This is a genomic window from Thioalkalivibrio sp. K90mix, from assembly GCF_000025545.1.
GTDB lineage: Bacteria > Pseudomonadota > Gammaproteobacteria > Ectothiorhodospirales > Ectothiorhodospiraceae > Thioalkalivibrio.
The window spans coordinates 1-227741 of record NC_013889.1 but is presented as its reverse complement, the minus strand read 5'-3'; the positions used below and the strand labels follow the sequence as shown (position 1 = coordinate 227741).

At 65.4% G+C, this 227741-nt stretch carries 214 protein-coding genes, 1 tRNA gene, 2 pseudogenes and 1 riboswitch (1 of these 218 running past the window's edge); of the genes and pseudogenes, 97 read left to right on the top strand and 120 right to left on the bottom strand.

Annotation, left to right across the window (positions count from 1 at the left end; translation table 11 throughout):
* The 12 genes from TK90_RS01050 to TK90_RS00995 all read left to right on the top strand — a co-directional run.
* Positions 1-251: the end of a GspH/FimT family pseudopilin gene (locus tag TK90_RS01050; protein WP_012981633.1), read on the top strand. Its footprint begins 298 nt before the window's first position; only the last 251 of its 549 coding nucleotides appear in the window; the start codon falls outside the window, past its left edge; it ends in the stop codon at positions 249-251.
* Complete coding sequence (locus TK90_RS01045; protein ID WP_012981632.1) at positions 245-1117, top strand: prepilin-type N-terminal cleavage/methylation domain-containing protein; 873 nt, start codon at positions 245-247, stop codon at positions 1115-1117. The genes TK90_RS01050 and TK90_RS01045 overlap by 7 nt, the downstream gene beginning before the upstream one ends.
* Positions 1117-2319, top strand: a complete 1203-nt coding sequence (locus TK90_RS01040; protein ID WP_012981631.1) for a PilX N-terminal domain-containing pilus assembly protein — start codon at positions 1117-1119, stop codon at positions 2317-2319. Before TK90_RS01045 ends, TK90_RS01040 begins: the two co-directional genes overlap by 1 nt.
* 44 nt (positions 2320-2363) lie before the next feature.
* Positions 2364-4019, top strand: coding sequence for a hypothetical protein (locus TK90_RS01035; protein ID WP_012981630.1), 1656 nt, complete (start codon positions 2364-2366; stop codon positions 4017-4019).
* A gap of 191 nt (positions 4020-4210) precedes the next feature.
* Positions 4211-4735 carry a GspH/FimT family pseudopilin gene (locus TK90_RS01030; protein WP_012981629.1) on the top strand — a complete coding sequence of 175 codons (525 nt, stop codon included), beginning with the start codon at positions 4211-4213 and terminating at the stop codon, positions 4733-4735.
* 92 nt (positions 4736-4827) lie between these two features.
* Complete coding sequence (locus tag TK90_RS01025; RefSeq protein WP_012981628.1) at positions 4828-5346, top strand: GspH/FimT family pseudopilin; 519 nt, start codon at positions 4828-4830, stop codon at positions 5344-5346.
* A gap of 9 nt (positions 5347-5355) precedes the next feature.
* Positions 5356-5826: a type IV pilus modification protein PilV gene (gene pilV, locus TK90_RS01020; protein WP_012981627.1), complete on the top strand. Its 471-nt coding sequence runs from the start codon at positions 5356-5358 to the stop codon at positions 5824-5826.
* Positions 5823-6857 carry a PilW family protein gene (locus TK90_RS01015; protein ID WP_012981626.1) on the top strand — a complete coding sequence of 345 codons (1035 nt, stop codon included), beginning with the start codon at positions 5823-5825 and terminating at the stop codon, positions 6855-6857. The genes pilV and TK90_RS01015 overlap by 4 nt, the downstream gene beginning before the upstream one ends.
* 2 nt (positions 6858-6859) lie before the next feature.
* Positions 6860-7357, top strand: a complete 498-nt coding sequence (locus TK90_RS01010; protein ID WP_012981625.1) for a PilX N-terminal domain-containing pilus assembly protein — start codon at positions 6860-6862, stop codon at positions 7355-7357.
* 31 nt (positions 7358-7388) lie between these two features.
* Complete coding sequence (locus TK90_RS01005) at positions 7389-10913, top strand: pilus assembly protein (protein ID WP_012981624.1); 3525 nt, start codon at positions 7389-7391, stop codon at positions 10911-10913.
* 23 nt (positions 10914-10936) lie between these two features.
* Positions 10937-11254 carry a hypothetical protein gene (locus TK90_RS01000; protein ID WP_012981623.1) on the top strand — a complete coding sequence of 106 codons (318 nt, stop codon included), beginning with the start codon at positions 10937-10939 and terminating at the stop codon, positions 11252-11254.
* Positions 11251-11670, top strand: a complete 420-nt coding sequence (locus TK90_RS00995; protein WP_012981622.1) for a type IV pilin protein — start codon at positions 11251-11253, stop codon at positions 11668-11670. Before TK90_RS01000 ends, TK90_RS00995 begins: the two co-directional genes overlap by 4 nt.
* Before the next feature lie 60 nt (positions 11671-11730).
* On the opposite strand, the pseudogene TK90_RS14535 reads toward TK90_RS00995, so the two are convergent.
* Positions 11731-11952, bottom strand: a pseudogene (locus tag TK90_RS14535) (GTP-binding protein TypA); the annotation flags it as partial.
* 283 nt (positions 11953-12235) lie between these two features.
* Here TK90_RS14535 and TK90_RS00990 point away from each other — a divergent pair.
* Both TK90_RS00990 and TK90_RS00985 read left to right on the top strand, forming a co-directional pair.
* Positions 12236-12466: a type II toxin-antitoxin system Phd/YefM family antitoxin gene (locus TK90_RS00990; RefSeq protein WP_012981621.1), complete on the top strand. Its 231-nt coding sequence runs from the start codon at positions 12236-12238 to the stop codon at positions 12464-12466.
* A 1-nt stretch (position 12467) separates the two neighbouring features.
* Positions 12468-12854: a type II toxin-antitoxin system VapC family toxin gene (locus TK90_RS00985; protein WP_012981620.1), complete on the top strand. Its 387-nt coding sequence runs from the start codon at positions 12468-12470 to the stop codon at positions 12852-12854.
* A gap of 264 nt (positions 12855-13118) precedes the next feature.
* Here TK90_RS00985 and typA read toward each other — a convergent pair whose 3' ends face one another.
* The 3 genes from typA to speA form a co-directional block, all read right to left on the bottom strand.
* The gene (gene typA, locus TK90_RS00980; protein WP_012981619.1) at positions 13119-14936 is read right to left on the bottom strand and encodes a translational GTPase TypA; all 1818 of its coding nucleotides are present in this window, start codon (positions 14934-14936) and stop codon (positions 13119-13121) included.
* Between the two features lie 417 nt (positions 14937-15353).
* Complete coding sequence (locus TK90_RS00975) at positions 15354-15602, bottom strand: YcgL domain-containing protein (RefSeq protein WP_012981618.1); 249 nt, start codon at positions 15600-15602, stop codon at positions 15354-15356.
* A 4-nt stretch (positions 15603-15606) separates the two neighbouring features.
* Positions 15607-17511 (bottom strand): biosynthetic arginine decarboxylase, encoded by a 1905-nt coding sequence (gene speA, locus TK90_RS00970; RefSeq protein WP_012981617.1) that lies wholly within the window; start codon positions 17509-17511, stop codon positions 15607-15609.
* A 315-nt stretch (positions 17512-17826) separates the two neighbouring features.
* Between speA and speE the strand changes: the two genes are divergently transcribed.
* From speE to TK90_RS00955, 3 genes are all read left to right on the top strand, one after another.
* On the top strand, positions 17827-18678 hold the full coding sequence (speE, locus tag TK90_RS00965; RefSeq protein ID WP_012981616.1) for a polyamine aminopropyltransferase: 852 nt from the start codon (positions 17827-17829) through the stop codon (positions 18676-18678).
* A 317-nt stretch (positions 18679-18995) separates the two neighbouring features.
* Positions 18996-19223 (top strand): ParD-like family protein, encoded by a 228-nt coding sequence (locus TK90_RS00960; protein ID WP_012981615.1) that lies wholly within the window; start codon positions 18996-18998, stop codon positions 19221-19223.
* Complete coding sequence (locus tag TK90_RS00955) at positions 19223-19507, top strand: type II toxin-antitoxin system RelE/ParE family toxin (RefSeq protein ID WP_012981614.1); 285 nt, start codon at positions 19223-19225, stop codon at positions 19505-19507. Before TK90_RS00960 ends, TK90_RS00955 begins: the two co-directional genes overlap by 1 nt.
* Before the next feature lie 288 nt (positions 19508-19795).
* Here the strand turns inward: TK90_RS00955 and fetB are convergent, their stop codons facing one another.
* The 6 genes from fetB to folB form a co-directional block, all read right to left on the bottom strand.
* The gene (gene fetB, locus TK90_RS00950; protein ID WP_012981613.1) at positions 19796-20602 is read right to left on the bottom strand and encodes an iron export ABC transporter permease subunit FetB; all 807 of its coding nucleotides are present in this window, start codon (positions 20600-20602) and stop codon (positions 19796-19798) included.
* Positions 20593-21213: an ATP-binding cassette domain-containing protein gene (locus TK90_RS00945; RefSeq protein WP_012981612.1), complete on the bottom strand. Its 621-nt coding sequence runs from the start codon at positions 21211-21213 to the stop codon at positions 20593-20595. Before TK90_RS00945 ends, fetB begins: the two co-directional genes overlap by 10 nt.
* Before the next feature lie 202 nt (positions 21214-21415).
* Positions 21416-22669 carry an ammonium transporter gene (locus TK90_RS00940; protein ID WP_012981611.1) on the bottom strand — a complete coding sequence of 418 codons (1254 nt, stop codon included), beginning with the start codon at positions 22667-22669 and terminating at the stop codon, positions 21416-21418.
* Positions 22670-22706: 37 nt separating this feature from the next.
* Positions 22707-23045 (bottom strand): P-II family nitrogen regulator, encoded by a 339-nt coding sequence (locus TK90_RS00935; RefSeq protein ID WP_012981610.1) that lies wholly within the window; start codon positions 23043-23045, stop codon positions 22707-22709.
* A gap of 65 nt (positions 23046-23110) precedes the next feature.
* Positions 23111-23848 carry a TorF family putative porin gene (locus TK90_RS00930; RefSeq protein WP_012981609.1) on the bottom strand — a complete coding sequence of 246 codons (738 nt, stop codon included), beginning with the start codon at positions 23846-23848 and terminating at the stop codon, positions 23111-23113.
* Positions 23849-24102: 254 nt separating this feature from the next.
* Positions 24103-24468: a dihydroneopterin aldolase gene (gene folB / locus TK90_RS00925; RefSeq protein WP_012981608.1), complete on the bottom strand. Its 366-nt coding sequence runs from the start codon at positions 24466-24468 to the stop codon at positions 24103-24105.
* 111 nt (positions 24469-24579) lie between these two features.
* On the opposite strand from folB, the gene TK90_RS00920 reads away from it, so the two are divergent.
* Together TK90_RS00920 and TK90_RS00915 are read left to right on the top strand one after the other, a co-directional pair.
* Positions 24580-25572 carry an amidoligase family protein gene (locus TK90_RS00920; RefSeq protein ID WP_012981607.1) on the top strand — a complete coding sequence of 331 codons (993 nt, stop codon included), beginning with the start codon at positions 24580-24582 and terminating at the stop codon, positions 25570-25572.
* Positions 25559-26383, top strand: a complete 825-nt coding sequence (locus tag TK90_RS00915; protein WP_012981606.1) for a gamma-glutamyl-gamma-aminobutyrate hydrolase family protein — start codon at positions 25559-25561, stop codon at positions 26381-26383. Before TK90_RS00920 ends, TK90_RS00915 begins: the two co-directional genes overlap by 14 nt.
* Here TK90_RS00915 and hmpA read toward each other — a convergent pair whose 3' ends face one another.
* The 5 genes from hmpA to TK90_RS00890 all read right to left on the bottom strand — a co-directional run bounded on the left by hmpA (position 26384) and on the right by TK90_RS00890 (position 30988).
* The gene (gene hmpA, locus TK90_RS00910) at positions 26384-27565 is read right to left on the bottom strand and encodes an NO-inducible flavohemoprotein (protein WP_012981605.1); all 1182 of its coding nucleotides are present in this window, start codon (positions 27563-27565) and stop codon (positions 26384-26386) included.
* Between the two features lie 228 nt (positions 27566-27793).
* Positions 27794-28411 carry a hypothetical protein gene (locus TK90_RS00905; protein WP_012981604.1) on the bottom strand — a complete coding sequence of 206 codons (618 nt, stop codon included), beginning with the start codon at positions 28409-28411 and terminating at the stop codon, positions 27794-27796.
* Complete coding sequence (locus TK90_RS00900) at positions 28411-29022, bottom strand: SCO family protein (protein ID WP_012981603.1); 612 nt, start codon at positions 29020-29022, stop codon at positions 28411-28413. The genes TK90_RS00905 and TK90_RS00900 overlap by 1 nt, the downstream gene beginning before the upstream one ends.
* Positions 29012-30463 carry a cbb3-type cytochrome c oxidase subunit I gene (locus tag TK90_RS00895; protein ID WP_012981602.1) on the bottom strand — a complete coding sequence of 484 codons (1452 nt, stop codon included), beginning with the start codon at positions 30461-30463 and terminating at the stop codon, positions 29012-29014. The genes TK90_RS00900 and TK90_RS00895 overlap by 11 nt, the downstream gene beginning before the upstream one ends.
* Positions 30464-30469: 6 nt before the next feature.
* Positions 30470-30988 (bottom strand): cytochrome c oxidase subunit II, encoded by a 519-nt coding sequence (locus TK90_RS00890; protein WP_012981601.1) that lies wholly within the window; start codon positions 30986-30988, stop codon positions 30470-30472.
* A gap of 157 nt (positions 30989-31145) precedes the next feature.
* On the opposite strand from TK90_RS00890, the gene argB reads away from it, so the two are divergent.
* Positions 31146-32024: an acetylglutamate kinase gene (argB, locus tag TK90_RS00885; RefSeq protein ID WP_012981600.1), complete on the top strand. Its 879-nt coding sequence runs from the start codon at positions 31146-31148 to the stop codon at positions 32022-32024.
* 8 nt (positions 32025-32032) lie between these two features.
* Here argB and TK90_RS00880 read toward each other — a convergent pair whose 3' ends face one another.
* Positions 32033-32683, bottom strand: a complete 651-nt coding sequence (locus TK90_RS00880; protein WP_232196813.1) for a DUF4124 domain-containing protein — start codon at positions 32681-32683, stop codon at positions 32033-32035.
* Between TK90_RS00880 and TK90_RS00875 the strand changes: the two genes are divergently transcribed.
* Positions 32682-33443, top strand: a complete 762-nt coding sequence (locus TK90_RS00875) for a sulfite exporter TauE/SafE family protein (protein ID WP_012981598.1) — start codon at positions 32682-32684, stop codon at positions 33441-33443. The two genes, TK90_RS00880 and TK90_RS00875, sit on opposite strands and share 2 nt — an antisense overlap.
* Positions 33444-33518: 75 nt before the next feature.
* On the opposite strand, the gene metH is transcribed toward TK90_RS00875, so the two are convergent.
* On the bottom strand, positions 33519-37310 hold the full coding sequence (metH, locus tag TK90_RS00870) for a methionine synthase (RefSeq protein WP_012981597.1): 3792 nt from the start codon (positions 37308-37310) through the stop codon (positions 33519-33521).
* Positions 37311-37467: 157 nt separating this feature from the next.
* On the opposite strand from metH, the gene TK90_RS00865 reads away from it, so the two are divergent.
* Positions 37468-38208: an arginyltransferase gene (locus TK90_RS00865; RefSeq protein ID WP_012981596.1), complete on the top strand. Its 741-nt coding sequence runs from the start codon at positions 37468-37470 to the stop codon at positions 38206-38208.
* A gap of 39 nt (positions 38209-38247) precedes the next feature.
* Here TK90_RS00865 and TK90_RS00860 read toward each other — a convergent pair whose 3' ends face one another.
* The gene (locus TK90_RS00860; RefSeq protein ID WP_012981595.1) at positions 38248-39096 is read right to left on the bottom strand and encodes a methyltransferase domain-containing protein; all 849 of its coding nucleotides are present in this window, start codon (positions 39094-39096) and stop codon (positions 38248-38250) included.
* Positions 39093-39911 carry a class I SAM-dependent methyltransferase gene (locus TK90_RS00855; protein WP_012981594.1) on the bottom strand — a complete coding sequence of 273 codons (819 nt, stop codon included), beginning with the start codon at positions 39909-39911 and terminating at the stop codon, positions 39093-39095. Before TK90_RS00855 ends, TK90_RS00860 begins: the two co-directional genes overlap by 4 nt.
* Before the next feature lie 477 nt (positions 39912-40388).
* On the opposite strand from TK90_RS00855, the gene purH reads away from it, so the two are divergent.
* The 3 genes from purH to TK90_RS00840 all read left to right on the top strand — a co-directional run bounded on the left by purH (position 40389) and on the right by TK90_RS00840 (position 46070).
* The gene (gene purH / locus TK90_RS00850; protein WP_012981593.1) at positions 40389-41954 is read left to right on the top strand and encodes a bifunctional phosphoribosylaminoimidazolecarboxamide formyltransferase/IMP cyclohydrolase; all 1566 of its coding nucleotides are present in this window, start codon (positions 40389-40391) and stop codon (positions 41952-41954) included.
* A gap of 13 nt (positions 41955-41967) precedes the next feature.
* On the top strand, positions 41968-43257 hold the full coding sequence (purD, locus tag TK90_RS00845) for a phosphoribosylamine--glycine ligase (RefSeq protein WP_012981592.1): 1290 nt from the start codon (positions 41968-41970) through the stop codon (positions 43255-43257).
* Between the two features lie 326 nt (positions 43258-43583).
* Positions 43584-46070 (top strand): glycogen/starch/alpha-glucan phosphorylase, encoded by a 2487-nt coding sequence (locus TK90_RS00840; protein ID WP_012981591.1) that lies wholly within the window; start codon positions 43584-43586, stop codon positions 46068-46070.
* Positions 46071-46074: 4 nt separating this feature from the next.
* Here the strand turns inward: TK90_RS00840 and TK90_RS00835 are convergent, their stop codons facing one another.
* The 5 genes from TK90_RS00835 to TK90_RS00815 all read right to left on the bottom strand — a co-directional run bounded on the left by TK90_RS00835 (position 46075) and on the right by TK90_RS00815 (position 52082).
* Entirely contained in the window at positions 46075-46956 is an 882-nt protein-coding gene (locus TK90_RS00835; protein ID WP_012981590.1) for an NAD(P)-dependent oxidoreductase, read from the bottom strand.
* 9 nt (positions 46957-46965) lie between these two features.
* Positions 46966-48591: a BCCT family transporter gene (locus TK90_RS00830; RefSeq protein WP_012981589.1), complete on the bottom strand. Its 1626-nt coding sequence runs from the start codon at positions 48589-48591 to the stop codon at positions 46966-46968.
* A 182-nt stretch (positions 48592-48773) separates the two neighbouring features.
* Positions 48774-49340, bottom strand: a complete 567-nt coding sequence (gene rsmD / locus TK90_RS00825; protein ID WP_168021581.1) for a 16S rRNA (guanine(966)-N(2))-methyltransferase RsmD — start codon at positions 49338-49340, stop codon at positions 48774-48776.
* Between the two features lie 28 nt (positions 49341-49368).
* Positions 49369-50694, bottom strand: a complete 1326-nt coding sequence (locus TK90_RS00820) for a pitrilysin family protein (protein WP_012981587.1) — start codon at positions 50692-50694, stop codon at positions 49369-49371.
* On the bottom strand, positions 50694-52082 hold the full coding sequence (locus TK90_RS00815; RefSeq protein WP_012981586.1) for a pitrilysin family protein: 1389 nt from the start codon (positions 52080-52082) through the stop codon (positions 50694-50696). Before TK90_RS00815 ends, TK90_RS00820 begins: the two co-directional genes overlap by 1 nt.
* Before the next feature lie 89 nt (positions 52083-52171).
* Here TK90_RS00815 and ftsY point away from each other — a divergent pair, with 89 nt between their 5' ends.
* From ftsY to rpoH, 4 genes are all read left to right on the top strand, one after another.
* Positions 52172-53215, top strand: coding sequence for a signal recognition particle-docking protein FtsY (ftsY, locus tag TK90_RS00810; protein WP_012981585.1), 1044 nt, complete (start codon positions 52172-52174; stop codon positions 53213-53215).
* 5 nt (positions 53216-53220) lie between these two features.
* Positions 53221-53892 (top strand): cell division ATP-binding protein FtsE, encoded by a 672-nt coding sequence (gene ftsE, locus TK90_RS00805; protein WP_012981584.1) that lies wholly within the window; start codon positions 53221-53223, stop codon positions 53890-53892.
* A complete protein-coding gene (locus TK90_RS00800) occupies positions 53889-54818 on the top strand; it encodes an ABC transporter permease (RefSeq protein WP_012981583.1) in 930 nt (309 codons plus the stop codon). The genes ftsE and TK90_RS00800 overlap by 4 nt, the downstream gene beginning before the upstream one ends.
* A 103-nt stretch (positions 54819-54921) precedes the next feature.
* Positions 54922-55791: an RNA polymerase sigma factor RpoH gene (rpoH, locus tag TK90_RS00795; protein ID WP_012981582.1), complete on the top strand. Its 870-nt coding sequence runs from the start codon at positions 54922-54924 to the stop codon at positions 55789-55791.
* A gap of 289 nt (positions 55792-56080) precedes the next feature.
* Here rpoH and ccoS read toward each other — a convergent pair whose 3' ends face one another.
* From ccoS to TK90_RS00745, 10 genes are all read right to left on the bottom strand, one after another.
* A complete protein-coding gene (ccoS, locus tag TK90_RS00790) occupies positions 56081-56302 on the bottom strand; it encodes a cbb3-type cytochrome oxidase assembly protein CcoS (protein ID WP_012981580.1) in 222 nt (73 codons plus the stop codon).
* Between the two features lie 31 nt (positions 56303-56333).
* Entirely contained in the window at positions 56334-58895 is a 2562-nt protein-coding gene (locus TK90_RS00785) for a heavy metal translocating P-type ATPase (RefSeq protein WP_038049977.1), read from the bottom strand.
* Positions 58896-58910: 15 nt separating this feature from the next.
* The gene (locus TK90_RS00780; RefSeq protein WP_012981578.1) at positions 58911-59738 is read right to left on the bottom strand and encodes a FixH family protein; all 828 of its coding nucleotides are present in this window, start codon (positions 59736-59738) and stop codon (positions 58911-58913) included.
* A gap of 271 nt (positions 59739-60009) precedes the next feature.
* Positions 60010-61410, bottom strand: a complete 1401-nt coding sequence (gene ccoG, locus TK90_RS00775; RefSeq protein WP_012981577.1) for a cytochrome c oxidase accessory protein CcoG — start codon at positions 61408-61410, stop codon at positions 60010-60012.
* Between the two features lie 160 nt (positions 61411-61570).
* Positions 61571-62494: a cytochrome-c oxidase, cbb3-type subunit III gene (gene ccoP / locus TK90_RS00770; RefSeq protein WP_012981576.1), complete on the bottom strand. Its 924-nt coding sequence runs from the start codon at positions 62492-62494 to the stop codon at positions 61571-61573.
* Entirely contained in the window at positions 62491-62709 is a 219-nt protein-coding gene (locus TK90_RS00765; RefSeq protein ID WP_012981575.1) for a cbb3-type cytochrome c oxidase subunit 3, read from the bottom strand. The genes ccoP and TK90_RS00765 overlap by 4 nt, the downstream gene beginning before the upstream one ends.
* A gap of 29 nt (positions 62710-62738) precedes the next feature.
* Positions 62739-63473, bottom strand: coding sequence for a cytochrome-c oxidase, cbb3-type subunit II (gene ccoO, locus TK90_RS00760; protein WP_012981574.1), 735 nt, complete (start codon positions 63471-63473; stop codon positions 62739-62741).
* 18 nt (positions 63474-63491) lie between these two features.
* Entirely contained in the window at positions 63492-64979 is a 1488-nt protein-coding gene (gene ccoN, locus TK90_RS00755; RefSeq protein ID WP_012981573.1) for a cytochrome-c oxidase, cbb3-type subunit I, read from the bottom strand.
* Positions 64980-65185: 206 nt separating this feature from the next.
* Positions 65186-66058: a malonyl-ACP O-methyltransferase BioC gene (gene bioC / locus TK90_RS00750; protein WP_012981572.1), complete on the bottom strand. Its 873-nt coding sequence runs from the start codon at positions 66056-66058 to the stop codon at positions 65186-65188.
* A gap of 10 nt (positions 66059-66068) precedes the next feature.
* Positions 66069-66815 carry an alpha/beta fold hydrolase gene (locus TK90_RS00745; RefSeq protein ID WP_012981571.1) on the bottom strand — a complete coding sequence of 249 codons (747 nt, stop codon included), beginning with the start codon at positions 66813-66815 and terminating at the stop codon, positions 66069-66071.
* A gap of 105 nt (positions 66816-66920) precedes the next feature.
* Between TK90_RS00745 and plsY the strand changes: the two genes are divergently transcribed.
* On the top strand, positions 66921-67547 hold the full coding sequence (gene plsY, locus TK90_RS00740) for a glycerol-3-phosphate 1-O-acyltransferase PlsY (RefSeq protein WP_012981570.1): 627 nt from the start codon (positions 66921-66923) through the stop codon (positions 67545-67547).
* 9 nt (positions 67548-67556) lie between these two features.
* Here the strand turns inward: plsY and tsaD are convergent, their stop codons facing one another.
* Both tsaD and TK90_RS00730 read right to left on the bottom strand, forming a co-directional pair.
* Positions 67557-68567, bottom strand: a complete 1011-nt coding sequence (gene tsaD, locus TK90_RS00735; protein ID WP_012981569.1) for a tRNA (adenosine(37)-N6)-threonylcarbamoyltransferase complex transferase subunit TsaD — start codon at positions 68565-68567, stop codon at positions 67557-67559.
* Between the two features lie 70 nt (positions 68568-68637).
* Entirely contained in the window at positions 68638-69771 is a 1134-nt protein-coding gene (locus tag TK90_RS00730; protein ID WP_020146047.1) for a class I SAM-dependent methyltransferase, read from the bottom strand.
* Between the two features lie 133 nt (positions 69772-69904).
* Here TK90_RS00730 and TK90_RS00725 point away from each other — a divergent pair, with 133 nt between their 5' ends.
* From TK90_RS00725 to TK90_RS00715, 3 genes are read left to right on the top strand one after another with little or no spacing between them, the layout of a single operon-like run.
* The gene (locus tag TK90_RS00725; RefSeq protein ID WP_018138211.1) at positions 69905-70627 is read left to right on the top strand and encodes a pteridine reductase; all 723 of its coding nucleotides are present in this window, start codon (positions 69905-69907) and stop codon (positions 70625-70627) included.
* Positions 70628-70685: 58 nt separating this feature from the next.
* Positions 70686-70940, top strand: a complete 255-nt coding sequence (locus TK90_RS00720; protein WP_012981566.1) for an accessory factor UbiK family protein — start codon at positions 70686-70688, stop codon at positions 70938-70940.
* 59 nt (positions 70941-70999) lie between these two features.
* A complete protein-coding gene (locus TK90_RS00715; RefSeq protein WP_012981565.1) occupies positions 71000-72505 on the top strand; it encodes a YifB family Mg chelatase-like AAA ATPase in 1506 nt (501 codons plus the stop codon).
* Between the two features lie 64 nt (positions 72506-72569).
* Here the strand turns inward: TK90_RS00715 and TK90_RS00710 are convergent, their stop codons facing one another.
* Positions 72570-73433: a c-type cytochrome gene (locus TK90_RS00710; protein ID WP_012981564.1), complete on the bottom strand. Its 864-nt coding sequence runs from the start codon at positions 73431-73433 to the stop codon at positions 72570-72572.
* A gap of 190 nt (positions 73434-73623) precedes the next feature.
* On the opposite strand from TK90_RS00710, the gene TK90_RS00705 reads away from it, so the two are divergent.
* Positions 73624-73700: transfer RNA gene (locus TK90_RS00705), tRNA-Arg, on the top strand.
* A 780-nt stretch (positions 73701-74480) separates the two neighbouring features.
* Positions 74481-74615, top strand: a complete 135-nt coding sequence (locus tag TK90_RS15445; RefSeq protein ID WP_012981562.1) for a hypothetical protein — start codon at positions 74481-74483, stop codon at positions 74613-74615.
* A gap of 133 nt (positions 74616-74748) precedes the next feature.
* Here TK90_RS15445 and TK90_RS00700 read toward each other — a convergent pair whose 3' ends face one another.
* The 3 genes from TK90_RS00700 to TK90_RS00690 all read right to left on the bottom strand — a co-directional run bounded on the left by TK90_RS00700 (position 74749) and on the right by TK90_RS00690 (position 79493).
* Positions 74749-75798, bottom strand: a complete 1050-nt coding sequence (locus tag TK90_RS00700; RefSeq protein WP_012981561.1) for a DmsC/YnfH family molybdoenzyme membrane anchor subunit — start codon at positions 75796-75798, stop codon at positions 74749-74751.
* Positions 75799-75823: 25 nt separating this feature from the next.
* On the bottom strand, positions 75824-76519 hold the full coding sequence (locus TK90_RS00695) for a 4Fe-4S dicluster domain-containing protein (RefSeq protein ID WP_012981560.1): 696 nt from the start codon (positions 76517-76519) through the stop codon (positions 75824-75826).
* Between the two features lie 67 nt (positions 76520-76586).
* Complete coding sequence (locus TK90_RS00690) at positions 76587-79493, bottom strand: molybdopterin oxidoreductase family protein (RefSeq protein ID WP_012981559.1); 2907 nt, start codon at positions 79491-79493, stop codon at positions 76587-76589.
* Between the two features lie 229 nt (positions 79494-79722).
* On the opposite strand from TK90_RS00690, the gene moaA reads away from it, so the two are divergent.
* The gene (gene moaA / locus TK90_RS00685; RefSeq protein WP_012981558.1) at positions 79723-80727 is read left to right on the top strand and encodes a GTP 3',8-cyclase MoaA; all 1005 of its coding nucleotides are present in this window, start codon (positions 79723-79725) and stop codon (positions 80725-80727) included.
* A 102-nt stretch (positions 80728-80829) separates the two neighbouring features.
* Here moaA and TK90_RS00680 read toward each other — a convergent pair whose 3' ends face one another.
* Positions 80830-82086: an inorganic phosphate transporter gene (locus tag TK90_RS00680; RefSeq protein ID WP_012981557.1), complete on the bottom strand. Its 1257-nt coding sequence runs from the start codon at positions 82084-82086 to the stop codon at positions 80830-80832.
* A gap of 27 nt (positions 82087-82113) precedes the next feature.
* Entirely contained in the window at positions 82114-82794 is a 681-nt protein-coding gene (locus TK90_RS00675) for a TIGR00153 family protein (RefSeq protein WP_012981556.1), read from the bottom strand.
* Positions 82795-82894: 100 nt separating this feature from the next.
* Positions 82895-82993, top strand: a riboswitch (TPP riboswitch).
* A gap of 77 nt (positions 82994-83070) precedes the next feature.
* On the opposite strand from TK90_RS00675, the gene thiC reads away from it, so the two are divergent.
* Both thiC and TK90_RS00665 read left to right on the top strand, forming a co-directional pair.
* Complete coding sequence (gene thiC / locus TK90_RS00670) at positions 83071-84960, top strand: phosphomethylpyrimidine synthase ThiC (RefSeq protein ID WP_012981555.1); 1890 nt, start codon at positions 83071-83073, stop codon at positions 84958-84960.
* A 153-nt stretch (positions 84961-85113) separates the two neighbouring features.
* Positions 85114-85773, top strand: a complete 660-nt coding sequence (locus tag TK90_RS00665; protein WP_028490869.1) for a hypothetical protein — start codon at positions 85114-85116, stop codon at positions 85771-85773.
* A 59-nt stretch (positions 85774-85832) separates the two neighbouring features.
* Here the strand turns inward: TK90_RS00665 and TK90_RS00660 are convergent, their stop codons facing one another.
* Positions 85833-86900 (bottom strand): diguanylate cyclase, encoded by a 1068-nt coding sequence (locus TK90_RS00660; protein WP_012981553.1) that lies wholly within the window; start codon positions 86898-86900, stop codon positions 85833-85835.
* 111 nt (positions 86901-87011) lie between these two features.
* Positions 87012-87392, bottom strand: a complete 381-nt coding sequence (locus TK90_RS00655) for a DUF5362 family protein (RefSeq protein ID WP_012981552.1) — start codon at positions 87390-87392, stop codon at positions 87012-87014.
* Positions 87393-87523: 131 nt separating this feature from the next.
* Here TK90_RS00655 and TK90_RS00650 point away from each other — a divergent pair, with 131 nt between their 5' ends.
* Both TK90_RS00650 and TK90_RS00645 read left to right on the top strand, forming a co-directional pair.
* Positions 87524-88057: an FHA domain-containing protein gene (locus tag TK90_RS00650; RefSeq protein ID WP_012981551.1), complete on the top strand. Its 534-nt coding sequence runs from the start codon at positions 87524-87526 to the stop codon at positions 88055-88057.
* 14 nt (positions 88058-88071) lie between these two features.
* Positions 88072-89760, top strand: a complete 1689-nt coding sequence (locus TK90_RS00645) for a serine/threonine-protein kinase (RefSeq protein ID WP_012981550.1) — start codon at positions 88072-88074, stop codon at positions 89758-89760.
* Between the two features lie 16 nt (positions 89761-89776).
* Here the strand turns inward: TK90_RS00645 and TK90_RS00640 are convergent, their stop codons facing one another.
* The 12 genes from TK90_RS00640 to soxY all read right to left on the bottom strand — a co-directional run bounded on the left by TK90_RS00640 (position 89777) and on the right by soxY (position 98292).
* On the bottom strand, positions 89777-90133 hold the full coding sequence (locus TK90_RS00640) for a cupin domain-containing protein (protein ID WP_012981549.1): 357 nt from the start codon (positions 90131-90133) through the stop codon (positions 89777-89779).
* Positions 90134-90141: 8 nt separating this feature from the next.
* Complete coding sequence (gene gpmI, locus TK90_RS00635; protein WP_012981548.1) at positions 90142-91692, bottom strand: 2,3-bisphosphoglycerate-independent phosphoglycerate mutase; 1551 nt, start codon at positions 91690-91692, stop codon at positions 90142-90144.
* 138 nt (positions 91693-91830) lie between these two features.
* Entirely contained in the window at positions 91831-93027 is a 1197-nt protein-coding gene (gene tatC / locus TK90_RS00630) for a twin-arginine translocase subunit TatC (protein WP_012981547.1), read from the bottom strand.
* On the bottom strand, positions 93024-93728 hold the full coding sequence (gene tatB / locus TK90_RS00625; protein ID WP_012981546.1) for a Sec-independent protein translocase protein TatB: 705 nt from the start codon (positions 93726-93728) through the stop codon (positions 93024-93026). Before tatB ends, tatC begins: the two co-directional genes overlap by 4 nt.
* A 44-nt stretch (positions 93729-93772) precedes the next feature.
* The gene (gene tatA / locus TK90_RS00620; RefSeq protein ID WP_012981545.1) at positions 93773-94075 is read right to left on the bottom strand and encodes a twin-arginine translocase TatA/TatE family subunit; all 303 of its coding nucleotides are present in this window, start codon (positions 94073-94075) and stop codon (positions 93773-93775) included.
* 73 nt (positions 94076-94148) lie between these two features.
* Positions 94149-94526 carry a phosphoribosyl-ATP diphosphatase gene (locus TK90_RS00615; RefSeq protein WP_012981544.1) on the bottom strand — a complete coding sequence of 126 codons (378 nt, stop codon included), beginning with the start codon at positions 94524-94526 and terminating at the stop codon, positions 94149-94151.
* Positions 94526-95317: an imidazole glycerol phosphate synthase subunit HisF gene (gene hisF / locus TK90_RS00610; protein ID WP_012981543.1), complete on the bottom strand. Its 792-nt coding sequence runs from the start codon at positions 95315-95317 to the stop codon at positions 94526-94528. Before hisF ends, TK90_RS00615 begins: the two co-directional genes overlap by 1 nt.
* Before the next feature lies 1 nt (position 95318).
* Positions 95319-96050 carry a 1-(5-phosphoribosyl)-5-[(5-phosphoribosylamino)methylideneamino]imidazole-4-carboxamide isomerase gene (gene hisA, locus TK90_RS00605; RefSeq protein ID WP_012981542.1) on the bottom strand — a complete coding sequence of 244 codons (732 nt, stop codon included), beginning with the start codon at positions 96048-96050 and terminating at the stop codon, positions 95319-95321.
* 10 nt (positions 96051-96060) lie between these two features.
* Positions 96061-96717: an imidazole glycerol phosphate synthase subunit HisH gene (hisH, locus tag TK90_RS00600; protein WP_012981541.1), complete on the bottom strand. Its 657-nt coding sequence runs from the start codon at positions 96715-96717 to the stop codon at positions 96061-96063.
* 26 nt (positions 96718-96743) lie between these two features.
* Positions 96744-97337 carry an imidazoleglycerol-phosphate dehydratase HisB gene (gene hisB / locus TK90_RS00595; RefSeq protein WP_012981540.1) on the bottom strand — a complete coding sequence of 198 codons (594 nt, stop codon included), beginning with the start codon at positions 97335-97337 and terminating at the stop codon, positions 96744-96746.
* A 150-nt stretch (positions 97338-97487) separates the two neighbouring features.
* Positions 97488-97772: a thiosulfate oxidation carrier complex protein SoxZ gene (soxZ, locus tag TK90_RS00590; protein ID WP_012981539.1), complete on the bottom strand. Its 285-nt coding sequence runs from the start codon at positions 97770-97772 to the stop codon at positions 97488-97490.
* Positions 97773-97818: 46 nt separating this feature from the next.
* Complete coding sequence (gene soxY / locus TK90_RS00585; RefSeq protein WP_012981538.1) at positions 97819-98292, bottom strand: thiosulfate oxidation carrier protein SoxY; 474 nt, start codon at positions 98290-98292, stop codon at positions 97819-97821.
* A gap of 312 nt (positions 98293-98604) precedes the next feature.
* Between soxY and TK90_RS14525 the strand changes: the two genes are divergently transcribed.
* The 8 genes from TK90_RS14525 to hslU all read left to right on the top strand — a co-directional run bounded on the left by TK90_RS14525 (position 98605) and on the right by hslU (position 105304).
* Positions 98605-98739, top strand: coding sequence for a lipoprotein (locus TK90_RS14525; protein WP_012981537.1), 135 nt, complete (start codon positions 98605-98607; stop codon positions 98737-98739).
* Complete coding sequence (gene lysA / locus TK90_RS00580) at positions 98740-100044, top strand: diaminopimelate decarboxylase (RefSeq protein ID WP_012981536.1); 1305 nt, start codon at positions 98740-98742, stop codon at positions 100042-100044.
* Positions 100041-100715 (top strand): trans-aconitate 2-methyltransferase, encoded by a 675-nt coding sequence (locus TK90_RS00575; RefSeq protein WP_012981535.1) that lies wholly within the window; start codon positions 100041-100043, stop codon positions 100713-100715. Before lysA ends, TK90_RS00575 begins: the two co-directional genes overlap by 4 nt.
* Positions 100715-101551, top strand: coding sequence for a diaminopimelate epimerase (gene dapF / locus TK90_RS00570; RefSeq protein ID WP_012981534.1), 837 nt, complete (start codon positions 100715-100717; stop codon positions 101549-101551). The genes TK90_RS00575 and dapF overlap by 1 nt, the downstream gene beginning before the upstream one ends.
* Positions 101548-102285, top strand: coding sequence for a DUF484 family protein (locus tag TK90_RS00565; RefSeq protein ID WP_012981533.1), 738 nt, complete (start codon positions 101548-101550; stop codon positions 102283-102285). Before dapF ends, TK90_RS00565 begins: the two co-directional genes overlap by 4 nt.
* Entirely contained in the window at positions 102257-103207 is a 951-nt protein-coding gene (xerC, locus tag TK90_RS00560; RefSeq protein WP_012981532.1) for a tyrosine recombinase XerC, read from the top strand. Before TK90_RS00565 ends, xerC begins: the two co-directional genes overlap by 29 nt.
* 178 nt (positions 103208-103385) lie before the next feature.
* Positions 103386-103928: an ATP-dependent protease subunit HslV gene (gene hslV / locus TK90_RS00555; RefSeq protein WP_012981531.1), complete on the top strand. Its 543-nt coding sequence runs from the start codon at positions 103386-103388 to the stop codon at positions 103926-103928.
* A gap of 41 nt (positions 103929-103969) precedes the next feature.
* Positions 103970-105304, top strand: coding sequence for an ATP-dependent protease ATPase subunit HslU (gene hslU / locus TK90_RS00550; protein ID WP_012981530.1), 1335 nt, complete (start codon positions 103970-103972; stop codon positions 105302-105304).
* A 178-nt stretch (positions 105305-105482) separates the two neighbouring features.
* Here the strand turns inward: hslU and TK90_RS15475 are convergent, their stop codons facing one another.
* The 6 genes from TK90_RS15475 to TK90_RS15440 all read right to left on the bottom strand — a co-directional run bounded on the left by TK90_RS15475 (position 105483) and on the right by TK90_RS15440 (position 109391).
* Positions 105483-105779 carry a hypothetical protein gene (locus TK90_RS15475; protein WP_012981529.1) on the bottom strand — a complete coding sequence of 99 codons (297 nt, stop codon included), beginning with the start codon at positions 105777-105779 and terminating at the stop codon, positions 105483-105485.
* A 36-nt stretch (positions 105780-105815) separates the two neighbouring features.
* On the bottom strand, positions 105816-106451 hold the full coding sequence (locus tag TK90_RS00540; protein ID WP_012981528.1) for a hypothetical protein: 636 nt from the start codon (positions 106449-106451) through the stop codon (positions 105816-105818).
* The gene (locus tag TK90_RS00535) at positions 106448-107392 is read right to left on the bottom strand and encodes a hypothetical protein (RefSeq protein ID WP_012981527.1); all 945 of its coding nucleotides are present in this window, start codon (positions 107390-107392) and stop codon (positions 106448-106450) included. Before TK90_RS00535 ends, TK90_RS00540 begins: the two co-directional genes overlap by 4 nt.
* A complete protein-coding gene (locus TK90_RS00530; RefSeq protein ID WP_012981526.1) occupies positions 107389-108003 on the bottom strand; it encodes a hypothetical protein in 615 nt (204 codons plus the stop codon). The genes TK90_RS00535 and TK90_RS00530 overlap by 4 nt, the downstream gene beginning before the upstream one ends.
* A 97-nt stretch (positions 108004-108100) precedes the next feature.
* Positions 108101-109153 (bottom strand): hypothetical protein, encoded by a 1053-nt coding sequence (locus TK90_RS00525; RefSeq protein ID WP_012981524.1) that lies wholly within the window; start codon positions 109151-109153, stop codon positions 108101-108103.
* Between the two features lie 103 nt (positions 109154-109256).
* Positions 109257-109391, bottom strand: coding sequence for a hypothetical protein (locus TK90_RS15440; RefSeq protein WP_012981523.1), 135 nt, complete (start codon positions 109389-109391; stop codon positions 109257-109259).
* Positions 109392-109479: 88 nt separating this feature from the next.
* Here TK90_RS15440 and TK90_RS00520 point away from each other — a divergent pair, with 88 nt between their 5' ends.
* Positions 109480-110568, top strand: a complete 1089-nt coding sequence (locus TK90_RS00520) for an IS630 family transposase (protein WP_012981522.1) — start codon at positions 109480-109482, stop codon at positions 110566-110568.
* Here the strand turns inward: TK90_RS00520 and TK90_RS00515 are convergent.
* On the bottom strand, positions 110565-111464 hold the full coding sequence (locus tag TK90_RS00515) for a hypothetical protein (RefSeq protein ID WP_012981521.1): 900 nt from the start codon (positions 111462-111464) through the stop codon (positions 110565-110567). The two genes, TK90_RS00520 and TK90_RS00515, sit on opposite strands and share 4 nt — an antisense overlap.
* An 845-nt stretch (positions 111465-112309) precedes the next feature.
* On the opposite strand from TK90_RS00515, the gene TK90_RS00510 reads away from it, so the two are divergent.
* From TK90_RS00510 to TK90_RS00485, 6 genes are all read left to right on the top strand, one after another.
* Positions 112310-112675 (top strand): gamma-butyrobetaine hydroxylase-like domain-containing protein, encoded by a 366-nt coding sequence (locus TK90_RS00510; RefSeq protein WP_012981520.1) that lies wholly within the window; start codon positions 112310-112312, stop codon positions 112673-112675.
* A 13-nt stretch (positions 112676-112688) separates the two neighbouring features.
* The gene (gene ubiE, locus TK90_RS00505; RefSeq protein ID WP_012981519.1) at positions 112689-113438 is read left to right on the top strand and encodes a bifunctional demethylmenaquinone methyltransferase/2-methoxy-6-polyprenyl-1,4-benzoquinol methylase UbiE; all 750 of its coding nucleotides are present in this window, start codon (positions 112689-112691) and stop codon (positions 113436-113438) included.
* A gap of 284 nt (positions 113439-113722) precedes the next feature.
* A complete protein-coding gene (locus tag TK90_RS00500) occupies positions 113723-114358 on the top strand; it encodes an SCP2 domain-containing protein (protein WP_012981518.1) in 636 nt (211 codons plus the stop codon).
* On the top strand, positions 114358-116043 hold the full coding sequence (ubiB, locus tag TK90_RS00495) for a ubiquinone biosynthesis regulatory protein kinase UbiB (RefSeq protein WP_012981517.1): 1686 nt from the start codon (positions 114358-114360) through the stop codon (positions 116041-116043). The genes TK90_RS00500 and ubiB overlap by 1 nt, the downstream gene beginning before the upstream one ends.
* Before the next feature lie 160 nt (positions 116044-116203).
* Positions 116204-117544 (top strand): diguanylate cyclase, encoded by a 1341-nt coding sequence (locus tag TK90_RS00490; protein WP_012981516.1) that lies wholly within the window; start codon positions 116204-116206, stop codon positions 117542-117544.
* Positions 117541-118377, top strand: a complete 837-nt coding sequence (locus TK90_RS00485; RefSeq protein WP_012981515.1) for a PhnD/SsuA/transferrin family substrate-binding protein — start codon at positions 117541-117543, stop codon at positions 118375-118377. Before TK90_RS00490 ends, TK90_RS00485 begins: the two co-directional genes overlap by 4 nt.
* Positions 118378-118520: 143 nt before the next feature.
* Here the strand turns inward: TK90_RS00485 and odhB are convergent, their stop codons facing one another.
* Both odhB and TK90_RS00475 read right to left on the bottom strand, forming a co-directional pair.
* A complete protein-coding gene (gene odhB, locus TK90_RS00480) occupies positions 118521-119834 on the bottom strand; it encodes a 2-oxoglutarate dehydrogenase complex dihydrolipoyllysine-residue succinyltransferase (protein ID WP_012981514.1) in 1314 nt (437 codons plus the stop codon).
* 28 nt (positions 119835-119862) lie between these two features.
* On the bottom strand, positions 119863-122664 hold the full coding sequence (locus TK90_RS00475) for a 2-oxoglutarate dehydrogenase E1 component (protein ID WP_012981513.1): 2802 nt from the start codon (positions 122662-122664) through the stop codon (positions 119863-119865).
* A gap of 177 nt (positions 122665-122841) precedes the next feature.
* On the opposite strand from TK90_RS00475, the gene uvrD reads away from it, so the two are divergent.
* Positions 122842-125049 (top strand): DNA helicase II, encoded by a 2208-nt coding sequence (gene uvrD / locus TK90_RS00470; RefSeq protein WP_012981512.1) that lies wholly within the window; start codon positions 122842-122844, stop codon positions 125047-125049.
* Between the two features lie 326 nt (positions 125050-125375).
* On the opposite strand, the gene TK90_RS00465 is transcribed toward uvrD, so the two are convergent.
* The gene (locus TK90_RS00465) at positions 125376-125906 is read right to left on the bottom strand and encodes a DsrE family protein (RefSeq protein WP_012981511.1); all 531 of its coding nucleotides are present in this window, start codon (positions 125904-125906) and stop codon (positions 125376-125378) included.
* A 156-nt stretch (positions 125907-126062) separates the two neighbouring features.
* On the opposite strand from TK90_RS00465, the gene rpsT reads away from it, so the two are divergent.
* Positions 126063-126332, top strand: a complete 270-nt coding sequence (rpsT, locus tag TK90_RS00460) for a 30S ribosomal protein S20 (protein ID WP_012981510.1) — start codon at positions 126063-126065, stop codon at positions 126330-126332.
* Positions 126333-126473: 141 nt separating this feature from the next.
* Here rpsT and ggt read toward each other — a convergent pair whose 3' ends face one another.
* Genes ggt through coaD form a run of 3 tightly spaced genes read right to left on the bottom strand, consistent with a single transcriptional unit; the run spans position 126474 to position 128953 of the window.
* On the bottom strand, positions 126474-128177 hold the full coding sequence (gene ggt, locus TK90_RS00455) for a gamma-glutamyltransferase (protein WP_012981509.1): 1704 nt from the start codon (positions 128175-128177) through the stop codon (positions 126474-126476).
* 2 nt (positions 128178-128179) lie between these two features.
* Positions 128180-128428 carry a YfhL family 4Fe-4S dicluster ferredoxin gene (locus TK90_RS00450; protein WP_012981508.1) on the bottom strand — a complete coding sequence of 83 codons (249 nt, stop codon included), beginning with the start codon at positions 128426-128428 and terminating at the stop codon, positions 128180-128182.
* A gap of 33 nt (positions 128429-128461) precedes the next feature.
* On the bottom strand, positions 128462-128953 hold the full coding sequence (coaD, locus tag TK90_RS00445) for a pantetheine-phosphate adenylyltransferase (RefSeq protein WP_012981507.1): 492 nt from the start codon (positions 128951-128953) through the stop codon (positions 128462-128464).
* Positions 128954-129095: 142 nt separating this feature from the next.
* Between coaD and TK90_RS00440 the strand changes: the two genes are divergently transcribed.
* Positions 129096-129323, top strand: a complete 228-nt coding sequence (locus TK90_RS00440) for a hypothetical protein (protein ID WP_012981506.1) — start codon at positions 129096-129098, stop codon at positions 129321-129323.
* Between the two features lie 11 nt (positions 129324-129334).
* Here TK90_RS00440 and TK90_RS00435 read toward each other — a convergent pair whose 3' ends face one another.
* The 3 genes from TK90_RS00435 to TK90_RS00425 all read right to left on the bottom strand — a co-directional run bounded on the left by TK90_RS00435 (position 129335) and on the right by TK90_RS00425 (position 131397).
* A complete protein-coding gene (locus TK90_RS00435; protein WP_012981505.1) occupies positions 129335-130363 on the bottom strand; it encodes a PA2778 family cysteine peptidase in 1029 nt (342 codons plus the stop codon).
* A 7-nt stretch (positions 130364-130370) separates the two neighbouring features.
* On the bottom strand, positions 130371-130790 hold the full coding sequence (locus TK90_RS00430; RefSeq protein ID WP_012981504.1) for a PA2779 family protein: 420 nt from the start codon (positions 130788-130790) through the stop codon (positions 130371-130373).
* Between the two features lie 169 nt (positions 130791-130959).
* Positions 130960-131397, bottom strand: a complete 438-nt coding sequence (locus TK90_RS00425) for a hypothetical protein (protein WP_041444108.1) — start codon at positions 131395-131397, stop codon at positions 130960-130962.
* A gap of 156 nt (positions 131398-131553) precedes the next feature.
* On the opposite strand from TK90_RS00425, the gene TK90_RS00420 reads away from it, so the two are divergent.
* A complete protein-coding gene (locus TK90_RS00420; protein WP_012981502.1) occupies positions 131554-131793 on the top strand; it encodes a GDCCVxC domain-containing (seleno)protein in 240 nt (79 codons plus the stop codon).
* 9 nt (positions 131794-131802) lie between these two features.
* Here the strand turns inward: TK90_RS00420 and TK90_RS00415 are convergent, their stop codons facing one another.
* On the bottom strand, positions 131803-133068 hold the full coding sequence (locus TK90_RS00415) for a 6-phosphofructokinase (protein WP_012981501.1): 1266 nt from the start codon (positions 133066-133068) through the stop codon (positions 131803-131805).
* A 220-nt stretch (positions 133069-133288) separates the two neighbouring features.
* Between TK90_RS00415 and TK90_RS00410 the strand changes: the two genes are divergently transcribed.
* Positions 133289-134302, top strand: coding sequence for a class 1 fructose-bisphosphatase (locus tag TK90_RS00410; protein ID WP_012981500.1), 1014 nt, complete (start codon positions 133289-133291; stop codon positions 134300-134302).
* A gap of 58 nt (positions 134303-134360) precedes the next feature.
* On the opposite strand, the gene TK90_RS00405 is transcribed toward TK90_RS00410, so the two are convergent.
* Positions 134361-135581: an ISL3 family transposase gene (locus TK90_RS00405; RefSeq protein ID WP_012981499.1), complete on the bottom strand. Its 1221-nt coding sequence runs from the start codon at positions 135579-135581 to the stop codon at positions 134361-134363.
* 147 nt (positions 135582-135728) lie between these two features.
* On the opposite strand from TK90_RS00405, the gene TK90_RS00400 reads away from it, so the two are divergent.
* The 3 genes from TK90_RS00400 to TK90_RS00390 are packed head-to-tail and all read left to right on the top strand — an operon-like array spanning position 135729 to position 139020.
* On the top strand, positions 135729-136700 hold the full coding sequence (locus TK90_RS00400; RefSeq protein ID WP_012981498.1) for a chromate resistance protein ChrB domain-containing protein: 972 nt from the start codon (positions 135729-135731) through the stop codon (positions 136698-136700).
* Positions 136697-138049 carry a chromate efflux transporter gene (chrA, locus tag TK90_RS00395; protein ID WP_012981497.1) on the top strand — a complete coding sequence of 451 codons (1353 nt, stop codon included), beginning with the start codon at positions 136697-136699 and terminating at the stop codon, positions 138047-138049. Before TK90_RS00400 ends, chrA begins: the two co-directional genes overlap by 4 nt.
* Before the next feature lie 11 nt (positions 138050-138060).
* A complete protein-coding gene (locus TK90_RS00390) occupies positions 138061-139020 on the top strand; it encodes an MBL fold metallo-hydrolase (RefSeq protein WP_012981496.1) in 960 nt (319 codons plus the stop codon).
* A 60-nt stretch (positions 139021-139080) separates the two neighbouring features.
* Here the strand turns inward: TK90_RS00390 and TK90_RS00385 are convergent, their stop codons facing one another.
* The 3 genes from TK90_RS00385 to TK90_RS00375 all read right to left on the bottom strand — a co-directional run bounded on the left by TK90_RS00385 (position 139081) and on the right by TK90_RS00375 (position 141891).
* Positions 139081-140076: a 2-hydroxyacid dehydrogenase gene (locus TK90_RS00385; RefSeq protein ID WP_012981495.1), complete on the bottom strand. Its 996-nt coding sequence runs from the start codon at positions 140074-140076 to the stop codon at positions 139081-139083.
* Between the two features lie 61 nt (positions 140077-140137).
* The gene (locus TK90_RS00380; protein ID WP_012981494.1) at positions 140138-141043 is read right to left on the bottom strand and encodes a DMT family transporter; all 906 of its coding nucleotides are present in this window, start codon (positions 141041-141043) and stop codon (positions 140138-140140) included.
* A 152-nt stretch (positions 141044-141195) separates the two neighbouring features.
* On the bottom strand, positions 141196-141891 hold the full coding sequence (locus TK90_RS00375) for a M15 family metallopeptidase (RefSeq protein ID WP_012981493.1): 696 nt from the start codon (positions 141889-141891) through the stop codon (positions 141196-141198).
* A 111-nt stretch (positions 141892-142002) separates the two neighbouring features.
* Between TK90_RS00375 and TK90_RS00370 the strand changes: the two genes are divergently transcribed.
* Positions 142003-142968, top strand: a complete 966-nt coding sequence (locus TK90_RS00370) for an IS5 family transposase (RefSeq protein ID WP_012981492.1) — start codon at positions 142003-142005, stop codon at positions 142966-142968.
* A gap of 567 nt (positions 142969-143535) precedes the next feature.
* On the opposite strand, the gene TK90_RS00365 is transcribed toward TK90_RS00370, so the two are convergent.
* Positions 143536-143856: a hypothetical protein gene (locus tag TK90_RS00365; protein WP_012981491.1), complete on the bottom strand. Its 321-nt coding sequence runs from the start codon at positions 143854-143856 to the stop codon at positions 143536-143538.
* 288 nt (positions 143857-144144) lie between these two features.
* Here TK90_RS00365 and TK90_RS00360 point away from each other — a divergent pair, with 288 nt between their 5' ends.
* The 3 genes from TK90_RS00360 (at position 144145) to TK90_RS00350 (ending at position 147011) form a co-directional block, all read left to right on the top strand.
* On the top strand, positions 144145-145095 hold the full coding sequence (locus tag TK90_RS00360; RefSeq protein WP_012981490.1) for a PDC sensor domain-containing protein: 951 nt from the start codon (positions 144145-144147) through the stop codon (positions 145093-145095).
* A gap of 75 nt (positions 145096-145170) precedes the next feature.
* The gene (locus tag TK90_RS00355; RefSeq protein ID WP_012981489.1) at positions 145171-146001 is read left to right on the top strand and encodes a PP2C family serine/threonine-protein phosphatase; all 831 of its coding nucleotides are present in this window, start codon (positions 145171-145173) and stop codon (positions 145999-146001) included.
* 62 nt (positions 146002-146063) lie between these two features.
* Positions 146064-147011 carry a LysM domain-containing protein gene (locus tag TK90_RS00350; RefSeq protein ID WP_041444103.1) on the top strand — a complete coding sequence of 316 codons (948 nt, stop codon included), beginning with the start codon at positions 146064-146066 and terminating at the stop codon, positions 147009-147011.
* Between the two features lie 5 nt (positions 147012-147016).
* On the opposite strand, the gene pyrE is transcribed toward TK90_RS00350, so the two are convergent.
* The gene (gene pyrE / locus TK90_RS00345; RefSeq protein WP_012981487.1) at positions 147017-147652 is read right to left on the bottom strand and encodes an orotate phosphoribosyltransferase; all 636 of its coding nucleotides are present in this window, start codon (positions 147650-147652) and stop codon (positions 147017-147019) included.
* Positions 147653-147755: 103 nt separating this feature from the next.
* On the opposite strand from pyrE, the gene TK90_RS00340 reads away from it, so the two are divergent.
* Together TK90_RS00340 and TK90_RS00335 are read left to right on the top strand one after the other, a co-directional pair.
* On the top strand, positions 147756-148529 hold the full coding sequence (locus tag TK90_RS00340; RefSeq protein ID WP_012981486.1) for an exodeoxyribonuclease III: 774 nt from the start codon (positions 147756-147758) through the stop codon (positions 148527-148529).
* 21 nt (positions 148530-148550) lie between these two features.
* The gene (locus tag TK90_RS00335; RefSeq protein WP_012981485.1) at positions 148551-149978 is read left to right on the top strand and encodes an AmpG family muropeptide MFS transporter; all 1428 of its coding nucleotides are present in this window, start codon (positions 148551-148553) and stop codon (positions 149976-149978) included.
* A gap of 150 nt (positions 149979-150128) precedes the next feature.
* On the opposite strand, the gene TK90_RS15210 is transcribed toward TK90_RS00335, so the two are convergent.
* From TK90_RS15210 to TK90_RS00325, 3 genes are all read right to left on the bottom strand, one after another.
* Positions 150129-150293 carry a hypothetical protein gene (locus TK90_RS15210; RefSeq protein ID WP_012981484.1) on the bottom strand — a complete coding sequence of 55 codons (165 nt, stop codon included), beginning with the start codon at positions 150291-150293 and terminating at the stop codon, positions 150129-150131.
* Between the two features lie 92 nt (positions 150294-150385).
* Complete coding sequence (locus tag TK90_RS00330) at positions 150386-150898, bottom strand: peptidylprolyl isomerase (protein WP_012981483.1); 513 nt, start codon at positions 150896-150898, stop codon at positions 150386-150388.
* A 16-nt stretch (positions 150899-150914) separates the two neighbouring features.
* Positions 150915-151265, bottom strand: a complete 351-nt coding sequence (locus TK90_RS00325) for a hypothetical protein (RefSeq protein ID WP_012981482.1) — start codon at positions 151263-151265, stop codon at positions 150915-150917.
* On the opposite strand from TK90_RS00325, the gene TK90_RS15435 reads away from it, so the two are divergent.
* On the top strand, positions 151255-151389 hold the full coding sequence (locus tag TK90_RS15435; protein WP_256364837.1) for a hypothetical protein: 135 nt from the start codon (positions 151255-151257) through the stop codon (positions 151387-151389). The genes TK90_RS00325 and TK90_RS15435 overlap by 11 nt on opposite strands.
* Before the next feature lie 33 nt (positions 151390-151422).
* Here TK90_RS15435 and aprA read toward each other — a convergent pair whose 3' ends face one another.
* The 3 genes from aprA to TK90_RS00310 are packed head-to-tail and all read right to left on the bottom strand — an operon-like array spanning position 151423 to position 154616.
* Positions 151423-153321, bottom strand: a complete 1899-nt coding sequence (gene aprA / locus TK90_RS00320; RefSeq protein ID WP_012981481.1) for an adenylyl-sulfate reductase subunit alpha — start codon at positions 153319-153321, stop codon at positions 151423-151425.
* Complete coding sequence (gene aprB / locus TK90_RS00315) at positions 153321-153800, bottom strand: adenylyl-sulfate reductase subunit beta (RefSeq protein WP_012981480.1); 480 nt, start codon at positions 153798-153800, stop codon at positions 153321-153323. The genes aprA and aprB overlap by 1 nt, the downstream gene beginning before the upstream one ends.
* Before the next feature lie 39 nt (positions 153801-153839).
* Positions 153840-154616 carry a hypothetical protein gene (locus TK90_RS00310; RefSeq protein WP_017925623.1) on the bottom strand — a complete coding sequence of 259 codons (777 nt, stop codon included), beginning with the start codon at positions 154614-154616 and terminating at the stop codon, positions 153840-153842.
* A gap of 568 nt (positions 154617-155184) precedes the next feature.
* On the opposite strand from TK90_RS00310, the gene sat reads away from it, so the two are divergent.
* The gene (gene sat, locus TK90_RS00305) at positions 155185-156375 is read left to right on the top strand and encodes a sulfate adenylyltransferase (RefSeq protein ID WP_012981478.1); all 1191 of its coding nucleotides are present in this window, start codon (positions 155185-155187) and stop codon (positions 156373-156375) included.
* Between the two features lie 69 nt (positions 156376-156444).
* Here sat and TK90_RS00300 read toward each other — a convergent pair whose 3' ends face one another.
* Positions 156445-157050: a CBS domain-containing protein gene (locus TK90_RS00300; protein WP_012981477.1), complete on the bottom strand. Its 606-nt coding sequence runs from the start codon at positions 157048-157050 to the stop codon at positions 156445-156447.
* Between the two features lie 126 nt (positions 157051-157176).
* On the bottom strand, positions 157177-157713 hold the full coding sequence (locus tag TK90_RS00295) for a metallophosphoesterase family protein (RefSeq protein ID WP_012981476.1): 537 nt from the start codon (positions 157711-157713) through the stop codon (positions 157177-157179).
* A 225-nt stretch (positions 157714-157938) separates the two neighbouring features.
* On the opposite strand from TK90_RS00295, the gene TK90_RS00290 reads away from it, so the two are divergent.
* The 3 genes from TK90_RS00290 (at position 157939) to TK90_RS00280 (ending at position 162817) form a co-directional block, all read left to right on the top strand.
* The gene (locus TK90_RS00290) at positions 157939-160800 is read left to right on the top strand and encodes a molybdopterin oxidoreductase family protein (RefSeq protein WP_012981475.1); all 2862 of its coding nucleotides are present in this window, start codon (positions 157939-157941) and stop codon (positions 160798-160800) included.
* Positions 160801-161084: 284 nt separating this feature from the next.
* The gene (locus TK90_RS00285) at positions 161085-161816 is read left to right on the top strand and encodes a 4Fe-4S dicluster domain-containing protein (protein ID WP_012981474.1); all 732 of its coding nucleotides are present in this window, start codon (positions 161085-161087) and stop codon (positions 161814-161816) included.
* Between the two features lie 17 nt (positions 161817-161833).
* The gene (locus TK90_RS00280; protein ID WP_012981473.1) at positions 161834-162817 is read left to right on the top strand and encodes a DmsC/YnfH family molybdoenzyme membrane anchor subunit; all 984 of its coding nucleotides are present in this window, start codon (positions 161834-161836) and stop codon (positions 162815-162817) included.
* A gap of 71 nt (positions 162818-162888) precedes the next feature.
* Here TK90_RS00280 and TK90_RS00275 read toward each other — a convergent pair whose 3' ends face one another.
* Positions 162889-164055: a hypothetical protein gene (locus tag TK90_RS00275; RefSeq protein WP_012981472.1), complete on the bottom strand. Its 1167-nt coding sequence runs from the start codon at positions 164053-164055 to the stop codon at positions 162889-162891.
* A gap of 151 nt (positions 164056-164206) precedes the next feature.
* Here TK90_RS00275 and adk point away from each other — a divergent pair, with 151 nt between their 5' ends.
* Positions 164207-164863, top strand: coding sequence for an adenylate kinase (adk, locus tag TK90_RS00270; RefSeq protein WP_012981471.1), 657 nt, complete (start codon positions 164207-164209; stop codon positions 164861-164863).
* Positions 164864-164966: 103 nt separating this feature from the next.
* On the opposite strand, the gene TK90_RS00265 is transcribed toward adk, so the two are convergent.
* From TK90_RS00265 to TK90_RS00255, 3 genes are all read right to left on the bottom strand, one after another.
* On the bottom strand, positions 164967-166175 hold the full coding sequence (locus tag TK90_RS00265; protein WP_012981470.1) for a 6-phosphofructokinase: 1209 nt from the start codon (positions 166173-166175) through the stop codon (positions 164967-164969).
* Between the two features lie 237 nt (positions 166176-166412).
* A complete protein-coding gene (locus TK90_RS00260; RefSeq protein WP_012981469.1) occupies positions 166413-167285 on the bottom strand; it encodes a dienelactone hydrolase family protein in 873 nt (290 codons plus the stop codon).
* A gap of 118 nt (positions 167286-167403) precedes the next feature.
* Entirely contained in the window at positions 167404-167868 is a 465-nt protein-coding gene (locus TK90_RS00255) for a tRNA (cytidine(34)-2'-O)-methyltransferase (protein WP_012981468.1), read from the bottom strand.
* On the opposite strand from TK90_RS00255, the gene TK90_RS00250 reads away from it, so the two are divergent.
* A complete protein-coding gene (locus tag TK90_RS00250) occupies positions 167867-168859 on the top strand; it encodes a dihydroorotate dehydrogenase (RefSeq protein WP_012981467.1) in 993 nt (330 codons plus the stop codon). The two genes, TK90_RS00255 and TK90_RS00250, sit on opposite strands and share 2 nt — an antisense overlap.
* Positions 168860-168865: 6 nt before the next feature.
* Here TK90_RS00250 and ntrC read toward each other — a convergent pair whose 3' ends face one another.
* The 6 genes from ntrC to TK90_RS00220 all read right to left on the bottom strand — a co-directional run bounded on the left by ntrC (position 168866) and on the right by TK90_RS00220 (position 174226).
* Positions 168866-170302, bottom strand: a complete 1437-nt coding sequence (gene ntrC / locus TK90_RS00245; RefSeq protein ID WP_012981466.1) for a nitrogen regulation protein NR(I) — start codon at positions 170300-170302, stop codon at positions 168866-168868.
* Complete coding sequence (gene glnL, locus TK90_RS00240) at positions 170302-171399, bottom strand: nitrogen regulation protein NR(II) (protein ID WP_012981465.1); 1098 nt, start codon at positions 171397-171399, stop codon at positions 170302-170304. The genes ntrC and glnL overlap by 1 nt, the downstream gene beginning before the upstream one ends.
* 176 nt (positions 171400-171575) lie before the next feature.
* Complete coding sequence (locus TK90_RS00235) at positions 171576-172229, bottom strand: DUF4124 domain-containing protein (RefSeq protein ID WP_012981464.1); 654 nt, start codon at positions 172227-172229, stop codon at positions 171576-171578.
* 34 nt (positions 172230-172263) lie between these two features.
* Positions 172264-173100: a hypothetical protein gene (locus tag TK90_RS00230; RefSeq protein ID WP_012981463.1), complete on the bottom strand. Its 837-nt coding sequence runs from the start codon at positions 173098-173100 to the stop codon at positions 172264-172266.
* The gene (locus tag TK90_RS00225; protein WP_012981462.1) at positions 173100-173498 is read right to left on the bottom strand and encodes a DUF2782 domain-containing protein; all 399 of its coding nucleotides are present in this window, start codon (positions 173496-173498) and stop codon (positions 173100-173102) included. Before TK90_RS00225 ends, TK90_RS00230 begins: the two co-directional genes overlap by 1 nt.
* A gap of 2 nt (positions 173499-173500) precedes the next feature.
* Positions 173501-174226: a TIGR00730 family Rossman fold protein gene (locus TK90_RS00220; protein WP_012981461.1), complete on the bottom strand. Its 726-nt coding sequence runs from the start codon at positions 174224-174226 to the stop codon at positions 173501-173503.
* A 118-nt stretch (positions 174227-174344) separates the two neighbouring features.
* On the opposite strand from TK90_RS00220, the gene polA reads away from it, so the two are divergent.
* From polA to TK90_RS00205, 3 genes are read left to right on the top strand one after another with little or no spacing between them, the layout of a single operon-like run.
* Positions 174345-177047: a DNA polymerase I gene (gene polA / locus TK90_RS00215; RefSeq protein ID WP_028490871.1), complete on the top strand. Its 2703-nt coding sequence runs from the start codon at positions 174345-174347 to the stop codon at positions 177045-177047.
* A 5-nt stretch (positions 177048-177052) separates the two neighbouring features.
* Positions 177053-177547 (top strand): hypothetical protein, encoded by a 495-nt coding sequence (locus TK90_RS00210; protein ID WP_012981459.1) that lies wholly within the window; start codon positions 177053-177055, stop codon positions 177545-177547.
* Positions 177548-177557: 10 nt separating this feature from the next.
* Positions 177558-178205, top strand: coding sequence for an SCO family protein (locus TK90_RS00205; RefSeq protein ID WP_012981458.1), 648 nt, complete (start codon positions 177558-177560; stop codon positions 178203-178205).
* Positions 178206-178448: 243 nt separating this feature from the next.
* Here TK90_RS00205 and yihA read toward each other — a convergent pair whose 3' ends face one another.
* Positions 178449-179060 (bottom strand): ribosome biogenesis GTP-binding protein YihA/YsxC, encoded by a 612-nt coding sequence (gene yihA, locus TK90_RS00200; RefSeq protein ID WP_012981457.1) that lies wholly within the window; start codon positions 179058-179060, stop codon positions 178449-178451.
* A gap of 447 nt (positions 179061-179507) precedes the next feature.
* Here yihA and TK90_RS00195 point away from each other — a divergent pair, with 447 nt between their 5' ends.
* From TK90_RS00195 to TK90_RS00160, 8 genes and pseudogenes are all read left to right on the top strand, one after another.
* On the top strand, positions 179508-180131 hold the full coding sequence (locus tag TK90_RS00195) for a cytochrome c (RefSeq protein WP_012981456.1): 624 nt from the start codon (positions 179508-179510) through the stop codon (positions 180129-180131).
* A 265-nt stretch (positions 180132-180396) separates the two neighbouring features.
* Positions 180397-182455 (top strand): annotated as a pseudogene (locus TK90_RS00190) (cytochrome c biogenesis protein ResB).
* A gap of 25 nt (positions 182456-182480) precedes the next feature.
* Positions 182481-183653: a c-type cytochrome biogenesis protein CcsB gene (gene ccsB / locus TK90_RS00185; protein WP_012981454.1), complete on the top strand. Its 1173-nt coding sequence runs from the start codon at positions 182481-182483 to the stop codon at positions 183651-183653.
* A complete protein-coding gene (locus tag TK90_RS00180; RefSeq protein ID WP_012981453.1) occupies positions 183654-184286 on the top strand; it encodes a thiol:disulfide interchange protein DsbA/DsbL in 633 nt (210 codons plus the stop codon).
* Positions 184287-184327: 41 nt separating this feature from the next.
* Positions 184328-185971: an acetolactate synthase large subunit gene (locus tag TK90_RS00175; RefSeq protein WP_012981452.1), complete on the top strand. Its 1644-nt coding sequence runs from the start codon at positions 184328-184330 to the stop codon at positions 185969-185971.
* A gap of 47 nt (positions 185972-186018) precedes the next feature.
* Positions 186019-186891 (top strand): endonuclease/exonuclease/phosphatase family protein, encoded by an 873-nt coding sequence (locus TK90_RS00170; protein WP_012981451.1) that lies wholly within the window; start codon positions 186019-186021, stop codon positions 186889-186891.
* Between the two features lie 81 nt (positions 186892-186972).
* Complete coding sequence (locus TK90_RS00165; RefSeq protein WP_012981450.1) at positions 186973-188274, top strand: GGDEF domain-containing protein; 1302 nt, start codon at positions 186973-186975, stop codon at positions 188272-188274.
* Positions 188275-188308: 34 nt separating this feature from the next.
* Positions 188309-189193, top strand: a complete 885-nt coding sequence (locus TK90_RS00160; RefSeq protein WP_012981449.1) for a carbohydrate kinase — start codon at positions 188309-188311, stop codon at positions 189191-189193.
* A gap of 58 nt (positions 189194-189251) precedes the next feature.
* Here TK90_RS00160 and asnB read toward each other — a convergent pair whose 3' ends face one another.
* From asnB to TK90_RS00125, 8 genes are all read right to left on the bottom strand, one after another.
* Entirely contained in the window at positions 189252-191270 is a 2019-nt protein-coding gene (asnB, locus tag TK90_RS00155; RefSeq protein ID WP_012981448.1) for an asparagine synthase (glutamine-hydrolyzing), read from the bottom strand.
* A gap of 89 nt (positions 191271-191359) precedes the next feature.
* Positions 191360-192442 carry an aspartate carbamoyltransferase gene (locus TK90_RS00150; RefSeq protein ID WP_012981447.1) on the bottom strand — a complete coding sequence of 361 codons (1083 nt, stop codon included), beginning with the start codon at positions 192440-192442 and terminating at the stop codon, positions 191360-191362.
* Positions 192430-192552 carry a hypothetical protein gene (locus tag TK90_RS15430; protein ID WP_012981446.1) on the bottom strand — a complete coding sequence of 41 codons (123 nt, stop codon included), beginning with the start codon at positions 192550-192552 and terminating at the stop codon, positions 192430-192432. The genes TK90_RS00150 and TK90_RS15430 overlap by 13 nt, the downstream gene beginning before the upstream one ends.
* Complete coding sequence (locus tag TK90_RS00145; RefSeq protein ID WP_012981445.1) at positions 192549-194015, bottom strand: sodium:solute symporter family protein; 1467 nt, start codon at positions 194013-194015, stop codon at positions 192549-192551. Before TK90_RS00145 ends, TK90_RS15430 begins: the two co-directional genes overlap by 4 nt.
* Positions 194012-194755, bottom strand: coding sequence for a cysteine hydrolase family protein (locus TK90_RS00140; protein WP_012981444.1), 744 nt, complete (start codon positions 194753-194755; stop codon positions 194012-194014). The genes TK90_RS00145 and TK90_RS00140 overlap by 4 nt, the downstream gene beginning before the upstream one ends.
* Positions 194756-194791: 36 nt before the next feature.
* Complete coding sequence (locus tag TK90_RS00135; RefSeq protein WP_012981443.1) at positions 194792-196033, bottom strand: Zn-dependent hydrolase; 1242 nt, start codon at positions 196031-196033, stop codon at positions 194792-194794.
* 69 nt (positions 196034-196102) lie between these two features.
* Positions 196103-196504: a hypothetical protein gene (locus TK90_RS00130; protein ID WP_012981442.1), complete on the bottom strand. Its 402-nt coding sequence runs from the start codon at positions 196502-196504 to the stop codon at positions 196103-196105.
* Positions 196505-196530: 26 nt separating this feature from the next.
* Positions 196531-197049, bottom strand: coding sequence for a MarR family winged helix-turn-helix transcriptional regulator (locus TK90_RS00125; RefSeq protein ID WP_012981441.1), 519 nt, complete (start codon positions 197047-197049; stop codon positions 196531-196533).
* 287 nt (positions 197050-197336) lie between these two features.
* Between TK90_RS00125 and TK90_RS00120 the strand changes: the two genes are divergently transcribed.
* A complete protein-coding gene (locus tag TK90_RS00120; RefSeq protein ID WP_012981440.1) occupies positions 197337-198389 on the top strand; it encodes a porin in 1053 nt (350 codons plus the stop codon).
* A gap of 240 nt (positions 198390-198629) precedes the next feature.
* The gene (locus tag TK90_RS00115; protein ID WP_012981439.1) at positions 198630-200249 is read left to right on the top strand and encodes a BCCT family transporter; all 1620 of its coding nucleotides are present in this window, start codon (positions 198630-198632) and stop codon (positions 200247-200249) included.
* 176 nt (positions 200250-200425) lie between these two features.
* Here the strand turns inward: TK90_RS00115 and TK90_RS00110 are convergent, their stop codons facing one another.
* Positions 200426-201454, bottom strand: a complete 1029-nt coding sequence (locus TK90_RS00110) for a porin (RefSeq protein ID WP_012981438.1) — start codon at positions 201452-201454, stop codon at positions 200426-200428.
* Positions 201455-201736: 282 nt separating this feature from the next.
* Between TK90_RS00110 and TK90_RS00105 the strand changes: the two genes are divergently transcribed.
* Positions 201737-203812 (top strand): TonB-dependent receptor, encoded by a 2076-nt coding sequence (locus tag TK90_RS00105; RefSeq protein ID WP_244406397.1) that lies wholly within the window; start codon positions 201737-201739, stop codon positions 203810-203812.
* A 111-nt stretch (positions 203813-203923) separates the two neighbouring features.
* Here the strand turns inward: TK90_RS00105 and TK90_RS00100 are convergent, their stop codons facing one another.
* Entirely contained in the window at positions 203924-204652 is a 729-nt protein-coding gene (locus TK90_RS00100; protein ID WP_012981436.1) for a rhomboid family intramembrane serine protease, read from the bottom strand.
* A 265-nt stretch (positions 204653-204917) separates the two neighbouring features.
* A complete protein-coding gene (locus TK90_RS00095) occupies positions 204918-206423 on the bottom strand; it encodes a SulP family inorganic anion transporter (RefSeq protein WP_041444292.1) in 1506 nt (501 codons plus the stop codon).
* Between the two features lie 272 nt (positions 206424-206695).
* Here TK90_RS00095 and TK90_RS00090 point away from each other — a divergent pair, with 272 nt between their 5' ends.
* Positions 206696-207184, top strand: coding sequence for a universal stress protein (locus TK90_RS00090; RefSeq protein ID WP_012981434.1), 489 nt, complete (start codon positions 206696-206698; stop codon positions 207182-207184).
* 15 nt (positions 207185-207199) lie between these two features.
* Here TK90_RS00090 and TK90_RS00085 read toward each other — a convergent pair whose 3' ends face one another.
* A complete protein-coding gene (locus TK90_RS00085; protein WP_012981433.1) occupies positions 207200-208702 on the bottom strand; it encodes a YdiU family protein in 1503 nt (500 codons plus the stop codon).
* 139 nt (positions 208703-208841) lie between these two features.
* On the opposite strand from TK90_RS00085, the gene TK90_RS00080 reads away from it, so the two are divergent.
* Positions 208842-209345 carry a hypothetical protein gene (locus tag TK90_RS00080; RefSeq protein WP_012981432.1) on the top strand — a complete coding sequence of 168 codons (504 nt, stop codon included), beginning with the start codon at positions 208842-208844 and terminating at the stop codon, positions 209343-209345.
* A 49-nt stretch (positions 209346-209394) separates the two neighbouring features.
* On the opposite strand, the gene argH is transcribed toward TK90_RS00080, so the two are convergent.
* Positions 209395-210831, bottom strand: a complete 1437-nt coding sequence (argH, locus tag TK90_RS00075) for an argininosuccinate lyase (protein WP_012981431.1) — start codon at positions 210829-210831, stop codon at positions 209395-209397.
* A gap of 107 nt (positions 210832-210938) precedes the next feature.
* On the opposite strand from argH, the gene TK90_RS00070 reads away from it, so the two are divergent.
* From TK90_RS00070 to TK90_RS00055, 4 genes are all read left to right on the top strand, one after another.
* A complete protein-coding gene (locus TK90_RS00070; RefSeq protein WP_012981430.1) occupies positions 210939-211979 on the top strand; it encodes a sensor histidine kinase in 1041 nt (346 codons plus the stop codon).
* A complete protein-coding gene (locus TK90_RS00065) occupies positions 211969-212694 on the top strand; it encodes a LytTR family DNA-binding domain-containing protein (protein WP_012981429.1) in 726 nt (241 codons plus the stop codon). The genes TK90_RS00070 and TK90_RS00065 overlap by 11 nt, the downstream gene beginning before the upstream one ends.
* Positions 212695-212788: 94 nt before the next feature.
* Entirely contained in the window at positions 212789-213736 is a 948-nt protein-coding gene (hemC, locus tag TK90_RS00060; protein WP_012981428.1) for a hydroxymethylbilane synthase, read from the top strand.
* A gap of 2 nt (positions 213737-213738) precedes the next feature.
* The gene (locus tag TK90_RS00055) at positions 213739-214554 is read left to right on the top strand and encodes a uroporphyrinogen-III synthase (RefSeq protein ID WP_012981427.1); all 816 of its coding nucleotides are present in this window, start codon (positions 213739-213741) and stop codon (positions 214552-214554) included.
* Positions 214555-214573: 19 nt separating this feature from the next.
* Here the strand turns inward: TK90_RS00055 and TK90_RS00050 are convergent, their stop codons facing one another.
* Positions 214574-215602, bottom strand: coding sequence for a CDP-6-deoxy-delta-3,4-glucoseen reductase (locus TK90_RS00050; RefSeq protein WP_012981426.1), 1029 nt, complete (start codon positions 215600-215602; stop codon positions 214574-214576).
* Between the two features lie 158 nt (positions 215603-215760).
* On the opposite strand from TK90_RS00050, the gene TK90_RS00045 reads away from it, so the two are divergent.
* The gene (locus tag TK90_RS00045; RefSeq protein ID WP_012981425.1) at positions 215761-216333 is read left to right on the top strand and encodes a hypothetical protein; all 573 of its coding nucleotides are present in this window, start codon (positions 215761-215763) and stop codon (positions 216331-216333) included.
* 29 nt (positions 216334-216362) lie between these two features.
* Here TK90_RS00045 and ubiD read toward each other — a convergent pair whose 3' ends face one another.
* From ubiD to dnaA, 8 genes are all read right to left on the bottom strand, one after another.
* A complete protein-coding gene (gene ubiD / locus TK90_RS00040; protein ID WP_012981424.1) occupies positions 216363-217826 on the bottom strand; it encodes a 4-hydroxy-3-polyprenylbenzoate decarboxylase in 1464 nt (487 codons plus the stop codon).
* 33 nt (positions 217827-217859) lie between these two features.
* Positions 217860-218627: an exodeoxyribonuclease III gene (gene xth / locus TK90_RS00035; protein ID WP_012981423.1), complete on the bottom strand. Its 768-nt coding sequence runs from the start codon at positions 218625-218627 to the stop codon at positions 217860-217862.
* Entirely contained in the window at positions 218624-220672 is a 2049-nt protein-coding gene (locus TK90_RS00030) for a M3 family metallopeptidase (RefSeq protein WP_012981422.1), read from the bottom strand. Before TK90_RS00030 ends, xth begins: the two co-directional genes overlap by 4 nt.
* 95 nt (positions 220673-220767) lie before the next feature.
* A complete protein-coding gene (locus TK90_RS00025; RefSeq protein ID WP_012981421.1) occupies positions 220768-221298 on the bottom strand; it encodes a hypothetical protein in 531 nt (176 codons plus the stop codon).
* Between the two features lie 6 nt (positions 221299-221304).
* Positions 221305-223737 (bottom strand): DNA topoisomerase (ATP-hydrolyzing) subunit B, encoded by a 2433-nt coding sequence (gene gyrB / locus TK90_RS00020; RefSeq protein WP_012981420.1) that lies wholly within the window; start codon positions 223735-223737, stop codon positions 221305-221307.
* A 66-nt stretch (positions 223738-223803) separates the two neighbouring features.
* Complete coding sequence (locus TK90_RS00015) at positions 223804-224877, bottom strand: DNA replication/repair protein RecF (protein WP_012981419.1); 1074 nt, start codon at positions 224875-224877, stop codon at positions 223804-223806.
* A gap of 23 nt (positions 224878-224900) precedes the next feature.
* Positions 224901-226004 (bottom strand): DNA polymerase III subunit beta, encoded by a 1104-nt coding sequence (gene dnaN, locus TK90_RS00010; RefSeq protein WP_012981418.1) that lies wholly within the window; start codon positions 226002-226004, stop codon positions 224901-224903.
* A 252-nt stretch (positions 226005-226256) separates the two neighbouring features.
* Positions 226257-227624: a chromosomal replication initiator protein DnaA gene (gene dnaA, locus TK90_RS00005; RefSeq protein ID WP_012981417.1), complete on the bottom strand. Its 1368-nt coding sequence runs from the start codon at positions 227622-227624 to the stop codon at positions 226257-226259.
* Between the last annotated feature and the right edge of the window lie 117 nt (positions 227625-227741).

The following is a 227741-nucleotide window of genomic DNA, read 5'->3' as shown; positions in this document are numbered from 1 at the left end:
AGATCACGATAGCAGGCGAGGAAGACCCCATCCTGCGAACCACCGTTTCTAGTGACTACCGAAACATCAACATGACCGGTGACCAGGAATTACGATTCGACCATGTCCGCAGCATGGTCTCGGGGTCACGCGAAACCATCGCATTCACCTCGTCACCCAACAGTTTCCAGATGGAAGTTCAGATTAATCCGATTGGGCGGCCAAGTGCCTGCGGAACGAATCGCACAATGGGGGCTTACCCAGCATGCTGACCACCCGACTCCGTCCAGAGTGCTGCCTCCCCCGAATCCGTCCTAGCCGAGGCTTCACATTAGTTGAACTGATGATCGGAATCCTCGTCGGGACGATCGTGGTAGCGGGTGTTATTGCTCTGTACATCACCGTGATACGCGGCAGCGCCTTTGTCGTTACAGAAGCCCGGGTGACACAAGATACACGAATTTCGATGGACCTCATGGCTAGCGACATCCGGCGAGCTGGCTACTCACATCCGAGCCGTATCGAGGTGTCAGAAGAAACCGGAATGCCAGAAAACCCATTCATGGACGAAACCCGCAACATCACCATTCATGACCATGACGGCGGAACTGCAAACTGCATCCTGGTGAGCTACGACCCGACTTTCCAGTACGCCCCTGAAGACGCATCTCTCGAGTTCGACCTTTCGGACCTGATAGGGTCCCGGCAGTTTGTCTTTGGCTACCGTCTTAACTCAGCAGGTGTTATCCAGATCCTGGCGTCATCTGATGTGACCACCACCGAGAGCTGTGCAGACGGCAGTTGGGAAGCACTAACCGATCCCAGAACAATTCGCGTCAACTCGCTGGTCTTCAGCACCGAAGGCTCGACATGCCTCAATACATCACTGGACCTTAGTAGCGACAGCGGAAACACAGAAGACGACGCATTTTGGGAAGCGGAAGAAGAGAGCCGTAGCTTTTGCGAGCAGGCTTACAACGGAGCCCTCGAGCCCGATCGGGACAACGTACTGATCGAAAGCCGTCAGATCCGGGTCACCCTTGAAGCTGCCGACCGATCCAGCGGAAACACGCAGGTAACCTTCGACGAAAGTGTTCGCGTCCGAAATAACCGAATCTTCGCGGTGGAGGCCAACTAATGAACCACGTGCCTTTCACCACACCCCCAGCAAAACAACGCGGACTCGCTACGCTGGTGGTCGCTTTGATCATCATGGTTGCTGTCACTTTGACTGTCTTGTTTACAGCGCAGACCAGCATCCTCGAAGAGCGCATGGCCGCCAATGAAACCCGCATGAAGCAGACCACCAATGCCGCTCAAGCGGGGCTTGAGCTCGCGGTTGCCTTTGCTCAGGACGGCGAGGACAACGTCAGCGAGATATTTGAACACGACCGCACGTTAGAGCGACCGGTGTTTTATCGTTCTGCCTTTATAAGTCCAGATGCCGTGGACGAGATTCCCGGCTGCCCCGATTCTCCCGATGACTTTCCAGGGGTAGCAACGGCCCTTGGCCAGCCAGACAGCCTGCGGAACGCGGGCATCTGGTCTTGTGGCTGGAGTGACGACCAGAGCGCACGACGGGGCGTAACCACGACCATCCGTGGCGCACCCTCTCTCGCCGACCCGCCGACCAATCCGCTTACAACGCGTGGTGGCGTGAACACCAATGGCCGCGCCCGCGTGTTCAACGCCTACAACAATCTGACCATCTGGTCCGGCCAGGACCTGGATGTCACCGGCAACCCCGGCAACACGTTTATCCGCAACCAGGACCACCCGCCGCTTCGCGAGAGTGACCCACTCCCCGACGAACCCGCCCAGTGCGGCGTGGGAACGGTATACGTGTGCACCACGGATGCAAACATGCGCGGTCCTGACGTCATCACTGGGGACCTTCAACTCAGCTCGCTGTCCGATGACGACTTTTTCCGGAATTTCATGGGCCAAGAGCCGAATAGCTACCGGGACAACGTGGTCACGCAACTCGACCCGGACAACATTGACGGGATGACCAACGAGGTCATCTGGATGACCGGCGATGCCGACCTTAACGAAACTGTAGGAGACCGTGACAACCCTGTAGTACTTGTGGTGGAAGGAGACGCCCAGCTCCGTGGGAATTTTGAGTTACATGGCGTTCTATACGTCCGTGGCAATCTAAGAGCAAGCGGTACGCCCACCATCTACGGTGCCTCCGTTATTCAAGGCGACACCACCGATGCAGGTGGCACTCCGTACTTTGTCTTCGACCCTGTGGCTGCGTCAGGAGCGGCGGAACTAGGTGCACGAGGTGCCATATCTGGTGCTTGGCGAGACTGGACGCATTGGGTCAACGAATAATGATTACGCCTAGAATGTTTTACTGTGCCGCAGGAGATCGGGACATGCACAACCACACCAGATTCCGAGTCTGTGGCATATCGCTGATCGAGGCCCTGATCGCTATAGCGGTGGTCTCTGTCGGCCTTTTGGCAATAGCACGACTCCACGGCGACCTGCTTTCGAGTGCAGGGGACTCAAAGGCTCGCGCGGAAGCGATGCAGATTGCGGAAACGGAAATCGAAAAGCTGCGCAACGCCTCGACGCTAACGGATCTCAATCGACGGCTTGAGAATGTCCGAACAGAGGCGCCAGGGCGCAACGCCGACTACACGCTTGAATGGAGCAACCTACCAGACACCTCGGATTTCGGGTTTTTCGAGCCCGAGGTGCGCGTCACTTGGATTGACCGGCGGGGTGACGCGCAGAGCGTCCTCATCAGCACGGCGGTGGCCTGGAGCAACCCCCGATTCAGTGTCGCAGCCGCGCGCGCGGATTCCGAAGGTGGAAACTTCCTTAATGCGCCAACGGGCCGCGCGAGAATGGGAGGCGGAGAGCTGCTTGAGGGAACCGACGTCACCACGGTCACCAACGTCATCGAAGGCACGTCCATCGAAGACGGCACCGAGACCCGCCAGCGCGACGGAGAAGTTCAGCTCGTGCGTGACGGTGAAGTGGTTATGACGATGGACACCACCAACCCCGGGGAGCTATTCAGCACTATTAGCGGCCGGGTGTATTACGGAGGAACGATCAGTCTGAATCCCGTCGTCACGCGCGTTCTTTCGTCCGACGCAGGCTTCTGCACCCGCCGTGGCCAGGAACCCTTGGGTAGTGCTCTGAAGCCCTTCGTGGATAGCGCCTCGGGGTACTCGTACTTTTACTACCAGTGCTACGTTGGCGAGGGATGGTATGGGAACGTGGGGATCGTCCGCCAGGAGAATGCGAACCCGAATGACCGCTCCTGCGTCGGCGACCACTTAGCGGAGGAAACGAGCGCCTGGGACAGTCGCGAGCCACGCACAAGCTCGAACCGCTTCTACCGCTCGTTCATCGAGACAACAAGTGGTATTCGAGCCATCGGCATCGGGATCACTCCAGCCGAAGGGGACAGCCAGAACCCAACCTACGTTGCCCAGAACCTGACAAGCCACGATTTCATGCTTACGCGCTTCCGGAGCGGAAATAATCGCCCGAGGGACTGCTTCGAGGCCCTTGAAGATGGCGAAGGTGCATTCGAGGACAACGCGGGCCGGCATGTCTGTCTTTACGAGGGCGGCATGGGCTGCGGCACAGACGACGGAGACTCTTTGCCACAACCCGGTGACCAGGAAACCACCCTAGTCGCCGGCAACGTCGAGCAGATTAATTCGCCCACCGGGAACAGCCGCCCAGTATTGGAAGACCTGACCTTCGACAGCGTCTACGCCACCTGCGGACCGAACCGAGAGTCTCTGGGACAAGGAAGGAATGAGGTCGAGTCGATCACTTCTTATGAGTGCGTCATCGACTGGGAAGGCTGGACAGGCGAGACATGGTCCAGCGACATGATCCTGACGCTTGGACCAAACACCAAACTCTGCGACGTAGGCACGGCTGAACTTGGCGGCGGAACCGTAACGAAATCGGGCGACAATGTGCTCATCTTTGACCGCATCAGCCAAACCGAAGCGCTACAGTTTGACTTTGCAGTCGCGCACGAAGATGCAGACTGCCCATAGGTCCTATTTCTAAGGAAGGAAGAGCCTCTAACGAGATGCACCAATGCCTGGCTCCATTGAGAGACCAGGTTTTCCTTGTCTCCTCCGCAGAACGTCATCGAAAGACGGCATCGAAGAGCAGAAAGTGGTTTGATCGCCTCTACGGACACGGCTACAGTTAGCAAACGTTTCGACTCATGGAGGAGTCTGGCATGCGCAAGGACGCGCTCGGGCTGACGCTCGTGGAGTTGATGGTGACGCTGGCGGTGTTTGCGGTGCTGATCGGCATCGCGGCGCCCGCTTTCGGCAAGCTGGTCGAGCAGAATCGCGTGACCAGCGCGACGAACTCTTTTCTGACCACCCTGCACCTGGCGCGTAGCGAGGCGGTTCGCCGTGGCTCGCCGGTTACGCTTTGCACGTCACAGGATGGCGCCACCTGTTCCCCGGGCAGCGACTGGGACGGCGGCTGGATTCTTTACCAGAACCCCGCGCTGGCCACCCATCCCTCAGGCCCCGATGCGATTTTGCGCGTGGGGCGGGAGACCCCGCGCGTGGAGATCGCTGGCAACACCCCGACGCGGGAGTACATCACCTTCGACGCGCTTGGGCAGTCACAGCAACTCTCCGGGGCATGGCTGATGGGGACCATCCGCATCTGCGCGGGCGAAGGCTCGGGCCGGGCGATCGTACTGGCGAATACTGGCCGGCCGCGAGTGGGCGAAGCAACATGCGGCTGAAGTGATCAAGACACCGTCCATTGCTGTATTTGGACCGCCGGTTAGAACAGGTCTACACGCGGCCCACCCGATCATCTAGAAAAGAGCCTGTCATGGAAGACACGCCTATCCGACAAACCCGGCGAAAGGGATTTTCGCTGGTGGAGCTGATGATCACGATTGCCGTGCTGGTAATCCTGATCAGCCTGGCCGCCCCGCACTTCTCCACGCTCGTGGAGAATCACCGTACGTCGTCGACCACCAATGCGCTCGCCAGCGCCCTGAACCTCGCCCGTAGCGAGGCCGTCCGCCGCGGGCTGGACGCCGCCGTGTGCCCGGACGGAAACGACTGGGAGGACGGCTGGGAGACACGCGTGTATGCAATGGACGAGGACCCGAGCGACTGCGGCCAGGGCACCGTGTTGCAGCATTGGGCAGGCCCTGCCAGCACCATACAGGTCGCGGCCAATGGCCCACTCGCTTTCGACGCACTGGGTGCCCAGTCCAGCCCCGAACCGACGGACGCCACCATGCGCATATGGCCGCAAGGCTGCAGCGGCGAACGCGCTCGTTCCCTGCATGTCGAGCCGGGCGGGCGCGTGTCGACACGACCCGACAACTGTCCGGAATAGGCGCCGGCGATGTTATACCGCTCATCCCCCGCTTTCTTCGTCGCCCGCACACGCGGCGTCACTCTGATTGAGGTGCTGGTCGCGCTGGTGGTGCTATCCATTGGCGTGATCGGGCTCGCGGCCTTGCAGGCGCAGGCACTCCAGCTCAACCAGGGCGCGTACATGCGCGCCCAGGCGACCAACCTCGCCTATGACATCGCCGATCGCATGCGCACGAATCGAGAGGTCGCCCTGGATGGCGCCTATGACACGGATTTCCAGCCACCCCCCGTCTGCGAAGCCCCGGAGGCTGGGGGTGATCTGGCGAGTGCCGACCTGGCGCAATGGCGGATGGCACTGGCTTGCGCGCTGCCCGAGGGGCAGGGCCGAATCGAACGCGACGGCGATGTGTTCACCATCACCATTCGCTGGGACAACCGGCGCCTGGCAGAGGACGGAGAAGACCCCATTGAAGTGTTTGTCACGAGGACCGGCATATGAGCACCGCGCGGTCATTCGCTTCAATCAGGCAGCGCATTCGCGGCTTCACACTAGTGGAACTGATGGTCGCCATGGTGCTGGGGCTGCTGATCGTGGGTGGAGTGATCGCGTTGTTCGTCTCCACCCAGCAGACGTCGCGTACTCAGGAGGCGATGTCACGCGCGCAGGAAACCGGACGCTTCGTGATTGAACGGATCGCTCGCGATGCCCGGGAAGCCGGTCACCAGGGGTGCCGTGGCGGCAACATCAACAATCTTCTGGATACGGCAAGCGCTGATTACGATCCGTGGGTGCATGGTGTCGAATCCGCCTTTCTGCCACCGGAACAACCGAACGATCATTTGCGCGGCGATGTGCTCACCCTGCACGGAATGACCGCCATCGGATCGATACCCGTATCGGTCCCGAACACCACCGCGCCGATCAACACCGACGAGACCGTCGATGTTGCTCAAGGGGAGGTCGTGCTGGTCGCCGACCAGGCCGGCACCACCTGCGAGCTGTTCCAGAACGCACCGGCCCAACCGGGTGTACTCAGCCGAGCGACAGGCGCGAACATCTCGCCCGGCAATGTGGCGGGCGACCTGACGGACTTCTCCGGTCCTGCCACCATTTCGGTCTCGCGCCTGGAGACGATCACCTACTACATCGCCGAATCTTCCGCCAGCCCAGGCGTGGCGAGCCTGTTCCGCCGCAGCACGGCGGATACGGACAGCAGTGGCAACCCGGTGCGCCGCGAGATCGCCGAAGGCGTGTATGACTTGCGCCTGGAGTTTGGGCAGGACACCAACGACAACCAGCAAATCGATCGCTTCGTGGCCGCGAGCAACACCGCGAGCTGGAGTGATAGCGACTGGGCCCAGGTCGCGGCTGTGCGTGTCCATCTGCTCGTCTACAACGGGCTGGACAACAACGTGGTGGACCAGCCCCGCACCGGGCTGCTCTTCGCCAACGAGCTGTTCGATGCGCCGGACCGGCGTTTGTATCTGGTGTTCACCACCACCGTCGCCACGCGCAACCGGCTGGAATGACCATGAACACGACACCTCGAAGCGCGCCCCCTCGGCATCGGCAGCAGGGCTCGGCTCTGATCGTCGGCCTGGTACTGCTGCTGGTAATCACGTTGATCGCCGTTACCGGCATGCGCAACACCATTCTCCAGGAGCGCATGACCGGCAACATGCTGGATCGCAACCTGGCATTTCAGGCCGCCGAGGCGGCCCTGCGGCATGGCCAGATGAATCTTGATCCAGGTGCAGCGGCGGAGCCCGTGGACGCGCCAGCCGACCCTCTCGCCTGGGAAGAACGCCTCGCCAACGGCGGCGGAACGGCCTATGCCCCGCCGGACGCGGAGAGCTTCGGGCTGTACGCGATGCCGCGCTACTACATCGAGGCCGTGCCCGTTCCCCCGGTGGATGCACTCGCCGCAGACGAAGCCCTGCCCAATCAGGATCTCTACCGGATCACGGTACGCGCGCAGGGCGGATCACCCGAGGCTGTCGTGATCCTGCAGGCCACCTTCCGCCACTAACCCCCGGCCACCGCATGACGCAAGGATGCCCATGACGCCAGGAACCTCCACACCAAGAGCTGCACCCCGCCGCGCCCTGGTTGCGGCTGCGCTGGGCCTCGCGCTGGCCAGTATGCCAGCGAGCGTGACGGCACAGGTCGCCAACAAGCCGCTGTTCCTCACCGGGCCGGGCCTGCCGCCCAACGTACTGCTGATCCTCGATAACTCCGACAGCATGCAGGAGGGCCTGAGCCAGGGCCGGGTCGCCCTGGACTGGGATCAGTGTGCTCCGGGCGAGGACCTGGACCCGGAGGCCTGCCCGGCCGGCGCCCGCTACGAAGACAGCAAGGGCAGCATCGTCAAGCGTGTTGGGCGCAGTCTGATCAATGAATACCGGGGCCGTATCAACCTGGGACTGATGGCCTATCAGCAGCATCCGCCCAGCAATGCCCGCAACGACGTCTTCATCAGCGCGGTCGACGACCCGGCCGACCTGGGCACCGTACTCTGGCGCCTGGTCCACCGCCCGCATGACGTGCGCTACGCCTCTACACCCGAGCCCGCCTTCTACGATCCAGACCACGAGGGCCCGTGGGATTCGGACATCAAGCGCTTTCGCGAGCCACATCCCACCCGCGACGATGTGTGGGTCTTCTATAACGTGGCCGTCCCCGGCTACCAGTGGATCACGGCGGAGGACGGGGCGACCGGCTTTCCGGTACACGACGAAACCTGGTTCTGTGAATACGCGGGAAACTTCACCGAAGACGATCTGTTTCCGTTCGACTGCTACCGCGATGTCACCGCGGGTCCCGGCGAGCAGCCCGTCTATTCGAACCAGATTCCGCTGAACCTGCTCGGAACCCTGACCGACAGCATGCGCCAGCGCGGCGTCACGCATTGGGGCGAGCACATGATCTTCTCCCAGCTCAACCAGCCGGAATGGCGTGCCAATCACTCGCCGGGGCTTGGCTATCTGCATGTTCCGATCGGAGGTTTCGACGCGGACGGGAACATCGACCCCGAGCACTGGGAAGCGATCGAGCGCAAGCTGGAACCGCAACGCCACGACTGGTCACCGGGTGATGGCAATGTCCTGGTGGATCCGGACTGGCCGCTGATCGCCGCCGGTCTCACGCCACTCGAGGGCACGATGCGCACCGCGCGCGACTACTTCCTCGGGCAAACCGAGCACTTCGGGACTGAACAGGGGAATCTCGACACGCCCGAGATCCCGCGTAGCTGCGATGTCAACGCCGCCGTCTGGGTCACCGACGGCCTGCCATCGGTGCAGGCCGACGGCACCGAGCTGGGCGACGACCCGGCCACCGCGATCCGCCAGGCGTCCGATGCGATCGAGGATTTCCACACCACAACCGACGTGGACACCTACATCGTGGGCTTCGCGCTGCCCCCCGGCATCGGCGAACTGGACGACGCCATGCCGGAGAACCCGCTGGATCTTCTTGCCGACTCCGGTGGTACCGGTTCCGCATATGACGCGACCAGCGAGGACGGCCTGCTGGACGCCATGTCACGCGTCTTCGAGAGCGTAATCGCGGAGGCGACTGGCAGCTCGGCCGCCGTGGCTGCCAACTCCACCAGCCTCCAGGCCGGATCCGCGATTTTCCAGGCTGGCTTTGACTCCAGCGACTGGTCGGGCGAGTTGCGCGCCTTCCGGCTGCTCGCCCCCGCTGCCGACAACGAAAGCCTGATCGATACCAGCCCCGCGTGGGATGCCGAATCCAACCTGGCCGCGCCGACGAATCGCAACCTGATCACCTGGGCACCCGCAGCGGACCCCGAAGAGGGCCTGCCGGCCTGGAGCCAGGGCAACACCGTACCCTTCGAGTTCGACGCCCTGACGCAGACCCAGCGGGATGCCCTGGGCGGCGAAGAGGACGGCCCCCGCCGGCTCGACTGGGTGCGCGGCGACCAGGCCCACGAAGGCTTCGGTGAAGACCAGTTCCGCCCCCGCCAACGCCTGCTCGGTGACATCGTGCATTCGCGCCCCCTGTTCGTGCATGCGCAGGATTTCGGGTATGGACAGTTCGAGGGTGTGGGCGAGGCATACACGGACGCCCTTACGGCCTGGTCTTCAGAACGTCCGCTGGTCATGGTCGGAGCCAACGACGGCAAGTTTCACGCCTTCGATGGCCGCCTGCCGTGCCAGACGGATGTCCCCGAGCCGATTGGCGGCTGCTCGTCCGAGGGTGGAAGCGAGGTTTTCGCGCTGATCCCGAACGCGGTGTACGACGATCTCTCCGAGCTGTCGCACCCGAACTATGATCGTCGCTACGTGCTCGATGGTTCGCCACGCCTTGGTCATGTGCATGATGGCTCCGAATGGCGCCGGATCGTCGTTGCCTCCCAGGGCGCGGGGGGCACCGGTGTATTCGCCCTGGATGTCGACCGACAGGAGGTACTGTGGGAGATCGATGCGGAGCATGACGCCTTCAGCACCTCGCTAGGCCGGGTACTCGGTGACCCGGTCCTCGGACGCGCTGCGAGCGGCGACTGGGTAACGATCATCCCCAACGGCTACGGCAGCAGCCAAGGCCAGGCCTCGCTGCTCATCCTGGATACCCTGAGCGGCGAGATGCTGCTCGAATGGACACCGAACCACCCCGACAACGGCGACGACAACGGCATGTTTACCCCGGTCCCTGTCGACAGCAATGGTGACCGCCGGATCGACCGGGTGTATGCCGGAGACCTGGGCGGCAACCTCTGGCGGCTGGATCTGGGTGGTAACGGCCCGGCGCAGTGGGGGGCACCCGGTTTTCTGACCACTGGCACGCAGACCGCACCCTTGTTCCAGGCACGCGATGCAGGCGGGGTGCCACAGCCCATCACGGCACGCCCGGCCGTGGCTCGGGACGACAGCGGCCACGTCAATCTGTTCTTTGGGACCGGGCAGTATTTCGAGGTCGGCGACAACGACCCGGACAACATCGGCGTACAAAGCCTGTACGGGATCCGCGATACCGACGAAGCATCCGTAACGCGCCCGGAGCTTCTGACTCAGGAGATCCTGCACGAGGTGCATGCGTTTGGATTCGACCTGCGCGTCACCAGCGATCACACCATGGAAGACAACCATGCCGGCTGGGTGATGGACCTGGTCTCACCGCTATTCGGGTTCCAGGGCGAGCGAGTGGTCGAAGATGCCCTGATCCGCCATGGCGACCGTGTCGTCTTCGCGACCCTGATTCCGGAACCCAGTGATGATCCCTGTGATGTCGGCGGTGGAACGGGCTGGATTATGGAATTCGACGCCTTCGGGGGTGGGCGCCTGCAGCGGTCGCCCTGGGACCTCAGCGGCGAGGGCTTTGGCGACGAGAGCTTCGTCGAGGTCGAGACCGAAAACGAGGATGGCTCCGTCGAATCGGTCCGTATCCCTGCGCACGGCATTCGCTCTCCGGTCGGTATCCCCACCCGCCCGACCGTAGTCGAGGACACCGAGCGCCGTGACCGCGAATACAAGCTGCCGACCGGATCCGAGGGGCAGGTCTGGCAGATGCCGGACGAGGAACGGCCAGGCTTTACCTGGCGCAGCTGGCGCCAGCTCCGGTAAGCGGCAATCGCGGGAGAACACGGATGAAAACACCCGAGAAACCAACCACCCTTGCCCGTCGACGCGTCCTTGCTGTACTGCTGGGCAGCCTCTCGCTGGCCCCCATTCACGCCGCTGCCTATCTGCCACAGGAGCGCACAGTCGAGGGGGTGCTGGAACGACACCTGCCCGGGGAAGACATCGTGATCATTGCGGGCGAGCGGTATCGTCTGCATCCGCGCGCACCGCGCCCGGCCCCGCCTGGGCGAGGCCATCAGGATGGCAGCCAGCCAGTCATCGGTAGTCGCGTGGTGGCAAGGATCGTAAAGGGCAGGATCGTCCACATGGAGCGTGCACAATGAACACTCGGGCCCGGTTCATTCCAGCAGGCTTCACGCTGATCGAGCTGATGGTCGTGGTCGCGGTGGTGGCGATACTGGCCGCGATCGCCTACCCGTCCTACCAAAACCACGTCACCAACACCTGGCGCGCCAACGCCGCAGGCTGCCTGACTGAAACAGCACAGTCCATGGAGCGCCGATACACCCGCGAAATGAGCTACGAAGGCGACCTGCCGCAGCGTGGCTGCATGAACGAAAGCGGCATGCCGGAACGCTATGACTTCCGCCTGGCCGAGGTCGAACGAGCCGCCTTCCGGCTCGAGGCCGTACCCCAAGGCGTACAGGCCAGCCGCGACACCCAGTGCGGCACCCTGACCCTGAACGAACGCGGGGAACGCGGCGCAGCAGCCAACGACAACTCAGGCGAATGCTGGTGACTGCACCCGCGACGTCAGCACCGGCCGGCTGGACCTCTCGGTTCTCCGCTCTGGCCCCGTTCAGGCCGAAGCGGCGCGGGCGGCCTTCTTGCGTTCGTGTTCCAGCAGGAACTTCTTGCGGATACGGATGTTTTCCGGGGTGACCTCGACCAGCTCGTCGTCATCGATGAACTCGATGGCCTGCTCCAGCGTCATGCGGATCGGCGGGGTCAGCTGGATGTTCTCGTCGGTCCCGGCAGCACGGATGTTGGTGAGCTGCTTGGCTTTGAGCGCGTTGACGACCCGGAAACGGGGACAGATTTATTTTCCGTCTCTATCCCTGCTGTTTTCCTCGAGCCTTGACCGGGACGTCCCTACCTGCGGCCTACTGCCGGGGCGTGCACCCACCCTCAGGCGCGGACCGGCACAAGCGATCGTAAAGTACCTGCCAAAGAACCGGGGTCTACCTTCGGACTTAACAGGCCGGTGGAGACCCACTCGACGAGATGGTCTGCAGGAACGATTTGATTAAATCGCCACCGGCACATAGGCTTAGTCATGAGACTTAGTCGGATGAGGCGAGCTCATGAGCACAACGGTCAACGTACACGAAGCAAAGACGCACCTTTCCCGGCTGTTAAAGCGCGCGCATGACGGCGAGGAAATCATCCTGGCGAAGTCCGGGCGGCCGTATGCGCGGCTGGTACCGCTGGAGCCCACTCCGCTACGGCGCCAGCCCGGGCGGGTAACAGGCCAGGTTGAAGACGCATTCTTCGCCCCCTTGCCGGAGGATGAACTCGCCGCCTGGGAGAAATAGGGTGCGAATCCTGCTCGATACCCACGCCCTGCTCTGGTGGTTCACGAACGATTCGCGGCTATCGGCACGCGCACGGGAAGTTATTGGAGACCTGGAGAGCACCGTCCTCGTAAGCGCCGCTAGCGCGTGGGAGATTGCTACCAAGCATCGGCTCGGCAAACTGCAGATTGGCGGCGTTGTCATCCAGCGCTTCGATGAGCTGGTCACGGCAGATGGCTTTACGCATCTGGCCGTTAACTACCCGCAAGCGATTCACGCCGGGACGTATTCTGTCGACCATCGCGACCCGTTCGACCGCATACTGGCTGCCCAGGCAGAGCTCGAGCAGATCCCTTTGCTGACCACCGATCCGGCCTTGCGCGACTTTCCGATACGTTGCATCTGGTAGGGGGTGATCCAGCGTTTTCCGGTCCCCTTCTAGAACAGGGCTTTCCGGGCACGCCCAAGTAGCCCATGGAGATCCCGGATAATCGCACTGCGATTTCCGGGATGACACCGGCCTTGATGGCCTTGATCATGGCTCAAAGCTCGCCTTTTACCTGAGGCCCTCCAAGACGCGCACAGGCTATACACACAAAAAGCGCCCGGCGGATGATCCGACCGGGCGCTTTTCGTTGGCTGGGCCCCGGCGAAGGGGCCAAGGTCTTGGCCGTTACGCCGAGGCGCGGGAGGCCTTCTTGCGTTCGTGCTCCAGCAGGAACTTCTTGCGGATACGCAGGTTTTCCGGGGTGACCTCGACCAGTTCGTCGTCGTCGATGAACTCGATGGCCTGTTCCAGCGTCATGCGGATCGGCGGGGTCAGCTGGATGTTCTCGTCGGTACCGGCGGCGCGGATGTTGGTCAGCTGCTTGGCCTTGAGCGCGTTGACGACCAGGTCGTTCTCGCGCGAGTGCAGGCCGATGACCATACCCTCGTAGACCTCGTCGCCGGGGCCGATGAACAGCTTGCCGCGATCCTGCAGGTTGAACAGGGCAAAGCCGAGCGCCTTGCCGGCGGCGTTGGCGATCAGCACGCCGTTCTGGCGCGAGGCGACCGCACCCGGCTGATAGGGGCCGTAGTGGTCAAAGATGTGGTGCAGGATGCCAGTGCCGGAGGTCGCGGTCATGAACTCGGTCTGGAAGCCGATCAGCCCGCGCGACGGGATGATGAAGTCCAGGCGCACGCGGCCCTTGCCGTCGGGCACCATGTTGGTCATGTCGCCGCGGCGTTCGCCGAGCTTTTCCATGATCGTGCCCTGGTGCTGCTCCTCGACGTCAACGGTGACGGCCTCGTAGGGCTCCTGCTTCACGCCGTCCACTTCCTTGATGACCACTTCCGGGCGCGAGACGCCCAGCTCGTAGCCTTCGCGGCGCATGTTCTCGATCAGGATGCCCAGGTGCAGTTCGCCACGCCCGGAGACCTTGAACTTGTCAGCGTCGTCGGTCTCTTCCACGCGCAGGGCGACGTTGTGCTTGAGCTCTTCCAGCAGGCGGTCGCGCAGCACACGCGAGGTCACGTACTTGCCTTCGCGCCCGGCGAACGGCGAGGTGTTGACCTGGAAGGTCATGGTCACCGTCGGCTCATCCACGGTCAGCGGTTCCATCGCCTCGACGTTATTCGGGTCGCACAGGGTGTCGGAGATGTACAGCTCGTCCATGCCGGTGAAGGTAATGATGTCGCCGGCGCGGGCCTCCGCGACCTCGACACGCTCCAGGCCATGGAAGCCCATGATCTGCAGCATGCGGCCATTACGCACCTTGCCCTCGCGGTCTACCACCTTGACCGGGGTGTTCGGCTTGATGCGCCCGCGCTTCACGCGGCCGATGCCGATCAGGCCCTGGTAGGAGTTGTAGTCCAGCGAGGAGACCTGCATCTGGAACGGGCCGTCGGCGTCGACGTTCGGCGGGGACACATGCTCGACGATCGTCTCCAGCAGACAGGTCATGTCGCCTTCGGTGACACTGGAATCCATGCCGGCGAAGCCGTTCAGGGCGGAGGCGAACACGATGGGGAAGTCCAACTGTTCGTCGGTCGCGCCGAGGCGATCGAACAGGTCGAACACCTGGTCCACGGCCCAGTCCGGGCGCGCGCCGGGGCGGTCGACCTTGTTGACCACCACGATCGGCTTGAAGCCCATCGCGAAGGCCTTCTGGGTCACGAAGCGGGTCTGCGGCATCGGGCCGTCAACCGCGTCCACCAGCAGCAGCACGGAGTCGACCATGGACAGGACGCGCTCGACCTCGCCACCGAAGTCGGCGTGTCCGGGTGTGTCGACAATGTTGATGCGGTAGTCCTGCCATTCGATGGCCGTGTTCTTGGCCAGGATGGTGATCCCGCGTTCTTTCTCGATCGCGTTCGAATCCATGATCCGCTCGCCGTGGTCGCCGCGCGCATCGAGCGTGCCGGACTGGCGCAGGAGCTGGTCGACCAGCGTGGTCTTGCCATGATCAACGTGGGCGATGATGGCGATGTTGCGAAGCTTCTCGGTCATGGAATACGAACTCTGGATACTGGCAAAAGGGCCGACACTATACAGACTTATTCGTGACCGCGCTGCGACTTCCCTGTTTTGTGCGCAGGCTCCTTCGCCTTCACTCGCCGCCAGGGAAGCACAGCGGCCACCCGCCCTGCATCGGTAACCGGCGCCCTCGGCCGCAACCGATTCACCTCGTTACCCCGCCCACAGTCACCCTGCCCTGGTCATCCCGGCCGCAGCGCAGCGAAGAGCCGGGATCTCCCGCGCCGGATCGGCCTCAAGGGTTGGGAATACCCCGACGCATGAGATCCCGGATAACCGCTTGGCGGTTTCCGGGATGACCGTGTGGAGGCTTCGAGGGTCCGGGATAGCCCGAGCAAGGGTCGGTTCGAGGGGGTTGGCGGCGCCATGTGCGGGCGACCGCGCGGGAGATCAGGTGCTGGGTTCGTCTTCCGGGGGCGGGAGCTGGAGGTGGAAACCCTGCTCCTCGAGGTTGGCCAAGACCTTTTGCGGGTCTTCCTGGGCCAGGGCGCGCTCCGGGGTCAGCTCGAACTCCAGGGCGAATTCGAGACGGCCGAGGGCGCGGGTCAGGCCATCGGGGAGCTCGGAGAAGTCGTCCTTCTGCGGCAGGTAGACGTAGGTATCGGCGCGCCGGGTCGCGCGGTAGACATAGCACTGCATGGGTTCAGTCCTCGAGATAGGTGTAGCCGGTCAGGCCCTGTTCCAGCTCCGCCAGCAGCCGGCCCGCGGCCTCGCCACGCAGGCCGGCGGCGTCGATCTTGGCGCGGAAGGTGCGGCGCAGGTCATCCGGGGCAAAGTGCACATAGGAGAGCAGTTCGTCGACGGTGTCGCCACGCTCCGGGTCGACCAGTCGGTACCCGCCCTCGGGCAGCAGCTCAACGTTCACGGTATCCGTGTCGCCGAACAGGTTGTGCAGATCCCCAAGGATCTCCTGGTAGGCGCCCACCAGGAAGATGCCGAGGTAGTACGGCTCGCGGTCGTTCCACGGGTGCAGGGCGAGCGTGGTATGCGTGCCCTCGCGCTCCACGTAGTGCTCGATGTGGCCATCGGAGTCGCAGGTCAGGTCCTGCAATACCGCGCGCCGGGTGGGCCGCTCGGCCAGCCGGTGCAGCGGCATGATCGGGAAGATCTGGTTGATCGCCCAGGTGTCCGGGATCGACTGGAACACGGAGAAGTTGCAGAAGACCTTGTCCGCCAGCTTGTCGGTCAGTTCCGCGTGGATCTCCGCCGGCAGGGCCTCGGGCCGCGCCAGCAGGCGCTGGCACAGGGCGAAGTAGATCGCCTCGGCGCGGGCACGGTCCGCCAGCGACAGCATCCCGCGGGCAAAGCGTGCCTGCACCTCGGACAGGCCGTAGGCGGCATCGTGGTAGATCTCGGAGGCCGGGCGCTCGCCGTCCTCCAGCAGGGCGCGCATGGCGGCGATCTCGGGCAGCTCGCCATTCTCGGCGGGCGGGACGTCGCCATCACCCGGGGCCGGCTCGCAGTCGATCACGTTGGTGATCAGCACCGCGTGGTGCGCGGTCAGGGCGCGGCCGGACTCACTGAAGACCTCGGGCATGGCCAGGCCCTGCTCCTCGCAGATGCGCTTGAGCGGGCGCAGGATGTTCAGCGCGTACTCCTCCACCGAATAGTTGATGGAGCACTCGTTGCGCGAACGCGAGCCCTCGTAGTCGATTCCGAGACCGCCGCCGACATCCACCACCCGCAGGGCCGCACCGGCCTCGGTCAGCGCGGCGAAGTAGCTGGCCGCCTCGCCCATGCCATTCTGGATGTCGCGGATGTTCGCGATCTGCGAGCCCATGTGGAAGTGCAGCAATTGCAGCCGGTCCAGCCAGCCGAGGCCACGCAGGCGCCCCAGGATGCCCAGCACGTCCGCCGCCGACAGGCCGAACTTGGCCTTCTCGCCGCCGGTGTTCTGCCACTTGCCCTTGCCGATCGAGGCCAGGCGCACGCGCAGGCCCAGCAGCGGCTCGACCTGCATGGCCTCGGCCTGGCGGATCACCTCCTCCAGCTCGGAGGGCTTCTCGATCACGATGTACACGCGGTGCCCGAGCTGGCGCCCGATCAGCGCCAGGCGCACGTATTCGCGGTCCTTGTAGCCGTTGCAGATGATCGCCGCACCCGGGCGCGACTGCGCCAGTACGGCCATCAGCTCCGGCTTGCTGCCGGCCTCCAGCCCCACACGCGGGGTTAGCCCCTCGGCATCCGGCTGATCGCCGGCCGCCAGGATCTGGTCCACCACGCTGCGCTGCTGGTTGACCTTGATCGGGTAGATGGCGGTGAACGCGCCTTCGTACTCCAGCTCGCGCGCGGCGGCGTCGAAGGCCCGCGCCAGGCGGCGTACCCGGCCGTCCAGCACGTCCTGGAACCGCACCAGCACCGGCGGACCCACATGCTCCTCGCGCAGGCGACCCGCCAGCTCGTACAGGTCCACGCCGGGGTGATCCGGCCAGTCCGCGCGGCGCATCGCCACATTGCCCGCGGCGTTCACCTCGAAGAAGCCACCGTTCCAGTGATCGATCCCGTAGGTGGCGCGGGCCTCGTCCAGATTCCAGGGCGTGACGGTCATGGTGTTCCCGGATTTCAAAAGCTAGGAAAGCCCCGTCATTGCGAGGAGCGAAGCGACGTGGCAATCGCCTTCATCATCCCCCCCGAACACCAGGGGCGATCAGGGCAACCAGGCGCATTGCCCTCATTCAGGAGATTACTCGCTACGCTCGCCCTTCGGGCCGGCCGGCGGCCGTTCAACGCAGCTTCGCTGCTTTTGTACGTCGTCGCCTTCGGCTCCTCGCAATGACGAGAAGAGCGGAGTTGCCCGCAGGATACAGGGCACTATCATAGCGGCGCATCATACCGTCCACCGCACCGGCAAGGGGAGCCGCCAATGGCACTCGACAACAACTGGTTCAGCGAACCGCACGAAGACATGGCGCTGTCCCTGCGCATCAAGCAGAAGCTGCACGAGGAACAGACCCCGTACCAGAAGATCGAGATCTACGAGACCGAGGCCTTCGGCAACCTGATGGTGATCGACGACTGCGTGATGCTCACCGGCCGCGACAACTTCATCTACCACGAGATGATGTCGCACCCGGTGCTGTATTCGCACAGCGCACCGAAGAACGTGGTCATCATCGGCGGCGGCGACTGCGGCACCCTGCGCGAGGTGCTCAAGCACGACGAGGTCGAAAAGGCCGTCCAGGTGGACATCGACGAACGCGTCACGCGCCTGTCCGAGCAGTACTTCCCCGAGCTGTGCGATGCCAACGACGACCCGCGCGCCGAGCTGCTGTTCGATGACGGCGTGCAGTACCTGAAGGACGCCGCCCCCGGCTCCATCGACGTGATCATTGTCGACTCCACCGACCCGGTCGGCCCGGCCGAGGGCCTGTTCTCCACCGCGTTCTACAGGGACTGCGTGAAGGCCCTGGGCGCGGATGGCCTGCTGGTGCAGCAGAGCGAATCGCCGCTGCTGCACACCGACAGCATCATCCGCCCGATGCACGACAGCCTGCGCGCGGCGAATTTCATCGACGCCCTGACGATGCACTTCCCGCAGGCCACCTACCCCTCCGGCTGGTGGACCTGCACCATCGCCGCGAAGGACTGTCCGGTGTCATTCCTGCGCGAAGAGGCGGCCGAGGAACTGCCGTTTGTCACGCACTACTACAACGCCGCGATCCACCGCGCCGCCGGTGCTACTCCGGAGTTCTTCCGTCGCAAGCTGTTCGCCTGATCGCGCGCCAGGCCCCTGACGGGGCCCTTCAATAACCCGTCATTGCGAGGCCCCGCAGGGGCCGCGGCACAGAAGCGCGAAGCGCGTTGAACGGCCGCAGGCCGGCCCGAAGGGCGAGCGCAGCGAGTAATCTCCCAACGAAACCCCCGACGTCTGCCCCGGCCGGCGTCAGGGCGCCCACGGAGATCGCCACGGCGCTGCGCGCCTCGCGATGACGGGCACCACAAACGCCGCAGGGTGCACCAATCCGGGCGTTTTCTTGCTGGCAATTCGGGCGCGCGCTACCATTACTACATTTGTAGCAATAGGAGCAGGCCATGAGTTTGCCCGTCCGCATTGATGAAACGCTCTACCAGCAGGCCCGCGCCCACGCGAAGGCCGAGCACCGAACCATCGCCGGCCAGATCGAGTTCTGGGCCGAGGTCGGGCGTACCGCCATGGACAATCCCGACCTGCCCATCGACTTCATCTGTGAACTCCTGATCGCGCGTGCCGAGGGCCGGGAGCTGGCCACGCCGTTCACGCCCGAGGGCCAGCGCGACTGATGACTACAGGCGTGGAGGTGCTGCAAAGCACCCGATTCCGACGCGCTTACAAGCGCCTGCACCCTGCCCAGAAGGCGGACGTGGACGACGCGGTCGCCGACATCATCCGCGACCCCGAGCTGGGTACCAGCAAGAAAGGGGATCTGGCGGGGGTCATGGTTTACAAGTTCAAATCACGCGGGCAACTGATGCTGCTCGCCTATGAGTACGATCCTCGCACGCGCCACCTGCTCCTGCTGGGGACACACGAGAACTTCTACCGGGACCTGAAACGCGATTCTTAATGCCGCCCGGACGTGTATCTGACCGATGCGGTTCGCTGCGCTCAGCGCATCCTACGGGGCTTCAATAACCCGTCATTGCGAGGCCCCGCAGGGGCCGTGGCAAAAAAGCGCGAAGCGCGTTGAACGGCCGCCGGCCGGCCCGAAGGGCGAGCGCAGCGAGTAATCTCCCAACGAACCCCCCGACGCCTTCCCCGGCCGGCGTCAGGGCCGCCCACGGAGATCGCCACGGCGCTGCGCGCCTCGCGATGACGGGCACCACAAACGCCGCAGGGTGCATTGAGCTCGTGACTAGGCGTGGCGGCCGGCCTTGAGGCGGTCGAGGCGCAGGCGCTCGCGGGTATCGAACAGGCGGCGGGAGGCGAACCAGACGGCACCCAGGGTGCCGAAGCCGGTGCCGGCGGTGATCAGGAACATGATCAGGATCTGGTATTTCACGGCCTCCACCGGCGGGGCGCCGGCCAGGATCTGGCCGGTCATCATGCCCGGCAGGCTGACGATGCCGGCGGCGGCCATGGCGTTGATGGTCGGCATCAGGCCGGAGCGCGCGGCCTCGCGGCGCATGGTCGTCACCGCCTCGCTCCAGGAGGCCCCCATCGCGAGCCGGCCCTCGATTGTTCGGCGCTCGCGCCAGACGGTCTGGGTCAGGCGGTCCAGTCCCAGTGCGATGCCGGTCATGGTGTTGCCGAGCAGCATGCCCAGCAGCGGGATCGCGTACTGCGGCTCCCACCAGGGGGTTGGGCCGACCATGGTGGTCAGTGCCAGCACCGTGACCGCGAATGCCGAGATGAACATGGTGACGGTGCCGATCCCGTAGCCCCACAGCCCGGCGAAGCGGCGCTGCTGGCGCGCCATCACCTCGTAGCCGGCCACCGCCAGCATGACCACGGCCATCAGCGCCACCCAGCCAAGCTGGGCGTGGTCGAACAGCGTCTGCAGGATCAGCCCGACCAGCAGCAGCTGGATCACGGTACGCGCCCCGGCGATCAGCAGGCTGCGCCCCAGACCCATACGCGCCCAGACGGTCACCCCGGCCAGCGCGACGACCAGCAGCGCCGCCAGGCTCAGGTCGAATGGGGAAAGCGAGATCAGCTCCATGCGGGGGCCTCCAGCTTGCCGTTGCTGATGGTCAGGATGCGTCCACCGAGACGCTGGCGTTGCAGCGTGTCATGGCTGACCCAAAGGGCCGCCGCCTCTTCCTCCGCCAGGTATGTGCGTACCGCGCGCTCGATGCGCCTGGTGTTCTCCAGGTCGAGGTTGGCCGTGGGCTCGTCCAGCAGGAGGACGCGTGGATGATTCAGCAGCGCCCGCAGAAGACCCAGGCGCTGCTTCTCGCCGCTGGATAGGCGCTCGACCTCCCAGTGCAGGGACTCTTCCGGAAGGGCGACCTGCTCCAGCAGGTGCAGCACCGTCTCGCGGGAGAAATCGGCGGGCAGATGATCATCCACGCGCTCGTCCCACCAGGCGGTCTCGGCCGGTACATAGGCAACCTGCCGGCGCCACTGCACCGGTGGCATCGAGTCGCGGGGCGCACCAGCCAGACGGACCTCGCCGGTGTTCGGGTCCAGGTCCGCCAGCGCGCGCAGCAGCAGGGACTTGCCGGAGCCGGAGGCACCGGTGACTTGCACCAGCTCGCCCGGCTGGAGTTGCAGTTCCAGCGGGCCCAGGTGGGCCGTTTTCAGTTCATGTGCTTCGAACAGGCGATCCATGCTGGCGGTTCCGGTCAGGCGAAAGCGGAATCGTAACCGAACCCGCGGGGCTTCGCGGGGGCAAAAAAAGAGGGCGCCGGGGAGGCGCCCTGAAAGCCAACATCCTTGAGTCCTGGGAGACTGTTGCTGTCGGCGTCGGAGGAGACACTTTGGGGGTTCGACCCGGCCCTCCGGGCCGAACCCCTACTCGCGTTTCGAGCGTTTACTGCTTCCCGGTGAATTCCGGGTAGGCCTCGAGGCCACACTCGGTGATGTCGGCACCGATGTCCTCGTCCTCTTCGCTCAGGCGAATACCCATCACGGCCTTCAGGATGGCCCAGACAATCAGGGAGGCCGTGAAGACGAAGGCGAAGATGGCGAGCAGGCCCGCGATCTGGCCAAAGAACGTCGCGTCCGGGTTGGACAGCAGCACCGCCATCACACCCCAGATACCGGCAGTACCGTGCGCGGAGATCGCGCCAACCGGGTCGTCGATCTTCAGCTTGTCCAGCGCGACGATCGAGAACACCACGATCACGCCACCGATGGCACCGATGATCATCGCCAGGAACGGGCTGGGCATCAGCGGCTCCGCCGTGATGGACACGAGGCCCGCGACCGCGCCGTTCAGTGCCATGGTCAGATCGGCCTTGCCGAACACCAGACGGGTGGTAATCAAGGCGGCGACCACACCCCCGGCCGCGGCCAGGTTGGTGTTGGCGAACACAGCGGCCACGGCGTTGGCGGACTCGATGTCCGAGACCTTCAGTTCGGAGCCACCATTGAAGCCAAACCAGCCCAGCCACAGGATCAGTACACCCAGGGTGGCCAGCGGCATGTTGGAGCCCGGGATCGCGTTGATCTGGCCGTCCTTGCCGTACTTGCCCTTGCGCGCCCCGAGGACCAGCACACCGGCCAGCGCCGCGGCGGCACCCGTGAAGTGGACGATGCCGGAACCGGCGTAGTCGAGGTAGCCGATCTGGTCGAGGAAGCCTTCGCCCCAGCTCCAGAAGCCCTGGATCGGGTAGATGAAGCCGGTCAGCACGACCGCAAAGGCGAGGAAGGCCCACAGCTTCATCCGCTCGGCCACGGCACCCGAGACGATGGACATCGCGGTGGCCACGAATACGACCTGGAAGAAGAAGTCGGCACGATCGGAGTAGTAGATGTCGCCATCGCTACCCAGCACGTCACCCACGGCATTGTCACCCGTGATCAGGAAGCCCAGGCTCGGGATCACGGAGCTCAGGCCATCGCCGTACATGATGTTGTAGCCGATCAGCATGTACATGATGCTGGCGATCGAATACAGGGCGATGTTCTTGGTAGCGATTTCGGCGACACTCTTGGTGCGCACCATCCCGGCCTCGAGCATGGTAAAGCCCGCGGCCATCCACATCACCAGTGCGCCGGCCACCAGAAAGTAAAAGGTGTCCATCGCATAGGCGAGTTCGACAACTTGTTGTTCAATTTCCATGATTGAAATTCCTCATTCGATGGAAGAGCGAAAACCCTTAAAGGGCTTCCGGGCCGGTCTCGCCCGTGCGAATCCGCACGACCTGCTCCACCGGGGTGATAAAGATCTTGCCGTCGCCGATCTTGCCCGTACTGGCAGACTTGGAAATGGCCTCGACTACCTGATCGACCAGGTTTTCGTCGACAGCCACTTCCAGTTTCACCTTGGGCAGAAAATCGACCACGTACTCGGCACCGCGATAGAGCTCGGTGTGGCCGCGCTGACGACCAAAACCTTTTACTTCGGTCATGGTCATTCCTTGCACGCCGATCTCCGAGATCGCCTCGCGAACATCATCAAGCTTGAACGGCTTGATCACGGCGGTAATCATCTTCATGTCGGACTCCTTGAGCGGGGCCGCCGCAGGGCGGACCCGCAGTTACTTGAGTGGAAAAGCCGGGTTTAGAACGTCTTGGTCCAGCCCACCCAGGCACCAACGTCCTCGTCGGACTCGTCGACGTATTCGAGGTTGAAGCTGAACTCGCCCCAGTCGCCGGCATCGCGGGTGAGGCTCGCGGTGTAGTGGGTGTAGTTGTCGTTCTCGTCGGTGTCGTCGAAGGTCTGGCGACCGACCAGGAAGCCGACGCTGTAGACATCCATGAACGGGATGTCGAGGCCGCCGTAGTAATACGTATCCTTGCGCTCCAGGGCGGAGTCGGAGCTATCGGTAACGACGTGCGCAATGCCGGTGTACAGGCCGACGGGGCCGGTATCGAAACTCAGCTCGCCGTAGATCTCGCCGAAGTCGGCGCTCAGCGAGCCGCTGTCATCACGGGCATCGGGGTAGGCGTAATAGACATAGCCGACGTCATAACCGAAACCGTTAGCAAATTCGTCGGCGAAGCCAAGGTACAAATCGAGCTCATAGCTCGTTTGATCTTCGACACCTTCATCGTCAGTCCCGAAATCCACATTGGAGGCCCAAGTGCCAACGTAGAATCCGGATTCGTGTTCATAATCAATGCCGCCCTGGATGGCGGCACCGCCATCCGTTTCCGAACCACCGCGGAAGTAGTAGTTGGAGACCGCCCCAATGTTCACGGAAAGCTCCGCGGTGGCAGTCGAGGTAAAGGCCACACCACCGGTGGAGCCGACAGTGACAATGGCGGCGGCCAGCGCGGAACGAGTGAACTTCTTCATATTGTGTTCTCCCAGTTGTGCAATCGAGTGTCGCGTAGTCGACACCCGGTCCTTGCACAGGCCGTGCCATATCGGGAAAACGGAGCCAGATCGGCTTTTCACAACACCTGTTGCGGTGGAACGACGCAGGCGCGCACAAAAGCGGTGCGCACTAAAAGTGCACACGCACCATATTGGGTCAAAGAATGAGGAATCTGTGACCGGCCGCACGGCCGGCGTCGAGACGACCTACGGCAGGAACCGACGCGGAGGGATCAGGCGGAGGCCGGGAGGGTGCCGCGTTCGACCACGATGCCGACCTCGGCCACACCGGCGACCGCACCGGGCTTGCCCAGTTCGATACGCACCCACGGGGTGCGAAACTCGGCCATCAGGGCCTCCGCGATCTCTTCGGCCAGCGATTCCAGCAGCGCGTGGGGCTCGCGCGTGACGATCGCGCGCACGGCGTTGGCCACCGCCTCGTAATCGACCGTATCGGTGATCTCGCCCGAGTGCGCGGCGATGCGCGTGTCGGTGGCCAGCTGGATATCAAAGCGCAGGGGGCGCTGGATGCGCTGTTCCCAGTCATAGACGCCGACGACGGCATCAATGCGCAGATCCTTGAGGTAGATTCGATCCATCCCGTACCTTCGCGGTCCGGCCGTGGTGGCCGGCGCCTATCGTACTGGCTTGCCCACAGCAGGTACACCGAACCGTTATCATGACGCGGCAGCTTCCCAAGGACATTCCTGATGCCCGAGCGCTTTCACGATCTGCCCTGGCCAGACAATCCGGAAGGGTCACCCCGAAAGGTGGGCGTGGAGATCGAGATGGCCGGCGTCTCGCTCGAGCGCATGGCCGAGGCGATCCGCGCCGAATTCGGCGGGCAGGTCCGCTGTGAAAGCCCGTTCGTCGCCCGGGTCTGCGATACAGACCAGGGTGATTTCCGGGTCGAGCTGGATGCCCGGGTACTCAAGGACCGGGCCTATCGCAGCCACCTGCGGCGGCTGGGGATCGAACTCGACGACTCCGACGAGGCCGCGCTGGACCGCTGGCTGGCCGATGCCGCCGGGCGGCTGGTACCGCACGAGATCGTCGCACCGCCGATACCGGCCTCGGCGCTCCCGCGCCTGGACCGCGTCCGTGCCGCACTGCAGGAAGCCGGCGCGCTCGGGACCGAGCGCTCGCTGCTCTACGCGTTCGGGCTGCAGCTCAATATCGAGGTTCACAGCACCGATGCCGCCTGGATACTGGATGTCCTGCGGGCCTTCCTGCTGCTGTACGAGATGCTGACGAACGCGGGCGAGATCGACCTGGCCAGACGCCTGTCTCCCTACATCCGCGCGTTCCCCGGCACCTTCGTCCGTGAGACCCTGAACCCGGACTTCCAGCCGGACCAGGGGCAACTGATCGACCATTACCTCGCGCACAACACCACGCGCAATCGGCCGCTGGACATGCTGCCGCTGTATGCCGAACTGGACCAGGAACGCATCGACGCGGCCCCGGTGGAACATGAGCTGGTCAAGGCCCGCCCCGCGTTCCACTATCGCCTGCCCAACTGCGAGATCGACGATCCCGAATGGAGCCTGGCCCACCCCTTTAACGGCTGGGTCGAAGTGGAACGGCTCGCCGCAGACCGCGAACGCCTGGAGCGGATGGGCCGCGAGTACCTGGAACGCCCCAGCCAGGCACTGGGCCGCTGGGCTGACGACTGGGCCAGGAAGCTGCGTGGCTGGTTCTGAACAGGATGCCGCGGCCCCGAGCGACCACCCGCGGCCACGGCGTCCGGTGGTTGCGATCACCGGGCCCGACCAGGGCGGGGGCCCGGCCTGGCTGTTCACTGCGCTGGCCGTCTGGCGCGCCGGCGGACGCCCCCTGCGCGTACGCCCCGGCAAGCCCCGTCCCCAGCGGTCGTTCGACGCCCTGGTGGTCGGCGGCGGTGCAGATGTCGATCCCGAACTGTACGGGGAGTCGCTGCCTCAGGGCCCGAACCCCGAGGCCATTCGCGGCGCGGAACGCCGCCTGTCGCAACGACTGATCGGGTACCTGTTCTATCCCGCGCTGTGGCTGCTGCGGCGGATGTTCCAGTCGCACGGCGGCGTACTGGACGTGGAGCGTGACCGGCTGGAAAAGGCGCTGATCCATCGCGCGCTGGACGAGCACCGGCCAGTACTGGGCATCTGCCGCGGGATGCAGCTGATCAATGTGGTGCGCGGCGGGACGCTACAGCAGGATCTGGCGGAGTTCTATGTCGAGACCCCGCAGGCGCGCAGCCTGCTGCCGGTCAAGCCGGTCATGCTCGACGGCCGCAGCCATCTGGCCGAGATACTGGGCGCAGGCGCGATCCATGTGAACGCGCTGCACAATCAGGCGGTGGACCAACTGGGCCAGGGGATGCGCATCGTCGGGCGCGAGGAGACAGGTGTCGTCCAGGCGATCGAGGCCGAACACGGCTGGTGTATCGGCGTGCAGTGGCACCCCGAATACCTGCCGCAGAAGACCCGCCACCAGCGCCTGTTCCGTGCGCTGGTGGCGGCCACGCGGTCCGTCTGATCAGGCTTCCAGGGCCCGGGCCGGGCCAAAGAACTCGAAGAAACAACGCTCGTCCGGCACACCCAGTTCACGCAGCTGCTGACGCACCTGCCGCATGAAGGGCGTCGGCCCCAAGAAATACACATCGACCTCCGTGCGATGCGGGAGCCATTCGGCGAGCTTGTCCCGGGTCAGGAAGCCGGTCGCATCGGCGGCATCCTCGTTGGCAGGCTCGCTGTAGCAGAAGTACGGGCGCAGGTGATCGTGCTCGCGCGCCCGCGCCTCGACCTGCTCGCGAAAGGCATGGACCCCGCTGTGGCGGGCGCAATGGATGAAGTGCACCCGGCGACCGGCCTGCAGTGCCGGGTCCAGCATGGCCATGGTCGGGGTAATCCCCACACCCGCCGAGATCAGGGCCAGCGGACGATCGCTTTCGCGCAGGACGAAATCACCGGCCGGCGGCGTGAGTTGCAGCACATCGCCCTCCCGGATGCGGTCGTGCAGAAAGCGCGATACCCGGCCTTTCGGCTCCCGCTTCACGCTGATGCGTAACCCGTCCGCACCCGGCGGGATGGAGAGCGAGTAGTTTCGGCGCAGCTCTTCGCCATCGATGTCCACCTTCAGCCCGATGTACTGACCGGGCTGGAACGGTGGGACCGGCCCGCCGTCCTGGGGCTCCAGATAGAACGAGGTGATCTCCTCGCTCTCCGGCACCTTGCGGCGCACGACAAAGGAACGCAGCCCGCGCCAGCCGCCCGCCTGCGCCTCGGCCTGCTGATAGGCATCCTCCTCGGCGGCGATCAGAATATCCGCCAGCTGCTGGTAGGCCGCACCCCAGGCCTCCAGCACAGCATCGGTCGCGATCTCCTCGCCCAGCAGCTCGCGCATCGCCCGCAGCAGGCACTCGCCCACAATCGGGTAGTGTTCCGGCTGCACCTGCAGCGACACATGCTTGTTCACGATCTGTCCGACCAGCGGGCCCAGGGCCTCCATCTCGTCGATATGCCGCGCGTACTGCAGCACCGCATTGGCCAGCGCCCGCGCCTGCTGGCCGCTCGCCTGATGGGCCTGGTTGAACAGGGGCCGTACCTCGGGGTAGTCGCGGAACATGATGCTGTAGAAGTGGCGGGTCAGGTCCTCGCCCCCGGATTCCAGGATGGGGACCGTCTTCTGGATGATGGCCTTGTGGTCGTCTGACAGCATGTAGGCTTCCTTATGTTTTAATCGAGATGCAGCTTTATACGGGCGACTTGCGACGCCGTCAAATAATGGATACCCAATGCGTGTTTAAGGGCAGCCCCATGCAATACGGGGACCGCTATCCCGTCGATATCGCTCCGAAACACACCCGGACATCGGCTTGCCCTGGCGCCCGAACACCCGCGGCACACGAGCGGCCATCAGCGCATGGCCGGGCACAGGTGGGACCATTCATAGCGCCCGTGACAATTGACTCTGATCAAGAGTCTCGCCGGCGACCACCTGGCGGTGCCGATTGGGTGGCCCGAAAAACAAAAGCGCAAGGATTGCAGCCAGACTGATCGCCCCTAGCCCCAGCATGATGTTGCCCAGCATCAATTGCTCGCCCAGCAGGTACGCATTGCACAGCCGATCCGGCGCCTCGCGGTAAAGCCAGCCCATCACGAAGAACATGGCCGTGCCCTTGACCCACAGCACGCCCCGCACCAGCAGCGGGAGAAGGGGTGCAGTCAGTCCCAGCGGCATCCCGGCCAGCAGCACGAGCGTCACGATCTTCAGCCAGCCCGCCCCGGCCTCGAGTACGGCCGCATCCAGGTTGCGGGGCAACAGCCAATAGACAACAACGAACAGCGCCAGAAGCAGTCCCAGCACCCCGTACGCATCCAGGCGCGCAGCCCGGATGCGCCAGGCCTCCGGCAGCGACCGGGCCATCAGCGCACCCGCCAGCACCAGCAGCGGGATCTGCACCAGCATGTGGCCGATCAGGCTGGCCTCGAGCCAGGGCCTCAGGGGCGTCAGGACGAGTACTGCCAGCAATGCCGGCCCCGCCCAGACGGTGGACGGCCGCATCACCAACGCGGCTCCAGGTAGGCCAGCACGTCGTCCACCGCATCGATGTCGTGAATCCCGGCCACGCGGGCGTCTGGCTCCACCACGTAAATGGCACCGTTGTGCACGAAGTCCTGGCCGTCCGGGATCACCACCACCTGGAAGTGGCGCAGCAGGCGATCCAGGTCCTCTCGGGTTTTCGGGCGTGCGAGATGCCAGGCCTCGGGGTTAGCCGAGAAGCGCTCGCCATACTCGAGCAGGCGCGCGGCATCGTCGTTCTCGAGATCGAAGGTGATGCTGAGCAAGGCTACGCGTTCGCCCAACACATCCTCCGGCAGCGCCTCCTGGATGCGGTGGAAGCTTGCCCCCAGCGTCGTGCAGGCGTGGTGGCAGCCGGTGTAGATAAAGTCCAGCACCACATAGCGATCGCCCAGCTCGGCCAGGTCCAACTCCCCACCGCGCGCATCCTCCAGCTTCATTGCGGGCACCGGCGCCGGATTCTCGCGGGCGGCGAGGCGGCGCGCCTCCTCCGCAGTAAACGCACGAAAACCGTCGGTGGCCAGGGACAGGGTGGTAAAACCACCCAGCCCGAGGGCGATGATGGTCAGGCCGTAGATCGCATTACGCCACATTGTTCGCCACCCGCTTCAGTCCGAGGAAGAAACGCAACGCCAGCAACAGCGTTCCAAGGATCACCAGAGCCGCGGCAACCGAACCCAGCTGGGCATAGGCCGCCCATTCGGGCAGGTGCTCGGCAAAGCGTCGCGGTACACTGGACGCGCCGCTGTAGAGGAACACGGCCACCAGGGCCAGGCCGCCACCGGTAAAGGTCCAGAACCCCAACCGGTCGAAGAAGCCATCGCCCTCCGCCTGCGAACGGGTCAGCCACGCCATGAAGCCGAACATCATCGCGACCACACCCAGCAGCAGATAGAAGTGGAAGTGGCCCGGGACCCAGAGGGTGTTGTGCATCACCGTGTTGACCACGATGGTCGCGTCGATGATGGCCGGGATCACGCCGGCCGCCCAGCCGAACACACCGAGGAAGACGAAGCCGGAGGCGATATCCCAGCGGATGCCCGAGCGGTAGACGTTGGTCAGCGCGCCCCAGGCCGTGACCAGCAGTACCGGCAGACCACTCGTGTAGGAGATCACCTGCCCCAGCACGTGCAGCGAGGTCGGCTGCGAGAAGTCCATCAGCAGGTGGTGCGGGTAGACCAGCAGCACCATCACGGTAGAAGCCGCCCATGCCGCCAGGAACACCCGCGACACCTTCCAGGGACGCCCGGTGTAACGGGGCAGGATCTCGTAGACCCCGATGACCGCCATGTAGATCGTGGCGTTGATGAACACGTGGCCGAAGAAGTAGGTCAGGTTCTTCGCCCACAGCGAATCAATCTCGAAAGCCGGCTGGTACAGGTTGATCAGGCTCATGCTCAGAATCGCCGCGCCTGCCACGATGCCGAGGGTGTTCACGATCAGCACCATGGTGCTGGCCACCACCGCGGGCGGTGGCGGATCACCCGCCCGACCGAACAGCTGCGGAAGACCGAGCGAGCGGCCCAGCCCGCCATAGTTCGTGATCAGCGCCCGCGCGATATCGATGTACAGCAGCAAGAAGCCTACGCCGATTGCCAGCAACCCGAGGAAGAACGACGCCGCGGCCGCCTGCGTCCACAGGCCCATCGGGGTCTGCGGCAGCGGGTAGAGGAAGGTCCAGGCGCCGGCAAAGCCGCCAATGAAGATGCCGCCCAGGATCAGCACCGCCCCCAGCAGGAACAGCGCCAGATTGAGCAGGAACACGCCGGTGGACAACGCCACATGACGACGCAGGAAGTACCACATCACCGCGCTGGACCCGAGGGCCACTGCCCCGACCATGCCGGCGCCATGCGCGGTCAGCACCTGGTAGAAGCCGGCGGCTCCCATCAGGTCCATGCCCGCCTGTTCCAGACGCATCAGCAGCCCAAAGACCATCATCAGCAACAGCACGACCACCGTGGTCGCCAGATAGGTAATCACCGCGTTGCGTGCGCCGCGCGGCACGGCCGGTTCCATCGTCGTATCACTCATGACCGTTTACTCCGTGACGGTGAGTTCAGCGACCATCGCGTGATGCGCGACGCCGCAGTATTCAAGGCACAGGACCTGGTAGGTACCCGGCTGCTCGAAGGTGTACTCGAGGATGTTCGTGTAGCCCGGCATCGCCTGGGTCTGGGTCAGCAGGGTCATGTCCTCGTCGTAGATGGCGAACCCGTGGTTCACGTCCTGGCTGGTCACGCGGAACTGCACCGGCTCACCGACGCGAAACTCGTCCTGCGACAGGTCCCAGCGCCACATGTGGCCGGTCACGTTGACGGCTTGCACCCCCTCGGCCTCCGGATCGGTGCCGTAGGGCATCAGGGTGAGGGTGTACAGAAACACCGGGGTGACTACCGCCAGCAGGACCCAGAAGCTCCAGTCGCGCAGGCGATAGGATCGGGCCGTCAGATCACCGGCATCGACCGCAGCAGGGCGGGAAAAGGCGACCCATAGAAAGGTGGCCGTTACAGGGACGACCAGCAGGATCGTCAACCACAGCGAGATGGATTGCAGCATCGCGAGCTCCCTTTTGTTATACACGCGATGCAGCTTTATACCGATGCCGCCCCCGACCGTCAAACGATGCATATATTTTGCATGTTCTGGAGAACGCCCACCTGAAGAAGATTGGCAGTGGTAAACTGCGCCCCCAGCCAAGGACCACCGAAACGCCATGGATACCCAGACGGCCCATTCCGTAGCCCATGTCCTGATCGAGGCGCTGCCCTATATCCAGCGCTTCGCGGGCAAGACGATCGTGATCAAGTACGGCGGCAACGCCATGACCGAGGACCACCTGAAGGCCTCGTTCGCACGCGACATCGTGCTACTCAAGCAAGTGGGCGTGAATCCGGTGGTAGTGCATGGCGGGGGGCCGCAGATTGGCCAGCTGCTGGAACGGCTGGGCAAGCAGACAGAGTTCGTGAACGGTCTGCGCGTAACCGACCGCGAGACCATGGACGTGGTGCAGATGGTGCTCGGCGGGATCGTGAATCAGGAGATCGTCTCGCTGATCAACCGCTTCGGCGGGCGCGCGGTGGGCCTGACCGGCAAGGACGGCCAGATGATCCGTGCAAACCCGCTGCGCGACTACGGCGCCTCCGAGGGGCAGCCGACCGTGGACCTGGGCCATGTGGGCGAGGTCGAAGGGGTGGACCCCGCCATCGTGCATACCCTGGACGAGAGCGACTTCATCCCGGTGATCGCGCCGATCGGTTTCGACCGCGACGGCAAGGCCTACAACATCAATGCCGACACCGCGGCCGAGAAACTCGCGGTGGTGCTGGATGCGGAGAAGCTGTTCCTGCTGACCAACACCCCGGGTGTGCTGGACGGCAACGGCGAACTACTGCCCAAGCTGTCGGCCCCGCAGGTAGACGAGATGATCCGCGACGGGACGATCCACGGCGGGATGATCCCGAAGATCCGCTGCGCGCTGGATGCCGTGCGCAGCGGCGTCAACGCCACGCATATCGTCGATGGCCGGGTGGAACACGCGGTGCTGCTGGAGCTTCTGACCGACGAGGGCGTGGGCACCCTGATCAGTCGTTAAAGGCGTTTCTAGCCTTCGCCGTTGCCGACCAGGCGCTGATAGTCCTCACGGTCCAGATCCAGCCGCTGCTGGATGGCGGCGAGGCGATCTTCCTGCCCGCGACGGTAGGCGCGCTCGCGGTCGATACGCACCTCCAAATCCTCCAATTGCACCTCGAACCGTGCGCGCGCCGACGCGGACTCGCTGGACTCATACTGACGACGAATACGCTCGCGCTCGCGCAAGAGGGTGATCTCCTGCGCCTCGGAACGCGCAATATCGCCACCAATGGCCGCCTCGCGGCGCGCGCGCAGTTCTTCGATCTCGTCCAGATTCTCGTAGGCCTGACGCAGCTGACGCTCGCGCGCCACCCGGTCGGCCCGCGCCTGACGCGCGGCCTCCAGCTCTTGCTGCGCACGTTCCTGTTCGGCCCGGGCCTGCTCACGCTCCTCGGCGGTAGGGGGAGCGGGTATGATCTCCCGCATCAGGCCGTGGGAATCAAATACGCGGCGCTCGCGCTGGCTGGCCTCGGGCTGCGGGGTGTTCGAGTAGTGCACCGTGCCGCCATCATCAACCCAGCGGTAGATATCCGCATGAGCCGGCAGCGCCAGCACCAGTGCCAACGTCCCCCAAAAAACACCGTGCCACCACACGGAACCGCGCTTTCTGCCCCCTGACATGACCATACTCGAACACCTCGGCCTGCTTTTCATCGCCATCCTGGCGAATGGATTCTCCGCCCTTGCGGGCGGCGGGGCCGGCCTGTTGCAGTTGCCGGTCCTCATTTTCCTGGGACTCCCCTATCCCGTTGCCCTGGCCACACACAAGATTGCCACCGTTGCGCTGGGCGCCGGGGCCAGTCTGCGGCACCTCAAGCAAAGCACATTCGAACCGGCACGCCTAGCCGTCATTCTTGCGGCCGGTCTTCCCGGGGTGCTGATCGGTGCCTGGCTGGTATTGGGGATCCCCCCGCGGGCCGGCGAGATCGCCCTGGGCCTGCTGACGATTGCACTGGGCTGGTACTCCTGGCGCCGGCCGCAACTAGGGCAGGCCGTTCGCGAGACCGACAAGACGCTGCACCACGCCGTGATCGGTGCATTGGGGCTGTTCATCATCGGCATCCTGAACGGCTCGCTGGCCTCCGGCACCGGACTCATGGTGACACTCTGGCTGGTGCGCTGGTACGGGATGAGCTACACCCAGGCGGTCGGGTACACCATGGTACTGGTGGGGCTGGTCTGGAATGGCGCCGGGGCCCTGTTGCTCGGCACCTTCGGCACCGTCCAGTGGGATTGGCTGCCGGCGCTGCTGGTCGGCAGTTTCATTGGCGGCTATCTGGGGGCGGCCCTGGCCCACCGCTACGGCAACCGGCTGGTCAAGCGGACATTCGAGGTGGTGACCGTGCTGACCGGGATCGCTCTACTGGCCCCGGTGCCCTGATCACGGTAGAAAACGCGAACAAAAAGAAGCCCCGCACGAGGCGGGGCTTCGATTAGCGGCACATCTTGCAGCCGATCAGGCCGACCGGGCCTCGCGCTCGGCCCTGGCTTCCGCCTTGGCCTCGTCGCTGTCGTCGTAGCCGATGTTCGGCGCGAGCCAGCGCTCGGCCTCCTCGAACGACATGCCCTTGCGCTTGGCGTAGTCCTCGACCTGGTCGCGGTTGACCTTGCCCAGACCGAAGTAGCGCGACTCCGGATGGGCGAAGTACCAGCCCGATACGGCCGAGACCGGCAGCATCGCGTAGCTCTCGGTGAGCGTCATGTCCGCGTGCTCGTCGGCCTGCAGCAGTTCCCAGAGCGTGCCCTTCTCGGTGTGCTCGGGGCAGGCCGGGTAGCCCGGGGCCGGACGGATGCCCTGGTACTTCTCGTCGATCAGGTCTTCGTTTTCGAGCGCCTCGTCCGGGACATAGCCCCAGTAGTGCTTGCGCACATACTGGTGCATGCACTCGGCAAAGGCCTCGGCCAGACGGTCCGCCAGGCTCTTCACGAGGATCGCGTGGTAATCGTCGTTGGCCTTCTCGTATTCCTCGGCCTTGGCATCGACGTCGCCACCGGCGCTGACCGCAAACGCACCCAGGTAGTCCGGACCACCAGCCTCCTTCGGCATCAGGAAGTCGGCCAGCGAGTGGCTCGGCTGACCACGGCGCTTCTCGGTCTGCTGACGCAGGTGGTGCAGCTTCTTCAGCACCTTCGAGCGGCTCTCGTCGGTGTAGACCTCGATGTCGTCATCATTGACGGTATTCGCCGGGAAGAAGCCGACTACACCACGCAGGGTGACCCACTTCTCCTCGATCATGCGATCGAGCATCTCCTGGCCATCCTTGAATAGCTTGCGCGCCTCTTCGCCCACCTTCTCGTCATCGAGGATGCGCGGGTAGGCGGCGTGCAGCTGCCAGGAGTGGAAGAACGGCGTCCAGTCGATAAAGTTCCTGACCTCGTTCAGGTCGAAGTCGTCGAAGCGCAGCAGCACGGAGCCGTCGCCATGCGGGTGCAGCACCTTCGGCTCGCCCGGCAGCTTGTCGGTTTCCAGCGCCTTCGGCTTGGTCGGGGTATAGCTCGACCAGTCGATCTGCGGCTTGTTGGCGCGCGCCTTCTCCAGGGTGACCCACTGGGTCTTCTTCTTGCGCCCGGCGTTCTGCACGCGCAGTTTTTCGTATTCCTCGCGGATCTCGGCGGCGTAGTTCTCGCGCAGTTCGGGGCTGATCAGGCTCTGGGCCACGCCCACCGCGCGCGAGGCGTCCTTCACCCAGACCACCGGGCCGGAGTAGTTCGGCTCGATCTTGACCGCGGTGTGGGCGCGCGAGGTGGTGGCACCCCCGATCATCAGCGGCGTCGTCATGCCTTCGCGCTCGAGATCTGCGGCGAAGTTGGCCATCTCCTCCAGCGAGGGGGTGATCAGGCCGGACAGGCCAATGACGTCGACGTCATGCTCCTTGGCCGCCTTCAGGATCTCCGCACCGGGCTGCATCACGCCGATGTCGATGACCTCGAAGTTGTTGCACTGCAGGACCACGCCGACGATGTTCTTGCCGATGTCGTGGACGTCGCCCTTCACCGTGGCCATCAGAATCTTGCCGTTGTTCTCGGTGCCGGTCTTCTCGGCCTCGATGTACGGGATCAGGTGGGCCACGGCCTTCTTCATCACGCGCGCGGACTTGACCACCTGCGGCAGGAACATCTTGCCCTCGCCAAACAGGTCGCCGACCACGTTCATGCCGTCCATCAGCGGGCCCTCGATCACCTGGATCGGGCGGTCGTACTGCTGACGCGCCTCTTCGGTATCCTCGACCACGTAGGTGTCGATGCCCTTGACCAGCGAGTGCTCGAGGCGCTTGGTGACTTCCCATTCGCGCCACTCGAGGTTCTCTTCCTTCTTGCCGCCGCCCTGGCCCTTGTACTCCTCGGACAGGTCAAGCAGTCGCTCGGTCGCGTCATCGCGACGGTTCAGGACCACGTCCTCGACCGCTTCCTTCAGCTTCTCGTCGATGTCGTCATAGACCGCCAGCTGGCCGGCGTTGACGATCCCCATGTCCATGCCCGCCTTGATGGCGTGGTACAGGAACACCGCGTGGATCGCCTCGCGCACCGGCTCGTTACCGCGGAAGGAGAACGACACGTTGGACACGCCGCCGGAGACCAGCGCGTGCGGCAGGTCCTGCTTGATGCGACGGGTGGCCTCGATGAAGTCCACGCCGTAGTTGTTGTGCTCCTCGATACCGGTCGCGACCGCGAAGATGTTCGGGTCGAAGATGATGTCCTCGGCCGGGAAGCCGACCTTCTCGGTCAGCAGCCTGTAGGCACGGGTGCAGATCTCGACGCGGCGGTCTTCGTTATCGGCCTGGCCGTCCTCGTCGAAGGCCATGACCACGATCGCGGCGCCGTAGCGACGGCACAGCTGGGCCTGCTTGATGAAGTTCTCCTCGCCCTCCTTCATGGAGATCGAGTTGACCACCGCCTTGCCCTGCACACACTTCAGGCCGGCCTCGATGATCTCGAACTTGGAGGAGTCGATCATCACCGGCACGCGGGCGATGTCCGGCTCACCAGCCAAGAGATTCAGGAAGCGGACCATCGCGTCCTGCGACTCCAGCATCCCCTCGTCCATGTTGATGTCGATGATCTGGGCGCCGCCCTCGACCTGGTTCAGCGCGACTTCCAGCGCGACGTCGTATTCCTCGTTCTGGATCAGGCGCAGGAACTTGCGCGAGCCGGTCACGTTGGTGCGCTCGCCGACGTTCACGAACAGCGAGTCGTCGGTGATGTTGCACGGCTCGAGGCCGGACAGACGGCAGGCCGGGGCGATCTCCGGCACCTTGCGCGGCGGGAACTTCTCCACCGCCTCGCGCATCGCGCGGATGTGCTCCGGCAGCGTGCCGCAGCAGCCGCCGATGATGTTCAGCAGGCCCTGCTCGGCCCAGGGGCCGACGTCCGCAGCCATCTGCTCCGGGGATTCGTCGTAGTCACCGAACTCGTTCGGCAGACCGGCGTTGGGGTGCGCGGAGACGTGGGTGTCGGCAATGCGCGACAGCTCTTCCACGTACTGGCGCATTTCCTTCGCGCCCAGCGCGCAGTTCAGGCCGATGGAGACCGGGTTCGCGTGACGCACCGAGTTCCAGAAGGCCTCGGTGGTCTGACCGGACAGGGTACGGCCGGAGGCGTCGGTGATGGTGCCGGAGATCATGATCGGAAGTTCCTTCCCGAGCTCGTCTTCCAGCGTCTTCACCGCGAAGATCGCGGCCTTGGCGTTCAGGGTGTCGAAGACCGTCTCGATCAGCAGGATATCCACCCCGCCCTCGACCAGGGCCTCGGCGGCCTCCTTGTAGGACTCGACCAGGGTGTCGAAATCGACGTTGCGCGCGCCCGGGTCGTTCACGTCCGGGGAGATCGACGCGGTACGGTTGGTCGGGCCGAGGATGCCAGCCACGTAACGCGGCTTGTCCGGGGTCTTCTCGGTCCAGGCATCGGCGGCCTTGCGCGCGAGCTTCGCGGATTCGCGGTTCAGCTCGGGGACCAGGTCCTCCATGTGGTAGTCCGCCATCGCGATGCGGGTACCGTTGAAGGTGTTGGCCTCGATGATGTCGGCGCCGGCCTCGAGATAGTCGTTGTGGATCTGCTCGATGATGTCCGGACGGGTCAGCGACAGCAGGTCGTTGTTGCCCTTCAGGTCGGATTCCCAGTCCTTGAAGCGCTCGCCGCGATAGTCGGCCTCCTCCAGCTTGTACAGCTGGATGGTCGTGCCCATCCCGCCGTCCAGAATCAGGATGCGCTCTTTCAGCGCTTTCTCGATGTCGTTTCGCGTTGCCGTCATGTGCGGTACACCATTGTGTTGAATGGATTCATTGTCGTGGCCGGGCAGCGCGGTGCAGCCCGGCGGGAACCCGCCTTGCGGGGCGGTGTTCCGGATATTGATGTACGGGCCCGGCATCCTCTTTTGCGCCCGTCGCGAGTCGTGTCACGATAGCCACATGCAGGAGCACCCGATCCGTTGGTTTGTTACGGCCCCGCAGGCCTGTCCCTATCTGGACGACCGCGAGATGCAGAGCCTGCTGGTCGACCCCGCGGTCAGCCTGGGCGGGGCGCGCTATGGGCAACTGCTTGCCGAGGGCTTTCGCCGCAGTGGCCAGTTCGTCTATCGCCACCACTGCCCGACGTGCTCGGCCTGCGTCCCGGTGCGCATCCCGGTTACGGACTTCGCACCCAGCCGCAGCCAGCGCCGCTGCCTGAAACGCAATCATGATCTCGCGGTCACGATTACGCGCCCCCCGGACCAGCCCGGGCATACGCCCTGCGCGGACCTGGACGAACACATGCCGCTGTTCTCGCGCTATCTCGCCCATCGCCATACCGGCGGCGGCATGGAACGCATGGGGCGCGACGATTACGCGGGCATGCTCAGCCACCGCAACGGTCCGGTGGATATCCTCGAATTCCGCCGGGACCACACCCTGGTGGCCGTTGCGCTCACCGACCGCACCCCTCAGGGGCTGTCAGCCATGTACAGTTTTTTCGATCCGGAGACCCCGGATCGCGGCCTGGGGACCCTCGCCGTGCTTACGCAGATCGCGCATGCCCGGCGGCTGCGCCTGCCGCATGTCTACCTCGGATACTGGATCGACCAGGCCCCGAAGATGGCCTACAAGACCCGCTTCCGGCCCATCGAGGGCCGGGTGAGCGGGGTCTGGAAGCGACTGACGAGCCGCCCATAACGGCCGGCCCGTAGCGGCCGCCAGCACTCCCCGGCCGACTTACTCGGCCGGCTTGCGGAAGCGGAAGATGCCCCAGGTCAGATAACCCGACTGGCCGCCGTCCACCCAGTGCTGCAGACCCTGCTTCATGCGGTCGATGTAGTCCTGGGAGATATAGCCACGCAGTTCCTCTTCACGCGACTCCAGTTCCTGCTTCACACGACCATAATGCGTCGCGATCTGGCTGGAGTGTTCCTCGAACCCGACCTCGTAGAGCCCCGCTTCCTTGGCCGCCTCGCGATAGAGCGAGGGGCTGGCCAGCGAGTCGAGGTGGATGCGGGCCAGGATCGGATCGAGCACGCCATCCGGGCAGTTGTCGGTCTGCATCGGATCAGTGAAGATCAGCCAGCCACCCGGCTTCAGCACGCGCGCGGCCTCCTTGATCACGTCCTTTTTCTTGTCGTTCTGGCTGTGCAGGAACGAGTCCTCGGACCAGACGACATCGTAGGAGGCATCCGGCTCGTCGACTTTCTCGAAGGAGCCGTCGACCACGGTGATTTTGTGGTCGAGATGACGCGCCTTGTTGATCTCGCGATCACGCTCGTTCTCCTTCTCGGAGAGATTGAGCGCGGTCACGTCACAGCCGTAGTTCTCGACCAGGTAGCGGGCCACGCCACCATACCCGGCGCCCATGTCGAGCACGCGCCATTCCGGCTGCGGCTCGCCGAGCAGGTCGGACATGTGCGCGACGGTGCGCCGGCTGGCGTCACCGATCGGCTCGCCCTGGTACTCGTACATGCCGATGTGGAGGTCTTCGCCACCCCACACCAGCTTGTAGAAGGTATCGGCGTCTTCGCTGTTGTAGTAGTCGCGCGCCGTCTCGACGACGTCGGAATACTGGTTGCTCATCGGTTCTCGTCCTCGATGTAACGCTTGTCGGCGACGTGAATGAAGAAGTCCGGATCCGTCTCGCGGTAGGTCTCCTGGAAATCGCCGTAGGTCTCGATCTGCTGGAAGCCGACCTCGCGCATCAGGCGACGCACATAGGCCTTGCGCAGCGGGAACATGTTCAGGAAGTACTCGGAGCCATCCGGGAAGCGGTACTGGAAGCGGGCCAGACCCTCATCCACATGCGCCGGCTGCACCTGGACGTCGTCGCCGCAGTAGTAGTACGTGTGCTTGGACGAGTAGCCGTGATCCATGATGGTGTCGTAGTTGCGCTGATCGAGGATCAGCACGCCATCGTGGTTCAGGGCGGAGTAGAACTCGGCCAGGGCCTTGCGGCGGTCGTGTTCGTTGAACAGGTGGGTAAAGGAGTTACCCAGGCAGACCACCGCGTCGTAGCGGCCGTAGATGTCGCGGTTCAGCATGCGCCAGTCGGCCTGCACGGTGCGCAGGATGTGACCCCGCTTGCGACCGTTCTCGAACGCCTTGGCCAGCATCTCCGGGCTGCCGTCGGCCGTGACCACGTCGAAGCCCGCCTCGCGCAGCTGCACGGAATGGAAGCCGGTACCGGCCGCCACATCCAGCACGCGCTTGGCACCACGCTTCTTCAGCTCCTCGATAAAGAAGGTGCCTTCGCTCTTGGCGCGGTTGTCCCAATCGATCAGGTCATCCCACTTGTCGACGAAACCGGTGGTGTACTCGTTGCGATAGTTCTCGGTATCGCGACGCTCGGTCGGCTTCTCGCCGAAATCCTGATCGTTCTTGATGTTCGCGGACATGCTGATTCCTCTTGGCTTTTTGCTGCTGTCGTAAGCGTGAACGGACGGCCCGGGGCCGATCCGTCGGCACAACACCGCGCAAACGCAGAGAACCGCGACCCCCGCATATCCCGGCGGTCTCGCCATTCGCCCGATCCGCCCAGGCCAGGCCTGGTGTTCGGGAAGCAATGCAACGGGCGCGTTGTAATAGCGCCCGGCACCGGCATGGCCGGTTCATCCTGTACATCCGGAGGGTCATTCGTTACCCGGATGCCGAGCCGTGGTCTGGCGGGCCCATCCCGCCTGGCTCGGGGATCGTTTACGGCGCCGCGCGCTGCGTCTGAACGCGGGCGTTGTGTCCGAAATCGTTTTTATACCCTGAAGGTTTTGCGCAAAAATTACAAGCTGAGGCCGGGCGCGCCGCCCCGGGCCCGGGCCGGGCCACCGGCCCCGAACGTTCGATATAATGATCGTTTTGACGCGATTTCGAGGCCCCGCATGACCCCCAGCCGACCCCTTCAGCGCGCCCTTTTGTCGGTCTCCGAGAAGACCGGTGTCGTGGAGCTTGCCCGCGCCCTGCACGAACACGGCGTGGAACTCCTGTCTACCGGCGGGACCGCCCGCCTGCTGGCCGAAAACAACCTCCCGGTTATCGAGGTTTCCGCGCACACGGGCTTCCCCGAGATCATGGATGGACGGGTCAAGACCCTGCATCCGCGCATCCACGGAGGGCTCCTGGGGCGGCGCGACATCGACGCCGACGTGATGGCCGAGCAGGACATCCCGCCGATCGACCTGCTGGTGGTGAACCTCTACCCGTTCGAGGCCACGGTCGCGCGCCCGGGCTGCAGCCTGGAGGAGGCCATCGAGAACATCGACATCGGCGGACCGGCCATGCTGCGCGCCGCGGCCAAGAACTACCGGGACGTGGCCGTGGCCACCAGCCCGGACCAGTACAGCGAGCTGCTGGCCGCGATCGGCGAGGCCGGCGAGGTGCCGCAGTCCCTGCGCTTTCGCCTGGCGGTCGCGGCGTTCGACCACGTCGCGCGCTACGACGCCGCCATCAGCAATTACCTGTCGGCGCTCACCGAGGATGGCGAGGCCGAGCCGTTCCCCGGCCAGCTGAACGCGACCTTCCAGCGTGTCGAGTCCCTGCGCTACGGCGAGAACCCGCACCAGCGCGCGGCGTTCTATCGCGACCCGCAACCGGCACCGGGGAGTCTGGCCAGCTATCGCCAGCACCAGGGCAAGGCCCTGTCCTACAACAACCTGGCGGATGCCGACGCCGCCTGGGAATGCGTGCGCCAGTTCGAGCAGAACGCCTGCGTGATCGTGAAACACGCCAATCCCTGTGGCGTGGCCGCGGCCCCGACCCAGCTGATGGCCTACGAACGCGCCTTCCAGACCGACCCCACCTCGGCCTTCGGCGGCATCATCGCCTTCAACCGGCCGCTGGACGGCGACACCGCGCACGCGATCGTCAGCCGCCAGTTCGTGGAGGTCGTGATCGCCCCGGAGATCACCCCGGGCGCGCTGCGTGCCCTGGCCGCCAAGAAGAACGTGCGCGTACTGGAGATCCCGCCCGCGGGAAGCGCGCCGGGCCTCGACTACAAGCGCATCGGCGGGGGCCTGCTGGTGCAGGATGCCGACCGCGGCTCGCTGGCCGATGTCGAGCTGAAGACGGTCACCGCACGCGCGCCTTCGGAACAGGAACTCAAGGACCTGCGCTTTGCCTGGCAGGTGGCGAAGTACGTGAAATCAAACGCGATCGTCTATGCGCGTGACGAACAGACCATCGGGGTGGGTGCGGGCCAGATGAGCCGCGTGTACTCCGCGCGCATCGCCGGCATCAAGGCGGCCGACGAGGGCCTGCAGGTGGCCGGCTCGGTCATGGCCTCGGATGCCTTCTTCCCGTTCCGGGACGGCATCGATGCGGCCGCCGAGGCCGGCATCACCGCCGTGATCCAGCCCGGCGGCTCGATGCGCGACGACGAGGTGATCACCGCCGCCGACGAACACGGAATCGCCATGCTGTTCACCGGCATGCGCCACTTCCGCCATTGATCCGGGACCCATCATGAACGTACTCGTTATCGGCAACGGCGGACGCGAACACGCCCTGGCCTGGAAGCTCGCCCAGTCCCCGCGTGTCCAGCGCGTGCTGGTCGCCCCCGGCAATGCCGGCACCGCGCGTACCGCGAAGTGCGAAAACGTCGAGATCGGCGTCACCGACATCGACGGCCTGCTGGCCCTGGCCGAGCGCGAGGACATTGCATTCACGGTAGTCGGCCCGGAGGCGCCGCTGGTTGCCGGCGTGGTGGATGCCTTCCGCGCCGCCGGGCGGCGCTGCTTCGGTCCCTCGGCAAAGGCCGCGCAGCTCGAGGGCTCCAAGAGCTTCGCCAAGGACTTCATGCAGCGCCACGGCATCCCCACCGCCGCCTACGGCAGCTTCGAGGATGAATCCGCCGCGCTGGACTTCATCCGTGCCCACGGGGCCCCGATCGTGGTCAAGGCCGACGGCCTGGCCGCCGGCAAGGGCGTAATCCTGGCTCAGACCGAAGACGAAGCCTGCGCCGCGGTGCGCGACATGCTGGCCGGCAATGCCTTTGGCGAGGCCGGGCATCGCGTGGTGATCGAGGAGTTCCTGCGTGGCGAGGAGGCGAGCTTCATCTGCATGGTGGACGGCGAGCATGTGCTGCCGCTGGCCTCTTCGCAGGACCACAAGGCACGCGACGACGGCGACCAGGGCCCGAACACCGGCGGCATGGGTGCCTATTCGCCGGCCCCGGTGGTCACCGACGCGCTGCACGCGCGCATCCTGCGCGAGGTCATCGAACCAACCGTGCGCGGCATGGCCGCCGACGGCGAACGCTATACCGGTTTCCTCTATGCCGGCGTGATGATCGACGCCGAGGGCAACCCGAAGGTGCTGGAATTCAACTGCCGCTTCGGTGACCCGGAGACCCAGCCGATCCTAAGCCGCCTGGAATCGGACCTGGCCGACCTGGTCGAGGCCGCGCTGGACGAACGACTGGACCAGATCGAGGCCCGCTGGGATGCCCGCGTCGCCCTCGGCGTGGTGCTGGCCGCCGGAGGCTACCCGGGCGCCTACCGCAAAGGCGATGTGATCACCGGACTCGAGTCGGTGGAGAACAACCCCGAGGCTTACGTATTTCATGCCGGGACCGCAACGCGCGAAGACGGCGCAGTCGTGACCGCCGGGGGCCGCGTGCTCTGCGTCGTGGGCCTTGGAAGGGACGTGAAATCCGCCCAGAAAAAGGCCTACGAGGCCGTGCACCGGATCCACTTCGAGGATATATACTGCCGGACAGATATTGGCTATCGCGCCGTCGCTCGCGAGGGATGATCCCGGGCGGCGGTCCACACCCCAGGGAAACACTGATTAATGTACACGCTCGCGTTGGTACCCCAGGTTTTCCGAGGCCAGGCGCGTCGTGCAGCGGGTAGTGGTTCTACCCGCAAGCGGCGCAACGCAGGATCGGGGAACCCGGGGTGCCAACCCCGAAGGGGCTCGGCCGCCCGTTGTAATCAAAAACTGGCGCGCGCACGGCGTTGCGGCTCCCTTGTGCAGAATGACTGCACGGCGGTCACCGCGCCTTGTTCGCGCGCAAAAGCGACTCGAGCGCGAGCGTGTACATGGATCAGTGTTTCCCTAGTTCTGGAGACCGCCGAATGGCCGCCCCCGAAGTGACACACCTGCCCCACCTCCCCAACGACGTGGAGGGCCTGCGGCAATCGATTCGCGATGCCGTCGTCCGCGTGGTGGGCGAAGACCCGCGCAAAGCCACCCACCGCGACTGGCTGGAGGCCCTGGCCTTCGCCATCCGCGAGCGCATGGTCGAGCGCCGCCTGCTGACCCGCCGCCAGTTCGCCGAAGAGGACGTCAAGCGCGTCTACTACCTGTCGATGGAGTACCTGATCGGGCGCATGCTCGAGGCGAATCTGCGCAATATGGGCATCCTCGACGAGGCGCGCCAGGCGATGAGCGATCTCGGCGTGGATCTCGACCAGATCGTGGATCTCGAAGACGACGCGGCCCTGGGCAACGGCGGCCTCGGGCGACTCGCGGCCTGCATCCTGGAGTCACTGGCCACCCAGGGCTATCCCGGCTATGGCTATGGCATCCGCTACGAATACGGCATGTTCCGCCAGGAGTTCGAACCCTACCGCCAGGTGGAGCACCCGGACAACTGGCTGCGTTACGGCAACCCCTGGGAGTTCCCGCGTTCGGATCGCAAGTATTCGATCCACTTCTACGGCTACGTGGTCGAGCACCATCATCCAAACGGCGAGACCCGTTATACCTGGGAAGACGGCGAGGAAGTCCTGGCCATGGCCTACGACTATCCGACCGCGGGCTACGGACGGCGCAACGTAAACAACTTGCGCCTGTGGGCCGCCAAGGCAACCCGCGACTTCGACCTGCGCTACTTCAATGAAGGGGATTACATCCGGGCGGTCGCGGACAAGAACGAGTCCGAGACCATCTCCATGGTGCTGTACCCGAACGACGCTACCGCGATCGGCAAGGAACTGCGCCTGAAGCAGGAATACTTCTTTGTTTCTGCCTCGCTACAGGACGCCCTCGAACGCCACCTGGGGCTGGGCTACCCGCTGGATGCCCTTCCGGACAAGGCCGCGATCCAGCTGAACGACACCCACCCCGCGATCGCCGTGGCCGAACTGATGCGGCTGCTGGTCGACCACCACGAAGTGCCCTGGGATCGCGCCTGGGATCTGACCCGGCGGACCTTCGCCTACACCAACCACACCCTGATGCCCGAGGCGCTGGAGACCTGGTCGGTCCCGCTGATGCAGCACGTGCTGCCGCGCCACATGGGCATCATCTACCAGATCAACCACGAGTTCCTGGAGGAGGTGCGGCACCGCTACCCGGGGGACAATGACCGCCTGGCGCGCCTGTCGATCATCGACGAAGAAGGCGAGCGCCGGGTCCGCATGGCGCACCTGGCGGTGGTCGGCTCGCACCACATCAATGGCGTCGCCGCACTGCATACGCGCCTGCTGCAGGAGACCCTGTTCGAGGAGTTCTTTGAGCTCTGGCCGGAACGCTTCGTCAACGTGACCAACGGCGTGACGCCACGACTGTGGATGATCCAGTCCAACCCGGCCCTGACCGAACTCCTGGGCCGGCGTATCGGCAACGACTGGCAATACGACCTGGAGCGCCTGCGCGCACTGGAACCCTACGCCACCGATCCGGAATTGCAGCGTGAATTCATGGCGGTGAAGCGTGCCAACAAGGCCCGGCTCGCGGACCTGGTGCGCGAACGCACCGGCGTGGAGCTGAATCCGGACGTGCTTTTTGACGTTCAGGTGAAGCGCATCCACGAGTACAAGCGCCAGCTGCTGAAGCTCCTGCACGTGGTGGACCTGTACCGCCGCATCCGCGCCGGCGAGGACATCCCGCCGCGCGTGGTGCTGTTCGGCGGCAAGGCCGCACCGGGCTACGCCCGCGCCAAGGCGATCATCCAGGTGATCAACGAGGTAGCCGACATCGTGAACCACGACCCGGCCGTTGGCGATCGCCTGAAGTGTGTGTTCTTCCCGAACTACGAAGTCAGCTCCGCCAGCATCATCATCCCGGCCGCTGACATCTCCGAGCAGATCTCCACCGCCGGCTTCGAGGCCTCCGGCACCGGCAACATGAAACTGGCCCTGAACGGGGCCCTGACCATCGGCACGCTGGATGGCGCCAACATCGAGATCCGCGATGCGGTTGGCGACGAGAACGTCTTCATCTTCGGGATGACCGCCGAGGAAGTGGTCGAGCACCGCGCCCGTGGCGAACGGCCATCCGCCATCCTGGAGCGCACACCCGACCTGGCAGCCGCGGTGGACATGATCGAATCGGGGTTCTTTACCTGCAACGACCCGGATACCCACCGCGAACTGGGGCGTTACCTGCGCGAGGACGATCCGTTCTTCGTGCTGGCCGACTATTCGGCCTACGCGGAGGCTTGTGAACGGGCGGATGCCCTGTACGCGGACCCGTCCGCCTGGGCCGAGGCGGCGATCCACAATGTCGCCCGCATGGGCTTTTTCTCCATCGACCGCACGGTGCGCGACTACGCCAGCCAGATCTGGGACGTCACCCCGGAACCGGTTGCCCCTTCCAAGACCAACGGGGCCGCTTGACCGTTCAGTGTGCCGACGGTTCGGGAGCGATTGCGCTGTAGATCGCGGAGTAGTCGGCGTCCGCCAGCCCGCGATCCTGGGCCTGCTCCAGTAGCTGCGCCAGCAGCGGGAGCCACGGGCCGATCAGTTGCGCGTCCTCGGCAGCGCGCTCGGCGAGGCGCACGTCCTTCAGCAGGTGCTTGACCGGGAAGTTCGCCGTCCCGAAGTCACCGGAGAGCATTTTGTCCAGCTTCTTGTCGAAAGTCGGCGCATACAGCGCCGACTCGCGCAGGATCTCCATGAAGGTATCGACCTCCGCCCCCTCGCGGCGGACCAGCCCCAGGCTCAAGGAGAAGGCGGCGGTCAGACTGGCGATCAGCTGGTTGAACGCGAGCTTCAGGGCCGCACCCTGCCCCACCGGACCGACATGCCGCGGGTTCTCGCCCAGCGCCGCGAGGACCGGACTCGCACGCTCGAAATCCGCCTCCGTATCAGCGCCGGCCATGACCAGCAACCGCCCCTCACGCGCTTCCGGAATCGACCCCAGCACTGGCGCCTCGACATAACAGGCCCCGGAGCGGCGCAGGTGCTCGGCCAGCTGGCGGCTCTCGGCCGGCAGGATCGTCGCCATCTGGATCACACAGCGCCCGCTCAACGCGCCTTCCGGCAACGTCCTCAGCACTGCCTGGATTGCGGCGGCATCGGAGAGCATCAGCACCAGGGTATCGGCCCCGGCGACGGCCGCCGCCGGCACGGTGTGTACCGTTACCCCCTCGCTGGCCAGGTCGCTGGCCCGCTCCTGGGTGCGGTTGTAGGCCTCGACGGAAAAACCGGCGCGCAAAAGACGCAGGCCCATGGGTTGCCCCATGAGCCCGCAGCCCAGCAGCGCCACGCGGGACGCAGCCATAGTGACCTCCTACTTGATCTTGTCGTCCAGATCCTCCGTATACCCCAGCAGGGTATGCGGCGGTGGCGCCTCTTTCTGATATTTGGTCGGCGTCACGGCCTCGGTGGAATGCAGACTCTTCCACAACCCGAACACCATCACGAGCATCACCACCGAGAACGGCAGGCCGACGCTGATCGCCGCCGCCTGCAGGGCGGCAAGACCGCCCGCCAGCAGCAGGATCGACGCCACAATCCCCTCGAGGATTGCCCAGTAGACTCGCTGGGTCACGGTCGGGTTGCGCACATCACCCGAGGCCAGGGTATCAATCACCAGCGATCCGGAGTCCGAGGAGGTGACAAAGAAGGTCACGATGAGCACCGTGGCCGCGGCCATGGCCAGCACCGCCAGCCAGTCCCACAGCGGCATCGCCTCGATGGTCGCGAACAACGCGGTGGACACGCTCTCTTCGACCGCGCCGGAGATATTGGCCACGCCACCCAGCTCGTAGCCCATCGCGGTACCGCCGAACACGGCCAGCCAGACAAAGGCAGCAGCGGTCGGGGCCAGCAGCACGCCGGCCACGAATTCCCGGATCGTGCGCCCGCGCGAGACGCGGGCGATGAACATGCCGACATACGGCGCCCAGGAGATCCACCAGCCCCAGTAGAAGATGGTCCAGACGGTGGCCCAGCCGGTCTCGTCGATGGTATCGGCCCACAGGCTCATCTCGGGCAAGTGCTGCACGTAGACGCCGGTCGACTCCACCAGCACGCGCAGGATGAACAGTGTCGGCCCCATGATCAGCAACAGGGCGAGCAGGATCACCGCCAGCCCGATGTTGAAGTTCGACAGCCGCTTGATGCCCTTGTCGATCCCCAGTGCCACCGAGCCCACCGCGATCAGGGTGATGATCGCGACCAGGATGATCTGCATGGCCGTGGATTCCTCGATCCCGAACACGTAGTTCAGGCCCGAGTTGATCTGCATGACCCCGAGACCCAGCGAGGTGGCCACCCCGAACATGGTCCCGAACAGGGCCAGGATGTCGATCAGGTGCCCCCAGGGGCCATAGATGCGGTCACCGATGAACGGATACAGCGAGGAACGGATCAGCAGCGGCAGGTTGTGCCGGTAGGCATAGTAGGCCAGCGACAGGCCAACGACGATGTAGATCGCCCAGGCATGCAGCCCCCAGTGGAAGAAGGTGTAGCGCATCGCCTCGGTCGCGGCCTCGCTGGTCTCGCCATCGGCATGCGGCGGATCCAGGTAGTGGTACATCGGCTCGGCAATGCTCCAGAACAGCAGTCCGATCCCCATGCCTGCGGAGAAGAGCATCGCGAACCACGCGGCATAGCTGAAACGCGGCGCCTCGAACTGGTCTCCGAGCCGTATGCCCCCGTAGCGCGAAAACATCAGGTACAGAGAGAAGATCAGGAAGACCGTCACCACCAGCATGTAGTACCAGCCGAGGTATTCGGAGATGCCGGTCTGCAGCTTCTCGAAGATCTCCTCCGCCGTGTCCGGGAAAACCGCCCCGAACAGAACGAATGCGGCGATCACGGCACTGGAAATCCAGAACACCGGGCTGCAGATGATGCCGAAGCCGGCGATCCGGGTCTGGTTCAGCCCCGGGCTTGAAGACGGTTCTTCCATGCTTGGCTCCCCTATTCTTGTGTTGCGCTTGAACGCCGCACCGGCGTATTCGGCACACCTCGGGACATTGCATCCCGAGCCTTCCCGTGCGCCTGACGGTCGGGGACGCGCTCAGTCGACAAAACGGTGCCGACGGACGACGCTCCTACCGTAGCCAATGACCTGGCAAACTGCAAAACGCTTCACGAGTCGTCCTCGGCGGGACTGCGCGCAAGCAGTAGACCCCGCGCCTGCCCGCACACGCGTTCGCGCTCGATCGCCCAGCCGTCCTCCTGCACAAAACTCGGATCGGCCTCCGACTCCAGCTCCGCGTAGACGCGTGCGCCGGGGCTCAGCCAGCCCTGGACGGCCAGTGCGGCGAGCGCCGGGGCGACCCGGCCCTGACCAAAGGGAGGGTCGAGAAACACGACATCGAAGGGGTCGCCCTCCGGAAGCTGGCCCAGCAAACGGGCCACATCGTCACGCCGGATGTGCACCTGGGTGGCCCCCAGGCGTTCACGGTTGGCCTCGAGCTGGGCCGCCGCCCGTGCGTCGCGCTCGACCAGCCAGACCTCGCGCGCACCCCGCGAGGCGGCCTCGAAGCCCAGGGCGCCGGTGCCGGCGTACAGGTCCAGTACTCGCGCACCCGGCAGCTGCGGCTGCAGCCAGTTGAACAGGGTCTCGCGCTGGGCATCCGCAGTCGGGCGCAGCCCCCCGACGGACGGCACCGGCAGCCACTGGCGGCGCCAGGCCCCGCCAATGATGCGGATACGCGCGCTGCGCCCTGGCGGACCGCGCCTAGTCTTCCTGGCCACCGACAATGACCGTGACCAGGGCCTCGGGGTTGAGACGGTCGGCCAGTTGGGTGTTCATGGTCTCCAGCTCCACCGCCTGCATGCGCTCGACATAGCGCTCCAGATAGTCATCGGAGAGTCCGTAGAAACCGATCATGCCAAGCAGGCTGACGATGTCGCTGTTGGAAGCGAGCGACAAGGGGAACGAGTTGATCACGTTCTCGCGCGAGGCCTCCATCTCTTCAGGATCCACACCCTCGGCGTGCCAGCGCAGGACCTGCTCGCGCAGGACCGCGACCGCATCGTCCGTCTGGTCCACCCCCGTCTGCATATTGATCACAAACGGGCCTTCGACCGCCATCGGCTGGAAGCGGCTGTGCACGGAATAGGCAAGCCCGCGGGCGCTGCGCACCTCCTGGAACAGGCGCGAGGTAAAGCCACCCCCGCCCAGGGCATGATTGGCCAGCGTCAGAGCGAAGTGCGCCTCGTCGCCCCGGCGCAGGGCCGGAGCCCCCATGAAGATGTGCGCCTGCTCCGACGGGAACGCAATGCGCTCCTCCACCGGCTCCTCGCGCATCGGCACTGGCGGCAACGGGTCAACCGCATCGCCACGGGGCAGCGCCGCCGAAATCCGGGCGGCCAGTTCCTCGGCTTGCTCACGGCTTACCCCGCCGGTGATCGCCAGCGCGCCGTTCCCCGCCGCGTAGTGGCGTTCAAAGAAGTCCCGGGCGTCATCGCGCGTCATCGCCTCCAGCGTATCGACCTCGCCGCCCGGCCAGCTGCCATACGGGTGGTCTTCGTACATCAGCTCGTAGAAGCGACGGGTCCCCACCGAAGAAGGCTCCTGGCGCTCGCGTTGCAGGGACTGCAGGGCCTGGCGGCGGCTACGCTCGAAATCGCCCTCGGGAAAGGCGGGCGCAGACAGCACGTCGGTGAGGGTGCCGACCGCCGTCTCCATCCAGTCCGGTTCGGTCAGGGTGCGCAGGCTGACGATCGCCATGTCGCGCAGGGAGCTGGTGCCGAATCGGGCGCCGACCGACTCGAAGCGCTCGGCGAGCTCGGAGGCATCCATCTCCTCGGTGCCATGACGCAGGCTGCGGGAGGTCATCATCGCCAGCCCGGGCAGGTCGCCGTCGCGCGCCGCCCCGCCATCGAAGGTCAGGCGCAGGTCCACCATCGGCAGGTCCGGCGCCTCGACATACAGGACGCGCAGCCCCTCGTCGGTCTCCCAGCGTTCGATCTCCACCGCCTGCACCGGGATCGCCAGCAGGGCCAGGACCAGTCCCGCGAACAGGGAATGGCGCGAGAGCTTCTTGATTGCGTGCAGCATTAGTGACCCTCCTCCGGATAGCCACCATCGAGATCCGGGGCACCGTACGGCCCGGGCGCCGGGGCCTCCTCGTCATCCACCGGCTGCGGGTCGAGAACCCCGACCGTGCGACGTTCGGGCACCAGGTACTCGCGTACCACGCGCTGGACGTCCTCGGCGGTCACCTCACGCACCCGCTCCAGGAAACGATCATTTTCCCGCCAGCCGACTCCAACGGTTTCGAGCATGCCCAACTGGAAGGCCTGGGCACGCACGGAATCGCGTTCAAAGACCTCCGAGGCGATTACCCGCGCCTGCACACGTTCCAGTTCGCGGCCATCCACGGGTTCCTCGGCCAGGCGATCGATCTCGTCCAGAAGCGCCTGCTCCAGGGACTCGATATCCGTGTCCAAGGTCGGCACGGCGGCGACCATGAACAGATCGTCCAGCCGAGCGAACGGGCTGTAGCGCGCCGAGGTGGCGCTCGCCAGTTCCTGCCCCCGGACCAGCTCGCGCGCGAAGCGCGAGGCCTCGCCCGAGTCCAGGATCCCGGCGGCCACCAGCAGGGCGTAGGCGTCCTCGTGCGAGTCCAGCGTGTTCAGCACCGGGGTCTTCCAGCCCATCATCAGAAACGGGACCTGGGCCGGGGCCTGCACCGTAATCCGGCGCTCCCCGGCCTGCGGGGTCTCCCGACGCGGCTTGGCCTCCGGCACGTTGCCGCTGGGGATGGCACCGAAGTGCTTCTCGGCGGCCGCGATCACCTCGTCGGCATCGACATCGCCGACGACCACGACCACCGCGTTGCTGGGGTGGTAGTAGCGGTCGTACCAGTCCTGGAGGTCCTCCAGGGTGTAGGACTCGATATCGGTCATCCAGCCGATCACGGGCTGGCCGTACGGGTGGTTGAAAAAAGCCGTCGCCATCAGTTGCTCGCGCAGCAGGGAGTTGGGCTGATCCTCCACACGCAGGCGCCGCTCCTCCTGCACCACCCGCAGCTCCGGACGGAACTCGTCCTCCTGCAGCTTCAGGTGTTGCATGCGCTCGGCCTCCATGGCCATCACGGTCTCCCAGTGGTCGGAGCCGATCACCTGGTGATAGCCGGTATAGTCGCGACCGGTAAAGGCGTTCTCGCGCCCGCCCATGCGCGCGACGATCCGCGAGAACTCGCCCGGCTCGTATTTCTCCGAGCCGCGGAACATCATGTGTTCCAGCATGTGCGATATACCGGTGATGCCGCTGTGTTCATCGGCCGAGCCGACGCGATACCAGACCATGTTGGCCACCACCGGTGCGCGCCTGTCCTCCAGGACCAGCACGGTCAGACCGTTGTCGAGCGTGGCTTCCACCACATCCGATTCGATCTCCAGTTCACCGGCCACGACACTGGCACTGATCAGCCAGACGGCCATCCATCCAACGAGACTTCCGAGCACTGCTCTACGCATTGCAATACGATCCCCGTGCTAGCATGAACACTTTCTACTGGACCACCTGAAACATGTTCGGTTTCCGCAAGAAGAAATCCGAAGACTCCGCCACGCCCAGCCCGGAAACCACGCCGGAGGCCCCGCCGGAAACCGCGGCGGCGCCCGAGCCGGAACCCGACGCGCAACCGGCCCGTGGCGGCTGGTTCCAGCGCCTGCGCCAGGGCCTGGCCAAGACCGGCCAGGCCCTCGGCGGCGACCTCAAGAGCCTGTTCCGGCGCAAGATCGACGACGAGCTGTTCGAGGAACTGGAAGAGCGCCTGCTCCTGGCCGATGTCGGCCTGGATGCGACCCAGCGGATCATGGATCGTATCACCCGCGAGGTAAAACGGCGCGAGCTGGACAACGCCGACGCGCTGATGGACGCGCTCGAGACCGCAATGGTGGAGATCCTGGAACCGGTCTCTCGCCCCCTGGATATCCCGCAGGCCGAGCGGCCGTTTTCAATCCTGGTGGTCGGCATCAACGGTGCTGGCAAGACCACCACGATCGGCAAACTGGCGCATCGCTTCAAGGACGAGGGCCGCTCGGTGCTGCTGGCCGCAGGCGACACCTTCCGCGCGGCCGCGGTGGAACAGCTGCAGACGTGGGGGGAACGCAATGGCGTCCCGGTGATCGCCCAGGGGACCGGGGCCGACTCGGCCTCCGTGGTCTACGACGGCCTCCAGGCCGCTCAGGCGCGCAAGACCGATATCCTGATCGCCGATACCGCCGGACGCCTGCACACCCAGACCAACCTGATGGACGAAGTTCGCAAGGTGAAACGCGTGATGGGCCGGCTGGACGAACACGCGCCGGACGAAGTACTGCTGGTGGTCGACGGCGGCACCGGCCAGAACGCGCTAAGCCAGGCACGGCAGTTCCACGAGGCCCTGGGGCTGACCGGGATCGTGGTCACCAAGCTGGACGGGACCGCCAAGGGCGGCGTCCTGTTCGCGCTGGCCGAGCAACTGGGGGTACCCGTGCGCTTTATCGGCGTGGGCGAGAAGGCCGAAGACCTGCAGCGTTTTGATGCCCGCGCGTTCGTACGCGCGTTGCTGGGCCGCGAGGAAAACTAGCCGGCATGATTCAGTTGCAGCGCGTAACCAAGCGCTTTGGCAGCGCGGCCGATGCGCTGTCCAATGTCAGCCTGAGGGTGGATGCGGGCGCCATGGCCTTCGTCACCGGCCCGTCCGGTGCCGGCAAGAGTACGCTGCTGCGTCTGATCGCCGGTCTGGAACGCCCGACCCGCGGCCGTATCCGCGTGAATGGACACGAACTGGACCGACTGTCGGCGCGGGCCATCCCGCGCTTTCGCCGCAGCATCGGCCTGGTCTTTCAGGATCACCGCCTGCTGTTCGACCGCCCCGTGTTCGACAACGTCGCCCTGCCCCTGGAGATCCTCGCCTACCGCCGCCCGGAGATGCGCAAGCGCGTGCGCGCGGCGCTGGACAAGGTCGGCCTGCTGCACAAGGAGACGGTCAACCCGCGCACCCTGTCCGCCGGGGAGCAGCAGCGCGTCGGCATCGCCCGCGCCATCGTGCATCGCCCTGTGCTGCTGCTCGCGGACGAACCAACCGGCAACCTGGACCCGGCCCTGTCGGAGGAGATCCTCGCGCTGTTCGACGACTTCAACCGCGTCGGCATGACCGCCCTGATCGCCAGTCATGACCAGGAGCTGATCGGCCGCATGGGCAAACCGGTGCTGCACCTGGAAGACGGCCGCATCGAGGCCCGCGGCGGGGCGCGCGCATGAGACCCGGGCGCCGCCTGCTCGATGCCCTGCCCGCCTGGCTGGACAGCCACCGCGATGCCGCCCGGCGCAGCCTTGGCCGGCGACTGCAGGCCCCGATACTGAGCCTGATTACCATCGCGGTACTGGGCTTCATCCTCGCGCTCCCCGCCTACCTCTGGGTACTGCTCGACAACGCGCGCGCCCTGTCGGCACACGTCGACCACGATCCGCGTATCGCACTCTATCTCGACCAGGTCGACGAGGAGACCGCCGACCGGCTGCAGGATGCGCTGGATGACGACGAGCGCGTTGCACGCTGGGAGCGCATCGACGCCGACACCGCACTGAGCGCCTACCGCGACAGCCTGCCGGACCCGGAGCTGCTGGACTGGCTGGAGGACAACCCGCTGCCGGACGTAATCGATGTCGTTCCCGCCAGCACTCAGCCGGCTACGGTGGCGGCGTTGCGTGACGACCTGCGAGCGCTGGCGCCCGAGGCCGGGGTGGTCGCCGACGACGAGTGGGTGCGCCAGCTCAACAGCCTGCACGAGCTGGGCCTGCGCATCCTGTCCGTGGTTGCCGCGCTGCTGGGCCTCGGCGCCGTGCTGATCCTGGCGCTCGCCACCGCCTCGGAACTGCGCGAGCGGCAGGAAGAGATCGCGATCTCGCGCATCAGTGGCGCCACCCACCGCTTTCTGCGCCGCCCGTCGCTGTACGGGGGTGTGCTGACCGGGTTCGGTGGGGGTATTTTCAGCGTTATCCTGCTGCTGGTGGGGGTTGCGTTGAGCCGCGAACCGCTGACCGAGGCGGCCGCCGCGTTTGATCTGGAGTTCACCCTGCGCCTGCCGCATGCCGGGGATCTGCTGGGCCTGATACTGGTGGGCCTGATACTGGGCTGGCTGGGCGCGCGCCTGGGCAGCGGCCACGCCCTGCGCGATGCGCCCTGAGCCCGCGCGGAGCCACAAAAACTCCCGGAACTTTCAGCGGGTTTAGCACTCTACGTACACGAGTGCTAATCTCTGACTTTATTATCAGGAGGCATCCATCACGATGAGCAGCAAGGCCCTGGCAACCGTGCATGCAGACCTGCCCGTTCCCGTCGGGAACCTGGACCATTACATGCAGGCGGTTAGCCGGATCGAGGTACTGGATCCGGAGCACGAGCGCGAACTCGCCCGGTCGCTGCACGAACGCAACGACCTGGACGCGGCGCGCCAACTGATCCTGCACAACCTGCGCTTCGTCGTGCATGTGGCCCGCGGCTACCAGGGCTACGGCCTGCCCCTGGGCGACCTGATCCAGGAGGGCAATGTGGGCCTGATGAAGGCCGTGCGGCGCTTCGACCCGAACCAGGGGGTGCGCCTGGTCTCGTTCGCGGTGCACTGGATCCGCGCCGAGATCCACGAGTTCATCCTGCGCAACTGGCGCATCGTGAAGGTGGCAACGACCAAGGCGCAGCGCAAGCTGTTCTTCAACCTGCGCAGCGCCAAGCAGCGTCTGGGCTGGATGTCGAACGACGAGGTCTCCGCCGTCGCCAGGGACCTCGGGGTCTCCGAGAATGACGTCTGGGAGATGGAGCGGCGACTGTCCAGTCAGGATGCGAGCTTTGACCCCGCGCCCGACAGCGACGACGAGCACACCTACCTGGCCCCGGCCCAGCGCCTGAGCATCGAGGACATGAGCGACGACCCGGCGCAGGTGGCCGAGGACGAGGACTGGGATCGCCATTATCAGGAGCGGCTGGCCAGCACCCTGGGCGAGCTGGACGAACGCTCCCGCGACATCCTGGCGCGGCGCTACATGAGCGAGCCCAAGGCCACGCTGCACGAACTGGCGGCGGAATACGGCGTCTCCGCCGAGCGCATCCGGCAGATCGAGAACAACGCGATCAAGCGCATCCGCACCGCCTTCGCCGACTGACGCGACACCCCGGCTGCACCCAACGAAAAGGCCCCGACCGCTTGCGCGATCGGGGCCTTTTTCATGGTTTCCGACGCCGCTCAGGCGGCGCGCGGGAATCCCCGGCTCAGCCGCCGAACAGGATCACCGAGAAGAAGCTGATCCAGGACCAGATGATCAGGGCGGCGGTGAACGTCAACGGGAAGTTCGCAAAGGTAAACCACTCACGCATAGCCAAAGCCCTCAACACACATCGATTTAAGAATGGGTAAAGGGTAAGCGGGAGGAGGTCCCGGCGCAAGTTTCCGGATCAGCGCGGTCGGTCTTCCGGTCTCTGCGTCTCCCCGGAAGTCTGGTCCTTCTCGTCGTCTTCGGTAGTCGGGATCCGCGGGTCATCGTCATCCATCAGGATACGGTGCGCCGGACCCTCGAGGTCATCGTACTGCCCCGACCGTATCGCCCACAGCAGGACCATCCCCACGACCAGGGCAAACAGCATCGCCAGCGGAATCAGCAGGTACAGAATCGACATGGCGCCCAGTCTACTCGTCCTGCGTCGGGCCTCAACCCGGGGGCGAGACGGACGCCTCGGCAGGCGCACGGCTGGCGTGCTCGCGCGGGGCAGCCACGCGGTCGCGCCCCGGACGCAAACGCAGGGCATTCCCCACCACCAGCAGCGAACTCATCGACATCCCCAACGCTGCCAGCCAGGGCGTAAGCAGACCGGCAGCAGCGATCGGCAGGGCCACCACGTTGTAGCCGATGGCCCAGGCGATGTTCTGGCGCACGATCCGCGTCGTGCGCCGCGCCTGATCCAGCGCCTCCGGCAACCGATCCAGGCGGTCGGAAGTCAGCACCAGATCGGCCTGGGTCTGCGCCAGACGGGTGCCGCCACCCATGGCCAGGGAGACGTCGGCCCCGGCGAGCACAGGCGCGTCGTTGATGCCTTCCCCGGCCATCAGCACCGTACGGCCCGCGGCCTGCAGGTCGCGTACATGGCGCAGCTTGTCCTCCGGCGTCAGGCCGCCATGGAACCGGTCGATGCCCAGGTGTTCGGCAAAGCGCTGTCCCGCCTCCGGACGGTCGCCGGTCAGGAGGATCACCTCGAGCCCGCGCGCACGCAGCGTCGCGACCGTCTCGGCCGCCTCGGGCCGTGGTGTGTCGGCGAGCCAGAAGGTCGCAACCGGCTGGCCATCCACCACCAGCCAGACCGGCGATGCAAGCGGGCTGTCCGCCGGGACCTCGACGGCCGGGGGTTCCGTTTGCGACAACATTGCGCGCCCCCCAATCGCCACCTCGCGCCCGTCAATCTGGCCGACCAGGCCACTGCCCGGCTCGTTATGGACGGCCTGGGCGGCCACGCCGGGGGCGGGCACGGCCGCACGGAAGGCCCGCGATAGAGGGTGTTCCGAATGGGCCTCCAGCGCCGCGGCCCACGTGCGCCAGTCCTGCCCTGGTGGCGGCGCCACATGATCCTGCTGTGCCACGAGGCGCGGGCGGCCCTCGGTCAGGGTGCCCGTCTTGTCCAGGCAGACGGTATCGACACGCGCCAGGGCCTCCAGGGTACGGCCGCGCGTTACCAGGAGCCCCAGGCGTGACAGCGTGCCCGTCGTCGCGGTGAGCGCGACGGGTGTTGCCAGCGCCAATGCGCAGGGACAGGTGGCGACCAGCATCGCCACCATCACCCACAGCGCCCGACTGGGGTCGATCCAGGCATACCAGACAAGGCCTGCGAGGGCGGTCAGGAGCAGGACCGCCCCGACAAACCAGCCAGTCCCGGTTTCGGCGATACGGGCGATCCGGGGTTTCTCACTCTGCGCACGATCGAGCAGGCGCTGGATCGCGGCCAGCGTGGTCTCGGCGCCAACGTGGCGCACCTCGACAATCAGCGGCCCATCGACATTGATGGTGCCGCCCACGACCTCGTCGCCAGCGGCAACCGGCGCGGGGTCCGGTTCGCCGGTCAGCAGGGCACGGTTAATCGTGGAGCGTCCCTGGACGACGAAGCCATCGGCCGGGACGGATTCCCCAGGCCGGACGCGCACACGGTCGCCGGGGCTCAGGTCACCAAGAGCCACGGGCTCTTCCTGCCCACCGGCATCCAGACGATGGGCCAGCGCCGGCACCAGTCGATCCAGGCGATCGATGGCCTGGCTCGCATGCTGTCGCGCGATCAACTCGAGGTAGCGACTGGTCAGCAGGAAGAACACAAACATGACCACCGACTCGAAGTAGACATGCTCGCCGGTCCCGAGCAGGACCGCGTACAGGCTGGCCACATAGGTGACGATGATGGCCAGGCTGACCGGGACGTCCATGCCGAGCCGGCGCTGGCGCAAGTCACGCCAGGCGCTCTGGTAGAACGGGATAGCCGAGTAGAACACCACGGGGGTGGTCAGGGCCGCTGCCACCCAGCGCATGAACTGCATCAGGTCGGCGTGCTGGGCATCGTCTTCGCCCAGCCAGATGGCCAGCGCCAGCATCATCACCTGCATCATACCGAGCGCGGCCACCCCGATTCGGCGCAGGGCTAGACCGCGTTCGCGGGCAATCGCCTTTTCGCGGGTGCCCGGGTCGTAGGGGTGGGCGTGGTAACCGATATCGCGGATCGCCTTGAGGATTGCGGACAGGGCGATGCGCTCCGGGTCCCAGACCAGTCGCGCGCGGTGGGTCGAATAGTTGATGCTGAAGGCGATCACGCCCGGCAGTGACTGCACATGGCGCTCGTTCAGCCAGACGCAGGCGGCACAGGTGATCCCCTCGAGGATCAGTGCCGCCTCGAGCCGGGACCCGCCGGTGGTGGCGGCGTCTGACGCCGGGGTCACGAACGAGCGCTGGACGGCCTCGGTATCGAAGAGTTCGAGCTCCCGCAGTTCGTCGGGGACCAGGGGCTCGCCGGCCTGCCCGGGCGGCGCCGGGCGGTGGTGATAGTAGGCGCCCAGGCCGCGCTCGATGATGGCCCCGGCGACAGCCTGGCAGCCGGGGCAGCAGGTGGGCCGCTCGCGTCCCTCGAACTGGACCGGGTAGTTCGCGCCACCCGGAATCGGCAGGCCACAATGAAAACAGCCACCGTCCGCGTCAGCGGGCGTGCCCGTGGACTCCACCTGGGGACGAGATCCGCTCACCGGCGGTCGGCGAGACTAGCTGGACTGGCCGCGAACGCGGGTACGCGCCTGCTGTTCGACCAGCTGGCCGTCATGCTCGACATGGAAGCGCAGGTCCCAGCGCCCCGGTGACGGCAGCGTCAGCTCGACCTGATAGAGCCCTTCACCGATCGGCTGCATATCGAAGGCCTGGTCGCGGCGCTCGTCGGCGACCCACATGAAGGTGCCGCGAATGTCGGCGTCAGAGATCGGCCGTCCTTCGGCATCGAGGACCTCCACCTGGAACGTGGCGGTTTCCCCTTCGACCGGGGTTTCCACCCAGCCCTGGCGCACCTGCCAGCCGAGTTCGCGCTGCTCCTGGAGCCGCGTCATGCGGTGCACCGCGAGGGCCTCGTCGCGCTCCTGGATGCCGCCCACCGTCCCGGGGAAGGCTGACGTCACGCGTTCGGCAGGATTTTCCGGTTCGGGCAGCAGGGTGCCGATAAACCGTTCGGGCATGCCGTTGTGGGCGAGCGTGATCAGCACCGCCTGGACGGAGGCGATGATCGTGAAGAATCCGACAATCACCAGCGGCGCCCAGTGCAGGCTGAACGAGCCCTTTTGCCCATCCTCGGCTTCGGCCTCCTTCTGCGTAAGGATGATTCCCAGCCCGTAGGGCACGATGATGTACAGCGCGAGATGGATCGCGAATACATCCGCGCCCTGCCAGGTGAGGATGGAGGTCGGGATGAACACGAACAGCATGATCGCCACCACTACGGCCGCCGTGTTGTAGGCGCGCAGACGGGTGAACTTGTAGATCAGCGCGAACAGCAACGCGAGCGCGGCGCTGCCCAGTCCAAGTGAGATGACGAGATTGCTCATGATGTCTTCATCGTGTCGTTCCGGCGCAGCAGGGTATCACTCGGATGGCGGCGCGCCAGTTTCGCCAGCCGGATTGTCGTAACTTACAAAAGCGCCAAATAAAGCCTTCCTGGCTTTCAGAGCCGCACGCGGCGCTTCACCGTCTTGATGCCTTTGCACGAGCAAAGGGGTTTGCAGCTTGCTTCGGAATCAACCACCTGCGGTGGTCGATCTCCGGCGGCACGTCCATGTGCCGCGGGGACACACCGATAATGCAGCGTCTCCCGCGCGATTAGCGGTGGCTGAAGCGGGCATCGGCCTCGACCGGGTCGATCCGCCCTTCGCGATCGCTGATCACGAAATAGAAGCGAATCGGCGAATCCGCTCCGGCCTCCACGTCGTGGCGCACGCGGGCTAGCACAGTCAGCCGCTGGCCGGGTTCAAGCCGGATCTGCTCGACCTGGCCCAGGTCGAGCGTCGCACCCTCGAGTCCGTCGATATCGAGCGTAAAATCGAGCTCCTGGTCGGAGACGTTGTTCAGGCGCAGTTCGTAGCTGTTCTGCACTCGACCGTCGGACATCTGCACGAATAGCGGCTGGCGCACCTGGTTGACGTTCACATCGACCGGCGGGCGTTCGAGAATGCTGAACACCAGCGCGCCGATGACCACCAGCACCGCCGCGCCATACCCGAGCGTCTTGCCCTTCAGCCAGCGGGTCTTGCCGCCTTCGAGCTCGCGTTCGGACGAATAGGCGATCAAGCCGCGGGGCCACCCCTGCTTGTCCATGATGGTGTCGCAGGCATCGATGCACAGCGCACAGTGGATGCACGAGACCTGCAGCCCATCCCGGATATCGATCCCTGTCGGGCATACCTGGACGCAGTACCCGCAATCGATGCAGTCACCGACCCCGGCGGCCTGACGCTCCTCGCGGGTCTTCAGACCCGCTTTCACCTTCGCGCGACCGGCCGTTCCCTCGCCGCGGTTCTGGTCGTACGAAACGATCAGGGTATCGCGATCGAACATCACACTCTGGAATCGGGCGTACGGACAGATAAAGGTACAGACCTGCTCGCGCGCCAGCCCGGCAAAGGTATAGGTGGTGGCGGTCAGAAGTCCCGCAGTCACATAGGAGGCAAACCGGGCATCACCGGTAAAGAAGTCACGCACCAGGGTCGGGGCATCGGCCCAGTACAGGACGAAACCGAGGCCCGTGGCGAATGCGACCAGGAGCCAGGACAGGTGGGTGGCCCCCAGCTTCCAGACCTTCTCGAAGTTCCACGGCTGCTTGGACAACCGGATACGGGCCGGCCGCTCGCCCTGGATCTTGCGCTCCAGGTACATGAACACATCGGTCCACAGTGTCTGGAAGCAGAAATACCCACAGAAAACCCGGCCCAGCACGCCGGTGACGAAGAACAGCAGCAATGCCGCGAGGACCAGAAAGCCCGCCAGCCAGAAGATGTCCTGGGCGTAGACGACCAGATCAAACAGGAAAAACTGCCGGTTGGGGATGTCGAACAGAACCGCCTGGCTGGGACCGTAGTCACGGTCCCAGCGCAGCCAGGGGAGGCCAAAGAATACCCCGTAGGCCAGGAGAAGGATCCCGGTCTTGAGATTTCGGAAACGGCCCTTGACCGATCGCGGGTGGATCGGAATCCGAGCCTCGTAGATTGGCTGGCCTTGCGCCATGAATCCTCCCGGGCATGAACCCGGCGTACGCACACCACCATGTGCGAGGGAGTGTCTCCCCAACGGAAGCAGGGGCCCGTACGGCCGTCAAGAAACCCGTGCGGAACCCCTGTAGTGCGAACCGGGGCTCACCCGCAGGTGAACCCCGGGAGTAATGGCTTTACTGACCGCCACCCAGCGAGTGGACGTACGCCGTCAGCATCTTGATTTCGTCGTCCGACAGGCGGTCGGCAAACGCCGGCATCTCGCGCTGGATACCATCGCGGACGAAGTTGGCCACCAGGCGCAGGCGCTCGGAGTCACTGTCCGCACCCTGCACGTCGATCAGACCCCAGATGTTGTTGGTCAGATTCGGCGCGCCCTGCGAGGCCAGGCCCTGGCCATCTTCGCCGTGGCACTGGAAGCAGCCGCCCTCCATGCCGGTGAAGATCCGTTCGCCGGCATCCGCCAGGTCGGAGTCAACATCGTAATCGTTCAGCGACAGGACATAGGCCGCCACTTCGTTCATCTGATCGCCGGTCAGCGTGTCGCGATAGCCCGGCATGTAGCCCAGACGACCTTCGCGGATGGTGTGCTCGATCTGCTCGACCGTGCCGCCCCACTTCCAGTGGTCGTTACGCAGGTTCGGATACTGCCCGATCACACCCGCGCCGCCGACCTGGTGGCAGGCCGCGCACCAGGTCCCGAAGGAGCCCTGGGCGTAGGCGTTGACGAAGCTCATGGAGTCGGCGTCGGCCAGGATCGTCTCGTAGTCCTGGCTGGCGACCTGCTCCAGCATCTCGCGCTGGCGCACCGCGTACTCGCCGGTCTGCATGTCGCGGGCCAGCAGGGCACGGGTATTCCAGTGCGTGGTGCGCTCTTCGCCGTTCACCTCGTAGGTGATGGTGGCAAAGCCTTTGGTGAAGCTGTCGCCGATGGGCCAGGCCGGATAGATCAGCCAGTAGACCAGCGCAAACACGACCGTGGCGTAGAAGCCCCACAGCCACCAGCGCGGGAGCGGGTTGTTGTATTCCTGAAGGTCCCCGTCCCAGACGTGCCCGGTGGTCTCGACCTGGTTCTTATCGCGGTTGTCCTGTGTGCTCATTGCTTTTCGCTCTCGGTTTTGTCGCGCCGGGCCGTGGGCTCCAGGTGCGAATCATCTTCTTCCAGAGGAATGTAGCGATACGTCTCGAACTTCCTGGCCCGGCTCGGCTTGGCGAACAGGTAAATCACGATCCCGATGAACGTGCTCATGAACAGCACCAGCGCAAACATCTTGCTGTTGCCGAGATCCGTGATCCATTCCCAGGCTGCTGCCATTTCTCCCAACCTTGGCCGGGCCGAATTCCCTAACGGAATTCGGCGAAGTGGCCGTCGTCGTATTCGCTGAAGTCCACCATGGTGCCGAGCACCTGCAGGTAGGCCACCATGGCATCCATCTCGGAGATGAACGAGGAGTCGCCGTCAAAGTTCTCGGCCTGCGCCTGCTCGATCAGCATCTCTTCGGCGTTGTTGATGTCGAACATCCGGGCGTGTTGTTCGCCGAACTTCTCGACATTGGCCTCGTACTCTTCCTCGGTGATCGAGTACGGCACGCCGACTCGCTTCAGGGCACGCATACGCGCCGCGATATCGGAGTAGTCCAGCGGCGTGGTCGCCAGCCACGGATAACCGGGCATGATCGACTCGGGCACCAGCGACTGCGGGTCAATCAGATGCTGGACCTGCCATTCATTGGAGTACTTGCCACCAACGCGCGCCAGGTCAGGCCCGGTACGCTTGGAGCCCCACTGGAACGGATGGTCGTACTTGGACTCCGCTGCCAGCGAGTAGTGGCCGTAACGCAGCATCTCGTCACGGAACGGGCGCACCATCTGCGAATGGCAGGTGTAGCAGCCCTCGCGGACAAAGATGTCCCGCCCGCGCTGCTCCAGCGGGGTGTACGGGCGCACGCCGTCTACTTCTTCGATCGTGTCGTCGATGTAGAACAGCGGGACGATCTCGACCAGGCCGCCCACACTGATCACCGCGAGCGTCAGGATGATCAGCAGGCCGGCATTGGTTTCAACGCTTTCGTGCTTCATGGATCTAGTCTCTCCCTATCAGGCCGTGCGGGCTTCGGCCGCGCGGGCTTCTTCACGCTCGCGAGCTTCGGACTTGATGCCCATGCGGACGGTCATGGCGATGTTCCAGGCCATGATCAGCATGCCGGCGAGGAAGAACCCGCCACCAATGGCACGCACCACATACGGACGATGCAGGAACACCACCGACTCGGTGAAGGTGTAGGCGAGGTTCCCGTACTGGTCGAAGGCACGCAGCATCAGGCCCTGACCGATACCGGCCACCCACATCGCGGTGATGTACAGCACGATCCCGATGGTCGCCAGGAAGAAGTGCACGTATACGAGCTTGAGGCTGTACAGGTTGACGCCCCACAGACGCGGGATCAGGTGGTACAGCGAACCGAAGGTGATCATCGCCACCCAGCCCAGCGCACCGGAGTGCACGTGGCCGACGGTCCAGTCGGTGTAGTGCGACAGCGCGTTCACGCTCTTCAGCGACATCATCGGACCTTCGAAGGTCGACATGCCGTAGAACGACAGCGCCGTGATCAGGAACAGCATGATCGGGTCGGTGCGCAGCTTATCCCAGGCCCCCGACAGGGTCATGATGCCGTTGATCATGCCACCCCAGGAGGGCAGCAGCAGCAGGATGGAGAAGGTCGCCGCCAGGGTGGAGACCCAGTCCGGCAGGGCGGTCCAGTGCAGGTGGTGCGCCCCCACCCACATGTACAGGAACACCAGCGCCCAGAAGTGGATGATCGACAGCTTGTACGAGTAGATCGGTCGACCGGCCTGCTTGGGCACAAAGTAGTACATCATCCCGAGGAAGGCCGCGGTCAGGAAGAAGCCCACCGCGTTATGGCCGTACCACCACTGACGCATCGCGTCCTGCACGCCGGAGAACAGCGGGTAGGAATCGGTGTGGAAGATGCCGACCGGCACCTCGAGGTTGTTGAAGATGTGCAGCAAGGCTGTCGCCAGAATGAACGACATGAAGAACCAGTTCGCCACATAGATATGCGGCTGGTTCCGACGCAGCAGGGTCTGCAGGTAGATCCAGAAGTAGGCCACCCACACGACCAGGATGATGATGTCGATCTGCCAGTTGAACTCGGCGTATTCGCGACCCTGGGTGATCCCCATGGTGTAGGTGATCACGCCGAGGATCAGCGCCAGGTTCCACCCGTAGAAGGTGAAGCTCGCCAGCGAATCACCATACAGCCGTGTCTGACAGGTGCGCTGGACGACATAGTAGGACGTCGCAAACAGGGCGTTACCACCGAAACCAAAGATGACCGCCGTGGTATGTACCGGACGGAATCGGCCAAAGGTGATCTGGGCGATATCGAAGTTCAGGAACGGAAATGCGAGCTGCGAGGCAATCCAGACCCCGGCCGCCATGCCAAACACGCCCCAGAGGACGGCGGCAATCGCGAAACGCTTGACGATCGCGTAGTTGTACTGCTCGGTTGAAGCGACTGACGTTGCGGGTACGGAACCCGCCGTAGTGGCTGCTTGCGACATGACTTTTTCCACCTTGCTGCGGGGAACACGGATGTCCCGATGGTTTCGGGGGGCGTGAACTTTACCCCATTCCAGACGCACAAAAAACCAAGACCGCCTGTAACACTCGGAAATAGCCCCAAGTCAGGCGGAACTTTCAGCGCCAGAGAGAATACATCTTTATGGCCTTGCTCTGCGAGGGGCCAATCGCGCCGGATTGATCTGGATCAAGAGACCGGCCGAACCGGGATCACCCGGCCTTGCGGCTTCGAGGGCGGCGGGGCCTCCGGCACCCAGGCATGGCCATACACAATCTCCCAAGTCGCCGGCAGTCGATCCTCGACCGCAAACGCCCGCGCATAGGCCTCGGCCACGGCCTGCAACCGGCGCGGGCCCAGCAGTCCGCGCCCACGCCCGGCCAGCGCATTGCGCACCCCCACCCCGCGCAGATCCCGCAGCAGGGTCTGGAAATCGCCGTAGGTGAGCGTCAGGGTCTCCTGATCCATCACCGGATCGGCGAACCCCGCGCGCACCAGGGCATCACCGATGTCATGCATATCGACAAAGGCATTCACGTGTTGCGCGCCCCCGCCGTCGACCTCGGCAAAGGCCGCGCGCAGCTCACGCAGGGTATCCGGGCCGAAGGTGGAAAAGGTCCACAGCGCCCCCGGGGCCAGCACACGCCGCACCTCGGCAAAGGTCTGATCGAGGCTGGCACACCACTGCAACGCCGCACTGGAGATCGCCAGATCGTAGTGCGCCTCCGGCAGGGGCAGTGCCTCGATGTCCGCACACACGGCCAGCGGCCGTCGCCACCAGCGGCCGCGGCGCTGCACCGCCGCGACCATCCCCGGGGCAAAGTCGACACCGGTCAGTTCGGCCTTGCGGTAGCGCCGCGCCAGGAGATCCAGCGCCTCCCCGGTGCCGCAGCCCAGATCCAGCACGCGGACCGGTTGGAGCTTGACCAGATCGAGTCGCTCGAGCAGCCGCCCCTGGACCTCGCGCTGCAGCACCGCATGGGCCTCGTAGCCCGCGGCCGCCCGCCCGAAGGCCTCGCGTACGCGCGCCTTGTCGAGTGCGTATTCATCTGCCTCCGTCATGGATCGCCGATCACTCCAGTGCCGCTACAAACTCGTTTATGAAGGCCGCCACGGGCGCCGGGTCCTGCCACCACTGCGCATGCCCCCCGGGCCGCACGGCCAGTCGGGCGTCCGGGCGCAGGCCGCGCAGGCCGTCCGCCACGGTGGACGGCACCAGCGCGTCCCCCTCGGCGAGGCAGGCCGCGACCGGCACCGGACTGGATTGCCAGCAGGCGCGCTGGTCACGGCCCATCAGGCAGGCCAGCCCGGCCGCAAGGCCCTGATCGGTCGCCGGGGTACCCTCCAGCTCGCTCGTCAGGTCGGCGGCCAGCGAGGCCGCTTCCGGCGAGCCCCTGGCGCAGAGCATGGCCAGTCGCCGGTGCAGTCGCCGCCGGGGCCCCTCGAGGGCCAACTGAAAGTCCGCAAGCTCCGCGGCCGGCAGCGCATGGCCCCAGTCCGGGGCCGCTGCAAAACGCGGCGTAGAGTTGAGCAGGATCAGCCCCCGGGTATCCGGCATCTGGCGCGCCAGCTCCAGCGCAACCAGCCCGCCGAGCGACCAGCCCAGCCAGATGGGGCGCGACAGCGGGCGCGGCAGCTGAGCCCGGATGGCCTCGCAGGTAGCCACAGGATCGCCCAGGGCCTCTCCACCAGCGAGTTCCCCGTGCCCCGGCAGGGCCGGCGCGTGGATCTCGAACCCGGGCAGCGCGGCACGCAAAGGCGCCCAGACTGCCGGGGAGAACCCCCAGCCGTGCAGCAGCACAAGGGTCGGGCGCGTCATCGCGGGCCAACCCGCCGCCACCCTGAACTCAGCGCCCCGGCTTGCGTATCATGGGCGCCGGTTCGCGCCGAACCCCACCCAACCGAATCTTCAGGTCGAGTTTGCATGGACATCGTACTGGGCATTGTCATCGCGTATCTGCTGGGATCGCTTTCCACGGCCATCGTCGTGAGCAAATTGCTGCGGCTACCGGACCCGCGTCACACGGGCTCGGGCAACCCCGGTGCGACCAACGTACTGCGCTACGGCGGCAAGAAGGCGGCCATCATCACGTTGATCGGGGATGTCGGCAAGGGCTGGCTGCCGGTGTTCGTCGCCGCCCAGCTCGGCATCTTCCCGACCTGGGCGCTTGGCCTGATCGGCCTGGCCGCCTTCCTCGGACACGTGTTTCCCGTGTACTACCGCTTTGGTGGGGGCAAGGGCGTGGCCACGGCCCTGGGCGTGCTACTGGCGCTCAACCCGCTGGTCGGCGGGCTCACGCTGCTGACCTGGCTCGTGGTCGCCGCGATCTGGCGCTACTCCTCCCTGTCGGCCCTGGTCGCGGCGACCCTGGCACCCGTCTATTTCGTGTTCCTGGAGCCGGACTTCTGGGTCGCGCTGATCGTGGCGGGCATGGCCGTGGTGCTGTTCATCCGCCACGACACCAACATCCGCCGCCTGATGCGCGGCGAGGAAGGCAAGATCGGCTACAAGAAGGACGAAGCCGAAGCGGAAGAGCCGCCCCGAGACTAGCGGTCTGCCTCAGGCGGAGAGCTCCGCCAACGGCCAGCGGGCACGCGCCGTGATCGCCGGGGCCTGGTCGTCGGGGGTCCAGCCCGCCTGCAGGCGGCGCAGCCCGGCGAGCGCGATCATCGCCCCGTTGTCCGTACAGAACTCGATCCGCGGAAAATACACCGGCACCCCCTGCTGCGCGGCCATCGCCTGCAGTCCCGCGCGCAGCCGGGTATTCGCGGCCACCCCACCGGCGACCACCAGCGCCGGGGCCTGACTCTGCTCCAGCGCCCTCCGGGTCTTCTCCACCAGGGTCTCGCTGACCGCCTCCTCGAACGCGCGCGCGACATCCTGCGGGCGGTATTCCTGCTTGTTCAGGGCAGTCAGCACGGCCGTCTTCAGGCCGGAAAAGCTCATGTCCAGCCCCGGCCGGTCGAGCATCGGGCGCGGCAGGCGCAGGGCATCGCTCGCCCCCTGCTCGGCCAGGCGCGACAGGGCGGGACCTCCGGGATAGCCCAGCCCCAGCAGCTTGGCGGTCTTGTCGAAGGCCTCGCCAGCGGCGTCGTCGATGCTCTCGCCCAGCAGTTCGTAGTCGCCCAGAGATCGGGCGTGGATCAGCTGCGTGTGCCCGCCCGAGACCAGCAGCACCAGGAACGGGAAATCGAGCCCGGCGTCTTCCAGGAACGGGGCCAGCAGATGGCCTTCGAGGTGATGTACCGGCATCGCCGGCACGCCCCAGCCCCAGGCGAGCGAACGCGCGACCGAGGCCCCCGTCAGTAGGGCCCCAAGCAGGCCCGGCCCGCCGGTATAGGCGATCGCATCCAGCTCGGGGCCCTTCACGCCCGCCTCGTCCAGCACCGCCCGCAGCAGCGGCAGCAGGCGCCGGATGTGATCGCGCGAAGCGAGCTCCGGTACCACGCCGCCGTAGACCGCGTGCAGGTCAGTCTGGCTGTACAGCCGGTGCGCGAGCAGGCCGCGCTGATCATCGATCAGCGCCACGCCCGTCTCGTCGCAGGAGGTCTCGATACCCAGGACTTTCATAAGAGCAGCATGCCTCGGGGCACGGGTGCGGGGAAGGATTCCGGGCGAACCGGACGGGATTGCGAGTCCCTCACAGGCGGCCGCGCCGATCGGGGATCGCGGTGAAATCGAGCGCGGTACAGGCGCGACCCAGGGTCATCACCTGAAAACGCTCGCCCATCTCTCCGGGCAGGGTCAGCATGCGCACGGCCTGGGCGGCCTGCATGGTCTTGCGGGCATCCTCGCCACTGCCGACGCGCGCCTCGAAGCGCTGCGCCAGGCCCGCACCCAGCAGGAACTCGCCCTGCGCGGCATAACCGAGCACATCGAGCCCCGCCGCATCCGCGGCCTCGGCCACCGCAGTGAAATCGACGCTGGCCGTCAGGTCCATCAGCCCGGGCTGCGCCAGGGGGTCCAGCATCATCTGCTGACGGTAATAGCCAACCAGCGTGCCCTGGTGGCGCTCCGCGGCGTAATACGCGGCCCGCGGAAACCCGTAGTCGACCAGCAACGCTACACCCTGCTCCAGACAAGCGGCCACGCTCGCAACCCAGGCCGCCTGAGCCGGACGCCACTCGGAGGTGTATCCGTCGGGCCAGGGGCCATGCACCGCCTGCAGCTCGCGCACGACGTCCGCCAGTGGCTCGGGGGCCGACTGCTCCGCCAGCACCAGCCTGCCGTCGCCATCCACTGTGACACCCATCTGCCAGGGCTGGCCCTCGCGCCAGCGAAAGAGCTCCACCGGCAGTGCGTCGAGCACCTCGTTCGCCAGTACCACACCCCGGATCGGCTCCTCGGGCAGGGCATCGAGCCATTCCACCCGGGCGTACTCCTCCGGCTCCAGGCGTTCCGCCAGGTGCTCCTGCTGCACGGCCCGCAGGTCCGGGCTGACCTCGATGATCTTGTAGCACTGCCAGCCCACGCCCAGCTCGCGCAGCGTCACAAGCACATCGCCGGCCAGCCGGCCGCTGCCCGCGCCAAACTCCAGCAACTGCCCGCCGCCCGCCAGTTCGTCGCGCAGCAGCGGGGCCAGCCAGCTGGCCAGGGTCTCGCCGAAGAGCGAGGACAGCTCCGGCGCGGTCACGAAATCACCGCCCGCGCCCAACTTGCGCGCCCCGTTCACGTAATAGCCGAGCCCCGGCGCATACAGCGCCTGGTGCATGTAATCGACAAACGGGAGGAACCCGCCGTGCGCGGCGATACTCTGTTGCAGGGAGTCGTGCATCTGCCGCGCGATGGCGGCAGCCGGGTCGTCCGGCGTGGGTGTGCTAGGTTTCGGCGGCAGCATGGCGACAAATGGTACCAAGGCGAGGCATGACGTGACGGAACACACACAGGGAGAGCGATCGGAAACCGGCGTGGTGCTGGTCACTGGATCCGCGCGCCGGGTCGGCGCGACCATCGTGCGCTGGCTGCACGGCGAGGGCCTGCGCGTGCTCATTCACTATCGAGGGTCGCGCGACGACGCTGCCGCCCTGGCCGACTCGCTGAATGCCCGGCGCGAGGACAGCGCGCGCATCCTGCAAGCCGACCTGCTGAACCTGAACGACATCCAGCGCCTGGCACGCGAGGCGGAAGAGGCCTGGGGGCGGCTGGATTACCTGGTCAACAATGCCTCGACCTTCTACGCGACCCCGGTCGGCGCGATCGATACGCAGGCATGGGATGACCTGGTCGGGTCCAACCTGAAGGCCCCCACATTTCTGACCCAGGCCTGTGCGCCGGCGCTCGCGCGCACCCGGGGCGCAGTGGTCAACATCGTGGACATTCATGCCCTGCGCCCGCTGAAGGGTTACCCCGTGTATTCCGCGGCGAAGGCGGGACTCTGGGCCCTGACCCAGGCCTATGCCCGCGAACTGGGCCCGGACGTGCGTGTTAACGGCGTCGCACCCGGCGCAATCCTCTCGCCCGAGGATCCGAACAATGCCGGGACGCACGAAGCGATGGTCGAGCGCACCGCCCTCAAACGCGAGGGCCACCCCGACGACATCGCCCGTACGGTACGCTTTCTGCTGCTGGATGCGCCCTACATCACCGGACAGGTGATCCCGGTGGATGGCGGGCGCTCCGCCTCGCAGTAACGATCCGCGCGACGCGCTACACTGAATACATCCTCGAATCAAAAGAAGAGAACGGCCCATGATCGACCCCAAACGCTTTGACGATCTCGCGCGCCGGATCACCGAGAGCCTGCCAGAGTCGGTGCGCCATATGCAGGAGGATGTCCAGCGTCAGGTCCGCTCGTCGCTGCAGCACGGCTTCGAGCGCATGGACCTGGTCACCCGCGAGGACTTCGACGTCCAGGTTGCGCTGCTGGAACGCACCCGCGAACGCCTGGCCGAGTTGGAAGCCCGCGTGGAGGCCCTCGAGGCCGAACGCAAGACCGCGGAGTAACACACTCCCCATAGAACCACCGGGCACGGAGGCCCGGACCCGCAACAGGGAGGGCAAGGATGCCCATTGCCATCAGCCATGCCCGTGCGGTCGCCGGGATCCAGGCACCGCTGGTCACCATCGAGACTCACCTGGCCAACGGCCTGCCGTCATTCCAGATTGTCGGCCTGCCGGAGGCGGCCGTGCGCGAGAGCCGCGACCGCGTCCGCGCGGCCATCCAGACCAGCGGCTTCGACTTTCCCCGCCGCCGCATCACCGTCAACCTGGCCCCGGCCGACCTGCCGAAGGATGGCGGGCGTTTCGACCTCGGCATCGCATTGGGCATCCTCGCCGCCAGCCAGCAGATCCCGGGCAGCGCCCTCGAAGGGCGCGAGTTTCTGGGCGAACTGGGACTGGACGGGACCCTGCGACCGGTCGGCGGGACGCTGGCCGCCGCACTGGCAGCCGCTAATGAGGCGCGCGAGCTGATCGTGAACCCCGAGGACGGGGCCGAGGCGGCACTGGCCAGCGCCGCGCGGGTGCGCACCGCCGACCACCTGATCGCGGTCTGCGCCGGGCTGCAGGGTCAAGGGGAGCTGGACGAGGGCCGACCCGTCGAAGCGGAACCGGATCGCTACCCCGACCTGGCCGATGTGCGCGGTCAGCACCAGGCACGTCGCGCACTGGAGATCGCGGCCGCGGGTGGCCACCACCTGTTAATGGTCGGCCCGCCCGGCAGCGGCAAGTCCATGCTGGCCGCACGCATACCGGGCATCCTGCCACCGATGTCCGAGGCGGAAGCACTGGAGACCGCCGCGATCCACAGTCTGCGCGACACCGGCCACCTGCAGCGCGACTGGCGCGCCCGACCGTTCCGCTCGCCCCACCACACGGCCTCGGGGGTCGCACTGGTCGGTGGTGGCTCCACACCACGCCCGGGCGAGATCTCGCTGGCGCATCACGGCGTGCTGTTTCTGGACGAGCTGACCGAATTCCAGCGCAGTGTGCTCGATGTCCTGCGCGAGCCGCTTGAGACCGGGACGATTCATATCGCCCGAGCCGCCCGGCAGGCCGAGTTTCCCGCCCGGTTCCAGCTGGTAGCGGCGATGAACCCCTGTCCACAGGGCTTCGACTGCGACCTCGGGGCGCGCTGCCAGTGCTCCCCGGAACAGATGGCGCGCCACCGGCGACGCCTGTCCGCGCCGCTACTGGACCGCATCGACCTGGCGATCGAGGTCCCGCGCATCCCGCCGCCCGAACTGGCCTCGCATGGCGAACCCGGCGAAGACTCCAGGACCGTCGCGCAACGCGTCGCCCTGGCGCAGGAACGCCAACGGCAACGCCAGGGCTCCCTCAATCGCGAACTGGCGGGCCAGATGCTGGACCAGCACGCCACCCTGGAGGCAGGCGATCGCGCCCTGCTGGACCGCGCTGCGGAGCGCTTTCGCCTGTCGGCACGCGCCTACCACCGCATCCTGCGCCTCGCGCGGACGATCGCCGACCTCGAACCCAGCGACCCGATCACGACCGGTCACCTGACCGAGGCGCTCAGCTATCGCGCGCTGGATCACTGGCGCACCCAGTAACCAGGCAAAGAAAAGGCCCGCACGGCAGCTGCCGACGCGGGCCTTGAGATCGGATCGAAACCGATCAGTCTTCGAAGGTCGCGACGTACACCGCCAGGTCGGCAATGTCCTGGTCCGACAGGCGGGCCGCATTCGGCGCCATCAGGGCCGTGCGGTCACCCACGGTCTCGCCGGCACGGTAGCGCACGAGCTTGTCGGCGGTGTACTCGGCGGTCTGGCCGGCAATCTTCGGGAACGCGGGGGAACCCTGACCCTGGGCACCATGGCAAGCGATGCAGGTGCTGTACAGGGACTCGCCACGACTCACGTCACCGGTATCCAGGGCAATCCCTTCCAGTGCTTCGTCGTCCTCGACAGCGGCATCGTCATCTTCGGTCACGGCCTCGCCGTTACCGTTTTCGTCACCATTGCCGTTCTCATCGCCGTTGGCGTCTTCGGGCTCCCAGCCGTGATCAATACCGGCTTCGTCCAGCATGTAGACCACCACCAGCTTCACTTCCTCGTCACTCAGGCTGGAATCACCGCCGCGAGCCGGCATCGCACCTATGCCGTTGATGGAGTTGTCGAACACCTCGTCCAGGCTGCGCTCGTCGAGGCGGGCGGCCCAGGCGTCGGAGTCGCCCTTGATCGGGGCATCGGAGGCCCCGGTGTCGTGACAGGCCGCACAGACATTGCTGTAGATGTCACCCGGACTCAGGTCGGCGGTCTCTTCCTCCATATCGACCGGACCGGAGGCCACGCGACCGATCGGCTGGATGCGTTCGACGATCCGATCGCGCTCGGCCTCACTGGGCTCGCCTAGCTGGAGCCCTCCCATGAAGTTCGCCAACTGGATCAACAGGTAGATCACAGTGGCGAGCAGCGCCACGGATGCGATGAACATCAACACCTTGTTACCGGTGTCCATCTTGATCGGTTGATTCGCCACTTGCTCTCCCTCCGAAAGGTGCGGGCCGCGCGCGGCCGTAATGGTTCCTAGCCCAAGTATTCCCACGCGCCAGGCGCGCAAATCGGGCGCCGAGTATAGGGCATCGTCCCTCTCGAGACCACAAACCCAGTAGGGCAGTCAAAAATGCGCTGGACGGACCCGCTCAGCGCCCCGTATCATTACTCGTCTTGCGCCCGTAGCTCAGCTGGATAGAGCGCTGCCCTCCGGAGGCAGAGGTCAGAGGTTCGAATCCTCTCGGGCGCGCCATCATAAAGAAGAAGGGCCCCTAGCGGGCCCTTCTTCTTTATGGGGGTGTGCCCCGAGGGCCCGATGAGAACCTCCGTTCGAGCCGAGGCCCGCGCAGCGGGCCGACGCGCGGTACCGCCGCAGGCGGTGCCGGCCCGAAGGGCCAAGCGACCGCAGGTCGCGCAGCCATCCTCTCGGGCGCGACGTTTAAACGCCCTCGGAGCCAACCCCGCGAACCTCCGTTCGAATCGAGGCCCGCATCGCGGGCCGACATCGCGGCACCGCCAACCGGCGGTGCCGGTCCGAAGGACCGAGCCGCCAAAGGCGGCGAAGCCATCCTCTCGGGCGCGAAGCACGAACACCCAGGAAGCCAGCCCCATGCCTCCGTTCGAGCCGAGGCCCGCGCAGCGGGCCGACGCGCGGTACCGCCGCAGGCGGTGCCAGCCCGAAGGGCCAAGCGACCGCAGGTCGCGCAGCCATCCTCTCGGGCGCGCCGCCCGAACACCCCCGAGCCCAACGCCGCGCCCCCGTCGAATCAAGGCCTGCGCAGCGGCACGGCATCGCAAGTCACCCCCTCGGCGACAGCCTCGGGGCGTTCGCCGGCGCGAAGCCGTGCTTCGCGAAACCCCGGCTCACCCTCTCGGGCGCAACATCAGTTCCGCTTCCAACATGTCCTGGCCCGACCAGCGCGGCGATCCGGCATCCTGACCGGCAAATGCCGCCACTCCCTTGATCCAGATCAAATCGAAGCCCCGGCAGCAGCGCTAGCTTGAAGGTGACCACTGCAACCGGGAGTGCGTGATGTTGACTGAAATCATGTTTCAATCGCCCATCGGGATCCTGACGATCCTGACCCTGGTGGGCATCGTGGCGTTCTTCGTGTATGTCGGCTACTTCATCCTTCATGGCATGCACGAGGACGACAAGGCGAAATAACCCGCCTTGGGGAAACCAGGCACCATAAAAAAACGGGCCAGCATGCTGGCCCGTTTTAGTTGGGTATTCCCTGACGAGACCCTCGGTGGTCACCCGGCAACTGCGCCCGGCAACCGCCGAAGGCCGGCCGACATCAGGAGCCGGAGCCCCCGGGGGTATCCCCCAGCTCCCAGCGGCGCGCGTCAGTCGGGTCCGTGACCGGCGCGACCGAGGTACGGCCGCGAGCGGGCTCGGCCAGGGAGTTGGTGCAGGTCTGGGCACCGTGGTACAGGCGCACGACGTGCTTGGCCTCGGCGAAGAACAGCCACCGCTCCATGCCGATACCGATCAGGCTCGAGACAGCGGCCAGCCAGGCGATGCCGGCCGGGGCGCCCGACAGGATCGACGCGAACACCAGGACCGGGGCCACAAAGCCGAGCAGGAAGACGCCCATCTTCACGTTGTCGATGGTGTCCTTGCGCGGGTCGTAGCCGAACTCGTCGGTCAGGAAGGTGCCGGCGGTGTGGCCGGTATCCAGCAGGCGCACGGTCGCACGGTTGAAGGTGGTGGCGGTATTGATCGTCGGGCCATTCACGCGCGAGATCCAGAAGTAGTAGATCGCCTTCAGCACGGCGGCAGCAACCAGCGCGACCATCGCGACACCCGCATGCATCGCCGTGGCATTGCCGAACACGGTGGCAATGGCGGCAAACAGCGTGGTGCCGGTCGCGATGCCCAGCATGATGTAGTTGGCCGGGGTCAGCGCGGTGTTCCACTGGCGGATGGTCTTCAGACAACCGTAGATCATCCCCGTGGAGAACAGGGTGATCACGGCCAGCACGGCGGCGATCACGCCGGCCAGCGCCGGCAACGGCCCGATGGCCGCGCCCTGCAGCAGGACGCCCAGGCCATAGATCCCGGCGAAGGGATAGAACAGCACCGCGAACACGGCCTCGCGCGACAGCCAGGAGGTCTTGAAGCGCATGAACGAGCGCCAGGCGTTCTTCTTGTTCGCCAGGTGGCCGGTGGAGAGCATCAGCCCCAGGGTGATCATCCCCAGCGAGACCGCGCCGTGTGCCAGCAGCTCGCCGTGGCTCATGGCCGGACCGATGCCCGCGAGGTGGAAGGCCGCCAGCAGGATGAACAGGCCGTAGCCCGCACCGGAGATGACGGTAAACAGGATGACGGAAAATGCCGGATGCATATGAATTCTCCCGATCGGGCCGCGCCTAGCGCGCGACCATCTTGTTGACCCAGTCCTTCACCGAGCTGACCAGACGGTTGGCCCGCACGTCGTCGATGGGGATGGGACGGGTGATACGCGGGGGCAGATAGGTGTTGACTGGCTTGTAGCCCAGCTCCGGCATCTGCTTCACGCCGCCACGCTCGCGCACCAGGCGGCTGACCTCGGAGTTGTCGTCGTCGAAGTCACCGAAGAACCGGGCATGGGCCGGGCAGGTGATCACGCAGGCCGGCTGGCGTTCTTCCGGCGGCAGGGCCTCGTCGTAGATGCGGTCCACGCACAGCGTGCACTTCTTCATCACGCCGTCTTCGCGGTCCAGCTCGCGCGCACCGTAGGGGCAGGCCCAGGCACAGTAGTTACAGCCCATGCACTTGTCCTGGTCGACCAGCACGATGCCGTCTTCCGGACGCTTGTAGGAAGCGCCGGTCGGGCAGACATTCACGCAGTCGGCATACTGGCAGTGCATGCAGGACATCGGGATGTTGACGGTCTTGTTGTTGGGGTAGTCCCCGACCTCGTAGTGGCGCACGCGGTTGAACCAGACGCCGCTCGGGTCCTCGCCGTACGGGCGATAGTCGGTCAGCGCACCGGTGGTGCCGCTGGTGTTCCACTGCTTGCAGGCCACCGCACAGGCGTGACAGCCCACGCAGGTGTCCATGTCGATTACGAGTCCAAGTCGCATACAACTACTCCTCAAATTTCCTCGGGCCGCCGGCCGGGGCCGGCGGCATGGCCCGGATCCGTGATGCCTAGCGGTCTTCGTCCAGCGAGCCGCGGGTCAGCACGTCACGGATGGAACGATTCAGGTGCACCGGCTTGTGCGCGGCGTAGCGCAGCTGATCCGGGGCCTCGGACATGCCGGGGGCCGGCTTGACCGTGTCGAAGTCGGGCCAGGTGCTGGCCTCTTCCGGATCGGCCGGAGTGATCTTGACCTTCAGGTCGTACCACGCGGCCTGGCCGGTTACTGGGTCGGAGTTGGTGATGTTGTCCACCGGATCGCCCTTCTTCGGCAGCAGCTCGCTGATCAGGTGGTTCATCAGGAAGCCCTTGTTGGACTCGTTCGCGTCCGGCTTCAGGCCCCAGGCGCCCTTCTGCTTGCCGATCGCGTTCCAGGTCCAGACGGTGCTCGGCTCGCAGCCCTCGATCAGCTTGACCTGCACACGGACCTTGCCGTTGTGCGATTCCATCCACACCCAGGACAGGTCCTCGATGCCCATGGACTCGGCCTTGCCGCGGTTCATGTACAGGTAGTTCTGGGCGCAGATCTGACGCAGCCAGGCGTTCTGAGAGTCCCAGGAGTGGTACATGAACATCGGGCGCTGGTTGACCGCGTAGAACGGGTACTCGTCCTCGTCGATACGGGTCTGCTCCAGCGGCTTGTGCCAGATCGGCAGCGGATCGAAGAACTGGGTCAGGCGATCCTTGTGCTCCTGCTTGGTCGGCTGCGGACCGTCATACAGGCCCTGGCCGGCCAGCTTGAAGCGCTGCTGGGTCTCGGAATAGAGCTCGATCGTGATCGGATCGGTCTTGCCCACCCAGCCGGCGTGCTTGGCCAGCTCCAGGTACTCCTTGTTCGCGTAGCGGTAGAACTGCTGGTTCGGCGCCAGGTGATGCACGAAGAACCCCTGGTTCTCGATGTACGCCTCCCACTGCTTCGGGTTCGGCTCGCCACGCAGATGGCTCTTGCCGTCCTTGCCGCGGTAGCCGGACAAAAAGCCGATCCCCGGCTCCTTCTCGAAGTTGACGATGAAGTCCTTGTAATCGTCGAACTTGCGGCTGCCGTCGTCGTTGGTGAACGCCGGGAACTTCAGACGACCGGCCAGCTCGACCATGACCTCCTGCCAGGGACGCACGTCGCGGTCGACCTCGAGGATCGGGTGGCGGATGGAGTCCGCCGCCGCGGCCGGCTCGGAGATCGGGCGGTCCAGCATGGAGATCGTGTCGTAACGCTCCAGATAAGTCGTGTCCGGGAGCACCAGATCGGCAAAGTTGACCGTCTCCGAGTGGAACGCGTCCGCGACCACCAGGAACGGGATCTTGTACTCGCCGCTGTCGTCCTTCGCCCGCAGCATGTCCATCACCTCGGCGGTATTCATCGAGGAGTTCCAGGACATGTTCGCCATGAAGAAGATCAGCGTGTCGATCGGGTAGGGATCGCCGTTGACCGCGTTGGTCACCACCATGTGCATCAGGCCATGGTTGGAGATCGGAGCATCCCAAGAGAAGGCCTTGTCGATGCGCAGCGGGTTGCCGTCGTCATCGATGACCAGGTCCTCCGGCGCGGTCGGGAAACCGAGCGGCGGGCTCTTCAGCGGGGTGTTCGGCGCGCATTCCTTGGCCGGCTTGATGCCCGGCGGGACGTGCTTGGGGTACGGCGGCTTGGCCAGGTGACCACCAGGGCAGTCCACCGAGCCCAGCATGATCTGCAGCAGATGGATCGCGCGGCAGGTCTGGAAGCCGTTGGAGTGCGCGGAGATGCCGCGCATCGCGTGCATGGAGACCGGACGGCCGAACACCTTGTCGTGCTTGCGGCCCCAGGAGTCGGTCCACTCGATGTCGAGCTCGATCGTCTCCTTGAACGCGACGTGCGCCATCTCCAGCGCCAGACGCTCGGTCTGGTCGGCCGGCACGCCAGTGATCTTGGCGGTATTTTCCGGGGAATACTCCTCCGACAGATAGCGCTCGGCCAGCAGCGTCATCACGGTCTTGACCGGGCGGCCATCGGGCGCGGTGTACTCGCCGAACAGCGCCGGCTTGATATCGACCTGGGTGCCGTCGACGAACGCTTCCTGCTCCAGTTCCCAGACCAGCGGGTTGCCGGCCTCGTCACGCAGGATCAGGCCATCGCCCTTCTGCCCCGGGGTCTGCACGACCAGCTGGGTGGCGTTGGTGTAGCGCACCAGGAAATCCCAGTCGAACTGATCGTTCTTCAGCAGCACGTGCAGCATCGACAGCGCGAACAGGCCGTCGGTACCGGGCTTGATGCCCACCCACTCGTCGGCGATCGCCTGGTAGCCGGTGCGCACCGGGTTGATGGCGACAAACTTGCCGCCGCGGCGCTTGAGCTTCTCCAGCCCGATCTTGATCGGGTTGGAGGCATGGTCTTCCGCCACGCCCCAGAGCATGTGGTACTTGGTGCGGTCCCAGTCGGGATCGCCGAACTCCCAGAAGGCGAAACCGGTGGTGTACAGGCCGCCGGTGGCCATGTTGACCGAGCAGAAGCCACCGTGGGCCGCCCAGTTATAGGTGCCGAACTGGGTCGCCCACAGGCCGGTCAGGGCCTGCATCTGGTCACGGCCGGTAAAGAACGCCAGCTTGCGCGGGTCGGTCTCGCGGATCTTCTGCAGACGCGTGGACAGCATGTCCAGGGCCTCGTCCCAGGAGATCGGCTCGAACTCGCCGGCGCCGCGCTCGGTACCCGGCTTGCGGCGCATCGGCTGGTGCAGGCGCGCCGGGGACTGTTGCTTCATGATGCCGGCGTTGCCCTTGGCACACAGCACACCCTTGTTGATCGGGTGGTGCCGGTTGCCCTGGATATAACGGACCTTGTTGTTCTGGACCGTAACCTTGATGCCGCAGCGGCAGGCACACATGTAGCAGGTGGTGTACTTGATCTCCTGCTCGCTGTGGTTCTCGAACTCGGGTAAGGCACTCATTCAGGCGACCCCATAGATTATGGTTTGCTTATTCACGCTGGGCATATTGGCCATAAAGAAGCCTTTTGGCTAACGAAAAGTTCTTATCTAGGAATAAGCAGAAATAATCTACGAGAGAATTTATTTATTGCCGCATCGAATCTGGGGCCTTGTTGTGGCAATCACGGAAAAGTGGTCTACGATGTGTACCATGAAACATATCGCCCCCAGCGGCAGGACGGGACACCGTATGCAACACGCCCTCAAGGACGAGAACGCCCTGGTCGACGCCTTCGGCCGCCGCATCGAATATGTCCGTCTCTCAGTTACCGACCGCTGCGATCTGCGCTGCTTCTACTGCATGCCCAAGGGCTTTCGTGACTTCGAGGAGCCGGAGCACTGGCTGAGCTTCGAGGAGATCGAGCGCGTGATGGGGGCCTTCGGGCGACTCGGCACCCGCCGCGTGCGCCTGACCGGCGGCGAGCCGCTGGTGCGCAAGAACCTCCCGGATCTGGCCGCGCGCCTGAACGCCCTGCCCGGCATCGACGACATCTCGCTGTCCACGAATGCCACGCGCATGGCGCGCCATGCCCAGGAGCTGAAGGACGCCGGCGTGGCCCGCATCAACGTCAGCCTCGACTCGCTCAAACCCGAGGTCTTCAAGGAGATCACCGGCGGCAAGCTGGAGAAGGTGCTGGACGGCCTGATGGCCTCCAAGGCCGCCGGGCTCGACCCAATCAAGATCAACATGGTGGTGATGGGCGGGATCAACGAGCCGGAGGTCGAGGACATGGTCGACTTCTGCATCGAACACGGCTTCACTCTGCGCTTCATCGAGACCATGCCGATGGGCGACACTGGCCGCGAGGCAAAAGAGGGTCACTACGTGAACCTGCAGGACGTGCGCGCCCGTCTGGAGCAGCGCTACAACCTCGTCCCCGGCGTGATGCCCGGCGGCGGCCCGGCGCGCTACATGCAGATCCCGGATACCGACGTGCGCATCGGCTTCATCACCCCGATCTCGCAGCACTTCTGCGACACCTGCAATCGCGTGCGCCTGTCGGTGGACGGCACTATCTACACCTGCCTGGGCAACGAACACAGCCTGAACCTGCGCCCCTACCTGCGCGAAGGCTGCAGCGACTCGGAGCTGGAAGACCTGGTAATCCAGGCGATCAACCTGAAACCCGAGCGTCACGAGTTCTCGGAACGCCCGGAGAAGGTCATGCGCTTCATGTCCATGACCGGCGGATGACACCACCGCAAGGCTTGCTAACAAGAAAGGCCCGTCCAGCGAGACGGGCCTTTCTTGTTAGGGGGGCCGCTTTATTAGGGCCAGGGCTTGCCGCCTCTGCAGCTAACCGAGCAACCCGCGCAGAATGAAGAAGAACACGATGGCCAGGATCGCCCCGGCCGGCAGGGTCACGATCCAGGACATGAAGATCATGCGCACCAGGCGCAGGTCGATCGCGGCGATCCCGCGCGCCATGCCGACACCCAGGATCGCCCCCACCAGCGTATGGGTGGTGGAGATTGGCAGCCCGGTACCGGAGGCCAGTACGACGGTCGCAGCCGCCGCCGCGGTGGCCGCGTAACCGCGGCTGGGCGTCAGCTGGGTGATGCCGGTGCCGACCGTGGCGATCACCTTGTGGCCATAGGTAAACAGCCCGAACACGATCCCGAAGCCGCCCAGCAGCAGGACCCACATCGGCACCACGGTCTCCGGGTCCACCTCGCCAGTCTGGATCACGTCCACCACCGCGGCCAGCGGCCCGACCGCGTTCGCGACATCGTTGGAGCCCAGCGCGAAGGCCATCGCACAACCGGTGACGACCATCATCACGCCGAAGACCTTCTCGACATCGCTGAAGTGCGAGCCGTGGGCTTGCAAGGAGGCCTCCTCGAAACGCAGGCGCCGGATCGCGAAGAGTCCGACCACCACCACCGCCACGCTGATCAGTACGGCGAAGCTGTAGGCCTGGGCGGTAGTGAGGTCCAGCCCGACGTGCGTCAGCCCCTTGAACATCGTGACCAGCGCGGTCACGAAGGCCGTCAGAAAGATATACAGCGGCGCCCAGCGCTTGGCGTTCTTCAGCGGGTCGACGGTGTCGAGGATCAGCAACTGGATGCTGCGGAACAGCGCGAAGGCGATCATCCCGCCGATCATCGGGGACAGCACCCAGGAGATCGCGATGGTCCCGACGCGCTCCCAGCGCACCACTTCAAATCCGAGGCCCACCACCGCAAAGCCGATGATCGCGCCGATGATGGAGTGCGTGGTGGAGACCGGCCAGCCGAAATAGGAAGCGGTCAATAGCCAGGTGCCCGCCGCCGCCAGCGCCGCGAGCATGCCGTAGACCAGCAGCGAAGGACTGTCCGCGAGCAGTGCCGAGTCCACCATCCCGCTGCGGATGGTCTGCGTCACCTCGCCGCCCGCCAGCCACGCCCCGGCAAACACGAACACCGCGGCCACAAAGACCGCCTGGCGAATGTTGAGGGCCCGCGAGCCGACCGAGGTACCCATTGCGTTGGCGACATCGTTGGCGCCAATACCCCAGGCCATGAAGAGCCCGAAGATGACTGCAAGGCCGAGCAACAGGGTGCCGTATTCCATGCGGTCCTCGGTACGTGGTGCGAGTGGTTACTTGGCCAGCATCAGCTGCAGGCGGCTGCCCACGCGCTGGGCCAGATCGGCCAGCTCGCCTATGGAATCAATCACGCGATACATGAAGATCACGTTCACCGGGGGCAGCTCCGCCTCCTGGGCAAACAGGATCTCGCGTACCTCGCGCTGGGCCTCGTCGGATTCGTGCTCGATCTGGTCCAGCTCGGTCAGGATGTCGTTGACCACCTCGACCTCGTGTCCGCGAAAGCCCGCCTCGACCAGCTCGTCCAGCTCGTTGACCGCGCGCCCGGCCTGATTGACCGCATCCACACTGCGATCCAGAAAGCGCTGCAATGGACCCTGCATATTGGCCGGGAACTGCATCTGGCGGCCCAGCATCAGCCCCGCGATGTCCTTGGCCATGTTTGCGATGCGGTCCTGGATCAGCAGGGTGTCGAGCACGTCGCGGCGCGACATCGCCAGCATCATGCCCTTGGGCAGGTGCAGCCGCAGGTCCTTCTTCAGGCGGTCGGCTTCGTGCTCGAGCTTGACGATCTTCTTCTGCTGAACGCGCGCGGTGTCCCAGTCGTCCCGGGCCATGGCCTCGATGAACGGCGGGAGCTCGGCGATGCAGGCGCGCACCTTCTCCATGTGCGCCTGCAGGGGGCGCACCGGCGAACGGCCAAACAGTTCGAAGACGAAGTTCTTGGGGCTCATGGCGGCGCGAAGAATGTCACAAAGGCGCAATGTACCGCAAAACAACCCTCGATACCCTGTCGCCTGCAGGCGAATGTGTGCCGCGTGCGCTACAATCGTGGCCCAGAGCTGGGGGTGCCCGTACCACATGTCGGGCTGAGAGAGTCCCCTTGAACCTGAACCGGTTAACACCGGCGGAGGGAAGCTCGGTCAACGGTCTGCTGTACCTGGGGTTCCTGCCCCCGCGATCGCCCTGCCCGCGCTCCCTTCGCCCCACGCGTCAGCAGAGGTCCGATCATGAGCGCCATCCCCGAGTCGTTTGCCCGCAAGACCGCCGAGGTCTCCGCGGAGGTCACCCGCCCGTTCCCGAACTCCGAGAAGCGTTACGTCGAGGGTTCGCGCGCGGACATCCGCGTGCCGTATCGCGAGGTCGCGCAGACGCCGACGATGACCTCCGGCACCCCCGAAGAGAACCCGCCGATCCCGGTCTACGACACCTCCGGCCCCTACACCGACCCCGACGCAAGCATCGACCTGCACCGGGGGCTGGCGGACCTGCGCGGCCCCTGGATCGACGAACGCGCGGACACCGAGTGGCTGGACGGCCCGAGCTCCGAGTACGGCCGCGCCCGCGCCGCCGATCCGGAACTGGCCAGCCTGCGCTTCGGGCACATCCGCCCGCCGCGCCGCGCGCAGGCCGGCGCGAACGTCTCGCAGATGCACTACGCCCGGAAGGGCATCATCACCCCGGAGATGGAGTACGTCGCGATCCGCGAGAACAACCGCCTGCAGGAGCTGCGCGCCGACCCGCGCTACCAGAAGCTGCTGCGCCAGCACGCCGGCGAGTCGTTCGGCGCCTCCATCCCGGATGAAATCACCCCCGAGTTCGTGCGTGACGAGATTGCCCGCGGTCGCGCGATCATCCCCGCCAACATCAACCACCCCGAGCTCGAGCCGATGATCATCGGCCGCAACTTCCGGGTGAAGGTGAACACCAACATCGGCAACTCCGCGGTCACCTCCTCGATCGAGGAGGAGGTAGAAAAGCTTGTCTGGTCCGCGCGCTGGGGCGGCGACACCCTGATGGACCTGTCCACCGGCAAGAACATCCACGAGACCCGCGAGTGGATCCTGCGCAACTCGCCGGTACCGATCGGCACCGTGCCGATCTACCAGGCGCTGGAGAAGGTCGACGGCAAGCCCGAGGACCTGACCTGGGAGCTGTTCCGCGACACCCTGATCGAGCAGGCCGAGCAGGGCGTGGATTACTTCACCATCCACGCCGGCGTGCGGTTGCAGTACGTGCCGCTGACTGCTGACCGCGTGACCGGCATCGTCTCCCGCGGCGGTTCGATCATGGCCAAGTGGTGCCTGGCGCATCACCAGGAGAACTTCCTCTACACCCACTTTGACGAGATCTGCGAGATCATGAAGGCCTTCGACGTCTCGTTCTCGCTGGGGGACGGCCTGCGCCCCGGCTGCCTGGCCGATGCCAACGACGCCGCCCAGTTCGGCGAGCTGGAGACCCTGGGCGAGCTGACGCAGAAGGCCTGGGCGCACGACGTGCAGGTGATGATCGAGGGCCCCGGCCACGTCCCGCTGCAGAAGGTGAAGGAGAACGTCGACAAGGAGCTGGAGGACTGCTTCGAGGCGCCGTTCTACACCCTTGGCCCGCTGGTGACCGACATCGCCCCGGCCTACGACCACATCACCTCCGGTATCGGCGCGGCCAACATCGGCTGGTACGGCACCGCGATGCTCTGCTACGTGACGCCGAAAGAACATCTGGGCCTGCCCAACAAGCAGGACGTGCGCGACGGCATCATCACCTACAAGATCGCCGCCCACGCCGCCGACCTGGCCAAGGGCTTCCCCGGCGCGCAGCTGCAGGACAACGCCCTGTCCAAGGCACGCTTCGAGTTCCGCTGGGAGGACCAGTTCAACCTGGCACTGGACCCGGAGCGCGCGCGCGAATTCCACGACGAGACCCTGCCGAAGGAGGCGCACAAGGTCGCCCACTTCTGCTCCATGTGCGGCCCGAACTTCTGCTCCATGAAGATCACCCAGGACGTGCGCGACTATGCCGCGGCCCAGGGCATCAGCGCTGACGAGGCCCTGCAGAAGGGCATGCAGGAGAAGGCGGTGGAATTCGTCGAGAAGGGCGCGGAGATCTACCGCAAGACCTGAGGCCCCAACAACGAAACCCGGGTGGCAGCCCGGGACACGCTGATTCAATCGCAATAGGCGATCATGGCGGCGTTATCGGCTGACGGGGAGGCGGGTTCTGTGACGAGCCACTAACCGATCGCTCGCCCCGCGCAGAATGGACGTCTACGCTTGTTGTACTGCGCCCGGCACAAGTACCGCCAGGAGGACCACGGCATCGCGACCGCCAGCCGCTATCGCAGCGCCAGCGCCCTCGCCGCGTTGCTGGCCGCCTGTCAGATTGGGGCGGCCACAGCCCGAGACGACGGAGCGGCCGTACAGCAGCGGCCAGACATCTCGGTCTTCGCCTATGGCGCTCGCTGGACCGACACCCGCTTCGTCGAGATCCTCCAGTTCCAGACCGCGATGCAGGACTCGCACCTGGCGGCCGCGGGCATCTCTCGCCGCCTCCACCGCTTCAGTGACCATCTGCATCTCGAAGGCGAGATCAGTGTCGCCCGGCACTGGGGTCAGCAGGATCACTTCGAACTAAACGCGGCCGCCAACCTGCGCTGGACCCGCTTCCCCTGGGACCAACTGGTGGACACCTCGGCCGCTTGGGGCATCGGCCCCTCGCGTGCCTTCGGCGATCCGGTCATCGAGGATCGCCGCCCCAGCCGCACCCAGGCGTTCATGATGGCCGAAGTCACCTTCGCGCCGTCCGCGTCACGAGACAGTTCATGGGAGGCCTTCCTCCGTATCCATCACCGCTCCGGCGTCTTTGGTGTGGTCAGCGATGCCAGCGGTTCCAATTTCATCGGCACCGGTGTCCGCTTTCACTTCGGCCCTCGATAACACGCTAACCGGCCACACCAGCGGCCGTCGGAAAACCACTACTGTGCCCTTGTCCGGGCTCAACGCACCTCGATGCGGTTGCGGCCGTTCTTCTTGGCCGCGTACAGGGCCTGGTCGGCCCGGTCGAAGGTATCGACCCGGCGCTCGCCCGGGCGGTATTCGGTCACACCGAAGCTCGCGGTGCGCCGCCCGACGGCGTCAAAGTCAAAGGCGTTGATCCGGGCCTGCAGGTCGCGGGCCGCCGCCTGCGCCTGCTCGGCGTCGGTCTGTGGCAGCAGCACGAAGAATTCCTCGCCGCCAATACGCCCAATGGCATCCACCTTGCGCAGGTTCTGGCGCAGAAGCTCGGCGAACTGTTTGAGGACCGTGTCACCGGTCCTGTGGCCCCAGGTATCGTTCACGGCCTTGAAGTAGTCGATGTCGATCAGGATCACAGAAAATGGCTGGCCATAGCGCTCGGTGCGCGCACACTCCTCCTCGAACAACTGCTCGATATGCGCACGATTCGACAATGAGGTCAGCTCGTCGACCTGCGCCGAATGCGCCAGCTCCCGTTGCTGCAGGAAGGTAAGTTTCAGGGCCCGTTCCAGCACGAAGGCACTCAGGCAACCAAACGAAAACGCCGCCAGCACCCACAGCAGGTGCAGCTGTAGCAAGCCGGTCTCCAGGGTCTGGAGGAGACTGGCCGCCACGACCAGCACCACGATCCCGGTAGCGGCCAGTGCGGCCTGACGCAGGGCCAGGCCCGAGATCGCAAAGGTCCACATGATGCTCAGATAGATCTCGGGGGCGAACACCAGAAACTGTGGCGAACCGGCATTCAGGTAGAGGTTGGCGGCATTCGCGACCACTGGCGCGATAATCAGCAAGGCCCACATCGGACGCTGGAGCGACGCGCGGAAAGTCATCGCCGCCACGGCCAGCAACATGCCGGGCACCAGCAAGCCATGGGCCAGCAGCCGCTGGCCCGACGCATCGACGGCTACCGTCTGCTCGATGGCGGCATACAACAGATATAGCGCAGCGGTCAGAAACGCGATGTAGCGCACCTGCGGAATGCGCGTGGCACGCAGCCAGGCCGCAAACCCTCGCCGTGTGTCCTCGCCCTCCGCGTATAGCGGATCCATCCGTCCCCGCAGTCGCCTTGCTATATCCAAGATCCTGTTCCTTGCTTGCCAGGGTCGGCCGTTATGACCCCGGCTTGCGGAAGCCGTTCCGGGCGGGAGATGGCCCTGCGGTTACTGCATGTGTTCGCCCATGGCGCCGAGGCCCATCATGCCAGCGCCAATGCCGAACAGCATGCCGACGATCATCAGGGCCAGGTAGATCAGCAGCAGCACGCCGAAGATGGTGAAGTAGATGCGCAGTCGGCTCAGCGCGTACTTGATCTCCAGCGGGTCGGCGCTGTCGAAGGCGCGCTGCGAGGCGCCCGCCGCCTGCATCAGCACCACCCCGGCCCAGATCGGGATCCAGGCAATCAGGATGCCGACAATGGACAGGGCAGTGAGCACGCCCGAGATGACCAGCATGATACCGATCAGCTGCATCCAGAACTTGCCGCGCACCAGTGGTTCGATCAGTTCGCGAAGCTGCGGGTTGCCTGTCGATTCTGCTTCCATGCGAATACTCCTGTCCGTTGGGTTGGGAACGGTTCCGAGCATAGCAGCCTGACCGGGGCACCGTGCATTGTTCGCCATTGGGGCGAAAGGCATACTCGGGCGGTACACCGCAGCTGCGCAATGGAGGCCGCATGAGCGATCAGGGACGAGACAGTGAACGCGAGCGTAGTGGGCCGCAAGGGACCATGCTGTTCCAGGGCGCGACTTTGCCCGAGACGGAAGCCACCGCAGAGCAGTCGCGAACGCCCCCCGGTGGACACCCCGTCCTGGTGGGCGTCGCCGAACCCTTCCGCCAGCAACGCCTGACCCTCAAACCCGGCAAGCAGTCCGTCGGCCGACAGGGCGACAATGACATCGTGCTGCAGGAAGGCAGTGTCTCGTCGCAACACGCCTGGCTGGTCAACGACGGCGGGGCCTGCCGCGTGGTCAACCTTCTCTCGACGAACGGCACCTGGGTGAACGAGCGCAAGGTGCACGAGGCCACGCTGAATGACGGCGACCATGTCCGTTTCGGGCGCGCGGAGTTCATCTTCCGGCGCCGGGATGACGGCTCCGAGGCCGTGCCCGTCGGTGGCGTCCGGCGGTCCTCCTGGCGCTGGATCGGCGTGGCAGTGGCGATTCTGGTGCTCGCCGCGGTCGCGCGCATCCTGCTCGAAAACACCTGAACGAGCCGTCCGGCGTGCAGCGCATCGGTCGCTATGGCGTAGGCGAGGAGATCGGTCGCGGGGCGATGGCCGTAATCTATCGCGGCTTCGACCCGGAGATTCGCCGCGAACTTGCGATCAAGTGCCTGCAGGATGACTACGCACGCCGGCCCGAGTATCGCCGCCGGTTTCTGGTGGAGGCGCGCGCAGCCGGCACACTGACCCACCCGGGGATCGTGACGATCTTCGACGTCGGCGAATCCGGGGACCGCCCGTTTATCGCGATGGAACTGCTGGACGGGATTACGCTCGCCGCCTTCGCCGAGCAGTTCCGCCCGCTGCTATTGCGCAACGTACTCAAGATCGCGATCCAGCTGACCGAGGCGCTCGATTACGCCCACCGCAATGGTGTGGTGCATCGCGATATCAAGCCGGAGAACATCATCGTCACCAGCGCCACGGTGAACATCAAGGTGATGGACTTCGGCATCGCCCAGACCCTGAATGATCCTGCCTGGCGGGCCGATTCGGATGGCTACGTCGCCGGCTCGCCCCACTACATGGCTCCGGAACAGATTCGTGGCCTGTCCACCGACGCCCGCGCGGACCTCTACTCGGTGGGGGTCGTCCTGTATGAACTGCTCACCGGCTCGACACCCTTTCGCGGACACGAGGTCGAAGGGCTGCTGACCCGAGTGGTGCGCGACCCGCCACCGCCCTTGCGCCCGATCGTCCGGGATTGCCCCCCGGAGCTGATCGAGCTGGTCGAACGGCTGCTGGAGAAACAACCGGACCAGCGCTACCAGTCAGCCGGAGAGCTGCTAGTAGAGCTGCAACGGATCGACGAAGAGCGCATGGAACGCGAACGCGCCGGCGCCGGACGGCGGATCATCCCGCTGCGGTGGCGCTGGCCGGCAATCCTCGGAGCGACCGTGGCCATCACGCTGGCAGCCGCCGGCGCCCTGGTGCAGAAAAAACAGAACGAGGTGATCACGGACCTGGCCTTCGACTACGGGTCCACGCTGGCGCAGATCATCTCGGTGGAGAGCGCGGAGGACCTGCTGCTGGAGGACACCATCGCCGTACAGGGGCGGCTGCAGGACATGCAGGACAATCGCGAGATCGCGCTATTGAGCGTGGCGGACCACCAGGGGCGCGTGGTGGCGAGCAGCGATCGCGCATCGCTTGGCAGCCCATTTGAATCGCCCCCGGAGGAGCACCTGCTGACCCGTCGCGGGGGCCAGGCGATCTGGTCTCTGGAGGACCCGGACGGGCGCGAGATGTTCCTGTTCGAGGCACCCGTGCGCTTTCAGGAGATCGAGATCGGGCGGCTGCAGGTGGGCCTCTCGACCCGCTCGCTGCGTGCCGCCAATCAGACCACACTGCTGGCCCTGACGCTGCTCGCGTTGGTGACGTTGCTCGCCGTTTCGCTGGGTGCTTACGTACTCGCACGACGGCTGCAGGCGCCACTGGACACTCTGCGCGGGGCCCTCGATCAGATCGGACAAGGCCGGCTGGACACGCGCATCCGCGCCCGGCGACGCGATGATTTTGAACGGGTATATGCCGCCTACAACGCGATGGCGGACTCGCTGGAGGCGCGCATGAAGCAGCGCCCGGCACCCCAACAGCAAGCCCCGCAAGCGGAATCCGACAGCGAGCGGACGCTGATACTGGAGGAGGATACGGAGGCGGACCGCCCGGAACGGACGCCCCCCGCCTGAGCAAGCCGAGCCCCGGCTACAAGAGCTCGGTGTCGCCGTGCGAATAGGGTGGCGCGCAACTACACAGGATATGCAGCGGCTCGGTCCCGGTATTGCGGATGTTATGCGGGGTGCCGGGGTGGATGCAGACGGTATCCCCGACCGTCACCTCGAAGGTCTCCTCCCCGAGCCGCATCTCTCCGCGTCCGCGGGTGATGTGGTAGAGCTCCTCGGTCTGCGCATGGCGATGCAGGTGCGTGGTCGCACCCGGGGCGACCACTGCCTCGGCGAGGCTCTGGGCCGCATTGCCATGGGAATCCGGGTGCATCAGCTCGCGGATTTCGGAGCCGTCCTTGGTGTCATAGGCCGGGATGTCGTCGTAGCGCGTATACATGATCGGCCTCATGCCGGCTCGGGGACTTCCTCGAGCAACAGGCTGCAGCCACCCATTGCGGCGGGCTTGGGTACCCCCATCAATTCCAGCACCGTCGGGGCCACATCGGCCAGACCGCCGCCGGTACGCAGACGCCAGCGCTGCGAGTCGGTAATCATGCACATCACCGGGTAGATCGTGTGCTGGGTGTGCGGGTCGCCGGTCACCGGGTCGATGTACTCGTCGCAGTTGCCGTGGTCAGCGGTCACGATCACGGAATAACCCGCATCCTTCGCGGCATCCAGCACGCGTCCGACCTCGCGATCCAGCACCTCGACCGCCTGGAGCAGGGCCTCGCGCTTGGCCGTGTGGCCCACCATGTCGCCATTGGCAAAGTTCACCAGGATGAACCCGTAGCGCCCGCCTTCCATGGCTTTGATGGTCTCGTCGGCCACCTCAACCGCGCTCATCTCCGGCTGTTCGTCGTAGGTATCCACTGGCGGCGAGGGCACCATCACGCGCTGTTCTCCGGCGTAGGGCTCTTCCTTCCCGCCATTGAAGAAAAAGGTGACGTGGGCGTACTTCTCGGTCTCCGCGCAGTGGAACTGCGGGATACCGGCAGAGGCGATCGTGCTCCCCAGGGTGGTCGAGGGGCGCTCGGGCGGGAAGGCGATCGGCGACAGGAAGCGCGGGTCGTACTCGGTCAGACAGGTCTCGGCCACCGGGCGGAATTCACCACGGTCAAAGCCGTCGAAGTCGTCCAGACCCAGCGCGGCCGTCAGTTGACGCGGCCGGTCGTTGCGGAAGTTGAACAGCACGCAGACCGCGTCCTGCCCGAGCGGGGCACCGCCGTTGATGATGCGGGGATTGATGAACTCGTCGTCCTCGCCGGCGGCGTAGGCGGCCTCGATGGCCTCGCGCGCCGACCGTGCGGGCTCGCCCTCGGCGTAGGCAATCGCGCGGAAGGCCTTTTCGGTGCGGCTCCAGCGCTTGTCGCGATCCATGGCGTAATAACGACCGCATACCGTGGCAATGGCGCCGCCGGCGCTGGCCAGCTCCTCTTCCAGCGGGTCGAGGTAGTTGAGCGCGGAACGCGGGGCCGTGTCGCGACCGTCGGTGATCATGTGCACCATCGGCCGGGCGCCTTCGCGCTGGCAGATCTCGACCAGCGCGCGCAGGTGGCGGATATGCGAATGAACGCCACCATCGGACACCAGGCCAATCAGGTGCAGCGGCAGGTCATTATTCGCGGCCGCGCGGGCGGCACTGACCAGGGCGTCGTTCTCGTAAAAACTGCCATCGGCGATGGAGTCGTCGATGCGCACCAGATCCTGGTTGATCACGGTCCCCGCACCCAGGGTCAAATGGCCCACCTCGGAGTTGCCCATCTGGCCATCCGGCAGGCCAACGGCGCGGCCACAGGCATCCAGCGTGGTATGCGCATGGGTAGACAGGTACTCGTCAAGGCGCGGCGTGTTGGCCTCGGCGTAGGCGTTGTTCACCTTGGAGGGGTTTACTCCGACCCCGTCCATAACGATCAGCAGGACGGGGCGGCGGGGGGTCGGACGCGGGTCGGCCATCGCGGGTTCATTACCTGGGTCAATGGGTTATCCGGGCATTTTAGCAAGTTCCAATGCGCAGATGGACACCGCGGGGATCCAGTAGACGCTGGCGTGTGAAACAGTCAGCGTCTACCGGGAAACACCGATCAATGTTTCCTAGCGAAAACGCCCCTCGTCATAGTCTTCCTGCGAGGGCCCCTCGTCGGCCCGGGCATCGTCACGGGCAGGTTCCTGAGGCGTGTCATCTTGCGACAGATCGGTGCCTGGAGTTTCGTCCGTCTGCGATTCCGAGGACTTGCGCGCCTCTTTCTGGCGCTGGAGCTCGGCCTGTTCCGCCTCGATGCGGTCGAGTTCGGCATCCATCTCCTCGTCGGTCATCGGGGTGTAGCCCGCGCGCGCGGAGGCCGGGGTCTCCCGAGCCCCGGCGCTGGAGCTGGAGCTGGCCGCTCCAGCCGTGGCCGTGGCGGCTGCGGCCTTGCGGCTAGAGGTGCCAGACGCACCCTTGCCGCCACCACCAGGCCCACCGTCCGGGTCGTCGGGCCCATCGCCGGAGTCATCGCTCAGGTCATCGGGCTCATCGCCCCCTTGCGCGCGACGCTTCTCGGCCTTCTTGCGCTCCATGATGCGCGAGAGGATCAGGCCAATCTCGAACAGCAGCCACATCGGCAAGGCCAGCAGCGTCTGCGAGATGATATCCGGCGGCGTGAGCACCATGCCGATCAGGAACACCCCCACGATCACGTAGGGGCGCTTCTTGGCCAGCTTGTCGGGTGTGGTCGCCCCCAGCGAGACCAGAAGAATCGTCGCCACCGGCACCTCGAATGCGATGCCGAACGCGATGAACAGCATGATCACGAACGAGAGATAGCGCGAGATGTCGGTCATCACCGAGACCCCCTCGGGGGCGGTCGCGGTGAAGAAGGCGAAGATCAGCGGAAAAACCACGAAATACGCGAAGGCCATCCCGAGGTAGAACAGGATGGTGGACGAGGCCACCAGCGGAAGGGCCATGTTCTTTTCGTGGCTGTACAGCCCCGGCGCAACAAACGACCAGACCTGATAGAGCAGGTACGGGATGCTGATCACCACCGCCAACAGCAGGACCAGCTTGAACGGGATCAGGAACGGCGCGGCGACGTCGATCGCGATCATGCTGGTGCCTTCCGGCAGGTGCTGCATCAGCGGATCCGCCAGCCACGTGTATATCGGGTTGGCGAACGGGAACAGCACCAGGAACACCACCAGAATGGCGATGAACATCCTGAGGACACGATCACGCAGCTCGATCAGGTGCGTGAGCAGGGTTTCGGTGGCCTCCGGACTCGGTTCGACCTCCGGCTTGGTCTTGCTCATGAGTGCTTGTCGGGGGCCTGGTCGTCGTGAGTGGAGTCGCTTGACTGGTCCGGGGCGGCATCCTGGCGGTCCACGGACTCGGGGGTATCCGACTTCGCGGTGCGACGCGGGCGCACAGCCGGCTTCTTGCGCTTGGGTCGATCCGCCTCTCCAGCGCGTGCCTTGCGTTCGGCTTCCAGCGCCGGGTCGTCGGTCATCAGGTTGCCGTCTATACCCGAGCGGGTCGGCACCCGACGCACTTCAGCCTGCTCGGGATCGGCCTCGTCCTGGGCGTCGTCCGCATCCGCCGGGCGGCGCTCACGCACGGCCGGCTTCTTCGTCTGTTTATCCGTTGCAGCGCGCTTGTCGTCCAGGGCCTTCAGGTGGTCCTGCGTCAGGCCCTTGCGGGCGGCGGGCTTCCCCTCGATGTCCTCGCGCAGATCCTTTTCGGTTTCCTCGATGTCCTCGCGGAGATCCTTCTCGGTCTCCTCCATGGTGCCCTTGAGCTGACGGATCTCGCGCTCCTGGCTCTGGAGCATCTTGCGCAGCTCGTCGGTCTGTAGTTCCTGCTCGAAATCCGAACGCACGCTGTGCACGAAACGCCGGGTCTTGCCCACCCAGCGGCCGATCTCGCGCGCAAGGCCGGGCAGCCGCTCCGGTCCGACGACCAGGAGCGCGACCAGCACGATGATGATGATCTCCCAGAAACCGATGTCGAACATGCGCTAGCGCCGCCCGAGTCCGGCCGTTCCGCGCGGGGCGCGGATCAGGATTTCTTGTCCGACTGCGAGGTCTCGGTTTCCTGCTCCGAGCTGTTCTTCACCTCGCCGTCGACCACACGCCCCTTGTCGCCGGTCTGGTCCTCGACCTCAGGGGTCTCGCCATCCTGGCCTTCCGCGTTGTCATCCTGCTTGTTCTGGCCGTCCGGGTCCTTGACCGCCTGACGGAAGTTCTTCAGCGCGGAGCCGACGTCACCGCCCATGTTGCGCAGTTTCTTCGTGCCGAACAGCAGCACGACGATGAGCAGGATAATAAGAAGTTGCCAGATGCTGATGCCACCAATACCCATGGACTCTCTCCAAGATCATTCAACTTTGGGATAAGCCTGAACGGCGCCAGGCCCATAATCAATACGCAGCGTTTTATTTATCGTTTTTATCAGAGCGCTGCCCACTGGCCCGGCGCGCGGCCTTTTCCGCGATACCGGACAACCCGAAGCGCCGAGCCAGCTCGTCGAGGACGTCGTCGGGGTGGCGGCCCCGGGCCGCGAGCACAATCAGGCTATGAAACCACAGGTCCGCCATCTCCGACACCAGCGCGTCGCTGTCGTCGTTCTTGCCGGCGATAATGGTCTCCGCCGACTCCTCGCCGAGCTTCTTCAGCATTTCGTCGAGCCCCCGGGCGTGCAGCTTCGCCACGTAGGACTGCTCCGGGTCGGCCTGGCGCCGCTGTTCGATCACCTCGGCCAGCGCGCTCAGGAGTTCGGCACCCGCCCGGGCATCTGACGCACGCCCGGCCATCAGGCGGCCACCCCAGCGTCGTTCGGCCGTACGGGCACACCTGCCGCGGCCATCGCGTCCTTGGCCTCGCCCACCGTGTGCTGACCGAAATGGAAGATGCTGGCCGCCAGCACTGCGTCGGCATGGCCTTCGGTCACGCCCTCGACCAGGTGCTGCAACTCGCCCACGCCGCCGGAGGCAATGACCGGGATACCCACCGCATCGCTGACCGCCCGGGTCAGTTCCAGATCGAACCCGATCCGGGTGCCATCACGATCCATGCTGGTCAGCAGGATCTCGCCGGCCCCGAGGGACTCCATCCGCTGCGCCCACTCGACGACTTCCAGATCGGTCTCGCGGCGCCCACCGTGGGTGAACACCTCCCAGCGAGGGGACTCGCCTTCCGCGCTGACGCGCTTGGCGTCGATCGCCACCACGATGCACTGGCTGCCGACCCAGTCGGCCGCCTCGCGCACCAGCTCCGGGCGGTGCACGGCGGCGGTATTGATCGAGACCTTGTCGGCCCCGGCATTCAGCAGGCGGCGGATATCCTCCACCGCCCGCACGCCGCCACCCACGGTCAGCGGGATAAAGACCTCGCGCGCGACCTCCTCGACCACATGCAGGATGGTGTCGCGATCATCACTGGAGGCCGTGATATCGAGAAAGGTGATCTCGTCCGCGCCCTGCGCGTTGTAGCGCCGCGCGATCTCCACCGGGTCGCCGGCATCGCGGATGCCGACAAAGTTCACGCCCTTGACGACGCGGCCGGCATCGACATCCAGGCAGGGGATGATGCGCTTGGCCAGCATCTCAGCCCCCGGACGCCGCCTTGCGCGCCTCTTCGAGCGTGAACGCGCCCTCGTACAGCGCGCGTCCGACGATGGCCCCCGTGATGCCCTCTTCCTCGTTCTCGGCGAGCTGGCGCAGGTCATCCAGCGAGCTGATCCCGCCAGAGGCGATCACCGGCACGCGCACGTTGCTGGCCAGGCGGGCGGTGGCCTCGACATTGGGGCCCTTCATCATCCCGTCGCGGGCGATATCGGTATAGACGAAGGCCACCACACCATCGGCCTCGAAATGCTGGGCCAGATCAATCACATCGTGGTGCGACAGCTTCGACCAGCCATCCACCGCCAGCTTGCCGTCCTTCGCGTCCAGCCCGACGATGATGCGCCCGGGAAACTCCAGGCACAGGTCATTGACGAAGTGCGGCGCGCTCACCGCGCGGGTGCCAATGATCACGAACTCCACCCCGGCATCCAGATAGGCCTGCACGGTGTCCTCGTCGCGAATCCCGCCGCCGATCTGGATCGGCAGGTCGGGGAAGGCCTCGGCGATCGCATGCACGGCCTCGGCATTACGCGGATGGCCCGCGAAGGCGCCATCCAGGTCGACGATGTGCAGGCGCTCCGCCCCGGCATCCACCCAGCGCTTCGCCATCTCCACCGGGTCTTCGCCGAACACGGTGGAATCCTCCATCTTGCCCTGGCGCAGGCGCACGCATTTGCCTTCCTTCAGATCAATTGCAGGAATGACCAGCATCTTGGACTCCTCACGCAGCCCCGGGACCCTCACCGTCCCAGCGCAGAAAGTTATGCAACAGGCGCAGCCCGCAGGCGGCGCTCTTCTCCGGGTGGCACTGCATGGTGAACAGCGAGCCGCGCGCCAGTGCCGAGGCAAAGGTCTCGCCATAATCGGTGCGCCCGGCGATATCCGTCTCATTCTCCGGCAACACGCGATAGCTGTGTACAAAATAGAACCACGGCGTCTCGGGCAGGCCGTGCCACAGGGGGTGCTCGCCCGTCGGCAGGACCCGGTTCCACCCCATGTGCGGGATCTTCAGGCGCCGGCCGTCCGGGCCATCGCATTCCGGGAAACGTGCGACCCGCCCCGGCAGTATGCCCAGAAGATCGACCCCGCCGCTCTCTTCGCTGTGCTGCATCAGGATCTGCTGCCCCAGGCACAGGCCAAGGAAGGGCCGATCCGCAGTCAGCTCGGGCAACAGGCGATCGAGCCCCCGCGAGGCCAGCGCGCGCATCGCATCACCGGCCGCCCCCTGCCCCGGAAAGACCAGGCGATCGGCCTCACGCAGGGTGTCGGGATCGTCCGTCAGCAGGATGCGCTGATCGGCACCGGACTCGTGTTCGAGCGCGCGAACCACCGAGTGCAGGTTACCCATGCCGTAGTCAATGACGGCAACTGTTTCCATGGCCGGGAAATCCCTTGCGTTCTTCCTTAAAGGCTGCCCTTGGTCGACGGGGTAATCCCCTCCGCGCGCGGGTCGGCCTCGGCCGCCATGCGCAGCGCGCGTCCAAAGGCCTTGAAGATGGTCTCGGCCACGTGGTGCGCGTTGTCTCCGCGAAGGCTGTCGATGTGCAGGGTCATCCAGGCATGGTTGACCAGCCCCTGGAAGAACTCGTGAAAGAGATCCACATCGAACTCGCCGATGTGCGAACGCCGAAAGTCCGCGTGCATCTCCAGCCCCGGGCGCCCTGAAAAATCGATCACTACCCGCGCCAGGGCCTCGTCCAGCGGGACGTAGGCATGGCCGTAGCGGCGGATGCCCTTCTTGTCCCCCAAGGCCTTGGCCAGCGCCTGCCCGAGCGTGATGCCGACATCCTCGACCGTGTGATGCGCGTCGATATGCAGGTCGCCCTGCGCACGCACCGAGAGATCGACCATGCCGTGGCGGGCCACCTGGTCGAGCATGTGATCGAGGAACGGGACACCGGTTTCCAGCTGGCTTGTGCCCTTGCCATCAAGGTTGAGCTCGACGGTGATCTGGGTCTCGAGGGTGTCGCGGCGGATGCTAGCAGTACGTTCAGTCATGATTCCGATTCAAGACGACAAAGGCTCAGTGTAGCAAGGCTGGCCACGGCCCGGTACGCACACCGGATCGGGGCACTCGCCTGCCATGCAATTGGCAAAAAAAAGCCGGGACCCGAGGGCCCCGGCTGGACGTCAGGAAGCGAGGCTTCCTTAGCCGACTTCGACTTCGGTCGAATCGGATTCGCCCTTGTTGTCCGTCCAGGAGACGGACACGGTGTCGCCGGCGGAACCGTCGAACTCGACCTGCAGGAACGGGTTACGAGAGACAGTGAAGTTCCAGTAGGCGGTAATGGCGTCTTCGCCGTTACGCTTGATTTCCACGGTTTCGATGAAGTGCGGACCACCATCATCATCCGGGACCAGCATGTCGTGGCTCATCAGAGCGCGGACGTTAACAACGCCGTTGCTTTCTTGGGCGCGAACTCGAATAGACATATCTTATTCCTCCAATAGGGTTCGATCAGCGATTGGGGCGCGCGGCTTAACCGCCGCAGCCACCGACCGTGACCTTCACTTCGCGGACCGTCTTGTACCAGCTGTCGCCAGACTTCACGGCGGCCACGACGTTCGAGGACTCACCCAGACGGATGCGGCTGGACACTTTCGGCTTGGTGCCGGAGGCCAGGATGTAGTGGGCGGTCGCGGCGAAGTCGTTTTCCTCGGCGAACAGGGCGATCTCGGTGACGTCGTCCAGGCTGGTTTCGATCGAAACCGGGACCACGGCGCCGTTCTCGGCGATTTCCGGGGCGCTCAGATCGATGTCGTCGCTATCCGGGATGTCGGTGGAGCCGAGCGCAGCTTCCATCGCGGCGTCCAGGCCCTCGGCCTCGAACGTGGAGGACGGCCAGGCGGCCAGCAGCTTGCTCGGAGCCAGCAGGCCAGCCCCAACGGCCACGCCGACGGTGCCGGCGGCGAGAGTGCCTTTCAGGAAGACACGACGCTTGGTGCTAATCATGGAGATCTCCTCTCATCTTTTTGGGTCAGTTCCGGGTTATCCGGCGGCGTTTTAGCGGTTGCCCGCGTTTACGCCTGTTGCTTTGGACGGCGACCCCCGGGGATCTATTCCTTGGGGTCGGGCTCCATCGCTGACCAGCTTCAGTGGTCTTCTGCTGGTCTGGCAGGTTCATCCTCCCAAAGTTCGCTGAATCGATGATGAACAGATCACCAAGGGTTCAAAATCGGGTGAATGACAACGGATGGACCTGAAGCCAGCGCCGTATCAATGGCACACTATTGCCCTTCATTGCAACGACACCCCGGAACGAACATGCGTTCATGCAAGGCCCAGTGGCTCCTGATTGCGGTCGTGGTCGTGCTCGGCACGATGCAGATGCTCGCCTCCTGCGGACAGAAGGGTGATCTCTACCTGCCCGATGACGACGAAACCGAGGAGCGCCGCTGAATGGACTACTTCGACTACCACGGCAACACGCTGCATGCCGAAGGCGTGGCGCTGGACCACCTCGCCCAGCTGGTGGGTACGCCCGCCTACGTGTATTCGCGCGCCACCCTTGAGCGCCACTACCGCGCGTTCAGCGAGGCCCTGATCGGCACGCCGCACCAGGTCTGCTTCGCGGTGAAGGCGAACTCCGCGCTGGGGGTGCTGAACGTGCTCGCGCGCCTGGGCGCCGGCTTCGACATCGTCTCCGGCGGCGAACTGGAACGTGTACTGCGCGCCGGCGGCGACCCGGCGAAGGTCGTGTTCTCGGGCGTCGGCAAGACCGCGGCCGAGATGCGCCGGGCACTGAAGGTCGGCATCCATTGCTTCAACGTCGAATCCGCCCCGGAGCTGGAGCGGCTGGAGTCCATTGCGGCCGAGATGGGCGTGACCGCGCCGGTCTCGATCCGCGTGAACCCGGACGTCGACGCCGAGACCCATCCCTATATCGCCACCGGCCTGCGTGAGAACAAGTTCGGCGTTGCCATCGAGGAGGCGCCGGCGCTGTATGCCCGGGTACGCGACAGCCAGCACCTGGAGGCCACCGGCGTCGATTTCCACATCGGCTCGCAGCTGACCCGGATCGACCCGTTCACCGATGCCCTGAAACGCGTGCTGACGCTGGTCGACCAGCTGGCCGCAGACGGCATCGAACTCGAACATATCGATGTCGGCGGCGGGCTGGGCGTGCGCTACCGCGACGAGACCCCGCCGGAGCCGGACGCCTGGGCCAGTGCCCTGCGCAAGGTGATGGGCGAGCGCTCGCTGAAGGTGCTGCTGGAACCCGGCCGGGCAATCGCGGCCAACGCCGGGGTGTTCCTGACCCGCGTGGAGTACCTCAAGCACACCGAGGCCCACGACTTCGCGATCGTCGACGGGGCGATGAACGACCTGCTGCGCCCGGCCCTTTATGGCGCCTGGCAGGAGATCATCCCGGTCGTGCAGCGCCGTGAAACCGCCGCGCGCACCTACGACATCGTCGGCCCGGTCTGCGAGACCGGCGATTTCCTCGGCCGCGAACGCGAACTGGCACTGGCCGCGGGCGACGTGCTCGCCGTGCGCTCGGCCGGGGCCTACGGCTATGTCATGGCCGGCAACTACAATTCGCGCCCGCGCCCGCCGGAGATCATGGTCGACGGCGACCACTTCCAGATCATCAACCGCCGCGAGCAGGTCGACCACCTGATGATGCGCGAGAGCATGCTGCCCCGGGACCCCGAAGACGCGGACCCGGACGACGAAAACCCGCCCGGGAGCGTGGACCCGTGATCCCGCGCCGTCCGGAACCGGAGCTGATGCTGGAGCCAGAGCAGGCCCGGGCCTATGCCGACGCCGACTTCGCCGCCCCGCACGAAGGCTTCGTGGACGCCTTCGCCGAGGCCTTCCCGGGCCCGGTCACCGGCCCCGTACTGGATCTCGGCTGCGGGCCGGGCGATGTCTCGCTGCGCTTCGCCGCGCACTACCCGGCCTGCGAGGTCGACGGGCTCGACGGCGCGCCCGCGATGCTGGCCGCCGGTGACGCGCTGATGGCCGGCCACCCGGCCGCGCCGCGCGTGCACCTGGCCGAGGGCTGCCTGCCCGAGGCGCGCGGCCCGCGCGCCCCGTATGCCACGATCATCAGCAATTCCCTGCTGCATCACCTGCATGAACCCGCGGTACTGTGGCAGACCATCGTGCGCGATGGCGCAGCCGGCGCGGCCGTGTTCGTGATGGACCTGCGCCGGCCCGACTCGGAGCAAACGGTCAAGGCCCTGGTCGCGGAGTACGCAGCCGACGACCCGGACGTGCTGCGCCGCGACTTCGAACACTCCCTGCGCGCGGCCTTCACGCCCGACGAGGTGCGCGCGCAGCTGGCCGATGCCGGACTCGACGACTTCGCCGTCCGCGCCACCTCGGACCGGCACATGATCATCTTCGGGCACCTGCCGGAGGCCACCTGATGCGGCTGGAATTCACCAAGATGCACGGTCTGGGCAACGACTTCGTCGTCATCGACGGCACGCGCCAGGACGTCCGGCTCGACGAGGCGACGCTGCGCCAACTGGCGGATCGCCACTTCGGCATCGGCTGCGACCAGATCCTGCTGGTGGAGCCCCCGGGCGACCCAACACAGGCCCTGTTCCGCTACCGCATCTTCAATGCCGATGGCTCCGAGGTGGAGCAGTGCGGCAACGGTGCGCGCTGCTTCGCCCGCTTCGTGCGCGAGCAGGGCCTGACCGAGGCCCGCGAGATCCCGGTCGAGACCCTGGGCGGACGCATCGTGCTGCATGTGGAGGACGACGAGCACGTGCGGGTCAACATGGGGCAGCCCGTGTTCACGCCCGAACAGATCCCGCTGGTCGCCGAACACGAGGCTGATGCCTACACCCTGGACGTGCAGGGCCACGCGATCACACTGGGCGCGGTGTCCATGGGCAACCCCCATGCGGTGCTACTGGTCGACGACGTCGCGAGCGCGCCCGTGACCGAGGTCGGGCCGCTGATCGAGCGGCACGAGTGCTTCCCGCGCCGCGTGAATGTCGGCTTTGCCGCGCTGCGCGACCGCACGCATGTAGACCTGCGGGTATTCGAACGCGGGGTCGGCGAGACGCTGGCCTGTGGCAGCGGCGCGGCCGCCGCGATGGCCATTCTGCGCCGACGCAACCTCGTCGACGACGAGGTTGAAGTCTCGCTGCCGGGCGGTACCCTTGTGCTAAGCTGGAACGCACAGGCCGAAGCCCCGGTTTGGCTAACCGGACCGGCCACCACGGTTTTCAACGGCTGGATCGATCTATGACTGGGCAATCCTCCAACGCCTCTGCCGCGAAGCCCGCCAAGAACCGGGCTCCGGAAAACAACAACCATCAGGGGATCAGCGCGGGCGACGTCGAGGCCTACCTGCGCGACCACCCGGATTTCTTCCAGGATCACCTGCCACTGCTCGATATCCTGCGACTGCCGCATCCGGCCGGCGGCGCGGTGTCGCTGCTGGAGCGCCAGGTCACCCTGCTGCGCGAAAAGCACCGCGCGATGGAGCAGCACATGGGCGAGCTGGTCGAGCGCGCCCGCGACAACGAGCGCATGGGCCAGCACCTGCACGAACTGGCCAAGACCCTGATGCGCGCCGAAAACCTGGACGCGGTCCTCGCGCTGACTCAGGACGCCCTGCGCAACGAACTCGGCGCGGAGCGCGTGAGCATCCGCCTGGCCGATCGCGAGGTGGACGACCTGCACGCCCTGGAATCCAGCGAGCTGAGCACGTTCGACCCGTTGTTCGCGCGCGGCAAGGCCCAATGCGGCCGTGTGCCGGGCGAGATGCTGGACGTGCTGTTCGACTCCGCCGACGGTATCGGCTCCGCCATCCTGATGCCGCTGGGCGACGAGTCCGACCGCATCGGCGTGCTCGGACTGGCCAGCGACTCCGTGGATCGCTTCCAGCCCGACATGGGCACCTATTTCGTCACGCACATCGGCGACCTGCTGGCCGAATCGATCCGCTGCCATGTCGAGCGGACCCAATCCGCCGCCTGAGGCGGCGGCCGAAACCACAGCCCATGATGCGGATATCGCGGCCTTTCTGGCCCATTTGCGCGATGTTCGCGGCCATTCGCCGCATACCATCAAAGCCTACCAGCGCGACCTGGCTCACCTGCGCCGCCTGCACAGCGGGCCCTGGGATCAGCTGAAGGCCGCCGACATGCGGCGTATCGCCGGGCAGCTGGCTCGCCAGGGTCACCACCCGCGCTCGATCCAGCGCTTTCTGTCCGCCGCGCGCGGCTTTTTCGCCCATCAGGTCGAGCACCGCCGCATGCCGGCCAACCCGGCTGCCGGCCTGCGCGGACCGCGCGCGGGGCGCGCCCTGCCACGCGATCTCGACGTCGACCAGACCCAGCAGGCCCTGACCCCGGCCGAGGATCTCGACCCAATCCTGGCCGCCCGCGACCAGGCCATGCTGGAGCTGCTGTACTCCTCCGGGTTGCGCCTGTCGGAGCTGACCGGACTGGACCTCACCGATCTCGACCTGGATGCCGGGCTCGTACGCGTGCTGGGCAAGGGCCGCCGCGAGCGCAGCGTCCCGGTGGGGCGCATGGCGCGCGACGCCTTGCGGAACTGGCTGAAGTGCCGCGGCGACTGGGCCGCGCCGGACGCGCATGCCGTGTTCGTCAGCCGGCGCGGCCAGCGCATCGGCAACCGCGCCGTGCAGCGTCGCGTGGCCGAAGCCGGCCGCCGTGCCGGGCTGGACGTACGCCTGCACCCGCACCGTCTGCGCCATGCGTTCGCCAGCCACCTGCTGGAGTCGAGCGGCGATTTGCGAGCCATTCAGGAGCTTCTGGGTCACGCCAACCTTGAAACTACCCAGATCTATACCCATCTCGATTATCAGCATCTGGCACAGGTGTATGATGCCGCCCACCCGCGTGCCCGGAGAGACCGTTCGCCAGGCAAACGCTGAGTCCAGCTTTCTCCGGGCGGGGAACCAACAAAAACGACCGGGACCCAATCGCGTCCGGACCGAAAAAACGCCGGACGTCGCCACATCCTGTCCCTTGGTCCTTGCGCGCCGCCCGACGCGGCCTCGCAAGCCACACGGCAGGCGGCCGGCCCCGACCGCAGCACAAAGGAGAGCGCCCGTGGAACAGTTTCGCGGCACCACCATCGTATGCGTCCGCAAGGACGGCGCCGTCACCCTCGGGGGCGACGGCCAGGTATCCCTTGGCAACACCGTAATGAAGGGCAACGCGCGCAAGGTGCGCCGCGTCTATCACGACCGCATACTCGCCGGTTTTGCCGGCGGCACCGCCGATGCCTTTACCCTGTTCGAACGCTTCGAGGGCATGCTGGAAAAGCACTCCGGCAACATCACCCGCGCGGCCGTCGAACTGGCCAAGGACTGGCGCACCGACCGCGCCCTGCGCCGGCTGGAGGCATTGCTGGCCGTCTCCGACCGCGACAACTCCTTCGTGATCTCCGGCAACGGCGACGTGATCGAGCCCGAGAACGCCCTGATCGCAATCGGCTCCGGCGGCCCCTACGCCCAGGCCTCCGCGCAGGCGCTGCTGCAGAATACCGACCTGTCGGCCCGCGACGTCGTGGAGAAATCGCTGAACATCGCCGCCGACATCTGCGTGTACACCAATCACAACATCACCCTGGAGAGCCTGGACGCCGAATAACGCGCCCCGGCCCCGTCTGATTCGACCAAGGCCCCTTTGCCATGACCGACATGACCCCCCGCGAGATTGTCCAGGAACTGGACCGCTACATCATCGGCCAGGACGAGGCCAAGCGCTCCGTCGCCGTCGCCCTGCGCAACCGCTGGCGCCGCCGCCAGCTGCCGCCGGAGCTGCAGCCGGAAGTCACGCCCAAAAACATCCTGATGATCGGCCCGACCGGTGTCGGCAAGACCGAGATCGCCCGCCGCCTGGCGAAGCTGGCGCGTGCTCCCTTCATCAAGATCGAGGCGACCAAGTTCACCGAGGTCGGCTATGTCGGCCGGGACGTCGAGTCAATCATCCGCGACCTGGCCGAGGCCGCGGTCAAGCAGCTGCGCGACGAGGCCATCAAGGAAAACCGCGTCAAAGCCGAAGACGCGGCGGAGGAGCGCATCCTCGATGCCCTGCTCCCGCGCCCGCGCAACGCCGGTTTCACCGAATCCGCGCAGGACGACTCCAACAGCGAAACCCGCCAGAAGCTGCGCAAACGCCTGCGTGAGGGTGACCTGGACGAGCGCGAGATCGACATCGAGGTGCAGCAGAACCCGCACGGCGTCGAGATCATGACCCCGCCGGGCATGGAAGAGATGGCCAGCCAGCTGCAGTCGATGTTCCAGAACCTCGGCGGCCAGAAGACCCGTTCGCGCCGGCTGCAGATCGCCGAGGCACGCAAACTGCTGATCGAGGAAGAGGCCGCGCGCCTGATCAATGACGAAGAACTCAAGGAACGCGCGATCGAACGTGTCGAGCAAAGCGGCATTGTCTTTCTCGACGAGATCGACAAGGTCGCCAAGGGCAGCGACAAGGGCAGCAGCGGCGAGGTCTCGCGCGAGGGCGTGCAGCGCGACCTGCTGCCGCTGATCGAGGGCACCACCGTCTCCACCAAACTGGGCATGGTCCGTACCGACCATATCCTGTTCATCGCCTCCGGCGCCTTCCACCTGTCCAAGCCGTCCGACCTCGTGCCGGAACTGCAGGGACGCCTGCCGATCCGCGTAGAACTGGATGCCCTGTCCGCCGATGCCTTCGTGCGCATCCTGACGGAGCCCACCGCCTCGCTGACCGAGCAGTACGTGGAGCTGATGAAGACCGAAGGCGTGGAACTGCGCTTCGAGGAAGACGGCGTGCGCCGCCTCGCCGAGATCGCCTTTGATGTGAACGCGCGCACCGAGAACATCGGCGCCCGCCGCCTGCACACCGTGCTCGAACGCCTGCTGCAGGACGTCGCCTACCGCGCCCCGGACGTCGACGGCGCCGTCATCGTGGACCGCGCCTTCGTCGACGAACGCCTCGCCGACCTGGTCGAAAACGAAGACCTCTCGCGCTACATCCTCTAAAGCCCGGCCCGGCCGCCCGCCACTCCGAGCGGCCGGACCACCTCGGCCTTCCCAAGGGAAGGGCGCCTTAGCGCTCGTTCAGGCTTTCGCGGGCAGGGTGCACCAGCGCCTGATGCAGGTCATGCACCTCGCCCTAGCCCATCAGATCCGGCAGGACGGCGATAGTACGCACGGGCCGTTACGCATGAACCGGCCAGCGCAACACAAACAGGGTACGGACCAGATACGGCGTAACAAGCGGGAGGTAGAACACCAGCGTCATCTCGAGCCATCCGGGCACGCCTTCGGGCGCATACCAGACACTCAGGGCCCCCAGGAACAACACTGCAAACGGGGCCAGCAGAGTCAGGCCAGCGTAGGACATCCGCGCACCCAGAACAGCGCGTCTACGGGACCCAAGAATGATCAGGCTGAAGAGAGCCGCCCAGACAAAAAGAAAAGACAGCCAAAGCGAGAAGTAAGCCAAGGTGTACATGGACGATTACCTTCCTAGATCCGCTAGCAATCGAGGTCAACCAATTCGGGCGGCCCTGAGAAGCCTCGGAATCTCCGCGATCATCGAGAGATGGACCCCGATGAAGGAACCGCAGAACAAGGCCAGCGGCACCCAGGCAGTCGCAACACCCATCTCTGTCTCGAAAAACAAACCGTAATGCCGGTACGATCGCTCACTCGGGCTCGAAACCGCCTCCAGATCGGAAGAAAAGACGAAAAAGGCAACGGCGTAGTACACGATGGGCACCGCGACGAGGATAACCCCCTGCCTAAAGATCCCCTCTTGGAGAAAATTGACCGCCATGCCGAAGATCGATCCACGGCGATTACAGCAGGCCACCAGCGCAGCAGTTGCGATCACCAATAAGAAAAACACCACAAAGACGTACGGCATCTGTGCGCGAAGGCCGTAGGAGCTATTCGTGAACCCACGTGCAGCGGGAACATGCTCCCATAGCCAGCCCGCCGGAGCGGCCAGCCAGAATGGAGGCGCCGCAGGGTCCATGTAATAAAGGATGTAGACGAGGACCCCTTCGGCGAGAAGCGCAAACGCACCCATTGCCATCAGGGCGTACCGCCAACGACGGGCCTCGGCCTCCGTCGGGCCGGGGTATTTCGCCAGAAGGTCGATGAGCGATTGGCGAATGCTCATGGGCCCTCTTCTGCGTTCTCCAGGGGGTCCGCCTCAAAGTCCAGAATGAGATCGCGCACGGCAGACCGAATCTCCCGCCATTGCGGAAGCAAAGCGCGCGGGTAACCGAAATCAACCCATGCACCCCACTCGGGCAGCGTGAATCGATGCCGGCAGACCGGGCGACTCTCGGGCCTCGGCATTTGACCGTTGTAGCACTCGATCATGTCGCTGACGTAGCCGTCGAGATCGCCTTTCCAGTGGAGCGTTAGATTCCAGGCATGAAAGCGTTCGGTCCCGGGACCCATTGGCTCGGCCCATTCCAGGCCAGTCTCCGGATCGGTACCACGCATTTCGTAGTGGATTCGCACTTCTTCGGTCCCACCCCATCTTTCCGTTGGGTTTCGTGGAGGGAGCCTCCTGGTGTGGGTGCGTTCCTTGATCCTCTCGATCCTTCCACGCACAAGCGGTGCCCAACCAAGATCCCGCCCGATTGCGTCCGGATTGCTGTAGGCGCCGAGGCCAATCTGCAACCATGGATCGCCGTCGGGATCACCCCTGCCCCAGTAGCTTTGATCCGTTTCCGGGCTGCGCGGCTTCAGATCCGGCCATCGAACCGCGAGCGTGAAGGCATGGGCCTCATCCTCGAAGGTGCGCTCATCGGGCTTCGGCGTATCCGGGTCCCGTGGCGCCCAGGTGCTCTGATCCTTGTATTCGATGCCGACCAGCGCGAGATAGTTGGACGGGATCGCAATCGGCACTCCATTGATGTTGGCCTTGCGGATCGGGACCGGGCGCTCCTCGACCAGCGGCGGGGGCTCCCCATAAAGCTGTCGCCAGGCTTCGGGTACGCCATGCTCGATCAGCAACGGCCGGGCGATGCCCGACCACAGAGCGGAACCCGCCAGCCAGATCGCGGCTAGGACGGCCACGATCAGGGCCAGCCGGCCGGCGCCGCTCATGCGCCCCTGCCCCGGTTCTGCCCGCGCGCCGAAAACGAATCGCTCGCCAGGGTTCCCAGCATCCAGAGCCACGCGGAAGCCAGCGTCGTGGATATGTACAGCACGAAAAAAAAGGAAGTCGCCGCGACCGCCGGAATCTCGAACAGGGGATCATAGGTTTCGATCATGCGCCCCGATAGCTCGGGCCCTGCCGCTGGCAGAACGGCATACAGTTGGGCGAAGACGACAAAAGCAAAAAACGCAATAAACCAGGTGAGCGATCCAATGAGCTTCAGAAGCGCCAGACCGGTAGGCCGCTCGGGGCGCACGGATCTGGACATCTTGAACAGCAGGTAAACGAACAGAAACGGCTGAAATCCGATGGCTGCCACCAGGGCCGCCCGGATGCCCGCGGTGTCGCGACGGGATTCGGCAATCGTGTCGATCATTGGAAGCCGGCCGGCAACCCCTTCAGAAAGCCACCAAACGGCCGTAGCGATACCTGTCTCCCCTGCGAGAGCCACCTGCGAAACCAGGACCGTCACAACCAGAGGCACCCAGAACACGAGGCCAAAGGCGCCGAGCTTCCCGGCGTCGAAAAAGGGCTTGGGTGGCTTCGCCTGACGGGTCATGAGTCCCTGCCCCCGTTCTGCGCCCGGATCACGCAGACGGAGTCGAGAGTGAAGCGGGATAGCCACTCATCGGGGATGGGAAGACGCGTGGAAGGACTCATGGCGCGTCGCCCTCGACCGAAAGGGAGTCCAGGAGTTGTCGAACCTCGCGATCAATCCGGTTCCAGTCCGGAAGGTGCTCGAGGGTGAAGCGATAGGTCAATGCGAGATCGTCGCGAAAGGCGGTCATGGCTATGCATTCAGGGGCGGGCGGCTCGCCTGGCGGGGCACACCGGATTACGAGGTCATTTGATGCGTCCTCGGGGACGAAAAACGACGACGAACCCGGACCCTTCGGGTCGGTCTCCTGTGGATCGGTCTCGAACATGACGAGGCCATCATCGGATGTCCGGCCGTCCTGAGGATTCTCCCTTGCAAGCCGCCCCATCGGGCCAATAAACCCGGGAGGCGGTTCGTTCAAGAGCATGATTTCCACCCGGTCTCCGAGGGCGTCGTCACCCCGGGTCCAGCGATCCCGGTCTTCGTGGTGATAAGGCCGCAGATCCGGCAGGAGGGTGCTCAACTGGAGGGTCGCCGGTTCATGTCGCCCCTCTCCGGGGCGCGGCCAGTGGCCCAGCTCTTCATGGACAAAGTAGAAAAACCGCACCGGCACATCGAACTTGTGGCCTGACAAGTCGAAGTGCGCCGTTGCGACCTTCAGGTGAATCCGGCCCGCATAGTCATTGATCATGCGCGAGACCGGGTTCTCCGTGAAGACGACCAGCACCAGCAGGACTACGAGGGCCAGCTCCAGCCTCCAGTAACGAAACGTAAGGCGGAAGCTGTGCACCGTGGGGGCGGCGGGCGCGCCCGTCTCCAACCGCACTGGGTGGCGCCGCCGAAACCACCAGACGACCATCAGCGGAATGCCAATGAACGCGAACAGGGCCACCGGCAGTCCCGCGGACATCTCGCGTGCATACTCTTCCAGAAGGCGCGTAAACCCCAGCATCACGGCCACCGGCAGGGCCAGTACGAGCAGGGCATAGCCGATCCTGACGGCAGCCGATGCACGACGGACGGCAATCAGCACCCCAATGGCCGCAACAATGGCAACCGCCATGGGAATCAGGGCGATGAGCACCGATCCCAACAGGTCAACGACGCTCATGACCTCCGCACTCGTTTCCGCGGGGCCGACTTTCGGCTGAGCCACTGAATAAAGCCGAGCGCGAACGATCCGACATCGAGGGCGCAAAGGCGCCTGAGGGTCTTCATGGGTTGGCCCCTTCGACCGCCAGAGAATCCACCAGTTGCTCGCTCTTGGTCCCGATGCGGCGCCAATCGGGGAGGTGTTCGAGGCCGAAGGTCTTTTCCAGCGCGATGCCGGGACGGAATGCAGTCTTCATCCGGCAGCTAGTGTCGTTTAACAAAAGTTCATCGACTCCGTGACTGTCCCCCTGTATCCTGACAACAGGCACTCGGGAGGCGACCGGAATGGGACGACCGATCAAGACGTTGACGATCAGTGAAGCCGAACGCGACGAGCTCGAGAGCTGGCTGCGGCGGCGCCAGATGCCCGCGGCGGAACAACAGCGCGCGCGCATGATTCTGCTGAGCACGCGAGGCCTGAAGGCTTCGGAGATTGGCGCGCGGGTTGGCGTCTCGGCGGAGACGGTGAGCAAGTGGCGCAAGCGCTTCGAGCAGGCACGCATCGGGGGGCTCACGGATGCCCCGAGAAGCGGACGTCCCCGTACGATCGATGACGACAAGGTGACCGAAGTCATCAACAAGACGCTGCAGTCGAAGCCGGATAACGCGACGCACTGGTCGACCACGCTGATGGCCAAGGAGACCGGGCTCAATGCGATGGCCATCAGCCGGATTTGGCGGGCCTTCGGTCTCAAGCCGCATCGGCTCGAGACCTTCAAGTTGTCCACGGATCCGCACTTCGTGGCCAAGGTGCACGATATCGTGGGCCTGTACATGCACCCACCGGACCGAGCCCTGGTGCTGTGCGTCGACGAAAAGAGCCAGATCCAGGCCCTGAACCGGTCCCAGCCGGCGTTGCCGTTGTCGTTCGGCCATCCCGAGACCCGCACCCATGACTACCTGCGCCATGGCACGACCACCCTGTTCGCGGCACTGGATGTGGCCACCGGCGAGGTCATCGGCAAACTCCATAGAAGGCATCGCGCCAAGGAGTTCCTGGCGTTTCTCAACGAGATCGATCGCCAGGTCCCCGACGATCTCGACGTCCACCTCATCCTGGACAACTACGGCACCCACAAGACCGAAAAGGTTCGGGCCTGGTTCGCTGCACGACCGCGCTACCACGTGCACTTCACGCCGACCTCGGCGTCCTGGATCAACCTGGTCGAACGCTTCTTCGCGCTCATCTCGCAGCGCTGGATCAAGCGTCAATCGCATCGCAGTACTCGCGAACTGGAAGACTCCATCCGCGAATACCTGAAGACGTACAACGATGAGCCTCGACCGTTCATCTGGCGCAAAACAGCCGATCAAATTATCGCGTCGATCGCCCGTCTAACCGATCGCCTCGATAAAAATACGAACTTTTGTTAAAGAACACTAGGGGAAGGGACGTCCTCCGGACTCGTGCAGGTGATAAACCACGCTTCGGATTCATCGCGTGGAAACAGGCGGAGACTGCGGGCGTACAAAAAAGCGTCCACATCCACATCGTGCAGATCAACGCCATACGTTTTTGCCGTTTCCGGGGCGAGGGGCTCTCCTGATTCAGCGGCCCGCGCTCGTAACGTCTTTACATTGGGTTCGGAAAAATCATCCTCCCGGATCGTCATACGAACTCGGTCACCGCGGCCGCCACCCTCCAGATTCCAGAGATGTTCCTCTTCGGGATAGAAGGGTCGCAGATCCGGCAACATGACGTAGACGCTCAGGGCGCCGACATCCACCCGGCGATTCTTGGCCTTCGGCCAGTATCCACGCGGCACATACGCGTCAATCACGAAATATCGCATCGGGATATCGAAGTGCTGGTCCGCCAGCTTGGCCCGGACTACCTCGTTTTCGAGGTTGTGCTGGCCAACACGGTCGTACGCCCATTGCGTGAGCGGGTTGTATGTGGCGCCTATCCCGACCACGACAAACGCCATGAAGCCAAGAAAGAGGATATGGCGATGCCAGGCGCCAACCGCCAGACGAAAGCTCTTCAGTTTCGGGGCATGCCGTGCGGATGCCGGCAGCGGATAGCGATACAGGAAGTACCAGGCCACCAGAATGGGGCCGATGACGTATGACAGAAGCCCGAGCTGGGCGGCGATCAGATCATGGGGCTCATCCCCCAGGAGCATCCAGCCGAAGGTCTCCAGCACGAATGGCACCGCGAGAACGGCAAGGGCGAACAGAACCCTGGCCCGAACGGGCGCCCGTGATCGCTCGGACAGGATGCCAGCCGCCGCGATCAGTGCGATCACATAGGCGATCAACCAGAGCATGGAGCGCCTCTTGCGGTTCGTGATATGTCCAACTGGAACCGCAAGGGGAGATGGCAAAAACCTCCGCGGCGACAATCGAGCGCCCGCCCGAATCCGACCCGCGCGAGCGTGGGAGCACGAAAGGTCATGGTGGCTGCAAGATCGAGGTGTGCCGGTACGGCGAATGCGCCAATCCGTGGCGAGGTCATGGACATTCCCTTTCCATGATTAAGGTTGCAGACTCTGATGCGGCTCCCAAGTCCTGTCAAGACGCCCCTGGCTTGCGAATCGGGGCTTTCCCGACTCGCAGAAGCCGCCAATAGCCCGGATCTCGAGAACAGGTATCAGCCGTTTGGTGCGGCCAGAGTCGGTCTTCAGCCGCCTACCTTTCTTTTGATTGGCTGCTTTCAATATGGCTTCATGCTGATCGCAGTATTAATGCCAGCGTTTAATATGAGACCCGGTGGCTTCCACGGGAAAGGCTGGTGTCTCTATGCAGGGAACAGACGCTTAATCACGCGCGGGCCGATATGTCCGCCAACCCTCTGGTGTCGGGCCTTCATTCCAGCACCGCTGTCACCGGCCCCCATCCGGCTGGACGGAGAGATGCAGTCGCGGCTTTCTCAGGCGGATCGCGCGCTCGGGTGACCCGACAGGAAGGCCTCGTGATTCCGCAAGGAGGAAACGTCGTGATCCATGCAAGCGTTCACGCTTGAGCCGCTTTTCCTTACCAACCCGGCGCGCCGAACGGGGAGATGCCACGCGGGCCGGCAGGGCTGGTATCCTCGCAGTCCATTGATGGCCGCCGTTTGGCGGTCCGCTGATTCGGTTCGGGCGGCGCCCGGACTGTGGATTCTGGAGGCCGCATGAGCAGTACCCACCGACCCACCGATATCCAGCTGCATCAGAAGTCGCGCATCCTGGAGCTGACGTATTCGGACGGCTCGCATTTCGAGTTGCCCTGCGAGTTCCTGCGCGTGTATTCGCCCTCGGCCGAGGTGCGCGGACACGGCAAGGGCCAGGAGGTCCTGCAGGTCGGCAAGGAGGATGTGAACATCACCGAGATCGAGCCGGTCGGCAATTATGCGGTGAAACTCGTGTTCTCCGACGGCCACGATACCGGCATCTATGACTGGGACTACCTGCACGAGCTCGGCACAGACCAGGAGCGTCTGTGGCAGGATTACCTGGATCGGCTGAAAGAAGCCGGACACGAGCGCAAGACGCACTGACAACGGCACCTCGATGAAAGAAGAACCTGGCAAGACCCACTTCGGCTACCAGACCGTACCCGAGTCCGAGAAGGCCTCGCGGGTCGGCGAGGTCTTCCATTCGGTCGCCTCGCGCTATGACGTGATGAACGACCTGATGTCGCTGGGCGTCCATCGCATCTGGAAGCGCTACACACTGGAGCGTACCGGCGTGCGCCCGGGCATGAAGATCCTGGACCTGGCCGGCGGCACCGGGGACCTGGCCGGCGCCTTTGCGCCGCGCGTCGGGCCGAAGGGGCAGATCGTGGTCTGCGACATCAACGCCTCGATGCTGGAGGCCGGGCGCGACCGCATGCTGGACGAGGGCCATGTGGGCAACCTCGACTTTGTGCAGGCGGATGCGGAGCAGTTGCCCTACCCGGACGACTACTTCGACCGCGTGACCATCGCCTTCGGCCTGCGCAACGTGACCCGCAAGGAGCGCGCGCTGGCCGAGATGCGCCGGGTGATCAAGCCGGGCGGGCGCGTGCTGGTGCTGGAGTTCTCGCAGCCGATGGCGCCGCTGCGCCCGATCTACGACATCTATTCGTTCAAGATGCTGCCGCTGATGGGCAAGCTGGTCGCCAACGATGCGGACAGCTACCGCTACCTGGCGGAGTCCATCCGCATGCACCCGGATCAGGAGACCCTGGCCGGGATGATGCGCGATGCCGGGCTGGAACGGGTCGAGTACGACAACCTGACCGGCGGCATCGTCGCCCTGCACCGCGGCACGAAGTTCTAGGGAGACACTGATCAATGTACACACTCGCGTTGGTACCCCAGGTTTTCCAAGACAAGGCGCGTCGTGCGACAGGTAGTGGTTCTACCTGTAAGCGGCACAACGCAGGATCGGGGAACCTGGGGTGCCAACCCCACAATTTAATAAGCGAAGGGGCTCGGCCGCTTTTGCGCGCGCACGGCGTTGCGGCTCCCTTGTGCAGAATGACTGCACGGCAGTCACCGCGCCTTGTTCGCACGCAAAAGCGACTCGAGCGCGAGCGTGTACATTAATCAGTGTCTCCCTTGATGGCCGAACCCTTCGCCCTGCCCAGCCCGTTCACGGCCCTGATCGAGGCCGCGCTGAACGAACACCTGGCGAGCGCGCCGGAAAAGGACCGGGCGCGCCTGGCCGGGCGTGCGATCGCTGTCGTGATCGAACCGCCGGGGATCGCACTGTCACTGATCGGGGCTGCCGACCGCCTGCAGGTGGTGGGCGGTGTCGAGGAACCGGTGGACGTGCAGCTGGCGGGCTCGCCGCTGTCGCTGGCCGCGGCGATGGCGCGTGACGATCGCTCCGGGCTGACCATCACCGGCGATGCCACCGTGCTCTCCGATCTGCAGCATGCGCTGCGCGACTCCGGGGTCGACTGGGAGGGGTTGTTCGAGCGCTTTGCCGGCGCCGGAGCGGCCGGACCCCTGCGGGACCTGCTGGATCAGGCACGCGACAGCCTGCGCCACCTCGGCCGCCGCTCCGCCGAGGACACGGCCGACTACCTGCGCGACGAACTCGAGTGGCTGCCGGCGGGCGGTGCGTTCGAGGCCTTCGCCGACGACGTCGCCGCGCTGCGCGACGATGTCGCCCGGCTGGATGCGCGACTGCGCCAGCTGGGGAGACACTCCCCAGAGGCCAACGCCTCCGCTCCTGACGACCGGCAGGCCTGATGCGCCGCGCGCTGTACCGGGGGCTGCGGCTGTGGACCATTGCGCGGGTCCTGGTGCGCTATCGCCTGGACGTCATCCTGTTCACGCTGAAGCCGCTGCGCCCGCTCAGCTTCCTGCTCTATCTCGCCCCCTGGAACTGGTTCCGCCGCACCGAGGGTACGCGCGGCGAGCGCATCCGCCGCGCGCTGGAAGACCTGGGTCCGATCTTCATCAAGTTCGGGCAGATGCTCTCGACCCGGCGCGACTTGCTGCCGGATGACATTGCGGTGGAGCTGGCCCGCCTGCAGGACCGCGTGCCCCCGTTCCCGTTCGAGCAGGCACGCGCCCTGATCGAATCGGAGCTGGAACGCCCGATCGAGATCGCCTTCGCGCGCTTCGAGGACACCCCGATCGCCTCGGCCTCCATCGCCCAGGTGCACGCGGCCACACTGCAGGACGGGCGCGAGGTGGTGGTCAAGGTCGTGCGCCCCGGCATCCTCAAGACCATCCGCGCGGATCTCGAGGTGATGCACCTGATCGCGGACCTGGCCGATCGCTACTGGTCCGAGGCCAAGCGTCTGCGCCCGCGCGAGGTGGTGGATGAGTACGAAAAGACCGTCACCGACGAGCTGGACCTGATCCGCGAGGGTGCGAACGCCGCCGCGATCCACCGCAACTTCGAGGACAGCCACCTGCTGTACATCCCGGAGATCATCTGGGACTACACCCGTCGCAGCGTGCTGGTAATGGAGCGCATTGGCGGCATCCCGGTCGCGGACATCGCCGCGCTGCGTGAACGTAACGTGGACCTGAAGCTACTGGCCGAACGCGGGGTGGAGATCTTCTTCACTCAGGTATTCCGACACAACTTCTTCCATGCCGACATGCACCCGGGCAACATCTTCGTCGATGCTACGCACCCGGACGACCCGACCTACCTGGCGGTGGACTTCGGCATCGTCGGCTCGCTGCTGGACTCCGACCAGCGCTACCTGGCGGAGAACTTCCACGCCTTCTTCAACCGCGACTACCGGCGCGTAGCCGAACTGCACGTGGAATCCGGCTGGGTGCCGAAGGATACCCGCGTGGACGAGTTCGAGGCGGCCATCCGCACCGTCTGCGAGCCCATCTTCCAGCGCCCGCTGGAGGAGATCTCCTTCGGCCAAGTCCTGCTGCGCCTGTTCCAGACCGCCCGTCGCTTCAACATGGAGGTGCAGCCGCAGCTGGTGCTGTTGCAGAAAACCCTGCTGAACATCGAGGGCCTGGGCCGCCAGCTGTATCCACAGCTGGATCTTTGGACCACCGCCAAGCCGTTCATCGAAGACTGGATGCACGAGCGCATGGGCGTGCGTGCATTCATCCGCAATGCGCAGCAGCACCTGCCTCGGTTGCTCGCCCAACTGCCCGAGATGCCCATGCACCTGGAAAAGGCCCTGACGGTGGAGGAGCAGCGCGCCGACCGCGACGCCGCCCTGCGCCAGCAGATCCGCGATCTGGAAGAGGGGCTGCGCCGCCAGAACCGCCGGCGCCACGAGGCCTGGGGGGGCGCAGGCCTGCTCGCCCTGGCCGGGCTGGCCACCCAGCTCGACGTGTCCACCTGGCTCGGACTGGCCTGGCCGGCCTGGCCACTCGGCCTGCTCGGCGCCGCCATGCTGCTGTTCGGCCTGCGCCCGGGCCCGTACCGACGCCCTGTCGACCGCAACTGACGACCGTCTATCCGCACCGCACAACCGCCGAGCCCGACTTTCGCCCGTGTATTAACGAACCCTGTTTGTTGCCCCCGGCGGGCCTCTTTACTCTCTCGGTAACGTGCAGGCCCGCGCGCCCGGGACGGCCCGCCTGCTACATGGGATACAGGGGAAAAGCATGACCAACGGGCGTCGACAACTGTTCCGGCTGGGGATCCGCCAGAAGGTCGTCCTGATCCTGCTGACAGTGCTGCTGACCGCGTTGTCGATCAGCGGCTATCTGGTGCTGCGCGATGTCGAGCGCAATGTGCTCGACGAGACCGACCGCCGCGGCGCCGAGACCGCCGACTATCTCGCCCGTTCCCTGGCCTACCCCGTGGTCGGCTATGACTACCACACCTTGCAGCTGCTGCTGGAGCAGGTCGTCGAGGCCGGCGGCGTAGTGCATGTGCGCGTCATCAGCGACCGCGGTAACACCATGGCGGAGATGCAGCATCCCCAGCGCGAGGAACTGGAACGCGTCGCGTTCGAGCGCCCCATCATGCTCGACGACCGCGACGTGGGCTACCTGGAAATGGAACTCAGCATCGAGCCCATTCTTGCGCAGCTCCAGCAGCAAAAACGCGCCCTGATCCAGCGCGAGGTCGCGGTCATCGCCCTGATCGCGGCGGCGGAATTCATCGCACTCTCGTGGATCATTATTGGGCCATTGACGCGCGTGTCACGGTCTTTGGAGTCGAACGTCGACGAAAACGGCGTGATCCTGCGCGACATTCCGGTCGGATCCCGCGACGAGATTGGCGAGCTGGCCCGTCGGTTCAACCAGATGCGTGCCCAGCTGAACACGGCCAATGAACAGCTGCGCGGCCGAGTCGAGGCAGCGGATCGCGAACTCAAGGAGGCCTATGACCAGTTACTGCGACAGCAGTCTGAACTGGAGGCCTCCAACATGGAGCTGGAACAGCTGACCCTGACAGACCCGCTGACAGGGTTGGGTAATCGGCGCGCCTTTCAGGAAGCGATCGAGAAGGACGTGGCCCTGTTCCGCCGCCACGGAGATCCCGCGAGCCTGCTGATCCTGGATCTCGACGCCTTCAAGCAGATCAACGACACCCACGGACACGAAGGGGGCGACCGGATCCTGCGGCGTTTCGCCGAGCTGTTGCAGGACCGGGTCCGCACGACCGATCTGGTCTGCCGCCTCGGCGGCGAGGAGTTCGCGGTCTTCCTGCGTCGCGCCGAACCCGAGGATGCGCTCGCCATCGCGGAGGCACTGCGCGAGGCAGTTGCGGCGATGGAGGTGGCGCTTGACGACGGCGCGCGAGCATCCATCACTGTCAGCATTGGCGTCGCCTGGCTATCGCTGGAGGACGATCTCACCACCACCCGCGCACTCTGCCGGGCGGCGGATCAGGCGATGTACGCCAGCAAGCGGCGGGGTCGCAACCGCGTGACTGATTACACCACGCTCGCCGCGGAAGATCCGCTCGGGCAAGACCAATCAGGAGACAAGGGATGAACAGGACAGGATGGCTTGGGGCATTGCTGGCGGGGCTGCTGGCCCTGCCCATGGGGGCGGCCGGCGAGATGGACGAGGAGGAAGGCGAACTGATCTTCGGCTCGGTGGCGATGGATATTCCGGCGCGCATGCTCAGCCGGCTGGAACCGGTGACGGACTATCTGTCGGCGGAACTGGGCATGGAGGTCGGCCTGCGCCTGTCGCCGAACATGCCGGACGCGATTCGCGAAGTCGCAGAGGGGCGTTCGGATATCGCCTATCTGACCCCGGTGGCCTACATCCGCGCCCGTGACCGCGGCCAGGTCGAGCCGCTGGTGCGCACCGTCACCAAGGGCGAGGAAGCCTTTCGCCTGATGCTGGTCGTGCGCGAGGACAGTCCGCTGGAGACCCCGCAGGGCCTGGTCGGGAAGCGTTTCGCATTCGGCGACGAGGCGGCGCTGCTGCAGCGGGCCACCGTGGTCAATGCCGGCGTCACCCTGGACGAACTGGGCGAGTACCACTTCCTCGGGCACTACGACAACATCGTGCGCGGGGTGATCAACGGTGACTTCGATGCCGGCATCCTGAAGGACACCACCGCGTACGAATGGGAGGGCAACGGCATCCGCATCCTGCACGAGTCGCCACTACTGCCCCCGTACGTGATCGCTGCACGTGACGGGCTGGACCCGGCGCTGCGCGAACGCATCCGCGAGGTATTGCTGGCCGCCCGCGCGGACGACCCCGCCTCGGGGCCAGCCCTGCGCGCGCTGGACGAGAGCTATGACGGGTTCGCCCCGGTCAGCGACGCCGACTACGACGTGATACGTGAACTGATCGCGCCGTTCGACTGAGGGCGAACCTGCTCCACCTTCGGCCCTGACGGCTGCAGGAGGCCAGCCCCCTGACCGATAAGGGCCTGGCCGACGCCCCATCGGTCAGGGGGCTGACCTCCTACAGGAGGGCGGTTCGGGGCGGACCGGAACGATGGGGGGGGTCAGACGTCAAGCAGCAGGCGCGCCGGATCCTCGATCGCGTCCTTGATGGCGACGAGGAAGCGGACGGCATCGGCACCGTCGACCAGACGGTGGTCGTAGGAGAGGGCGACATACATCATCGGGCGGATCACGACCTGGCCGTCCACCGCGACGGGGCGCTCCTTGATCGCGTGCATGCCGAGGATGGCGCTTTGCGGCGGGTTCACGATCGGGGTGGAAAACAGCGAGCCGAACACCCCGCCGTTGGTGATCGTGAAGGTGCCGCCGCGCAACTCGTCGATGTCCAGCTTGCCGTCACGAGCGCGCTCGGCGAAGTCGCGGATGCGCCGTTCGATCTCCGAGATGGATGCATTGCCCGTGTCGCGCAGCACCGGAACCACCAGGCCGCGCGGGGAGGAGACGGCGATGCCGATATCGCTGTAGTGGTGATAGACGATCTCCTCACCATCGAGCGCGGCATTGATGATCGGAAAGCGCTCCAGCGCGCGGCTGGCGGCGGCCACGAACAGGCCCATGAAGCCCAGCTTGATCGAGTGGCGCTTCTCGAAGGTCTCCTTGTAGCGCGCGCGCAGGTCCATCGCGGCGGACATGTCGATCTCGTTGAAAGTCGTCAGCATCGCGGTGGACTGCTTGGCCTCCAGCAGCCGCTCGGCGATCCGCGCGCGCAGCCGCGTCATCGGGACACGCTCGATACCGCCTGCCGTCGGCGCGGGCTCTCGCGCCGGGGACCGTTCGGCTTTGGGAGCGGGTGACGAGGCCTGACCCGCACTCGAGCGGGCGGCCTGCGCACGCTCGACATCCTCGCGCAGAATCCGACCATCCTCGCCCGTGCCCTCGACATCTTCGGGCTTCAGCCCGGCCTCCTGCAGCAGGCGGCGCACGGCCGGACTGGGAGTGGGCGGCGCAGAGCCCGAGGCACGATCAGGCGTGGCCTTTGCGGCGGCCTGGGCTCGGTCATCCTTCTCGGACCACGAAGACTCTGCCTTCGTGTCGGTGGACTCGCGGGGGTCCTGAGCGGGCGTCGAGGCCTCTTCTTCGGCGTCGACATCATCCGCGGCGGCCTCGTCGGCCGCGCTCAGATAGCCAATCACCGCATCCGTCTTCACCACATCGCCCTCGCTAACCTCCAGCGCGGTCAAAGTGCCGGCGGACGGAGCAGAGACCTCGAGCACGACCTTGTCGGTCTCGAGCTCGGCGATCAGTTCATCGCGCTTGACCGCGTCGCCCGCCTTCTTGTGCAGGGCGACCACGGTCGCATCGGCGACAGACTCCGGGAGTTCAGGGACCTGGATCGGGGTGGGATCGGATGCCATCTCGCTTCCTTGTGCTGTGCGTCAATATTCAGGGCGTGGGGTGCGGGGTATCGCGCGAGCTGATCGGACCGAACGCGCGTTCGAGCAGATCCTTCAACTGCGCCTTGTGAACCTCCGGGTAGCCGACCGCCGGCGCGGCGGCCGGGGGCCGCGCGACTGCGTGCAGCGTCTGACCACGCACCGTCAGCAGTGGATTGATGCGCGGCGCCAGGAATCCCAGATAGCCCTGGTTCTCCGGCTCGTCCTGCACCCAGACGAACTCCTCCGCGTGCGGGTAGCGTCCCAGCAATTCGGTAAGACGCTCTTCAGGGAACGGGTAGCACTGCTCCAGGCGCAGGATCGCGACATCCCAGTGCTGCCCCTCGGACTGGCTTGAAGCAAGGTCATAGTAGATGCGCCCGCTGGTCAGCAACACACGCTTGACGGCCTGGGGGTCCTCGATGCGTGCGTCGTCGATGACCGTCTGGTACTGACCGTGCGCCAGCGCCGCGAGATCGGAGACCGCATCCTGGTGCCGCAGCAGACTCTTAGGCGTCATCACGACGAGCGGCTTGCGGTAGGGGCGTACCATCTGCCGGCGCAGCAGATGGAAAATCTGCGCGGGTGTGGTCGGTACACAGACCTGCATGTTCTCCTGCGCCGCCAGTTGCAGGAAGCGCTCGGGCCGGGCCGAGGAATGCTCCGGACCCTGCCCCTCGTAACCATGCGGCAGCAGCAGCGTCAGCCCGCACAGACGGCCCCACTTCTGCTCGCCGGAAGAAATGAACTGGTCGATCACCACCTGCGCGCCGTTCACGAAGTCACCGAACTGCGCCTCCCAGACCACCAGGGCCTCCGGCGCGGCCGTTGAATAGCCGTACTCGAATGCGAGCACGCCTTCCTCGGACAGCAGCGAATCGATGACCAGAAAGCGCGGGTGATCCGGATCCAGCCGGCGCAGCGGCACTAGCGCCTTCCCGGTCTCCTGGTCATGCAGCACCGCGTGGCGGTGGAAGAATGTACCGCGCCCGGAGTCCTGACCGGACAGGCGAATACGGTAGCCGTCCTGGATCAGCGTGCCGTAGGCCAGCGTCTCGGCCGCGCCCCAGTCCAGCGGCTGTTCGCCTGCTGCCATCGCGCAGCGGGCGTCGAGGATTTTCTGCACACGCGGGTGGACCTGAAAACCCTCCGGCGGTGTCGATAGCTGGCCGAGCATACGCGACAGGCGCGCGCTCTCCACGCCCGTCTCCACATCCTGATCCCAGGTCTGGTTCACATAGGGCGCCCAGTTGGTTGTGGTGCCATGCCCGTCGTCGTGCAGCGACAGGGCCACTGGCTCGCCGGCATCCAGGCGGGCGCGATAGGCCTCGAACGCCTCGTCCTGGGTCTTCTCCTCGGTCAACCCGGCCTCGATTAGTGTGCGGGCATAAAGCTCGCGGGTGGTCGGCAGGTCGCGGATACGGCGGTACATGTGCGGCTGCGTGGCGGCCGGCTCGTCGGCCTCGTTATGCCCCTGGCGGCGGTAACAGACCAGGTCGATCACTACGTCCTTGCCGAAGCGCATGCGGTAGTCCAACGCGACCTGGGTGACGAATACCACAGCCTCGGGGTCGTCGCCGTTCACGTGCAGGATCGGCGCATTCACCATCTTGGCGACGTCGGTCGCGTAATGTGTCGAACGTGCGTCCTTCAGGGTCGATGTGGTAAATCCGATCTGGTTGTTCACCACCACGTGCACCGTGCCCTTGGTGGAGAAGCCCCGGGTCTGGGACATGTTCAGGGTTTCCATGACCACGCCCTGTCCGGCGAAGGCGGCATCGCCATGGATCACCACGGGCATCACCCGACTGCCCTTGCGGTCGCCGATGCGCACCTGGCGGGCGCGCACCGATCCCTCTACCACGGGCGTCACGATCTCCAGATGCGAGGGGTTGAACGCCAGCGCCAGATGGATCGGGCCGCCAGGCGTCTCGACATTCGAGGAGAAGCCCATGTGGTACTTGACGTCCCCGGTACCCCGGTCGTCGCGCGGGCGGCCCTCGAACTCGCCGGCCAGATCCGCAGGGGCCTTGCCGAACAGGTTGACCAGCACATTCAGGCGCCCACGATGCGCCATGCCCAGGACGACCTCCTGCAGCCCGCGCGCACCACCGCGCTGGACCAGCGCATTCAGCAGCGGGATCAGGCTCTCCGCCCCTTCCAGGGAGAAGCGCTTCTGTCCGACATAGCGCCGATGCAGATAGCGCTCCAGCCCCTCGGCCGCCGTCAGGCGTTCGAGGATGGCCAGCCGCGTCTCGTCGCCGAAGCCGAAGTGCCCATGAACCGACTCCAGCCGCTCCTGCAACCAGCGCTTCTCCTCGGTCGCCGCGATGTGCATGTACTCGGCACCGATACTCGCGCAGTAGGTCTCGCGCAGTACCCGCTCGATCGTGTCCAGCGAGACCGGGCCCTCGATGAACAGGGAACCGGGGTCGAACAGGATCTCCGGGCCGACCCGGTCCAGGCCGTGGTACTCCCGGCTCAACTCCACGGGCGGCTCGGGGGCCGCGCGCTCCAGCGGATCCAGGCGCGCCCCGAAGTGGCCCAGGTAGCGATAGGAGTTGATGAACTGCAGCACCCGGATCTGCAACTGCTCATGGGCCAGATCCGGACGATCGCTGGAACGCCGACGGCGCTCTCGACGCGGCGCGCTCTCCAGCGAGCGGAAGTAGTCGGCCCAGGCTGGCGGAACCGACTCCGGGTCCTCGCGGTAGCGTTCCAGCAGGGTCTCGGCGAAAAGCAGGTTGTCCGGGTGTAGCTCCTGTCCGGAGACCGGCGTATCCAGCCGGTGCAGCGAGGGCATGTCATTCATTCGCGATGTTCCGATTGCGCGTGCGCGGTGTTACTACTTGGGACTCGTCTCGGCGGCGAGGTTCCCCGCGCAGGGCCGATGACGGTTGTGACCGAGAGTAGCGCGTTTGCGCGGCGGAAGGCACACGTCCCGCGTGCACAACGTGCGATTCCGGCCGGGTTTCCCTACCATTCGCGCATGGATGTCTCCCCCCTGCTCGATTCCCTGAACCCGGCCCAGCGCGAGGCCGTGGCCGCCCCTCCACAGCCGCTGCTGGTGCTGGCCGGCGCCGGCTCCGGCAAGACCCGCGTGCTGGTACACCGCATCGCCTGGCTGATCGGTGTCGAGGGCGTGGCCCCGCACAGCCTGCTGGCGGTCACCTTCACCAACAAGGCGGCGGCCGAGATGCGCGGGCGCATCGAGGCGCTGCTGGGCCACCCGGCGACCGGATTGTGGGTCGGTACGTTCCACGGGCTGGCCCACCGCCTGCTGCGCCAGCACTGGCAGGACGCGCGGCTGCCGCAGGGCTTCCAGATTCTCGACTCCGACGACCAGCTGCGCATGGTCAAACGTGTGCTGCGCGGCCTGGAACTGGACGAGGCGCGCTGGCCACCGAAGCAGGCGCAGTGGTACATCAACGCGCGCAAGGACGAGGGCGCCCGCCCGGAGCACCTTCCGGATACCGGTGACCCGGTCGCGCGCCAGTGGGTGCGCATCTACACCACCTACCAGCAGGCCTGCGAGCGTGCCGGCGTGGTGGACTTCGCCGAGCTGATGCTGCGCTCGCTGGAGCTGCTGCGCGACAACAAGGCGCTGCTGGAGCACTACCGCACGCGCTTTCGCCATGTGCTGGTCGACGAGTTCCAGGACACCAACGACATCCAGTACGCCTGGCTGCGCCTGCTGGCCGGCGACAGCCCGGTGTTCGCGGTGGGTGACGACGATCAGTCCATCTACGGCTGGCGCGGCGCCAGGATCGAGAACATCCAGCATTTCCAGCAGGACTACCCGGGCACCCAGGTCGTACGCCTGGAGCAGAACTACCGCTCCAGCGCCAACATCCTGAACGCGGCCAACGCCCTGATCCGGCACAACGCCGGGCGCCTCGGCAAGGAGCTCTGGACCGAGGACAAGGAGGGAGCACCGGTCCGCCTGTACACCGCGCTGAACGAGCAGGAAGAGGCACGCTTCATCGCCGAGACCATCGCCCGCCACGTGGACGAGGGCGGGCTGTACCGCGAGTGCGCGGTGCTCTATCGCTCCAACGCCCAGTCGCGCGTACTGGAAGAGACCTTCATCGCCCGCCGCATGCCCTATCGCGTCTACGGCGGCCTGCGCTTCTTCGAGCGCCAGGAGATCCGTGACGCCCTGGCCTACCTGCGCCTGGCCGGCAACGGCGATGACGACGCCGCCTTCCTGCGCGTGGTCAACCAGCCGCCGCGCGGGATCGGCGAAAAGACCCTGGAGGGCCTGCGCCAGGCCGCCCAGGCGGCGGATACCAGCCTGCTGCAGGCCGCCACCCACGCGGTGGATGCCGACGCGCTGCCCGGGCGGGCGCGCAACGCGGTCGCCGGCTTCGTGCAGCTGGTCCGCACCCTGCAGCAGGAGCTGCCGCGCCAGCCGCTGGCGGACCAGGTGGAACAGGCGATCGAGCGCGCGCAACTGCGCGAGCACTACAAGAAGGAAAAGGGCGAGCGCGGCGAGGCGCGGCTGGAGAACCTGGACGAGCTGGTGGGGGCCGCGCGCGCCTTCGACATGGAGTCCACCGCCGAGAGCGAGGAAGGCGAAGGGAACCGTCTGACGGAATTCCTCGCCCATGCGGCGCTGGAGGCCGGCGAGGGTGCGGCCGATCCGCATGAAGACGCAGTGCAGATGATGACCCTGCACTCGGCCAAGGGCCTGGAGTTCCCGCTGGTATTCCTCACCGGCATGGAGGAGGGCCTGTTCCCCAACGCGCGTTCGCTGGAGGAACCGGGACGGCTGGAGGAGGAACGCCGCCTGGCCTACGTCGGCATGACCCGCGCCGAGAAGGAGCTGTACCTGATCCACGCCGAGACCCGGCGGCTGTACGGACGCGAGTCCTACAACGTCGCCTCACGCTTCATCAACGAGATCCCGGAGGACGCGCTGGAGGTGCTGCGCCCGCAGGCCTCGCCGTTTGGTGCGGGACGCTTTGCGGCGGCGCGCCAGAAGACCGCGGGATTCGGGTCCATGGATGTGCAGGCCGCCGAGGCCTCCGCGGCGGGCCTGGCCATCGGCGCGCGCGTGCATCACGCAAAGTTCGGCGAGGGCCTGATTACCCAGTTCGAGGGTTCCGGCAACTCGGCCCGGGTCCAGGTGAACTTCGCCCACGCCGGTTCCAAGTGGCTGGTGCTCGGCTTCGCCAAACTGGAAGTTCTGAGTTAGGCGAACCCCCCCTTTGTTGCACCACGGAGGGCACAGAGAAGGCGTGGGATCGATCCGAAGGGCAGTCATTGCGAGCGTAGCGCGGCAATCTTTTGGGTAACACTGGAGGGAATCCCAACCCGATCGCCGCGTCGCTTCGCTCCTCGCGATGACGGACTCATCAACAACAAGATGCGATTCGCTGCATTCATCACATCCTGCCCCTCTTCGCTCGGTTTCTCCGTGCCCTCCGTGGTGCAATCGCACTCGACCTCCTTCGTGCGCTTCGCGGTGGCACAAAAAAGCCCCGCCGAGGCGGGGCTTCAGATGGAGCACGCGAAGGACCGTTACTCGATCTTGATGTAGGCAAAGCCCTTCTCGTTTTGCAGCTCGGCGATGCGCACCACGCCCGAAGGCACGAACTCGACGTGATCATAGACCTCGTCCTGGTCCAGGCCGATCTGCGAACGGGTGATCTCGCACAGCTCCAGCTTGACGCCATGGGTGCTGGCAAGGCTCATCAGGCGACCACGCAGGGTATCGCGCTCTTCCTTGAGTTCCTCGTCGGCCTCGAACGGGGTATCGGCGAGATCGTCATCGGTCAGGAAACGGATGCCGTGGGCCACGAACACGATGCGCACGTCCACGTCCATGAACTCGTCCTGGTAGTACGTCATCATGTTGTTGATGCTGGTCAACATCGCGGAGAAGCGGCGGGGATCAGCGAAATCGGCGTGATACACCACTTTGGCCTCGGGCTCCATGGCCTCGGCGCGGGGCGTGAACGCCAGCGCGGCGAACAGCAGGCCCGTCAGCATCAGGGCCATCGCAAAACCGGGCAGGCGTGCCATTCGAACGGCGCGGGAGAGCGGAAACATCGTGGTTCTCCTTGTGGTGTGGTCTTGTCTTATACAGTAGACGTTGCGGCCCGGCTACACCATCCATAACGGACGCACCACGGTTGACGCCGCCCCGGGCTCCGGGTATGCTCTGCCGCCTTTCAGAACCTAGCGCATCAACGCGAGGGAAGTACTTTGGCGAATATTGCTTCTGCCCGTAAGCGGGCCCGTCAGGCGGTCAAGAATCGCGCTCACAACATGGCGCTGCGCTCCCGTTTCCGCACGGCCATGAAGGCTGTGCTGAAGCCACTGCAACAGGGCGATGCCCAGGCAGCCAGCGAGGCCTACAAGAAGGCCGTGCCGGTCATCGACGCGACCGTGAGCAAGGGGCTGATCCACCGGAACAAGGCGGCGCGCCACAAGAGCCGCCTGAACGCCCGCATCCGCGACCTGGCCCAGGGCTAAATGCCCCGGCCGTTCGGGGCCCGGCCCCGAACGGGATTGCCTGCCAAGCCGCGCCCGGACATGATCCGGGCGCGGTTTTTTGCGTAGCTCGCTGCAGGAAAACATTGCAACCGCGGCAACCGGGTGCGAATGGCGACTCGGTTACTCGGAGAGCACGCGGGCGCCGCCCTCGCCACGCGGGTCGGAGGCTGCCTCCAGCCGCCCTTCCCCGCGCTCCCACAGGATCACCTGCATGTCCCCGAAGGGGCGCACCTGCGGCACCAGGCGGTGGCCTCGCGACACCAACTGCCCACGCGTCTCCATGTCGAACGCGCTCGTCTCGTGTTCCACACGGTCCGGCAGGTACTGGTGGTGGTATCGCGGCTGCTCGACGATCGTCTCCGCATCCAGTCCTTCCACCACGCCCAGAATGCCGTGCAGCACCATGGTGATGATGCGGCTGCCCCCCGGGGTGCCCAGGATCGCCACGCGATCATCGGTCTCGACAAAGGTCGGGCTCATGCTCGACAGGGGCCGCCGATACGGGGCAATCGCGTTGGCCTCGAACCCAATCAGCCCGTAGGCATTGGGCTCGCCCGGCTTGGCCGAGAAGTCGTCCATCTCGTTGTTCAGCAGGACCCCGGTTCCGGGCACCACATAGCCGGAACCGAATGGGTAGTTCAGCGTCAGCGTGGCGGCCACGCGGTTGCCATCGGCGTCGATCACGGAGAAGTGCGTCGTCTCCGGGCTCTCGGCGGCCTGCGCCGGGTCCGGAACATCCGCCTGTGGGTCCACCGATAGCGGCAGATAGCGGCTGGGCGTAGCCTCGTCCGGATGAATGGTGGCCCGCAACCCGGCCGCGTAGTCACGCGACAGCAGCCGCTCAAGCGGCATATCGACGTGGTCCGGATCGCCGAGATATTCGGCCCGGTCGCGGTAAGCGCGGCGCATCGCCTCGATGGTCAGGTGCGCGCGCAGATCCGGGGCCAGTTCGTCAAGGTCGTAGAACGACAGGATGTTCAGAATCTGCCCCAGGGCGACGCCGCCCGAGGACGGCGGCGAGGCGGTGGTAATCCGCGCGCCACGATATTCGATGTGGATCGGGTCACGCTCGACGACCTCATAGTTCTCCAGATCCTCCAGCGCCCAGATGCCGCCGGCCTCACGCACCCCTTCGACCAGCCGCTCGGCCAGTTCTCCGGTATAGAAACCGTCGCGCCCCTCATCCGCCAAGCGGCGCAGGGTATCGGCCAGATCCGGTTGCACGAGGCGCATGCCCGCGTCGGGCACATCGCCATTATCGAGGAAGATCTGAGCGGCATCCGCGCCATCCCGCAGCGCCTGGTGGCGGAAACTGGCCATCTGGTTGTAGCGGCTGCCCACCTCGACCCCGTCCTCGGCCAGACGGATGGCCGGCTCCAGAGTATCGCCGAGTGGCAGGTTGCCGTAGTGGCGGGACAGGTGATCGATCCCGGCCGGCATGCCGGGGATCCCGGCGGCGAGCACCCCGTCGAGTGACAACCCTTCGACCACCTCGCCATCGTCGTCCAGGTACATGTCGCGATGCGCCTCGCCCGGGGCTGTCTCGCGGGCGTCCAGCATCACGCTGCGGTCGTTCTCCGCGTCATAGAGCAGGAAAAACCCGCCGCCCCCCAGGCCGGAGCCATAGGGTTCGGCCACGCCGAGCGCGGCGGTCACGGCAACGGCAGCATCGAACGCATTGCCGCCCGCGGCGAGGATACGCTCGCCCGCCGCGGTGGCCTCCGGATGAGCGGAGGCCACCGCCCCCTGGCCGGGCCCCTCGGCCTGAACGGGCGCTGCCAGCAGCGCGGCGGCCAGGGCGACGGGGAGCAGGCGCGCCAGCATCGTTACGCGCCCATCAGCTTCTCGTACTTCGCCTGCAACTGCTCGCGCGTCTCCTTGCGGTCAGGGTCCAGCGGGATGCAATCGACCGGGCAGACATCCTGGCACTGCGGTTCGTCGTAATGCCCGACGCACTCGGTGCAGCGCTCCGGATCGATCTCGTAGATCTCGTCGCCGGGGTAGATGGCCTCGTTCGGGCACTCGGGCTCGCAGACATCGCAGTTGATGCATTCGTCGGTGATCATCAGAGCCATGGGGTTGTCCTCGTATCCAGTCGCGGGGCCCGGCTAGCGCTCCAGGCCGTTTTGTTCGGCCAGCATGCGCGCCACACCGGGGCTTACGAATTTTGAGACGTCGCCGCCCAAACGGGCGATTTCCCGTACCAGACTGGAGGAGACAAAGCTGTATTCCTCCGCCGGGGTCAGGAACAGCGTTTCGACCTCGGGAGCCAACTGACGGTTCATGGCCGCCAGCTGAAATTCGTGCTCGAAATCGGACACCGCACGCAGGCCGCGCAGAATCACATTGGCCCCCTGGGCATGCACGAACTTGGCCAGCAACACGTTGAAGCCCTGAACCTCGACCCCTTCGATCCCCCTCACCGCCTCCTCCGCCAGCGCGACGCGGGTCTCCAGCGGGAAAGCCGGACCCTTGTTCGGATTGGCGGCCACCGCGATCACCACGCGATCAAACAGGCGCGCGGCGCGGCGCACGATGTCCGTGTGCCCGTGGGTAATCGGGTCGAAAGTGCCGGGGTAGATCGCAGTGACTTGGGGCATGCCAACAGCCAGCAGGGAACAAGGCCCGTATTAGACCGCAAGGGGGGGTGGCACACCAAACACCCCCACCCGGGCATGTTCGGAAATCGCCTGGACAGGCTTTACACTGCCCCGTCTCGTCCACCGCCATCAAGGGCTACCGATGACCGATGACTACCGTCCGCCGCTCGCCGATTACTGGGACCAGCTCGAGGCCCGCTACGGGGGCGGGTTCAACTTCCACCAGATTTCGCGCGACGAACTGGCGCAACTGGTCGAGCACCTGCGCCACGCCGTGAAGGAAGACCCGCAGGTCACGGACGTCGAGAAACAGAACCTGGGGCTGGTTCTCAAACACGCCGAACAGACCCTGGACAAGCGCAAGGCCTGACGGGCCGCCCGCTACTCCTGCGGCGCGCGGGCTTCCAGCGCCGCAGGGCAGGGCGGCAGGGCGCGGCACTGAGCGCCGTCGTCAGGTGCCCCGGCCGCCGCCCCCAGGGTAGGCGCATAGCTTCCGGGGCCGGCCAGTTCGCCCGCGCAACTGGCCGCCTCGCGGGCCTGCTCGCCGCACTGGCGGGCAATCAGCACATGGGCGAGGTTGTTCCAGCCCTCGTGCCGTTGCGGGTCCCGCTCGATCAACTGGCGCAGGGCGTCCTCCGCCGTTGGCAGGTCGCCCTGGGCAAAGGCCACATTCGCCCGCCCGACATAGCCGATCGGGTGCTCCGGCCAGCGCTCCATTGCGGTCTGATACCCCGTGGCGGCCGGGCCCAGACGACCCACCTGCTCCAGTTCGTTCACCGCACGCAACCAGCGCAGCGGCTCGGCCGTGGCCGGCAGCTGATCCGGTTCGATCACCAGGAAGGCCCAGCGATCGCCGCGCGCCCAGGTGCGTTCGAAGCGGGCGAACGAATTCACGTGGCGCTCGATAGGCCCGCTGCGCAGATACACCTCGCGCTCCTCCAGGTCGTAGCCCATTACCACGGCAAAGTGCCATTCGGGGAACATCGCGACCCCGAGGTTCTGGAACACCACGACCGGGTTGCCCTCTGCCACCTCGCGCAGGATGGATTCCAGCTGCGGCTCCACCCGGTAGGCGACCAGGTCACGCGCACGCGCCGCGGCACGCATCTCGGCCTGCAGGCTACCCTCGCGAGCCGGGATGTAGACCTCGTGGATCAGCTCTTCCAGCGAGGCATCGATCCCGCGCGCACCCAGCACCGTCGCCAGGGCTGCCGGGCCGCACTGGTAATCCTCCTGCGGGAAGAACGGGGTATCTTCCAGTTCCACGCGCACAGGCAAGTTCTCCGGGGCCTCACTGGAGAGCTGTGCGCTCTGCGGTGCCGTGGCACAACCGCTGAGCCAGAGCACGGCAAACAGACCGCAAACGAGTGCGGCGAGCCCGGGGGCTCGCCGCCAGTAGACAGATGCCATGAAAGGCCTAGCGCTCGCGGGCGGGACCGACGAACGAGAAGATGTCGGTCACGCCGACCGCGTCCAGGATCACGAGCACGATAAACACGATGGCGACCACGCCGACCACGCCGGCGGCACCGGCCGGATCGGTTTCCATGCGGGCCTCGAGTTGGGCGAGCTCTTCCGGGGTCAGGCGGGCGACACGCTCCTGGGCGCGGTCAGGGTCCACACCCATCTCGACCAGCTTCTCGCGAACGGCCTGATCATCCAGCTGCTTGAGAAGCTGCGCGCGGGTGTCATCCGCGCTGGCCTGCTGAATCATGGAGCCCGTATCCAGCATTCCCACGCCGGCGAACGCCGGGGTCGCGGGCAACAGGGCCAGCGCCAATGCAATCAGGAACGCGGCGGGGGCGGACAACCAACGACGATGCGGTGCGTGGGACATGGTCGAACTCCTTTTTCGATTGAACGGGACCGGCAATCCGCCGGGGAGGCACCACTTCAGTGTACCCGGCGGCTCGGACGCGCCAAGCCCCGAATCACTTATTTTTTCGCGCCCCGTCACGCTATCAAGCCCCACTCAGGGAAACGCGGACGACGAAGTGCGAGCTGGATCAACTCTCTTCGGGCGGATCGACCTTTTCGATCTCGTACTCGAGCACCTCGACCGAACGCGCCCAGGCCCCGCCGCAGACGCTGTCATCACGCGTACGCTCGCGCATGTCGCCCGGCGCAATCGTGCCGAAGCGGCGCACCGTGGTGCGCACGTCATCGTCGAGTTCGCCAGGGCAGGTGTAGGCCGTCTTGGTCACGGTCACATCGACGTAGTCATCGCTGTCGTTCACGACGCGCCATTCGCCGCGGACGTTGTCGCAGCCATGATCGCGCAGCCGATATTCGACCTTGATGTCGTCGGGCGAACCATCGGCCGACAGCCAGTAAGCACCTTGTGCCGCCACCGTGCCCGGGGCGGCGAAAGCGCCCATCAAGGCGACTGCCGCAAAGCCCGCGAGCGCCCGGTTCAGGGTTTGTTTCTTCATGCTCTCCTCCACAATCTCTGGACTTCGGCTGGTCCTCTTGCGGGACCTTCATCACACATTAGACGCCCGGCTTGTGCTGGATATGCCGTTTCCGGGCGCCACACGGGGTTTTTCCCGAGAAGGGGTCCCTGTACATTGCTGATCATGACCTGTTCGCCTGAAACGCAGATGAATGAGATCGTTCTGGATTCGATGCTGACCTGCCCTGAATGCGGGCACCAGAAGACGGAAACGATGCCCACCGACGCCTGCCAGTGGTTCTACGAATGCACCGGCTGCGGCACGCTGCTGAGGCCACTTCCGGGGGATTGCTGCGTGTTCTGCTCCTACGGCACCGCGCCCTGCCCGCCCATCCAGCAGGAAGGCCCCGGCGGATGCTGCACACCCGCCAAGCCCGCGGCAGAGTGATCGCCGCGCCTAGTCGCTCCTGACCTCGAACGGTGTGCACCGTTTGGGAAGCAGTTCGCCACGAATGCGCGGGTAGCAGGGCAGGCCCTGCTCGAATGGGGGGGCGTCCTCGCCCTGGATCAGCGGGCGCAGGTAGTCACGGGCAGCCTGGGTGATGCCGTAGCCGTCCGGGGTGATGTAGTTGCGCGGCATGCCCTGCTCGATGTCGGCGACAGTCTCGAGATGGGTGAACCCGATACTCCAGCGATAGGGCTTGTTGGAGTCGCGCCGGATAATCGGCATGAAAGCGTCCTCCCCCGCGACCACACCCTCCACCGCCGCGCGGCCGCAGGCATAAGCCTGCTCCACGTCCACCTTCGACGCGATATGGCGCGCGGCACGCTGGATGTAGTCCACCACCGCCCAGTGCAGCTTGTGCCCGGTCTTCTCGCGGATCAGTTCGGCCAGGCGCGGGGCGGCGCCGCCGAGCTGGGTGTAGGCGTAGACGTCGTGGCTCTGGGCGACCGAGAACAGGCCGCCGTCGGGATTCTTCAGCCCCTCGGAGACAACCACCACACAATACCCGTGACGCTCGATGGTGCGGTTCAGGTGGTCCAGGAAGTCGTTCTGGTCGAACGGGACCTCGGCGAACAGGATCAGCATGGGCGGCTGGCCGTCGAACTCCTGCGCCAGCGCCGCGGCGGCCGCCAGCCAGCCGGCATGGCGACCCATCACCTCCATCACGAACACCTTGGTGGAGCTGGTATGCATGGACTCGACATCCAGACTGGCCTCGCGCACCACGGTGGCGATGAACTTGGCGGCGGAACCAAAGCCCGGGCTCGAGTCGGTCACGGCAAGGTCGTTGTCGATCGTCTTGGGCACGCCGATCGCCCTGATCGGAAAGCCCATGCGCTCACCCATCTTCGCGATCTTCAGCGCGGTATCCATGGAGCCGCCACCGCCGTTGTAGAAGAAGGTGCCGATGTCATGGGCGCGGAAGACCTCGACCAGACGCTCGTACTGCTCCGGGTCCTTGTCGGGGTCACCCAGGTCGAAGCGACAGGAGCCGAACGCACCCCCGGGCGTATGGCGCAGGGCGGCCAGGGTCAGCGGATCCTCGTGGTCGAGGTCGATGATCTCTTCACGCAGGACACCCAGGATGCCATCCCGCGCCGCATAGATCTTGCCGAAATGGGCCGGGTGGGCGCGGACCGCCTCGATCACCCCCCAGGCACTGGCGTTGATGACGGCGGTGACCCCGCCCGACTGGGCGTACAGCGCGTTCTGCGGCATATAAATCCTCCATTTTTGTTGGGGGTCCCGAATGGCGAGCAAACGCGGTGCCAGGGCCGTCGCGTCGCCATCAGGGCTACAGATCGGCCACATAGGGTGCTTTTGCTACACTATGCCGCCTTTGACACCCGGCGCGCCGGGGCCGTTCGCCCCGCGAGGGGGCTGCTGTGCCCCATTTCGCGCCGTGTCGCCCGATTCACAACAGCATCAGGATTGCATCATGCATATCGGTACCACTCTGACCAACTGCATCATCGAAACCCAGCGCGGCATCCAGGGCGCGACCGGCGAATTCACCGGTCTGCTGAACGACATCTCCGTGGCGTGCAAGAAGATCTCCAATCTCGTCGACAAGGGCGATCTGGTCGGCGTGCTCGGCTCCGCCGGCTCCGAGAACGTGCAGGGCGAGACGCAGAAGAAGCTCGACATCATCACCAACGAGGTGTTCATCGAGAGCCTGAGCCACAACGGCCATGCGGCCGGTCTGGCCTCCGAGGAGATGGAAGAGATCTGCGAGATGCCGGCCGACGCGCCGCGCGGTCATTACCTGGTCCTGTTCGACCCGCTGGACGGCTCCTCCAACATCGATGTGAACGTCTCCGTCGGCACGATCTTCTCGATCCTGAAGGCCCCCGAGGGCGTGACCGATCCGAAGACGGAAGACTTCCTGCAGCCGGGCACCAAGCAGGTCGCCGCCGGTTACTGCCTTTACGGCCCGTCCACGATGATGGTGATGGCCACCGGCCAGGGCGTGAAGATGTTCACGCTGGACAAGGACTTCGGTGAATTCCTGCTGACCAAGGACACCGTGCAGATTCCGGAGGACACCCAGGAGTTCGCGGTCAACATGTCCAACAGCCGTTTCTGGGAAGCGCCGATCAAGCGCTATATCGACGAGTGCCTGGCCGGCAAGGAAGGCCCGCGCGGCAAGGACTTCAACATGCGCTGGGTCGCCTCCATGGTGGCCGAGGTGCACCGCATCCTGTGCCGTGGCGGGGTGTTCATGTACCCGATGGACACGAAGATGCAGGCCAAGGGCACGACCGGCAAGCTGCGCCTGATGTACGAGGCCAACCCCATGAGCTTCATCGTCGAACAGGCCGGCGGCGCCGCCACCACCGGCCGCGAGCGCATCATGGACATCAGCCCCGAGGGCATCCACCAGCGCGTGCCGGTGGTCCTGGGCGCGAAGAACGAAGTGGAGCGCATCACCGGCTACCACAACGAGGGCTGATCCCCACGCCCCTGGCAGCGCAAGCCCGGCCCCGCAAGGCGCCGGGCTTTTTTGTGGTTCATCGAGCATTACCGGGGAATGCGGCGCGGATTTTGAGGAAGAAGTAGTCCTGGTCGCGGTAGCCGTAGGCGCGGCGCTTGATGACCTTGATGGTGTTGTTGATGCCTTCGACGACGCTGGTGTTCAGCCGATGCCGGCAGCGCGAGACGATGCCGGGGAGATAGGGCTCCAGCAACCGCGCGAAGCGCTGCAGGGCATGGATGCCGCTCTCCTGTGCCTGTTGTACCCAGTGTCGCCAGGCCTGCCAGGTCTGTTCCGGACGGCGCTGGAACCAGAGCCGCTTGAGCTCGTCGCGTAACAGATAGACTGTCAGCAATGCCTGGTTGGCTTGCAGCAACTCGTCCAGGTGGACCGCTTGGCCGGCGTTCAGCGACGCCCGGTTACGCAGCAGCAACCAGCGGCTGGACTTGATCACGCGACGGGCCCGACGGTCCTCGCCCAGACGCTTCGCCTCGTCGACGCGCACCCGGTCGATGACCTCGCGACCGTACTTGGCCACCACATGGAACAGGTCGTAGACGATCTCGGCCCGGGGACACTGCGCCCGGATCTCGAGCTCGAAGGCCGTGGTCATGTCGATCGCCACCGCCTCGATGCGCTCGCGCACGCCTTCGGGGAGTTGCTCGAAGAAGGCCCGAGCGGTCTCGCGCGAGCGGCCTTCCCCGACCCACAGCACCTGGCGCCGGATCGGCTCGATCACCACCGTGGCATAGCGGTGGCCTTTGTGCAGGGCGAACTCGTCCATCGCCAGATAGCGGATCGACGCCCAGTCCGGCTCCAGCAACGAAGCCGCCAGCCGATGCCGGTCCACCGTCTTCACCGTATGCCAACCCAGGCCATAGAAGGCCGCCACCGCCTGGATGCTGGCCGAACGCAGCAACTGACTGCAGGCATCCGCCAGACGGTTGGTCAGCCGCTGATAGCGCCCCAGCCAACTCAGCCGCTCCAGCTGCGGACCACCGCAGTGCTCGCACCACACCCGGCGACGCGGCACCACCAGCACCACCCGGTACTCGAACAGGGGAAGATCCCGAACCCGCCGCAGCGTCGTCTCGTGCACCTGACGCGTCCGGTGGCCGCAGCGTTCGCAGTGCATCCACTGCCGCGTCGGCTTCAGGTGCAACTCCAGCGTGCCGCCCGCCTCGTCCGGCCATACCGCACGTTCCAGCCGATAGCCTTCCCAGCCGCCCAGCTTCTGCAGCGTCTTCTTGTCCAGCATCCCCCTCTCCCGTGTCCAACCCGGCTCCACGCGAGATTACGATGCCCTTCAGCGCACGAATACCTCCCCGGTATCCTTCGATGAACCTTTTTTGTGCCCGGAAGACAGCTGTTGTCACGTGTGTGACATTATTGATATACCTGTAACATGGATTCTCCGGATACCGACTGGCAACTGCTCATCCTCGCCTTCCAGGGCGGGCAGGATTCGACTCGGGTCCGGCTCTGGCGGGCGCTGAAGGCGCTGGGCGCCGCCACGCTGCGCGACGGCGTCTACCTGCTACCCAACCGTTCCGATCTGCGCGACGCTCTGCTGGAACTGGCGGAATCCGCACGGGCGGCGGGCAACCAGGCCTACCACCTGCCGGTGGCGGCCAGCGCCGAGGAACAGGTGCACTACCGCAGCCTGTTCGACCGCGAGGCCGAGTACCGCACGCTGCAGACCAGCGCCGAGACCCTGCTGGGCCAACTGCCCGGACTGGGCGAGGCCGAATTGCTCAAGCGCCTGCGCCAGATCCACCGCGAGGCGGAGCAGCTGCGCCGCACCGATTACTTCCCGGGCCCCGGACGCGGGCCACTGGAGGCCCTGCTCTCCCGGCTCGAGTCCGCGGCCCAGTCGACGCTCTCGCCGGACGAACCATCGCCCGCACCGGATTCCGGCATCCCCCGCCTGGATCCGGCGGACTACCGGGGGCGGCTGTGGGCCACGCGCGCGGCCATGTGGGTCGACCGGGTCGCCAGTGCCTGGCTGATCCGCGAATTCATCGACCCGGAAGCCCGCTTCGTCTGGCTTCCCACCCCGGCCGATTGCCCGGCCGAGGCCCTGGGCTTCGACTTCGACGGGGCCGCCTTCACCCACGTCGGCGACCGCGTCACCTTCGAGGTCCTGCTGGCCGCCTTCGGCCTGGAGCGCGACAGCGGTCTCGCCGGACTGGCCGAGATGGTGCATTTCCTGGATGTCGGCGGCCGCCCCATCCCCGAGGCGGCGGGCTTCGAGAGCATCCTGACCGGGGCCAAGCAACAGTGCGCAGACGACGACGCCCTGCTGGCCCGGGTGACCCCGGTGCTGCACGACCTTCGCCAGGCCTATGAACAACAATCCGGACGCGATCCCAGATGACCGATCCCGAACACACCGCGACACAACGTCCCGACGCGCCCACCCGGGCCGAGGCCTTTCGCTACTGGCTGAAACTCGGCTTCATCTCGTTCGGCGGGGCCGCCGGGCAGATCGGGATGATGCACGACGAACTGGTGGAACGGCGGCGCTGGGTCTCCGAGAAACGCTTCCTGCATGCGCTGAACTACACCATGGTGCTGCCGGGACCGGAGGCCCAGCAGCTGGCGACCTATCTCGGCTGGCTGCTGCACGGGACCTTCGGCGGTCTGATGGCCGGGCTGCTGTTCATCCTGCCTTCGCTGTTTCTGATGATCGGTCTGTCCTGGGCGTACCTCGCCTTTGGTGACGTTCCCGCGGTGGAGGCCGTGTTCTACGGCATCAAGCCGGCGGTGGTCGCGATTATCGTCTATGCCGGCTGGCGCATCGGCGGGCGGGTGCTCAACAACGGCCTGCTGTGGCTGATGGCCATCGCGGCCTTCCTGGCGATCTTCGCGCTCAATATCCCGTTTCCGTACATCATCGTCGCGGCCGGCATTCTTGGCTGGCTGGGCAGCCGCGTCTGGCCGGAGCGCTTCCAGAGCGGCGAATCGCACGGGGCCGGCAGTGTCGAGTCCCGTGGCCCGGCGGTGGTGGACGACGACACGCCGCCCGCCCCCTGGATGCAGTTCCGCTGGTCGCGGGTGATCCGTTTTCTGGTGGTGGGCCTGGGCCTCTGGGCGATCGTGTTCGGGGCCCTGCTCGCGGTGTTCGGCTGGGACGCCACGCTGACCCGCATGGGGCAGTTCTTCACCCAGACGGCGCTGGTCACCTTCGGCGGGGCGTATGCGGTGCTGCCCTATGTCTACCAGGGCGGGGTCGAGACCTATGGCTGGCTGAGTCCGACGCAGATGATCGACGGCCTGGCCCTGGGCGAATCCACGCCCGGTCCGCTGATCATGGTGGTCACCTTTGTCGGCTTCATCGGTGGCTGGACGCAGGCCTTTCTGGGGCCGGACCAGATCGTGCTGGCCGCCCTGCTCGGAGCCCTGGTCGCGACGTTCTTCACCTTCCTGCCGTCGTTCCTGTTCATCCTGGTCGGCGCCCCGCTGGTCGAGCGCACCCGGGGCGACCTGCACTTTACCGGGCCGCTGACCGGCATCACCGCCGCCGTCGTCGGGGTGATCGTGAACCTTGCCGTCTTCTTCACCTGGCATGTGCTGTGGCCGGACGGATTCGAGGGTGCCTTCGAATGGTTCTCCGCCCTGCTGGGCATCGCCGCCTTTATTGCCCTGGCCCGCTTTCGGGTCGGGATCATCCCGCTGATCACTGTCTGCGCCGTCCTCGGTGCGGGGTATCAGCTTCTGTTCTAGGAGTTCGTGACATGCTTAAAAACGCGCGAAACAGGGCCCAGCTCGTTCTGGCCCTGGCGGCTTTTGTTCTAAGCCCGATGCTCGCGGCCAAGGAGGCCCCCATCCTGCCGGAACCCGAAGCCGTCTCGGACCATGCCCATGCCTGGATCGGGCCGTACGGCGGGCCCGATACCGAAAACCAGGGCTTTCGTATGAACCTGGGTTACGTGGTCGGCGAAGACGCCGTGGCCGTGATCGATTCCGGCCACACCCCGGAGATGGCCCAAGAGATGCTGGAGCATATCCGCGCCACAACGGACAAGCCGGTACGCTACGTGATCAACACGAACTCGCAGCCGCATCGCTTCATGGGCAATGACGTCTTCCGCGAGGCTGGCGCCGACATCCTGGCCGCCCCCGAGGCCGTCGACCGCATGCAAGGGAACGCCTCGATGTTCGCCATGCAGCTCGAGAACGCGCTGGATCGGCCGGAAGGCTCCACCGAACACCCCGAACCACCGAACGTGACGGTCGAGGATCGCGAAGAGCTGGACCTTGGCGGCGTGACCCTGACGGTGCGCCATGTGGGCAGCGCTCACACCCACGGCAGTCTGATCGCGGTGGTCGAGCCCGATAATGTCGTGTTCGCCGGCGACGTGCTCTATAGCGGTCGCCTGCTGGCCATCCTGCCCGACGGCAGCATGGAAGGCTGGCTCCAGGCCTACGAACTCCTGCGGGATGAGTACGCGGATGCGAAGTTCATCCCGGGCCACGGGAAACCGGGCGCACTGTCGACCTTCGACCACGCGACCCACGATTACCTGCGCGCGCTGTGGGACCACATGTTTGAGGCGGCGGACATGGGCACCGACATGCAATCGGCCATCCGCTCCTTCGATGCTTCGCCCTGGCAGGACCTGGCCGATTTCGACGACCTGGCGCCACGCAATGCGAATATGGCCTACCAGGAGGCCGAAAGCGCCTTGTTCTAGAAAAGCATGGAAAGCGACTTGCCCCGGGGTATATGCGTCCCGGGGCAAGTCGCAATCGAATCAGACGACACGGCCTTCGGGCTGCGCGTCCGGGTCCTGATGCAGAGTGGTCAGGTTGCTCACGGTGGTGTCGGCGATGTTGGTCAGCGCCTCGTGGGTCAGGAAGGCCTGGTGGCCGGTGACCAGCACATCGTCGCGCTGCATCAGGCGCGCCAGGCGCCGGTCCGGCAGACCGGCCAGCGACCAGTCGCGGAAGAACAGCCCCGCCTCTGCCTCGTAGACATCCAGCGCGAATCCGCCCAGCTGACCCGAGTCCAGCGCGATCTCGGCGGCATCGGTATCCACCAGTGCTCCGCGTGCGGTATTGATCAGAAAGGCCCCGCGCGGCATCCGCGCGAGAGTGTCGGCATTGATCATGTGCCGGTTCTCCGGCGTCATCGGACAGCTCAGGCTCACCACCGAGGACTCCGCCAGCAGCGTATCCAGGTCCCGATACTCCACCCCCACGGCCTGCAGCTCCGCATTCGGGTACGGGTCGTGCGCAAGCACGCGGCAGCCAAAGCCGAGCATGATCCGCGCGAAGACCTGGCCGATCCGCCCGGTGCCCACCACACCCACGGTGCGCCCGACCAGGTCAAAGCCCGTCAGGTGGTCGAGCCGGAAATCGCCACGCCGGGTCCGGTCCCAGGCCCGGTGCACGCTGCGGTTCAGCGTCAGCAATAAGGCGACCGCGTGCTCCGCGACCGCATTCGGGGAATACGCAGGAACCCGCCCCACTCGCACGCCGCGTTCGCGCGCGCGCCCCACATCCAGATTGTCGTAACCGGAGCAACGCAGCGCGATCACTTGAATCCCCTGGTCCGCCAGCCCGTCAATCACGCCCCGCTTGAGGTCGTCGTTGGTGAAAACGCAGACCGCATCGACGCCCGCGGCCAGATGGATGGTTTCCTCGGTCAGGCGCTCGGCATATACCACCGGCTCCATCCCGGCGGCCGTCAGGCCCGGCACGAGATGTTCGTGATCGTGCTGCTGGATACTGAAAACGGCAACCTTCATTGCATCCTCATGTGCGGCTGTGGCTCTGGCCCAGCATATAACGGATCCAGCAAACCGATCGCTAGTTGTCGTCGCGACTCCGCTCCGGGACCGGAGGTGGGGTCGCGCGCGAGGAGACGCTGAGGGCGGTAACCGTGACGAGGATGAGGGCCATGCCGATGATCTGAATCAGGGTTAGGCTTTCGTTCAGGATCGCGACGCCGAAGAGCGTGGCGGTGACCGGCTCGATCATCGCGACGATCGAGGCGACGGCCGGTGCTGTGGTCCGCAGCCCGTTGATATAGAAGGCGAACGACAGGCCAGCGCCGAAAATGCCGAGGGCCAGGAACAGCGGCCAGTCGGTGGTGGTCAGTACGCTGGCCATCTGCGTATTGTCGCCCGGCAGCATCAGCAGGATGACCAGCACGCCGAAGGCAATCGCGAGGATCGCCTGCGGGCTGCCGTGCTGGCCGGCGTACTTGAAGCCGAAGATAAAGATCGCGTAGGACAAGCCCGCCAGCAGGCCGGCCCCGGCGCCGATCAGCGTCACGCCGCCCGCCCCGGTGTCGTAAATCTGGGTGAGCAGCACGATGCCGACCATGACCATCGCGATGGCCACCAGCTTGAGCGTGGTCGGGGATTCCAGTCTCAGGGCAAACGAGATGATGTAGACGAACACCGGGGCGCAGTACATCAATGTAGCGGCGACCGCGACACTGCCATGCGCGATGCTGAGAAAGTAGAACGCGAAGTTGCCGGCCACGCCCAGCCCGGCCACGGCCGACCAGAACCACATCTTGCCGCTGCCCAGCCCGCTGCCGCCCGGACGCCAGGCGAGCCAGATCAGCACGAACAGCAGGCCGATGGCCCCGCGGTAGAACGAGACCACGAAGGCATCCCAGCCCTCGGCCATCAGGATCCCGCCGATCCCGCCGGACAGCCCCCAGAAGAAGGCTGCCAGCACCACCAGTCCAACACCCAGGCCCATTAATCATTTCCTTTCTTGTTGTATGCAACAGGCTGCCAGCGGGTCGTAGCATGGCCGCGATTGACGAAGGACCGGGACGAAGGGATCGGTCCACGGTTCACACAGAACGTCCCATGTTGCAGGGCCTGTCGGCGTCTTCTCCAATCGCCCCGTCAGTCGCGGGGCGGGTGAGCCACGGGGAAGTCGAACGAAGTCTCAGGGAAGGGTTCGTTGGCCAGCGTGAAGTGCCACCACTCCTGGGCGTAGGGCTCGAAGCCCGCCTCCACCATCAGGCGCTGTAGCAGGACGCGGTTCGCGCGCTGCTGTGGTGTGGCATCGGCCGCGTCCGGCCAGGAGCGCGGACTGAAGCGGTCGAAGTCGGTCCCCATGTCCAGCTCGCTGCCGGTTTCGCGATCAACGAGGGTGACATCGACCGTGGAGCCGCGCGAATGGGTGGACTGCTCCGCGATATAGCCGCGCTCGAACAACTCGTCCTTGGGCACGTTCGGGTAATAGCGCTCCTGCATCTCCGTTGCGTCCGGGTCCGCCGCCCAGCGCACGAAATGGTCCACCGCCTGCTGGGGGCGGTAACAGTCAAACACCTTGATCCCGAGCCCAAACGGCTTCAGGCGTTCCTGCACCCCGGCCAGCGCCTCGGCAGCCGGGACGGTAAGGATGCAAACCGGCGCCTCATAGCCGTCAATGGGCTCGCCGACGAAGTTGTCTTCGCCGAAATAGCGGATCTCCTCGACCAACCCCGGCACCACGTCGCGGGCCGCCACGAATCCCGGCGGCCACGCCTCATCCGCGCTGGCGACGATCGGCCAGACCAGGACCAGACCGGCCAGCCACAGACTCATTAAGCGCATACACGCCCTCCCTTTTCCCCTAGGGAAACACTGATTTATTCCGCCGTGGGTCCCGCCCACCTGGCGGGTTTGGGATAATGGCGCCAGGTTTCCTGCCCGAGGTGATGGCCGATGTCCCAGCGCAGCTTTTCCGATCTCGAGTATTCCGCCAAGCGTAAGCAGACGCGGCGCGACCGCTTTCTGGGGGAGATCGATGCGATCACGCCCTGGGCGGCGCTGGTGGAGGCGATCGAGCCGCACTACCCGAAGGGGAAGCGGGGTCGTCCGCCGATTGGTCTGGAACGGATGCTGCGGATGTACGTGGCCCAGCAGTGCTTCAACCTGTCGGACGAAGGGATCGAGGACGCGGTGTACGACAGCCAGGCGATCCGGAGCTTTGTCGGGATCGACCTGAGCCGCGAAGACGCCCCGGATGCCACGACCCTGCTGCAGTTCCGCCGGCTGCTGGAGCAGCACAACCTGACCCAGGTGATCTTCGACCGGATCAACGCCCATCTGCAGCAGCGGGGACTGATGTTGCGCGAGGGCACAGTGGTGGACGCCACCCTGATCGCGGCCCCGCCGTCGACCAAGAACCGGGAGAAGGCGCGCGATCCAGAGATGCACCAGGCGAGGAAAGGCAACCAGTGGTACTTCGGGATGAAGGCGCATATCGGGGCCGATGTCGTCACCGGCCTGGTTCATACCGTGAAGGGTACCGCTGCGAATGTCTCGGACGTCTCGCAGGTGCCGGAACTGCTCCACGGCGAGGAAGCGAGCCTGCATGGCGATGCCGGCTACATCGGTGCGGAGAAGCGACTGGAAGGCCATCGTCCGGAGACGCACATCGCGCGCAAGCGCGGCACGGTACGCGCGATGCCAGAGGGCCCCGAACGCGATCAGGTGCGCGCCGCTGAACGGCACAAGGCTCAGTTGCGTTCGATCGTGGAGCATCCGTTCCATGTGGTGAAGAACCTGTTCGGATATCGCAAGGTGCGCTACCGCGGCCTCAAGAAGAACACCGCGCAGCTGCACAGCCTGTTCGCCCTGGCGAACCTGTACCGTGCGCGACAATGGGGGCTGCTGCCGCAGGGGTAGTGTGTCCGCAGGACCGGAAATCGCCCCTGTAACCGCCAAAAACGGCGGTTACAGGGGCCCAGGCCGGCCGTAATGGCCCCAGTGCCCTTCCAAAAACGCTTCGGCGGGGCACGGAGCCGGATGCAGGCCCATTGATCAGCGTTTCCCTAGGGAAACGCTGATTGAGTCGCGCGTCCGCGCTCGAGTCGCTTTTGCGTGCGAACAAGGCGCGGTGACTGTCGTGCAGTCATGCTGCACAAAGGAGCCGCAACGCCGTTCCCACGCCCGTTTCTGATAACAACGGGCGGCCGAGCCGCTGCTTTCAATGGCTTGTGGGGTTGGCGCCCCCTGTTCCCCGATCCGGCGTTGCGCCCCGAATCGATCAAAAACGGGCGGGTAGAACCACTACCCGCTGCACGACGCGCCTTGTCCCGGAAAACAGGGGGCGCCAACGCGGACGTGCGATTCAATCAGCGTCTCCCTAGGCCAGCATACGCCGCCCAGACCATGACACAACCGCCCCGCATGTCGGGCGCTCGCCCGGTCCTTCCTCGGGGCCTGTACCGAGCCCGCTCAGACGGGGCACCGTTACGGTGCCGCGGAGCCTTCGATTCGGCGGCTCACGCGATCGGCAACCTTGCCGCGCACGACGACCTCGTCGGCACCCGCCTGGCGGGCGGCCTTGAGCATCGCGCCTTCCACGTGCGGGCCGAAGGCCAGGATGGCGGCATCCGGACAGCGTTCGCGCCAGGTGGCCACGGTGTCCACGTCGCGGGCCGCCAGGTCGATCACCACCAGATCGGGGCGCTCGGCCCCATCGCCACTGGTGACCGTGGCCCCGGCCGAACGCCAGCGGGATTCGAGGCGCACGCGGGTCATCAGGTCCGTAGTATCAAGATGAATATGCATGGTTGCTCCAACGGGGAGTGGATCACGAGAATCAGCCTCGCGCGAAAAGGGGCGGCAGCACCAGAGAGAATACCCGGCGCGCAGAAACGGCCCGGACAAACCTCATTGGTTCGACGACCTCCATCACCGAACTGTGGACCGGATGGCCGATCACGGAAGATTGGTTAATCGGCACGCTTCATGCTCAACAAAAGGGGGAGCCCGAACGGCCAACCGGATTGGCTTCACGACAGCGACATGCGCGATCAGAGATAATCACGTCGCACCGAAAAGAGACGACAGCGCACCATGACGGAACTGAAAAAAGCCATCGAGCACCAGCGCGAGTATCTGGAAGCCCGGCTACAGGAGCCGCTGGCCGAAATCGCCGCCCGTATAAGCACGGCCTGGCCACGACGCGAGGCACTGGATTCGATCCTGGAAGAGGCGATCCGGCAGATCCCGGAAGCCACATTTGTCTATGCCCTGAACACCGAGGGCATCCAGCTCTCGGACAACATCTCGCGCAGCGGGGTGCTGCCGGAGCACTTCGGGCGCGACCGCTCGCAGCGTCCTTACATGAAGGAGGCGGTGCCGGCTGCGGGCTTTCTGCTGTCAGAGGCCTACATCAGCCTGCTCGGGCGGCGCCCGTCGCTCACCGCACTACAGCTGGTACGCGACGAGAACGGCACGGCACTCGGGTTCCTGGGTGCGGACTTCGACCTGCGCAACCTGCCGGACCTGTCGGAGGATCTTTACGAAGAACCCAATGAGTGGCGCCAGATCAAGGGCGACCCGTCGATCCGCGGGACGCTGTTCCTGCAGAGCCGCACCGAGAGTCTGATGGACCAGCACATCGACACCGCGCTGGCCATCCTGGAGGAACTGTTCACCGAGCGCGGCGTATTTCAGGGTGTGTTCCATTTCTCCAGCTCTCGAGCGACGCTCTGGACCACCGAGGACCCCTACCGCTACCGCATCCTGACCCACGAGTCGCTGGCCGACCCCGATGTCTGCCTCGCCTTCCCCCACGAGCCCTACCCGGAGGAAGCGCTGATCCCGAAGGAGGCCATGGGCCGCGTGCTCGAAGGGCTCAAGGCCCTGCGCTTTGCCGACGAGACCATCTACCTGCGCTCGGCCTCGGTGAACCTGTTCAATGGCATGGTCAGCCTGACCTTCTCCTGCGACGGCTCCCACTACATGACCTGGGACGACTTCCTCGGCCGCTCCATCGACTTCTGGATCGGCGCCACCGGGTAGGAAATACCCACGCGCGCTGACAGCGACCCGCCGCCTGGGCCATGATGGTTTCGGAGTCAGGTGCGGGGACAGGGGATGGAGACCGCAGTAGCCCAGGAAATCGGCGGGCGGCGCGAGCAGCAGGACGCAGCCGGTGTATGGGCCTGCCCGGGTGCCCGCTGCGCGTTGCTGGTCGTCGCGGATGGCATGGGCGGGCACGCAGACGGCGCACAGGCGGCCCGAATGGCGATCGCCACCGCCGAGCGCCTGTGGAACGAATGTGACGGTCGCCCGGAGGACCCGGCGGCACTCCTGGAGCGTCTCTTTCGCGAGACGCAGGCCGCCCTGTACAACCCCGGCGCGGCAGCCGGCGACCAGCCCGGGACCACGCTGGTGGCGCTGTATGTCGGGCCGGAGCGGGCCTGGTGGGCCCACTGCGGCGACAGCCGTCTGTATCACTTCGAAGGGGGGCGCCTGGTCACCCGCACACGGGACCACACGCGGGTGCAGGCGCTGCTGGATGCCGGCGAGATCCGCGAAGAAGATATGGCAACCCACCCCGAACAGAACCAGCTCCTGCAGGCCCTGGGTGTAGTGGATCCGGTACGGGTGGACCATGGCGAGACCCCGCTGACACCCGACAGCCGCTTCCTGCTGTGCTCCGATGGGTACTGGGAACAGCTGAGCCCCGAGGAAAGTGCTCGATGGATGGGCCAGCCGGGGTTTCAGGCCGCCTGTACCAAGGCGGCCGCCCTCGCGGCACAGCGCGGCGGCGGGCATGGCGACAATGTGGCCATCGCCGCCTGGCGTGCACAAGGTGTGGACACGCCGGATCGCCACCACCTGCTTGCCGCCATCCGGCCGACGCTACTGGGGGCCCTGCTACTGCTCGCCGTCCTTGCAATCCTCTTCTGGCCTCTGGACTGAACACAATGCGTCTTGTTGTCGGGACCGTATTGCCCCTCGTTGCCTTGCTGACCGGTTGCGCAATGCTCGGAGTCAACGGAAAGGAACCGCTCACCGAGGCGTCAGAAGAGTCCGCTGCAGAAGGCCCCGCGCCAGCGGAAGACCTGACCATCGCGGAGATCATCGAGGCCCTGCAGGAAGGGGACACGGAACACGCCGATCGGGCACTGGACCGGTTTCTCGAAGGCGAGCCCGAGCACCGGGTTGCCCGCAGTCTGCGCGCGCAGCTGGATGCGGACCCGGTCGAAGAACTTGGCGAGGCATCGTTCGAACATACGGTAGAGTCTGGCGAAACGCTGGGACAGCTGGCCCGGCGGTATCTCGGCGACGCCAATCGTTTCCTGATCCTGGCGCGTTACAACGACATCGAGCGGCCGTCGCGGCTACTGGCAGGGCAGCGCCTGCGCATCCCGGAAACCGCCCCGCGCGAGGCGAGCACCGCCGATAGGGAAACACTCGACGAGCAATTGGCGGCCCTGGGCGGGCAGGACGACGAGGATGCCTACCTGCGCGCCATCGAGGCCGACCTGGAAGCCGGCCGGTATGCGGAGGCGCGAGAAGGGCTCCAGCACGCGCGCGAGCAGAGCGGTAACGGCCGCTGGGGCCGACGGCTGGCGGCGCTGGAGCACGAAGTGGAGGGGCGGTACTGGGAGCAACGCGGGAACCAGGCACGCGATGCGGACGACACCGGCGCCGCACTGACCGCCTATGACCGGGCGCTGGAGGCCGACTCCGGGCGCGATGCGGCCCGGGACGCGCGCGAGGAACTGCGCGAGCAACGCAAGGAAGAGCTACATTCGGCCGCGATCCGGCGTTACCGCAACCAGGACCTGGAAGAGGCAATCGCCCTTTGGGACGAGGCGCTGGAGCTGGACCCGGAGTTCGAGGCCGCACGCGGATACCGCCTGCGGGCCCTGGAACTGCAGCGCCGCCTGGAGCGGCTGGGGCACTCGGAAGACGGCGCTTCCTGAGCCGGTCAGACGCCGTATTCGGAGCGGTAGGCGCGCAGGGCCTCGAGGTGCTCGGGGGCGCGGCCGGTCTGCTCCAGCATCTGCACCAGGTCCCCCAGCCGGGCCACGCGCACGACCTCCAGGCCCAGTTCGTCCTCGACCTCCTGGATCGCCGAGCGCGCGCCACGGCCACGCTCTTCGCGATCCAGGGCAATGGCCACCGCCACCGGCGTGGCGCCCGCCGCGCGGATCAGCTCCACCGATTCACGGATGGCCGTGCCGGCGGTGATCACGTCGTCCACGATCAGCACGCGCCCGGCCAGCGGTGCCCCCACGATGTTGCCGCCCTCGCCATGATCCTTGGCCTCCTTGCGGTTGAAGGCCCAGGGGCGATCCATGTCGTGGTCGCGGTAGAGCGCCTCGGTGACGGCCGCGGCCAGCGGGATGCCCTTGTACGCCGGGCCAAACACCAGATCGAAGGCGACGCCGGAATCGACGATGGCCTGCGCGTAGAACTCGCCCAGGCGCACGAGATCGGAGCCCCGGTTGAACAGGCCGGCATTGAAGAAATACGGGCTTGTCCGCCCCGACTTCAGTGTGAACTCGCCAAAGCGCAGGACGTCGCGTTCCAGGGCATAGTCGAGAAAGGCATGGGCGGTCATCGCGGGGCTCCGGTCGGAAAACGCCGTATTCTGACACAGGCACGGCGGGATTCATCACGCCGGCCCTTTCCTGTACGCGCGCGCGCCGGTATCGTTCCCGGCCATGCGCATACTCTCGATGAACGCCAACGGCATCCGTGCCGCCGCCCGCAAGGGCTTCTTCGACTGGCTCCCGAAGACCGAGGCCGACGTGGTCTGCATCCAGGAGACCAAGGCCCAGATCCACCAGATTCAGGGCGAGCCTTTCCATCCCCCCGGCTATCACAGCGCCTATGTGGACGCGGTGAAACCCGGCTATAGCGGGGTCGCCCTGTACAGCCGGCGCCAGCCGGACGAGGTCATTACTCGCATCGGCTTCGAAGAAGCGGACAACGAGGGTCGCTACGTCGAGATGCGCTTCGGGGATCTGTCCGTGGTGTCGCTATACCTGCCTTCGGGCTCCTCGGGGGATCACCGGCAGGATTCCAAGTGGCGGTTTCTGGATTTCTTCCGGCCGTGGCTGGCCGAGCGCATGCAGGACGGGCGCGAGTGGGTGATCTGCGGCGACTGGAACATTGCCCACAAGGAGATCGACCTGCGCAACTGGAAATCCAACCAGAAAAACTCCGGCTTCCTGCCCGAGGAGCGCGCCTGGCTCGATCACTTGTTCGACGAGATCGGGATGGTGGATGTTTTCCGGCGACTGGACGACCGGCCCGAGCAATACACCTGGTGGTCCAATCGCGGCCAGGCCTGGGCGAAAAACGTGGGCTGGCGTATCGATTACCAGATCGCCACCCCCGGCATCGCAGAAACCGCGCGGGACCCGTACATCCATACGGACGACCGCTACTCCGATCACGCCCCGTTCTGGATCGACTATGACTACACCCCCTGATCGTCATCTGCGGGCACCTTCGTGAGCACAGCTGCCGAGTCGCAGAATCGGCCGAACCGCGACTGGCGCGAGGCACTGTCCGTCTACCGCCATCCGCGGGTGGTGGGCATGCTGTTCCTCGGCTTTGCCGCCGGGCTTCCGCTACTGCTGACGGGCGGCACCTTCACCGCCTGGCTACGCGACCTCGGGGTCGAACTGGCCTCCATAGGTTTCCTCTCCTGGGTGGGCATGGCCTACAGCATCAAGGTGCTGTGGGCCCCGATCGTGGACCGGATGCGACTGCCGCTGCTGACCCGGATCTTCGGGCGACGGCGCGCGTGGATGCTGGCGGCGCAGGCGACCATCATGCTGGGGCTGTTCGGGATCGCCTTCACCGACCCCACCGAACAGCTCTGGCTGGTTGCGGTCTGGGCGGTACTGACCGCCTTTGGCGCCGCCACCCAGGACATCGCAATCGATGCCTACCGTATCGAGGCGGTCAGCCAGGAGCGCCAGGGCGCCATGGCAGCCGCCTATGTCTTCGGGTATCGCGTGGCTTTACTGACGGCCGGGGCGGGGGCCCTGCATATTGCGGCCGCCGGCAGCTGGAGCCTGTCCTATATGGCGATGGCGGCACTGATGCTGGTGGGGGTGGTCTGCACCCTGATCGTGCGCGAGCCGGAGGTCGCGCCGCGCGACGCAAAGACCGCGCAACTGGAAGAGCGCGTGGTGCATTACATCAACAACACCTCCGACACCGGACTCTGGCGCGACTTCAAGGCCTGGTTCATCGGCGCGGTGGTGTGTCCGTTCGTGGATTTCTGGCAGCGCTTCGGGCGAATTGCGCTGGTGGTGATCGCGTTCATCGCGATCTTCCGCATCAGCGACATCTTCATGGGGGTGATGGCCAATCCGTTCTATCTCGACCTGGGCTTCACCAAGGACGAGATTGCCAACATCGCCGCCGCCTTCGGCCTGGCGATGACCCTGACCGGGGCCGCGCTGGGCGGCCTGCTGGTCGTCCGATTCGGGATCATGCGCATGCTGATCGCGACCGCCATCCTGGCCCCGGCCACCAACCTGACGTTCTCCTGGCTTGCCACCCTGGGCCCGGAAATCTACGGCCTGGTGTTCGCGATCATGGCGGACAACCTCTCCGGCGGGATGGCAATCTCGGTGTTCATCGCCTACCTGTCCAGCCTGACCAACTCGGCTTACACCGCGACCCAGTACGCCCTGTTCAGCTCGATCATGACCCTCCCGGGTCAGTTCCTGGCCGGCTTTACCGGGGTGTTTGCCGAGCACTTGGGCTGGTTCTGGTTCTTTGTGAGCTCCGCCCTCATTGGCATCCCCACCATTTTGCTGGCCCTCGCCCTGATGCGCTGGGCCAACCCGGACCGCATGGCCCAGCCGGGAAGGCCGCCGGAGTTGCAGGAGCCGCCCGAGGGGCCGGAACGCGCCCCCTCGTAGGGAGAGGCCGCAGTTTCAGGCGGCCGTTCGAGCGCCCATGCTCAGGCCGGCCCTGCCCTGCAAAAACAAAAACGTCCGCCGGCGATGAACATCGCAAGCGGACGGCAAGGCGCCCCAGTACCGAAGGCGCGGCTATCGGCTACCCCGGCGTCAGGGACGCTTCGGCGTGGTGTACTCCGCCTCTTTCTGGAAGGACTCCCAGATCGTCTCGTAACCGACGAAGCCCTTTTCGTTGGGCGGCATCTGGCGGGTCACCAGGTAACGGGACTTGCCGTCGGGGACCTGCGGGTGTTTCTTCTCGGTATCCTGGCTCATGGTTTATTCACCTCGCTTCGATGAAAAAGAGGGGATGGGAGATACGGGTCTCACTCCCCAGACTTATTGAAAGGCCGGGTGAACGGGCTCCATCACTCGATGGGCACCGCTCGTCCGCTGTCGATTTCCGGGCCCGACTCCACCTTGCCACCATGCTCGATTTCGTCCGCAGTGGCATCACGCACCAACAACACATTCAGCTTGAAAATCACCTGCCGACCACACAGCGGGTTATTGCCATCGATGGTGATCGTCTTGTCGTCGAGCCGCGTGACCAGAAAACTCTTGGTCTGGCCACGATCGTTTTCCATCAGGATCGCCGTACCGAGCTTGCGGTATTCCTCTGGCACGTTTTCGATCGCTTCCGTGATCACCAGAGACTCGTCGCGCGGGCCGTACAGCGCATTGCAATCGATGGGGACCTCGATGGTTTCGCCCTGCGCCTTGCCCTCAAGCTCGCCCATTACCTTGGGTGACAGGACCTCATTGACACCGTGCACATAGCCCAGCGGGAACTCCACCTCGGTCAGGACCTGGCCGGATTTCTCGTCGATGACCTGATAGTTCAGCTCAACGTACTTGTTGTCCTTGATTACATCTGTCATTCAAAGTCCCGCTGTCTTAGAAAATGGACGCACCGAAGATTCGCACTTCGCCTTCCTCGTAACCGAGGACCATGCGGCCGAGCCACTCGCCTTCTTTCTTCGTGCTGCGCACCCGATACAGGACCGTGACATGTTCGCCGCGGCGAATGATGCCGAGGAAATCCCAGTCCTCCTTCAGGTTGCGGGTCAGCTCGCTCTGGGCGAATTGCTTGCCCACCTCGACCTCGTTAAGGCCGAACAGCAGGTGGTAGGAGAACCGGCGGACGAATTTGCCGTACTGGCCCTTGTTCGAGTATTTGATCAGATCGTTCCACATGGGGTGGGCGATCTCCAGGATCTCCTCGTCGGAGTGATCGATGATGTTCATCGAGGTCTCCGGCATCGGCTGTGCTTCAGCTGCACTGGTCATGTTGAAACCCCCGGGGGTGACGGTTGAAAGAGAAGACCAACGCGCGAACGCGTTGGCCATCGCCGCTTGCCAGCCGTGGTGACGGGGCCGCAGCCGACCCCGTCACGTTAGCACCCTAGGCTTCCGCCTTCTCGGGCTCGGCCGGGGCCTCGTCCTTGTCGACCAGGTGATAGCACGGCGCCTTCTCCATGGTGTACTCGCCCGTCTTCGGGTCACGACGAGAGACGGTCAGGTGATGCCAGTTCTTGTCGTCGAGCTTCATGTAGTCGCCGCGGTAGTAGTAACCCGGCCAGCGGGTTTCCTTGCGGAACAGCGTGTGGTGGAAGACACTCTCGGCCGTGCGCACGCGGTGCTTCAGCTCCCAGGCGCGCAGCAATTCGTGGATGTCCTCCGCCGCCAGCTTGTCCAGGTCCTCTTCGAGGATGTGCATCTTCTTCAGGCCGATGTTGAGCAGCTTTTCGTTGGTCATGTAGCTGACCGTCACGCCGCCACAGTATTCGTCCATCAGCTTCTGCAGGCGGTCAAGACCCTGGCGCGGGTTGATGTAGTTCGGATTGACCGAACCGGCCACGACCTCGTTGCGGTAGATCTTGTAGTGTTCCAGCGGCTTGTAGATCTCCTCTTTGCGCTTGTTGATCTGCGAATCGGAGACGCGGATGCCATCGGCCTTGCCATCGTCGATGTACTTGCAGGCGGCCTTCGCGGCCAGGCGGCCCTCGGTGAACGAACCGGAGGAGAACGCATGTGGCGTCCCGCCCACGGCATCGCCGGCACCGAACAGGCCTTCGACGCTGGTCATGCGGTTGTAGCCCCAGAAATATTCGGGCGGGGAGACGTCCTCCGGACCGGAGCACCAGGCACCGCAACCCGTGGCGTGCGAACCCATCACGTAGGGCTCCGAGGTGGTCAGTTCGGGGTTCTCGTTCTTGGGGTCGACGTCAGTGGCGGCCCACAGCACGGCCTGGCCGACGGTCATGCCCAGGAAGTTCTCCCAACCCACCTCTTCGAGGTGCGGATCCTGGAAGGCCTCCATGGTGACCATGTGGATCGGGCCACGACCGGCATTCACCTCGTTCAGGAATGCGTGGTTGCGCAGGCAGGTCGGGATCGGGCGATGGGTTCGGTGGGAGGCCTCCGGATCCAGGTACTCCTTGCCGACCATCTCCTGCAGTTGTGGCCACCACTTGGACTCGTACTCTTCGCCGTTGCAGTTCTGCGTGCGGGTCTTCAGATGCAGGAAGTAGGCACCGACCGGGCCGTAGCCATCCTTGAAGCGGGCCAGCACGATGCGGTTTTCCATCTGGGTCATCTTGGCACCGGCGTTGATCAGCAAACCATAGGCCGAGCCGGAAGACCACGGCGCGTACCACACACGGCCCGCACCTTCGCCCACGGAACGCGGCTTGAAGATCATCGAGGCGCCGCCGGCGGCGACGATCACCGTCTTCGACTTGAAGACGTGATAGTTACCGGTGCGAACGTTGAAGCCCACGGCACCGGCCACCCGGTTCTCCTTGGACTCGTCCATCAGCAGATGGGTGACGCAGATGCGGTTGTAGATCGTATCGGCCGACTTCTTGGCGGCCTCGGCCACGATCGGCTTGTAGGATTCGCCGTGGATCATGATCTGCCAGCGGCCTTCACGCTGGTAGGCGCCCGTCTTCGGATCGCGCATCAGCGGCAGGCCCCATTCCTCGAACTGGTGCACGGTGGAGTCCACGTGCCGCGCCATGTCGAACAGCAGGTCCTCGCGCACCATGCCCATCAGGTCGATACGGGCGTAGCGGACGTGGTCCTCGGGGTTGTTTTCGCCCCAGCGGGTGCCCATATAGCAGTTGATCGCGTACAGGCCCTGGGCCACGGCCCCGGAGCGGTCGATGTTGGCCTTTTCGGCAATCACGACCTTCTTGTCCTGGCCCCAGAACCGGGCTTCCCAGGCGGCGCCCGTGCCACCGAGCCCGGCGCCGCAGACCAGGATGTCGATGTTGTCTTCGACGATTGTCTTGTAGGCCATCAGTAGTACACCCCTTCTTTCAGTTTGAGACCGGCGGCCTCCAGCGTGTGCAGATCCCCCTCATCCATGCGGATGTACTTGGGCTCGTTGAACAGTAGCTGGCTGTCCCGCATCGACTGATCCGGCGCGGGCACGTCGGCCAGCTGCGGGATATGCTTGCCCCAGGGTTTGGTGGTGATCGGCGACAGGAAATTCTTTTCCCGGCCGTCGCGGAACTTGATCTTCCAGGCGATGGTGCCGCGCTCTTCGTCGCGGTCGACGCGTACGCTGTGCCCCAGTGGCGCGAAGTCCGCGTAGCCGCGCACGTCAATGGCGTGGTGCGGACAGGCCTTCACGCAGGAATAGCATTCCCAGCACATGTTGGGCTCGATGTTGTAGGCGCGACGGGTCGTTTCGTCGATATGCATGATGTCTGACGGGCAGATGTCCACGCAGTACCCACAGCCATCGCAACGGGTCATGTATACGAAAGTTGGCATGGTAGTCCTCGATCGATGCTGATGTTCGGGTAAATGGCTTTAGTAGTGGTTGGGCGCTTCACGCTGGATACCCTTCCCCATCTCCATCGGCGCGTCACGCAACAGCTCCATCGAGTGGCGCTGCTGTTGCTCGGGGTCGTCACGCGTGAGGGTCGGGAGGTTCTCGGCGGAACCGTCAGCCCGGGTAAGGCGCTTCTGATAGGCCGCAGCGGGCTTGAAGAACATGTGCGCGAACTTGGACCAGTAAACCGTTGCGAACAGAGTCGTGGTGGCCGCGAGGAAGAGCGCGAAGAAGACCCAGCCGAGGGCACCGGCGCCCTGGGTCAGCGACCAAAGGATGGCGAACGTCGACATCGCCAGCAGCGACACGATGAACAGATCGGCACGGACCAGCTGGTACCAGCGACGGCCTTCGGAATTCACATCGACACGAATGAAGAACCAGAACCAGTAGCCACCGAAGGCGAGCGACAGGGCGCCCAGATGCCACAGGAGCGGCCACACGCCGGCGGCAGGCTCGGCCGCGTAGCCAAAAATCAGCACGGCGGAAGAGACGACGAAAACAATAAAGCCCCACATGGTGAAAAGATGGGAGGCACGACGCGTCGGATTTTTGAATTCGCCAGAGGTGATGACCTCTTTCCCAATGGTCTGCATCGCGAGCGAGAATTTTTCGCCACCACTCACGCTACGGGTCGCGTTCTTCTCGGCTTTCTTGGCGTTCTCGAAAAAGTACTTGGCACTCCTCTTGTGCATCATGTCGAGGATCGTGCCAGCAGCCACCAAGATGACCATGAGCACGACATACGCCTGCATTGCGGCTGGTGGGATAAACGCAGCCAGTTCGGCAAAGGGATTGCTAGTGATCACGGCGTCAGGCCTCCTCGAGTGTCCAATGGGCCCACTGAGTCTGTGATAAATCGTTCTTGCGCTTCAAATCAAAGTTGCTTGCCTCGACATAAGGGGAATGTATGGGTCGATATGCTAATTTAGGGAAACGCTAATCTATCAAGGTCGCCCGCAGACGGGCGCCCACCCCCAACGACCCTTCAGCCGGTCTTTACTTTGCAGCCCGCATCAAGCCCCCTGAACAATCGCAAAGCGCGCAGCGGCGGGCATTCCGCCCGAGCGAACCGGGGGCATTAAGCCCCGGGCTACAAGCCCCGATACCACTTGATCTGCACAGCCCTGCCGGGGTCGCGGCCCGACAGAGGGTCAAGTAACCCGGCGCTTTATGGACTATCTTGTGCTACGTTCAGGGTCGATTTGCAGCGCGCCCGGCCACCAGACGGGCTGGCCGCATGCGGCCCGAGCACGACACCCGGCGGGATAATCCGCCCAATCCATGCAGCCCACATCCAGCGTCGGCAGGAGATAAAGCCCCATGATCAAACCGCACGGTGCAGACACCCTGAAGCCCCTGTTTGTCTACGACCCCGAACAACACCATGCCCTGCTGAAAGAGGCGGAAAGCCTCCCCTCCGTGGTGATCAGCTCGGCGGCCGCCGGCAACGCCGTGATGATGGGAGGGGGCTATTTCACGCCCCTGACCGGCTTCATGAATGTCGCGGATGCGATGAACTGCGCGGAGAACATGCGGACCACCAGCGGCCTGTTTTTCCCGGTCCCGGTGGTAAACCTGTTGGAGAATGCCGACGCCATCCGCGGGGCCAAGCGAATTGCCCTGCGCGATCCCAACATGGAGGGGAACCCGGTACTCGCCATCCAGGAAGTCGAGGCCATCGAGGAGTTCACCCCCGAACAGATGGAGACCATGACGCAGAAGGTCTACGGCACGACCGACATGGAACACCCCGGGGTGGCCGCCTTCAACAGCGAGGGCCGCGTCTGCGTGTCGGGCCCTATCCAGGTGCTCCACTTCTCCTATTTCCAGGATGACTTCCCCGACACCTTCCGCACTGCGGTCGAGATCCGCAACGAGATCGCGGAACGCGGCTGGAACAAGGTGGTGGCCTTCCAGACCCGCAACCCGATGCACCGCGCTCACGAGGAGCTATGCCGCATGGCACTGGACCAGCTGGGCGCCGATGGCCTGGTGATCCACATGCTGCTGGGCAAGCTGAAGCCCGGCGATATCCCGGCCCCGGTGCGCGACGCCGCCATTCGCAAGATGGCCGAGATCTACTTCCCCCCGAACACCGTGATGATCACCGGGTACGGCTTCGACATGCTTTATGCCGGGCCGCGGGAGGCCGTGCTCCATGCGCTGTTCCGGCAGAACATGGGGGCGACCCACTTCATCATCGGGCGCGATCACGCCGGGGTTGGGGACTACTACGGACCGTTCGACGCCCAGACCATCTTCGACACGGAGGTCCCGAGCGACGCACTGGAGATCGAGATCTTCCGAGCGGACCACACCGCCTTCTCGAAGAAGCTCGGCCGCGTGGTCATGATGTGTGATGCGCCCGACCACACGAAGGAGGACTTCGTGCTCCTGTCCGGCACCAAGGTGCGCGAGATGCTGGGCCGCGGCGAGGCACCCCCGCCCGAGTTTTCCCGCCCGGAGGTGGCCGAGATCCTGATGGACTACTACCAGAGCATCAATCAGTAACCGGGCTCGACTGCGTCAAAGCCCGGAAACAGAAAAGGTGGCGGGAGATCCCGCCACCTTTTTGCGTTCTCAGTAGGTCTTCGACAATGCCGCCTGGATCTCGGCGAAGGTCCGCGCGACATCAAAGGTCTGCACCGACACGCCCAGTTGGCGGCCAATCTGCGTGGCCGAGAACATGCCCCGGATGCGGGTCTCGCCGGTCGCCGGATCCGTCTGGCCCACGAGCGCATGCTGACGCCCCCAGTCCTTCAGGGTTGCGATGATGTCGCCAACGTCCGCCTGCATCACCCGTTGCATGTCCAGAAGATCCACATCATCCAGGGGCGCCATCAGGTCACGGACCCGGAGGTCCTCATGCCGCAGACCACGCTCATTCACCATCTGGATCGGGCGCTCCCCCTGCGTATCGCGAGCCGTAATCAACCCGCGCACCTGCCGCGCGTCGTCGACCACGATCAGCAACCGCACACCCCTGGCAATCATCTGCTCCGTCGCCTGACCGAGGGTCGCGTCGGGACCAATTGTGGCCACCGGCACTCGGCGGAAGTCGGTCAGCACACACAACGCGGAGGAGGCCAGCGTAACCCGCGGTTCCTCGTCGGTTACCTGCTGAAGCCCGGTTCCGGGAGCTGCCTTGCTCGATGGCAGGGGCTTGTGCGGGAATTCTGCGGTCATCGCATTTCTCCATCCAGGGTGGGAACCTAGACGATGCCCTGAGATGGGCGCGCTGACAAGCGGGTCCCGTCTGACGAAACCGCGGGGCGGCGCAGCGCCGGGGAGGCGCCAGGGAACCCCGATGGGTCACTCGATTCCGGCTGCTGCCTCTTCCGGCGTTGGCCGGATCTCGAACGACATGCGGTCGAGATCCCCCAGCGCCCAGGTCGCCTCGGGCGCGCCGAGACCCGCGACCGTGCCGGGATTCACGACCCAAGTGGAGCCATCCTGCACATGCGGCTGCTGACGGATCTCGGTCTCGTGGCTGTGGCCGCAGCAGACCAGGTCGTAGTCACCCGTGCATGCCATCGCATGGGCGTAATGGGGGTAGTGCGTGACGAAGATGCGGCGCCCCCCCAGGGTGATCGTGGCATCCAGCCCGTAGTAGTGCAGCAGGCCGTTGGACTGATGGGCGATGCGCGAGATCGCGACCGGGTCCCCCAGGTTGTTGCCATGCACCGCGTGTATCGGCACACCCAGCTTCAGCGAGGCCCGCAGCGTATTGCCGCCGATCACGTCGCCACAGTGGATGACCGCCTCGGCGCCCTCGACAATACCGGCCTCGATCGCGCGGGCCAGCATCGGGCCGCGGTCATGGCTGTCGGAAACAATGCATACCTTCATGGGTTCGCAGGCCTCTGTTGCCAAATTCCAGTGCCGGGACGATAACACTGCCGCGCCCCGCCCTGCCCCCGGGCCCAATTCGAGGCATCCGAACGAGCACGCAGAATCCATCTTTGACTCCCTTGTGGTGGGCACCCCGGAACTGCATAGTGGGGGTAACCCCGACCGAAGTAAGGGGTATTGCAGTATATCGCGATTGTCTAACTTACAAGGCGTTGACGATTTATGGCACAGACCCCGTCGCACGAAATCAAGAACACCACCTGTTACATGTGCGCCTGCCGCTGCGGCATCCGGGTGCACCTGCGCGACGGGGAGGTACGGTACATCGACGGCAACCCCGAGCACCCGATCAACGAGGGCGTGATCTGCGCCAAGGGCGCCTCCGGGATCATGAAACAGCACTCCCCGGCGCGGCTGACCCAGCCCCTGCGGCGCAAGCCCGGCGCCGAGCGGGGCGACGGCGAGTTCGAGCCGATCTCCTGGGAGGAGACCTTCGAGATCCTCGCCGAGCGCCTCGGGCACATCCGCGAGACCGACCCGAAGCGCTTCGCGCTGTTCACCGGGCGTGACCAGATGCAGGCCCTGACCGGGCTGTTCGCCAAGCAGTTCGGCACCCCCAACTACGCCGCGCACGGCGGTTTCTGCTCGGTGAACATGGCCGCCGGCATGATCTACACGATCGGCGGCTCGTTCTGGGAGTTCGGTGGTCCCGACCTGGAACGCTCGAAGCTGTTCGTGATGATCGGCACCGCGGAGGACCACCACTCCAACCCGCTGAAGGTGGCGATCTCCAAGTTCAAGCGCCAGGGCGGGCGCTTTATCTCCATCAATCCGGTGCGCACCGGCTACTCCGCGATCGCCGACGAATGGGTCCCGATCCGTCCGGGGACCGATGGCGCCCTGCTGCTGGCCCTGATCCACGAGATCATCAACAAGGGCCTGTACGACCGCGACTTCCTGGTCCGCTACAGCAATGCCGGCCAGCTGGTGAACATGGACGAGGACCAGGACGAGTTCGGCATGTTCCTGCGCACCGAGGATCCGCCGGAAGAAGGCTGCTACGACGCGCAGAACCAGCTCTGGTGGGATCGCAAGACCGGGCGCCCGGTCGCCACCCACACCCCGGGCGCCGACCCTTACCTGCTCGGAGAATTCACACTCGACGACGGGACACGGGCGAAGCCCTCGTTCCAGCTGCTGCAGGACCGGGTCGCGGAGTACACCCCGGAATGGGCCGAGCGCGTCACCGGCATAGCGGCCAAGGATATCCGCCGCCTGGCCCACGAGATGGGCGTGACCGCGCGCGATCAGCGCATCGAGCTGCCGATCGCCTGGACCGATTCCTGGGGTGTGGAGCACGAGTCGGTGACCGGCAACCCGGTCTCCTTCCATGCGATGCGCGGGCTGGCCGCACACTCGAACGGCTTCCACACCATCCGTTCGCTGTCGATCCTGATGTCGCTGCTGGGCACGATCGATCGCCCCGGTGGCTTCCGCCACAAGGCCCCGTTCCCGCGTCCGATCCCGCCTTGCGCCCGCACGCCGAAGGGGCCGGAGGGCGTTCAGCCCGGCAAGCCGCTGGACGGCATGGTGCTCGGCTGGCCGGCCAGCCCGGACGACCTGTTCGTGGACGACAAGGGCGAGCCGGTGCGACTCGACAAGGCCTTCTCCTGGGAGTACCCGCTGGCCGTGCACGGCATGATGCACAACGCGATCACCAATGCCTGGCGCGGCGACCCCTACCCGATCGACACCCTGCTGATCTTCATGGCCAACATGGCGTGGAACTCGACCATGAACACGGAAGAGGTCCGCAAGATGTTGAACGACAAGGACGACAACGGGGAATACAAGATCCCGTTCCTGGTCGTGGCGGATGCCTTCCAGTCCGAGATGACCGCGTTTGCCGACCTGGTGCTGCCGGATACCACCTATCTGGAACGCCACGACGTAATGTCGATGCTGGATCGCCCGATCTCCGAGTTCACCGGCCCGGTGGACTCGGTGCGCATCCCGGTGGTGCCGCCCAAGGGCGAGTGCAAGCCCTTCCAGGATGTACTGATCGAGCTCGGGTCGCGCCTGAAGCTACCGGCCTTCGTGAACGAGAAGGGCGATCGCAAGTTCCGCGACTACCCGGACTTCGTGGTCAACTACGAGACCGAGCCGGGCTCCGGCATCGGTTTCCTGGCCGGCTGGCGCGGCAAGGGCGGCGAAAAGTCCCTGCGTGGCGAACCCAACCCCAACCAGTGGGAGATGTACGCGAAGAACAACTGCGTCTTCCAGTACGAACTGCCGCGCAGCTACCAGTACATGCGTAACTGGAACAAGGGCTATCTGGAGTGGTCGCAGCGCAACCGCATCACGCGCTATGGCGAGCCCGTGCTGATCCACCTCTACTCCGAGGTGCTGATGAAGTTCCGCGCCGCCGCCCAGGGCAAGGGGCCCACGCGCAAGGCGCCGGCGCACCTGGCCAAGCGCGTCGAGACCTTCTTCGACCCGCTGCCCTTCTACTATGACCCGCTGGAACACCAGTCCACGGACAAGCACACCTACCCGCTGGCGGCCGTCACCCAGCGGCCGATGGCGATGTACCACTCCTGGGACTCCCAGAACGCCTGGCTGCGCCAGATCCACGCCCACAACCTGCTGTACGTGAACGCGCGCACCGCGCGGGCCGCCGGCATCGAAGACGAGGACTGGATCTGGGCGGAAAGCCCCTGGGGCCGGGTGCGCTGCATGGCCAAGTACTCGGAGGCTGTCGAGCCCGGCACCGTCTGGACCTGGAATGCGATCGGCAAGGCCGCGGGGGCCTGGAACCTGACCCCGGGCGCCAACGAGTCACGCAAGGGCTTTCTGCTGAACCACCTGATCTCCGAGGAGCTGCCGGGGCAGAGCGGCCCGATCTCGAACTCCGATCCGGTGACTGGTCAGGCGGCCTGGTATGACGTCCGCGTACGAATCTACAAGGCCGAAGAAGGGGAGCCGCAGGAGACCTCTCCCCAGTTCAAGCCGCTCAAACCGTACCCCGGCCAGTCCACACGGGCACGTGTTTTGAACTTCTTTGCGGGCCTGGGGAAACGCTGAACAATGTACACACTCGCGTTGGCACCCCAGGTTTTCCGAGACAAGGCGCGGTGCGCAGCCGGTAGTGGTTCTACCGGCAAGAGCCGCAACGCTGGATCGGGGAACCTGGGGCGCCAACCCCACAAACCATTGAAAAGCAGGGGCTCGGCCGCTTTTGCATGCGCACGGCGTTGCGGCTCCCTTGTGCAGAGTGACTGCACGGCAGTCGCCGCGCCTTGTTCGCACGCAAAAGCGACTCGAGCGCGAGTGCGCACATTGTGCAGCGTTCCCCCAGGAGGCAAGAAATGACCCAACTCGCCCTCGTCATCGATCTCAACGTCTGCGTGGGTTGCCACGCCTGCGTGACCAGTTGCAAGGAATGGAACACCTCCGGCGATGCCGGCCCACTGGTCGACCAGAACCCCTACGACGCGGACCCCACCGGCACCTTCTTCAACCGGGTGCAGAGTTTCGAGGTGGGTGAATACCCGAACACCGAGACGGTGCACTTTCCCAAGTCCTGCCTGCACTGCGAAGAGCCGCCCTGCGTGCCGGTCTGCCCGACCGGGGCGTCCTACAAGCGCGAGTCGGACGGCATCGTGCTGGTCGACTACGACAAGTGCATCGGCTGCAAGTACTGCTCCTGGGCCTGCCCCTATGGCGTGCGCGAGGTGGATGCCGAACGCAAGGTGATGACCAAGTGCACCCTGTGCGTGGACCGCATCTACAACGAGGAGCTGCCGGAATGGGATCGCAAGCCGGCCTGCGTGCGGGCCTGCCCGACCAATGCGCGGCTCTACGGCGATATCCATGACCCCGAGTCGGTCGTCTCGAAGGCCATCCGCGAGGCCGGTGGTTACCAGCTGATGCCGGAATGGGGGTCCAAGCCGGCCAACCACTACCTGCCGCGGCGCAAGACCCAGCTCACCATCCGCGAAGACGAGGTCGAACGCGCGGACAACCCGCTGAAGATCGACAGTCAGTTGCCGAAGCCCGGGCAGGACGAACCCTCGCTCGACGACGTCACCAGCTGGTAAACAGGGACGAAGACACTATGCATCCAGCCTTCTCGGTCATTTTCCTCACCACCCTGATCGGCGCCGGCCAGGGCCTGTTTCTCGGCCTGTTCGGTGCCGAGGCACTGAGCCTGCTGGGCGTGCTGCCGCCCCCGGGTTCGGACTTCCTGGCCCTGGGCTCCGCGCTCGCGCTGGCCTTCCTGGTGCTTGGGCTGATCGCCTCATTCTTTCACCTGGGGCGGCCGGAACGCGCCTGGCGCACCGCCACCAAGTGGCGCACCTCTTGGCTCTCGCGCGAGGTGATCGTGCTCCCGGCGTTCATGGGCGTCGTGTTCCTGTACGGCGCGGCCCATGCGTTCGGGTTCAACCCGGCCCTGGGTACGCTGGCCGGGGATGTCCCCGTCCTGCTGACCGTCGTGCTTGGCGCCATCGGGGCGCTGCTGGCCATCGTGCTGTATGTAACGACCGCGATGATCTACGCCTGCATCAAGTTCCTGCAGGAATGGCACTCCCCGCTGACCGTGGTCAACTACACCGTGCTGGGGGCCGCCAACGGCTTCACCCTGGCGGCCGCCTATGCGGCCTGGGCCGGTGTCCCGCTGGTCGCCTTCCTGGCGACGGTCGCGATCGTCCTGACGCTTCTGGGACTGGGTACCCGCAGCGCATCGCTGGTGCGCAACTCCCGTATCAAGTCGAAGTCCACGCTGCAAACCGCGATCGGGGTGAAGCACCCGAAGATCCAGCAGAAGTCCCAGGGCTTCATGGGCGGGTCATTCAATACGCGGGAATTCTTCCACCACATGTCGGCCGCGTTCCTGCGCGGGATGAAGTGGATCTTCCTGCTGGGTGCGTTCGTGGTCCCGGCGATCCTGCTGCTGGTCGTGCTGGTCGCCCGCATCGACCCGGTCAACCTGCTGATCGCCGCGTTCGTGATCCAGTATCTGGGCATGGTCGCCGAGCGCTGGTTCTTCTTCGCCCAGGCCAACCACCCGCAGAACATCTACTACCAGTCGGTGGCCTGAGGACACAGCCGGGGGCGGCCTGACCGCTCCCGGCCCATCCAGGTTCGAGGCCCAGCCCCAAATCGCTCCGATCAGACCGCCGACCAGGCCTCGGTCGTGATCCCCTCACCCAGATCGAGCTCTACCAGGCGGCGGCGCACCTCCAGCAACTTCTCGACCAGGGCCGGTTCGACGTGCTCGTAGGCCTCCGCGTCCGGCACCCGGTTGACCACCACCCCCAGCAGCTCAGTGATCGCGTTGCCGATCGAATTCTGACTGATCGTGACGATCAAGCGGCCCTCGTCGTTGCGGTAAATCAGCTGCTTGAAGGCCGGCTGCCAACGGATCGCATGGGCGTACTTGGCGTCGGTGAAGCAGCGATCGCGCACCTTCTTGGCGGTCTTGAGGAAATCGTTGTTGAACAGCAGGACCTCCTCCACCGCATCGGGGAAGTGCACGCCCTCGGGCATCGGGGCATTGCGGGTGGAGACCTGCGAGAAGAAGGTGCGGTAGAAGTCCAGAAAGCCCTGCAGGACCGCGTCGTATTCGCGCCAGAAGCGGATGTCCTTCAACGCCTCGACCCCACCCTGGATCTCCCAGCTCGGGAGGCCGTGCGGGTAGCCGGTCAGCGCGAGTCGGGCCTGGTGATCGGGCGCCGGCCGCAGGATCTGCAGGTCCAGGGCGCGGGTAAAGAAGGCCCGGTAGACATCGCGCATATAGGCCTGGAACAGGCTGTGCTGGCCGCCATCGGTCAGGTTGGGGTTACCGGGATCGGCCAGCGGCGCTTCAGCCAGCGTCGCCATCGGAAAGACGATGAAATGGTTGTGCAGCATGCGGATACTGGGCACCCCGGGCGCGGTCAGCGGCCAGGTCGCGTCCAGGCTGGCCTCGCCCGCCAGCACCAGGGCCTCGGCCGGGTCCGGGTACTGCTCCAGCATGTACTCGATGATCACTCCGTTCATCCGGTTCCAGACATGCCGCACCGGCTCCGGCACCTGGGTGCGCCGCACCGGGCGCCCCATCGGGTCGAGGATGGTCTGCGAGGTGTTGTAGATGATAGAGCAGTCGAACTCGTTGCTGTGCCCCAGCGCCTTGCGGTAGAGCAGGAGGTTTTCCGGATTGACCAGCAGCCCGTTGTTGTTCACCAGGTCGGCGAGGTTCTCGGTGCTGTTGAAGAACTCGTTCGGTTTCATGCCCTCCGGGATATCCAGGGGGATGGGCCGAAACGGCGTGGTGATCTCGCGGGGGCCGGCTTGCATAACGGTCGGTGACTCCTTGCAGGGGGCGGGTGTCACATAAGGATGGGCAGGGTTGTACCGACAACCACAACCCCTGTACTGTAACTTGCGCGGATCGGGAGTGTCTGCAGCGACCATAGCACAACCACCCACTCCTCATAGGAGCGAGAGCATGCGACTGATTCTGTTGGGGGCGCCTGGCGCCGGCAAGGGCACCCAGGCCCAGTACATCTGCGAGAAGTACAACATCCCGCAGATCTCCACCGGCGATATGCTGCGTGCAGCCGTCAAGGCAGGCACCCCACTGGGTCTGAAGGCCAAAGAGGTCATGGATGCTGGCGGCCTGGTCTCCGACGACATCATCCTGGGCCTGGTGAAGGAACGCGTGGAGCAGCCCGATTGCTGCGACACCGGCTTCCTGTTCGATGGCTTCCCGCGCACCATCCCGCAGGCCGAGGCCCTGAAGGAGCAGAACGTGCCGCTCGACTTTGTCGTGGAGGTGGATGTCCCCGACGAAGAGGTGATCCGCCGCATGAGCGGACGGCGGGTACATCCGGGCTCCGGCCGCACCTATCACGTCGAATTCAATCCGCCGAAGGTCGAAGGCAAGGACGACGTCACCGGCGAGGACCTGATCCAGCGCGAAGACGACAACGAAGAAACGGTGCGCAAGCGCCTCGAGGCCTACCACAGCCAGACGCGCCCGCTGGTGGACTTCTACTCGAAGTGGGCGGACAGCGGCGAGCCCGACGCGCCGCAATACGTCCACATCAAGGGAACCGGATCGGTGGAAGACATCCGCGACCAGATCTTCAAGGCCCTGGGCTAAAAAACGACCCGCCTGGTATTCCGAGCGGGTCGTCTTGATTGGGGCCACGGCCCCGCGCCTGCCGCCCCTGGGCCCGGACACGGGACCAGGGGCTTTCTTGCTATTAGCGACCGAGCACCTTGGTCACCTTGTTCTGACGCAGGCGGTAGGCATCCGGCATGCCCGAGCCCAGCAGCGGACGCAGATACATCCGGAAGGCGTCGGTGACGTCGGTGCCCGAGGCATCGATGAACTCGTCCGGCATGACCTTGGTCTTGCCAGCGACGGCCTCCAGCGGCACGTACTCGTAGTCCACCGAATAAAAGCCGGTACGCTTGATCGCGACCGAGCCGTCGCGGCCCTGCCACATCGCAAACTGCACGGCCTTCTCGCCCACTTCCCGGGCCTCGCGCTGGTCGACGTCCGAGACACAGCCAATAAAGGCACGCTGCAGATAGCCGAAGGTGTCGCCGCGTACGCGCTTGACCCCCAGCTTGTCCCGGATCTCGCCACAGAGCATGTCGGCCAGGGCGCCGGTGCCCGAGAGCTGAACATTACCGTGGGCATCCTTCTCCACGTCCTTGGCGAGCTTGGTCGCGATCGGCTCACCGTCCGCGTCATGGATCCCCTCGCTGACCGCGATCACGCAGCGCCCGTAACGGTCCATGGTCGCCTTGACGTCCGACAGGAAGCGGTCGACTTCGAATACGCGTTCGGGCACGTAGATCAGGTGGGGCCCGTCGTCCGGGAATTTCTTCCCGAGGGCGGAGGCCGCGGTCAGGAACCCGGCATGGCGGCCCATGACCACCGCCAGATAGATTCCCGGCAGGGCATAGTTGTCGAGGTTGGCGCCGACGAAGGCCTGGGCCACGAAACGCGCTGCGGACGGGAAGCCCGGCGTATGGTCGTTCTCCACCAGGTCATTGTCGATCGTCTTCGGGATATGCACGCAACGCATCGGATAGTTGGCCTTGCGCGCCTCCTCGCTGACGATACGCACCGTGTCGGAGGAGTCGTTGCCGCCGATATAGAAGAAGTAGGTGATCTCGTGGGCCTTCAGGACCTTGAAGATCTCCTTGCAGTAGTCGAGATCCGGCTTGTCACGCGTAGAGCCCAGCGCCGAGGAGGGCGTCCGCGCGACCATCTCCAGATTGTGGGTGGTCTCCTGGGTCAGGTCCAGGAACTCCTCGTCGATGATCCCGCGGACCCCGTGGAAGGCCCCGTATACCAGCTCGACGTCGGTAAATTTCCGGGCTTCCAGGACTGCGCCCACCATGGATTGATTGATTACCGCCGTCGGGCCTCCACCCTGGGCGATCAGAACCTTGGCCATCTTCGTCCTCCTTCTGCGACTTTAGTGCGTTCCAACCGTGAATCGGCCGCGCAACGACCGGGCATCTCAGTGACATAAGGCCCGAAGATAGCAAATTCCGCACTCTCCGCACGGAAACGTTTAATTGTATTATCAAAGACTTATTGACCCGAGAGGACCTGAAGGCACAACGGCACCACCAACCCGATGGGTCGGTGGTGCCGGCTCGCAGGCCAGGGGAGGAAGTCGAGGGAGAACTCAGTCGCGCAGATGCTGGTTCACAAAGCGGGTGACCCGGATCATCGCGTCACGAGAGGCGAGATCGTCGGCGAAGGTGCGGTTGCTGCCATTGCGAAAATCGAAGCCGCGGCCAACGCCTGGATATTCGATCCAGGTCACATCACCGCCGCGGCTTTCCAGACCGTCCGCGGCCATCTTCGCGGTCCGGTGGCGCTGATACTGCTCTTCGTCGCCGATCAGGATCATCATCGGGATCTCGAGCTGATTGACCTCGTTGGCGTAGCGATACACCTGGTGCGGCTCGCCGAGGTTCGGGTCCTGCAGGTGCGGGTAGTAGCCGGCCCAGCAGGCAACATCCTCGACCTGCCGCTCAAAGGTCACGGCCACCTTAAGCGTCTTGTAGCCCCCGCGCGTGATGGAGACCAGGCAGGCCCGGTCACCGACGATGTCGTCACGCTCGAGCAGGACATCCAATCCCTTGTTCAGGTCGCCCTCCAGCTCGTAGTCATGATCCAGCGGATGGCTTTCCATGAAACGGCCGGTGTACATGTCCGGCGCCATCACCACGAAGCCGCGCGCGGCCAGGCGCTTCACATGCAGGATCGCCAGATCGTCCAGCCCGCGCCGGCCATGGGCCCAGAGGATCGCGGGATAGGCCTCGCCATCGGCGGGGCGCGCCACCAGCGCCGGGATGTCCACGCCGTCGCGCTCATACTCGAATCGCTCGATCTCGACCTCGTGATTCTCGAGATCGGAATACAGCACGCCGTCTTCCCACCAGTCGTCATCCCACCACCAGTTGTCAGAACCGGTGGGTTCATCCGCGGCGAGCGGCGAGACGAGGAGGCTGGTGGCGGCCAGCAGGCAGAACGATCGAAAAGCAGAAACCATGAATCCCGAACCCCTTCTTATTGGAGCCGCGCAGAAGACCCAACTGGGGATCCCGCAGCCGTGAGCCACGCCTTCGAGCTTAGAGCAAAGCACGGCGTCCTGCCCAGCACATCGGACCCTAGACCCCGCCCGGAAAACCGAGTTGGCGCCAGGCCTCGTAGACGACCACGGCCACCGCGTTGGAGAGGTTCAGGCTGCGGCTATCGGGCTGCATGGGCAGACGCAATCGCTGTTCGGGAGGCAGTGCGTCGAGTACCGCTTGGGGCAGTCCGCGGGTCTCCGGCCCAAACAACAGGGCATCACCGGACTGGAACCCGGCCTGGTCGTAACGGGCCTGCCCGCGCGTGGTCAGGGCGAACTCGCGCTGCGGCCGGATCGATTCCCGCCACCGTTCGAGGCTGTCATACTCTTGCACCCGGGCCAGCTCGTGATAGTCGAGCCCGGCGCGGCGCGCCCGGGCGCTATCCAGCTCGAAGCCGAGCGGATGGATCAGGTGCAACGCCGCCCCGGTGTTGGCCGCCAGACGAATAATATTGCCCGTGTTCGGCGGGATTTCCGGTTCATAAAGGACGATGTGAAGCATGAGTGATTCGCGCACCGATCCGCGGCTGGCCGTTGATTTCTGCGGGCTGCATTTGAACACGCCGCTGGTGCTGCTGTCCGGCTGTGTCGGCTTTGGCGAGGAATACACCCGGGTTGCCGGGTTCTCCAATCGCGACGCGGGTGCGATCTGCCTGAAGGGCACGACCGGCCAGGCGCGACTGGGCAACCCGCCGCACCGCGTCTACGAGACCCCGGACGGCATGCTGAACGCGATCGGGCTGCAGAATCCGGGCGTGGACCGGGTGGTGGACGAGATCCTGCCCGCGCTGGATTTCGAGGAGACGCGCTTTTTCGCCAACGTCTCGGGCTCCACGATCGAGGAGTACATCGAGGTCACCCGGCGTTTCGACGACTCGCCGATCGATGCCATCGAGATCAATATCTCCTGCCCCAACGTGAAAGAAGGCGGCGTGGCGTTCGGCAACGACCCGGAGATGTCGGCGCGCGTGGTCGAGGCCTGCCGCTCCGTGACCTCCAAGCCGTTGATCACCAAGCTGTCGCCCAACCAGACCGACATCGCCGAGAATGGCCGCCGCTGCATCGATGCCGGGACCGACGGGTTTGCCGTGATCAACACCCTGATGGGGATGGCCGTCGACGTGGAAAACCGCCGCGCGGTGATCGGCAACAACCAGGGCGGACTCTCCGGCCCGGCGATCAAGCCGATCGCGCTGTTGAAAGTACAGCAGGTCTATCAGGTGGCCGCACCGCATAATGTCCCGATCATCGGCCAGGGCGGCGTGATGAATGCGCGCGACGCGCTGGAATTCCTGATCGCGGGCGCCAGCACCGTGGGCGTGGGTACCGGGCTGTTCTACGATCCGCTGTGCCTGCCGAAGATCCTGGACGGCATCCGCGACTACATGGATCGCCACGGCATCCAGCAGGTCAGCGAGCTGACCGGGAGCCTGCAGCTCAACAGCGCGATCTCCGCCTGCGCCGCCCCGGCCCCGGAAGACCCCACGACCTGATCTGCCCTACTCGTCGTCGATGCCCAGCTCCTGAATCTTGCGAGTCAGGGTGTTGCGGCCCCAGCCCAGCAGGGCAGCGGCCTGCTGGCGATGCCCACCGGTCACATTCAGCGCCTCGCGAATCACCGTACGCTCCAGTTGTGGCAGAACCCGGCCGAGCAGGTCGCGCTCGCCCTGTTGCCAGTGCTGCCGAGCGACCTGGGCCAGCTCGCTGGTCCAGTCACGCGGCGTGGCCATCTGCGCGTCCGACAGGCCTCCGTGGGTCTCCATGGGCGGCGCATCCTGATGCAGCTCGGCCGGAAGGTCGTCCAGGTGCACCTCACGTCCCGAGGCCATGACCGTCAGCCAGCGACAGGTGTTCTCCAGCTGGCGAACATTACCCGGCCAGGGCAGACGCTGCAGCTCGCGCACCACCTCCGGCCGCATGGTCTTCGCCTCGACCCCCAGTTCGCACGCCACCTCGGCCATGAAGTGCTGCACCAGCAGCGGGATGTCCTCCGGGCGCTCGCGCAACGACGGCACATGGATACGGATCACGTTCAGGCGATGGAACAGATCCTCGCGGAACAGCCCGGCGCGCACGCGCTCCTCGAGGTCCTGGTGGGTGGCGGCGATGATGCGCACATCCACCCGGATCGGGGTATGCCCACCGACGCGATAGAAGGTTCCGTCCGCCAGCACCCGCAGCAAACGCGTCTGCAGGTCGAACGGCATGTCGCCGATCTCGTCGAGGAACAGTGTGCCGCCATCGGCCTGCTCAAAGCGGCCCTTGCGGCTCTGGCTGGCGCCGGTAAAGGCGCCACGCTCATGACCGAACAGCTCGCTCTCCAGCAGGTCTTTCGGGATCGCGGCGGTGTTCAACGCGATCAATGGCTGATCGGCCCGCGGGCTGTGCTGGTGCAAGGCCCTCGCGACCAGCTCCTTGCCAGTGCCGGACTCGCCGTTGATCAGTACGGTGATATTGCTGCGCGACAGACGCCCGATCGCGCGGAACATCTCCTGCATCGCCGGCGCCTCGCCGATGATGGGGGTGTCCTCGATCCTGGCGCCACCCTCGGCATTTTGCTGCGCAGTCGCCCGCGCCTCCAGCGCACGCTGAACAAGGGCCACGGCCTCGTCGACATCGAACGGCTTGGGCAGATACTCGAAAGCCCCGGTCTGGTAAGCGCCGACCGCGCTCTCGAGATCCGAAAACGCCGTCATGATGATGACCGGTGGCGGATCCGGGCGGGTCTGCATACGGGCGAGAAAATCGAGGCCGTTCAGCCCCGGCATGCGGATGTCGGCCACCACCGTATCCGGGGCCTCGTCAGTCTCCAGCGCAGCCCAGGCCGCGTCGGCCGTCTCGAACCCGCGCACATTGATACCGGCGCGCTGCAGGGCGCGATCCAGCACCCAGCGGATCGAGTCGTCGTCGTCAATGATCCAGACGATGGGGTCCATCAGTTGCCGGCCTCCTTGGCATTTTGGGGTTCGATCGGCAGCAGGATGTCGAACGAGGTGCTGCCCGGTCGCGAACGGCATTCAATGAGTCCGTTGTGCAACTGGATCAGGCTCTGGGCGATGGGCAGGCCCAGGCCGGTGCCCGCGGCGCGGCCGGTCACCATCGGGAAGAAGATGCGCTCGCGGATCTCCTCCGGGATGCCCGGGCCGTTGTCGCGCACGCTCAGGCGTGCCACCAGGCGGTGGCGGTGACCGGAAATGGTGTACTGGCGCAGTACGCGCGAGACCAGGGTGATCTCGCCGCCCTCGCTCAACGCCTGCACCGCGTTCTGCACCAGATTCAGGATGGCCTGCACCAGCATGTCGCGGTCGGCCTGCACATCCGGGATGCTCGGGTCGTAGTCGCCGCGGATCTTCAGACCCAGCGGCAGTTGCACACTGACCAGGCCGCGCACGTGCTCCAGCACCTCGTGGAGGTTTACGGCCTCGAGGCGGGGCAGGTTGTTCGGGCCCAGCATGCGATCCACCAGGCTGCGCAGCCGGTCCGCCTCGCGAATGATGATGCCGGTGTATTCCTTCAGCCCGTCGTCATCCAGCTCGCTGGCCAATAGCTGCGCCGCCCCGCGCAGGCCGCCCAGCGGGTTCTTGATCTCGTGGGCCAGCCCCCGGGTCACCGCACGCGTGATCGCCTGCTGCTTTTGCAGCTGTTCCTCGCGACTGATCCGTTCATGGCGATCAATGGCGTTAAGTTCAAACAAGAGTTGTGGCTCGCGGCCATCGTCACCGCGCAGAGGCGTGATGGTGATGTCCGCCAGGAAGGGCTCGGCGCGCAGTGGCTCCATCTGTCGGGCGCGCAGGGTAATCGGCTGATCGAGTGACAACACCGACCGCAGCCGATTGGACAGGCTGCGGTCGAGCCTGAGGCACTGCCCCAGTCCGTGGCCGACGATACGCTCGCGGCTAAGCCCCAGCAGGACCTCGGCCGCACTGTTCAGGCTGACCAGGCGCAGCTCGCCATCCGTCACCAGCACGGCAGTTGACAGGTCGTCCCACCAGGGCCATGGCGCTGGGGCGGGCTTGGCAACAGGATTGTTCATCAACGGGCCTCAAGCAGGAATCGCGCCAAACAGGGGCACAGCACAGGGTGGATCATCCGCGGGCAGGAGAGCGCCCAGGCAAGGCGGCCGTGGCGGCAATCACCAAGCGCCGCCCCATTATAGTGCAAATACGGCACCATATTGGGGCAGAATGCGCACGGAGTTGGTGCGGCCGACTAGTTCTGCGGAATCTGCTGGACCTGGGGCTGAGGTGCGCGCGGGGCCTGGGGGGCCCGAGGGGCCTGCGGGGCGCCGCCCTGGGGGAATTGCTGCGGGCGCTGTTGTTGCTGCTGTTCGCGCGGGATCGCGATGCGCAGCACGTTGAACTGGATGGTGTCGCTGCTGGCGAGCTCCTGCCCGGCGTCGTCTTCTACTCGCGCCTGCAGGCTGTATTCGCCGCGGTTGAGCCCCTCGAAGGTGATACTGGAGCCGGTGCTGTCGCCAGCCTCCTCGCCGTTCAGCAGCCAGACGACGCGATGGCCGGCCTCGGTATCCAGGGCGGGCTCCAGCGCCACCTCGGCGGTGACATTGCCGTCATTGGCACGCACGCCGGCCCCGTCCTCCGGCTGCGTAATCGCGACGCGTTCGTAGCCACTGGCATCGGCCTCCTCTTGCTGAGGCCGCACCGGACGTTCAAGGATCTCTCGGGCACCCTCGAGCGGCACCCCGCGCATGGGCTCACGTACATCGACCGACTCGCTGGCGCTGCCCTCGGGAGGACGGTCGCCAAAGTGCACATTGCCCTGGTCGTCAGTCCAGCGATAGACCTCGGCCTGGGTGAGCGCCGGCAGGCACATCGCGACTAGAAACAGCACCCAGACCTTGTTCATCGTCGATCTCCTTGGGCCGAAACCCCCGAGCCACCTACGCGGCACGTACCCACATGCCCTGCACACGGGCGGCGTGCCCCTGCAGCGCAACGAGCCGCTGGCGTTCGGCCTCGCCCGTCGCGCCGGATTCGCGACGACCGATCCAGTCGTCCAGTGCGGCCAGGCGCAGCAATGTCGGTGCGGCCCCGCGCTCGATCGCGGCCAACGGGCGTCTGGCATGGTAGCCCGCAAGCAACGCGCGGTAGGCATCGGCTCGAATCTCGCCGGCCTCGTCCACCGCAATCGCCAATGCGATGCGCGCGAGCTGCCAGAAAGCGGGCACCGGCGCCGGCGGCATCACCAGATCCGCGAGCCCGGCCCCTTCCGAATAGACCCGCACCGAGTGCCAGTAGCTCCCGGCCAGCGGCAGATCCTCGAAACGATAGAGGCTCTGGTGGTGGAGTTCGGCATCCAGCGTCTCCCGCTCGCCGGCCAACAGCGTCTGGCCCAGGGCATCGGCGCGTTCGCGCAAAAGCTGCTGCAGCACCCCGCGGCGATAGCCCGTGGCCTCCGGCATCGCACTCGCCGGGTGCAGGGCCTGCCAGCTCGCGGCCCGCTCCCCCAGGGCGTTGAGGCTTCCGGGGCCCTCGGCCGACAGGGGTTCGCGCAATGCCTGACCTTGATCCAGGAAAAGAATCCGCGTCCCGTCGGCATCAGCGGTGGCCAGCGGGCTGATGCCTGCACCCTTCAGGGCCGCCTCGATACCGGAGGCGGCATCCGCCGACAGACGCAGGCACTGCACGGGCTGCCCCGCCAGCAAGGCCTCGCCCTCGCGAAACTCGATGCTCACCCCGCAGGCCTCGGCACAGGCCTGGCAGTCGTGTTCGTTCATTACCATTGGAAAATCACCCAGGACGGCGGTACGAAATCGGGTTCCAGCTCACGCTGACGGCGATCGAGCAGGCCGTCGCCGGTGCTGTCGATCAGGTAGTAGGAGGGACCGGCCGCGGGGATCACCTCCACCATCACCAGTTGCCCGCCCATGCGGTACTCGCGCCGGGTCTCCCCGTCGCGTTCGATGATCACAATGTCAGCCTCTTCCAGGCCCCGCTGCTCGCGCGCGCGTTCGTCGAGCACGGGCGGCGCGGGGTCGGCCTCGGCCTCGTCCGGCATCTCGGGCGGCGGCGGGGCATCGTCCCACTCGCGCTCCTGCTGGGCAATGGCCAGAGCCGGCGCGAGAAGCAGACCGACCAGGAGGGCGGCGGGATAATGGGTGCACTTAGCGGCCATGCTCACAGCTCCATCATGCGTTTCTTTTCTTCCGCGGAAGGCTCGAAGCTGCGCGCCTCGTAATGCTCGAAGATCACGTCCACCACGTCTTCCGGGGCATCCACCAACGAGTATAGCTTCAGGTCCTCGGCATCGATTGTGCCTTCGGACACAAGAGTGTCGTCGAACCAGTGCAGCAGCCCCTTCCAGAATTCGGAGCCGACCAGCACGATCGGGATGCGCCGGGTCTTGCCGGTCTGCACCAGCGTCAGAATCTCCGCCAGTTCGTCCAGCGTGCCAAAACCGCCCGGCAGGACCACATAGGCGGAGGCGTATTTCACGAACATCACCTTGCGCGAGAAGAAGTGGCGAAACCCCAGGCTGATGTCCTGATACGGGTTGGCGCTTTGCTCGTGGGGGAGCTGGATATTCAGGCCGATGCTGGGGGAGCGCCCGGCGAAGGCGCCCTTGTTGGCGGCCTCCATGATGCCCGGGCCGCCGCCACTCACCACCGCGAAGCCGGCATCCGACAGCTGGCGGGCGACTTCTTCGCCCAGTTGGTAATGCGGATGTCCGGGTGGAAAGCGCGCGGAGCCAAAGATGCTCACAGATGGCTTGATGTGCGCCAGGCGCTCGAAGCCCTCCACGAACTCCGCCATGATCTGGAAGATCTTCCAGCTTTCGCGGGTCAGAGCGGAGTCGTCAATCGGGCGCAGGCCGGGGTGTTCGGCGCGTTCGCGGTCGTTCATGCGGAGGGTTCCTCGTGTCGAAGGCCAAGCGTAACGGGCGCCCCGGGTCGGTACAAATGGTCGCGGCACAAAACGGGGCTGTAGAATGGCGCGCACCTTCCGCACGGATACCGCATTGATGTCACAAGCCCCCCTCGTTCTGGTCGACGGTTCGTCGTATCTGTTTCGGGCCTTCCATGCCCTGCCGCCGCTGACCGCGCCGGATGGCGCCCCGACCGGGGCGATGATTGGTGTGGCGAACATGCTGCGCAAGCTGCGCGCGGACTACGGCCCGGAACACATGGCGGTGGTGTTCGACGCGAAGGGCAAGACCTTCCGCGACGACATCTACCCGGAATACAAGGCCACCCGCCCGCCGATGCCGGACGAGCTGGCCGCCCAGATCGAGCCGCTGCACGAACTCGTGCGGGCGATGGGCCTGCCACTTTTGTGCGTCGAGGGCGTGGAGGCCGACGACGTGATCGCGACCCTGGCCGATCAGGCCGCCGCAGCCGGGCATGACGTGGTGATCTCCACCGGCGACAAGGACCTCGCCCAGCTGGTGAATGACCGCATCACCCTGGTCAACACCATGAGCGGGGTCACGCTGGACCGCGAGGGCGTACAGGAAAAATTCGGCGTGGCCCCGGAGCAGATCGTCGACTACCTCGCGCTGATGGGCGACAGCGTCGACAACATCCCGGGCGTAGACAAGGTCGGCCCCAAGACCGCGGCCAAGTGGATCGCGAAGTACGGCGATCTCGACACCATCCTCGAGCAGGCCGACGACATCGGCGGCAAGATCGGCGAGAACCTGCGCGCCGCGGCCGAGCGCCTGCCCACCTCGCGCGAACTGATCACGGTCAAGCGCGATGTCGAGCTGGATGCCGGCCCCAACGACCTGAACATCCGCGAGCCGGATCACGAGCGCCTGCTGGAGATGGTGCGCCGCTACGGCTTCACCCGCTGGCGCGCGGAGCTGGAGGGTAGCGAGGACGAGGCCGCTGACGGCAATCCGGGCCCGTCGCAGGCGAAGGGCGACTACCGGACGCTGCGCGAGGAGGCCGAACTGGCCGAGCTGCTGGAGCGTCTGGACAAGGCCGACCGAGTCGCCTTCGACACCGAGACCACGAGCCTCGACGCGATGCGCGCCGAGATCGTCGGCATGTCCTTCGCCTTCGAGCCGGGCACCGCGTGGTATCTGCCGCTGGCCCACACCGGGCCGGACGCCGACCCGCAGCTGCCGCGCGCGGAGACGCTCGAGCGCCTGAAACCGTGGCTGGAGTCGGAGCGCCACGGCAAGCTGGGCCATCACCTGAAGTACGACCGCAACGTGCTGGGCAATCACGGCATCACCCTGCGCGGGATCGTCGACGACACCCTGCTCGAGTCGTTCTGCCTGGATGCCGGGGCCAACCGCCACGACCTCGACTCCCTGGCCGAGCGCCACCTGGACTACAAGACCACGCACTACGAGGACGTGGCCGGCAAGGGGGTGAAGCAGATCCCGTTCGCCGAGGTGGATATCGGCATCGCCACCGATTACGCCGGCGAGGACGCTGATATCTGCCTGCAGCTGGATGCGGTGTTCCAGCCACGTCTGCAGGCGGCCGAAGGCCCCGCGTTTGTCTACCGCGAGATCGAGATGCCGCTGGTCCCGGTGCTGGCGGATATCGAACGCGTCGGCGTAAAGGTGGACCCGGATCGGCTCGGCGAGCAGAGCCAGGAGCTGCTGGCCGAGATGGAGCGCATCGAGCGCGAGGCCTTCGAGGAGGCCGGCGGCGAGTTCAACCTCGGCTCGCCCAAACAGATCCAGGAGATCCTGTTCGAACGCCTGGGCCTGCCGGTACTGCGGCGCACACCCAAGGGCCAGCCCTCCACCGCCGAGGACGTGCTGGAGCAGATGGCGGACGACTACGCCCTGCCGCGCCTGATCCTCGAGCACCGCGGCCTGTCCAAGCTGCGCAGCACCTACACCGAGACCCTGCCCCGGCGCATCCACCCGGAGACCGGTCGGGTGCACACTTCCTATCACCAGGCGGGGGCGGCCACCGGGCGGCTGTCATCCTCGGAGCCGAACCTGCAGAACATCCCGGTGCGCACCGAGGCCGGCCGGCGCATCCGCCGCGCGTTCATCGCGGAAGAGGGCCACCAGCTACTGGCGGCAGACTACTCGCAGATCGAGCTGCGCATCATGGCTCACCTGTCGCAGGATGCCGGCCTGCTGAAGGCCTTTGCCGAGGGTCAGGACATCCACCGCGCAACCGCCGCCGAGGTCTTCGGGCTGGACCCGGAGCAGGTCTCCGGCGATCAGCGCCGCGCGGCCAAGGCGATCAACTTCGGCCTGATCTACGGCATGTCCGCCTGGGGCCTGGCGCGCAACCTCGGCATCGAGCAGGGCGAGGCGCGCGAGTACATCGACCGCTACTTCAGCCGCTATCCCGGCGTGCACGACTACATGGAACGGGCGCGCGCCTCCGGGCGCGAGAACGGCTACGTCGAGACCCTGTTCGGCCGCCGCCTGTACCTGCCGGAGATCAACAGCCGCAACGGGGCGCGGCGCCAGCAGTCCGAGCGTGTCGCGATCAACGCCCCGATGCAGGGCACGGCCGCCGACATCATCAAGCGCGCGATGGTACGGGTCGCGCACGACCTCGAGGACACCGGGATTGACGCGCGCATGATCATGCAGGTGCACGACGAACTGGTGTTCGAGGTGGCCGACGCGGCGGTGGAGGACCTGACCACGCTGGTGCGCAAGGCCATGAGCGGGGCCGCCGACCTGGACGTGGAACTGGTCGTAGACGTCGGCGTCGGCGCCAACTGGGACGACGCCCACTAGCCCCCATGCTGGCCCATCGCTTCAACCGAATCGCCGCCTGGCTGGTCGCGCTGCTGCTACTCGCGAGCGCCTGGATGCTGGCCGAACGCTACCTGGACAGTGGCGCCGCCGAGGTGCCGATCGTCCAGCCACAGGCCTGCGACCTGAATGCCGGCCCCTGCAGCACCGCCCTGGCACAGGGCGGCGAGGTGCGCCTGGAGATCACGCCGCGCCCGGTACCGATGCTGCGGGAGCTGACGCTGGACCTGCAGCTGGATGCCGCGGCGAAGACCGCGCTGAACAACCCTGAGGCCCTGGACCTGGACCTGGCCGGAGTCGAAATGTATATGGGCTACCAGCGCCCGCGCCTGGAACACACGGGTGATGGCCGCTACCGCGGCACGACCACGCTGCCGATCTGTACCACCGAATCCATGACCTGGGCAGCCACCGCGATGCCGGCAGGCAAATCCGAGGCCGCCTTCGTACAATTCCGCTTTGTCACTGCCCGCGATCACTGATGAACCCCTTATGAACCGTATCCCCGTCAGCAGTCTCTTCTGGGCCTTCGCGGTGGTCGCCGCAGGTGCTCTGCTGGTGTATGTCACTCTGGAGCCGGGCGAGCCGCCGCCGCGCGATCTTGCAGGTCATGCGCAACTGCCCATCGCCGACGAGGTACAGGGCGGACCGATCGAGCTGCCGATCGCCACGCACGCGGAGCGCTTCGACCTGGGCGATTACACGGACCAGTACGTCTGGCTGTATTTCGGCTATACGAGCTGCCCGGATGCCTGCCCGACCAGCCTGGGGTGGATTGGCGGGGCGCTGAACCGCTTGCCGGAAGAGTTGCAGGGCCAGGTGAACGGTGTGTTTATCAGCGTCGATCCGGAACGAGATACCGAGGACCGCCTGGCCGATTACGTGGCCCATTTTCATGCCGACATTCACGCGGCCACCGGATCCGAAGAAGACTTGAAGCCCGCCGCTAAGCGCTATGGTGTCTTCTACGAACGCCGCGCAACGGATTCGGCGATGGGCGACATCATCGACCACAGTTCATCGACCTATCTGATCGGGCCCGAAGGCGACTTGCTGGAGATTCACCCTCACGGGACCAGCGCGGCCGATCTGGTCGAGACCCTGAGGGCACACGCCCAGTCCCAGGGAACCGATGACTGACGGGGCAACAGCCACAGGAGCGCTGCATTCAGGAGTGTGAAGCCAATCACGTTCATTTTCGGGAACGGATGGAACTCAAGGCAACTGACGCTTTCTTACGTTACAAGCGCTCTAGCCCAGCGCGAGCCCGCTTCTCTCCCTGAGCGGGCAGGCCTCGCTCCCCCCTGTCGAGGCCGAATCTTGCCCCGGCCCTCCCCAAGGCCGGGGCATTTTTTTGTCTGGGGTTCATGGTTCGCGCCACGGTCAGTCTTCGACCGGCTGGAGCCACTCGGTCAACAGGCCGCGCAGGTCATCGACCCCCTGATTTTTCAATGAAGAAAAGGTCTGCAGGGTCGCCTCGATCCCCAAGCCTTCCAGCTCGCGCTGGGTCGCGTGCAATTGCTTGTCGGCCGCCTGCCGCGAGAGCTTGTCGGCCTTGGTCAGCAGGCAGTGCAACTGGCAACGCTCCAGCGGCACCCACTCCAGCAGCTGACGGTCGAGCTCGGTCAGGGGACGACGGATGTCCATGATCAGCACCAGCCCTGCCAGGCACTCGCGCGACTGCAGGTAATCCCCCAGCAGCCGATCCCAATGCTGGCGCTGGCCGGCGGACACCTTCGCGTAACCATAGCCGGGCAGATCCACCAGCCGCCATGCCTCGTCCGGCGGCAGGGCGAACAGGTTGATTTCCTGGGTGCGCCCGGGCGTGCGGCCCACCCGGGCCAGGGCCTTGCGCCCGCACAGGGCATTCAGGGCGCTGGATTTGCCGGCATTCGAGCGCCCGGCGAAGGCAATCTCGATGCCGTCATCCTCCGGGAGCTGCTCGACCTGGGCCACGCCCTTGATAAAGGCGGTCTCGCGAAAACGGGGTTCCATGGGGCGGGGGACGTCCTTGGCCGAGTGCGGAGCTCGGAATATTTTTGAGCGCAATTTAGCATTGTGCTATAAACTGCGCCGCTCAAGGAAACACTGGTCAATGTACACCCTCGCGTTGGTACCCCAGGTTTTCCGAGACAAGGCGCGCCGCTTGCGGGTAGTGGTTCTACCCGCAAGCGGCGCAACGCAGGATCGGGAAACTGGGGTACCAACCCCATAACCCATTACAATGCAGGGGCTCGGCCGCTTTTGCGCGCGAACGGCGTTGCGGCTCCCTTGTGCAGAGTGACTGCACGGCAGTCGCCGCGGCTTGTTCGCATGCAAAAGCGACTCGAGCGCAAGGGTGTACATTGACCAGTGTTTCCTTCATGTTGATCGCCCTGCCAAGGGGCACAAGGAACGCGGGTCCGACCCGGCACGCATTTACATGCAGGAGAATCTTCGATCATGAACCACAAGCTTTCCGCTCTCTTTGCTGCCCTGTCCGTCTCCCTGCTGCTCCCGCTGTCGGCGGCTCAGGCGGGCGATCCTCAGCGCGGCCAGGAAATCTCCCAGTCCTGCGCGGCCTGCCACCAGGCGGACGGCAACTCGACCAACCCGGAGTGGCCGAAGCTCGCGGGCCAGCACCCGAAATACACCGTCAAGCAGCTGCGTGACTTCAAGGAAGGCGAGACCCGCTATGATTCGCTGATGGCGGGCGAAGTCGCGGATCTGGACGAGCAGGATATGCGCGACCTGGCGGCCTACTTCGCCGAGCAGTCCATCACCACCGAAACCGCCGACGAAGACGTCGTCGAACGCGGCGAGCGCATCTACCGTGGCGGCATCCCCTCCCAGAACGTCGCCGCCTGCATCGCATGCCACGGCCCGAATGGCCAGGGCAACCCGGAGGCGATGTTCCCGAAGGTTGCGGGGCAGCACGCCACCTACAGCGCGGACCAGCTTTACAAATTCCGTGACGGAGAGCGTTCCAACGACGCGGGTCGGATGATGCGCAATGTGGTTCAGCGCATGTCCGACGAAGACATCGAGGCCGTGTCACAGTACATGGCCGGGCTGTCGTCCGACTGATCGTGCCGGAGCGCCGTGCAGTCCGGGCGGCGAACCTCCCAGGGAAGGGGCGGCCATAGGCCGCCCCTTTTTTGCTGTCCGGGGCAGACAAATTTTTCCGCCACCGGGAATGGAGCGGGGGCTCGGCACGTCAGACAGGTCGGATCAGAGAAACTGGCCAGCTCCAGTAACAGGGTTTGCACGAAACTTCCGTGCAGTTTGTCTAGGAAATTGAACCCCGACAGGGGTGCTTCGCATAGTCGCGAAGGTCAACGCAGGTTTCAGCATGTCGAATAACGAACAGGTGGCCGGGTCTGCTCCCGCGACCGGTGCCCGCAGCAAGTCCGCCCGCGCCCCGCGGCGCAGCCGCATCCTGGTCGAGTTCATGGGTTCCATGAGCCTGGCGATCACCCTGCTGGTGGCACTGGCCATCGCCTCCGTAATCGGTACAGTGCTCGTCCAGAACCAGCCCTATACCGACTACCTGATCGACTACGGTCCCTTCTGGCACGAGATCTTTGCCGGCATGGGGCTTTATCAGGTCTATTCCGCCACGTGGTTCCTGCTGATCGTCACCTTCCTGGTGGTCTCCACCTCGTTCTGCGTCTACCGTCAGAGCCCGGGCATCCTGAAGGACCTGCGGCGCTACAACCTGCAGGTGAAGGAAAAGTCCCTGCGCTCGTTCCACTCGAGCGCGACCGGGGAGCTGGACCAGTCGCAGCAAGAATTCATTGATCATGCCCGGCGTGTGCTGAAGGCCCAGGGCTTCAAGGCACGCGAGAAGGAATCCGAGGGCCAGACGGTGATCGCGGCCATGAAGGGCCGCTGGAACCGCCTCGGCTATCTGCTGACCCACGTCGGGATCGTGGTGATCTGCGTGGGCGCGCTGGCAGACGGCTCGACGCTGCTCAAGGCCAAAGAGTGGCTGGGCATCATCGAGATCGAGACCCGGGGCGTCCCGGTGTCCGAAGTACCGCGCTCGGCCTGGGTGCCGGTCTCCAATCCCTCGTTCCGCGGCATGGTCGAAATCCCGGAGGGCTCCTCCGCGGACGTGGTGTTCCTGCCGATGCGCGAGGGCTATTTCGTCCAGCAACTGCCGTTTCGTATCGAGCTGGAAGAGTTCCGAATCGAGCGCTTCTCGACCGGCGCGGAAAGCTCCTACGAGTCGGATCTCGTGATCCATGACCCCAACCGCGACGAGCCGCTGCGGCATACCATCTCGGTCAACCACCCGCTGATCTACAACGGGTACGCGATCTACCAGGCCAGCTTCGCCGATGGCGGCACCCGCCTCGATATCGAGGCGATCCCGCTCGGCGGCGAAGCCCTGCGCTCGCTGGAAGTCCCCGGGCGCGTATTCCAGGAGCAGGAAATCCCGACCCCGCAGGGTGACACGCGCATCATCGAGTTCATCGACTTCAAGGACCAGAATGTCGTACCGCTGCTGAATGAAGAAGGCCAGCGCGAGAACCGTCAGCTGGGCCCGAGCTTCGATTTCCGCCTGATGGATCGCACCGGGCACGGGCTTTACTACCGCAACTACATGCGGCCTGCACTGCAGGAAGGGGCGATGTACTTCCTCAGTGGCGTACGCGAGAGCCCGAGTGACGAGTTCGTGTACCTGTTCCTGCCGGCGGATGCCGATGACTCGCTGGACCGTTTCCGCACCTACCTGGCAATGCTGCACAACGCCGAGGTGCGCAACACCATCGCGCGCGAAGTCGCGGCCGACGATCCCTCCGGCACCGCGATCGCCCAGACGACCTCGGAGCTGATGCGCCTGTTCGCCGAGGGCGGATACGGCGCGGTGCACGCGGAGATTGACCGCCGCGTGCCGGAAGAACAGCGCGAGCAGGTCGGCCAGCTCCTGATGCGGGTGCTGCACGCCGGACTACAGGGCCTGTACATGGAGGTCCTGGAAGACGAGGGTGTGGTCTCGATCCAGGAAGAGGAGCAGCGCTGGCTGGAAGACGCTGTCTCCGCAATCAACGCGATCAGCCTCTACGAGTCACCGTTCTATTTCCACCTGAGCGACTTCGAGCACCGCGAGGCCTCCGGTCTCCAGATTGCGCGCGCCCCGGGGCAAAGCACGGTGTACACCGGCAGCGTGATGCTGATCATCGGGATTTTCCTGATGTTTTACGTGTCGTATCAGCGTCTGTGGATCATCGCCCGACGCCGTGAAGACGGCAGCGGGACGCAGGTGACCATGGCCGGAACCAGTAACCGGCACAAGGTAGAATTCGAGAACCGTTTCGCGCATCTTAAGCGTTGGATCATCGATCAGAAGCCGGCCAACGGCTCGGGCGATGGCCAGAAGTGAATCAACTAATAAGAACGACTAACCGGTAGCAGTCGGAGGAGCGATCCATGTCAGTACCCCATGAGGCCCTGGATTTTGAACGGCCCAGTATCTTCCGGCGCATCCGGCCGCTCGACTGGGCATACTTTGCGCTGGTGCTCGCCGTTGCGGTGATCGCTCACTGGCAGTATGGCCACCTGATGGATCGCTACGACACCGGCGGCCTGATCCTCGCCGCCGGCATGAGTGCCTGGTTGGGCTGGTTCTGGCGCCCCTGGCAGCTCTTTTCGATCATCGTCGCCGCGCTCTCGCTGTTCGGGGTCTGGTTGTACGGTGACGATCTGGCCCGGGGCAGCACCAACTTCTGGCTGAACTACATTGGCTCCGGCCAGGCCGGTGTGATGTGGATGAGCGTGATGCTCTACATGGCCACCGCGACCTACATCCTCGGCCTGTTCAGCAAATCCGACTTCCCGTCGCGCCTCGGGGCCGCTTTCGCCTGGATCGGCTCGGGCGCCGGCATGATGGCGCTGATGGTGCGCTGGCGCGAGATCTACCTGACCGACCCCAGCTGGGGCTACATCCCGGTGTCCAACCTCTACGAGGTATTCATCCTGCTGGCGGTAATGACCACGCTCATGTACCTGTACTACGAGCAGCGCACCGGTCAGCGCACCATGGGCGCCTTCGTGATGCTGGTGATCGCCGCCTCGGTGACTTTCCTGCTGTGGTACATGTGGGACCGCCAGGCGCACGAGATCGAACCGCTGGTGCCGGCCCTCAACTCCTGGTGGATGAAGATCCACGTACCGACCAACTTCGTCGGCTACGGCGGCTTTGCCATCGCGGCCATGCTGGGTGTGGCCTACCTGATCAAGCACCGTTTCGAGCGCACCCGGCCGGATGCCGCGATCACCCATCGGCTGCCCAGCAAGGATGCGCTGGACAGTGTGATGTACAAGGCCATCGCGATCGGTTTCGCCTTCTTCACCATCGCCACCGTACTGGGCGCGATGTGGGCGGCCGAGGCCTGGGGCGGCTACTGGACCTGGGATCCGAAGGAGACCTGGAGCCTGATTCTGTGGCTGACCTACGCGTCCTGGCTGCATATGCGCTTCACCAAGGGCTGGCGCGGCCCGGTCATGGCCTGGTGGGCCATCATCGGTCTGTTCGTGACCACCTTCACCTTCCTGGGCGTGAATATGTTCCTGTCCGGGCTGCATTCCTACGGAGAGCTGTAAATGAGGCGTCGTGATTTCCTGGGTGCCATGGGCGGTGCCGGATTGCTGCTGGCAACCGGCACCAGCCTGGCCCGCGAATACCGGGATGGTCAGAACTTCCGCACCATCCAGCCGCCGGTCGAAACCGGCCTGGAGGATGGCAAGATCCAGGTGGTCGAGGTCTTCTGGTATGGCTGCCCGCACTGCTACTCGTTCGAGCCCTATGTGCAGGAGTGGCAGAAGGGGCTGGATGACGATGTCGAGTTCGTCTATCTGCCCGCGCCGATGAACGATGTCTGGGCCCTGCATGCGCGCGTCTTCTACACCGCACAGAAGCTGGAAGTGCTGAACGAGGTCCATCAACCGTTCTACGACGCCATCCATGACCAGGGTCGCGAGCTGCGCTCGGAAAGCGCCATCCTGCGCTTTATCAACCAGCGCGGCCTCGACGCCGACGAGTTCCGCGAGGTGATGCGCTCCGAGGAGATCCGCCGCAAGGTCACCGAGGCCGGCCAGGACGTTCAGGAGTACGGCGTCGAGGGTGTGCCCACCCTGGTCATCGACGGCGAGGCCGTGGTCTCGGCCAGCATGACGCGCAGCCACGAGGAGATGCTCGACGTCGCCGATTTCCTGATCGAACGGGCCCGGGGCTGACCCCGCCCATGTCCAGGGTCCAGCGTCGGGTGGCGTAACGCGTGAGCACAACCGTCACTACGGCCCAGCGACTGGTCGAATGCCTGGAACAGGAACAGGTCGAGCGCGTGTTCGGCCTGCCGGGCGAAGAGAACATGGCCGTTCTCGACGCCCTGGCCGATTCCCCCATCGAGTTCATCACTACGCGCCACGAGCAGGGCGCGGCCTTCATGGCCGACGTCCATGGTCGCCTGTCCGGCCGTGCCGGGGTCTGCCTGGCGACCCTTGGCCCGGGGGCGACCAACCTGATCACCGGTGTCGCCGATGCCAACATGGATCACGCCCCGCTGGTCGCGATCGCGGGCCAGGCCAGCACTCACCGGCTGCACAAGGAGTCGCACCAGGTCCTTGACCTGAAGGGCCTGTTCCAGCCGATCACCAAGTACAGCTCCAGCGTGGTCGAGCCCGAGATACTGCCGGAGGTTGTCCGCAAAGCCTTCAAGTGGGCCGAGGGCGGCAAGCCCGGCGCCAGCTTCATTGAACTTCCGGAAAACGTGGCCGCCCTGCCATGCCCCAACCCGCCACTCCCGGTCCATGCCGGACCCGAGGCGGTGCCGGCCGAGGCCTCCCTGGAGGCCGCGGCGAAGTTGCTCAACGAGGCCCAGCATCCGCTGATCCTGGCGGGCAACGGCGTCATCCGCTCGGGAGCCAGCGGAGCCCTTTCGCAGCTGGCCTCCGCGCTGAATATCCCGGTCGCGAACACCTTCATGGCCAAGGGCGTGTTGCCGTTCCGCCACCCGCTGGCCCTGGGCTCGGTGGGCCTGCAAAGCCAGGATTTCGTCAATTTCGGCTTTCACAAGGCCGACGTCATCGTCTGTATCGGCTACGACCTGGTGGAATATCCACCCAGGCTCTGGCACCCGACCGGCGACCGCACACTGATCCACATCGACTCCGCCCCGGCCGAGGTCGATGGCCACTACAATGTCTCATCCGAGGTGATCGGCGACCTAAATACCTGCCTCGCCCGCCTCACGGATCTCGTGGACCCGCGCGAGGAGACCATCCTGCGCCCGCTGCGCCAGAACCTGATCGACGACATGAACGAGCATCGCGAGGACACCCAGTTCCCGCTGAAGCCGCAGAAGTTGATCTGGGACCTTCGCACCGCGGCCGAGCTCGACGCCGTGGTGATTACCGATGTCGGGGCGCACAAGCTCTGGATGGCGCGCATGTTCCGCTGCGAGCTCCCCAACACCTGCCTGATCTCGAACGGGTTCGCCAGCATGGGCATCGCCCTGCCGGGAGCGATCGCGGCGGCGGCGCTCTACCCCGAACGCCAGGTGATCGCGGTCACCGGAGACGCCGGCTTCCTGATGAATGTGCAGGAACTGGAAACGGCGGTGCGCCTGAACCAGAGCTTTGTCGTGCTGATCTGGAACGATAATGCGTACGGCCTGATCGAGTGGAAGCAGGTGCGCGAGTACGGGCGCAAGGCCTTCGTCGATTTCGGCAACCCGGATTTTGTCCAGCTGGCGCACTCGTTCGGCGCCAGCGGTGTGCGCATCGGCCCGGGCGACAGCCTGGAGGCCGCCCTGCGCGAGGCCCTCGCCACCCCCGGTGTCACCATCATCGACTGCCCGGTCGACTACAGCGAAAACCTGAAGCTGACGGAACGTTTGGGCGAGTTGGTCTGTCCATTCTAGGTAGTATCCGGGCGGACCTTCCGCCGTTCTCTGGGGAACAAAGCAGTATGACGGCCACGGCCAGCGGCAAGCATGCCGAACCCGTTCGCGCACAACCGGCCTCGCCGGAGGTACGCGGACTGACCTATCAGCACGACCAGGGCGCGCAGCGCCTGCGCCTGTTGAGTTTCAATGCCCAGGTGGGCATCCCCTCGTCGCGCCTGCACCACTATCTGACCAACTCCTGGAAGCACGTCCTTCCCTATAAGGGGCGGATCGGCAACCTGGATCGCGTGGCGCGTTTCATCTCCGACTTCGACATCGTCGGCGTCCAGGAGCTGGACGGTGGCAGCCTGCGCTCGAACTTCGTGGACCTGGCCTCCTATCTGTCGGAAAAGGCCCGCTTCCCGCATACCTACAATCGCATCAACCGCAATCTCGGCCAGTTCGCCAAACACTCGCTGGCCTTGTTTTCGCGGCTTGAGCCGGAACGGGTCGAGATGCACCGCCTGCCCGGGCCGCTGCCGGGGCGCGGGGCCATCGAGGCCCGTTACGCAATGGAAAATGGCGAGGAGCTGGTGCTGTTTCTGCTGCACCTGGCACTCGGCCGGCGCGCACGCCAGGCCCAGCTGGACTACGTCGCCGAACGGATCCAGTCGGAACGCCACGCCGTGGTGATGGGGGATCTCAACTGCCAGCAGGACAGCCTGGAGATCCGGCGTTTGGTCGCCCGTACCGGGCTGCTGGAGCCGATCAGCTGCCCGGCCACCTACCCCTCCTGGGATCCGCGCCTCGTGTTCGACCACATCCTGCTGACTCCGGACCTGCATGTCAGCGACATGCGCGTGTACAACGTGGCCCTGTCCGACCACCTCCCGGTCGGTATCGAGATCGAGCTGCCAGCCGCCCAGTCGCTACACGGAACCCGCCACACCGCCTGAGTCCCATCGCTGGCGTCCGCGTCGCGGACGCGGTTAAATGATCCCGGCACGTCCAGACCCCACAGCCCTTTCGGGAGCCCCATGTCCGCCAGCGAGATGCGCAGGACCATCATCGACCTCGAGCGCCGCCTGGAGCGCGAGCAGGTCCAGCAGGATGCACTGAGGCGGGTGGCCCTGAGGGCACTGGCGGTGGTCAGCGCCCGCGTGCCGACACTGGATGGCGCGGTTCAGGACCTGTCCCGCGCGGTGGAGTCCAGCCCGCCCGACTCTGCCTGGATGGATCGGCTGGGTGCACAGCTGGCCGACGCGGTCCGCAGCTCCGATCACCACGAGGACCTGGCCAGCGCTGTGCTCGAGGTCGTGCGCCGCGGACTGAACGGGTTCGATTTCCTGGACCCCGGCCTGGATGACCTGCATCGCGCGACCGAACGGCGCGACCGCTCGGAGATCGAACGAACGCTTTCTCAGCTCTTCCGGGTGCTGCACGACAAGTGCGAGCGCGCCATGTACGAGCGCGACGAGCTGTCGGACGTCGTGGGCGAGATCTGGCATCGCCTGGAAGACGTCGACTCGGCCCTGTCGGAAGACGAGAAACGCAGCGAACGTACACGCGCCTCGGTTGCCACCCTGCACGATGGCATCTCGGACAATGTCCGGGCCATGAAGGGCCGCATGGACGACCTGGAGGACATCGCCACCCTGCGCCAGGAGATCAGCCGGGGTCTGGATCGCGTGGTCGAACATGTGGCGGCCTTTCGCAATCAGCAGGAGAACGATCTGCTCGAGGCCCTGGAGCGCAACCGCCTCCTGCGAGCGAAGGGCCGTACGCTGGAGTCGCAGGTCAGTGCCCTGCGCAAGCGGCTGGATCAGGCGCGGGCGGAGGCCTACCGCGACAGCCTGACCGGGCTGCCCAATCGCACGGCTTTCGAGCGCTACCTCGATGGCCTGCGGGAGGACCTGGGGGCGGAGCAACCGGCCTGCCTGCTGGTCTGGGACATCGACCGCTTCAAGGCGATCAACGACGAATACGGCCACAGTGCCGGCGACAAGGTGCTGAAGGCCGTCGCAGAGATCCTGGCCGAGGGCGTGCGCAGCGAGGACTTCGTTGCGCGCTACGGGGGCGAGGAATTCGTGATGATCCTCACCTCCGACCCGGACACCTGCCAGCGCCGTGCCGATTCGATCCGCGAGGCCGTGGATCGCCTGATCGTACGGGCCGGCAAGACGCGGCTGCGCGTGACCATTTCGGCGGGCATGTGCCCGATCGCGGCCGGACAGTCCACCGCGGCCATCTTCGACGCCGCGGATCACGCCCTGCTACAGGCGAAGAAGCTCGGGCGCGATCGCGTGGAGCGGGCCGACCGCGAGCCACACCCTTCCTGATCCCCCGGGAGAATTTCCCTGATAGGAGGCCGTTGTGATTGCCGAGCCATCCCCCCAGCTGATCTTTGGCGAGGTCCTGTTCGATGTCTTTCCCGATGGACAGCGCGTCCTGGGCGGAGCGCCGTTCAATGTCGCCTGGAACCTGCATCAGCTCGGGGAGCCGGTCTGTTTCGTCGGCGGCATAGGCAACGACCCGGCGGGCGCCGCGGTGCAGGCCCGCATGGATGCGATCGGCATGGACGCCCGCGGGCTGTATCGGCACCCCGAAGCCCCGACCGGCGAAGTCCGGGTCGAACTCGCCCGCGGCGAGCCCAGCTACACCATCGTGCCGGACCAGGCCTACGACGACGTACCCGCAGCCTGGGCCGATGCGCTGCCCGCCTCCACGCCACTGCTCTACCACGGCACACTGGCCCTGCGCCGGGGGAATCACGACCTGCTGGCACGCCTGCGCGAACGCGCCGGGCACCGCTTCGTGGACGTGAACCTGCGCGACCCCTGGTATACGCGAGATACGACGCTGGACCTGATACGGGACGCCGACGTGGTGAAGCTGAACCAGGACGAGCTGGCTACCCTGGTCCCCGGGGCTGAGGATGACGAGGCGGAGGCCGCCCTGCTCGAGCAGGCGGGCATCCGTCAGGCCCTGGTCGTCACCGCCGGGGCCGACGGGGCGAGCATCCGCACCATCAACGGCGAGCGCTTTGCCGCCCCGGCCCCGTCGGTGCCCGAGCTGCGCGATGCGGTCGGGGCCGGCGATGCCTTTGCCAGTGTCGTCCTGCTGGGCATGCGGCAGGGCTGGGACTGGCCCGCCACGCTCGAACGCGCGCTGGCCTTCGCGGCGGCGGTCTGCACCCTGCAGGGCGCCACCAGCGACGACCCCGGCTTTTACCAGGGCGCCCGCAACAGCTGGGATTGAGCACCGGACGACCCGGTCCCCTCTTGCGAGGGAGTTCCTGGCCGTCCGTAACCCGGGTTTACGGCCGCCAGCCGAACTCGTCGGCCTTCTGGCGGGCCAGTGCCGGGATGTCGGTGGCGACGAACTTCTCGTGCAGGACCTGCACCCCGATCATGTGGTTGATCACCGCGTCCAGCTGTACCTGGGTGGCCGCCGGGGTGTTCTCGTCCTCGTGGATCTCGAACACACGACGCACGCCTTCCGGGTCCAGCAGACCCGCCTCGGCCACCTTCTCGGGCGACAGGTAGCGATCGGCCAGGGCCTTCATCGCTGCCCACTTGACCGGGTCGGTGTGCGCGGGTGGGGCCATGAATGCGAACTTCTCGCGCTCGTAGAGCACCTTCGGGAGCAGGCCCTTCATCGATTCGCGCAGCACGTACTTCTCGGTGCGGCCCTTGATGCGCAGGGTCGGCGGCAGGTGGGCGCAGAACTCGGCCAGGTGGTGGTCGAGAAACGGCGGGCGCGCCTCCATGGAGTTGGCCATGTCCATGCGGTCGCCACCCCAGGTCAGGATCTGGCCCTCCAGCATGGTCTTGATCCAGACGTACTGGGCCTTGTCCAGCGGATGCCGGCCATCCAGCATGTCGTCGTCCAGGGCGTTGGCGATCGCCTTGCCGGGCTGGTAGTCCTGCATGCGTTCGCGGCGCTCCGGCGCCAGCAGGCCGGGCACGTGCTCGGCTGCCGCCAGCCAGGGCTGCAGACAGGACGGCGTAAAGCCCATCATCTTCGTGAACTCGGGGTCGTCGACCTCGTCCTCGGCCAGCATCGCGCCGGAGAACAGCTCGTTGGACTCGTTCAGCATCTGCTGCCAGGCGGCGCGGTCAGCCTCCGGCAGGGTGTCCAGGCCGTGCAGGAACATGTCGCGGCGGAAGGCCGGGTAGCCACCGAACAGCTCGTCCGAGCCCTCGCCGGTCACCACCACCTTGTAGCCCGCCTCGTTCACGTGCCGGCTCATCAACAGCTTGGCCACCCCCAGCGTGTTGTAGATGGTGCGCTCGGCGTGCCACAGGGCCTCTTCGAAGTTGTCGTAGAGGTGGTCCGCATTCAGCTTCAGGATGTCCTGGTCGGCGCCGACGCTCTCGGCCATCTCGCGGGCAATCGCCGTTTCGTCGTAGTCGTCGTTGTCGAAGCCGATGGTGAAGGCCTTGACCGGCGACTGCTGGCTGGCCGAGGCCAGGCCCAGCGTGATGCAGGAGTCGATCCCGCCGGAGAGGTAGCAGGCGACCGGCACGTCGGCCTCCAGGCGCAGCTGGACGGCCTCCATCAACTGTTCCCGCACGCCCTCGATCCAGTAGTTCTCGTCGGCATCCTCCTCCGGCGGGCGCTCGGAGGCCAGCGGGAAGTCCATGTCCCAGTACTTCTCCTGGCGCACCTTCAGCTTGCCGTGGGCCCGTTCGACGATGACCATGTGGCCGGGCTTCACTTGGTGGATGCCCTCGAACGCAGTGGTGCCCGGGACCATGGTCTGCATCAGCTGGTGGTACAGGCCGTCATCGGCAAACTGGCGCGGGACGTCGGGATTGGCGAACAGCACCTTCAGCTCGGAGCCGAACACGAAGCTGCCATTGGCCTCGGTGAAATACAGCGGCTTGATGCCGAAGCGGTCGCGGATCAGCACCAGGCGATCATGCTCGCGGTCATACAGCGAGATCGCGAACTCGCCGCGGAAGTGCTTGATCGCATCCTCCAGCCCCTCGCGCCGGTACAGGTGCATGACCATCTCGGAGTCGCTCTTGGTGCGGAACTGCACGCCGCGCGAGGTCAGGTCGGTACGGATGCGCTTGTAGTCGTACAGCTCGCCGTTGACCGCGGTCATGATCGATCCGTCGGTCATACAGAACGGCTGGCGGCCGCGGTTTTCGTCCAGGTCGATGATCGACAGGCGGGCATGGGAGAAGCCCACGCCGCGGTCGTCCAGCGTCTTGTAGCCGAAGCCGTCGGGGCCGCGGTGATACTGGATCGCGGCCATGTTGACCAGGGTCTGCGGGTCCACCTTGCGGTTGGGGTCGGCGTGAAAGATTCCGGCGATGCCACACATGGCATGTCTCCTTGGTTCGATTCCGTGGGTGCGAGCGGGGCGCGGTTTACGGCGCGCCACGCCGCTCGCGGTTCAAGTTCGACTTTGGCTCAGTCTTCCGGGGTATCCATGACCGCGCTGATCCGGCGGACCACCGTGGTCAGCAGCGCCATGCGCACGAACACGGCCCCGCGGGCCTGGGCGAAGTACCAGTTGTGCGGGGTGTCGTCGAGGTCCGTGGACAGCTCGTCACCGCGTGCCAGCGGGTGCAGGATGACCGCGCCCTTCTTGAGCGGGGAGTTGCGATCCAGCTTCAGGCCCTCGCCCATGGACTCGAACGTATCCCCCACCCAGGCAATGGCGTTGATGTAGACGACGTCCAGCTCCGGCAGCAGCGGGTCCAGTTCGTGCACCACGCGCAGCTTCAGGCCGGCCTCTTCCAACTCCTCGCGCTGACCCGGGTCAAAGTTCTCGTCCTCGCGCGAGATGATCACGACCTCTTCGATTGCCTCCGGGAACAGGCTTAGCAGGCGCAGCAGCGAACGCACCGTGCGCATGCGCGAGGGCACCCCGATGATACCGACCTTGATGCGGTCCTCCGGCGCCACCGGGCCGGTGAACAGCTCCGGTCGCCACTTGGCCAGGGTGTAGACGTCCGCCAGCGCCTGGGTCGGATGCTCGTCGATCCCGTTGCCCGCGTTGACCAGCGGGATGCGCAGGTTCTCCAGCATGTTGTGCGCCGCCTCGCCATCCGAGGAGCGCAGCACCAGCACGTCGCCGTAGTTGTTGAACATCTCGGCGATGTCCGCCAGCGACTCGCCCTTGGCGATGCCGGTGCTCTTGGGGTCGGTGATCGACATCACCGCCCCGCCAAGCCGGTGCCAGGCGCTCTCGAAGGACAGCCGCGTGCGCGTGGACGGCTCGTAGAACGCACTGATCAGAATCTTGCCGGCCAGCGGCAGGTGCATCAGCGCCGGAGTGGTCTCGTACTGCGCCGCCAGACGGAACAGCTGCAGCAGTTCATCGCGCGAGAACTGCTGACTGGAGACCACATGCGCGGCCGCCAGCTTCAGGAGCGGGTCCGGGTCTTCCTCCACGGCCTCAAGGAGCGCCTTCGGGCGGTCGGTGCCGGCGGCGCCGTCTTTCGGGTGGAGCACGTGCAGGGGATCTTCGGTGTAGTTCACCAGAGGCATCCTTTTTTCCAGTCGCGAATGAACAGGGCCAGCAGCAGGATCGGGGTCAGGGTGGCGACCAGCGTGGCAACCACAACGATCACGGACAAGGCAGTCGACGAGATCATCATGCGGTCCGGACCTCCTCGGCCGCGGCGTCGCGGGACAGGCGACCCCAGTCGAACGGCCGCGGCGCCAGCCAGGTACTCAGCACCATCACGGCCAGGGAGACGGCCGCGCCCACCAGTGCCGCGACATAGAAGCCGATCAGGAAATAGCTGGCCAGCCCAATGCCCGACCCCAGTATCATCGACCAGGCCGCGCCCTGAGGGTTCGCCCGCCGCCAGTACAGCCCGGCGACGATCGGCCAGATCGCCGAGGCCACGAAGGCCCCCGTAAAGTACAGCAGTTCGGCCAGCGAGCCGATGATCGGCAGCGAGCCGCGATAGCTCGCGGCCAGCCAGGTCAGCAGACCCAGCAGCACAACGATCACCTTGGTCGCGCGGAACTGGCTCTGCTCGCTGGCCTGCGGGCGGATATGGCCGCGGTAGATATCGCGGGTGACCAGGTCCGAGGTGGCCGCCAGCAGCGAGTCGAGGCTCGAGGCCAAGGCGGCGAAGACGACGATGAAGACCACGATCGCGCCGGTCAGGCCGAGGACCTCGGCCGCGACCAGCGGCCCGACCATGTCCGCGGCGGGCACGTTGATGCCCAGCGCCGGCGTGGCCAGGGCGAGGAAGCCGGCGACGATCGGGATCGGCAGCCACAGCAGCCCGCCCAGCAGGTAGGCACGAAAGCCGACGTTGCGGCCAAAGGCAAAGGCGCGCGACCACCAGACGTTGGAGTGGAAGATCTCGCCGACCCCGAACAGCAGGTTGTTGAACAGGAACATTATTGCGGCCGGGAACAGCAGACTCAGCAGTTCCGGGCGCTCTTCCATCAGGTTGAAATGGATCGCCTCGAACCCAACCTTGTCGATGGTCAGCCAGGCGATGAACGCCGCACCCGCGATGATGATGATGGTCTGGATGAAGTCCGTACCGATAACCGCGCGCAGACCGCCCAGCAGGGTGTAGATCACGCAGACCGTGAGGATCACGGTCATGCCCACGCGATAGTCGATCCCGGCCAGGGCATTGATCAGCACCCCGCCGGCCATCGCCATCGACACAAGCCAGCCGAAGGCGTAGATCAGCGAGACCACCAGGAATACCCGCCAGGTAAAGGTGCCGAAGCGCAGCCGGATGAAGTCCCCGGAGGTGAAGCCGCGCGGCATCAGCTCGCGGATGCGACGAGCCAGCGGCGCGAACAGGATCAGGCCCAGCGCCCCCAGGGAATACCCGAGCATGCCCCAGACGCCCAGCTGCAACGCCAGCTGCGGGGCGGTCATCGTGGTGTTGGCCGTCACCCAGGTGGCCATCGCAGTCGCGGTGGCCAGCGCCAGCCCGACGTTGCGCCCGGCCAGCATGTGGTCCTCGGCGGTCTTGTTGTGACGACCCAGCCACCAGCCGAGCGCCACCCAGAGGATGCTGAACGCGATCAGCAGCCCCCAGGCGATGGAACTCGGGAGGATCGGGTCGTCGAGGCCGGTCACGAGGCCTCCTTCACCTTCTTGATCTCGCGGATCGCCTCGTCGGTGGTCATCACGCGGGCGTAGCGATCCTTGATGGTGGTGATCGTCGCCTTCTGCATCTCCGGGGTCACCGTGGCGGTGGCGTCGTCCATCAGCGTGACATAGAAACCCAGGTCACAGGCATCGCGCACGGCCGTGGATACGCACTCGTTCGAGTACACACCCACGATGAACAGTGCCGAGATGTTCAGGTTGCGCAGGATGTAGTGCAGGTTGGTCGAATTGAAGACGCCGCTAGCGGTCTTGTCCAGCACGATCTCGTCGCCCACCGGTGCGACCTGCTCGACGAACTCCGCATCCTTGGAGCCGGGCGCGGCATGCAGGTTCAGGCGCTTGTGGCCCGGGCTGCGGTCGCGCCCGTCGTGGGTCAGCGAACGGATACGCGTGTGGATGACCTCCAGCCCCTGCTCGCGGAATGCATCCTGCAGCCGGCGCACGTTCGGCAGCACCGTCTGCTCCAGGCGGTTGAAGTAGTACTCCTGCGCCTCGGGCGGCACGCCGGACTGCACCGAGTCGGCGAACACCCCATGACCGCGCGCGGCATCCAGGTACTGCAGGTCAATGCACAGCAGGGCGACGTGGTGCTCGCGCAGTTCCTGACGCAGCACCGGGGTCGTGATCAGGCTCTCCTGGTACTGCTCGCGCAGCGGGTCCAGGGAGTCGTAGTCAGTGAGCTGGGAGACGTTGTCGTTATTGGCCATGCCGGGCGGTCCTTGGGTCGCGGTGATCGGGGATGCTCACGAACGGGCGGCCAGGGCCAGGGCGCTTTGCAGCGTCAGGTTGGCGCCGGTCTCGATGTCCTCCCAGTTTGTCCATTCCGCCGCGGAATGGCTACGCCCCTGCAGGCTCGGTACGAAGATCATGCCAGTACGCGTGATTGCACTCATGCTCTGGGTGTCGTGCGCAGCGCCGCTGGGCATGGTCAGGTACTCCAGCCCCATGCGTTCGGCGGTCGCCTCGATGGTCTGCACGATGCCCGTGTCGCAGCGCACCGGATCGATCTCCGAGAGCACGTCGAACTCGAACATCAGGTCACGCCGGCGCGCGAGGCTGGACAGCGTGCGGCGGGCCGCGTGGGCCAGCGCGGTCAATACCTTCTCGTCGGTATCGCGCACCTCGAAGGAGAAGGTCGCCATGCCCGGCACGGTGTTCGCCGCGCCCGGCGAGAGCTCTACGCGGCCGATAGTCGCGCGCGAGTTCGGGCTGCCGTGCTCCTCCAGCAGACGATTGATCTCGCCGCCGAATTCGGCCAGCCCCTGGAACGCGTCGATGCGCATGTCCATCGGCGTGGTGCCCGCATGGTTCGGCTGGCCCTTCAGGCGCACCTCCCACTTGAACAGGCCGGTGATGGCCTCGACCACGCCCACGCTCAGGCCGCGGCGATCCAGCACCGGGCCCTGCTCGATATGGGTCTCGATGAAGGCATGCAGGGTGTGCGGGTCGCGTCGCGCGCTCAGGGCGTCGTCGGCATTCAGGCCCCAGTTGGCCATCGCCTCGACCAGGGTGATGCCCTCGAGGTCACGGGCATGGCTGATGCTCTCCGGGGTCAGCTTTCCGGCCATCGCCTGGGAGCCGAACATGCCGCCGAAGCGGCCCTCCTCGTCAGTGAAGTCGATGACCTCCAGCGGGTACTGCAAGTCGACCTCATGTTCCTTGGCCGTGCGCAGCACCTCCAGCCCGATCAGCACCCCCAGGGCACCATCCAGCGGGCCACCACCGGGGACGGTATCGAGATGCGAGCCCATGGCGACCACCGGGCGCTTGCCGTCGTAGTCCAGGCGACCGTGCAGGTTGGCAGCGCCATCCTGCCAGACGTCGAGGCCCGCGGCCTCCAGGCGGCCGCGAAACCACTCGCGCCCCGCGCGGTCGCCCTCGCTGAACGCCCGGCGGTGCAAACCACGGTCGGCATCGCGTCCAATCTGCCCCAGCTCGGTAATGTCCTGCTGCAGGCGCTGCATGTTGATCTTGAGTTCGTGCATCGTGTTCTCCGATAGGGCCGCCGGCCCCGGTCGCGGTACACGCGGATCGACGGGGCGGGGCAGGTGAATTCAGTCGCGCGGGCGACCGCGCAGGATGGCCACGATCAGGACCAGAAAGACGACGCCTCCCAGCGCGAAGAAGCCGAACGCGCGGGCCAGGCTGTGGTGCGCCACATCGATCCGGGCCTCGTCGGCCCAGTCGTCCGCGCCATCGGCCCGCAGGCGAAAGCGATATTCGCCGTCCGGGAGGCCGCTGACTACGCTGCTGGTGTCGCCACCGCGATAGATCACGCGGGCGTCGTCGAAGTCCGGACCGCTCGCCTGTTCGAGTTCGACGGGCCCCTCGGCGTTCCATTCGAGGGTTAGACCGCCATCACGCGAGTCCGTGGGCGGGTCGTCGAATCGGGGCTCGGCCAGTACAACCAGCGGCAGCAGCAGAAGCAGCAGGCTGGCGGGCAGGAGGGAGCGCATGGCGCGTTACCTGGCGGCCACGCCGCTCAGGTTTTCACCTCGAACGGCTGCAGACCGGCACGAGGCTCGGTGGTGTTCATCGCCTCGACCAGGAGGGTAAGCCCTTCGTCCAGATCCGCCAGCCGCTCGGGCGGGAGAGCGTGCAACGCGCGGTTCAACTCGCCCTGGGGGGCTGCCGGGGCGTCGGACAGGAGCGCCTCCCCCTTGGGCGTGACATACAGCCGCACGATGCGCTGGTCCTTCTCCGGGCGGCGGCGCTCGACGAGCCCGCTGTATTCCAGCTTGTCCAGCAGGTTCGAGGTGGTCGAGGCATGCACCGACAGCCGGCGCGAAAGGTCGCTGACATTCAGCCCGGGCGTGCGCTGCAGCTCCCACAGGGCCCACAACTGCGAGGCACTGATCCCGCAGGCACGCTCCACTGCCCGCGAATGCCCCTGCAGGGCGCGGATGATCACGCGCAGCTGACGGATCACGGAACGCGACAGATCCGGTTCCCCTTCCGTCGCGGGGCGATGAGGTTCGTTCTGGGCAGAAACAGCTGACATCACAGTCGGACTCAGTATGGCAAATGCCATATAGTTTTGTACAAAAATAATGGAGTTGCAACTTGTCCTTTGCTGGCGAAAGCGGCGAGCGCGTTCTATTAATGGGGTTTCCGGCTAGCCGAGGTCACCAGGATCCGGTCTCTGGGCAACAAAACGGGCCTCTCGTTAGCCATACGCGACAGAAACGGTTGTGGCGGTTCCTCGGGAGCTCGCCATCGGTCCCCCGGGGGTACAGGGGCCTGTTTCTCTTTCGGATTCCAGGATCGAACTGCCAAAAGGAACGAATAATGAAAAACAACATTTCGTGGAGTCTCACTCCACTGGCCGGGGCCGTTGCCACGGCGCTTCTTCTGGCGCCAGCGGTCAGCCCCGCAGAACAGGAGGGTGCAGGGGGCGTCGAGTTCGATTTCTACGGGTCACTGAGACTGCAGTACGAAACGGCGGACCCGGATGGCGAGGACAGCTATGACGGCTTCCGGGATGCCTATTCACGCATCGGCTTCAACGCCAACTATGAGATCAATGAAAGCCTGAACGCGTTTGCGCAGCTGGAAATCCCGCTCGACCTGGCCAACGGCCGAGTACAGGACCCCTTCAGTGGCGAAGACGAGGACGTCCGCATCGGCAAGGTCGGGCTCGACGGCGCATTCGGTACCGTGGCGTATGGCCGCGATTGGCTGCCGTATTACAACGCGATCGCCTTCCCGGTGGACATGTTCTACTCCTACCAGAGCGGCTTCGCGACCTATACGACCTTCCGTGAGAGCAACAGCCTCATGTACTACTCTCCGGACTTCAACGGCTTCTCGTTCGCGGCCTCCTACAGCGCGAACGGCGGCTACGACGATGCATCGGGCTCTCCAGATGATCGCTACCAGGTGACCGGTTCGTACGCCTTCGGCGACACGACTCTTTCCGTCGGGGTCGATGATGCCAATGGCGAGCAGAACACTCGGATCTGGGGGGTGTCCGCGATGCACAGCATGGGCCCATGGTCGATGGGTGCCAAGGTCGAATACATTGAAAGCGACCAGGACGCCGGGGCCTTCGGGGACGACGGCGACGTCGCCGCGAACATCTACGCCGCCTACGCCGTGGGGCAACATATATTCCACGGAACCTACGCCAACGTCGACAACTACGGCGGAGACGTCTTCCACCTGGGCTACGCGTTCAACTGGATGGACGGGCTGTCCCTGTTTGCCGAGTACTACTACGAAGAAGAAGCAACCGGTGCGGTACCGGCATCAAGGGCCCGAGACACCGGCCGGGCCGGGGCTGACTTTCCCGAGGATGGAAGCAACAACGTGTTCATGGTCGGCATGCACTACAGCTTCTAGAAGCCAATCCGCCGCGCACGTTTGTTGCTCACCCGCTAGCGGGTGAGCAATGGAAGTCAGCCATGAAGGTCCCGAATTTTTCGTTTCGGATTCCGACGGCCGGATGCCAGAACGAAACGACTCGTACCTCGGGAGACGCGGTCTCAATCGAAGACTACCGCCCTGGCGGTCAGACAGTTCCAGGCGATGGACCGGAGAACGTCTGGACCAGCGTCCCCCAATCACACCAAGGAGGTGAGCGTGAGCGACAACGCACAAGACCCGAAACGGGAGATCGAGGAGCTCGAGGCCCGTTACGAGACCGATCACGAGATCGGGGAACAGAACATCAACCCGCTGGGACTGGATCTGCACAACCCGGTATTCGCCGTCAGCGCCCTGCTGATCCTCGCGTTCGTGATCCTGTCCCTGATGTTCCCGGAACAGGCCGACGAGGGCCTGGGCGCCACGCGTGCCTGGATCGGCGAGACCTTTGACTGGCTGTTCTTGTCGGCCGGCAACCTGTTCGTGCTGTTCTGTCTGGCCCTGATCCTGCTGCCGGTCGGGAGCATCCGGATTGGCGGCCAGGATGCGAAGCCGGACTTCAGCGTGCTGTCCTGGTTCTCGATGCTGTTCGCCGCCGGCATGGGCATCGGCCTGATGTTCTGGGCCGTGGCCGAACCGGTAGGCTACTTCACCGAGTGGTTCGGGACGCCCTTGGGCATCGAGGGCGGCACCGAGGAAGCGAAGCACGCGGCCCTGGGTGCGACGATGTATCACTGGGGCCTGCACCCATGGGCGATCTATGCCGTGGTAGGCCTGGCGCTGGCGTTCTTTGCCTTTAACAAGGGCCTGCCGCTGACCATTCGCTCCGCGTTCTACCCGATCTTCGGCGAGCGGATCTGGGGCCCGCTCGGGCATGTGATCGACACCCTGGCGGTACTGGCCACCCTGTTCGGCCTGGCCACCTCCCTGGGTCTTGGGGCGCAGCAGGCGGCATCGGGGCTGGAGTCGGTGTTCGGCATCGAAGCCGGCCTGAACACCCAGGTCGCGATCATCATCGGCGTCACGGTAATTGCCCTGTTGTCGATCATGCGCGGCATCCATGGCGGGGTGCGCGTGCTCAGCAACATCAACCTGACGCTGGCGGTGGTACTGCTACTGTTCGTGGCCCTGTTCGGCGGCTTTATCGCCTTCCTCTCCAATACCGGCATCACGCTGAGCGCCTACGCCCAGTACATGTGGCCGCTCAGCAACCCTGTGGGTCGTGACGACCAGACCTTCTATCACGAGTGGACGATCTTCTTCTGGGCCTGGTGGATCTCCTGGTCGCCGTTTGTCGGCATGTTCATCGCACGGGTCTCGCGCGGGCGCACGGTACGCCAGTTCGTGACCGCGGTGCTGCTGGTGCCAACGGCCGTGACCGTGATCTGGATGAGTGCCTTTGGCGGGACCGGCCTGGATCAGGCCCGCGACGGGGTCGGTGCACTGGCCGACGGCATCAGTGACTCCTCGCTGGCGCTGTTCCAGATGCTCGAGCACCTGCCGCTGACCACGATCACCTCACTGCTGGCAATCACCCTGGTCCTGGTTTTCTTCATCACCTCGTCAGACTCCGGCTCGCTGGTGATCGACTCGATCACCTCCGGCGGCAAGACCGACGCCCCGCAGTCCCAGCGCCTGTTCTGGGCCACGGTCGAGGGCGTGATCGCCGGTGTGCTGCTGGCGGTGGGTGGCGCGGCCGCGCTGCAGGCCCTGCAGGCCGGTGCCGTCAGCGCCGGCCTGCCCTTCGTGATCGTGCTGCTGTTCATGTGCGTCAGCCTGATGATGGGGCTGTTCCACGAACTCAAGCTGATCCGACTGAAGGAGGCGACCGGATAGGCCGGCAGATCTCCATCCTTGAGGCCAGCACGGGGTCATGGGCCCCGTGCAATGCCGAGCCAGACTCTCTCGGTACTGGAGAAACAGGAAACCCCGCCGGGGCGTAGTCCGGCGGGGTTTTTTGTTCAGCCGTGTCCCGCTCTCCCGGGATCCAGGACACGGGCTGGAGCCACGATCTAGAAGTCGTAACGCATGCCAAGCGAAAAGGCCGTAGCGTTTTCGCCCATCGCGCCACCCGGGCCGGAACTGCGCGCCGCACCCCATGGGGTCAGAGCCGAGGCATCGTCATTGTCGACCATGGCAATGTTGCCGTAGAAGCGCAGGTCGCTGTCGATACGATATTCCAGGCCAAGGGCGTACATCGTGGCATCGGCATCGTCCAGGTCGGAATCCAGCTGGAAGACGTGGCCGTTCAGGTACATGCTCGGGCTCAGACGGAACTGGCCGCCCAGTCCGTACACGTCCGCCTCGTCACCATTGACCGTCTCGGAATTCTGGTAGAGGCCGCCGATGCGGAAGGCCTCTGTGATGCGGTAGCCAACAGCCAGGCGCCAGGCATCCGGATTCACGTCACCGTCTTCCTGCTTTTCGTAGGCCAGCGCGCCGGTCAGGTCGCCCAGGCTCAGGTTCAGCGAGGTCGAGTAGGCCTTGTTATCAGCCCCGTCCACGGTTGTGGCGTCGTCCGTTTCGTTCGAGTACTGGATGTTCCAGGTCAGGCCGCCGAAGCTGGGCGTCTGGTAATGGATGCTGTTGTTGAAGCGCTCGTCGAAGCGGCCGGTCTGGGCGCGCGACCGGGTCAGGTTGCGCAGGTCACCGACCTGATCGCCGAAGAAGTTGGCCGGCCCGCGGGCGCGCTTGAACGGGGTGTCGAACTTCCCGATCCTCAGCATGCCCCACTGGTCGCCCCGCAGACCGACGAAGGTATCGCGCGTGGCAAAGCTCAATTCATTGTCTGCCGCGGTGTCGAAGTCGACTTGCTGCTCGATCTGGAACATGGCGATGAGCTGTTCGCGGAACTCGCGCTCGCCCTTGAAGCCTAGGCGGCTGGCATTGCTGGAGACGTTGAATTCGTTGTAGTCGGCGCCGTCGTCCAGGATGTCGGCGGACAGGTGGGCGCGGCCGTACAGCGTCCAGTCGGCGGTGGCCAGGGCCGGGACGACCAGGCCGGCGGCGATCAGGCTGGTCAGCAGGTGCTTGCGGTTCATGGGTTTCTCCCCTATTTGCGTTTGAACATTGGCGAGATGCGGGTGCCTCTCGACAGGTCGAAGGATGGGGAGGCCGGGTGACAGCCCGGTTTAGGGCCGATGAAGATCCCGTTAAAAGGCCACACCGTTGCGGAAATGACACGGCCCGGAGCAGAACCCGCCGCATGGCGAGGGCCTTCCGGTGGGGCGGCGGTTTCAGATCTACTGACGGTCCCGGGGCGAGCGAGAGGAGGTGGGGCATTGGACACATCGAAGTCGACGATCCCCCGCCTGGGTGGCTGGATGCTCCTGCCGCTGTTGGTTGTATCAACGGCGAGCGTTGCGGAGGACGATCCGCCAGTGCTCGATCCGGTAGAAATCACGGTGACCGTGCCGCGTCTGGCGACCCCGCTGGCGGATCTGCCGGCGGCCGTGAGTCGGGTCGACCAGCGCCAGGCGACCGAAGGACGCCAGGGCCTGCAGCTGGACGAAGCGCTCAACCGCGTGCCGGGCCTGTTCGCGCAGAACCGCTACAACTTCGCGCAGGATGCGCGGATCTCGATCCGCGGGTTCGGATCGCGCGCCCCGTTCGGGGTGCGTGGGCTGCGCATCCTGCAGGACGGCATCCCCGAGACCACGCCGGATGGGCAGTCGCAGGTGGATGCCATCGACCTGCTGAACCTGCGCGACATTGAAGTGCTGCGCGGGCCCAGCGCAGCGTTGTACGGCAATGCCTCCGGCGGCGTGATCGCTGCGCGCACCCGCGACGGGCGGGATCCGCGCGGCTTCGGCGGCGGTCTGCTGATGGGCAGCTACGGTTATCGTCGCGCCGAAGCGGTGGCGGAGCAGGACCACGGCACCCACCGCTACTCCCTGACCGCACATGATTTCGCAATCGACGGCTACCGCGAACAGTCCACCGCCGAGAAGCGCTATCTGCGTCTGCACACCGCCTCGGAACTGGAAGCCGGCACGCTCAACTTTCACCTGCGCTACCTGGATGCGCCACGCACCGACGATCCCGGCGGCCTGACCCGCGAGGAGATGCGCGAGGACCGGCGTGCCGCGGCCCCGCTGGCCACGGCGCTGGACAGTACCCAGTCCGCCGAACAGCTGACCACCGGCCTGCAATGGGAGCAGCCGCTGGCCGGGGGCGAGCTGCGCCTGGGCGGATTCTGGACCCAGCGCGATTATGCGCAGCAGCTCCCCTTCCCCGGGGATTCCCGCGTCGCCTACGAGCGCGATTTCTTTGGAGTCAATGCCCAGTACGAGCGCGACGTTGGGGCGACCCGTGTGCTCACCGGCATCGACCTGGAAGAACAACGCGATGACCGCACACGGCGCTGTTCTGCTGGCCGGCTTTTCGATCGCGACGGCGGCGAGTGTTCCGCGGACCCGGTTGATCCCATGAGCGACCTGGCGCTCGACCAGCGGGAGCGTGCCCGCTCGCGCGGGGTGTTCGTGCAGACCGATACCGCACTCGGGTCGGACTGGAACCTGGTGGCCGGCGCCCGTCACGATCGTATTCGCATGTCCATCGACGATCACTTCGTCGAGCGGTTTGACGACGGTAATGACGTCACGGACCGATCGGGCCGGCGGACCTTTGACGAGACCAGCGGCATGGCCGGGTTGATCTGGCACTTTCGGCCGGAGTATCGCGCCTACGTGAATGTGGCGACCAACTTCGAGACCCCGACCTTCACCGAGTTTGCCAATCCGGAGGGCGGAGGCGGCTTTAATCCCGAGGTCGACCCACAACGGGCGCGCAGTATCGAGGTCGGTATCCGGCGCGAGAATCCGCAGCTCTCCTGGGAGGCCTCGGTCTACGCTACCCGGGTGCGCGACGAGCTGTCGCCGTACCAGCTTGAAGGTCAGGGCGACCGGACGTTCTATACCAACGCCGGGCGCACGGCCCGCGATGGCGTTGAGCTAAGCGCAGACTGGCGGTTGAACCCACAGTGGACCCTGAGCGCCGCTGCAAGCCTCAATCGTTTCCGTTTTCGCGAGTTCGAGGATGCCGAGGGAGTTCGCCATGACGGCAACCGGATGCCGGGGCTGCCGCGCGAGCAGTTGTTCGTCGAGGCCGACTGGCGCGAGGGCCCCTGGTTCGTGACCGTGGACGCGCTGCATGTGGGGTCGCGTTACGCGGATAACGCGAACACGGAGAAGGTGGGGCCGCAGACGACGCTGAACCTGCGCGCCGGCCGGTTCTGGCAGCAGGGCGATACCCGCGCCGAGGCCTTCGTCGCCGCCAACAACCTGCTGGATGCGGACAATGTCGACAACATCCGGATCAATGCGGCGGGCGGCCGCTACTACGAGCCAGCGCCGGGCCTGACCTTGATGGCGGGGGTGCGGATGTATTTCGGACAGTGAGAGGGGGGCGGTGCGGTTCGCTGCGCTCACGGCACCCTACGATCTGCGGGTCCGGAAGCATCATCGTAGGATGCGCTGAGCGTAGCGAACCGCATCAACACACGTGTCCGACTAATCACGTCGCCCCGGTTCCTCCGGCGGCTGTCTTGGCTCGATCTCGTCCAGGCGCCCCTGCTCGATCTTGCGCAGGGTCTCCGGGTCGGTCTCGTCGTCGTCCTCCCAGGAGGATCGGCGCGCCGGGGGTAACGGGTCACGCCGGTACAGGAGCCCGCCACAGACCGCGCCCACCACCGCGCCGAACAGGTGTGCCTCGAACGACACCTTGGGACCGCTGGGGAACACGCCCCACAGCATGCTTCCGTAAAGGAACAGGATGATGATAGCGAGCGCGATGGACAGCGCATCGCGGCGGCGAATCCCGATCACGACCGCGAAGAACATCAGACCGTGGGTAAGGCCGGACGCCCCGATGTGCAGCCCCTCGCGGGCAAACAGCCACACGCCCAGTCCACCCATCAGCCAGATCAGCGGCACCGCCGTGCGCGTGGCCTGGGGAAAGCCGTAGAGGGTCAGCATGCCTAGCACCCAGAGGGTCGGGACATTGGCCAGCAGGTGGCCCCAGGAGCCGTGGATCAGCGGCGAGGTGATGATGCCCAGCACCCCGACCGCGTCGCGCGGGAGGATGCCCAGGCGTGACCAGTCGCCGCCGGTCAGCTCCTGCAGCGCGTGGATCGCGATCAGGATGCCGGCCCCGAGCATGGGCCACATCAGGGCGCGCCGAATGCGCTCGCGTTCGGCCCTGGGATCGGTCGGGGGTGCCGGCCGGCGCAGATTCATCATGCGCCTAGCCTGCCACGCTCGGGCACGAGGTCCAATCTCTCTGGCTCCCGGACGCCGCCCCTGGCACCGTCATTGCGAGGCCCCGCAGGGGCCGTGGCAACCTCCCAAAGCTGGCACCGAGTCGGGAGCCGGTGGTTCCGGATGGCGGTTACTCGCTCCGCACGCCCTTCGGGCCGGCCTGCGGCCGTTCAACCCAGCTCCGCTGCTTTTGTGCCGCGTCGCCTTCGGCTCCTCGCAATCACGGTGCCGAAGGCGAACGGCGGGATTAGTGCTCGCCCGGCCCCAGGTCGGCGCCCTTGTCGTGCAGGGCAAGCTTGTCGTGGAGTTCGCCGCTCTCGCCGTGCGGGGCCTTCACGTCGACTTCCATGCCGTTGCGGCGGAACTTGCCGACCACCTTGTCGATCGCGGCCACGGCCGAACTGTCCCAAAGCGAGGCGCGGGTCAGGTCGATCTCGACGTTATGGATGCCTTCGCGGTAGTCGAAGCTGTCGATGAACTTGTCCACGGCGACGAAGAAGAGCTGGCCGCGCACGGTGTAGATGCGGGTCTTGCCGTCCTCCGACAGGTCACTCTTCACTTCCACCGCCTTGACCATCTTGCGCGCGAAGAAGATCGCGGCGAGCAGCACGCCGGCGAACACGCCCATCGACAGGTCGTGGGTGATCACGGTGACCGCGACGGTCACGATCAGCACCACGGCATCGGTGCGCGGCAACTTGTGCAGCGTGGTCAGCGAGCCCCAGTCGAAGGTGGCGATGGAGACCATGATCATCACCGCGACCAGTGCGGCCATCGGGATGATCGAGACCAGGTCGCCCAGGAACACGATGAAGATCAGCAGGAAGATCCCCGCCGACAGCGTGGACAACCGCCCCAGCCCCCCGGACTTGATATTGATCACCGACTGGCCAATCATCGCGCAGCCCGCCATGCCGCCGAAGAAGCCGGTGACGACATTGGCAATGCCCTGGCCCTGGGCCTCTCGGTTCTTGCCGGAGGGCGTGTCGGTCAGGTCGTCGAGGATGGAGGCGGTCAGCAGCGACTCCAGCAGGCCGACGATCGCCAGCGCGAAGGCGGTCGGGAAGATGATCTGCAGGGTCTCCCAGTTCAGCGGGATGTCCGGGAACAGGAATACCGGAAGGCCGTCCGGCAGCTCGCCCATGTCGCCGACCTCCAGGGTCGGCAGGCCCATGAAGTAGACCACGACGCTGAGCACCACGATCGCGACCAGCGGCGGCGGCAGCAGTTTCGGGTAGCCCGGGATCATCGGCAGGCCGTAGAGGATGATCAGGCCGGCCGTGACCAGCGCCCACATGGTGGTGTCGCCATCCACCAGGTAGGGCACCTGGGACAGGAAGATCAGGATCGCCAGCGCATTCACGAAGCCGACCAGCACCGTGCGCGGGATAAACATCATGTAGCGCGCGAGCTTGGCCCAGGCGAACAGGATCTGGATGATCCCGGTCAGGATGGTCGCGGCCAGCAGGTACTGCAGCCCATGTTCGGCGATCAGTGTGACCATCAGCAGGGCCATGGCCCCGGTCGCGGCCGAGATCATGCCGGGGCGTCCTCCCGCGAAGGCGATCACCACCGCCATGGTGAAGGACGCGTACAGGCCCACGCTCGGGTCCACTCCGGCGATGATGGAGAAAGCGATCGCCTCGGGAATCAGGGCCAGCGCCACCACAATTCCGGCAATCAGGTCGCCGCGGACGTTGAAGAACCAGACTTTGCGCTGGCGGGCCAGGAAGTCTTGTAGGGTCTGCTGCACGATATGTTCCCCAATACCCATGCGCGCCGACGCGGACATGCGTCGGCATCAACGGGTGAACGGACAGGTACCAGAGACTCGTGGTTGAAGTAGCCGGGCCCCGTCGCCACCAGTGGATGGCGCGGTTGCAAGCGGTTCAATGCCGGTACAGACTGAAACCGCCAGGAAAGGCGACAAAGTCTAGCACTTCATAAGCCCGCCCTGAAGTTTGCCGACCCCCCGCTCGAGCCTTTGCCGGGGTCCTCCTTTCATGCGTTCAATTGGGGATCTTCATGCTGCAGCGCGTCATCATCGCCGTCGACTTCTCGCCCGCCTCTGCAGCGGCCCTGGCCGTTGCACGCCAGCACTGCCCGGGGGCGAAGAAGCGGTTGCTGTATGTGATGAAGCCGTCGGACGTGGCAGGGCCCAGTTCGGCTGGTGCGTTCAGTGGCGCCGGCTCCTCACCCCTGAATGCCAAGGACATGCGCCACTCGGCGGAAGATCGGGTCCGCGCACAGCTCGAGGCGTGGGCCGAGGCGGACGACGAGGTGGCCGTGGCCATCGGCAGTGCGCCGGAGGAAATCTCGCGCCACGCCGAGGAGTGGGGCGCGGACATGATCGTAATGGGGACCCGCGGGCGCAGCCAGATCGCCAACATGCTCTCCGGCTCGGCCACCGAGTGGCTGGTGCGCAACGCCCGGCTGCCGGTGCTGGTGGTACACGACGTACCCCTGTCCGACTCGATGAAGGAGAAGCTACCCCCGGAGGGCGCGGTCAACTGACCACGCAGCGGGGCCTCAGGACGAGCAGCTCAGCTGGATGCCAGCGGCCCAGGCAGGCGGCAGGTCCGCGTAGGCCTCGAACTCGGGCTGCTCGTCGAACGGGCGCGCGAGGATGGCCTGCAGCCGTAGCAGCTCGGAGGTATCGCCCGCCTCGGCCTGCTCGATCGCGGCCTGCGCCAGGTGGTTGCGCAGGATGTATTTGGGATTGACCGCATTCATTGCCGCCCGGCGCGCTTCGAACGGGCGGGCCTCTGCCTCCAGGCGCGCCTGATAGCGCGACCACCACGCGCGCCAGGCGGCCGCGTCCTCCAGTTCGGCCTCGAGCTGTTCGCGGATCTCGGGCTGTTCCAGATCCGGCAACTGGCGGAAGAAGCGCGTGTAGTCGACGCCCTCCTCGGCCATACGCGCCAGCAGGTCGTGGATCAGCTCGAGGTCCCCTTCGTGTTCCTCCACCAGCCCCAGCTTCGTGCGCATACGCGTCAGCCAGGCCTGCTCGAATCGCGGCATGAAGTCCATCAGGAGTGCCTTGGCCCGCTCGATCGCGGCCTCGCGGGTGGTGTCCTGGAAATGGATCACCAGGGTCTCGGCCAGACGGATCAGGTTCCACTGGGCGATGGCCGGCTGTTGATCGAAGGCGTAACGCCCGCCCTGATCGGTGTGGTTGCAGATGTAGCCCGGGTCGTAGGCATCCAGGAACGCGAACGGGCCGTAGTCGATGGTCAGGCCCAGCAGACTCATGTTGTCGGTGTTCATCACCCCGTGACAAAACCCGACGGCCTGCCAGTCGGCGATCATCTCGGCGGTATTCGCGATCACCTGTTCGAGCATCGCGGCCACCGGGTCTTCGGCGTCCGCCAGCTCGGGGTAGTCATGCGCCAGTGCATAGTCGATCAGTTCGCGCAGGCGTTCGCTGTAACCGCTGTAGTGGAAGTATTCGAAGTGCCCGAAGCGCAGGAAGCTGGGCGCCGCACGCAGCACGATCGCCCCCGGCTCCACGCGCTCGCGCAGGACCTGCAGGCTGGAGCCGTACAGGGCCACCGCGCGGGTGGTCGGCACGCCCAGCGCAGCCATCGCCTCGGAGATCAGGTACTCGCGGATCGAGGAGCGCAGCACCGCGCGGCCGTCGGCGCCGCGCGAGTAGCGCGTGCGCCCGGCCCCCTTCACCTGCAGTTCCCAGTGTTCGCCGGTGGCGGTACGGACCTCGCCCAGGAGTTTTACGCGTCCGTCCCCCAGCTGCGGCACGAACACACCAAACTGGTGCCCGGCATAGACACTGGCGAGTGGCTCGGGGCCCTCCATCGGATGCCCTTCGGTGCAGGCCCCCAGCCAGGGCTGGCGGGCCAGGTCGGTCTCGGCCAGCCCCAGGCGCTGGCACATCCCGGGGCTGGTCGCCAGGCACGTGGCATCCGGGAACGGGGCTGGCGCCGGACGGTCATAAAAGGCCTCCGGCAGACTCGCAAAGCGGTTCACCCATTGCAGTTCGGGGGTGCTGGGCGCTGGGGCTTCGGCGCGGGACATCGATACCTCGGCAGATCGCGGCTTCAGGCGTTATGATGCGCGACGATTCGATTTTGCACCTTTGGGCCCACACAGCCCGGGTGTTCCGTCACGCGGGCACGGCTTTCATGCGATGTGCCCCATTTCCGGGAGGAGACTCGTGACCGAGGAGCAGGACAACAAGAATCAGGGTGGCCTGAAGAACAGCGAACGCCTGGCCTGGCTGGGTTTCATGCTGTTTTTCGTCATCATCCTCGCCATCTACATCGCCCGCGCAACAGGCCTGGAGCAGGATGTGACCGAGGCCCAGCGCGAGCTGTACCAGACCCAGGTGCAGCTGCAGGAGTACACCCGGCACGAGATCCCGCGTCCGGTCGAACTGGGCCTGACGAACGCGCATATCCAGGACCTGCAGCGCCGCGGCATGGCACGCGCCGAGGAGCGCCTGCGCGCAGATCTGATGGAACATCCGGAGCTGATCCCGCACGAGGCCGAGGGTGACGAGGGCTTTGCGTTCCGGCCCGACGGCATCCATGTGCTGAACCACCGCTGGGTGCTGGCGAACTTCGAGGGCGACGGCGCCCATGGCCAGGTGCTGCTCGGCTACGAGGTGGTGCACGGAAACGTGATGTGGGAAGTGATCGACTCGACGCTGGCCTACTGACGGTCCTGGTAAATCAGGTGGTGCGCCTTCGCACCACCTCGATCGTGTTTCAGCCCATCGTGCTTGCAAGCTGCTCACGGGCGGCCGCGACCTGGCGCCGGACCTGCTCCGGGGCCGTACCACCGGTCAGGTTGCGGGCAGCAGCGGAGCCCTCCGGGGTCAGTACCGTGTAGACATCGTCGCCAACCGCATCACTGATGGCCTGCAGGTCGGCCAGAGGCAACTCCGCCAGATCGACCCCACGCTCCTGCGCCACCCGCACTGCGCGACCTACGACCTCGTGGGCATCGCGGAAGGCCACCCCACGCCCGACCAGGTAGTCGGCGAGATCGGTCGCGGTGGCAAAGCCCTTGCGCGTGGCCGCCAGGGTGTTCTCCGCACGCACCTCCAGGTTGGGCACCATGTCGGCAAACGCGCGCAGCGAGCCGAGCAAGGTATCCACGGTGTCGAACAGCGGTTCCTTGTCCTCCTGATTGTCCTTGTTGTAGGCGAGCGGCTGGCCCTTCATCAGGGTCAGCAAGGACATCAGGTGGCCATAGACCCGGCCGGTCTTGCCACGCACCAGCTCGGGCACGTCCGGGTTCTTCTTCTGCGGCATGATCGACGAGCCGGTGCAGTAGCGATCCGGCAGGTCGATGAACGCGAACTGCGCACTGGTCCAGAGGATCAGCTCCTCGGCCTGGCGCGACAGGTGCATCATCAGCGTCGCCGCGGCGGCGGTGAACTCAATCGCGAAGTCGCGATCCGAGACCGCGTCCAGCGAGTTGCGCGTCACCCCGTCAAAGCCCAGCAGCTCGGCGGTGTACTCGCGATCCAGCGGATACGGTGTCCCGGCCAGCGCGGCCGCGCCCAGCGGGAGGACATTGACCCGCGCGCGGCAGTCGACCAGGCGCTGGGCATCGCGCTCCAGCATCTCGTACCAGGCCAGCATGTGGTGCCCGAAGGTGACCGGCTGCGCGGTCTGCAGATGGGTAAAGCCGGGCATCACCGTCTCGGCCTCGCGCTCGGCCAGATCCACCAGCCCGCGCTGGTAGGCCCGGACAAGGCTCAGGATGTCGTCGATGGCGGCGCGCAGCCACAGGCGGATGTCGGTCGCCACCTGGTCGTTGCGCGAACGGCCGGTGTGCAGCTTCTTGCCGACATCACCGATCCGCTCGATCAGCCGCGCCTCGATGTTCATGTGCACATCTTCGCGGCCGATCTGCCAGTCGAACTTGCCGGCGGCGATCTCGTCGCGGATGGCGTCCAGCCCCTGCAGGATCTGTTCGGCCTCGGCGTCGGTCAGCACGCCGACCTTGGCCAGCATGCGCGCATGCGCCTGCGATCCCTGGATATCCTCCCGGTACAGGCGCTGGTCGAACTCGACCGAGGCGGTAAAGCGTTCGACAAAGGCATCGGTGGGTTCGGAGAAACGGCCGCCCCAGAGCTTGGCCTCGCCCTCGGGGGCCGGGGCCTGTGGCTTGTCGCGTGCGGAATCCTGCGTCATGGTGCACCCTGAACCGGGTTGGAAAGACACGGAAGTATAAGGGAGACGCGGCACAGTGTCCCCCGACCAAATACAAGGATGGACGGCACCCGGAGGGGAGACGGGTCGTGAAGGCACCTGCGCCGGACGACGAGACCACCGAACTGGCGAAACAATCGCCGCTGCCGGATTTCTGCAGCGCCGAGACGCTGTTGCGCGTGCTGATGGTCGCGGTACTGCTGGCCCTGGCCGTAACTCTGCTGCGCGGAGGCGGGCAGGACTGGGTGCCGGGGCTCGCCCTGCATGCGCTGTTCATCTTCTGGGTCGCGCTGACCAGCCTGCTGATCCTGTGCGCCGGCAAGCGGCTGCTGGTGCGCCTGCCCTTGTGGGGCCAGATCGTCCTGCCCCCGCTGGTGCCGATCGCCAACACGGCGGCGGTCTTTCTGGGGGCCGAGGGCCTGCAGCTGGCCGATCCGGCCTGGCGCTGGCCGGCGATCGCGGTCGCCACGATCCTGAGCCTGGTGGCGATGCATTACCTCTACCTGCAGGCGGCCTGGCAGCGCGAGACCCAGGCCGTCTCCCGCGCCCGCGAGCAGGCGATGCGCGCGCGGCTGCGGCCGCACTTTCTCTACAACAGCATGAACACCATTGCCGGGCTGTGCCGCAGCGAACCCGCGCGCGCGGAACAGATCACGCTGGATCTGGCCGATCTCTTTCGCGCCACCTTCGCGACCGCGGATCGCCAGTCCCTGCGCGCGGAGCTGGAGCTGGTGCGGGCCTTCCTGAATATCGAGCAGACGCGGTTTGGCGAACGCCTGGAGGTGGAATGGGACTGCCCGGACCAGGCCGGTCTGGACGTCAGCGTGCCCACCCTGATCCTGCAGCCGCTGGCGGAAAACGCGATCCAGCACGGGATCGGGCCGGCCCGGGGTCCCGGCTTCGTGCGCGTTCGCTGTCGGCTCGACTCCGGGACAGTGATGCTGTCATTGACCAACAGCGTCGACCCGGAGGCACACAGCGAGGGGACCGGCACCGCCAGCGAGGCCGTGCGCCTGCGCCTGCACCATGCGTTTGGCGATCGGTGTCGCTTCGAAACCGTGACCCGGGAGCGCGAGTTCGAAGTCCGTATTCGCCTGCCACTGGAACGGGGGAATCAACATGTCGAGTGAAGCCTTGCGCGTCCTGATCGTGGACGACGAACCGATTGCGCGTCAGCGCCTGGCCGGGATGGTCAACGACGCCGGACATCAGGTGATTGGCCAGGCGGCCGAGGCGATCAGCGCACGCGACGCCATCACCCGCGAGGCACCCGATCTGGTGCTGCTGGATGTCGAGATGCCCGGTGAGTCGGGCATGGAGCTGGCCGCCGAGATCGGCGCCCGGCGACCCGACCTGATGGTGATCCTGGTCACCGCACACGAGCAGTTCAGCCTGGACGCCTTCGAGGCCGGCGTGCGCGACTACGTGCTCAAGCCCGTGCGCGGCGAGCGCCTGACCCAGGCCCTGGAGCGCGCGGCCCGGCACAAGGCCGGCTCTTCGGCACCCGCTCCACGGACGGTTCGCCTGACCATCGGGCGGCGCGAGGAACGCGTGGCCCTGGACCGTATCGCCTACTTCACGGCCGAAGACGGCTATGTGATTGCGCGCGGTGAACAGCTCGAGGGGTTTGTAGATACACGACTGCACGAACTGGAATCCCGGTTCGGCGATGCCCTCCTGTGCGTGCGCCGGGGCTGCCTGGTGGTGCGCACGGCGATCCGGGGGCTGGAGACACGCGGCCCGGCCGATCACCGCCTGCTGTTTCATGGTCAGCTCGATCCGGTGGCCGTCAGCCGCCGTCAGCTGCCACAGGTGAGGGCCTTCCTGCGCGGCAATCTGGCATAGCAAGAAGCGACAGCCCCTGGATCCGGGAGGGTTCGGGCCACTGCGCCGAAACCGTTATACTACGGCGCTTTATTCTCCAGCCGCCGGACCCCGCATGAAACCCCTGCGTATCGCCACTCGAAAAAGCCCGCTCGCCATGTGGCAGGCGGAACATGTCGCCGCGCGCCTGCGGGGCCTGCACCCGGATCTTCCGGTGGAACTGGTCGGCATGACGACCCAGGGCGATCGCGTGCTCGACTCCCCGCTGGCCCGTATCGGCGGCAAGGGGCTGTTCGTGAAGGAGCTGGAGGTCGCAATGCTGGAGGATCGTGCGGACATCGCGGTCCATTCGGTCAAGGACGTGCCCATGGAGCTGCCGGCGGACCTGGTGCTACCGGTGATCCTCGACCGGGAAGATCCGCTGGATGCGTTCGTCTCCAACACCTATGCCCATGTCGACGAGCTGCCCCAGGGCGCGCGCGTGGGTTCGTCCAGCCTGCGCCGGCAGTGCCAGCTGCGGGCACGGCGGCCGGACCTGAAGATCACCGATCTGCGCGGCAACGTGAACACCCGGCTGGGCAAGCTGGATGCCGGCGAGTACGACGCGATCCTGCTGGCGGCGGCCGGGCTGAAGCGCCTTGGGTTCGACGAGCGCATCCGCGCCCGGCTGGAACCGGCTGTCAGCCTGCCGGCAGTGGGCCAGGGGGCAATCGCCATCGAGTGCCGCGAGAACGACCCGGAGATCGCGGCGCTGATCGCACCCCTGAACGACCGCGACACCTCCGACCGCGTGCGTGCAGAACGCGCGTTCAATCGCCGCCTGGAGGGCGGCTGCCAGGTCCCTCTGGCCGGCCACGCAACCCTGGACGGCGACCGGCTCCGCCTGGACGGTCTGGTCGGCGCCGTCGATGGCAGCCAGCTCCTGCGACGGCAGGTGGAAGGGCCGCGCGGCGACGCGGAGGCCCTCGGGGTACAGCTGGCCGAACAACTGCTGGAACTGGGGGCTGGCGAGCTGCTGGCCGCCGCCCACGCCGAGAACGCAGCCTCCACGAAAGGATCCTGAAAATGGCCGAGCTGGATATCATGAAGCCCACCGCGGACGGCCCCCTGAACGGCTGCGGGATCCTGGTCACGCGGCCGGCGGCGCAGGCAGAGGAGTTCTGCACCTTGCTGGCTGGCGATGGCGCCGAGGTGATCCGCTTTCCGGTGCTGGAGATCCTGGCGCCCAGCGACCCGACCGACCTGCGCGCGGTACTGAATCAGCTGGATAATTTCGATATTGCGGTCTTTATCAGCCCGAACGCGGTGCAGCGGGTGCTGAACCTGGCGCTGGCCGACCGCACCTGGCCCGAAGGGACGCGAATCGCAGCCATCGGCAACCGCACCGCGAAGGAGCTGAAGGGCTTCGGGCTGAACGTGGATATCGCCCCGCCGCGGCGCTTCGACAGCGAGGCGTTGCTGGAACAGCCGGCGATGCAGGACGTGGCCGGCCAGCGCGTGGTGATCTTTCGCGGCGACGGCGGGCGCGAATACCTCGGCGATACGCTGAAGTCGCGCGGCGCGGAGGTCACCTTTGCCGAGGCCTATCGGCGCGGGCGCCCGGAGGGCGATACCGGCGCGCTGATGTATGCGTTCTCGCGCGACCAGATCGACATCATCACGATCACCAGTGGCGAGGGGCTGCGCAATCTCTACGAGATGGTCGGCAAGCTCGGGCGCATGTGGCTGCGCAAGACACCGCTGGTGGTGGGTTCCGAACGGATCGGCGAGATCGCCCACGAGCTGGGGTTCAAGGCCGCCGTAGAGGTCGCAGAGGACCCGACTGACGCCGCGATGCAGCAGGCGGTGCACCGCCTGGCCGCGCAACTCGCGACCAGCTGATCAGCGGGGTCGCGCGCCCCTATTCGTGGGGCGCGGCCGGCTCGAAGCTGTCGTAGTAGAGCTGTTCGGTCGGCAGGCCCGCGGCGAGGAAGGCATTGGTCGCCGCCTCGATCATCGCCGGCGGACCGGCCATGTAGACATCGAAGCCGGACAGGTCGGGGTATTCGGCCAGTACCGCATCGTGTGGCCAGCCCGCGACAGCCGGGAACCCGCCCGCCGTGTCCGCCGGCACATCGGAGAGCACCGGCGTAAAGCGAAAATGCTCACCGTGTTCGGCGCTCATGCGGCCGAGCCAATCGGGGGCGTAAATCCCTTCTGCACTGCGCGCGCCCCAGAACAGGTGGTGCGGGCGGTCGAAGCCCTCGACCGCCAGATGGTCCAGCATCCCCTTGAGCGGGCCGAAGCCCGTGCCACCACCAACGAACAGGCGCGGCCGCTCCGATTCCTCGTCGACAAAGAACGTGCCGAGCGGCCCCTCGATCCGTAACAGCGCCTTGGGCTGCATCTCCTCGAACACCATCTTCGAGAAGCGCCCACCCTCCAGGTTGCGCACATGCAGGACCAGCGGTTCGTCGTCATGCGGGGCATTGGCCAGCGAGTAGCTACGGCGCCCGCCGCCCTTGAGCAGGACATCCAGGTACTGTCCGGCGAGGAACTGCATGCGCTCGGTTGCGGGGAGCTGAAGACGCAGCTCCATGACATCGTCGGCCAGGCGGTTCAGCTGCGCGACACGACAGGGCAGCGTCTTCACGACGATATCCTTGGCCGCGCCGATCTCGCGCACCTCGATCTCCAGGTCATCCACCGGGACCGCCTGGCAGAACAGGGCCCAGCCATCGGCCAGTTCGGCCTCGGTAATGCCCGGCGGCTTTTTCGGCCCGTGGTCCACTTCGCCCGCGAGGACGCGCCCCTTGCAGGATCCGCAGGCGCCGTTACGGCAGCCATAGGGAAACGCAAACCCCTGGCGCAACGCGGCCTCGAGTACGGTCTCGTCGTCTTCGACCTCGAGTTGCTGCCCGCTGGGCTGGATGATCACGTCAAAGGCCATGCGCTGCTCCCGCTGCTGGTCCAACAAGGGGGCCTATTGTCTCCACGGTCCGGGCGAACGCAAGCAACCCCGGAAGCCGCATGTAGCGGTCCCGGGGTGCATTCCATGGACGGGATGGGGCAGACTCGGGGGCGCCAATCACAGGCAGGGAGAAAGGAATGCAAGGAGAAAAATGGACAGCCGCACTGGCCGCCGTCGGGGTGATGGTTCTGGGCGGATGTGCAGCCAACGAAACCCGTGACACGACGACCGATGCAGGGGCCGAAGCCGCTGCCGAGGTCACCGATCCGGAGGTGATCGTCGCGGTCCCGGAGCGGTTCGCCTACAGCGACGATGCAACGGTGTCCGAAGCCATTCGCCGCGAATGCGAGCTGGAGGAGCGCTTCCCCGGCTTCGTGCAGGAGTTCGGGGCTCGCCATGATGTCCGCGTGGAATCCGGCGCGGACGTGAGCCCCGGGGATGCTGGAAAGGTACTGGTGGTGGAGATCACCCAGGCCCGCAATGACGGCAGCGCCTGGTCCGGACACCGGTCCCTGGCGGAGGCCGAGGGCACGCTGTATGAGAACGGCGAGGCGGTGGCCAAGTTCACCTCGCGCCGGGTCTCCGGTGGCGGGGCATTCGGCGGGTTCAAGGGCAGCTGCTCGGTGATGGGGCGCACGGTACGGGCCATGGGCGCCGACATCGCGGCCTGGGTGCGGCTACCCGAGGACGGCGCACACCTGGGTAACTAGGACCCTGTCGGGCGGGGCTGTGGCGAGGGCTACAGCCCCAGCTCGTCCCACAGGGCATCCACCCGCTCGCGTACGGCCGGATCCATGGTGATCGGGCGGCCCCACTCGCGCTCGGTCTCCCCCGGCCATTTGGAGGTCGCGTCCATACCCATTTTGGAGCCCAGCCCCGAGACCGGCGAGGCGAAATCCAGATAGTCGATCGGCGTGTTCTCCACCAGCGTCGTGTCACGCGCGGGGTCCATGCGCGTGGTAATTGCCCAGATCACATCGTTCCAGTCGCGCGTGTTCACGTCATCATCGACGACGATCACGAATTTTGTATACATGAACTGGCGCAGGAACGACCACACCCCCATCATCACACGCTTCGCGTGGCCGGGGTACTGCTTGCGCATGGAGACCACCGCCATGCGGTAGGAGCAGCCCTCCGGTGGCAGGTAGAAGTCCACGATCTCCGGAAACTGCTTCTGCAGGATCGGGATGAAGACCTCGTTCAGGGCGACCCCCAGGACCGCCGGTTCGTCGGGCGGGCGCCCGGTGTAGGTCGAGTGATATATCGGCTGGTCGCGGTGAGTGATGCGGTCGATGGTGAACACCGGGAATTCGTCCACCTCGTTGTAGTACCCCGTGTGATCGCCGAACGGGCCCTCGGGCGCGGTTTCGCCGGGGTGGATATGGCCCTCCAGCACGAACTCGGCGGATGCCGGGACCTCGAGATCGGAGCCGATGCAGCGGGTGACCTCCGTGCGGCTGCCGCGCAGCAGCCCGGCAAAGGCGTATTCCGACAGCGTATCCGGCACGGGTGTGACCGCGCCGAGGATGGTCGCAGGATCGGCCCCCAGGGCCACCGCAATGGGGAACGGCTCACCTGGATGGGCCTGGCACCATTCCCGGTAGTCCAGCGCGCCCCCGCGATGCGACAGCCAGCGCATGATCACACGGTTGCGGCCGATCACCTGCTGACGGTAGATGCCGAGGTTCTGCCGCGACTTCTCCGGCCCGCGGGTCACGACCAGCCCCCAGGTGATCAGTGGCCCGGCATCCCCCGGCCAGCAGGTCTGCACCGGCAGGGTCGACAGGTCCACATCGTCGCCTTCGATTACGTGGCGCTGGCAGGCGGCCCCGCGTGTCTTCTTCGGCGCCATGTCGAGGACCTTGCGAAACACGGGCAGCTGCTCCCAGGCCGCCTTCAGGCCCTTGGGCGGGTCCGGCTGCTTGAGAAAGGCCAGCAGCCGGCCGACCTCGCGCAGGGCCCCCACGGAGTCCTCGCCCATGCCCATGGCCACCCGCTCCGGCGTGCCGAACAGGTTGGCCAGTACCGGGATATCGGAACCCTTGGGGTTCTCGAACAGCAACGCGGGGCCGCCGGCGCGCAGGACGCGATCGGCGATCTCGGTCATCTCCAGGTTCGGGTCGATCTCGGTGGTGATGCGCTTGAGCTCGCCGCGGGCCTCCAGCCCGTCGATGAAATCACGCAGGTCCCTGTATTTCACGGGTGTCTCCCAGGGCGCGGCCGGCGGCCGGGCCTAGTCGCTGAATTCGGCCCAGACGGGGGCGTGGTCGGAGGGCCGTTCCCAGCCCCGGGGTTCGCGGTCGATGCCCGCGGCGGTCAGGCGTTTTAGCAGGGCGGGGCTGGCGAGAACCAGGTCGATCCGAAGGCCGCGGTTGCGCCGGAACGATGCCGCCCGGTAGTCAAACCAGGAGAATTCCTCCTCCGGCTGTTCAAACGCACGGAAGGTGTCCGCAAGGCCCAGCTCCGTGAGCGCCGCCAGGGCCTCGCGTTCCGGGGTCGAGCAGAGGATGCGCTCGTGCCAGGCCTCGGGGTCATGCACGTCGCGGTCCTCCGGGGCGATGTTGAAGTCGCCCAGCACGACGAGTTTCGGGTGGGCCTCGATTTCGGCGGCCAGCCAGCTGCGCATGCGCGCCAGCCAGTCGAGCTTGTAGGCGTACTTCTCGGTGCCGACGTTCTCGCCGTTCACCACATAGAGATTGACGACACGGATGTCGCCGATCGTAGCCGCGAGGATGCGGCGCTGGGCATCCTCCAGCCCCGGCGGGTCGGTCACGACGTCCGTTGCCTGCGTACGCGAGAGGATGGCCACGCCGTTGTAGGTCTTCTGACCGGAGTAGACCACCTCGTAACCGGCTTCATGGATGGCACTGACCGGGAAGTTCTCGTCGGTCAGCTTGGTCTCCTGCAGGGCGAGGATGTCCGTACGCGAGCTGCCCAGCCAGTCGAGGACCTGCGGCAGGCGGACCTTTAGAGAGTTGACGTTCCAGCTGGCGATCTTCACGCGGCATCCTCCAGGCCACTGTGGCGCAGCAGGGCGTCGATCTCGGGATCCCGGCCGCGGAAGGCCCGGAAGGAATCGGCGGCAGGCCGCGAGGCTCCAACCTCCAGGATCTCCCGCAGGTAGGCGGCGCCGACGTCCGGCGAGAACAGGCCCTCCTCCTCGAAGCGCGCAAAGGCATCGGCGGACAGGACCTCCGCCCACTTGTAGCTGTAGTAGCCCGCCGCGTAACCACCGGCAAAGATATGAGCGAAGCCATGCGGGAAGCGGTTGAAGGCCGGCGGCCGGACCACCGCAACCTCGTCACGCACCGTCTCCAGGAGATCGAGGATGGCCTTAGCCGTTTCCGGGGCCGGGCCTGCATGCAGACGCATGTCGAACAGGGAGAACTCCACCTGTCGCAGGAGCTGTAGCGCGGCATGGAAGTGGCGAGTATCGACCAGGCGCTGGTAGAGCTCGTCCGGCATAGGCTCACCGGTCTCGTAATGTCGGGCGAACAGGTCCAGGGCCTCGCGCTCCCAGCACCAATTCTCCATGAACTGGCTCGGCAGTTCGACAGCGTCCCACTCGACCCCGTTGATGCCGGCGATCTCCGGCTCGTTCACCCGCGTGAGCATGTGGTGAAGGCCGTGACCGAACTCGTGGAACAGGGTGATCACTTCGTCGTGAGTAAAAAGCGCAGGCTTGCCATCCACCGGCGGGGTGGAGTTGCAGGTCATGAACGCGACCGGGACCTGCTGGGCCGTGTCCGAGACAAAGCGTTGCCGGCAGACGTCCATCCAGGCGCCGCCACGCTTGTTCTTGCGGGCGTAGAGATCAAAGTAGAAGCCAGCACGTTCGATCCCGTTCACATCAAATACACGATAGTAACGAACATCGTCATGCCAGCATTCGACAGTCGGATCGGCCTCGAAACGGACACCAAACAGGCGCTCGACGAGCCGAAACAGGCCCTCCACCGCCTGGCTGGCGGGAAAATAGGGCTTCAGCATTTCCTGGCTCAGCCCCAGACGCCGCTCACGCATCTTCTCGGCGGCATAGGCCATGTCCCAGGCTTCCAGGGAGTCGAGCCCGAGCTCTTGGCGGGCGAAGATGCGCAAATCGGCCAGGTCCTGCTCGGCCCGAGGACGGGCCCGCCGGGACAGATCCTGAAGGAAGCTGTCCACCTGATCCGCAGTCTCGGCCATCTTGGTCGCCAGCGAGCGCTCCGCGTAGTGCTCGAATCCGGTGATCCTTGCCTGCTCCTCGCGAAGCTGGAGGATCTCGACCATGACCTCGCTGTTGTCGAAGCGGCCTGCATCGGGGCCCTGGTCGGATGCCCGTGTCGCGAAGGCCTCGTAGACGCGGCGGCGCAGTTCGCGGTCGTCAGCATGGCTCATCACCGCGAAATAGCTCGGAAAATCCAGGGTCACGAGATACCCGGTTCGCTCGTGCGCACGGGCGTTCTGGGCCAGCATGGCCTGTTCTGCGGCGGGTATGCCGGCGAGTGCGTCCGGATCGTCGGTCTGCCAGGTCCAGGACTGGGTCGCATCAAGGACGTTCTCCTCGAATCGCGCCGTGAGTGCGGACAGGCGCGCGTCGATCTCCCGCAAGCGGGCGCGCGCATCCTCGGGGAGGTCCACACCACTGAGGTGAAAGTCCCGCAGAGCGTCATCGATGACCTTGCGCCGCTCGGGCGCGAGCCGGGCATATTCGGGGCCATCGGCCAGACGGCGAAAGGCGGCGTACAGCCCCTGGTGCTGCGAAACCCAGCTACCGAACTCGGACAGCTTGGGCAGACAGGCGTTGTAAGCCTGACGCAGTTCGCTGCTGTTCATAACCGCATTCAAATGCCCGACAGGTGCCCACACCTGGGAAAGACGGGCATCCAGGTGCTGCAGGGGTGCGACCAGGCCACCCCAGGTGGGCTGGTCGCCGGCCTGTCCAACAAGCGCCTCGATTCCGTCGCGATTCTCCTGAAGGACGGTATCGATGGCAGGGAGGACATGTTCCGGGGCGATGGATCGAAACGCGGGCAGGCGATCCGTTTGCAGCAGGGGGTTCGTCACGGGGACTCCTGATTCGACTAGGACGGGAATTATGCCATTCGGACCGCGGGGCCGGGAGGGCGTTCCACCGTTGCGAGTCTCCGAAGACCCCAAAGCTAGGCAGGGTTGTCGGGATCCGAGGATGGGGGTTGCAAGGGGGTGTAACGGCCCATTCCGCCCAGCCAGGCGATCGGTGCGTAGAAGGGAGAGCGGCAGGTGTGCCGATACATCTGCAGGGCGGCGTTGTAGCGAATCAAGGTGTCGCGAATGGCCTGATCCAGAGCCACCACCCGACGCGCCGACTCCTCTACATTTTCTTTTTTAATATCAATATCTTGTTGGTATAGCGAATCCCAAAGGGCGCGGATCTCGCGCTCTGCTTTGGCAACGGTGCTCAGGTCGCCCCGGCGACGAGCGGTCTCCTGACGCTGCAACGAGCGATGCAAATGCTGAACGGCCGAGGGTCCGCTGCCGGCAGCCATGCAAACCTTCTGCAGATGGCCGTTGCGCTGCACCAGCAAACGCTCCAGTTGATCCCAGGCACCCACGACCTGGCGTTCCTGAACGGCCAGATGGGAGTACAAGCGGGCAATGGTCAGAGTCAGACCCACGAGGCCAACGATCGTGACGATAACGAATATCGCCATCCGGGATCAGACGTCTACGTTCTCCGCGCTTAAAGCTCGGGACTCGATGAAGTCTCGGCGCGGTTCGACCTGATCCCCCATCAGGGTGGTGAAGATTTCGTCCGCCCGGATCGCATCCTCGACCCGGACCTGCAGCAGGCGACGGGTTTCGGGATTCATCGTCGTTTCCCAGAGCTGCTCCGGATTCATCTCGCCCAGGCCCTTGTAGCGCTGGGTGGCCAGACCCCGGCGGCCCTCCTGGAGCAGCCATTCCATCGCCTCGGAAAAGCCCTGGATGCGATGGACGCGTTCGCCACGCTTGATGTAGGCACCAGACTCCAGCAGGGCATTCAGGCGGGCGGAGAGGTCGAGAATGGTCTGGAAATCGCGCGAGGCGAGCGTGTCGTCGGTGATGTATTGGGAGAGCGCCGCGCCGTGCTCGAGCCGATCCAGGCTCAGCTGGGCATGACCGTCGACATTGGTGACCGGACCCAGGCTGTAGCGGGTGGCACCGGCGCGATCGCTGGAGATGGATTCCAGGATGCGCGAGAACCAGGCCTGAACGTCAGGGTTGGTGACGCTGCGCGGCTCGGGAATCGCATCGGCCTCGAGCATGGCCCAGAGGATGCGCGAGTCGTACAGACGGCCCAGCCGCTCCACCGCACGGGCGGCCTTCTGGTAGCCCTTCACCAGTTCCTCGAAGGCCTCTCCCGTGACGGGCGGGGCGTCCGGACCCGGATGCAGTGCGGCACCGTCCAAAGCAAGCGAGACCACGATTTCGCCCATCTCGGCCTCGTCACGGACATACTGCTCGCGCTTACCGCGCTTGATCTTGTACAGCGGTGGCTGGGCAATGTAGACATGCCCACGCTCAATCAGCTCGGGCATCTGACGGAAGAAGAAGGTCAGCAGCAGGGTTCGGATGTGTGATCCGTCCACATCCGCGTCAGTCATGATGATGATGCGGTGGTAGCGCAGCTTGTCCGGATCGTATTCGTCTTTCCCGATCCCGCAACCCAGCGCGGTAATCAGGGTACCGACCTCGGCGGAGCCGAGCATGCGATCAAAACGGGCACGTTCGACGTTAAGGATCTTTCCCTTCAACGGCAGGATCGCCTGGAAATGGCGGTCCCGTCCCTGTTTGGCAGAGCCACCCGCGGAGTCGCCCTCCACCAGATAAAGCTCTGAATGGGCCGGGTCCTTTTCCTGGCAATCGGCCAGCTTGCCCGGCAAGCCGGCGATATCCAGCGCACCCTTGCGGCGCGTCACCTCGCGCGCCTTGCGCGCGGCCTCGCGGGCACGCGCCGCCTCGAGGACCTTGTCGGTAATCGCCTTGGCCTCGGGCGGGTTCTCCAGCAGGAAGTTGGTTAGCGCATCGGACAAGACACTCTCGACGATCGGCTTGACCTCGGAGGAGACCAGCTTGTCCTTGGTCTGGGACGAGAACTTCGGGTCCGGTACCTTGACCGACAGCACGGCCGTCAGGCCTTCACGCATGTCGTCGCCGGCGGTGGCGACCTTGGCCTTCTTGATCAGCCCCTCTTTCTCCAGGTACTGATTGACCGTCCGGGTGAGCGCCGCGCGAAAGCCGGCCATATGGGTGCCGCCATCGCGCTGCGGGATGTTGTTGGTGTAGCAGAAGATGTTCTCCTGATAGGAGTCATTCCACTGCAGCGCAACCTCGACGACGTAATCATCCTCGCGGGTCTGGTTCGCGTAGATCACAGTGGGATGCAGCGCCGTCTTCTTCTGGTTCAGGTGCTCGACAAAGGCGCGAATCCCGCCTTCGAACAGGAAGGTCTCTTCGCGATTGTCCCGCTGATCGCGCAGGGTGATCCGGACCCCGGAGTTCAGGAACGAGAGTTCCCGCAGGCGCTTCGCGAGGATCTCGTAGTGAAATTCGATGTCCGTGAAGATCTCGTCACTGGGTCGGAACCAAATCCTGGTGCCAGTTCGATCGGTGGACCCTGCGACCGCCAGAGGGGCGTCGGGCACACCGAGATGGTAGACCTGCTCGTGGCGCTCGCCGGCTCGATGGATCTCCAGTCGGAGCTCTTCGGACAGGGCATTCACGACCGACACCCCAACGCCGTGAAGCCCGCCGGATACCTTGTAGGAGTTGTTATCGAACTTACCGCCGGCGTGAAGGACCGTCAGGATCACCTCCGCAGCGGACTTGCCTTCTTCCTCGTGGATATCCACCGGGATACCGCGCCCGTTATCCGAGACGGAGACCGCGTTGTCTTCGTGGATCGTAACCTCGATGGTGTCGCAGTGGCCGGCAAGCGCCTCGTCAATCGAGTTATCGACGACCTCGAACACCATGTGGTGGAGGCCGGTCCCGTCATCGGTATCCCCGATGTACATGCCAGGGCGCTTGCGCACGGCGTCCAGGCCCTTAAGGACACGGATCTGGGAAGAATCGTAGGTTTCGGGATCAAGCGGTTCAGATTCGGACATGGATTACGGCATCCGGCGGGTAGCAGACACTGCAGTATAACGTAAAGCCGAGGGCTGGGGCGTGGCTCAGTCCGGGGTCACCACACCATGTTCCACGTGAAACAATCGCGTGGATCGCCCACCCTCTAACCCCGGAATATGTGGCTCGACAGTGGTGACCAGTACCTGCCATCCGAACTCCAGAAGGCCGCACATCAGCCCTTCTACCGCAGCGACATCGAGCTCGGAGACCACATCATCCAGTAGCACCACCGGCGCCCTGCCCGCCTCGCGTTCTAGCATCCTGGCCTGCCCGCCGGTCAACGCCGTGATCAGCCGTTTCTGCTCGCCCCGCGACGCCTCCGCCGCGACCCGACCGTCAAAGCGGAGATCGATGTCCGCTCGCTGCGGCCCGACCTGTCCGAAACCGCGTTCTTCGTCCGAATCCCGACTGCGTGCGATCGCTTCCGAAAGCGAACGATCCCGGTCCCAGCCAACACGAAGGTGCACCTGGAAGTCCCCCAGGCGCTGCGAAAACCCGAAGACGCGGGCTGCCTCCGAAGTATTGATTTCCCAGCGATCGATATAGGCCTGCCTGGCCTGCGTGATGTTTTCACCGGCGTCGACCAGTGGTCGTTCAAACTCTCGGGCCGCACGACGATCACCCTTGCGCAACGCGGCGTTACGTTGTTCGTGGGACCGCCTCCATTGTTGCCAGTGCCATCGATACCCTCGCACCGAATGAAAGCAACCCCAATCAAGCAAACGCCGCCGTTCCTCTGGTGACCCCGTGAGCAGATCAAAGGAACCCGCATGCAGTACCCGCACCGGCAGCCATTCCGCGACACTGGCATGCCCTTCCATCCATCGCCCGTCGAGCCGCGAGCGCCGAGTGCCTTCCCAGCTGACGCCCAGGCGATGCTCACCGCCATGGAGGTCGCGCACCCGTCCCCCGATCCACAGGCCTTTCTCGCCCGATCGAACGACGCGGCGAAGCTGGGGTGTCCTGAACGATCGTCCTGCGGCAAGCACATGGCACGCCTCCAGCACCGAGGTCTTGCCTGCGCCATTTGGCCCCACCAGCCGATTGATCCCCTCACCCGGCTCGAACGTCTGCTCCGAGAGATTGCGCACCCCTCGCCACCACAGGCCTTCCAGCACAGTACCTGTCCGCCCGGTCGCGGCTACAGGCGCATCGGCATCACGACGTAACGAGCCCCACCGGGCGGCTCGGCCTGCACCAGGATCGAGGAGTTCCCGTCCCGCAGCCCGATCCGAACCTGATCCGTTTCGATCGCATTAAGCACATCGACCAGGTAACCGAGGTTGAATCCGATTTCCATCGGCGGCCCCTGATACTCGGCCTCGACCGACTCCTGGGCCTCTTCACGATCGGCGTTGTGAGTCATCACCTGACAGCCCTCATCACCGAGCGTCATCCGCACGCCGCGATACTTGTCCGACGCGACGATGGACACGCGCGCCAGCGCCTGCTTGAGTCGCTCACGTTCTACCGTGAGCGTTGCCGGCAGATCCGCCGGAATTACGCGCTCGTAATCGGGAAACCGCCCCTCGATCACCTTGCTCCGCAACACCGCATTCCCAAGGTCGAACAGCACCTGATCTTCACTGAACCCGACGCGCACCGGGACATCGTCATCCGACAGGTTCCGGCGCAGCTCTGCGATGGTCTTGCGCGGCACGATCTTCTCGAGCCGTCCATCAATCGCCTGGTCGAGCTCGGCCTCGGCCAGTGCCAGCCGGTGCCCGTCGGTTGCGACCGCCCTGAGACTGTGACCACTGGCCACCAGCAACAGGCCCTGAAGGTAATAGCGCACATCCTGCTGCGCCATCGAGAACATCGTCGCCTCGAGCAACCGACGCAGGCGGTTCTGCGGGATATCCAGGGTCCACTCCGAGCTCTTGCTCTCCCAATCGGGGAAATCCGCCCCCGGCAACGTGGCCAGGCTGAAGCGCGATCCGGCGAACCCCACGGACATCCGTTCCCCGTCAATTGTTGCCCGGATCTCGCTGTCTTCGGGTGCCGCTTTCACTACATCCAGCAGCTTGCGTACCGATACCGTCACGTCGCACTCGCCCGGAATGGTTCCCGCCGCTTCGCCTTGCCAGGCCAGTTCCAGGTCGGTGGTATCCATGCGAATGCCGCCCCGTTCGTCCGGCCGCAAGCGCACGTTGCCGAGGATCGGCATCGTCAAACGTTTCTCGGCCGCCCCGACAATCCGTTGCAGGGCGTCAGTCATCGCTTCGCGCTGGAAAGAGAGTTCCATGGCGGTGTCCTGTAATTGGGTTTAAGTAATTTAAAACTGATGATAATAAGGTCCGCGTCTCCCTGTGCGGAAAACCTTTAACAAATTGATTAGCAACCGTTTTTTAGCCCGAAACCGGCTTTCAAACCTCTGTATCACCTGTGTCTATCCTGTGGATGAAATCACGCGCCAAAAATTCGCGCTCGGTACGCACGACTTCCCCCCATCTTATCCACAGCTTGCTCCGTCAACCTGTCGGGGTGTCGGGCGGCCTTAGCTGCTCAGCGTCCGCAGCAGGTTCGCATAGTCTTCATCCAGGCTCGCATCGGCCTCGCGCAGCTCGACAATCTTGCGACACGCATGGATGACCGTTGTATGGTCGCGCCCGCCGAAGGCCTGTCCGATCTCCGGCAGGCTGTGCTGCGTGAGTTCCTTCGCGAGTGCCATCGCCATCTGGCGCGGTCGCGCCACCGAGCGACTGCGTCGCGTGGAGAGCAGATCGGCCACCTTGATGCGGTAATAGTCGGCCACAGTCTTCTGGATGTTTTCCAGCGTAATCAGCTTGTTCTGAACGGCGAGCAGATCGCGCAGCGCCTCTTTGGCGAAGTCCAGGGTGATCGGCTTGCCGGTGAAATGCGCGTTCGCGATGACTCGGCGAAGTGACCCCTCCAGCTCCCGGATGTTGGACCGGATGCGCTTGCCCATGAAAAAGGCGACTTCGGTCGGCAGCTCGATACCCGCCTGTTCCGCCTTGCGTTGCAGGATCGCCACGCGCGTCTCCAGCTCCGGGGGTTCGATGGCGATGGTCAGGCCCCAGCCGAACCGCGACTTCAGCCGCTCCTCGAGCCCCTCGACCTCCTTCGGATAGCGATCCGAGGTCAGGATGATCTGCTGCTGGCCTTCAAGCAACGCATTGAATGTATGGAAAAATTCTTCCTGCGAGCGTTCCTTGTTGGCAAAGAACTGGATGTCGTCGATCAGGAGGGCATCGGCCGTGCGATAGTGCTGCTTGAAGTCGTCGATCGCGTTGTGCTGCAGCGCCTTGATCATGTCGGCGACGAAGCGCTCGGAGTGCAGGTAGATGATCCGGCCTTCCGGCAGCCGGCTCAGGATGCTGTTGCCGATCGCGTGCATCAGATGGGTCTTGCCCAGGCCCACGCCGCCATAGATGAACAGCGGGTTGTACGCGACCCCCGGGTTTTCGGCCACCTGCAGACTGGCCGCCCGCGCCAGTTGATTCGATTTGCCCTCGACGAAGGTGTCGAAGGTGAAGGCCGGGTTCAGGTTGCTGACCGGCCCCTTGGGGACCGCTGCTCGCCGCGCTGGCGCGCTCGCGGGTGCCCGTGAAGGTGCGGAGCCTTCGGGCTCCGCGGCGGTCCACTCCGTGCCCCCGATCCCCAGGCGAACGCGTTGCCTATCGGTCTCTTCGGTGCCGGGGCGCAGTTCGCTGACGGCCTCTTCGATGGAACTCAGGAGATGGTCGCGGACATGTTCGAAGACAAACTGGTTGGGTGCCAGCAGGCGCAAGGCCCCGGCTTCCTCCTCGGCGTGCAGGGGTCGCAGCCAGGTATTCAGCTGCTGCTCACTCACACGACCCTGCAGGCGATCCAGACAGGCTGTCCACAGGGTATTGGCAGTCACACGCGGGTCTCCGGGATCACGAGGGTTCGGGGGCCCCTGAGTCTACGCCGATGGTGACCCCGTGCGCTAGCCAAGTCTCGCTCGCTGATTGACTTCGCGCACGGTTGACGGTAGTTT

Bases quoted from the DNA above. Each gene is read 5' to 3' on its own strand.
- TK90_RS00135 (WP_012981443.1), bottom strand. From the start codon at position 196,033: ATGCACGAACTCAAGATCAACATGCAGCGCCTGCAGCAGGACATTACC.
- polA (WP_028490871.1), top strand. From the start codon at position 174,345: ATGTCACAAGCCCCCCTCGTTCTGGTCGACGGTTCGTCGTATCTGTTT.
- TK90_RS00290 (WP_012981475.1), top strand. From the start codon at position 157,939: ATGGCACAGACCCCGTCGCACGAAATCAAGAACACCACCTGTTACATG.
- TK90_RS00090 (WP_012981434.1), top strand. From the start codon at position 206,696: ATGCTGCAGCGCGTCATCATCGCCGTCGACTTCTCGCCCGCCTCTGCA.
- TK90_RS00440 (WP_012981506.1), top strand. From the start codon at position 129,096: ATGACCGATGACTACCGTCCGCCGCTCGCCGATTACTGGGACCAGCTC.
- TK90_RS01015 (WP_012981626.1), top strand. From the start codon at position 5,823: ATGAGCACCGCGCGGTCATTCGCTTCAATCAGGCAGCGCATTCGCGGC.
- TK90_RS00515 (WP_012981521.1), bottom strand. From the start codon at position 111,464: ATGCTCTGGTTGATCGCCTATGTGATCGCACTGATCGCGGCGGCTGGC.
- ubiB (WP_012981517.1), top strand. From the start codon at position 114,358: ATGCGCCGCGCGCTGTACCGGGGGCTGCGGCTGTGGACCATTGCGCGG.
- TK90_RS00295 (WP_012981476.1), bottom strand. From the start codon at position 157,713: ATGAAGGTATGCATTGTTTCCGACAGCCATGACCGCGGCCCGATGCTG.
- TK90_RS00960 (WP_012981615.1), top strand. From the start codon at position 18,996: ATGAGTTTGCCCGTCCGCATTGATGAAACGCTCTACCAGCAGGCCCGC.
- TK90_RS00400 (WP_012981498.1), top strand. From the start codon at position 135,729: ATGGATTCTCCGGATACCGACTGGCAACTGCTCATCCTCGCCTTCCAG.
- speE (WP_012981616.1), top strand. From the start codon at position 17,827: ATGGCACTCGACAACAACTGGTTCAGCGAACCGCACGAAGACATGGCG.
- TK90_RS00955 (WP_012981614.1), top strand. From the start codon at position 19,223: ATGACTACAGGCGTGGAGGTGCTGCAAAGCACCCGATTCCGACGCGCT.
- TK90_RS00900 (WP_012981603.1), bottom strand. From the start codon at position 29,022: ATGTGGCGTAATGCGATCTACGGCCTGACCATCATCGCCCTCGGGCTG.
- TK90_RS00690 (WP_012981559.1), bottom strand. From the start codon at position 79,493: ATGAGTGCCTTACCCGAGTTCGAGAACCACAGCGAGCAGGAGATCAAG.
- TK90_RS01040 (WP_012981631.1), top strand. From the start codon at position 1,117: ATGAACCACGTGCCTTTCACCACACCCCCAGCAAAACAACGCGGACTC.
- TK90_RS00260 (WP_012981469.1), bottom strand. From the start codon at position 167,285: ATGGTTTCTGCTTTTCGATCGTTCTGCCTGCTGGCCGCCACCAGCCTC.
- TK90_RS00615 (WP_012981544.1), bottom strand. From the start codon at position 94,526: ATGGCCGGGCGTGCGTCAGATGCCCGGGCGGGTGCCGAACTCCTGAGC.
- TK90_RS00540 (WP_012981528.1), bottom strand. From the start codon at position 106,451: ATGAGCATTCGCCAATCGCTCATCGACCTTCTGGCGAAATACCCCGGC.
- metH (WP_012981597.1), bottom strand. From the start codon at position 37,310: ATGACGGCAACGCGAAACGACATCGAGAAAGCGCTGAAAGAGCGCATC.
- moaA (WP_012981558.1), top strand. From the start codon at position 79,723: ATGCAACACGCCCTCAAGGACGAGAACGCCCTGGTCGACGCCTTCGGC.
- folB (WP_012981608.1), bottom strand. From the start codon at position 24,468: ATGGATCGAATCTACCTCAAGGATCTGCGCATTGATGCCGTCGTCGGC.
- TK90_RS00535 (WP_012981527.1), bottom strand. From the start codon at position 107,392: ATGAGCGGCGCCGGCCGGCTGGCCCTGATCGTGGCCGTCCTAGCCGCG.
- TK90_RS00125 (WP_012981441.1), bottom strand. From the start codon at position 197,049: ATGTCAGCTGTTTCTGCCCAGAACGAACCTCATCGCCCCGCGACGGAA.
- TK90_RS00945 (WP_012981612.1), bottom strand. From the start codon at position 21,213: ATGGATCGCCTGTTCGAAGCACATGAACTGAAAACGGCCCACCTGGGC.
- TK90_RS00490 (WP_012981516.1), top strand. From the start codon at position 116,204: ATGACCAACGGGCGTCGACAACTGTTCCGGCTGGGGATCCGCCAGAAG.
- TK90_RS00250 (WP_012981467.1), top strand. From the start codon at position 167,867: ATGAGTGATTCGCGCACCGATCCGCGGCTGGCCGTTGATTTCTGCGGG.
- TK90_RS00375 (WP_012981493.1), bottom strand. From the start codon at position 141,891: ATGCGCTTAATGAGTCTGTGGCTGGCCGGTCTGGTCCTGGTCTGGCCG.
- TK90_RS00140 (WP_012981444.1), bottom strand. From the start codon at position 194,755: ATGGCCAATAACGACAACGTCTCCCAGCTCACTGACTACGACTCCCTG.
- purD (WP_012981592.1), top strand. From the start codon at position 41,968: ATGAACGTACTCGTTATCGGCAACGGCGGACGCGAACACGCCCTGGCC.
- hisH (WP_012981541.1), bottom strand. From the start codon at position 96,717: ATGGAAACAGTTGCCGTCATTGACTACGGCATGGGTAACCTGCACTCG.
- gyrB (WP_012981420.1), bottom strand. From the start codon at position 223,737: ATGTCCGAATCTGAACCGCTTGATCCCGAAACCTACGATTCTTCCCAG.
- TK90_RS00745 (WP_012981571.1), bottom strand. From the start codon at position 66,815: ATGACGCGCCCGACCCTTGTGCTGCTGCACGGCTGGGGGTTCTCCCCG.
- TK90_RS15430 (WP_012981446.1), bottom strand. From the start codon at position 192,552: ATGATGATCTCGTCGACTGCCTTGTCCGTGATCGTTGTGGTTGCCACG.
- TK90_RS00855 (WP_012981594.1), bottom strand. From the start codon at position 39,911: ATGTCCGCGAACATCAAGAACGATCAGGATTTCGGCGAGAAGCCGACC.
- TK90_RS00675 (WP_012981556.1), bottom strand. From the start codon at position 82,794: ATGAGCCCCAAGAACTTCGTCTTCGAACTGTTTGGCCGTTCGCCGGTG.
- xerC (WP_012981532.1), top strand. From the start codon at position 102,257: ATGTCGAGCGGACCCAATCCGCCGCCTGAGGCGGCGGCCGAAACCACA.
- TK90_RS00165 (WP_012981450.1), top strand. From the start codon at position 186,973: ATGTCCGCCAGCGAGATGCGCAGGACCATCATCGACCTCGAGCGCCGC.
- aprB (WP_012981480.1), bottom strand. From the start codon at position 153,800: ATGCCAACTTTCGTATACATGACCCGTTGCGATGGCTGTGGGTACTGC.
- TK90_RS00170 (WP_012981451.1), top strand. From the start codon at position 186,019: ATGACGGCCACGGCCAGCGGCAAGCATGCCGAACCCGTTCGCGCACAA.
- TK90_RS00220 (WP_012981461.1), bottom strand. From the start codon at position 174,226: ATGAACGACCGCGAACGCGCCGAACACCCCGGCCTGCGCCCGATTGAC.
- TK90_RS00055 (WP_012981427.1), top strand. From the start codon at position 213,739: ATGGCCGAGCTGGATATCATGAAGCCCACCGCGGACGGCCCCCTGAAC.
- TK90_RS00265 (WP_012981470.1), bottom strand. From the start codon at position 166,175: ATGGCCAAGGTTCTGATCGCCCAGGGTGGAGGCCCGACGGCGGTAATC.
- chrA (WP_012981497.1), top strand. From the start codon at position 136,697: ATGACCGATCCCGAACACACCGCGACACAACGTCCCGACGCGCCCACC.
- TK90_RS00920 (WP_012981607.1), top strand. From the start codon at position 24,580: ATGCCCGAGCGCTTTCACGATCTGCCCTGGCCAGACAATCCGGAAGGG.
- TK90_RS00510 (WP_012981520.1), top strand. From the start codon at position 112,310: ATGAGCAGTACCCACCGACCCACCGATATCCAGCTGCATCAGAAGTCG.
- TK90_RS00230 (WP_012981463.1), bottom strand. From the start codon at position 173,100: ATGAACGAACACGACTGCCAGGCCTGTGCCGAGGCCTGCGGGGTGAGC.
- TK90_RS00820 (WP_012981587.1), bottom strand. From the start codon at position 50,694: ATGCTGCACGCAATCAAGAAGCTCTCGCGCCATTCCCTGTTCGCGGGA.
- TK90_RS00365 (WP_012981491.1), bottom strand. From the start codon at position 143,856: ATGCATATTCATCTTGATACTACGGACCTGATGACCCGCGTGCGCCTC.
- thiC (WP_012981555.1), top strand. From the start codon at position 83,071: ATGAGCGCCATCCCCGAGTCGTTTGCCCGCAAGACCGCCGAGGTCTCC.
- TK90_RS00860 (WP_012981595.1), bottom strand. From the start codon at position 39,096: ATGAGCAACCAGTATTCCGACGTCGTCGAGACGGCGCGCGACTACTAC.
- glnL (WP_012981465.1), bottom strand. From the start codon at position 171,399: ATGAACAATCCTGTTGCCAAGCCCGCCCCAGCGCCATGGCCCTGGTGG.
- hemC (WP_012981428.1), top strand. From the start codon at position 212,789: ATGAAACCCCTGCGTATCGCCACTCGAAAAAGCCCGCTCGCCATGTGG.
- TK90_RS00385 (WP_012981495.1), bottom strand. From the start codon at position 140,076: ATGAAGGTTGCCGTTTTCAGTATCCAGCAGCACGATCACGAACATCTC.
- TK90_RS00355 (WP_012981489.1), top strand. From the start codon at position 145,171: ATGGAGACCGCAGTAGCCCAGGAAATCGGCGGGCGGCGCGAGCAGCAG.
- TK90_RS00285 (WP_012981474.1), top strand. From the start codon at position 161,085: ATGACCCAACTCGCCCTCGTCATCGATCTCAACGTCTGCGTGGGTTGC.
- hmpA (WP_012981605.1), bottom strand. From the start codon at position 27,565: ATGCTGTCAGACGACCACAAGGCCATCATCCAGAAGACGGTCCCCATC.
- TK90_RS00475 (WP_012981513.1), bottom strand. From the start codon at position 122,664: ATGAATGACATGCCCTCGCTGCACCGGCTGGATACGCCGGTCTCCGGA.
- TK90_RS00695 (WP_012981560.1), bottom strand. From the start codon at position 76,519: ATGCGACTTGGACTCGTAATCGACATGGACACCTGCGTGGGCTGTCAC.
- TK90_RS00800 (WP_012981583.1), top strand. From the start codon at position 53,889: ATGAGACCCGGGCGCCGCCTGCTCGATGCCCTGCCCGCCTGGCTGGAC.
- aprA (WP_012981481.1), bottom strand. From the start codon at position 153,321: ATGGCCTACAAGACAATCGTCGAAGACAACATCGACATCCTGGTCTGC.
- adk (WP_012981471.1), top strand. From the start codon at position 164,207: ATGCGACTGATTCTGTTGGGGGCGCCTGGCGCCGGCAAGGGCACCCAG.
- TK90_RS00150 (WP_012981447.1), bottom strand. From the start codon at position 192,442: ATGCCTCTGGTGAACTACACCGAAGATCCCCTGCACGTGCTCCACCCG.
- TK90_RS00990 (WP_012981621.1), top strand. From the start codon at position 12,236: ATGAGCACAACGGTCAACGTACACGAAGCAAAGACGCACCTTTCCCGG.
- TK90_RS01035 (WP_012981630.1), top strand. From the start codon at position 2,364: ATGCACAACCACACCAGATTCCGAGTCTGTGGCATATCGCTGATCGAG.
- TK90_RS00565 (WP_012981533.1), top strand. From the start codon at position 101,548: ATGACTGGGCAATCCTCCAACGCCTCTGCCGCGAAGCCCGCCAAGAAC.
- TK90_RS00485 (WP_012981515.1), top strand. From the start codon at position 117,541: ATGAACAGGACAGGATGGCTTGGGGCATTGCTGGCGGGGCTGCTGGCC.
- TK90_RS00120 (WP_012981440.1), top strand. From the start codon at position 197,337: ATGAAAAACAACATTTCGTGGAGTCTCACTCCACTGGCCGGGGCCGTT.
- TK90_RS00330 (WP_012981483.1), bottom strand. From the start codon at position 150,898: ATGACAGATGTAATCAAGGACAACAAGTACGTTGAGCTGAACTATCAG.
- TK90_RS00935 (WP_012981610.1), bottom strand. From the start codon at position 23,045: ATGAAGATGATTACCGCCGTGATCAAGCCGTTCAAGCTTGATGATGTT.
- TK90_RS00530 (WP_012981526.1), bottom strand. From the start codon at position 108,003: ATGACCCGTCAGGCGAAGCCACCCAAGCCCTTTTTCGACGCCGGGAAG.
- ccoN (WP_012981573.1), bottom strand. From the start codon at position 64,979: ATGTCGCAAGCAGCCACTACGGCGGGTTCCGTACCCGCAACGTCAGTC.
- TK90_RS00340 (WP_012981486.1), top strand. From the start codon at position 147,756: ATGCGCATACTCTCGATGAACGCCAACGGCATCCGTGCCGCCGCCCGC.
- TK90_RS14525 (WP_012981537.1), top strand. From the start codon at position 98,605: ATGCGTTCATGCAAGGCCCAGTGGCTCCTGATTGCGGTCGTGGTCGTG.
- TK90_RS00865 (WP_012981596.1), top strand. From the start codon at position 37,468: ATGCAGGAGCACCCGATCCGTTGGTTTGTTACGGCCCCGCAGGCCTGT.
- TK90_RS00520 (WP_012981522.1), top strand. From the start codon at position 109,480: ATGGGACGACCGATCAAGACGTTGACGATCAGTGAAGCCGAACGCGAC.
- TK90_RS00835 (WP_012981590.1), bottom strand. From the start codon at position 46,956: ATGGCTGCGTCCCGCGTGGCGCTGCTGGGCTGCGGGCTCATGGGGCAA.
- TK90_RS00525 (WP_012981524.1), bottom strand. From the start codon at position 109,153: ATGAGCGTCGTTGACCTGTTGGGATCGGTGCTCATCGCCCTGATTCCC.
- TK90_RS00465 (WP_012981511.1), bottom strand. From the start codon at position 125,906: ATGTTTCCGCTCTCCCGCGCCGTTCGAATGGCACGCCTGCCCGGTTTT.
- TK90_RS00640 (WP_012981549.1), bottom strand. From the start codon at position 90,133: ATGTATACGCGCTACGACGACATCCCGGCCTATGACACCAAGGACGGC.
- TK90_RS00205 (WP_012981458.1), top strand. From the start codon at position 177,558: ATGAACCGTATCCCCGTCAGCAGTCTCTTCTGGGCCTTCGCGGTGGTC.
- TK90_RS00180 (WP_012981453.1), top strand. From the start codon at position 183,654: ATGAGGCGTCGTGATTTCCTGGGTGCCATGGGCGGTGCCGGATTGCTG.
- ggt (WP_012981509.1), bottom strand. From the start codon at position 128,177: ATGCTGGCGCGCCTGCTCCCCGTCGCCCTGGCCGCCGCGCTGCTGGCA.
- ccsB (WP_012981454.1), top strand. From the start codon at position 182,481: ATGTCAGTACCCCATGAGGCCCTGGATTTTGAACGGCCCAGTATCTTC.
- TK90_RS00450 (WP_012981508.1), bottom strand. From the start codon at position 128,428: ATGGCTCTGATGATCACCGACGAATGCATCAACTGCGATGTCTGCGAG.
- TK90_RS00390 (WP_012981496.1), top strand. From the start codon at position 138,061: ATGCTTAAAAACGCGCGAAACAGGGCCCAGCTCGTTCTGGCCCTGGCG.
- TK90_RS01045 (WP_012981632.1), top strand. From the start codon at position 245: ATGCTGACCACCCGACTCCGTCCAGAGTGCTGCCTCCCCCGAATCCGT.
- ccoG (WP_012981577.1), bottom strand. From the start codon at position 61,410: ATGGCGCAAGGCCAGCCAATCTACGAGGCTCGGATTCCGATCCACCCG.
- TK90_RS01005 (WP_012981624.1), top strand. From the start codon at position 7,389: ATGACGCCAGGAACCTCCACACCAAGAGCTGCACCCCGCCGCGCCCTG.
- TK90_RS00415 (WP_012981501.1), bottom strand. From the start codon at position 133,068: ATGCCGCAGAACGCGCTGTACGCCCAGTCGGGCGGGGTCACCGCCGTC.
- lysA (WP_012981536.1), top strand. From the start codon at position 98,740: ATGGACTACTTCGACTACCACGGCAACACGCTGCATGCCGAAGGCGTG.
- TK90_RS00255 (WP_012981468.1), bottom strand. From the start codon at position 167,868: ATGCTTCACATCGTCCTTTATGAACCGGAAATCCCGCCGAACACGGGC.
- TK90_RS00370 (WP_012981492.1), top strand. From the start codon at position 142,003: ATGTCCCAGCGCAGCTTTTCCGATCTCGAGTATTCCGCCAAGCGTAAG.
- tatA (WP_012981545.1), bottom strand. From the start codon at position 94,075: ATGGGTATTGGTGGCATCAGCATCTGGCAACTTCTTATTATCCTGCTC.
- soxZ (WP_012981539.1), bottom strand. From the start codon at position 97,772: ATGTCTATTCGAGTTCGCGCCCAAGAAAGCAACGGCGTTGTTAACGTC.
- TK90_RS01010 (WP_012981625.1), top strand. From the start codon at position 6,860: ATGAACACGACACCTCGAAGCGCGCCCCCTCGGCATCGGCAGCAGGGC.
- TK90_RS00650 (WP_012981551.1), top strand. From the start codon at position 87,524: ATGAGCGATCAGGGACGAGACAGTGAACGCGAGCGTAGTGGGCCGCAA.
- TK90_RS00840 (WP_012981591.1), top strand. From the start codon at position 43,584: ATGGCCGCCCCCGAAGTGACACACCTGCCCCACCTCCCCAACGACGTG.
- TK90_RS00235 (WP_012981464.1), bottom strand. From the start codon at position 172,229: ATGAACAAGGTCTGGGTGCTGTTTCTAGTCGCGATGTGCCTGCCGGCG.
- pilV (WP_012981627.1), top strand. From the start codon at position 5,356: ATGTTATACCGCTCATCCCCCGCTTTCTTCGTCGCCCGCACACGCGGC.
- tatB (WP_012981546.1), bottom strand. From the start codon at position 93,728: ATGTTCGACATCGGTTTCTGGGAGATCATCATCATCGTGCTGGTCGCG.
- TK90_RS15475 (WP_012981529.1), bottom strand. From the start codon at position 105,779: ATGTACACCTTGGCTTACTTCTCGCTTTGGCTGTCTTTTCTTTTTGTC.
- ccoO (WP_012981574.1), bottom strand. From the start codon at position 63,473: ATGAAGCACGAAAGCGTTGAAACCAATGCCGGCCTGCTGATCATCCTG.
- asnB (WP_012981448.1), bottom strand. From the start codon at position 191,270: ATGTGTGGCATCGCCGGAATCTTTCACGCCGACCCCAACCGCAAGGTG.
- TK90_RS00325 (WP_012981482.1), bottom strand. From the start codon at position 151,265: ATGAACATCATCGATCACTCCGACGAGGAGATCCTGGAGATCGCCCAC.
- uvrD (WP_012981512.1), top strand. From the start codon at position 122,842: ATGGATGTCTCCCCCCTGCTCGATTCCCTGAACCCGGCCCAGCGCGAG.
- hslU (WP_012981530.1), top strand. From the start codon at position 103,970: ATGACCGACATGACCCCCCGCGAGATTGTCCAGGAACTGGACCGCTAC.
- TK90_RS00660 (WP_012981553.1), bottom strand. From the start codon at position 86,900: ATGGATCCGCTATACGCGGAGGGCGAGGACACACGGCGAGGGTTTGCG.
- TK90_RS00880 (WP_232196813.1), bottom strand. From the start codon at position 32,683: ATGTCAGGGGGCAGAAAGCGCGGTTCCGTGTGGTGGCACGGTGTTTTT.
- rpoH (WP_012981582.1), top strand. From the start codon at position 54,922: ATGAGCAGCAAGGCCCTGGCAACCGTGCATGCAGACCTGCCCGTTCCC.
- TK90_RS00100 (WP_012981436.1), bottom strand. From the start codon at position 204,652: ATGATGAATCTGCGCCGGCCGGCACCCCCGACCGATCCCAGGGCCGAA.
- typA (WP_012981619.1), bottom strand. From the start codon at position 14,936: ATGACCGAGAAGCTTCGCAACATCGCCATCATCGCCCACGTTGATCAT.
- hisA (WP_012981542.1), bottom strand. From the start codon at position 96,050: ATGCTGGTCATTCCTGCAATTGATCTGAAGGAAGGCAAATGCGTGCGC.
- TK90_RS15445 (WP_012981562.1), top strand. From the start codon at position 74,481: ATGTTGACTGAAATCATGTTTCAATCGCCCATCGGGATCCTGACGATC.
- TK90_RS00830 (WP_012981589.1), bottom strand. From the start codon at position 48,591: ATGGAAGAACCGTCTTCAAGCCCGGGGCTGAACCAGACCCGGATCGCC.
- TK90_RS00940 (WP_012981611.1), bottom strand. From the start codon at position 22,669: ATGGAAATTGAACAACAAGTTGTCGAACTCGCCTATGCGATGGACACC.
- TK90_RS00430 (WP_012981504.1), bottom strand. From the start codon at position 130,790: ATGTCCCACGCACCGCATCGTCGTTGGTTGTCCGCCCCCGCCGCGTTC.
- TK90_RS00890 (WP_012981601.1), bottom strand. From the start codon at position 30,988: ATGCTGCAATCCATCTCGCTGTGGTTGACGATCCTGCTGGTCGTCCCT.
- tsaD (WP_012981569.1), bottom strand. From the start codon at position 68,567: ATGAAAGTCCTGGGTATCGAGACCTCCTGCGACGAGACGGGCGTGGCG.
- TK90_RS00905 (WP_012981604.1), bottom strand. From the start codon at position 28,411: ATGCGGCCGTCCACCGTCTGGGCGGGGCCGGCATTGCTGGCAGTACTC.
- TK90_RS00655 (WP_012981552.1), bottom strand. From the start codon at position 87,392: ATGGAAGCAGAATCGACAGGCAACCCGCAGCTTCGCGAACTGATCGAA.
- TK90_RS00300 (WP_012981477.1), bottom strand. From the start codon at position 157,050: ATGACCGCAGAATTCCCGCACAAGCCCCTGCCATCGAGCAAGGCAGCT.
- TK90_RS00720 (WP_012981566.1), top strand. From the start codon at position 70,686: ATGATCGACCCCAAACGCTTTGACGATCTCGCGCGCCGGATCACCGAG.
- gpmI (WP_012981548.1), bottom strand. From the start codon at position 91,692: ATGGCCGACCCGCGTCCGACCCCCCGCCGCCCCGTCCTGCTGATCGTT.
- TK90_RS00045 (WP_012981425.1), top strand. From the start codon at position 215,761: ATGCAAGGAGAAAAATGGACAGCCGCACTGGCCGCCGTCGGGGTGATG.
- argH (WP_012981431.1), bottom strand. From the start codon at position 210,831: ATGACGCAGGATTCCGCACGCGACAAGCCACAGGCCCCGGCCCCCGAG.
- ftsE (WP_012981584.1), top strand. From the start codon at position 53,221: ATGATTCAGTTGCAGCGCGTAACCAAGCGCTTTGGCAGCGCGGCCGAT.
- TK90_RS00065 (WP_012981429.1), top strand. From the start codon at position 211,969: ATGTCGAGTGAAGCCTTGCGCGTCCTGATCGTGGACGACGAACCGATT.
- odhB (WP_012981514.1), bottom strand. From the start codon at position 119,834: ATGGCATCCGATCCCACCCCGATCCAGGTCCCTGAACTCCCGGAGTCT.
- TK90_RS00995 (WP_012981622.1), top strand. From the start codon at position 11,251: ATGAACACTCGGGCCCGGTTCATTCCAGCAGGCTTCACGCTGATCGAG.
- TK90_RS01025 (WP_012981628.1), top strand. From the start codon at position 4,828: ATGGAAGACACGCCTATCCGACAAACCCGGCGAAAGGGATTTTCGCTG.
- plsY (WP_012981570.1), top strand. From the start codon at position 66,921: ATGGACATCGTACTGGGCATTGTCATCGCGTATCTGCTGGGATCGCTT.
- TK90_RS01030 (WP_012981629.1), top strand. From the start codon at position 4,211: ATGCGCAAGGACGCGCTCGGGCTGACGCTCGTGGAGTTGATGGTGACG.
- TK90_RS00930 (WP_012981609.1), bottom strand. From the start codon at position 23,848: ATGAAGAAGTTCACTCGTTCCGCGCTGGCCGCCGCCATTGTCACTGTC.
- TK90_RS00050 (WP_012981426.1), bottom strand. From the start codon at position 215,602: ATGGCCTTTGACGTGATCATCCAGCCCAGCGGGCAGCAACTCGAGGTC.
- TK90_RS00410 (WP_012981500.1), top strand. From the start codon at position 133,289: ATGCATATCGGTACCACTCTGACCAACTGCATCATCGAAACCCAGCGC.
- TK90_RS00815 (WP_012981586.1), bottom strand. From the start codon at position 52,082: ATGGCCGTCTGGCTGATCAGTGCCAGTGTCGTGGCCGGTGAACTGGAG.
- dnaN (WP_012981418.1), bottom strand. From the start codon at position 226,004: ATGGAACTCTCTTTCCAGCGCGAAGCGATGACTGACGCCCTGCAACGG.
- TK90_RS00420 (WP_012981502.1), top strand. From the start codon at position 131,554: ATGAATGAGATCGTTCTGGATTCGATGCTGACCTGCCCTGAATGCGGG.
- ftsY (WP_012981585.1), top strand. From the start codon at position 52,172: ATGTTCGGTTTCCGCAAGAAGAAATCCGAAGACTCCGCCACGCCCAGC.
- TK90_RS00435 (WP_012981505.1), bottom strand. From the start codon at position 130,363: ATGGCATCTGTCTACTGGCGGCGAGCCCCCGGGCTCGCCGCACTCGTT.
- ccoP (WP_012981576.1), bottom strand. From the start codon at position 62,494: ATGAGCACACAGGACAACCGCGATAAGAACCAGGTCGAGACCACCGGG.
- TK90_RS00715 (WP_012981565.1), top strand. From the start codon at position 71,000: ATGCCCATTGCCATCAGCCATGCCCGTGCGGTCGCCGGGATCCAGGCA.
- TK90_RS00105 (WP_244406397.1), top strand. From the start codon at position 201,737: ATGCTCCTGCCGCTGTTGGTTGTATCAACGGCGAGCGTTGCGGAGGAC.
- TK90_RS00360 (WP_012981490.1), top strand. From the start codon at position 144,145: ATGACGGAACTGAAAAAAGCCATCGAGCACCAGCGCGAGTATCTGGAA.
- TK90_RS00405 (WP_012981499.1), bottom strand. From the start codon at position 135,581: ATGCTGGACAAGAAGACGCTGCAGAAGCTGGGCGGCTGGGAAGGCTAT.
- TK90_RS15210 (WP_012981484.1), bottom strand. From the start codon at position 150,293: ATGAGCCAGGATACCGAGAAGAAACACCCGCAGGTCCCCGACGGCAAG.
- TK90_RS00130 (WP_012981442.1), bottom strand. From the start codon at position 196,504: ATGCGCTCCCTCCTGCCCGCCAGCCTGCTGCTTCTGCTGCTGCCGCTG.
- TK90_RS15435 (WP_256364837.1), top strand. From the start codon at position 151,255: ATGATGTTCATCGAGGTCTCCGGCATCGGCTGTGCTTCAGCTGCACTG.
- TK90_RS01000 (WP_012981623.1), top strand. From the start codon at position 10,937: ATGAAAACACCCGAGAAACCAACCACCCTTGCCCGTCGACGCGTCCTT.
- soxY (WP_012981538.1), bottom strand. From the start codon at position 98,292: ATGATTAGCACCAAGCGTCGTGTCTTCCTGAAAGGCACTCTCGCCGCC.
- TK90_RS00780 (WP_012981578.1), bottom strand. From the start codon at position 59,738: ATGAGCAATCTCGTCATCTCACTTGGACTGGGCAGCGCCGCGCTCGCG.
- purH (WP_012981593.1), top strand. From the start codon at position 40,389: ATGACCCCCAGCCGACCCCTTCAGCGCGCCCTTTTGTCGGTCTCCGAG.
- pyrE (WP_012981487.1), bottom strand. From the start codon at position 147,652: ATGACCGCCCATGCCTTTCTCGACTATGCCCTGGAACGCGACGTCCTG.
- TK90_RS00500 (WP_012981518.1), top strand. From the start codon at position 113,723: ATGGCCGAACCCTTCGCCCTGCCCAGCCCGTTCACGGCCCTGATCGAG.
- TK90_RS00275 (WP_012981472.1), bottom strand. From the start codon at position 164,055: ATGCAAGCCGGCCCCCGCGAGATCACCACGCCGTTTCGGCCCATCCCC.
- TK90_RS15440 (WP_012981523.1), bottom strand. From the start codon at position 109,391: ATGAAGACTGCATTCCGTCCCGGCATCGCGCTGGAAAAGACCTTCGGC.
- yihA (WP_012981457.1), bottom strand. From the start codon at position 179,060: ATGGAACCCCGTTTTCGCGAGACCGCCTTTATCAAGGGCGTGGCCCAG.
- TK90_RS00225 (WP_012981462.1), bottom strand. From the start codon at position 173,498: ATGGCCGCTAAGTGCACCCATTATCCCGCCGCCCTCCTGGTCGGTCTG.
- TK90_RS00975 (WP_012981618.1), bottom strand. From the start codon at position 15,602: ATGCAGTGCTATGTCTACCGCGCGACCCGGCGCGCCGATACCTACGTC.
- bioC (WP_012981572.1), bottom strand. From the start codon at position 66,058: ATGACGGAGGCAGATGAATACGCACTCGACAAGGCGCGCGTACGCGAG.
- TK90_RS00280 (WP_012981473.1), top strand. From the start codon at position 161,834: ATGCATCCAGCCTTCTCGGTCATTTTCCTCACCACCCTGATCGGCGCC.
- TK90_RS00875 (WP_012981598.1), top strand. From the start codon at position 32,682: ATGACCATACTCGAACACCTCGGCCTGCTTTTCATCGCCATCCTGGCG.
- tatC (WP_012981547.1), bottom strand. From the start codon at position 93,027: ATGAGCAAGACCAAGCCGGAGGTCGAACCGAGTCCGGAGGCCACCGAA.
- TK90_RS00700 (WP_012981561.1), bottom strand. From the start codon at position 75,798: ATGCATCCGGCATTTTCCGTCATCCTGTTTACCGTCATCTCCGGTGCG.
- TK90_RS00210 (WP_012981459.1), top strand. From the start codon at position 177,053: ATGCTGGCCCATCGCTTCAACCGAATCGCCGCCTGGCTGGTCGCGCTG.
- TK90_RS00025 (WP_012981421.1), bottom strand. From the start codon at position 221,298: ATGGCGATATTCGTTATCGTCACGATCGTTGGCCTCGTGGGTCTGACT.
- speA (WP_012981617.1), bottom strand. From the start codon at position 17,511: ATGACCGTCACGCCCTGGAATCTGGACGAGGCCCGCGCCACCTACGGG.
- ccoS (WP_012981580.1), bottom strand. From the start codon at position 56,302: ATGTCGATTCTGTACCTGCTGATTCCGCTGGCGATGCTGTTTGCCCTG.
- ubiE (WP_012981519.1), top strand. From the start codon at position 112,689: ATGAAAGAAGAACCTGGCAAGACCCACTTCGGCTACCAGACCGTACCC.
- TK90_RS00350 (WP_041444103.1), top strand. From the start codon at position 146,064: ATGCTCGGAGTCAACGGAAAGGAACCGCTCACCGAGGCGTCAGAAGAG.
- argB (WP_012981600.1), top strand. From the start codon at position 31,146: ATGGATACCCAGACGGCCCATTCCGTAGCCCATGTCCTGATCGAGGCG.
- TK90_RS00730 (WP_020146047.1), bottom strand. From the start codon at position 69,771: ATGCACGACTCCCTGCAACAGAGTATCGCCGCGCACGGCGGGTTCCTC.
- sat (WP_012981478.1), top strand. From the start codon at position 155,185: ATGATCAAACCGCACGGTGCAGACACCCTGAAGCCCCTGTTTGTCTAC.
- TK90_RS00310 (WP_017925623.1), bottom strand. From the start codon at position 154,616: ATGCAGGCGTATGTCGTGCTCATGGTCATCTTGGTGGCTGCTGGCACG.
- TK90_RS00085 (WP_012981433.1), bottom strand. From the start codon at position 208,702: ATGTCCCGCGCCGAAGCCCCAGCGCCCAGCACCCCCGAACTGCAATGG.
- TK90_RS00765 (WP_012981575.1), bottom strand. From the start codon at position 62,709: ATGGCAGCAGCCTGGGAATGGATCACGGATCTCGGCAACAGCAAGATG.
- fetB (WP_012981613.1), bottom strand. From the start codon at position 20,602: ATGGAGCTGATCTCGCTTTCCCCATTCGACCTGAGCCTGGCGGCGCTG.
- TK90_RS00895 (WP_012981602.1), bottom strand. From the start codon at position 30,463: ATGAGTGATACGACGATGGAACCGGCCGTGCCGCGCGGCGCACGCAAC.
- hisB (WP_012981540.1), bottom strand. From the start codon at position 97,337: ATGACTGAACGTACTGCTAGCATCCGCCGCGACACCCTCGAGACCCAG.
- TK90_RS00380 (WP_012981494.1), bottom strand. From the start codon at position 141,043: ATGGGCCTGGGTGTTGGACTGGTGGTGCTGGCAGCCTTCTTCTGGGGG.
- TK90_RS00195 (WP_012981456.1), top strand. From the start codon at position 179,508: ATGAACCACAAGCTTTCCGCTCTCTTTGCTGCCCTGTCCGTCTCCCTG.
- dapF (WP_012981534.1), top strand. From the start codon at position 100,715: ATGCGGCTGGAATTCACCAAGATGCACGGTCTGGGCAACGACTTCGTC.
- ntrC (WP_012981466.1), bottom strand. From the start codon at position 170,302: ATGGACCCCATCGTCTGGATCATTGACGACGACGACTCGATCCGCTGG.
- coaD (WP_012981507.1), bottom strand. From the start codon at position 128,953: ATGCCCCAAGTCACTGCGATCTACCCCGGCACTTTCGACCCGATTACC.
- TK90_RS00110 (WP_012981438.1), bottom strand. From the start codon at position 201,454: ATGAACCGCAAGCACCTGCTGACCAGCCTGATCGCCGCCGGCCTGGTC.
- TK90_RS00680 (WP_012981557.1), bottom strand. From the start codon at position 82,086: ATGGAATACGGCACCCTGTTGCTCGGCCTTGCAGTCATCTTCGGGCTC.
- hisF (WP_012981543.1), bottom strand. From the start codon at position 95,317: ATGCTGGCCAAGCGCATCATCCCCTGCCTGGATGTCGATGCCGGCCGC.